Below are 230,686 nucleotides of genomic sequence, written 5' to 3'. Positions count from 1 at the left end.
CCCCAAGGGACTGGCTTTGTTGCCGGCGGTGCGGCCATCGCGCCCGCGCCACCTGCCAACATATGAAATCGTACGAATGACGCTACGTTGCTGCTGACGCGTAGTATGCCTGCTGAGTGTGTCGAAGTGTCAATTTGACGCAGGACGACCCTGGGCCTCGCAGGTGAGACGTGCGTGGGAAAGCGGTGCGGGGAACGTGTGACGCGGGCATCGGGCGCCGCTGCGATACGCGGCGCGCCGATGCCTGCGGCAGGTCAGAAGCCCAGGCTGGCGAGCAGGTCGTCCACCTGCCCCTGGTCCTGGACCACGTCGGTCTTGCCTTCCGGCGCGATCTGCGGGCCGTTCAGCAGCGACTCGGGGCTGCCGGTCGGGCTGACCTGCTCGGCCGCGAGCGCAGCCGCGGTGGCGGCGAACTGCTCGCGCCGCTCGGGCGCGATGTTCTCGACGAGCACCGTGAGGAGCTGCTGCTCGATCAGGTAGACCATGTCCATGATCTTCTTGATCACCTGCCCGGTCAGGTCCTGGAAATCCTGCGCGAGCATGATCTCGAGCAGTTGCGCGCGGGTGGCCGAAGCCGACTCGGGCAGCGTGCGCAGGAACGTGCGCGTATCGTCCATCAGCTCGCGCACTTCCGCGTGCTCGATCGGTGCCGCGTACCACTGCGCCCAGCGCGCGTCGAGCGCCTCGGCCTCGTTCTGGATGCGCTCCTGCATCGGCTTCGCGACCTCGATCGCGTTCAGCACGCGCACGGCGGCCTGTTCGGTCATCGTCGCGACGTAGCGCAGCCGGTCGCGCGCATCGGGCACGGCTTCCGCCGCCCGCTCGACATGCTTGTCGAGCCCGAGCTCGCGCATCGAATCGCGCAGCGCGCGCGTGACATGGCCGATGCGCGCGAGGATGCGGTCGCTCGCGAAATCGGCGCCTTCGGCCTGGCCGTCGGCGCTGAACCCGGCGCCGGTCAGCGCGGCATGGATCGGCTCGTTCACGTCAGCTCCCGGTCTTCGCCATCTTGTCGATGATCTTGTTCAGCTTCTCGTCGAGCGTCGCGGCCGTGAACGGCTTCACGACGTAGCCGCTCGCGCCGGCCTGCGCGGCCGCGATGATGTTCTCCTTCTTCGACTCGGCCGTGACCATCAGCACCGGCAGGTGCGTGAGCGTCGCGTCCGCGCGGATTTCCTTCAGCATCGCGAGGCCGTCGAGGTTCGGCATGTTCCAGTCGGAGATCACGAAGTCGAAACCGCCGCCGCGCAGCCGCGCGAGGCCGGCCGCGCCGTCCTCGGCCTCGTCGACGTTCGAATAGCCCAGTTCCTTGAGCAGGTTGCGGACGATCCGGCGCATCGTCGGGAAATCGTCCACCACCAGGATTTTCATGCTCTTGTCCATCGTCGTTCCTTTCCAGATTCGTTTCCGTCGGGACGCGTATCGTGGCACGCGCCCCGTGACATTCCATTCAAACGCGCTGCACGCGGTCGCCCATCGTCGCCAGGCGCGCCATCACGCGACGGCTCATCTCGGCGAGCGGCACGATCTCGTCCGCGCCGCCGAGCGCGATCGCCTCGCGCGGCATCCCGAACACGATGCAGCTTGCTTCATCCTGCGCGAACGTGTGAGCGCCCGCGCGTTTCATTTCCAGCAGGCCGGCCGCGCCGTCGCGGCCCATCCCGGTCAGGATCACCCCGATCGCGTTCTTGCCCGCGTGCGTCGCCGCCGAGCGGAACAGCACGTCGACCGACGGGCGGTGCCGGTTCACCGGCGGCTCGTCCGACAGTTGCGCAATATAGTTCGCCCCGCTTCTCGCAAGCAACAGGTGCGCGTGGCCCGGCGCAATATACGCGTGCCCCGGCAGCACGCGCTCGCCGTGCTCGGCTTCCTTCACCGCGATCCGGCACAGGCCGTTCAGCCGTTGCGCGAACGACTTCGTGAAACCCGGCGGCATGTGCTGCGCGATCAGCACGGCCGGCGCATCCGGCGGCAGCGGCGTCAGCACTTCGCGGATCGCCTCGGTGCCGCCCGTCGACGCGCCGATGATGATCAGCTTCTCGGTACTGACGAGCGGGTTGTTGATCATCGGCGCGGCCGGGTGGCTGTCCGTCGCGCGCGCGGCGGCCTGCGGCTGCGGCGCCTGGCGCACGCGCGCCCGCGACGCCGCGCGGATCTTGTCGGCGAGCTTTTCCGCGTAGTCGAGCATCCCGTCGCGAATCCCGACGCGCGGCTTCGTGACGAAATCGACCGCGCCGAGTTCGAGCGCACGCAGCGTGATTTCCGAGCCGCGCTCGGTCAGCGACGACACCATCACGACCGGCATCGGTCGCAGGCGCATCAGCTTCTCGAGGAAGTCGAGCCCGTCCATGCGCGGCATTTCGACGTCGAGCGTGAGCACGTCGGGGTTGTGCTGCTTGATGAGCTCGCGCGCGACGAGCGGATCGGGCGCGGTCGCGCACACCGTCATGTCGGGCTGGCTGTTGATGATCTCGGTCATCAGGCTGCGGATCAGCGCCGAATCGTCGACGCACAACACTTTGATCTTCTGCACTGCGGTCATGCCTCCTGCTTTCTTGATAGGTTCGCCGCCCGCACGCCGCCGGCCGGCGCCGCGCTGCGCGCGCCGAACAGCTCGATGCGCGGGCGCGCCGGCTGCGGCGGGGCCGGACGCTTCGCCGCGAACAGCTCGACCTGCGGACGCGGCCGTGCGGCGCGGGCGCGATCGGCCTCGCGGGCGAGTGCGGCTTCGCGCTCGGTGACGCCCGGCACCTGCAGCCGCAGCTTCTTCACCGCCGCGCGCCCCGTGGCCGCCATGAACGCGACCTTGCGCGGGTGCACGCCCTGCAGGTCTTCCGCCGTGATGCGGATGCGTTCGAGCGCGAGGTAGCGGCGCACGAAATCCGCGTTGCGGTCGCCGATGTTGATCGTCGTCATCCCTGCCAGCACGGCGGCGCCCCCGAACACTTTCGCCTCGAAGCGTTCGCGGCGCCCGCCGGCCTTGATCATCTCGTTGATCAGCACTTCCATCGCATACGCGCCGTAGCGCATCGATTCCGACGCGGCCGCGCCCGGATCGGCGCCGTCGTCGGGCAGCATGAAGTGGTTCATCCCGCCGATGCCCGCGTACGGATCGTGCAGGCACGCGGCGACGCACGAGCCGAGCACGGTCATCAGCACCATGTCCTCGGACGTCGTGTAGAACTCGTTCGGCAGCAGCTTCACGCCGGGACGGCCGAAGTGGTTGTCGAAGTAGCGATTGGTGGCGATCGGCAAGGCGCTCATCCGCGCTCTCCCAGAGCGGATGCGGCGCCCGCGGCATGCATGCGCGCGGGAGACGGCATCGCGGACGCCTGCGCGCCCCGCGGCCGCGCGCCCTGGGCGGCGTCGCGGGTCAGCTCGTACACCGTCTGCCCGCGCAGCCGGAACGCCTGCGTGACATACGTGAAGTTCTCCGAATGGCCGGCGAACAGCAGCCCGCCCGGCTTCACGAGCGGCTCGAAGCGCGACAGCACCTGCCCCTGCGTCGGCTTGTCGAAATAGATCATCACGTTGCGGCAGAAGATCGCGTCGAACGGCTTCGCGATCCCGTAATCCGCATCGGTCAGGTTCAGTTGCTCGAAGCGGATCATCGCGCGCAGCTCGGGGCGCACCTTCACGCGGCCGGCCTGCGCACCCGTGCCCTTCAGGAAGAAGCGCTTCAGCCGCTCCGGCGCCAGGTGCTTGACCTGGTCGTACGTATAGATGCCGGCCTCCGCCTTCGCGAGCACCTGCGTGTCGAGGTCGGTCGCGAGGATCGACGCGCCGCGCGCGGCCGATTCGCCGAGCGCCTCGATCAGCGTGATCGCGATCGAGTAAGGCTCTTCGCCGGTCGACGCCGCCGAGCACCAGACCGAGACCGGCGCCGGCCGCCCCTTCACGAAATCCGACAGGATCGGGAAATGGTGCGCCTCGCGGAAGAACGCGGTCAGGTTCGTCGTCAGCGCATTGGTGAACGCTTCCCACTCGAGCGGATCGTCTTCCTGCTCGAGCAGGTCAAGGTAGTCGCGGAACGTGTCGAGGCCGCGTGCCCGCAAGCGGCGCGCGAGACGGCTGTACGCCATGTCGCGCTTGTGCTCGGACAGCGAGATTCCCGCGCGTTGATGGATCAGCGCGCGAATGCGTGCGAAATCCGCGCTGGTGAACGCGAAGTCGCGCCCCGGCTCGCCCGCGCGAGGCGAGGCATCCGGTACATCGGGTCGAAACGGCGCGCGCGCGTGCGGCATGGTTTAGAAGGTCTCCCAATCGTCGTCGGACGTGCCGGCCGTGGCCGCCGCCGGCTTCTCGCCGTTCAGCGCCGGGCGCACGAGCGCGGGCTTCGCGGCCGGCTTGTCGGCCGGTGCGGCGGTTTTCGCGAGACGCGGCCCGTAGCCGCCCGCAGCCGTGCCGCGGGAAGCCGGTGCATCCTTGTGCGCGTGCGCGCCCGTTTCGGCCGCACGCTTCGTTTCATGGCCCGCACCCGATGCAGCCGCGGCGGCGGCACGCGGCGCCGGCGCGGCGCGCCGTGCCGGTTGTGCGGCAGCCTGCGGAGCCGGCAGCGCGGCGACCGGCGCCGCGTCGAAACGCGGCTCCGACGTCAGCGCCGGCGCGGGCTCGTGTGCGACCGGCCGCGCGACACCGCGCGACGGCGCGAGCACGATGCCGCCCGCCACGCGCCAGCCCGACACGATCGCCTTCATCTGGCGCGTCTGCTCCTCGAGCGACGCCGCCGCGGCGGCCGCCTGCTCGACGAGCGCGGCGTTCTGCTGCGTGACCGAATCCATCTGGCCGACCGCGCGGTTGACCTGCTCGATGCCGGTCGACTGCTCGTCCGACGCGGCGCTGATCTCGCCCATGATGTCGGTCACGCGGCGCACGGCCTGCACGATCTCGTCCATCGTCGAGCCCGCGCGCGACACGAGCGCCGACCCGCTTTCGACCTTCTCGGCCGAATCGCCGATCAGCTGCTTGATTTCCTTCGCCGCGCTCGCGCTGCGCTGCGCGAGCGAGCGCACCTCGCCCGCGACCACCGCGAAGCCGCGGCCCTGTTCGCCCGCACGCGCGGCTTCGACCGCCGCGTTCAGCGCGAGGATGTTGGTCTGGAACGCGATGCCTTCGATCGTGCCGATGATGTCTACGACCTTGCCCGAGCTTGCCGCGATGTCCTGCATCGTCGACACGACCTGGCCGACCACCTCGCCGCCCTGCGTCGCGATGTCCGATGCGTTCACCGCGAGCTGGCTGGCCTGCCGCGCGTTTTCCGCGTTCTGCCGCACGGTGCCCGTCAGCTGCTCCATGCTCGACGCGGTTTCCTGCAGCGATGCGGCCTGCTCCTCGGTACGCTGCGACAGGTCGGTGTTGCCGGTCGAGATCTCGCGCGCGCCGACGTCGATCGACTCGGTACCGCGATGCACGGCCTGCACCATCGTCGTGACGGCGTCCTGCATCCGCTTGATGCCGCCGAACAGGCGGCCGATCTCGTTGGTGCTGAACACGTTGACCGGCTGCGTGAGGTCGCCGCCGGCGATGCGCTCGAAGTGCGCGATCGCGTCCTCCAGCGGCTGCACGATCAGCCCGCGCAGCGCGAAGCGGATCGCGATCACGACGACGAACGCAATCGCGATGCCCGCCGCGATCAACCCGATCATCAGCGAGATCTGCGATTGCGTCGTAGCCTGGCGATCTTCCGCGCGCTTCTGCAGCGACGCGACCACGGCCGCCGCGGCCTGGTCGTACGCGACGAACATCGGGCTGATCTTGGTATCGGCGACCGCGTGGTACGCGGCCATGTCGCCCGCGCGCGCGGCCGCGAACTCGGGCTCGACGCCTTCCTTCACGATCGTTGCGTAGCGGGCGGCCAGGTCGTCGACGAGCGCCTGCTCGATACCGAGCTTCGGCGTCGCCTGGAACGCCTGCCAGTTCTGGTTCGACTTCGCGTACAGCTCCTGCGCGCGGTCGAGCACCTTGGCCGCTTCGGCCGTGTTGCCGGCTTCCGTCAACGAGCGGAAGCGGTCGAGCGACACGCGTGCGCGCAGCAGGTACGACGACGTATCGTCGAGCGAGTGGATCGCCGGCAGGTCGACGTGCGCGATCGCGTCGAGCGAGCGGCTTGCGTGATTCAGCGCGACCAGGCCGAGCCCGCCGACGGCTGCGGCCAGCGCCACGAGGATGAGTCCGACCGCCGTGAGCGTCGTGCGGATCGACCAGTTTTGCAACATTGCAGATTCTCCCGAAATTCCTGCGCGCGCGGCGCGCTTACCCGCCGAGCGTCTCGATCAGCGCCATTTCACGGCTCGACATCAGCTTCTCGATGTCCATCAGGATCAGCATGCGGCCGTCGACCGTGCCGAGGCCCGTCAGGTACTCGGTCGTCAGCGTCGCGCCGAATTCCGGCGCCGGCATGATCTGGTCGGTCTGCAGCGTCAGCACGTCCGACACGCCGTCGACCACCATCCCGACCACGCGATGCGCGACGTTCAGGATGATCACGACGGTCTGGTGGTCGTACTCGACGCGGCCGAGATGGAACTTGATCCGCATGTCGACGATCGGCACGATGATCCCGCGCAGGTTGATCACGCCCTTGATGAACTCCGGCGCGTTCGCGATGCGCGTGACGCTGTCGTAGCCGCGGATTTCCTGCACCTTCAGGATGTCGATCCCGTATTCCTCGTCGCCGAGCGTGAACACGAGGAATTCCTGGCCCGTCGCGTCGCCTTGTTCCGCGTCGCGGCGGCTCGTCGCCGCGTTCGCCGCGGCCGGATTGATCATTTGGACTTCAGCAGACACGTTTGCCCCCAATCGGTTGAATGGCGAGTGACATCAGAACATCGCGAGCTCGGCGCCGGCACGGGCGCCGTGCATCGCACGGGTTTCGCGGTTCAGCGCCGCGACGTCGACGATCAGCGCGACGCTGCCGTCGCCGAGGATGGTCGCCGCCGAGATGCCGTGCACCTTGCGGTAATTGGTTTCGAGGTTCTTCACGACCACCTGCTGCTGGCCGACCAGCTCGTCGATCAGCATCGCGAAGCGGCGCCCCTCGGTTTCCATGATCGTGACGATCCCTTGCGTCGGGTCGGTGCGCGCGTCGTCGACCGAGAACACCTCGTGCAGCGCGACCAGCGGCAGGTATTCGCCGCGCACGCGCACCACGCGCTCGCCGTTGCCGACCGTGTAGATGTCGTCGTTCGACGGCTGCAGCGACTCCATCACGAAGTTCAGCGGCAGGATGAAGATCTCGTTGCCGACCTTCACCGACATCCCGTCGAGGATCGCGAGCGTGAGCGGCAGCACGATCCGCGTGGTCGTGCCGCGGCCGGCCACCGACGTGATTTCCACGTGGCCGCCCATCGACTGGATGTTGCGCTTCACGACGTCCATCCCGACGCCGCGGCCCGACACGTCGGTCACCGTCTCGGCGGTCGAGAAGCCCGGCGCGAAGATCAGCTGCCAGACTTCGTCGTCACTGATGTTGTCGGACACCTGCATGCCCTGTTTCGCGGCCTTCGCGAGGATCCGCTCGCGGTTCAGGCCCGCGCCGTCGTCGCTCACCTCGATCACGATGTTGCCGCCGTGATGCGCGGCCGACAGCACCAGCTGGCCCACGGCGTCCTTGCCGGCGGCCACGCGCTTGTCGACCGTCTCGATCCCGTGGTCGAGGCTGTTGCGCACGAGGTGGGTCAGCGGATCGATGATCCGTTCGATCAGGCTCTTGTCGAGCTCGGTCGCCTGGCCGAACGTGACGAGCTCGACCTGCTTGCCGAGCTTGCCGGCAAGGTCGCGCACGAGACGCGGGAAGCGGCTGAACACGTAGTCCATCGGCATCATGCGGATCGACATCACCGCTTCCTGCAGGTCGCGCGCGTTGCGCTCGAGCTGCGCCATCCCGTTGAACAGGCGGTCGTGCAGCGCCGGATCGAACGCGCTCGCGGTTTCCGCGAGCATCGCCTGCGTGATCACGAGCTCGCCGACCAGGTTGATCAGCTGGTCGACCTTCTCGACACCGACGCGGATCGAGCTGCCTTCGGCGCCCGATGCCGCCGCGGCCGCCGGGCGGGCGCGCTTGTCGTCGTGATGCGCGGCGGGTTGCGGCGCGTGGTCGGCCTGCGCCGCCGGCTGAGCCGGCTGCGGCGCTTGCGCGGCGGCGGCGGCCGGCTCGGCGGGCGCGGGCGGCGGCGCCGATCTGGTGCGGCCGGTGCCGATGCCGCCGGTTGCGGTGCCGCGGCCTGCGGCGCGAATACCTCGGCGCGCGCCGGATGCGCGGCGGCGGCCGGCGCCGCGGCGTCCTGCGCGGCAGCCGGGGCGGCCGGTGCCGTGCCGTGCCCGACGCGGATCTGGCTTTCGTCGATCACGAAGCAGCACACGGCGACGATGTCGTCGGACGGCACGTCCGATTCGACCCACAGCGTCAGGTCCGCGCCCGCTTCCTCGCGGCCGACGATCCGGCCGAGGTTGCCGAGTTCTTCGGTGAGCAGTTCGCGATCCTTCGCGTCGACGCCCACGAGCGTGATCTTCAGGTGCGGGCCGCCTTCGCCTGCGTCGCCCGCAGGATGCGCGGCCGCGACGGCCTGCTCGATCACGTGGTCGGGCGCGCGATCGTCGCCGGCGGCCGGTTCCACGGCCGGCGCGGCCGGGGCGGCGACGGCCGCGACCGGCGCCACGGGCGCAGCGGCGGCGGCAGCCGGCGCGACCGCGCCGCTCTCGGCCTTCAGCCGTTCGAGCTTCGCGCAGATCGTCGCGGCGGCGGCCGCGTCCGGTTCGGCGCTCGCGCGGTAGTCGACGAGCTGGTCGGACAGCACGTCCTTGGTCTCCAGGAACGCGTCGACCATTTCCTTGGTCAGCGTCAGCTCATGGTTGCGCGCGCGGTCGAGCAGCGATTCGAGGATGTGCGTGGTGTCGGTCAGCGCGGAAAAGCCGAACGTCGCCGCGCCGCCCTTGATCGAATGCGCGGCGCGGAAGATCGCGGCCAGATCCTCGGGGTCGGGCGAGCCGACGTCGAGGTTCAGCAGCAGCTGCTCCATCTGCGCGAGCAGCTCGTCCGCTTCGTCGAAAAATGTCTGGTAGAACTGAGTGATGTCGAGAGTCATGCCCGGTCCCGGGTTGAATGCGTCGCGTGAATATCAGGAGGCGGCCGGCTCGGACAGCGTCGCGACCAGGTCGACCAGCACGGCGGGGTCGATCGGCTTCTCGATCCAGCCGGTCGCGCCCGCGTCGCGTGCGGCGTCCTTGAACGCGTCGCTGCCTTCGGTCGTCAGCACGAGGATCGGCGTTTCCGTATAGGCGGTCAGCTTGCGCAGCGCGGCGATCACTTCCAGCCCGCTCTTGCGCGGCATGTTCTGGTCGGTCAACACCAGGTCGTACGGCACGGTGGCCGCCAGGTCGAAGCCGGCCTCGCCGTCCGGCGCCACCGTCACGTCGTAGCCGGCCTGCATCAGCGTTGCCTGCAGCAGCGCACGCATGGTCGCGGAGTCGTCGATGGCGAGAATGGTTCGGATCATGTCTGTCTCGGAATCTCGTAAACGTCAGGGTTTCGGCACGGCGACGGCGGACGCCGCGAGCGCCGGGCGCACGGCCGGCGCCGGAGCCAGCTGCTGCGCGAGCTGCTGCGAGCCGGCCGCATCGGCCGACAGCGTCGTGGTCGTCGCATCGTCGCGCATCAGCGCCTCTTCGGATTTGCGGTTCAGCACGATCACGCTGATCCGGCGGTTTTCCGGATCGAGCGGATCGGCCTTGTTCAGGTTCTGGGTCGACGCGAGGCCGAGCACGCGCAGCACTTTCGCCTCGCCCATGCCGCCGGCGATCAGCTCGCGGCGCGACGCGTTCGCGCGGTCGGCCGACAGCTCCCAGTTGCTGTAGCCGCCCTCGCCGCCCGCGTACGGCACGGCGTCGGTGTGGCCCTGGACGATGATCCGGTTCGGCACGTCGTTCAGCGTCTTGCCGATCTCGCGCAGGATGTCGCGCATGTACGGCTCGACGTGGTCGCTCGACATCGCGAACATCGGCCGCTTCTGCGAATCGACGATCTCGATGCGCAGCCCCATCAGCGTGGAATCGATGCGGATCTGCTGCTTGAACTGGCGCAGCGTCGGGTTGGCCTCGATCGCGGCCATCAGCTTGATCTGCAGGTCGTGCAGGCGCGCCTGCTCGAGGCGGTCCTGCGCGGCCTGTGCGTTCTGCGCCTGCGAGCGGGAATGCTCGTCGCCCATCTTCGCGAGACGTTCGGCGAGCTGCGTGGTGCCGTCGGTGCGGCGCAGCGTGCCGGCGTCGACGCTCGACAGGTCGCGGCCGCCGCCGTTGATGATGCTGGAATCCTGCGAGCTGCGGTCGCCGCTGCCGAACAGCGCGGCCTTCAGCGGCGTGTTGAAGTATTCGGCGATCCCCTTCAGCTGCACCGGCGTGACCGAGCTCAGCAGCCACATCAGCAGGAAGAACGCCATCATCGCGGTCATGAAGTCCGCGTACGCGAGCTTCCAGGCGCCGCCGTGGTGGCCCTTCTTCGCCGGGGCCACCCGCTTGACGACGATTGCGCGATCCTTGCTCTTGCTCATTGGGCGCTCCGCGTCACTTTGCCTTCACGCGGCGCACATGTTCTTCGAGTTCGGAGAACGAAGGGCGCTCGGTCGAGAACAGCACCTTGCGGCCGAACTCGACCGCGATCGCCGGCGCATAGCCGTTCAGCGTCGCGAGGATCGTCACCTTGATGCACTGGAACATCTTGGTCGACTCGGCGACGCGCTGCTCCGCGAGGCTCGCGAGCGGCCCGATCAGCCCGTACGACAGCAGGATCCCGAGGAACGTGCCGACCAGCGCCTGCGCGATCATCGCGCCGAGCACCGCGGGCGGCTTGTCGGCCGACGCCATCGTGTGCACGACGCCCATCACGGCCGCGACGATACCGAATGCCGGCATCGCGTCGCCGACACGCATCAGCGCATGCGCGGGGCCTTCGCCTTCCGCGTGGTGCGTCTCGATCTCCTCGTCCATCAGGCTCTCGATCTCGAACGCGTTCATGTTGCCGCCCACCATCAGGCGCAGGTAGTCGGTCAGGAATTCGACGATGTGATGATCGGCGAGGATCTTCGGGTATTGCGTGAAGATCGGGCTCTTTTCCGGATCGTCGATGTCGGCCTCGAGCGTGAGCGTGCCTTCCTTGCGTGCCTTCGCGAGCAGCACGTAAAGAAGCGCCATCAGCTCCATGTAGACATCCTTCGTGTATTTCGAGCCCTTGAAGAGCGTCGGCAGCACGCGCAGCGTGGCCTTGATGGTCTTGCCGCCGTTGCCGAGGATGAACGCGCCGACACCGGCACCCACGATCATCAGGATCTCGACCGGCTGGATCAAGGCGCCCAGATGCCCGCCTGCCAGCGCATAACCGCCGAAGACGGACAACAGCGTCACGAGTGTTCCCACGATAATCAGCACTGCCTGTCCCTCACGAATGACCGGCGGGGAGACCGCCGTTAAACAGGTTTACGGCAGTCGGCAGGAAAACTTTCGCGGGCGGCCAGGCGGCGGCCCGACGGTGTTTACCAGCAATTCGCAGACGATTCGCGCCACCCGGCGCGGCCTGAACGCCCCGCCCGGCGCTGCTCAGGCCGCGGCAGCGGCCAGTTCGGCGCGCGCGGCGGCGGCCTTGCGGGTCTTGCCCGCGCGCGACGGCGGCTGGCAGAGGCCGCAGACGAAACCTTGATGCGGATCATGCGCATGCGCGACGAAGTGGCCGCCGCAGCGCGTGCACGGGGTCATCTGCAGCATCCCCGAATCGAAGAAGCGCACGAGCGTCCACGCGCGCGTGAGGCTCAGCGCGGCCTCGTCGCCGGACAGGTTCACGTGCTCCTGATAGAGCCGGTACGCCTTCACGATCGACTGGATCGGCTCGCAGCGGCCGTGATCCTGCATGAACCGGTAGATGTTGTAGAACAGCGACGAGTGGATGTTCGGCTGCCACGTCATGAACCAGTCGGTCGAGAACGGCAGCATCCCCTTCGGCGGCGACACGCCCTTCAGTTCCTTGTACAGCTTGATCAGACGGTCCCGCGACAGGCTCGTCTCCGCTTCCAGCAGCTGCAGCCGGGCGCCCAGTTCGATCAGTTCGATGGCGAGGGTGATTTCCTTCACCTCGATCACGACGCTTTTGCTTGCCATGGTGATAACCGTCCGCTTGACGTTATTCGGATGGATGGCCAATACGCTGCCCACCGGCGCGGCACGCCGGGACACACGCAAGGCGGGATGGATCAGCGGACGCCTTCGACCTGCTGCCCGGCCATCAGGATGGCCGAGTGGGCGTGCGCGACGACATCGCTGCGGCCCTTGTCGGCGAGCGACGACAGCAGCGCGTGATCATCGAAGCGGAAGCGGCACAGCATCTGGTTCGACGCGGCCAGCTTCACGGTCTGTGCGAGCGTGAGGTTGGCGAGCACGTCGGCGAGTTCCTGGGAAATGCCCATGCGGAACATGCCCATCGCTTTGTCTTCCCGCAGCAGGCGTTGCGCGAGGAGGAGGTACGACAGGTTGACCTCTTTGATCTCACTGAGCATTTCGCTGGTAGCGCTCATGATTCCCCCGTTAAAGAGCTTTGCTTTGGCCATTCGTGTTATGAAAACGTTTGCTCGATCAGGGCGCTCTTGGCGCTCAGTCGGCTCGTTTATAGTCTTACAGGGCGAATTTTGGCCAAACGGCATGTGCGCCGGTATCAGCGAAGTGGCGTATGCCGCGCAGGATTTGTCTGTAAACCGTGTAGGAATTTTTCCGACAAAGCGAATTGAAAGGCTCCATCGGGGAAACGGCTGGCAGCGCGAATTCGGCTGTGATGTGTCCGATGGCCTCCGTGCAGTCCTGGAAGGCTTGCCGGCAAGGCTGCCGGCAATCGGATCGGTAAAAATTATAGTGCTTTTTCACGAAGACGCAACAATAGTTGCGTCTATCTCCGTTTCTGTTTCCACACCCTTTTTATCGGGGTTTTCGCGTATTTCATCGTGTAACAAGCCTTAAGTGTTTGAAAAAACACTCGAACCCCTCAGGGCGATATCGATAATGGACTCCAATGGGCGGCGGCGCGAGCCGTGCCGGCCCGCCCCGCAGCTCGTCGTCCGGCGCCCCGCGCACCCCGCCCAGGGCACGGCCACGTACCGCCAACCGCGTACGCCGGCGAGTTCCGCAACCTTGCACGGGATCCGCATCGGCGCCCCGCGCCCCCGGGTCGAAACAGGAGAACCTCCATGCGAATTGCCCAGATCGCGCCGCTTTACGAAGCCGTTCCGCCGAAACTCTACGGCGGCACCGAGCGTGTCGTGTCCTACCTCACCGAGGCGCTCGTCGATCTCGGCCACGATGTGACCCTGTTCGCCAGCGGCGACTCCGTCACGTCGGCCCGACTCGAGGCGGCCTGGCCGCGCGCACTGCGGCTCGACCCGTCGATCCGCGATTCGATGGCGCCCCATATGCGGCTCCTCGAAAAGGTCGCCCGGGTCGCGCACGAATTCGACGTGCTGCACTTCCACCTCGACTACCTGCCGTTCCCGCTGATGTCGCGCCTCGACACGCCGTACGTGACGACGCTGCACGGCCGCCTCGACCTGCCGGAACTGCAGCCCGTGTTCGACGCGTTCCCGGACGCGCCGGTCGTGTCGATCTCGAACAACCAGCGCAAGCCGCTGCCGCAGGCCGCGTGGGCCGGCACCGTGTATCACGGGCTGCCCGACACGCTGCTCACGCCGCAGCCGGGCGTGAAGCCCGAATACCTCGCGTTCCTCGGCCGGATCTGCCCGGAAAAGCGCGTCGACACCGCGATCCGGATCGCCGCGCAAAGCGGGCTGCCGCTCAAGATCGCCGCGAAGGTCGACAAGGCCGACGCCGACTACTTCAAGGAAGTGATCGAGCCGCTGCTCGGCCAGGCGCACGTCGAATTCATCGGCGAGATCAACGAGGCGCAGAAGCCCGCGTTCCTGTCCGGCGCGAAGGCGCTGCTGTTCCCGATCGACTGGCCGGAGCCGTTCGGCCTGGTGATGATCGAGGCGATGGCCTGCGGCACGCCGGTCGTCGCGTTCAACCGCGGCTCGGTGCCCGAAGTGATCGAGGACGGCGTGACCGGCTTCATCGTCGAGGACGTGCAGGGCGCGGTCGGCGCGCTGCACCGGATCGACAGCCTGTCGCGCACCGCCATCCGCGAACGTTTCGATACGCGCTTCAGCTCGAAGGCCATGGCGCAGCGATATGTCGAAACTTACGAATCGCTTTGCACGGGAGCCCGACAACCGGCATTGCGCCGGGTCGCCGGCGCCTGACACTGAATGCCGCAAGGAAATATGCCGTAATCCAATCCGCGCCCAAATTGGCGCGGATAACAAAAGAGCCGCATCTCGATGCGGCTCTTTTGTTTGGGCTTTCGGTCATTCGATGAGGAAACGATCGCGGTTTTTACCGACGATCCAATTCGGCGGCTTGCCGCGCCCGCTCCAGGTCGCGCCCGACTTCGGATCGCGGTATTTCGGGGGCAGCGGCGCCTTCTTCGGCGGACGCCCGCGCTTCGCTCGCTCCGCGAAGCCCAGATCCTGGGCAGTCAGCCCATATTCGGCAATCTTTTGCTGGACTTCCGCAATCACCGCCGCCACTTCCTGGCGGCGCACATCGTCCGCCTGGGCCTGCAGATCGGCGATCTGCGCCTTGAGCTTCGCGTATTGAGACATTTTTTGACTCCCCTTTTCGATGATGCGGCCCCGGCGAATCCGGCCGGGACACCAACATCCGTTACGCCATCCGCACTGCCGCCCTGCCCTTCGAAATTAATGCTGCCATCTTTAACCGATTCGGCTATATCGAGAATGCGGACTTATTCTAATAAAAGGCATTCGTCAGCTATTCAAATTTAACAATCGTTGACCCTCCCCGACCCGATTCATTTCCTATAATCCAGACCAATTCCGGGTGACGGTTTAAATCCGTCGCGTCGTCCGGTTGTCTTCAATCCACTTGAACGAGGTCCTTACATGAATCTTTCTCAGCGTCTCGCTGCAGAGGTATTCGGCACGTTCTGGCTGGTGCTCGGCGGGTGCGGAAGCGCCGTGCTGGCCGCCGCCTTTCCGGGCCTCGGCATCGGCTTTGCCGGCGTCGCACTTGCCTTCGGCCTGACCGTGCTGACGATGGCATTCGCAATTGGCCACATTTCGGGCTGCCACCTGAATCCGGCGGTGAGCGTCGGCCTGACGGTCGCCGGCCGCTTCCCCGCACGGGATCTCGTGCCGTACATCGTCGCGCAGGTGGTCGGCGCGACGCTTGGTGCATTCGTGCTGTACCTGATCGCGACCGGCAAACCGGGCTTCGACGTCGTCGGCAGCGGCTTCGCGACGAACGGCTTCGGCGAGCGCTCGCCCGGCCACTACGCACTCAGTTCGGCGTTCATTTGCGAAGTCGTGATGACGGGCTTCTTCCTGTTCGTGATCCTGGGCGCCACCGACAAGCGCGGCGTGCCGGCCGGCTTTGCGCCGATCGCGATCGGCCTGTGCCTGACGCTGATCCACCTGATCTCGATTCCGGTCACCAACACGTCGGTGAACCCGGCCCGCTCGACCGGCCCCGCGCTGTTCGTGGGCGGCGATGCGATCGGTCAGCTCTGGCTGTTCTGGGTGGCACCGATCATCGGCGCGGTACTCGCCGGGATCATCTATCCGCTGGTCGCGGGGCGTGACGACGCCGTCGACCTGCTGCCGGCATCGGCTCGCACAAGCGAATAAAACACTACGGGGTCAAGCGAGCAGAGCAGCGAGCCTCACGCTGTCGAAGAAGATCGAGGCAAGTCATTTCGACGGGCGCCACTGGCGCCCGTTTTTCATTTCCGCCCCCGGCGGGACGCTCAGGAGGCGGCGACGTTGTCTTCGAGCGAGAACAGCGTGCGCAGGTGGCGGGCGACGCCCGCATCGAAGTTGTTGCCGATCCGCGGGATGTGCGGGAGCCGCGCGACCAGGTCGGGATTCGCGTTGTTCATCATGAACGCGTGGCCGGCGGTTTCGAGCAGGTCGATATCGTTCATGTTGTCGCCGAACGCGATGCAGTGGCCGGTGTCGACGCCGAGCCGTGCGAGCACCGAGCGCAACGCGCGGCCCTTCGACACGTTCGCGGTCATCACCTCGAGGCAGTCGGGCAGCGAGTACGTGACGTACAGCGCATCGCCGAAGCGCACGCGCATCTGCTCGGCGACGACCGCCAGATCGGCCGGATCGCCGATGTACAGCACCTTCGCGATATCCGCGCCGTCATGCGCGGGCATGTCGATCACGTCGTAGCGGAAGCCCGAATCCTGGTGGAATTCGAGCAGGTGCGGCGCATCGCGGTCGATCAGCCAGCCCTGGTCGGTGAACAGGTTGACGATCACGCGGCCGTGCGCGCCGACGACCTCGGGCTGCACGAGGCCGCGGACGATCGCCGGATCGATGTCCTGCGCGTGGATCGTCGTGTCGTCCGGCGCATGCACGCGCGCGCCGTTCGACGTGATCAGGTACGGCCGGATGCCGAGCACGTCGCGAATGCCGGCGACGTCCGCGTAATGGCGCCCGGTGGCGATCACGAACTGCAGGCCGTCGCGGTCGAGCCGGCGGACGGTGTCGATCGTGTATGGATCGAGCTGGTGGTCGCTGTTCAGCAGGGTACCGTCGAGATCGGTGGCGATGACTTTGTACATGGGACGGAAGAATGGCGCTCAGGGCTCTGCGGAACGGCCATTCTAACGTCGGGCCCGGTTGCCCGCCGGACGGTTCCCGGCCGATTGCCGCCCGCGGCGCGGTTGCGGTGCGCTTTCCTCCGGCTCGACACGCCGTCAGCGCCCTTCCGCCGCCCGCAGCGCCTGCAGCGCGAGCCGCAGCGCGCCGTGCGCGGAATCGTCGAGCGGCGCGCGCAGCCGCCCGGCGTGGCGCGCCGGCACGGCCGGTGCGAGGGCGTCCGCCAATCCGCCGCACAGCGCGACCGGCAGCGCCTGCTGCGGATCGAGCGCGTCGATCATCTTGCCGATCTCGTCGCCCGCCTGCGCGATCAGCGCGCCGGCGACCGGATGCGAACGGTGCGCGAACACGATCGGCGCAAGCCGCGCGTAAATCGTCTGGTTCGCATCGCACGACCACTGGACGAGCGCGTCGCGATCCTGCGCGCCCGTTTCCGCGAGCAGCGCGCTGGCGAACGCATCGCGCGGCACGCGGCCGTCGAGCGCCTGCTGCGCATAGGCGAGCGCGCGCACGCCGAGCCATGCGCCGCTCGCCTCGTCGCCGGACGGGAAGCCGAAGCCGCCGGCGATCCGGCACGCGCCGGCCGCATCGAGCGCGGCGGCGATGCTGCCGGTGCCGAGCGCGACGATCAGCCCCGGCGCGCCGCCGTGCGCGCCGACGACGGTCGTATACGCGTCGCTCTCGACCGCGAGCGCGCCGAGCGGCGCCTGCGCGCGGAACGCGGCCAGCCACGCCGCATTGTTGACGCCCGCGAGCCCGCAGCCGAGCGCGCACTGCGACCAGTCGAATGCATGACCGGCCTGGGTGAACGCATCCGCGCAGGCTGCGCCGATCGACGCCCACGCGCGCTCGATGCCGAGCCCGAGCCCCGACGGGCCGCCGCGCCCCTGCGCGAGCTCGCGCCCGTGCCGGTCGGCCAGCACCGCGCGCGTGCCCGTGCCGCCGCCGTCGATGCCGATCGCAAAAAGTAATGCCGCCATGCCTTCATCCCGCTGATTCGAACAGGCGCCAAGCTTAACCGGATCGGCGCCGCGCGCCCATCTGCCGTTCGGCCGGCTGTTCCGTGAAAAGGGCTTCCGCTATGCTGACGCGATCGAATCGATACGAAAAGCGAGGCAGACGATGTCGCAGCGGTGCAACTGGGTGAAGACGGAAGCGGATGCTCACTATCACGATACCGAGTGGGGCGTGCCGTCGCACGACGATCGCCACCTGTTCGAAATGCTGATCCTGGAAGGCGCGCAGGCCGGACTGTCGTGGTCGACGATCCTGAACAAGCGCGCGGGCTATCGCGAAGCCTTTGCGGATTTCGACGTCGATGCCGTCGCGCGCTTCACGCCGAAACGCATCGAGAAGCTGCTGGAGAATCCCGGCATCGTGCGCAACCGCGCGAAGGTCGAATCGGCGGTCACCAACGCGCGCGCCGTGCAGCGCATCCGCGAAGAGCACGGGTCGCTCGCCGCGTTCCTGTGGTCGTTCGTCGGCGATACGCCGGTCCAGAACGCGTGGCAGTCGTACCGCGACGCGCCCGCGTCGACCGAACAGTCCGACGCGCTCAGCAAGGCGCTGAAGGCGTATGGCTGCAAGTTCGTCGGCTCGACGATCTGCTATGCGCTGATGCAGGCCACCGGCATGGTCAACGATCACGAAGTTGGCTGCCCGTGCCACGCGCAATGCGCGGCGCTCGGCGGCAAATCGCCCGCACGCCGGCGCAAGGCGGGCTGACGGCACGAAGCGGGCCGACGGCGCGGGCAGCGGCCGGCCGCCCGCCGGCCCCCGCGGCCCAGCGCGGGTTACGCCGCCCGCTCACCGCTCACCGCTCACGAAGCGCGGCGCTGCGCGGCGCGCCACACCTCACCTTGCGGCGCGCGACGACGCCGGCGCAACCGCCCGCATGCTGCGCGCGGCCCGCACACGGGCGCTGCGCTTCTTCACCCAGATGCAGATGCCCGTCACGCTCAGCATCGCGATCACGATACCGAGCGCGCTCACCGCCGCACGCCCCGCGACGCCGGCGATCCGCCCCGAGTGCAGCGGAAACTGCGCCTGCATGAACAGGTCGCCGGCCGAACCGCGGCCCGGCACCTGGGCGGCGACGGGCCTGCCGGTCACCGCATCCCAATAGAGCCACGCATTGCCGAGCCCGACGTCGCCGTGATCGTTGCCGGGCGTGAAGAACCCGACCGCATAGGCATTCATCGCCGGCGCGAACAGCAGCGCGCCGGGCGGCGCGGCGAAACCCGCGTCGCGCCCGGCCGCGCGCGCGATCTCGACGATCCGCTCGCGCGGCAGGATCGTGCTGCCCGGCGCGGCGGGCGGGAAGTGTTCGGGATTCGTGTACGGCGTCTCGGCCAGCGGCGACACCAGCGATACCAGCGGCCGCACGACGGGCACGGCGAGATTCATCGAGATCGACGTGACCGCGACGACCAGCAGCAGCCCCCACACCCACACGCCGCCCGAGCGGTGCAAGTCGAACACCAGCGGATAGCCGCCGCGGCGCACGCGGAACGCAAACGACTTGCGCCAGCTCTTCGGGTTCGGAAACGCGAGCACGAGCGCGATCAGGCAGTCGATCGCCCACACGATGCCGACGACGCCCATCACCCAGAACCCGAAGTTGATCCCGCCGTACATGGGCAGGAACAGCGAATAGTGCAGCCGGTAGATGAACGGCATCAGGCCGAGCCGCGCAACCGACAGCGCGCCCCATTCGCGGCGGGCCTGCACCGCGCCCGTCGCGGGATCGACGGCGATCTGGCTGAAGCCGAGCGCGTACGGCTGGCCCGTTGCAGGGTCGGTGCGCGGCATCACGCCCGCCTGCAGCGTGTGGCCCGGCTCGATCGCGAGCGGCAGATAGGTCACCTGCACGCGCGGGTCGGCAGCCTCGATGCGCGTCGCGAGCGCGAGCGGATCAAGCGGCGCCGCATCGCTGCGGGCGGTGTAGAAGTCCGGGTTCAGTGCCGCGTCGAGTTCGTGATCCCACGCGATCAGCGCGCCGGTAAGGCCCGCGACGAACAGGAACAGCGCGATCGCGAGGCCGAACCAGCGATGCAGGCGGACGAGAAACGGCCGCAGAAACGCGTTCATCGCGCGCCCTGGGAAAGGAAAGCGGGCCGGCACGAGCGGCCCCGGTTCAACGGGATGCAGGTCATTTGCGGTCAGGCGCCGCGCACGAGCCGGCCGGCCGCCGCTGGCGAGGCCGGATGCCCTTGCACGCGGCATGGAATTGTTGCGCGTTCGACGGGTTTTGATACGATGCGCAACATTTTATCGCAATGCGAATGATTCTTACTTGCATTTTTACTTACCCGCCATGACCGTCAGCCTCGCCCGTCCTCCCGTCCGCCCACGTCGCGTGGCCGCCGCCCTTGCCTGCCTTGCCGCGTCGCTCGCGCACGCGGACGATTCGCCCGGCGGCGCCACGGCGTTGCCGGCCATCAACGTCACCGCTGCGCATGACTCGCCGCAGCACCTGACCGACACGCTCTCCACCGGTGCGCTCGGCACGCGCCGCCAGCTCGACACGCCGTTCTCGACGACGATCGTCACGTCGGAGGAGCTCGAGGCACGCCAGCCGTACAAGCTCGGCGACGTGTTCGCGAACGACGCCTCGGTGTCCGACAACAGCGGTGCGTACAGCGCATGGGCCAGCTACATGACCGTGCGCGGCATGCAGCTCGACTGGCAGAACGGCTACAAGATCGACGGGCTGCCGTTCGTCACGTACGGGATCACGATGCCGTACGAACAGCTCGACCGCGTCGAGCTGCTGAAAGGGCTCGGCGGGTTCCTGTACGGCTTCGTGACGCCCGGCGGTGTCGTCAACTACGTAACGAAGCAGCCTGGCGTCGAACCGGTACGCAGCGTCGACGTCGGCTACCGGAGCACCAACGTGTGGACCGAGCACGTCGATCTCGGCCAGCGCTTCGGGCCGAACGGCCTATTCGGCGCGCGGCTGAACGCGACGCACGAGGAAGGCAAGACGTACAACGACGGCAACATCCGCCGCGACAGCGTCTCGCTCGCGCTGCAGGCGAACCTGACGCGGGACCTGTCGGTGACCTTCGGCGCGCTGTACCAGGACCGCCGCACGACGGGCCAGACGCCGTCGATCTTCACCGGCAGCTACCCGGGCGGCGCGCTGCCCGCGACGATCAGCGGCGGCACGACGAACCTCGGCGGCAAGGACCAGTACCTGAACACGAACCTGCAGCTCTACACGGCCGGGCTGCAATACCAGCTCGCGCCCGACTGGCAGCTCGACGTCGCGTACAGCTACAGCAAGGCGACGCGCCGCCGCAACGAAAGCACGCTGTACCTGCAGGACGCGGCCGGCAACTACACCGACAGCCGCTACGTCGGGATGGAGGATCACCGCTTCAGCCAGTGGCGCGCGATGGTCGAGGGCAAGGTGCGCACGGGCCCGTTCAGCCACCAGATCGTGCTCGGCGCGTCGTGGCAGAAGCAGGCGAACGACTATTCGGCGAACAGCGTGTTCGTGCCGCTCGGCGCCGGCAACCTGTATGCGCCGAACCCATACCGCTACGACAGCCCGCACGGCTTCATCCAGTACCGCACGAGCGAGATCGTGCAGAAATCGCTGTTCGCGAGCGACACCGTGCAGCTCACCGAGCGGTGGTCGGTGCTCGCCGGCGTGCGCTACATGAATTACGAGCAGCGCTCGTTCCAGGCGAGCGGCGCCGAGGATCCCGGCTACCGCCAGAACGGCGTGGTCACGCCGACGTTCGCGGTGATGTTCAAGCTCGCGCCGACCACGACCGCTTACGCGAGCTACGCCGAATCGCTCGAGCCCGGCAGCCGCGTGAACGACGTCTACGCGAACGCCGGCCAGGTGCTCAAGCCGCTGCGCAGCAAGCAATACGAGCTGGGGATCAAGAGCGAGCACGCGCGCTGGAGCGCGACGGCCGCGCTGTTCCGCATCGAGCGCAGCGCCGAATATGCGAACGCCGCGAACGTCTACGTGCAGGACGGCGAATCGATCATCCAGGGGATCGAGTTCGGTGCGCGCGCGAAATTCGGCGCACGCTGGAACGCAGGCGTCGACGCGATGCTGCTCGACGCGTGGTATGCGAACGGAATCGGCAACAACGGCAACCGTGTCGCGGGCGCGCCACGTTTCGTGCTCGCCGGCGACCTCGGCTACGCGGTGCCGGGCGTGCCGGGGCTGACGCTCGGCGTCGACGCGAAATTCACCGGCGCGACGCCGCTGCGCGCGGCCGGCGGCCTCGACGCGCCGGGCTTTCTCGTCGTCAATGCGGGCGCGCGCTACCTGACGCGGGTAGGCCGCCACGACGTGACGCTGCGCGCGTCGATCGACAACGTGCTGAACCGCCGTTACTGGGAATACCAGTACGCGGACTACGTGAAGCCGGGCGACCCGCGCACGGTGAGCCTGAGCGCGAAGATCGACTTCTGAACGGCGGGCCGGCGGCCGCAAACCGCCGGCCGTCAGCCATTAGCCGGCACGGCCGCCGCGCCACGGCCTCGGGATTTTCCCGGCCCCCAAAAGCAAAACGGCGGAGCGGCTTCTTTCGAAGCACGCTCCGCCGTTTCGCGGCGAACCGTAAGACGCTCTTAGTGGAGCTTCTTCGGCAGCATCTGGCTGCGCAGGCGCTTGTGCAGGCGCTTGACGGCTGCTGCCTTCTTGCGCTTGCGGACTGCGGTCGGCTTTTCGTAGGACTGGCGTTCGCGCAGTTCAGCGATCAGGCCATTTTTTTCGATAGCACGGCGAAAGCGGCGAATCGCCACTTCGAACGGCTCGTTTTCTTTCAGAAGAATCGTCGTCATGTCGTTCCTAAATTGCTTAAACGGTCAAAAACGTAGCGGCCAAGCGCCACGCACCGGCCATCCGAGCGTCCCCACAAACAGGCGAAACGAGCGGAAATACGGCCTCGGAGGCCGGAAAAGAGAGGCGGAAAGCACCGCGAGTACGCTTCACAACCGCGTGCAGCGCCGCGTTTGACTGCCAGCAGACATGCCGAAAAACGGCAGAGGCTTGACAGAAATCTCAATTCAGCCCGCCATCATAGCAGAGAATCACAGACAAAACTACCCTTTTGCATCCCCCGGTTCGTCGCTCCGCGTGGCGCGGCCGCTCGCCCCGTCGAACGGGGCCGGGTGCCGCGCCTGCCGGCGGCCCGGCCGGCCAAGCCGGGCGGGCCTTTCGGCCGACAACCCTCCTTCCGTCCCGAATTTCCCCAAACATCCCTCTAAAGTTTTCGCCGGGTGCCGCCGTCAACCAGGAAAGGCGGGGCAGCGCCAGTCGCGATAAAGCGCAACGCCGAAATCAGAACCTGTCTGTATCCCAGCCATTTTCCAAAACGAGGAAGCAAATGCTGAACATCAACACCAACATCCTTTCGCTGACGACGCAGACGAATCTGTCGGGCTCGCAAAGCGCACTGTCGCAAGCAATCAACCGCCTGTCGTCGGGCAAGCGCATCAACACCGCTGCCGACGATGCAGCAGGCCTGGCGATCTCGACGTCGCAAACGGCGGCAATCAATGCGCTGACGCAAGGTGTTGCAAACGCGAACAACGGCATCTCGATGATCCAGACCGCCAACGGCGCGCTGCAATCGACGGTCGACAACCTGCAGCGTATCCGTACGCTGGCGCAACAAGCTGGCGACGGCTCGCTGGATTCGAGCGCTCGCGCGAACCTGCAAGCTGAAGTGACGACGCGTCTCGGCGAAATCGACCGTGTCGCATCGCAAACGACGTTCAACAGCCAGACCATCCTGGGCGGCACCGGCAGCGTCACGTTCCAGATCGGCGCAGCAGCGAACCAGGTCGTTACCGTCGACTTCGGCACGGCGAACTGGAACAGCACGGGCATGAGCGTGAACACCCTGAGCGTCGCCACGCAGTCGGGCGCGCAATCGGCGATCACGGCGATCGACGCGGCACTGAAGCAAGTCAACACGTTCCAGGCAACGCTGGGCGCAGCACAGAACACGTTCCAGGCTGCGATCTCGACGACGCAAACCCAGGCAACCAACATGACCGCCGCTCGCTCGCAGATCACCGACGCGGACTTCGCGACGGAAACGGCGAACCTGAGCAAGGCGCAAGTGCTGCAACAAGCTGGTATCTCGGTTCTGGCGCAAGCGAACTCGCTGCCGCAGCAAGTCCTGAAGCTCCTCGGCTAATCGAGCAGCACCCGCGGCGGGCCACGCGCCCGCCCGCCTCCGGGCCCGGCGGCGTCGCCATGCGATGCATCGCGACGCCGCCGACACCGCCCGGATCAGAATTTTCCAGGGAGGCACGCCTCCCTCTTTGCATTGAACCGCGGCGCCCCGCCGCATCGCGCACGTTGGTTGCGCGGACGACCGGAGCAACGGCATGGCCACCACGACCCCCGTCAGCAGCACGGACATCAGCAGCATCCTGGCGAATGCAGGTCAATCGATCATCAGCGGCGCGACCAATTCGTCGCTCGACGTCAATACGCTCGTCACGACGCTGGTGAACGCGAAGACGGCCGGGCAATTGCAGACCCTGCAGACCCGCCAGACGAACGACAATACGCAGCTGTCCGCGATCGGCCAGCTGAAGGGGGCGCTGTCCGCGCTGCAGACCGCGCTCACCGGCCTCTCGGACGGCACCGCGCTCGGCAGCCTGGCCGCGACGGCGAGCGGCACGGGCATCGCGACGACGATCAAGAGCGGCAGCGGCGCGGTGGCCGGTTCGTATTCAGTCAATGTCACGCAGCTCGCGACCGCCAACAAGCTGTCGTCGGCCGGCGTGACGTCGGCGGACACGATCTCGGCCGGCTCGCTGAGCATCACGTTCGGCAGCAACCCCGCGTTCAACGTCAACGTGGCGGCCGGCGCGTCGCTGTCCGACATCGCGTCGTCGATCAACTCCGCGTCCGGCAATGCCGGCGTCACCGCGTCGGTCATCACCGGTTCGGACGGCCAGCATCTCGTGATGCAGTCGAACGCCACCGGCGCGGCCAACACGATCTCGATCACGGGCACGGGCGTCAACTCGAAACTGACGTCGGGGTACACGACGGTCACGCCGGCCGCCGACGCGAAGCTGACGATCGACGGCACGCCGGTGTCGAGCGCGTCGAACAACGTGTCGGGCGCGCTGACGGGCGTCACGCTGGCGCTGTCGCAGGCCGCCGTCGGCACGACGCAAACCGTCACGCTGTCGCAGGACACCGCCGCGGCGACGACCGCGATCAACAATTTCGCGACCGCGTATACCAACTTCGTGAACACCGCGAAATCGCTGACGAGCTACGACTCGACGGCGAAGACCGCCGGCCCGCTGCTCGGCGACGCGATGATGAACACGATCAGGAACACGCTCGCGACGACGCTCAGCAGCGGCGTCACGACGGGCGGCACGACCTATGCGCTCGGCAGCATCGGCATCAACGTGGACTCGACCGGCGCGATGTCGGTCGACACCGCCGCACTGACCACCGCGCTCAAGTCGAACAGCTCCGCGGTGGCGGCGATCTTCAACCAGACGAACGGCATCGCCCAGGCGCTCAATGCGAACATCACCTCGTACACGCAGACGTCCGGCCTGATCGACCAGCGCACCACCGCGATCAATGCCGATCTGACGAGCGTGCAGAGTCAGGCCACGCAACTGCAGACCTACTCGAACCAGCTGACCACGCAATACACCGCGCAGTTCACCGCGCTGAACACGCTGATGGCGCAGATGGCGAACAACACCCGCTACCTGACCCAGCTGTTCGGCGGCCAGAACAGCTCCGGCGCGTTGGCCAACAACAAGTAAGCCTTGGCAGCCCCCCCCTTCGGAGCCGAACCATGACGAACGACACCCTGTCCCGCGCCTTGGACCTGACCCGTGCCATGCAGTCGGCGGCCGACGCACGCGACTGGGTGCGCGTCGCGGCCCTCGTCGACGAACGCTCGCCGCTGCTGATGAACCTGTCCGGCGAGCAGACCCCGGACGGGCTGGACCAGGTGCGGCAGATCATGGCGATCGACGCGTCGATCACCGAGCATGCGCAGACGGACCGTGACCGCCTGGCTGCGGAATTTGCGCAGTCCCAGGAGCGGATCAAGGCCGCGAGCCAGTACCAGATGGCCGGCTTGCTGTGACCGGCCGGGCGTCTCGCCCGCCGCGCAGGTCGAATTAAAAGACGCCGCCAGTCGAGCGGACCGTTGTCGCCGTACCATCGAGCCGCTTCACTGCGGCTTTTTTTTCGCCGGCGGGCGGGTGAGCGAGCCGGATCGCGCCGGCCATGCCCGCGTCGCCCGCTCGACGGCCGCGCCGATCATCTCGGGCGGCCGGCCCGACGGTGCGCGAGCGCGGCTTCCCGCCGAGGCGCGCCCCGCTCGTCATGCGTCCGGGGTCGCCGTCTCGCCGGACGCGTAGCAGGCCCACATGCCGTGCAGCGCGTCCTCCAGGTTGCGCGCGAAGCGCGACGCGTCGCACAGCGGCGACGCGAGCGCGCGCTCGCGCAGCGTCGCACGCAGCGTCGCCAGCCCGTCACGGTCGCGCGCGAACGCGACGGCCTTCGCGAGGTACGCCGCCTCGTCTTCCGCGATCCATTCGCCCATTCCCGCCGCGTGCAGCAGGCTCTCGCAAATGTGCGTGACGAACCGGCCGCCCTTCATCCCGAGCACCGGCACGCCCATCCACAGCGCTTCGGCCGTGGTCGTGCCGCCCGGGTACGGGAATGGGCTCAGCGCGATGTCGATGCGGTGATACGCGGCGAAGTACTCCGCACGCGGCGAACCGCCTTCGAGAATCAGCCGATCCGCGCCGATGCCGTGCCGCGCGAAGCGGTCGAGCGTCGCCTGGTTCACGTCGCCGGCGCCGAGCTCATGGGCCTTCAGCAGCAGGCGCGCGTCCGGCAGCGCGTGCAGGATGCGCGACCACAGCGCGACGACCTCGTCGCTGATCTTGACCAGCTTGCCGAAACAGCCGAACGTGACGCCGCCATGCGCCGCCATCGGCAGCGGGCCGACCGCGACATCGTACGGCGGCGGCGTGAAGCACAGGTAGCTGTCCGGCAGCCGCCACGGCCGCTCGGTGAAGTGCTGCGCCTCGTCGGCCGGAAGCGTATGCGCGTCGCCGATGAAATAGTCGATCGCGCGGCAACCGGTGGTCGCGAAGAAACCGAGCCAGCTCGCCTGCACCGGCGCGGGCTTGTGTCCGAAGATCGGCAGACCGCTCCAGTCGGTATGGCCTGCCATGTCGATCAGGATGTCGATGCCGTCGTCGCGAATCAGTTTCGCGGCCTCCTCGCGGCCCAGGCTGACCACCTTCTTCCAGCTCGCGAAGTTCGGCTTGAGCCGCGCGGTCACGTCGTCCTCGCCGATGAACGTCACATACGCATGTGGCTCGATGCGCGACCGGTCGATCCGCGCCAGCACGCTTTCCAGAAAAATGCCGACCGGGTGCTGGCGCAGGTCGCCCGACACGAAGCCGACGCGTAGCGGCCGCCCCTGTGCCTGCGCGACGCGCTGCGCGCGGTCGTGCTCGAACGGAAGCGCATCGCGCTCGAGATGTTCGCCGTAGCGGCGCGCTTCAGCGACCCACTCCTGCGGCTCGAACGCGGGCGAACTCGACATGTTGAACAGCATCCGCGAGTACGCGCGATGCAGGTCGAACCGGATTGCCGCGCGGAATGCGTCCAGCGCGCCAGCGAGATCGCCTTTCGCCCACAGGATGTCGCCGAGCGTCATCTGGAGCTTCAGCGGATCGATGCCGAGTTCCCGCGCGATCTCCGTATGCTTCATCGCCTCGTCGAGCTTCTCGAGCCGCAACAGCGCGGCGGCGAGGTTCTGATGGGCGTCGGCATCGTCGGGGTTCAGGTCGATCGCGTGCCGGTAGCTCAACTCCGCCGCAGCCAACCGGTTGAGGTTGTGATACGCGTAGCCGAGGAAATTGTATGCCTCGGCCAGTTCGGGATCGAGCTCGATCGCGTGCCGGCACGCCTGCACAGCCTGCCCGTATTCGCCCTGCTGGTTGCGCAGGTCGCCGAGCCAGGCCCACGCCCGCGCATGCGCGGGATCGATCGCGATCGCCCGCTCGAGCAGTTCGACCGCCTTGCCGAACTCGCTCATGCGCTGCAGCAGCCTGGCCAGTACGCAGTGCGCGTCCGCGTCGCCCGGATCGAGCCCCTCGCGCGCATGGTCGACCGCACCCCGCAGATCACCTGCCGCGCGCAGCGTCTCGCTCAGCCCCTGGTGCGCGACACGGAAGCCCGGTTGCAGCGCGATGGCGCGACGATAGGCCTCCGCGGCATCGTCGAATTTCTCCTGCGCCTTCAGCGCGTTGCCGAGATTGCAGTACGCATCCGCGTATTGCGGCTGGTGCGCGACCGCCTTGGCGTAGCTCGCCGCCGCCGCCTCGTGCTCGCCCAGATCCTGCAGCGCGTTGCCGAGGTTGTTGTACGCCTGCGCATAGCCGGGCCGCAGCTCGATTGCGCGCGCGCAGCTCTGCATCGCAGCCGCCGGCTCGCGCGCGTCGCGCAACGCGTTGCCGAGGTTGTTGTGCGCCTCCGGATAGTCCGGCCGCAGCCCCACCGCGCGACGGTAGTGCGCGATCGCGTCGTCGAGCCGGCCGCTTTCGCGCAGCATATTGCCCAGGTTGTTGAAGTACGACGCGTCCGGCCGCGCGACGAGCGATTGCTCCATCAACGCGATGCCCGCGTCGTACTGCTTCAGCTGGCACGCCAGCAGACCGAGAAAATGCAGCGCATCCGGCTGGCCCGGCTGCGCGGTGAGGATCGCGTCGTACAGCGTCTTCGCTTCGGCGAGACGCCCCGCCTGGTGATGCGCCAGCGCGGACTGCAGCGTGTCGTGAATATCGTTCATGCTTCGTGTTCCGAGTTCGTATAGCGTTGCCACATGCCGATGAACGCCGCTTCGAGATGCGCGGCGAACCGGCGCGCGTCGCACAGCGGCGACGCGAGCAGCTGCGCGCGCAGCCCCGCGCGCAGCGTCGCGAGCCGCTCGCGGTCGCGCACCGCCTCGATCGCCTTCGCGACGTAGGCAGCCTCGCCGTCAGCGACCCATTCGCCCATGCCCGCCGCGTGCAGCACGCTTTCGCAGATGTGCGTGACAAAGCGGCCGCCCTTCATGCCGAGCACCGGCACGCCCATCCACAGCGCTTCCGCGGTGGTCGTGCCGCCCGGGTACGGGAACGGGCTCAGCGCGACGTCGATGCGGTGATAAGCGCCGAAGTATTCCGCGCGCGGCGAACCGCCCTCGAGGATCAGCCGGCCCGCGCCGATGCCATGCCGTGCGAAGCGCGCGGCGGTCGCGTCGCGCACGCCCTCGCGGCCGAGTTCGTGCGCCTTGAGCAGCAGCCGCGCGTCCGGCAGCGTGTGCAGGATGCGCGACCATGCGCGCACGACGTCGTCGCCGATCTTCACGAGCTGGCCGAAGCAGCCGAACGTCGGATGGCCGCGCGCCGCCATCGGCAGCGGGCCGACCTCGACGTCGCAGGCCGGCGGCGTGAAGCACAGGAAGCTGTCCGGCAGCCGCCACGGCTGCTCGACGAAGTGATGCGCTTCGGCGTCCGGCAGCGTGTAGCGGTCGCCGATGAAGTAGTCGATCGCGTCGCAGCCGGTCGACGCGAAAAAGCCGAGCCAGCTCGCCTGTACCGGCGCGGGTTTCCAGCCGAACACGGCCAACCCGCTCGACTGCGTATGGCCCGCGAGGTCGACGAGGACGTCGATTTCGTCGTCGTGAATCATCCGCGCGGCCGCCTCCGGGCCCAGCGCGGCGATCGAGCGCCAGCTGCTCGCGTGCGGCTTCAGTTTCGCGGTGATCGCGTCCTCCTCGTCCGTGGTCACGTACACGCGCAGGTCGATGCGCGTGCGTCCGAGGTGCGCAAGCACGCTTTCCAGGAAGATGCCGACCGGATGCAGGCGCAGGTCGCCGGACACGAAGCCGACCCGCAGCGGCCGCCCCTGCGCGCGCGCGGCCCGCTCGCGCGGATCGTACGCATAACGCGTCGAACGCGCGGCCAGGTGCCGGCCGTAGCGCCGCGCGTCGGCCAGGTAGTCGGCGGGGTTCACGCAGGCGGACGCCGCCGCGCTGAACAGCAGCCGGTTCAGCACGGTCGCCGCGACGTCGTCGGCGTCGTCGCGCACCAGCGCAAGCGCGTCGCGATACGCGTGGACCGCGGCATCGACGTTGCCCTGCGCGCGCAGGATGTCGCCGAGATTGACGTGCATCAACACGGCCGGCGGGCCGGCCTGCAACGCCTGCCGGCAATAGATGAGCGCCTCGTCGAGCCGCTGCAGCTTCAGCAGCACGACGGACAGGTTGTGGCACGCGCCGGCGTCCGCCGGATTCAGCGTGACGGCCGTGCGATGGCTGGCCTGCGCCGCGTCGAGCCGGTCCAGTCCGTGATACGCGTTGCCCGCGTGGTTGTGCGCTTCGGCGAGGGTCGGCGCGAGCCGGATCGCGTCCTGCGCATGCGCGAGCGCTTCCGCGCAGCGCAGCTGCTTGTGACGCACGGCGCTCAGGTTCGCGTGGGCCATCGCCATCGACGGGTCCAGCTCGATCGCGCGGCCGTAATGCGTGGCGGCGCCGTCGAGGTCGCCCAGATCCTGCAGCGCGTTGCCGAGGTTGTTGTACGCCTGCGCGTAATCGGGCCGCAGCTCGATCGCGCGCGCGCAGCTCTGCATCGCAGCCGCCGGCTCGCGCGCGTCGCGCAATGCATTGCCGAGGTTGTTGTGCGCCTCGGGATAGTCCGGCCGCAGCGTCACCGCGCGCCGATAGTGCACGATCGCGTCGTCGAGCCGGCCGTTTTCGCGCAGCATGTTGCCGAGGTTGTTGAAGTACGACGCGTCCGGCCGCGCGACGAGCGATTGCTCCATCAGCGCGATGCCCGCGTCGTACTGCTTGAGCTGGCACGCCAGCAGACCGAGAAAATGCAGCGCGTCCGGCTGGCCCGGCTGCGCGGTGAGGATCGCGTCGTACAGCGTCTTCGCTTCGGCAAGACGCCCCGCCTCATGATGCGCGAGCGCCGCCTGCAATGCCTGTCCTGTTCCGTCCATCTCGTCTGCTCTGCTCAATAGGGATGAGGTTCACGTCCGAAGTCGATCAGCCGGCGGCCGTGCCCGATCGTCACGGCCGATGCCGCCATCCCATCGCGTGCCATCCCGACGACGGTGTCGCGCACGCGCCACCGGCCGGAATGACGATCACGTCGGCCGGCGCGGTGTTCTGCGCGTGGGGCGCCATGTTCCGCGTGCCGCCGGCGTGGAAATGCCCACGCCCGTCACGTCGCGAGCGGCCTCACGCGGACGCGCCCGGCGCGGCTTCGACGTGCTGCGCCCACATGCCGTGCAGTGCGTCCTCGAAGTGGCGCGCGAAGCGGGGCGCGTCGCACAGCGGCGACGCGAGCACCTGCGCGCGCAGCGTCGTGCGCAGCGCCGCCAGCTCGGCGGGCTGGCCGACCTGCGCGACGGCCTTCGCGACATAAGCGTCGTCGTCGTCCGCGATCCACTCGGGCAACCGCGCCGAATGCAGCAGGCTCTCGGCGATGTGCGACAGGAAGCGCTCGCCGCGCCGGCACAGTACGGGCACGCCCATCCACAGCGCTTCGGCGGTCGTCGTGCCGCCCGGATACGGGAACGGGCTCAGCATCAGGTCGACGCGCCGGTACGCGGCCAGGTATTCGGCGCGCGGCGAGCGGCCTTCGAGGATCAGACGCTGCGCGTCGATGCCGTGCGCCGCGAAGCGCGCGGCAAGCGCCTGCTGCTCGCGCGGATCGTCGAGATGCTCCGCCTTCACGAACAGCTTCGCGCCCGCGACCGATTGCAGCACGCGCGACCAGACCGCGACGACGCGATCGGTGATCTTCGCGAGCTTGCCGAAATAGCCGAAGGTCGGATGGCCGTTCGCAAGCATCGGCAGCGCGCCGACGTCGACAGGCTCGGCCGGCGGCGTGAAGCACAGATAGCTGTCCGGCAGATGCCACGGCCGCTCGGTGAAATGCGCGGCCTCGGCGGGCGGCAGCACGTGACGGTCGCCGATCACGTAGTCGATCGCGCGCACGCCGGTGCTCGCGAAATAACCGGGCCAGCTCGCCTGCAGCGGCGCCGGCTTCCACGCGAACAGCGGCAGGCGGTTGTAGACCGTGTGGCCCGCCGCGTCGAGCAGCACGTCGATGCGGTCCGCGCGGACACGCGCGGCCGCCGCTTCGTCGCTCAGGCCGGCAATGCAGGTCCACGTCGCGAAGGCCGGCTTGAGGCGGGCGGTCACGTCGTCCTCGACGTCGCGCGTCGGGTATGCATGCATCTCGATCCGGTTCGGGTCGAGATGCTTCAGCATGCTCTCGATGAAATAGCCGACCGGATGCGCCTTCAGGTCGCCCGAGACGATGCCGACCTTGAGCGGCCGCCCGGCGCGGGCGGTCAGGTCGACGAGCCAGTCCGTCCACGGCGTCGCGCCGCGCGTGACGACTTCGTCGTAGCGCGCGGCCTCGGCGAGATAGGCGTCCTGATCGAACGCTTCGCTGCAGTGGCTCGCGAACAGCAGGTTGCTGCGCGGCTCCGGCAGTTCGGGGCGCAGCGCGACCGCGTGCCGGTAAGCCTCGAGCGCGGCCGGAATCTCGTTCAGGTCGAACAGCGCATTTGCAAGGTTGTTGTAGGCCTGGCCGTTGTCCGGCTTCAGCGCGATGGCCTGGCAGAACGCATCGACGGCCGCGCGGGCGTCGCCGGCGAGCCGCAGCGCGTTGCCGAGGTTGTTGTACGCATCGACGTAGTCGGGTCGCAGCTCGATGGCGAGACGGAAGCACTCGGCGGCGGCGGCGTGACGGTTGTCCGCCTGCATCACGTTGCCGAGGTTGTAGTAGTACATCGCGTCCGGCCTGACCTCGATCGCCGCCATGATCAGGTCGGATGCCTCCCGATAGCGCCCGTACTGATGACCGATCAGGCCGAGGAGGTGAAGCGCGTCCGCGTGCCGGGGATCGGTGTCGAGGATCTGCCGGTACAGCGTCTCGGCCGCTTCCAGCCGGTCGGCCTGATGGTGCGCCAGCGCCTGTTCGATCGTGGCGGCGGCGGGGGAGGTGGGCATCATGATGCTTAAGTCGTCCTGGTAGCCAATACGGGATTCGAATCGCGGCCGGCACCCCTGCGCCGGCGCACGCCTGCGCCCGCGGACGCACGCACCGACGGTCTCCGACGTGTCCGAATTCTCCTCGCGCACGCCGCGTTCCAATTGGGCGAGCAGGTGCCGGAATTGGTCGTTATTCCCGCGACTGCAAGCCGCACCCGCGGGCGCCCTGAATGCGCGCCGGACACCCGCGCATCCATCGAAATGCGGGGTGAAACCACCCGCTAATCCGACATTCGATCCTGGCGCCGCTCGCTAGACTCGATTCCGAAAGATGACCGGATTGCACCGTGCGGACAGCCGCGACGCGTGCGGGCCCGGTTGCCGCACCGGATGCCGGCCGCGCACGCGACCCCGGTCCGCCACGGCACTTCGTTCGGTATCACTCATAGTCCCTGGAGCCTTTTGTATGCACGAGTCATCCATCATCACCAACTCGAACGACGACCAGCTCGCCGCGCGCCGCGAACTGTTCGACCTGCTGCACGCGTATCCCGCGACCCCCGAGGAACTGGAACGCTCGCTCGGCCTGTTCGTGCGCGGTTCGCTGCTCGCGCGGTTCCTGGCGACCTTCGAGGTGTATCAGAAGATCGTGCCGCTGCCGGGCTCGATCCTCGATCTCGGCACATGGCGCGGGCAGACCGCGGTGCTGTGCGAGAACTTCCGCGCGATCCTCGAGCCGCTGAACTTCCAGCGCCGCATTCACGCGTTCGATACGTTCACCGGCTACGCAGGCTTCTCCGAGGACGACTCGCGCGACCGCAAGCTGTTCTCCGACGGCACCTATTCGGTGGCGAGCGGCTACGCGGACCTGCTGCGCAAGCTGCTGTCGCTGCATGAGCGCAACAACGCGATGGGCCACGTGAACGGCAAGCACCGCGTGTGGGAAGGCGACTGCCGCGACACGCTGGCGGCGTTCGACGAAGCGCACCCGGGCGAGACGATCGCGCTGGCATGGTTCGACCTGAACGTGCCGGGCCCGACGGAGCAGGCGTTCGAAGCGGTGCTCCAGCGCCTGGTGCCGGGCGGCGTGGTCGCGGTGTGGCAGCTGATGCGCGGCCATCAGGCCCCCGCGGAAGGCATGCACTACCTGCACAAGGTGCTCGGCAAGTACCCCCACCAGATTCACCGGACGCAGGCGTATCCGTCGCTCTGCTACATGACGTTCCCCGAAGGCGGACAGGGGCGCTAATGAAGATCGCGATCCTCGGCAACGGCATTCTCGGGCTGATGACGGCCCGGGCATGGCAACGCGCGGACCCGACTGTCGAACTCGTGATCGTCGGCCCGGCACTGCGCCCGGGCTCGGCGACGCGCGCGGCGGCGGCGATGCTCAACTCATTCACCGAACTCGAAGGCGACTCGCTCGGCACGCCGCTCGACCGCTTCAAGTTCGAGCTGAGCCGCGCGGCGACCGCGGCCTGGCCGGGCGTATTTGCCGAGATCTGCACGCCGGCGCGCGAGGTCGCCCACGGGTTCGGCACGTACGTGCTCAACAACGCGGCGACCGACGCGCTCGACGACGAGAACTTCGCGGCCGTGAAGCGCTTCTGCCGCGAATTCGAGGAACCCTGCGAGGCGGTCGATCCGTCAAGCATCCCGAACTATCACCCCGACCCGCGCTATCGCGCGTTGAACGCGCTCTACCTGAAGCGTGAGGGCTGGGTCAATCCGAAGCAGTTTCTCGACGCGCTGACGGCATCCGTCGCGCAGACGGGCAACACGACGCTCGTCGACGCCCAGGTCGAGCGGCTCGATATCGCCGGCGGGCGCGTCGTCGCGGCGCGGCTCTCCGACGGCAGCACGCTCGACGCGGACCGCTTCGTCCTGTGCAACGGCGCGAACCTCGGCCAGCTGCTGCGCGCGAGCGCGCCCGAGCTGCCGGTACAGCGGCTGTTCTACGGCATCGGCATGTCAATCGAGCTGCAGAGCGCGGAAAACGTGCACACGCACTGCATCCGCACCACCAACCGCGGCCTCGCATGCGGCGTCTATTCGGCGCCGTACGGGCCGGACCGCACGCTGATCGGCGCCAGCAACTACATCAGCCCGGTGCCGATCGACCACGGCCACGTCGGCAGCGCGTACTCGCTGCTGAAAGCGGCAATGGACCAGATCAACAGCAAGTTCTACCGCGCGAACCTCGTCAACGTGAACGTCGGCTGGCGGCCCATGACGTCCGACCTGTATCCGCTGTTCGGCGAAACCAGCGTGCGGGACCTGTGGATCCTCGGCGGCACCAAGCGGGACGGCTTCCACCTGTCGCCGGTGCTGTGCCGCGACCTCGTCGCCGCGATGCGCGGCGAGCCGATCGACCCGCGTTACGCGGAGCTTGCGCCCGAGCGGCCGCTGATCCGCAACATGTCGCGCGAGGCCGCGATCGCGAAGACCGTGCGCCACCAGCTCAACGCGGCGTACCAGCACGACTTCGAGCCGGCGAGGAACCGCATGGTCGAGCAGTTGCAGCGCTCGATGCGCACGGACCTCGAAGCGCTGCACGACCGGATCGGCGCGACCGACTGGGGCATTCCGCCCGAGCTGGTCGACATGTACCGGTACGGCCACATCCCGGCATGAGCGGCACGCCCATGGAAGCGGTTGCGAAGCGGGTGGCGATCGTCCAGTCGAACTACATCCCGTGGAAGGGCTATTTCGACCTGATCGCCGCCAGCGACGAATTCATCCTGTACGACGACGCGCAGTACACCCGTCGCGACTGGCGCAACCGCAACCAGATCAAGACGCCGCAGGGCGTGCAATGGCTGAGCGTGCCGGTGAAGGTGAAAGGCAAGTATCTCCAGACGATTCGCGAAACCGAGATCGACGGCGACGACTGGGCGCCGCAGCACTGGAAGCGGCTGCAGCAGAACTACGCGCGCGCGCCGCACTTCGCGGGCTATGCGGACGCGCTCGAAGCGCTCTATCTCGGCCGCCGCTACGACACGCTCAGCGAGCTGAACCGCACGCTGCTGATGTGGATCAACCAGCAGCTGGGAATCGACACGCGCATCTCGTCGTCGTCGGACTACACGCTGAACGGCGACCGCACCGAGAAGCTGCTGAACCTGTGCATGCAGGCGGGCGCGACCGAGTACCTGTCGGGCCCGTCCGCCCGCTGCTACCTGGACGAGAACCTGTTCGCGGACGCGAACATTGCGGTGCGCTGGTTCGACTACCCGGCCTATCCCGAGTACCCGCAGCAGTGGGGCGACTTCGTGCATGGCGTCACCGTGCTCGACGTGCTGTTCAACTGCGGCCCCGACGCTCGCGAGTACGCGCTCTATCGGGGCGCGTGACATGTGCCGATGAACGCATCCCGTCACGCAAGCCTGCACGACGACGGCCCTGCGCGCTCGCGCGGCGCCGTCCGGCAGGACACCTGAACGGCGCCGCGCCCGCGCCGCCGATCGCCCGTCACTTTACGAGGAGCCTGACCATGTTCGGCCCACCCAACCTCGACTGCATTCCGTTCGGCCGCCCGTTCGTGGTCGGCAAGGAGCTCTACTACATCGCGAAGGCGGTCGAGCAGGGCGGCCTCGCCGGCGACCAGGCGTTCACGAAGCTCTGCCACCGCTGGCTGGAAGCGCGCATCGGCTGCCAGCGCGCGCTGCTCACGCACTCGTGCACGGCCGCGCTCGAGATGGCCGCGATCCTCGCCGACGTGCAGCCCGGCGACGAAGTGATCATGCCGTCCTACACGTTCGTGTCGACCGCCAACGCGTTCGTGCTGCGCGGCGCGACGCCGGTGTTCGTCGACATCCGCCGCGACACGCTGAATCTCGACGAGACGCAGATCGCCGCCGCGATCACCCGGCGCACGCGCGCGATCGTGCCGGTGCACTACGCGGGCGTCGCCTGCGACATGGACGTGATCGGGCAGCTCGCGGCGGACCACGACCTGTGGGTGATCGAGGACGCCGCCCAGGCGCTGCAGTCGACGTGGAACGGCAAGCAGCTCGGCAGCCTCGGCCACCTCGCGTGCCTCAGCTTCCACGAGACCAAGAACGTGATCTCGGGCGAAGGCGGCGCGCTGCTGGTCAACGACCCGCGCCTCGTCGAGCGCGCGGAGATCATCCGCGAGAAGGGCACCAACCGCAGTCAGTTCTTCCGCGGGCAGGTGGACAAGTACACCTGGGTCGACGTCGGCTCGTCGTTCCTGCCGGGCGAGCTGATCGCGGCGTTCCTGTACGCGCAGTTCGAGCACGCGGACGTGATCACCGCGCAGCGGCGCGCGACCGTGCAGCGCTACCAGGACGCGCTGCAGCCGCTGCACGCGGACGGGCTGATCGAGCTGCCCGCGATTTCGCTCGCCGAGCGCGGCAACGGCCACATGTTCTATTTCCTCGCACGCGACCTCGCCGAACGCACCGCGCTGCTGCAGCAGATCCGCGCGGTGGGCGTGAACGCGGTGTTCCACTACGTGCCGTTGCACAGTTCGCCGGCCGGCCAGCGCTACGGGCGCTGCGGGTCCGGCATGGCGGTGACGGACCTCGTCGCCGACCGGCTCGTCCGGCTGCCGCTGTACCACGACATGACCGAAGCCGAACAGGATCGCATCCTCGACGTGGTCTTCGATTTCTACCGCACCCGATAACGATGACGACTCCCACACCCGGCTTGGCGCACGGCGGTTCGCGCATCTTTACGCGACTCGACCACCCGTACTACATTCTCGCGCCGAATTTCCGGCAAACCTCCGGCGGGATCCGCGCGATGCACTACCTGTGCCACGCGCTGAACCTGCTCGGCCACGAAGCGTACGTCTGCACGGCGGTCGTGCATCCTGACCTGCGCACGCCGCCGCTGACCAACGACATCGCGCAGGCGCACGCCCGCGCGAACCGCAGCCCGATCGTCGTCTACCCGGACGTCGTCACCGGCAATCCGTTCAACGCGCGCTGCGTCGTGCGCTATCTGCTGGCCGAGCCCGGCCGCATCAACGGCGAACCGATCACCCTGCAGCCGGACGACCTCGTCTTCACGTTCGGGCCGTCGCTGGTGCCTGAGGAATGGAAGGCGGACCTGCTGCGCATGCCGCTGGTCGACACGCGCATCTTCAACAGCGACGGGGTCGACGACGCCCGCCGCAACGGCACGGCCGTCTTCATCAATCGCCACCTGCGGCGCGGCGGCACGCTGCATCCGGTCACCGCCGAGTCGATCGAAATCTCGACCCGCGTGCCGGAACGTTCGGCGCACGAACTCGCGGCGCTGTTCCGACAGGTCGAGTGCGTGTACATGTACGAATGGTCCACCGCCGTGTTCGAAGCGCTGCTGTGCGGTTGCCCGGTCGTGTGCATCATGAATGACGCGTCGCTGCCGGAGCCGTTCCGGTGGGTGATGGACGGCAAGGGCATCGCGTGGGGGCTCGACGAACACGCGATCGCCCACGCGAAGGCCACCGTTCACGAAGCGCGCAGCGTCTACCTGAAGGAAGAGGAGACGTTCTGGCAGCAGTTACGGAACTTCGTCGAGCGGACCCAGGCCCACGCGGACCAGCTGGATGCGCAGGCCGTCGCGACGGGCGCCGCCGCCCAGGGACAGTCCGCGCCGCGCTCTTGCATCGCGGTCGTCACCGCCGAACCCGCCGACCACGCGCGCACCAGCCTGCGCTTCGCGCAGCCGTTCGCGCGGCTGGACCGCGAATGGGCGCTGACGTTCCCTGTCACGCCAGCCGGCATCGATCCCGACGCGCTGCAGCGCGCGGACCTGATCGTGCTGCAGGGCGACACGCCGGGCCTGCTGTCCGCCGCCACGCTGGAACACCTGTTCTCGCTCGGCAAGCCGGTCGTCCTCGACATCGACGTGCCGCTCGACACGCTGCTCGCCGACGTCCCCGGCGCGGCCGACAACGCGCGCCGCAAGGCAGGCATCCGCAGCGCCGTGCAGCGCGCGCATGCGCTCGTCGTGCCGTCGGAAGCGCTGGTGCGGGAGTACCGTCATGTCAACGCCTCGGTCCACGCGCTGCCGACCGGCGTCGATCTCGAGCGTCTGCACCGGGCGGCGCCCGGCGTGCGCGACCACGTGAACCTCGCGGTTTCCGGCACCGGGCTCGACGGCGTGCGTCTCGAGCAGGTCCGCCACGCGCTGGCCGAGCTCCGCCGCCGGTTTCCGGGGAAGCTCCGGGTGTCGTTCGTCGGCGCGGCGCTGCCGGCCGGCTGGGACCGCGAACCGGACGTCACGCTGATCGCGGAGCCTGCCCCTTACGACCGCTACGCCGACGCGCTGAAGCGCGCGGACCTCGACATCGCGCTGGTCGCGGCGCCGGTCACGTTGCGCGACGATGCGCCGCCGCGCGCATGGCTCGAATGCTCGGCGGCCGGCGCGGCCACGGTGCTCGTCGCCACGCCGGCGCAAGGCGGCCCGGTTGTCCACGGCAGCACGGGCTGGCTCGTCGCCGACACCGCCGACGCGTGGGTCGACGCGATCGCGCACCTGATCGAGCATCCGCACACCCGCGCGCAGCTCGCCGCGGCCGCGCAGGATGCGATCCGCGCGCAGCACGACATCGGCCGCAACGCCGCCCGCCACGGTGCGCTGTACGCGCGGCTGCTGGCGGAGAACCGGACGCTGGCGCCCGTCGCCGCGACTGCGGACGCCGCACCGCACCGCAAGCGCCTGATCGTGTATTCGATCGATCCGGACGCATGCGCGTCGTCGCGCATTCGCCTCACGCTGCCGTTCGGTCTGCTGAACGATGAATGGGAACTCGTCCCGGGCTTCCGGGACGGCCAGATCGACAGCAGCGTGCTGGCCACGGCCGACGCCATCCTGCTGCACCGGCTGGCGCCCGGCACGCTGACGGGCAACGACCTGTACACGATCTTCAAGCATGAAAGGCCGGTGATCTACGAGACCGACGACCTGCTGACCGACCTGCCGTCCACGCATCCGCTCGCCGCTCAAGGCGGGGTGGCCCGCGCGGGGATCGAGCTCGTGCTGCGCAACGCGGACGCCGTGATCGTATCCACGCCATTCATCGCCAGCCGCTACCGGCTGTCACACCCGCGCGTTCACGTGCTGCCCGACAGCGTGGACTTCGACCGGTTCTACCGCCCCGTGACGGCGCGCGACGACGACTGCGTGACGATCGGCATCGCCGGCGCGTCGCTGCGCGCCGACAACTTCGCGCTCGTCGACGCGGCGCTGCAAGCGATCTGCGCGCGCCATCCCGGCAAGGTCAGGGTGAGTTTCGTCGGCGCGGACGTCCCGCCGGGCTGGGCCGGCCATCCGGCCGCCGGGTGCGAGCCCGAGCTTCACGACTACGACGCGCACGCACGACGCCTGCCGGAACGGCGCTGGGACATCGCGCTGCTGCCGCTCGCCGACCACGACTACAACGCCGGCACGAGCACGATCCAGTGGCAGGAATACGCGGCGGCCGGCATCGCCTCGATCGCCAGCGACCGGCCGGCCTATCGCTTCGCGCTGCACGACGGCTGCGACGGCCTGCTGGTCCCGGATGCGCCGCAGGCCTGGGTCGACGCGCTCGAGCGGCTGATCGCGCACCCGGCGCTGCGCCGCGGGCTCGCGCGCACGGCGCAGGCGAAGGTCCGCAAGCATCACGCGCTGCAGCAGGCGCTGCCGCGCTATCGCCGTGTGTATCAGCAGTGCATCGACAAAGGCGCGATCGGCAGCCCGCCCGGCTGCCCGGAAGCGCCGATCCCCGGCGCGCTGATCCTGGACGCCGAGGGCGACCTCGACCAGGTCCGACTGAGCCTGCAGGACATCGCGCGGCGGCCGGAGCACGATCTGCTGGCGGTCGTGGTGACCACGTCGCAGGCGCCGCTGCCCGAATGGACCGACAAGGTGCGCTACCTGCACGCGCCCGCGCACGAGTACACGGCCACCGTCGAGCAGCTCTGCGCACTGCCGGCGTTCGACTGGACGCTGATCGTCGAGGCGGGCGACGGGCGTGCCGCGCAGGCACGCACGCCCGCCGATGCCGCGATCGCGTAAGTCGGCGCGCGCCGTGCCGCCTGCCTGACGCTGGCGGCCCGGCGCGCTGTCCCGGCAGCGCGCGCTGTGCTCAGGTGCTCGAACAACCGCCGCAACTGCTCGAGCTGCATGAGCTCGACGAACTGCACGAACTGGAACTGCTGCTGTCTCCGGCGCCCGAGTCGAACGAACCGCTCGACCCGCCGGTTTGCACGGCAACGGGCGGCGGCGCCATCAGCACGTTCGAATGCGCGGCCCACACGGTGCCGGCGAGCGCGCCGGCGCCGAACAGCGCGGCCGTCCACAAGAGCCCGTCCGGCGTCGCGCGGTCGCCCCGGCGTTGCTCGCGGTGCGCGTCGAGCGCCGCCTCGCCGCCGCGGGTCATGCCGCCGCGCCCGACGCCGGGCAGGCGTTCGACCATGAAGTGGTACGCGACCATGAACGCCGCCATGACAATCATCAGCAGCAGCACGGGCCGGCCGCGGCTCAGGCCGACCGCGAGCTTCGCCGCGCCCGCGCCGAACACGAGCAGCAGGATCGCGCGCGCGGCCATCCGCGTCGCCCGCATCTCGCCCGGCGCCCAGAGCCAGCCTTTGCGCTGCAACGCGGCGGCGCAGTCGGCTTCGCGCCACGCGAGACGCTGACGAAACGCGTGGCAGCTCGTCTCGCCGCCGGGCTGCCGCCTCAGCCATTCCCAGTCGGCGCCATACGCGCCTGCGTGTCGCGGATCGTCGATCCGCACCCGCGCGTCGTGGCCCTTGCTCATCCGCAGCTCGATCGCCCCGGCATGCGCGAGCGACAGCATCGCGACCTGCGCCATCCGCGCACCGCCGCCCGCGAGATACGCCGCTTCCTCCGCGCTCAGGTCGGGCGACGATTCGGGGGCGCGCGTTCCCCACACCCGGTGGCGGTATTCGATCCACTGCAGGCCGGCGATCAGCAGCAGCGCGGCGACGCAGAGCGGCACGTAGAACAACCCGAGAAAGTCCGGCCCCGAGAAGTCCAGCACATTGAAATCGCTCGCGCTCGCGCAGGTCGCCGCGACGCTGATCGCCGCCGTCGGCCACGCGAACTTCGTGAAGCGCCGCCCGCGTCGCGGGCGCGCGGCGGGCTCGCTCGACGGGCCGTCGCGCGGGGCTGCGCGCTGCACCGGGGCGTCGGTGGGCACGTCCGGCTCGGTCACGGGGCGCGGCCAGATCGCTTCGGGCGGCTCGCAACCGAATAGCCTGCGGTAGCTGTCGAGCGTGTCGCGGTAGCGCTGCGCGTACGCGGCGGCTTCGTCCGGCGCGCCCGTACCAGGCATGTGATGCAGCCGCGCGCGCAGCACGCCGGCGCAGAAGACGTCCCAGTATTCGAGCGTGTACTGCAGGTGGAAATGCCACGCGGCGTCGACCGCGACCGACGGCGTGACCGGATGGCCGGCCGCCTGCGCGAGGAACGCGAAGCGCTTGTATTCGTCGATCACGGCCAGCGCATGCGCATGCGACCAGCCTTCGGCTTCGGCAAGGCGCCGGCTGTACGGCAGCGGCGCGGTCGGATCGTCGGGGGAATAGGCGTGCAGACGCGCGAGCAGTGCCTGCTGCGCATCGGTCAGCGCGCGGGCATCGACTGCGGTCGAGGTAGACAGGATGGCAGCCATCGGGAGTCGGCGCGATGCGCGGACGGCCGCCGCGATCGTCGCTTGGAGTGGTCGTTGCGGGCGATTCTCGCACAACGGCGAGGCAACCCGACATCGGCGCGCCGGCTGCGGCCGGCGCCCGTGGTGCGGCCGGTAACGGCTCCCGATCCGACCCGAAGATGGGATTCGTAAGATAATGTTGTGCTACTGAAAGGCGAGCCAGGGCCAGGCTCGGCGAATCCCAAAAAAGAACCGGAACATAAGTTTGAACAGGCGAAACTTTTTGATGGCGGCAGCGTTGGTGCCGCTTCTCGGGGCATGCAGTCGTGACAAGAAGTCCGTGACATTCGAGCCACGGAAAATCCTGACCGGCCCCACGCCGAAAAACGGCGGCAGCCACGTCCTGACGTTCGGCGACGACGGCATCACCTTCCTGCTCGACGGCGCGCCATTCCAGATTCGTAGCGGCGAGATGCATCCGGCACGCATCCCGCGCGAGTACTGGCGCCACCGAATCCAGATGGCAAAGGCAATGGGGATGAACACCATCGCCGTCTACGTCATGTGGAATTTCCACGAGACGGCCGCGGGCAAATTCGATTTCGAGTCGGACGAGCGCGACGTCGAGACATTCATGCAGCTTTGCCAGGACGAAGGCATGTGGGTGCTGCTACGGCCCGGCCCGTATATCTGCGGCGAGTGGGATCTCGGTGGCATCCCTTCGCGCCTGCTCGCACACGATGACATCCAGTTGCGTGTGGGCTCGCACCGTGACCCGCGCTTCATGGAAGCGGCGCGCCAGTACATTGCCGAGCTGGTGCCGCGAGTACGCCCGTTGATGTCGGCAAACGGCGGCCCGATCCTGCTGATCCAGATCGAAAACGAGTATGCGACCTACGGCGACGACGTCGCCTATCTGGAGGAAATACGGCGCGCATGGGTTGACGGCGGCATCACGGGGCCGTTCTTTACCGACGATGGTGTCAAGCAATTGCGGGAAAATCGAACTGCGCTTGACGGCTGCGCGATCGGCCTCAGTGGGCCAAAGGCGCACGACATCGATCGGATACGCGAAGAGTTCCCCGGTTCTACCGTCATGGGTGGCGAAGTCTATCCGGGCTTCTTTACCCATTGGGGCGACCAGAAATTTCAGGGAGACGATTCCGATATCTCGCGCGAGCTATCCGATTTCATGCGCTATGGCTTGTCGTTCAGCATTTACGTGATCCACGGCGGCACGAGCTTCGGCTTCACGGCCGGCGCGAACCGCGACCACAAGACAGGCGACTATCAACCCGACATCACGAGCTATGACTACTTCGCGCCAATCGACGAGCAGGGACGTGCAGCGGGCAGCTTCACGCGCTACCGCGACCTGATTCAGGCGCACCTGTCCGAACCGCTCCCGCCCGTCCCGGCTGCACCGCCTACGATCGAGCTCACTGGCGATCATTCTCTGCGGCCGTTTCTTTTCGCTTCGCTATGGGACAACCTGCCGGCACCGATCGCGACAAGCGACGCGCCGCGGCCGATGGAAATGCACGGCCAACAGGCCGGCTTCGTCCTATACCGCCACGCGGCCATCGGCGGAGCCGGTGGCCCGCTATCGGCGGGTGACGTTCACGACTATGCGACAGTGTTCGTCGACACCGAATATGCCGGCGGCATGACGCGCGCGAAAATGCCGCGATATCTAGCGGAAGGGCTGCGCGTCGTACCAAACAGCGAGCACGTCACACTTCCGACTGGTGGCAAGTTGCTCGATGTGCTCGTCGAAGGCATGGGCCGCGTCAACTACGGTGACGACCTGATTGATCGAAAGGGGATCAACGGGGACGTGACGGTCGGTGCGAAGCCGTTGCGTGAATGGACAACGTACGCGCTCCCGATGGACGCCGAGTACATCACGGGGTTGCGGCAACGCTGCACCGACCCGACCCGACCCGGCCTGTTCTTCAAGGCTGCTCTCATGCTTAACCAGGTAGGCGATACGTTCCTGGACATGCGTGATTGGATCAAAGGCATCGTATGGGTCAATGGGCGCAACCTCGGCCGCTACTGGAACGTCGGCCCTCAATATCGACTGTTCTGCCCCGCTCCGTGGCTGCGAACCGGGTACAACGAAGTGTTGATCTTCGACATGCATCAAATCACGCCGGCACCGATCGACCTTCGTTCAACGCTCACCGGCTGATCCGCCGCCGCGCCGCAGCAGCCTCGGCATTCCGCTCGACCGCCCCACCGGGAGCGGTCCGGTCGTAGAAGACAGCACCAGCAACCCAGTGCAGGCCCTGGCGTTCCACGACCAACTGAAGGTCGCGCTGTGAAACCAGGCGAGGCTCGCCCACACCCGCGCCACGCCCGGAACGCTGCGGTCATCCGCCATGTCGGCAATCGCGAGGCGTTGCCGGGCCTGGAAACGTCGAAAACGCACCTGCCCGTTGTGCAGGTGATCGGCGCCACCGGCAGCCGCGCCAGCAACAGCGTAAACACGGCCAACCTGCGCCGGCTAACCGCAATTTCATCGTAGTCAGGGGCAACGATGAAGTAACGAAACCGCCAAGAGCCTGACCCGGTTCGGCGCGCCCGGCTGGGATCGAACCAGCAACCCCTGCCTTCGGAGTTTTACCTACGCTCCCCCCGCCCTCGCCCGGCAAGGGCCCGCCACGCGTCGCACCGCGCAAAACCAAGGCTGCACAAGGTCAATCAAGGCCGCCCCGGCCCACGCCAGCTGCAATCCGGCTGCACGGCGCACGCCGCACCCGCCCGTGACGTGCCCATCAAGCGCCGATCGAGCACCCGCACGGAAAGCGTAAGGCCCGATGCCCGTCGCGACACGCGCCGCGCTGCGTCTCCGTACAGGCCACGCATGCGTGTCGTTGAACGCCGCCCGGCGAAGCTCGACCATGGGAACCCTCTCCACTGCGTCACCGCCCGGGACCTCGCCATGGCAAGCAGCACGACATCGACAAGCCTCCACCACGCGCCGGTCGGCGACTGCGTTGCGTTCCCGCATCGGGAGCGCCGGCCATGATCGTGCGCACCCTGCAGGGCGACACCGTCGACGCGCTGTGCTGGCGCCACTACGGCCGCACGGACGGCACCGTCGAAACCGTGCTCGAAGCCAACACCGGGCTCGCCAGGCTCGGCGTCGTGCTGCCGGCCGGCACGCCCGTCCATCTGCCGCCGCTCGACACCGCCACGCGCGCGCGGCCGTTGCTGCAACTGTTTGACTGACCCTGGAATCGCCTGCATGGCCGAACCGAACCTCACTACCGCCGCGATGCTGTCCGCCGCGATCGGCGTCGCCGGGCTCGCGCCCGGCATCGACGGCAACGCGCTGATCGGCGCGTTCACGGGCGCCGCGCTCGTGGTCGTCACGTCGAAGGAAATCGGCGTCGCACGGCGCGCCGCGTACCTGCTGATCTCGCTCGTGATGGGCTATCTCGCCGCGCCGGAAATCGTCGGCGCCACGCCGATCCACTCGACGGGCGTCGCCGCGTTCTTCGCGGCCGCGCTCGTCATCGCCGTCACGCTGCAACTCATCGAACGGGTCAAGACGCTGGACCTGCTCGCGCTGTTCCGCAAGGGGGGATGACATGCCGCTCCCGCTCGTGCTGATCGCGCTCTGCGCCCACGTCGCCGTGCTCGTGCGCGTGCTCACCTACCGGCGCAACGGCGCGCGGCACCGGCATCGCGCGTCCTGGTTCGCGTGGATCGTCGTGGCGGTCGCCGGCGGCGCATCGATCGAATTGCTGCTGCATGCCGGCTCCGTCGGCTTCTTCGAAGCGGCTACCGCCGTCCTGCTGGCGATGTCCGTCTGCGGCACGCGCGGCAACGTCGCCCGCCTGCTCAGGAGTGAATGAATCATGAAGACCCGCCGCCTCGGCGACCACGGCGACGACGTCGGCCTGCTGCAACGCCGGCTGATCCGCGCCGGCTATCCGGTGCAGGTCACGCACCTCTACGACGCGTCGACCGAAGCCGCCGTGATCGCACTGCAACGGAACACCGGCCTCGTCGACGACGGCATCGCCGGCCCGAAGACCTGCGCCGCGCTGGCCACCGGCCGGCGCGATCCGACCCACCTCGCGCTCGCCGATCTCGAATGCGCCGCACGCACGCTCGACGTGCCGCTCGCGTGCATTCGCGCGGTCAACGAAGTCGAGTCGCGCGGCGCCGGGTTCCTGCCCGACGGCCGGCCCGTGATCCTGTTCGAACGCCACGTGTTCTGGAAGCGGCTGCAGGCACGCGGCATCGATCCCGCACCGTTCGCGGCGCGCCAGCCGGACATCGTGTCGCGCACGCGCGGCGGCTATCGCGGCGGCGCTGCGGAATACGCGCGCCTCGCGACGGCCGAGTCGATCGATGCCGGCGCCGCGTGGGAATCCGCGAGCTGGGGCGCGTTCCAGGTGATGGGCTATCACTGGGCGCGCCTCGGCTATGCCGGCATCGACGAATTCGTCGCGTGCATGGAAAGCGGCGAAGCCCGGCATCTCGACGCCTTCGTCCGTTACATCGCGGCCGACGACGCACTGCGCCGCGCGCTCCGCGCCCGCCAGTGGGCCGCATTCGCACGCGCGTACAACGGCCCCGACTACGCGGCGAACCTCTACGACGTGAAGCTCGCGCGCGCCTATGACCGCTATGCGTCGCAACCGGCCGCGTCGACGCCGGGCGGATCCGCATCGGCCGGCACCCCGTCCGCCGCATGAACGGGCTCGCCGCGAAATTCGCCGCCTGCGTCGCCGCGCTTGCCGCGTGCGCCGCCGCGGCGCTGGGCGTGCATGCGCTGCGCGCCGACCTGGGCGCCGCACGGCAGCAACTCGTCGAGACACGACAGGCGCTCGCCGGGCGCGACGACGTCATCGCGCGCATGCGGCAGGACACCGCCGAGCGCGCCCGACAGCAGGCCCGGCTCGACCGTTCGCAGGCCGCGATCGCATCGAAGCTCGACGCCACCCGACTTGAAAACCGGAGATTGACCGATGAAAACGCCGCGCTTCGCGCCTGGGCTGGCACTCGTCTGCCTGACGACGTTGTCCGCCTGCAAGCCAATCCCGCTCTCACCGGCGCCGACGCTTACGTCGAATACGTGCCAGGCGGTGAGCCCCTGCACGCTGCCGATGCTCGCGCCCCGCACCAACGGTGAGCTCGATGCCGCGCTCACGCTCGCGAAGGCGGCCTGGGCGACCTGCGCGGCGCAAGTCGACATGATCGCGGCCTGCCAGGCCGGCACGCCCGCAACCCGCCACGGAGCCCATCCGCATGATTAAGCCAGACAGCCTGCGGCGGGCGCTCGTCGCCGCCATCCCGTCACTCGGAACCGAACCGGGCGCGCTGACCGTGCTCGTCGAGCAAGGATCGATTGCGACCACCGGCACGCTGACGCCGTCGTTCGAATACCGGTACACGGCCCACGTGCTCGCGACGAATTTCTCCGGCGACACGGATCCCGTGTTCGTCGCGGTCGTCGAATGGGTCCGCAAGAACCAGCCGGATCTCGTGACGAATCCCGCCGCGCGCACGAGCGGCATCACCTTCGAGCTCGGCGTTCGCGACCCGGCGGCAGTGGACCTGTCGATCCGGCTGGCGCTGACGGAAAGCGTCAACGTCGCAACCGGGCCGGACGGCCGGCACGTGATCACCCACGTCGACGACACGCGGGTCGATCCGGCCAATACGCTCACCTGGGTCGCGCTACCGCAGATCAGGTAAGCCCGGCGGCCGGCAGCTCGTCTTCCTGCACGCGGCATCGATGCCGCGTGCTATCGAACGAACACCGTGCACCGTGCGTGCGCAGTGTTCCGCCGCGTTCACCGCCGCAACGGCTGCGCGTCGCTACCGGACATCTCGTCTCGCCCTCTTCGTTTCGCGCGCCGTGGCGAACTCGCATGTCGCGATCGCAACGCCGATCGCCCGCTCGTGCATCGCCCTCGAATCGACCAGCATCGGCGACGCGCGCCGCGTCGACGTCATCGCCCGTGGCAACCCCTCCATGCGCGCCCCATCCTCGTGTCCCGCCGCACAACACCCCTCTGCATTTCGTCGCCACGCAACCCGTCGCACCTCCGCCGAGTCGCCACCGCGACGTCGCCCCGCTCACGCACTCCAGCCTCGCCACTCCATCGCCGGGGCGCACGACGCCATCCTCATTTCAACCGGTGATGCGATTCTCGACGCGCGCGTTCGTGCCGGCATCCGGTGCGGGCTGTCCTCGTCGCGACGACACAGGCCATCGCTCGCGCCGTGGCTGCCCGACCGTCACCATGGCTGCATGGACGCAAATGAAATTCAACGGCAGGCACGCAACGCGGTGCGCAAGGGAACGATCCTCGCGGTCGACCATGCGGCCGCGTTGTGCCGCGTCTCGGTCGGCGACGCCGACTCCGACGGCAGCGGCCTGCAGACCAACTGGATTCCGTGGGTCGCCGGCACCGCCGGCGGCACGCGCGACTGGCTGCCGCCGACACCGGGCGAACAGGTCGTGCTGCTCTGCCCGATGGGCGATCCGGCGCAGGGCGTCGCGCTGCGCGGCGTTTATTCGAACGCCGCGCCGGCCCCTGCCTCGAGCCCGGACACCCACGCACGCGTCTACCCCGATGGCGCGAGCATCACGTACGACCACGCCGCGCATGCGCTCACGGCCGAGCTGCCCGCCGGCGCGACCGTGCGCATCGTCGCGCCGGGCTCGGTCGTCGTGCAGACCCGCGACGCCACGGTGAAGGCCGAGCGCATCACGTTCGACGCGCCGCAGACGACCTGCACCGGCGCGCTGACGGTCAAGGGCCCGTTCGCATTCGAATCGGGCATGACCGGCACCGGCGGCGCCGGCGGCGGCGCCACGATGCAGATCGACGGCGCGGCCACCTTCACCCGCGAAGTGACATCCCAGGGCATCAGCCTCCCGCATCACACGCATCGCGAACAGGGCGATGGACAACTCGTGAGCGCACCGCAATGAAAGGCATGAACGCGAACACCGGCCGCTCGATCTCGGGCCTGGACCACTTCTACCAGTCGATCGGCAGGATCGTGACGACGCCGCTCGCGTCGTGCGTGAAACGCCGCACGTTCGGCTCCGAGCTGCCCGACCTGATCGACGCACCCGGCAACGGCACCGTGCGCACCCGGCTATACGCGGCCGTCGCGACGGCGCTCATGCGCTGGGAGCCGCGCCTGACGCTCACCCGCGTCGTGCTCGCCTCCGACGACGCGAATGCGGCCGCCGGGTCGGTCTATCTCGACATCGAAGGCTGGACCGGCGAGAACGGCACGGCCGTATCGACCCGCGTGCCGATGACGAACGGGAGCCCCGCATGAGCGTGACGCCGATCGACCTCTCGCAGCTGCCGTCACCCGACGTCGTCGAAACGATCGACTACGAAACCCTGCTTGCCGCGCGCAAGGCACGCTTCGTGTCGCTCTACCCGGCCGACGAGCAGGCCGAGATCGCCGCGACGCTCGCGCTCGAATCGGAGCCGGTCGTGAAGCTGCTGCAGGAGAACGCGTACCGCGAGATCGTGCTGCGGCAGCGCGTGAACGACGCCGCGCGCGCCGTGATGCTCGCCTACGCGGTCGGCACGGACCTCGATCATCTCGCCGCGCTGTTCGGCATCCGGCGCCTGACGATCACGCCCGCCAATCCGGAACACAACGTCGCGGCGGTCATGGAAAGCGATACCGACCTGCGCGCCCGCACGCAGCTCGCGCCGCAGAGCCTGTCCGTCGCCGGCCCCGAAGGCGCGTACGTTTCGCACGCACGCAACGCGGACGGCCGTGTGCTCGACGCGTCGGCCGTCAGCCCGGCGCCGTGCGAAGTCCTCGTCTCGGTGCTGGCGCGCGATGGCGACGGCACGGCGGACCCGGCGCTGATCGCCGCGGTGGCGGCCGCGCTGCAGGCCGACGACGTGCGGCCGCTGACCGACAAGGTCACGGTGCGCGGCGCGGAAATCCTGCGCTACCAGGTACGCGCGCGGCTCGTGTTCTTCGCCGGCCCGGATCGCGCGGTGGCGCTCGCGGAAGCCAACCGCGCGATGAAGAGATACACCGAATCCATGCACCGCCTCGGGATGGAGGTCACGCTCGACGGGATCTACGCGGCCGCCCGCGCGGCCGGCGTGCAGAAGGTGATCCTCGAAAGCCCGTCCACCGGCCTGCCGGCGACGAAGCAGCAGGCGCCGTATTGCACCGGAATCGAGCTGATCGACGGCGGGGTGTACAGCAATGAATGACGTCCTCCCGCCGAACGCGACGCGGCTCGAACGCCGGCTCGCCGCGACGAACGCACGCATCGACGACGTGCCGACGCCGCTCGCGACGCTGATGAATCCGGACGCGATCCGGTCCGACCTGCTGCCGTGGCTCGCGTGGCACCTCGGCGTCGATGCGTGGAAGGACTACTGGCCCGAGTACGTGAAGCGCGCCCGGGTCGGCCAGGCGATTCCGATCGCCCGCCGCAAGGGCACCGCCGCCGCAGTGCGCGAAGTCGTCGCGGCCTTCGGCGGAAACATCGTCCTGCGTGAATGGTTCGAGCAGCGCCCGCCGGGCCAACCCGGCACGTTCGACCTCGTGATGACGGTCAGCGGCCAGGAAGGCCAGCCGCCGACCGCCGAATACGTCGCCGACATCCTCGCGGAAATCGACCGGACCAAGCCGGTACGGGCGCACTACACGTTCACGCAGGGCTTCGAGATGCGGGGCCGACAACCGGTCGGCGCCGCCGCGCGCGTGGCGGCCTATCGCCGCCTGAACCTCACCGACTACTGATCGCACATGGCAACCCAGATCATCATCACCGACGCCGGCCGTGCCGCGCTCGTCGCCGCCGGCAACGGCGGCACGAACGCCCACCAGGTCGTGGAAATCGGCCTGGCGAACGCGCCGTTCGTCGCCGACAAGGGGCTCACGAAGCTGCCGAACGAGCTGAAGCGGATCAAGTCCTTCGGCGGCGCCAACGTCGCGCCGGACACGATTCATACGACGCTGAAGGACGACACCGCGGACCAGTACTCGCTGTACGGGTTCGGCCTCTATCTCGAGAACGGCGTGCTGCTGGCCAGCTATGGCCAGGCGACGCCGATCATGGAGAAGTCGCCGGCCGCGATACTGCTGCTGTCGTCCGACCTGCAGTTCGCGACGATCGACGCGACGAAACTCGTGTTCGGCGACGCGTCGTTCCTCAACCCGCCGGCGACCACGGAGCGGCAGGGCGTGGTCGAGCTGGCGACGCAGGCGGAAGTGAACGCGGGTGCGGACGATGCGCGCGCCGTGACGCCGAAAACCGCGGCGTCGCGATATGCGGCGTTGACCGGGGCGAAGTTCACCGGGCCGGTCGTGACTGAATTCGATGCGGGTCCGGATACGGCGCATGTCACGGTGCGTCCGCCGACCGGCAAGAACGGACGGGAAAGCCGCGTGCGTCTGCATGGCACGTTCAGCGGTACCAACACCGACACCGGATCACGCATTGTCGCAACGTTGCGTTCGGGTTTCGACAATGGCGCCTGGGGGCGCGAATACGTCGACCTCTGGCTCAACCGTGCGGTCAACGACAACGAAACCGACGCGAACCAGGCGCGCGCCCTGCGCATCGCCTACGGTGGCCGCGTGCTCGTCGGCGACGTCAGGAACGACGACGGGAACTCGCGACTGCGCGTCGGCGGTGATGCCGTTGCCGAAGGCACGAGCTATTCGAAGGCCGTATCGATCGATGGCGGGGCCGGCAATTTCTCGACGCTGTTCTTTACCGACGGCGGCAAGATCCGCTGGTCGCTGTTCAAGCGCGACGGCACGGCAACGGGGGGCAACGGCGGCAACAACTTCGGATTGAACGCGTTCGCGGACGACGGCGTTACGCAGTTCTCCGCGTTTCGTGTGGACCGCGGCACGCAGACGTTTTCGGTCGCGAAGCGCCTGACCGTCGGCGACATCGGCGACGACGGCCGTAACGCGATCCAGGTCGGCGGGAGCGCAACGTTCGCGGGTGGATTGACCGCGCGTGAAATGGACGCCACGGGTTCCCATTTCCGCGCGATCTCCAACGGCTACGGAGCTTTCCTGCGCAATGACGGCACGAACGTGTATCTGCTGTCGACGAACAAGGGCAATGCGGAAGGTCAGTGGAATGATTTCCGCCCGTTTGCCTGGTCGCTATCCGACGGGATCGTCCGCATCAGTGACAGCGGTGCCTTGACAAACATCGGCGGCGATCTCGCAATCGGAAGGAGTACGGATGAAGGACACATCCGGCTCGGTCCCGTCGATGGCCATTTCTACGCCAATGCTCATTCAGTCGGCTGGTGGGGTAAAGCCGACTCATTCCAGTACATCCTGGACGACCACACGTTCCGCATCAACGGCAACGTGGTGTGGCACACCGCGAACCTTACCCCGCTCGACCGTAGGACCGGCGGCACGATGTCGGGCGACATCTGGTTCGATCCGGGCAAGCGGATTTTCCTGGCGGAAGGCAGCGCGCAAGCACCGTCGCTCACGTTCGTCAACGACGGTGCGCCGGACACCGGCCTGTACCACATCAACGACGGCTCGTTCGGCGTGACGTGCAACTCGATCCCGCAGGTTGCGTTCACACCGGGCGGAACGACCTTCCAGACACCCGTGCAGGGCCCGACACCCGCCCCGGGCGATCGTTCGAAGGCGCTCGCCACGACTGAATGGGTGCTGGCCGCCCTCTCGACGGCGACGGTCGGCCAGATCGTATTCGAGCCGCGCACGCTGCCGCGCGCCGGGTTCCTGAAAGCGAACGGCGTGCTCGTCAATCGTGCCGACTACCCCGCTCTTTGGGCCTATGCGCAAGCCAGTGGCACGCTCGTCTCGGACGATGAATGGCACAACCAGCGATGGGGTTGTTTCTCGTTGGGCGACGGCTCGACGACGTTCCGCCTGCCTGAGCTGCGCGGTGAATTCATCCGGTGCTGGGACGACGCCCGCGGTGTCGACACCAACCGCATCCTCGGCTCGTGGCAGGACAGCGCGAACCGCTCGCACGGCCATGGCGCGAGCGCGGCCGCAGTCGGCGACCACGCGCACTCCGCGTGGACCGACTCACAGGGCTGGCACGGCCACCACGGCTGGACCGGCAGCGTAGGCGATCACCAGCACGTCGCACCCTACACGGAAGTGGGTGTCGCTCCGTTCGGTACGCATTCCGGCGCTCACCAGGGCTCGAACGGCGGCGTCGACAACGACAACCCGTGGGCATTCACGTCCGGCGCCGGCGGTCACAACCATGAATTCAACACCGAAGGCGCCGGCACGCACGGCCACAACGTCGGTATCGGTGCCGCAGGCAGTCACAGCCACGCCATCACCGTCAACCTCGACGGCGCCAACGAATCGCGTTCGCGCAACGTCGCGCTGCTCGCGTTGATCCGCGCTTATTAACCTGGACCCCGAAACATGCTGATCCACCACTACCACCAGTCGACCGGCGAATACCTGAGCAGCGGCCAGCCCGACGCCGATCCGCGCAACCCCGAACGCTGGCTCGTGCCGTCATGGGCGACGTTCGACGAGCCGCCGGCGCGCACGCCGACGACCTGGCCGTTCTATCGCGACAACGCGTGGACGCTGCTGCCGGACTTCCGCGGCCGCCTCTGCTATCGCACCGACACGGGCGAACCGGTCGAAATCGCGACTGCCGGCAAGACGCCCGACGAACTCGGCCTCACGACCGAACCGCAACCGTCGCCGCGCCATGCGTGGATCAACGGCGCGTGGGCGATCCCGGCTGCACTGCTCGAGCGCGAAAAACGCGACGCCGCGATGGCCGAGTTCGAGCGACGACTCGAAGCCGCACGCAAGGCGAACGCCGGCAAGGCCGACGCCTACGCCGCGGGCCTGCTCGACGACGAAGGCGTCTATTACTTCAAGGCCTGGTCGGCCTATCAGATGGCACTCGTTTCGGTCGTCCAGGCCGACACGTTCCCCGATGCGGTGACGTGGCCGACCACGCCGGCGCCGTACGTACCGCCGCCGCCTTCCAAGCCGGAGCCGGAGCCGGAACCTCAACCGGAACCGAAGCCCGAGCCGAAGCCCGACGAACCCAGCGCACCTGCAGCTCCGGTCGCGGACCCCGCGGCCTGATCCGCACGGGATTTCTCCCGTTCTCTTTCATCTGATCTGCACACACAGGAGCCACACACCATGCCGCAGGATTACCACCACGGCGTACGCGTCATCGAAATCAACGAGGGCTCGCGCCCGATCCGCACCGTGTCGACGGCCGTCGTCGGCATCGTCTGCACCGCGTCCGACGCCGATGCCACCGCCTTCCCGCTCGACACGCCCGTCCTGCTGACCAACGTCGTCGCCGCGCTCGGCAAGGCCGGCACCAAGGGCACGCTGCGCCGCACGCTCGACGCGATCGGCCGGCAGACCAAGCCCGTCACGATCGTCGTGCGCGTCGCGGAAGGCAAGGACGCCGCCGAGACGGCGACCAACGTGATCGGCACCGTCACCGCCGACGGCAAGTACACCGGCATGAAGGCGCTGCTCGGCGCGCAGGCGCGCTTCGGCGTGAAGCCGCGCATCCTCGCGACGCCGGGCCTCGACACGCAACCCGTCGCCGCGGCGCTCGCGTCGATCGCGCAGTCGCTGCGCGCGTTCGCGTACGTGTCGGCCAACGGCTGCAAGACGAAGGAAGAAGCCGTCGCCTATCGCAAGCAGTTCAGCCAGCGCGAACTGATGATCGTCTGGCCGGACTTCCTCGCGTGGGACGACACGACCAGCAAGACGGTCGTCGTGCCGGCCACCGCGTATGCGGCCGGCCTGCGCGCGAAGATCGACAACGACACGGGCTGGCACAAGACGCTGTCGAACGTCGGCGTGAACGGCGTCACCGGCATCAGCGCCGACGTGTCGTGGGACCTGCAGGATCCGGCGACGGACGCGGGCTTCCTCAACGAGCAGGACGTGACGACGCTCGTGAACCGCAACGGCTTCCGCTTCTGGGGTTCGCGCACGTGCTCGGACGATCCGCTGTTCGCGTTCGAGAACTACACGCGCACCGCGCAGGTCATCGCCGATTCGATCGCCGAAGCGCAGATGGCCATCATCGACGGCCCGCTCAACCCGTCGCTGCCGCGCGACATCATCGAAACGATCAACGCCAAGTTCCGCGAATGGATCTCGCAGGGCTACCTGATCGGCGGCTCGGCCTGGTACGACCCGGAGCCGAACACGACCGACGTGCTGAAGTCCGGCAAGGCGTATCTCGACTACGAATACACGCCGGTTCCGCCGCTCGAAAACCTGATGCTGCGCCAGCGCATCACCGACCGTTACCTCGCCGATTTCGCCGCGCGCGTCAGCGCGTAACGACCGGCCTCACCAGGAGTCAAACACGATGGGTATGCCTCGCAAACTCAAGGGATTCAACCTGTTCCAGAACGGCGAGAACTTCGTCGGCCAGGTTGTCGAAGTCACGCTGCCGAAGCTCACGCGCAAGATGGAGGACTACCAGGGCGGCGGCATGAGCGGCCCGATCAAGGTCGACTTCGGGCAGGAAGGGATCCAGCTCGAATGGACCTGCGGCGGCTTCATGCGCTCCGTGCTCGGCCAATACGCGATCACGAAGCACGACGGCGTGCTGCTGCGCTTCGCCGGCGGCTACCAGTCCGAGGATTCGACCAACGTCGACGCGATCGAGATCGTGATCCGCGGCCGCCACAGCGAAATCGACCCGGGCACCGCGAAGTCGAAGGAAGACACCGTGTTCAAGGTCACGACCGTCGCCAGCTACTACAAGCTGTCCGTGAACGGCCAGGACGTGATCGAGATCGACTTCGTCAACATGATCGAGAAGGTCAACGGCAACGACCTGTTCGCGGCGCTGCGCAACGCGATCGGCCTGTAATCCGCCGCCCGGCCGGTTACGCCGGCCGGGCCCTTCCTCGCCCTTCCCCCCGCTTGATCACCGACAGGACCACCATGAATCCGATGCAACCCGACCCGGCCGCGAACGACTCGCAGGCCGATGCGTCCGCCGTCACCGCCGTCGCCGCGCCCGACCAGGACGATCCGGCCACCCACACGCTCGACACGCCGCTCGTGCGCGGCAACCAGACGATCACGTCGATCACGCTGCGCAAGCCGAAATCGGGCGAACTGCGCGGCGTGTCGCTGTCCGACCTCGTCAGCCTCGACGTCGTCGCGCTGTCGAAAGTGCTGCCGCGCATCAGCTCGCCGATGCTGACCGAAGCCGACGTCGCCAACATCGACCCCGCCGACCTCGTGCAGCTGGGAGGCATCTTCGCCGGTTTTTTGATGCCGAAGGCCGTGAAATCCCGACTGGCCTCCCAGACCGCGTAGAAGACCCGATGGCGGACATCGCGACGGTGTTCGGCTGGACACCGCCCGTGATGGATGCCTTCAGCCTGGCCGAGCTGATGGACTGGCGCGAGCGCGCCCGAGTACGCGCCGGCGCCCAATGAGCGAAACGATCGACGATGGACAACACCACGAAACTGCGCGTCATGTTCGACATGGTCGACAACATGACGAAGCCCCTGCAAATGATGCTGACCGGCAACCGGGGGCTCGCCGCGGCGCTGAAGGACACGCGCCGCGAGCTGGATGACATGGCGAAGACGCAGAAGCGCATCGGCGAGTTTCGCGAGATGCGCAAGGGCCTCGCCACCACGGCATCGGAGCTCTCGGCGGCACGCGCACGCGTCGACACGCTCGCCCAGTCGCTGCGCGCGACCCGCTCGCCGTCGCAACAGATGATCAGCGACTTCAACAAGGCGCAACGCGCGGCCGAGAACCTGGCGTCCGCGCACCACTACCAGGCCGGTCGCGTACAAGCCATGCGTACCCAGCTCGCCGGCGCGGGCATCGACACGCGCAACCTGTCGCGGGACGAGCGCAACCTCCGCGCGACGATGGCGTCGCGTGCATCGATGATCGACGCGGGGGTGCGCGGGTACGACACCCGGCGCCAGCAGCAAGCCGACGCCCGGCGCGCCAGGATCGACGCGCTGCGCGGCGTCGGCGAGAAGTGGGCGAAGCGCGGCGAGACGGTCAAGGGCGTCGGCAAGAACATGCTCGGCATGCTGTCCGATCCGCTCGACGCCGCGAAGCAGGCCGAAAGCGAAACGCTGCGCATGCGCGCCGCGGGTGCGTCGGCCGACGCGGTGAAGTTCGCGCGCGCGCAGCGGGCGCCGGGGCTGTCGACCATCGACAACCTGGCGCTGATGCGCGAATCGCTGACCGAGTTAGGCGGCGACGAACAGCATGCGCGGGTCGCGCTGCCGTTGCTGTCCTCGATGAAATTCGCGAACGAGGCGCTGTACGGCAAGGAAGATGCGAAGAAGAACGTCGACCAGTTCATGAGCATGCTGAAGGTGATCGACCTGCGCGGCGGCACGAAGAGCGAAGCGGCGTTCGGCGCCGAAGCGAACCTCGTGCAGAAGATGCAGACGGCGACCGGCGGCAAGGTCAGCGGCGACGAGTGGAACAACTTCGCCGAATCGGGTGGCAACGCGGCCAAGAAATTGCGCACCGACGCGTTCTATTACCAGATGCAGCCGCTCATCGAGAAGCTGGGCGGCAAGTCGGCCGGCGCAGGCCTGGCCGCGCTGTCCGGCAGCGCGCTCGAGGGCAAGGCGTCCGCACTCGCCGCGCAACGGCTGGCGGCGCTCGGCCTCGTCGATCCGAAAGGGCTCACGCACCGGAAGAACGGTGCGATCGCCGGGCTCAAGCCGGGCGCACTGGCGGGCAGCGACATGCTGCAGGCGTCGCCGTTCGAATGGCTCGAAAAGGTGCTGCTGCCGAAGCTCGCCGCCAAGGGCATCACGAGCCCCGACAAGGTCAAGGCCGAACTGGCGAAACTGTTTCCCGACAAGGCCGCGGGGAACCTGCTCACCACGATGTACGACCAGCGCGAGCAGATCCACGACACCGAGCGGCAGAGTGCCGCCGCCGACGGCGTCACCGGCATGCGGGCGAAAGCCGCGGATTCGACCGCGGGCCGCGAGCTCGTCGTCCTCGCGCAGTTGCGCGACCTGAAGCTCGAGATCGGCGAGAAGATCACGCCGATGTACAACGCGGCGCTGGACGTCACGGCCACCGTGCTCGGGAAAATCGTGAAGTTCGTGCGCGAACACGGCACGGCCACCCGCATCCTCGCCACGACTTTCGCCGGGCTGGGTGGCGTACTCACGGTCGTGGGCACGCTGGCGAGCGTCTTCGGTAACGTGCTCGGGACGGTGAACGTGCTCCGCTTCGCGACGTCGATGGTCAGCGCCTTCAGGCTCGTCGGGCAGGCGTTCATGGTGCTCGGCCGGCTCGCGCTGGCGAATCCGGTGATCGCCGTGATCAGCCTGATTGCAGCGGCCGCCATCTACGTCTGGCAGAACTGGGACACGCTCGGCCCGAAGTTCATCGCGCTGTGGGAAACCATCAAGGGCGCGTTCGGCGCGGCCGGCGACTGGATCACCGCGAAATGGGACGCCACCGTCGAGTGGGTGAAGACCGCGATCGGCGGCATCGGCGACTGGTTCGGCGACATCGGCACGCGCTTCCAGGAAATCGGCGCCAGCCTGGTGTCGGGGCTCGTCGACGGCATCAAGAGCCGCTTCGTCGCGGTGAAGGAGACGGTCGGCGGCCTCGGCAGTTCGATGCGCGACTGGGCCAAGGAAAAACTCGGCATAAAGGCTTCGACCACGCCCGACGACGCCACGGCCGGCGCCCCGTCGCTCATGGCCCGCACCGCCGCCGCCCTCACGACCACCGCCGCGCTGGTCGGCCCGCCCGCGTTCGCCGCGAGCCCCGCGATCGCCGCCGCCGCCCCGCTCGAGCGCTACAACCTGTCGCTCGACTACCGCGCGCCGCTCACGGCGCCGGCCGTCGCTGCCGCCAGCGCCGCGCCCGCGAGCGGCCCCGTCACCATCAACATCGCACCGCCGCCCGGCGCCGACGCGGCCGAGATCGCCCGCATGGTGCGCGCCGAGCTCGAACGCGCCGAACGCGCGAAAGCGTCGCGCGCCGGCTCGCGCCTGTCCGATTGATCGTTCGTTGAAGGAAACCCGCCCATGATGATGTCGCTCGACCAGTTCGTTTTCAGCCTGGCGACCACGCCGTACCAGGAGCTCCAGCGCCAGCGCAACTGGAAGCACCGCACCAGCTCGCGCATCGGCGTGCGCGATGCGAGCCAGTTCACCGGCGCCGGCGACGACACGATCACCCTGTCCGGCATCGTCGCCCCCGACAACGGCATCGGCGAGATCGCGTCGATCGAGGCGCTCGCCCGGATGGGCGACGCCGGCGACGCCTACGTGCTCGTCGACGGGAACGGCAACGTGTACGGCGCGTACGTGATCGACAGCCTCAACGAGACGGCCACGTATCACACGAAGGAAGGCATCGCGCGCAAGATCGCGTTCACGCTGACGCTCAAGCGCGTGGACGACGGCGTGCTGGCCGAGCCGCAGCAGGACGACGAAAGCGGAGCGGACGAGCAATGAGCACGCTGGAACGCAAGCCGGGCGATGCGCAGGCCCGCGCGGGCCGCGTGCAGCCGCAGGCCGACTATCGGATCACGCTCGACGGCCGCGACCTGTCGCGCCTGATCGCGCCCAACCTCATCAGCCTGTCGCTGTCGGAATCGCGCGCGGACGAGGCCGACATGCTCGACCTGGTGCTCGACGACGCGCGCGGCACGTTCGCGATTCCGAAGCGCGGCGCGAGCATCAAGCTGTCGATCGGCTGGGTCGGCGAGCCGCTCGTCGACAAGGGCGCGTTCACGGTCGACGAAGTCGAGCACGGCGGCGCACCGGACGTCATCACGATCCGCGCGCGCTCGGCATCGATGACGAAGGGCATGCACGAGCGCCGCGAGAAAAGCTGGCACCGGCAGACGATCGGCGCGATCGTGCGCACCATCGCGACGCGCCACGGGCTCACGGCCGCCGTCGACGCCACGCTCGCCGCGACGCGGATCGACCATGTCGATCAGACGCAGGAATCCGACATGTCGTTCCTGACGCGCCTCGCCAGGCGCTACGACGCGGTGATGACCGTGAAGGACAAGCGCCTGCTGTTCATGCCGATCGGCAGCGGCAAGACCGTCAGCGGCCAGCCGCTCGACGTGCTGGCCATCACCCGCGCGAGCGGCGACCAGCATCGCTACCACATCGCGCAGCGCGACGATTACACGTCGGTGCGCGCGCACTATCACTCGAACGGCAGCGCGCGGCGGCTGTCGGTGGTCGTCGGCGACGCAAAAGGCAAGAACGTCAAGGTGCTGCCCGAGGATTACGCGACGGAAGCCGAGGCCCGGGCGGCCGCGCAAGCCGACTATGCGCGCACGCAGCGCGGCCAGTCGACGCTGAGCTACACGCTCGCACTGGGCCGGCCCGAACTGTTTCCCGAAATGCCCGTCACCGTGACGGGGTTCAAGCCGGAAATCGACGAGACGCCGTGGCTCGTGAAGAAGGCGACGCATACGATCGGCGACGGCGGGTTCACGACCGCGCTCGAGCTCGAGGTACGCGATGCGCCGAAGCAGTCGGGTCGAACCGGCAAGCGCTGACGGGTGAAGTAACGCCCAGGGCCGCAATGCCCGGCACGCGATCGCGTGCCGGCGATCGCGGTGGCGAACTCAGGATCTCGGTGGGCGGGGCGACGCAATGCGCGGGGTGCGCGGCTCGGATTCGATGCAGCGGCCGGAGCGAATGCCGGCCGGCGGGGAGGCGTGGCGGCGCTTCAGCTCGATTGCTGGCGCCCGCCGAGCGTGATGCGCGTGTCCCGCGCGTCGTCGCATTGCTGCAACGTGGCCCGCGCATCGCGCAGATTGGCCATCGCCTGCAGCGCGGCCTCGAGCACCTGCCCGACCGACAGCATCGCGCTGTCGATCTTTGCGTGCGCGTCGGCCCGTTCGTCGTCGGTCAGGTCCGGACGATATCGCGGCGGGCCCATCGTCGATCCGCGCGGGTCCGCGCGATGGTCGGCGCGCGCCGACGCGCCGATCGTCCCGATGTCGTGCTTCCTGTTGGTGTCCATTTTTCCGGTCTCCGCAAACTCAGTCATCCACCGGGGGCCGCCTGACACGACGGGTCGCCTCGGAACGCCCCGCCGCCAGCTCACCGGCTTTCAGAATGCTAAACCAATACTGTATGGATATACAGTGATTCGTCCGATTTTATCCGATGCGCTTGCGCGGCGCGCTCAGCGCACCGCCGTGGTATCGGGGAAAGGGAAAGGGGATGAGCCGCCCGCGCCGCCGCATGCGCCGTGGCGCGGATCGGGCAGCGTGTGGCCGCGTGTGGCCGTGCGCAGCGCGCTGCCGGCATACGCAGCAGCGCGTGCGCCGGGCCGCGCGGCCGCTTATTTCTTCGGTTGCTTCGCCGCGCGCTCGGACTTCAGCCGTTCGACCTCGGCCATCGCGCGCTCGACGTTTTCCGCCGTGCGCTGATCGAGTGCCGCCCGGCGATTCTCCGGCAGGCGCTTCGCGCGCCGCGCCGGCGCCGACTGCACCATCGCGCCCGTGCTGATGCAGCTGGCGAGAAACGCGTGCAGCGATGCCTTGCCGGCGTCGTTGAGCTGCCGGTACATCGCCAGCACGTCGGCTTCGTCCGCGTCGCGGCCGCCGGCCTCCGACGCCGGTTCGCCTGCGGCGGACCGTTCGCCGGTCAGCACGTAGCCGATATCGACACCGATCTCGCGAACGGCCAGCAGATAGGACGCGTCGGGAGAGCGCTCATCCGACTCGTACGCCGACTGCGAGCGCCTCGCGACACCGCCCACGGTCGCAAACTCATCCTGGCTGAGCCCGATGCGCAAGCGCTCGTCCCGCAAGCGACTCCCGATTTGTGTCATAAATTACCCATTAACAATTGACGCGCTGTTTTTTGCTCATTACACTGGCCTTACCGTAACGCAAGACTATCTCGACAAAGTATACCGACCATGACTACTCCCCAAGGCCCGCGCCGTTCGCCGCGCGGCACGATGTCGGACAAACCCGTCTACGTCGGGCTGACGCCGGTCGAGCGCGGCGAGCTCGAGCAGCTCGCCGCGCAGCGCAACCGCTCGATCTCCAGCATGGCGCGCGAACTGATCCGCATCGGCACGAGCCACCTGCGCGCGATCGCGGCGCCGCGCTCGCGCACCGCCGGCCGTTGAACCGGGCGCCCTCATGTTCCGCACCGTCGAACGCGCCCGACCGTCCGTGCCCGCAACGTCGATTGTGAACTGCGCGCGCGCCCGCAACCATCCGCCGATCGGCCAGCGATGCAGCCGGATCGCCCGCGCAGCCCGCTGCCCGTCCGGCCCTGCGCAGACTCTCGCCCGGAGCGCGACCCCATGCGAATCCTGAACCGTTGCCCGCACTGCCGCACCCGCGCCACTGCGCGCAGCAGCCGCGAAATGTCGCTGACGTTCCGCGAAATCACGTTCCAGTGCGCGAATCCGGAGTGCGGCCACACGTACGTCGTCAACATGGAATTCGCCCGCACGCTGTCGCCGTCCGCCGTCCCGAACCTCGCGTTGCAGCTGCCGCTTTCGCCGCACGTCCGCGAACGCCTGGCCGCGCAACTCGAGCTGCCGGTCTGACGCCCTAACCCCTTCGTTCCCGCGTTTCCCTCGCATCGTGCCTGAATGGCGCGAGGGATCGCCTTTGCCATTGAAAAGGACACCTCATGATCCCGATCCAAGCGGGCCGCGCCGTCCGATGCCCCGCCCGCCCGGCGGTCCGCCACCCCGCGCGATGCGTACGGGTCTATGACCAGGAGGCGCGCCCATGAACCGCTACGCCACCGAACCCGCGCCGCATGACGCCGCGCTGCGCGCCGCGATCGCGGCGGCCGCCGACACGCTGGGCTTCGACGCCCCGCCGGACAGCCCCGAGCGGCAACGCACGCTCGGCCGCTTCGTGTCGGCGCTCGCCGATCGCCTCGCGCTCGGCTTCCCGCAATCCGCCGCCGCGCTGCGCGCGCTCGCCCATTCACCGGCCACGACGGGCCATCCCGCGCCGCCCGCATCACCGCAACCCGAACGGCAGCAATGACGAAGATATGGCCTCGATCGACGAACTGAAACGACACATCGACCTGCATGACCTCGCCGGCCGCCTCGGCCTGAAACGCGGCCGCGGCGGCGACCGCGCGCTCTATCACTCGCCGCAGCACGCGGACCGGAGCCCGTCGCTGTCGATCTATGCGAATCACCCGAAGTACGGCACCGGCTGGCGCGATCACAGCGCCGACGCCGGCGGCTCGTGCATCGACCTCGTGATCCACGCGCGCGGCGGCACGGTGGCCGACGCCGTCCGCTATCTCCACGACGCGTATGGCCTCCCGTCCGAGCGCCCGGCCCCCGCCGAGCGCCGCGAGAAATCCACCGTCGAATACATCGCCGACCGCTGCACGGCCGAACGCGATCGCGTGCGCGACTATCTCGGCGGCCGCGGCATCTCCGCCGCGGCGCTCGACGCGGCATTCGCGGCACGCACGCTCGGCTTCAATACGTGGACGAGCCCGAAGATCGCCGCCGGCGACGTCGGCCACGGCGGCCCCGCCGCCGCGTTCGTGGTGCGCGCGCCGGGCGATGCGCGCGTCGTCGCGGTCGACATGCGCTACGTCGACCCCGCGCTCAACGGCGGCGTCAAGACGCAGACCCAGGGCGACAAGGCCGGCTACGGATGGACCGCCGATGCACGCCGGCTCGACCGCGCGAAACGCGTGGTCATCGTCGAGAGCGCGATCAACGCGCTGTCGATCGACACCTGCGCGCTGCCCGGCACGGCCGCGCTTGCGCTGCGCGGCCTCGCGAACGTCGAGCGTATCGACTTCGCGTTCCTGCGCGGCAAGCAGGTCACGATCTGCCTGGACAACGACGAGCCGTTCGCGGAAGGCCACCCGCGCGCCGGGCAGCGCCCCGGCCCCGAGGCCGCATGGGCGCTCCATGAACGGCTGACCGCGCTCGACATCAGCGCGGTGCTGGTCGACCAGTCGGACTGGCTGGCGGATCTGGCGGACGGCGACGCCAAGCGCACGCCGATCAACGACGTGAACGACTACCTGCAGCTGCGCGGCCCGGCCGACCTCGCACGCGCGCTCGACCAGCTCGAGCCGTGGCTCGTCGCCGGCCTGCCCGGCGACGCGTCGCGCCGCGGCCGGCCGCGCATCTTCCTGCCGGCGCACGATTTCGCGCAGTACTGGCGGTTTCGCGTGCGGCCCGACTTCACGAACTACATCACCAAGATGGATCGCAACGAGGAATCCGGCGTCGAGACGCCCGTGATGACCGACCTGTGCGGCTTCCGCATCGCCGGCATCAGCCGCGTGGCCGTCGCGAGCGCGACGTCGACGATGACGGGCGACGCCGACCAGGCGCCCACCGTCTACTTCGCCGTGTCGGTGCAGGCGCCGCGGCACGGTGCGCAGCTGATCCGCCGCGTGATGCTCGACGACCAGCTGCACAACGTCGATCAGTGGAGCAAGTTCGGCCCGATCTGGGCGCCGGCGCCGTTCAAGCGGATGGTGAACATCCTCGAGCGCGGCGCCGACCTCGGCGCGCGCCGGGCCGCGAACTTCGTCGGGCTCGCGTGGCGCGACGGGCGGCTGATCGTCAACGAAGGCCCCGACTGCTACTTCACCGAAGCGGACAAGCAGTGCCCGTATCACAACCTCACGTTCCCGGGCGGCCCGGTGAGCGACGCGCGCCGCGTGATCGCCGCCTACCAGACGACGTTCCGGCAGAACGCCGCGACGATCCCGCTCGTGTGGGCGCTCGGCGGCCACCTGAAGGCGCTGCTCGGCTTCTGGCCGCACCTGACGATCCAGGCGAACAAGGGCGCGGGCAAGTCGACGCTCATCAAGCGGCTCGAGCGCTCGCTCGCGTTCACGATGTTCTCGGGGCAATCGCTGCAGACCGAATTCCGCCTGCTGACCAGCATCAGTCACACGAGCCACCCGGTCGGCTGGGAAGAGCTGTCGGCGCGGCGGCAGGACGTGATCGACAAGGCGGTCGGGCTGCTGCAGGAGAACTACCAGTACACGGTGACGCGGCGCGGCACCGACATGACCGAATACCTGTTGTGCGCGCCCGTGATGCTGGCCGGCGAAGACGTGCCCGTGCGCAGCCTGCTCGGCAAGCTCGTGCGCACGACGCTGACCGGCAAGCGCGGGCCGCTGCTGCCCGACGACCTGCCGCGCTTCCCGGTCCGCCAATGGCTCGAGTTCCTGACCGGCCTCGACCGGCGCACCGCGCTCGACCAGTACGCGACGCTGCGCGACCAGGCGCTCGCCGGCTGCCGCGCGAGCGGCGAGGACGACGGCGCGCGGCGCATGGCCGGCAACTACGCGGCGATCGGGCTCGCGTGGCGCTACCTGTGCGAATTCGCGGGCATGGACCCGAGCGAAGGCGAGTTCCCGCGCGACCTGATCGCCGAGATGAACGGCCACGTCGCCGAAACCAGCGCCGACCGCGAGCCGTGGGTCTGGATCATGGAAACGGTGCTGTCGGAAATCGACGGCGGCAACTACAAGCATCCGTACACGTTCGACACCGTCGACGGCGAATTCTGCCTGCTGCTGCGCACCGGGCACGTGATGGATCACCTCGCGCACACGAGCGCGCTGCGCGACAAGTGGAACGGCCTGCCGGTGAAGTCCGACCGCGTGTTCAAGGCGCAGCTCAAGCACGCCGGCGTCGTGGTCGGCGAGAAGGAGGTCGAGCGCCGCATCTACATGCGCCGCGTGCCGTACCTGACGCCGGTGTCGCTCGAGCGCCTGGCCGCATTCGGCCTGCACGTGTCGGTGCGCGAGGATCTGGCGACCGACGCGCTGCAGGGAGGCCGCGCATGAGCCGCGCCCTGTCCAGCCAACCACCGCACGGCGGAACCCGCCGGGAGTGGGCAGGCAGCGCACGCGAGTCGTGGTTGTCGCGGGTGACGGCTCGCAAGTCCTTGATTCCTGAGGAAACTGCCGCCCTGCCTCACGTCGGGTTCGCCACGTGTCATGCCGCTTTTGCCATGAGTCCGGCTGGCGCGCCGGCGGCGGTTCCTTCTTCTTTCTCTCTCTTCAACTCATTGAAGAAAAAGAAGAAAGAGAACCGGGAAACCACGGCGACGAGCCGCCATCGCGCGCCACGAGTCGGCGCCGCATTGCCATCGGTCGCCGCCGAGGCAGCGAGTTCGCGCCATGGGTTCCACGCGCTCGCCACGCCTGAATGATGGCAACCGATGGCCAACAAAACGCTTGAACATCAACGTGTTATGCACCCTTCACACGCGAACCACCACTCCACGAGTTGCGCTGCGTGCCCGCCCGGCGCGCGGCCTGCCGACAGCCCGCATCCGGCCACCGTCGACCTGGCCGGCGCCGCGGCGCTGCTCGGCGCCCACCCCGAAACGGTGCGCCTGAAGGCCCGGGCCGGCGCGCTGCCCGGCCGCAAGGTCGGCAAGCGCTGGATCTTTTCCGTCGCCGCCCTGCAGCGCTACCTCGCCGGCGAATGGCTCCCGCCCGTCGCCCATCACGATCAGCAAGAGGAAACCCGCCCATGTCGCTCTACAAGCGCAAGACCAGCCCCAACTGGCAATACAAGCTGTACCCCCCTGGCGGCGGAACGCCGATACAGGGAAGCACTGGCACCCGCGACAAAGCGCAGGCCCAGGAATTCCACGACCGGCTGAAGGTCGACCTGTGGAATCAGGCGCGGCTCGGCACGAAGCCGCGCCATTCGTGGAACGACGCGGTCGTGCGCTACGTCGGCGAACGCGCGGGGCTCGCCAGCCTGGAAACGTCGAAGATTCATCTGCGCTGGCTCGACCGGCACCTGTCAGGCGTCGCGCTCGCCGATATCGACCGCAACCGCGTCGACGCGATCGCGCTCGCGAAGCGCCAGGAGCCGCGCACGGTGCGCACCCGGCACGGCATCGTCGAGACCGACCGCGCCGTCAGCGACGGCACCGTGCGTCGCGTGATCGGCGTGCTGAAGTCGGTGTTGAATGCGGCGGTCGAATGGGAATGGCTGGAGCGCGCGCCGGTCACGAAACGCGCGAAGATCGTCTCGAAGCGCATCCGCTGGCTGACCCCGGCCGAAGCGGAGCGGCTGCTCGCCGAACTGCCCGCGCATCTCGCCGACATGGCGCGCTTCAGTCTGGAGACCGGCCTGCGCCGCGCCAACGTGACGGGGCTGCGGTGGTCGCAAGTCGACCTCGCGCGGCGCGTCGCGTGGATCCACCCGGACCAGGCGAAGGCGCGCAAGGCCATCACGGTGCCGCTTTCGGAAACCGCGATCGCGGTACTGCGCCGCCAGCATGCGAACCCGCGGGCGCCGGAGTGCGCGGACAGCGTGTTCACCTATCGCGGCCGGCCGGTCTACCAGACGGCGACGGCCGCCTGGGCCAAGGCGCTGCAGCGTGCCGGCCTGAGCGATTTCCGCTGGCACGACCTGCGTCACACGTGGGCGAGCTGGCACGTGCAGCGCGGCACGCCGCTGCAGGTGCTCAAGGAGCTGGGCGGATGGGAGACGATGGAAATGGTGCAGCGGTACGCGCACCTGTCGGCCGACCACCTCGCGCAATGGGTCACGCCGCTGACGGCCGAGCGCGTGCCGGTGCCGGCTGCAATTCAGCTGCAACGAGACAATGCGACGAACGGAGAAAACCGCTGAGAGCCTGACTAGGCTTGGCGCGCCCGGCTGGGATCGAACCAGCAACCCCTGCCTTCGGAGGGCAGTACTCTATCCATTGAGCTACGGGCGCCTGTGACAGTGAAGCGACCCCAATATACAGGCCGCCCACGATTGGCAAGACGGCAAGGATACCCGGTTTCCCATGACGCGTCCACCTTGCCCGACGAATCCCCGCCGGGCCGCGCCGCGTGCGGGTAAACACGCGCCATCGCACCGCTCGCCGTGATGTAAACGTTCCGTCTATAATCGACCGGGCTTCATTGGACTGCCATTTGCCGTTGCACCGCGCTCACAATTCCTAATCACGGAGACGAGGCAAGCATGAGCGAAGCACCCCACGAATCTCCCGTCAAAACCCCCGGGCAGCTGATTGCCGTCATCATCGCGTCGTTCGCGATTCCGATCATCCTGATCGTCCTGTTCGCCAACTATGCGAACCATGCGTTCCGTGCCGGCGCCGGCACGGACGCGCTATCCGACGAGCAGGTCGCCGCACGTGTCGCCCCGCTCGCGAAGGTCGACGTGAAGGACGCCAACGCGCCCCGCACGTTCAAGACCGGCGAGGCAGTCTACAAGGCCGTCTGCGTGACCTGCCACGGCACGGGCGCCGCCGGCGCGCCGAAGTTCGGCAACAAGGACGACTGGGCGCCGCGCATCTCGCAAGGCTTCGACACGCTGCTGAAGACGGCGCTGGCCGGCAAGGGCGCGATGCCGCCGCGCGGCGGCACGAGCCCCGACGACGTCAGCGACTATGAAATCGCCCGTGCGATCGTCTACATGGCGAACAACGACGGCGCGAACTTCCCCGAACCGGCCGCGCCGGCCGCCAACGCGGCGCAACCGGCCAGCGGCACCGCAGCCGCATCGGGCACGGCGGACGCCGCCAGCGCGCAAATCGCCGCGGCCCAGGCTGCGATCGCCGCGATCCCGAAAGCCGGCGAAGCGCCTGCGGCGGCGGCCGCCCCGGCCGGCGCCGACGCCGGCAAGGCGCTGTACACGTCGACCTGCCAGGCCTGCCATGCGGCGGGCGTGCTCGGCGCGCCGAAGTTCGGCAGCAAGGAAGACTGGGCGCCGCGCCTGAAGGACTCGATGGATACGGTCTACAACTACGCGCTGCACGGCAAGGGCGCGATGCCGCCGAAGGGCGGGTCGAACGCGTCGGACGCCGACGTGAAGGCCGCGGTCGACTACATGGTCAACGCGTCGAAGTAACCCCACCCGGCCGTCAGTAAAAAACCCCCGCAATGCACACGCGTCGCGGGGGTTTTGTTTTGCGGGCGGACCTCTGGAGCGCCGTGCGCCCGGCGGCGGCGCCACCGCGTCACTTCTGCAGCAACGCCTTCAGGCTCGCGAGCCGGTCCTTCGGCGACATCGGCGCCTCTTCCGGCGTCGGCGGCGGCGCGTCGTCGAGCCCCATCTCCGGGATGAAGCGCGACGGTTCGCACACGACCGTCTCGCGCGCCCGCTTGCGCTTCTTGCACCAGTTCAGGTGCAGGCTGCGCTGCGCGCGCGTGATCGCGACGTACATCAGCCGGCGCTCCTCCTCGATCCGCTCGTTGTCGATCGGGCCGTCGTCCTCGGAGCCGCCGCGGTGCGGCATGATGCCTTCCTCGACGCCGACCAGGAACACGTGCGGATACTCGAGCCCCTTCGACGCGTGGACCGTCGACAACCGCACCGCATCCGGATCCTCGTCCTTGCCCTCGAGCATCGACATCAGCGCGACGGTCTGGATCAGGCCGAGCAGGTTCTTGCCGGTATCGGCGAGCCCGTCCGCGTTGTGGAAACCCTCCGCCTCGCCATCGACCGCTTCCGTCTCGGGCTTGGTGCCCTTGCGCTTCAGCCATTCGAGGAATTCGAGCACGTTCTGCCACTTCGACTGCGCCTGCCGTTCGTCGAACGCGTCGTACAGGTACGCCTCGTAGTGGATCGCCTCCATCATGTCGTCGAGCACGGCGGTGGCGGGATCCTTGTCCGCACGCTCGGTCAGGCGCTGGATGAAGTCGCAGAACATCCGCAGCGGCTCGACCTGGCGCGCGGACAGCCGCGCCTCGATCCCGCCCATGTACACGGCCTCGAACAGCGACACCTTCGCCTGGCCCGCGAACGAGCCGAGCGCTTCGAGCGTCGTGTTGCCGATCCCGCGGCGCGGCGTCGTGACCGCGCGGATGAACGCGGGATCGTCGTCGGCGTTCGCGATCAGCCGCAGGTACGCACACAGATCCTTGATCTCGGCCTTGTCGAAGAACGACTGGCCGCCCGACAGCACGTACGGAATCCGCTCGCGGCGCAGCACCTGCTCGAAGATCCGCGCCTGGAAGTTGCCGCGATACAGGATCGCGTAGTCGCGGAACTGCGCGCGCCGCTCGAACTTGTGCGCGGACAGCCGGAACACGACCGATTCGGCTTCATGCTCCTCGTCGTTGCACGGCGTGACGGTGATCGAATCGCCCATCCCATGCTCGGACCACAGCTTCTTCTCGAACAGTTTCGGGTTGTTCGCGATCACGTTGTTCGCGGCGGTGAGGATGCGCACCGTCGACCGGTAGTTCTGCTCGAGCTTGACCAGGTGCAGCTTCGGGAAATCCTTGCCGAGCTGCGCGAGGTTCTCGAGCGTCGCGCCGCGCCAGCCGTAGATCGCCTGGTCGTCGTCGCCCACTGCCGTGAACGCCGCGCGCGGGCCGGCGAGCAGCTTCAGCAGCTCGTACTGGCACGCGTTGGTGTCCTGGTACTCGTCGATCAGCAGGTAGCGCAGCTTGTTCTGCCAGCGGTCGCGCACCTGTTCGTTCTTCGCGAACAGTTCGGCGGGCAGGCGGATCAGGTCGTCGAAGTCGACCGCCTGGTACGCATGCAGCGTCGCGACGTAGTTGCGGTAGACCAGCGCGGCCTGGTGCTCGTCCTCGTTGGCCGCGATCGTCATCGCCTCCTCGGGCATGATCAGGCCGTTCTTCCACAGCGAGATGGTGCTCTGGATCTTGCGGATCAGGCCCTTGTCGGTCGTGCCGATCTGCTCCTGGATCATCCCGAAGCAGTCGTCCGAATCCATGATCGAGAACTGCGGCTTCAGGCCGACGTGCTCGGCCTCCTGGCGCAGGATCTGCACGCCCAGCGAGTGGAAGGTGCAGACGGTGAGCTGGTTGACGGGCACCTTGCGGCCTTCCTTGCCGGGCGTGGTGAGCGTCTTGCCCTCGAGCAGCTTCGACACGCGCTCGCGCATTTCGGCGGCCGCCTTGTTCGTGAACGTGACGGCGGCGATGTGGCGCGGCTCGAAGCCTTTCGCTTCGATCAGGTGCGCGATCTTCTGCGTGATCACGCGGGTCTTGCCGCTGCCCGCGCCGGCGAGCACGAGACAGGGACCGTCGAGGTAGCGCACCGCTTCGTTCTGGGCGGGATTCAGGCCTGCGGACATGATGACGGATGGTGTTGCGGTTGACGGCGGAACGCCGGGAGGATGCCGTGCGCGGCGGGCTGGCGAAGCAGGCGGACACGCGGGCAGGACGCGCATGTTAACACGTCGGCGGCGCGCTTTTCGGGAGCGCCGCCGGGCGGGGCTGCACGGGCCGACCGGCCGGGCACCCCCTGCCCGTTCGGCCAATCCGGCCCCGTTCGCGCACCGATCGGCCACAATATGGCCACTTCGGCGCCGCCCCCGCGCCGGCCCGTTTGCGTCACCTGTACCGCCACCGGATCGACATCATGGGATACCCGTTCGCCACCGCTGCCCTCGGCCCGCTGCTGTTCGCGCAGGGGCGCTACGTGCGCCGCGTCACGCCGCGGCTGCCCGAGGCCGCCGGCCCGCGCGACGGCGTGGCGGGCGACGGCCCGCCGATGCGCGTGCTGGTGGTCGGCGATTCGGCCGCGGCGGGCGTCGGCGTCGCGACGCAGCGCGACGCGCTGTCCGGGCAACTGGCGAGCGCGCTCGCGGCCACCCATCGCGTGAGCTGGAAGCTGCTCGCGCGCACCGGCCTGACCACGCGGGAGCTGGTCGACTGGCTCGCCGCCGAGCCGGCCGAGCCGTTCGACGTGGCCGTCACGTCGCTCGGCGTCAACGACGTGACGGGCGGCGTGCCGCCGGCCCGCTGGCAGGCGCAGCAGGCCGAGCTCGTCCGGCTGCTCGCCGCGCGCTTCCAGATCGGCCACGCGATCCTGTCGGCGGTGCCGCCGATGGAGCGCTTTCCGGCGCTGCCGCAGCCGCTCGCGTGGTATCTCGGGCTGCGCGCGAAGCGGCTCAACACAGCGCTCGCCGGGTGGGCCGCCACGCAGCCGCACTGCACGTTCCTGCGCGTCGAGCTGCCGCTCGAGCGCCACCTGATGGCCGCCGACGGCTTCCACCCCGGCGCAACGGCCTGCGCGGTGTGGGCGGCGCAGGTCGCCGCCGCCGTGCGGCAGCGGGCAACCGTATGACGCCGGGCGGCGCCCCCGCGGCAGCCGTTCATTGCACGGGTGTAGGCAGGCAAACCCCGCTCGCGCGGCCCCCGGCTTGCGCAAAATGCCGGATTTCCTTGCGCAAGCGCCGCATCGCATCGTGCATTTCGCCCGAACGCGCCGGTGCAAGCGGCGGCGCCATGCCAAAATAGCCGGTCGTCTTCGCGCCGTCCCGGCGCGCCATCCTTTAGTTTCCTTCGCAGCCAGGAATTGCCATGTCGTCATTGCTCAGGATTGGTTTGATGGGTTTCGGTTTCGCCGGCGCGACGTTCCACGCGCCCGTGATTGCCACGAGCGGCCGCACTGAAGTCGCCGCGATCGCGACGGGTCAGCCCGATCGCGCGCAGGCGGCGTATCCGGGCGCGCGCGTCGTCCCCGATCTCGACACGCTGCTCGGCCTCGACGACATCGAGTGCGTGGTGATCGCCACGCCGAACGACACGCACTTCGCGCTCGCGCGCCAGGTGCTCGAAGCGGGCCGCCACGTGGTCGTCGACAAGCCCGTGACGCTCACCGCGGACGAGGCGCTCGCGCTCGCGCGGCTCGCGAACGCGCGCAGCCGGCTGTTCGCGCCGTTCCACAACCGCCGCTGGGACGGCGATTTCCTCACCGTGCGCGACATCGTCAAATCGGGCGAGCTCGGCCGCATCACCTGTTTCGAGTCGCACTTCGACCGCTTCCGCCCGACCCCGCGCACGCGCTGGCGCGAGGAGCCGGCTCGCGGCGGCGGCCTGCTGCTCGACCTCGGCCCGCACCTGATCGACCAGGCGCTCGCGCTGTTCGGCCTGCCGGAAACGGTGAGCGCGACCGTCAAGACGCGCCGCGACAACGGCACGGCGCCCGATTTCGTGCACCTGCAGCTCGGCTATCCGGACAAGGACGTCGCGCTGCATGCGAGCGCGCTATCGGCGATCGAACCCGCGCGCTTCACGCTGCACGGCACGCGCGGCAGCTACCAGAAGTTCGGGCTCGACACGCAGGAAGACCAGCTCAAGGCCGGCCTCACCGCCGACGACGTCGAATTCGGCGGCGGCAACCCGCCCGGCCTGCTGCGCGTGCTCGACGGCGAAGTCGAGGTCGAGCGCCCGGTGCCGACGCTCGATGGCCAGTACGCGGAGTTCTACCGCGCGCTCGCCGCATCGATCCGCGACGGCGCGCCGTTCCCCGTCGCCGCGCAGGACGCCGTCGACGTGATGACGATCATCGAGCTCGCCGCGCAGAGCGAGCACGACGGCCGCCGGGTGCCGTTCGTGCGCCGCACGATCTGACACCGCGCGCCGGCCGGTGGCGGCCGGCCGGCGCCGGTGCATCCGGATCAGCCGGAACATTCGGTTACAAATGCCGGAGGAACGAAAGTCAGCGGCAAACTAGTCTGATGCGTTTCTCAAAAAAGTCGATCCGACACCAATCCGTCAGGAGAATGTTGATGCAACGGTTGATTCGCGCAGCTGCGTGCTGCGTCCTGGTTTCCTCGCTTGCGGCCTGTATCGTGCAGCCGCAGCAGCCGGTTCGCCCGGCGCCCCCGCCGCGGCCGAATCCGCAGGTCGTCGCGAACGAGCGGATGCAGCAGATCCAGGGCCGGATCGACAACCTGCACCGCCGCATCGATGCGCGCGTGAACGGCGGTTACTACCCGCCGCCGTACGGCGCGCAGCTTCATCATCGCCTCGACGTGATCCGCCAGGAATCGAACGACATGTCCGCGCAGCACAGCGGCGGCCTGTCCGGCGACGAGCAGCGCGTGCTGAACCAGGAACTCGACACGGCCGCACGCGCGATCGGCGAGTAACGCACCGGCGCCCGCCGGAGCGGAAAAAGCGGCGGCACCGGTTGCCGCCGCTTGTCGCGAAGCGACATTCTTTTGCTCAAATTGACAAGGCCCACCCGCTCGCGTACAGTCGCCCGCACGCGTCGGGAGAGCGTGTAACCGGGCTGTTTCAGCCGGTTGCGCCGCCGAAGGGGCACACCCGCAAACTCTCAGGCAAAAGGACCGACCGCGTCGGGGAATCCCGTCCGCGCATTGCGCGGGCCACACTCTCCCCGCACTCTGGAGAGCGGCAGTAGCCCGCAGCGCATCCGCTGCGCGGGCAAGCTGCCCACCGAAGGGGCGCGCGTTCGCCAGGCCTGGCCGGCAGCGCAATCTCTCAGGTATCGAGGACAGAGGGGCATGTACCGGATCGCTCGCAGGCCATCGGCCGCGGTGGTCGGCACATGGCCGTTCTGATCCGCGCGCAAGCGCCTTGCCTGAGGCCTCGATGACTGCACTGAATCACACCCCGCTCAACGCCGCGCACCGCGCGCTCAATGCCCGCATGGTCGATTTCGGCGGCTGGGACATGCCCGTCAACTACGGCTCGCAGATCGAAGAACATGAAGCCGTGCGCACCGACGCCGGCATGTTCGACGTGTCGCACATGTGCGTCGTCGATTTCACCGGCAGCCGCGTGCGCGCATTCTTCGAGCATGCGATCGCGAACAACGTCGGCAAGCTCAAGACGCCCGGCAAGGCCCTCTACTCGTGCCTGCTCAATCCGCAGGGCGGCGTCATCGACGACCTGATCGTCTACTACTTCACCGAAGAATTCTTCCGCGTCGTCGTCAACGCCGGCACGGCCGAGAAAGACATCGCGTGGTTCAACCAGTTGAACGAGCAAGGCGGCTTCGGCGTCACGATCGCGCCGCGCCGCGATTTCGCGATCATCGCCGTTCAGGGCCCGAACGCCCGCGAAAAGGCCTGGGCGACCGTGCCCGCCGCGCGTGCCGCCACCAGCGAACTGAAGCCGTTCAACGCCGCGCAGGTCGCCGGCACGCCGTTCGGCGATCTCACCGTCGCGCGCACCGGCTACACCGGTGAAGACGGTTTCGAAGTGATCGTCCCGGCCGCGCACGTCGAAGCGCTGTGGAACGCGCTGCAGCAAAACGGCGTGCGCCCGTGCGGGCTCGGCGCGCGCGACACGCTGCGCCTCGAGGCCGGCATGAACCTGTACGGCCAGGACATGGACGACACCGTGTCGCCGCTCGACGCGGGCCTTGCGTGGACGGTCGATCTCTCCACGCCGCGCGACTTCGTCGGCCGCGCCGCACTGGAAGCCAACGGCACCCGCGCCGCGTTCGTCGGCCTGATCCTGCAGAAGGAAAACGGCAAGGCAGGCGGCGTGCTGCGCGCGCACCAGAAAGTCGTCACGCCGCACGGCGAAGGCGAGATCACGAGCGGCACGTTCTCGCCGTCGATGCAGGAATCGATCGCGTTCGCGCGCGTGCCGGCGGCCGTCCAGATCGGCGACCTCGTCCAGGTGCAAATTCGAGACAAGAATCTTCCCGCGCGCGTGGTAAAACTGCCGTTCGTGCGCAACGGCAAGGTCCTCGCTGCGTAACGGCCGGGAGGCCCGCCTCCCGGGAAGCCGGGAGATGGCGCCCGGCGCAACACCACACCCGGCGCGCCCCGGCGGCGCGCCAGCAAAACGAACACACCCTTTTACCAGGAGCATCCGATGAGCAACGTCCCGGCCGAGCTGAAATACACCGACGAACACGAATGGATCCGCACCGAGGCGGACGGCACGCTGACGATCGGCATCACCGATCACGCGCAGAACACGCTTGGCGACATCGTGTTCCTCGAGCTGCCGAAAGTCGGCACGCAGGTGAAGGCAGGCGACGCGATCGGCGTCGTCGAGTCGGTGAAAGCCGCGTCCGACATCTATTCGCCCGTGACCGGCGAAGTGGTCGCGATCAACACCGACGTGGCCGACTCCCCGGAAGACGTGAACGGCGATGCGTATGACGCATGGCTGTTCAAGATCAAGCTGGCCGCCGGCGCATCGACCGACAGCCTGCTCGACGCTGCCGCCTACAGCAAGCTGATCGACTAACCCTCCCTGAATCGCGCGGAGCGGGTCAGCCGCCCTGCCCCGCGCGGAACCCGGGCCCGGCGTCAACGCGCCGCCCCGGGTCGACCGCAAAGCATGGGGCCCGAGTCGGCGCTGAAGCGCCAGCCTGGGCCGACCAAGGAACGCCATGAAGCTCGAACACCCGGACCGCCTGATGAACCGCACGCCCCTCTCGCTCGCCGCGCTCGAAACGCACGACGCGTTCGCCGAACGCCACATCGGCCCCGACGCCGCCAGCCAGCAGGCCATGCTCGACACGCTCGGCTTCCCGACGCGCGCCGCCCTGATCGACGCCGTGATCCCGGCCTCGATCCGCCGCGCCGAAACGCTGCCGCTCGGCCCGTTCGCGCAGCCGAAGAGCGAAGCCGAAGCCCTCGCCGCGCTGCGGGTTCTCGCGGACAAGAACCAGGTGTTCCGCTCGTATATCGGTCAGGGTTACCACGACACGCACACGCCGGCCGTGATCCTGCGCAACGTGCTCGAAAACCCGGCGTGGTACACGGCCTACACGCCGTACCAGCCCGAAATTTCCCAGGGTCGCCTCGAGGCGCTCCTGAACTTCCAGCAGATGGTCGCCGACCTCACCGGTCTCGCGATCTCGAACGCGTCGCTGCTCGACGAAGCCACCGCCGCCGCCGAAGCGATGACGCTGCTGCAGCGCACCGGCAAGCCGACGTCGAACGTGTTCTACGTCGCCGACGACGTGCTGCCGCAAACGCTCGAAGTGATCCGCACGCGCGCGCTGCCGGTCGGCATCGAGGTCAAGACCGGCCCGGCCGCCGACGCCGCGCAAGCGAATGCATTCGGCGTGCTGCTGCAGTACCCGGGCGTGAACGGCGACGTGCGCGACTACCGCGCGCTTACCGAAGCGATCCACGCGGCCGGCGGCCACGTGGTCGTCGCGGCCGACCTGCTCGCGCTGACCGTGCTCACGCCGCCGGGCGACTGGGGCGCGGACGTCGCGATCGGCAACACGCAGCGCTTCGGCGTGCCGATGGGCTTCGGCGGCCCGCACGCCGCGTATCTCGCGGTGCGTGACGAATTCAAGCGCCAGATGCCGGGCCGCCTCGTCGGCGTGACGGTCGACGCGCAGGGCAAGCCCGCGCTGCGCCTCGCGCTGCAGACGCGCGAACAGCACATCCGCCGCGAGAAGGCGACGTCGAACGTGTGTACCGCGCAGGCGCTGCTCGCGATCATGGCCAGCATGTACGCGGTCTACCACGGCCCGCACGGCCTGAAGACGATCGCGCTGCGCGTGAACCGCATCGCGGCGCTGCTCGCCGCCGGCGTGAAGCAGCTCGGCTTCGCGACCGTCAACGACACGTTCTTCGACACGCTGACGATCGACACCGGCGCGCGCACCGCGCAGGTTCACGAATTCGCGAAGGCGAAGCGCATCAACCTGCGCCGCGTGAGCGACACGCAAGTCGGCGTATCGGTCGACGAAACGACGACGCGCGACGACCTCGCCGATCTCCTCGCCGTGTTCGCGCAGGCCGCGGGCGGCACCGCGCCTGCCGTCGACGCGCTGGACGCGGGCCTCGCCGGCGTCCCGGCGCTGCCGGCCGGCCTCGAGCGCACGAGCGCGTACCTGACGCACCACGTGTTCAACCGCCACCATTCCGAAACCGAAATGCTGCGCTACCTGCGCAGCCTGTCGGACAAGGATCTCGCGCTCGACCGCTCGATGATCCCGCTCGGCTCGTGCACGATGAAGCTGAACGCGACGTCGGAAATGCTGCCCGTCACGTGGCCCGAATTCGGCGGCATCCACCCGTTCGCGCCGGCCGACCAGACCGTCGGCTACCGCGAGATGATCGACCAGCTCGAGCAGATGCTCGTCGCGGCCACCGGCTACGCGGCCGTGTCGCTGCAGCCGAACGCGGGCTCGCAGGGCGAGTACGCGGGCCTGCTGATCATCCACGCCTACCACGCATCGCGCGGCGAAGCCCATCGCGACGTGTGCCTGATCCCGGCGTCGGCTCACGGCACGAACCCGGCGTCCGCGCACATGGCCGGCATGAAGGTCGTGGTCGTTGCATGCGACGCGCAGGGCAACGTCGACATCGCCGACCTGAAGGCGAAGGCCGAGCAGCACGCGAAGGACCTCGCGGCAATCATGATCACGTATCCGTCGACGCACGGCGTGTTCGAGCAGAACGTCCGCGAGATCTGCGAGATCGTGCACGCGCACGGCGGCCAGGTGTACGTCGACGGCGCGAACATGAACGCGATGGTCGGCCTGACCGCGCCGGGCCAGTTCGGCGGCGACGTGTCGCACCTGAACCTGCACAAGACCTTCTGCATCCCGCACGGCGGCGGCGGCCCGGGCGTCGGTCCGGTCGCGGTCGGCGCGCACCTCGCGAAGTTCCTGCCGAACCAGCGTTCGACCGGCTACACGCGTGAGGAAGACGGCATCGGCGCGGTATCGGCCGCGCCGTACGGCTCGGCGTCGATCCTGCCGATCTCGTGGATGTACATCGCGATGATGGGCGCGAAGAACCTGACCGCCGCGACGGAAACCGCGATCCTCAACGCGAACTACATCGCGAAGCGCCTCGCGCCGCACTACCCGGTGCTGTATTCGGGCCCGGGCGGGCTGGTCGCGCACGAGTGCATTCTCGACCTGCGTCCGATCAAGGAATCGAGCGGCATCACCGTCGACGACGTCGCGAAGCGCCTGATGGACTACGGCTTCCACGCGCCGACGATGAGCTTCCCGGTGCCGGGCACACTGATGGTCGAGCCGACCGAATCGGAATCGCAGGAAGAACTCGACCGCTTCATCGCCGCGATGATCGCGATCCGCGACGAAATCCGTGCCGTCGAGGAAGGCCGCGCCGACCGCGAGGACAACCCGCTGCGTCACGCACCGCACACGGCGGCCGTCGTCACCGCGAACGAATGGCCGCACGCGTACTCGCGCGAGCAGGCTGCGTACCCGGTGGCGTCGCTGGGCACGAACAAGTACTGGCCGCCGGTCGGCCGCGCGGACAACGTCTACGGCGACCGCAACCTGTTCTGCTCGTGCGTGCCGATGTCGGAATACGCATAACGCGCGCCAGCCCAGGAGCCGCCCGATGGTGACCGCACCGCACGCAACCCGGAGTTGCGTGCGGTTTTTTGTTCGCCGCTCGAACCGGTTCACGTTCGTCCGCCAATCCGGCTAACATCACACGCGATCCAGCCAATGAAGGAGTTCCGCATGGTGCGTCCGATGTTTCCGGGCCATGGTGCAATGCAAGGGCGGCCGCGCGCGCGCCGCGTCGTGCCGATGCTCGTCGCGTCGCTGTCGTTTGCCGCCGCCGGTCTCGGCGCGTCCGGCAGCGCGCGCGCGGCGATGAATTTCTGCGCGGCGCCGGCACTGCAGGCGAGCGAGACGACACAGGCCGAGCCGGGCATTCAGGCGCTGATCCGCAGCGTCGACGCGCGCATCGGCGAGCAGCCGAAGGCGATGGCGCGCGTGCACACCGAGGGCACGCTGCCGCATGAAGGCATCTACGACCAGAGTGCCGCCGCGCTGAAGGATCTCGACCTGATGCGCGATGCCGCGCTCGCGTGGCGCGTGACGAACGCGCCGCGCTACCTGCAGCTCGTCGACCGCTTCCTGTCCGCGTGGGTCGCGACCTACCAGCCGAGCTTCAACCCGATCGACGAGACGCGCTTTGAAAGCCTGATCGTCGCGTACGACATGACCGCGAGCGCGCTGCCGGTGAAGACCCGCAACGCGACGGCCGCGTTCATCGCGAAGCTCGGCGCCGGCTACGTCGCGCAGATCGACGCGCAGAAGCGTCCGCTCACGGGCACCTGGCGCAACAACTGGCAGAGCCACCGGATCAAGCTGATCGCGCTGTCCGCGTTCACGCTCGGCGACCGCAAGATGATGAACGCCGCGCAGCGGCTGTTCGTCGAGCATCTCGCCGACAACATCGGCCCGGACGGCAAGACCTGGGACTTCGAGGAACGCGATGCGCTGCATTACGCGGTCTACGACCTGCAGCCGCTGGTGACGGCCGCGCTCGCCGCGCGCCGCTTCAACCGCAACTGGCTGCGCGAACGGGGCGCGAACGGCGCGACGCTCGCTGCCGCGCTCGACTGGCTCGTGCCGTACGCGCTCGGCGAAAAAACCCACGAGGAATTCGTGAATTCGCCGGTGCCGTTCGACGCGAAGCGCCGCGAGGCCGGCCTGCCGGGCTACACGGGGCAGTGGGACCCGAAAAACGCCACCGAACTCTTTCATCTGGCCGCGCGGCTCGACGGGCGCTACGCCCGCGTCGCGCAGCAGCTTTCCCCAACGCCGCCCGCATGGCTCGCCGCGTGCCTGCCATTGCAGGCGCGCTAGCATTATTCTTAAAGCAAGGCAGAAATCACTATGGCAGTCAGCGTCTTTGACCTTTTCAAGATCGGCATCGGCCCGTCCAGCTCGCATACGGTCGGGCCAATGCGCGCGGCGCTGATGTTCGTCCAGGGACTCGAGCGTGACGGGCAACTCGCGGCGACGGCCCACGTGAAGGTCGAGCTGTACGGCTCGCTCGGCGCGACCGGCAAGGGCCACGGCACCGATCGCGGCGTGATGCTCGGCCTGCTCGGCGACGCGCCCGACACCGTCGATCCCGACACGATCGACGCGCGGCTGGAAGACATCCGACAATCGAAGCAGCTCGCACTGCTCGGCACGCATCCGGTGCCGTTCGTGCTGAAGGAGAACATCGCGTTCTACCGTCAGGCGCTGCCCGAGCACCCGAACGGGATGAAACTGCGCGCGTCCGACGCGAGCGGCAACGTGCTGGTCGAGCGCACCTACCTGTCGGTCGGCGGCGGCTTCGTCGTGACGGCCGGCGCGCCCAACACGAAGGTGCTGAGCGCGGCCGAGCAGATGACCCACCCGTTCCGCACCGGCGCCGAGCTGCTCGCGCTGACCGAGTCGACCGGCAAGTCGATCGCGCAGCTGATGTGGGAAAACGAGCGCGCATGGCACACCGAGGAAGAGACGCGCGACGGCCTGCTGAAGATCTGGGCCGTGATGCAATCGTGCGTGTCGCGCGGCTGCGGGATCGGCAACCCGGAAGCCGACGGCAACCTGCCCGGCCCGTTCCAGGTCAAGCGCCGCGCACCGCAGCTGTACCGCACGCTGACGGGCAGCCCGGAGCGCGCGCTGCAGGATCCGCTGTCGATGATCGACTGGATCAACCTGTACGCGATCGCGGTCAACGAGGAAAACGCGGCCGGCGGCCGCGTCGTCACCGCGCCGACCAACGGCGCAGCCGGCATCATCCCGGCCGTGCTGCACTACTACACGCGCTTCACGCCCGGCGCGAACGAACAGGGCGTGATCGACTTCCTGCTGACGGCCGCCGCGATCGGCATTCTTTACAAGCTGAACGCGTCGATCTCCGGCGCGGAAGTCGGCTGCCAGGGTGAAGTGGGCGTCGCGTGCTCGATGGCGGCCGGCGCGCTCGCGGCCGTGCTCGGCGGCACGCCGCAGCAGGTCGAGAACGCGGCCGAGATCGGGATGGAACACAACCTCGGCCTCACCTGCGACCCGGTCGGCGGGATGGTGCAGATCCCGTGCATCGAGCGCAACGCGATGGCGTCGGTGAAGGCGGTCAACGCGGCGCGCATGGCGCTGCGCGGCGACGGCTCGCACTACGTGTCGCTCGACTCCGTGATCAAGACGATGCGCGAGACGGGCGCCGACATGAAGACGAAGTACAAGGAAACGTCGCGCGGCGGGCTGGCGGTGAATATCGTCGAGTGCTGATGCTGGATCCAAGGGTCATGCGGGACAATCCGACGTCTCGCATGACCCTCGGGCGCCCTGCGTGCCCTGATCAATCGTTCAGCCAGTTCTCCAGCCGCAATCCCGGATAGCTCACAAAATCCCGCTCGTTGTTGGTCACGAGTACGACATCGAGCGACACCGCATGCGCGGCGATCAGCTTGTCGAGGTGATCCTCCTTCCGCTCCCGGGTCGCCTCGCGGACCGGACCATACGCTTGCGCGGCCGCGACGTCGAACGGCGCGACCGGAATATCGTCGATCAGCGCGGCAAGATTGCCGCGCTCCCGCGCCGGGCTCGCGCACGCCGTGACGCCGTACTCGAGCTCGGCGTACGTGATCGCCGACATCACGACGTCCCCCGTGTAGCACTGCGCAAACCGCCTCGCAACCTGCTCCGGCTGATTCTTCATCAGGTAGATGCACATGTTGGTGTCGAGCATGTAGCGCGGCATCACCAACCCTCGCGTTCGGCCTGCTCGTGGTCGCCACGCCCTTCGGCCATGAAATCCGGCCCGAATTTCGCGAATTTCTCGAGGACGCGGGTCAACGGCCGCCGCACCGGCCGAATGCGGATTTCGTCACCGATGCGCTCGATTTCCAGTTCGATATCGCTGCGTTCATAGGCAAGGTCGGCTGGAATTCGCACGGCCTGCGAATTGCCGTTCCGAAATACCCTCGTCGTATGCATGTCGCCCCCAACATCCGGATGTACTGTGGATGTACAGTATATCCGCTTGGCCGACGATGTAAATCCATGTGTGTACATCAGCGCTTACCTCGGTATCGATTCGGACGCGAACGCCGGCACGCCGCTCTTTTCTTCGCGGACGCGGCCCCTTCCGTAACGCCCACGACGAGCGGACCGGCTCGACATTCATAGCGCTCGATTCTTCCGCGTTGGGGATGCACGCACAAGCTGGCCGTTCGGCCGAAACCGCATTGCATGCCCCGAATCCCTACGTGTTCCGACACTATTCAGGGGCCCACCAACGGGCGTAAGCTGTACGTCCCGCTACCCAGGGAGACGGCAGCCCATGTCGCATTCCAAGGATCTCGAGCAGCCCGCCACCACCGGCGCGCGACTGCTCGTCGATGCGTTGCTCGCCAATCACGTCGAACGCGTGTTCTGCGTGCCGGGCGAGAGTTTCCTCGCCGTACTCGATGCGCTGGCGGACGACACCGCGCGCATCCAGACGGTCGTCTGCCGCCACGAGGCGGCCGCCGCGAACATGGCCGAGGCCGTCGGCAAGCTCACCGGCCGCCCCGGCATCGCGTTCGTCACACGCGGCCCCGGCGCGACCCACGCGTCGATCGGCGTGCACACCGCGTTCCAGGATTCGACGCCGATGATCCTGTTCGTCGGCCAGTGCGCACGCGAGCACCTCGACCGCGAAGCCTTCCAGGAAATCGACTACCGGCGGATGTTCGGCCAGATGGCGAAATGGGTCGCGCAGATCGACGACCCGCGCCGCATCCCCGAATACCTGAGCCATGCGTTCCACGTCGCGACGTCGGGCCGCCCCGGCCCGGTCGTGCTCGCGCTGCCGGAAGACGTGCTGTCCGAAGCATGCGCGCCGCAGCCGGTCGTGCCGGCCGCGAAACGCGTCGCGGCCGCGCCGTCGGCCGCGCAGCTCGACGAACTGCGCGAGCGGCTCGCGCGCGCCGAGCGGCCGTTCGCGGTCGTCGGCGGCAGCGGCTGGACACCCGACGCGTGCGCGAACCTGCGCACCTTCGTCGAGCGCTGGCAGCTGCCGGTGGCCTGTGCGTTCCGCTACCAGGACACGATCGACAACGCGCACCCGAACTACGCGGGCGACGTCGGGCTCGGGATCAACCCCGCGCTCGCGAAGCGCATCCGCGACGCCGACCTGCTGCTCGTGATCGGCCCGCGCCTCGGCGAAGCGACGACCGGCGGCTACACGCTGCTCGACATCCCGAAGACGCGCCAGACGCTGATCCACGTGCACCAGGGTGCGGACGAGCTTGGCCGCGTGTATGCGGCCGACCTGCCGATCGTGTCGGGCATGCCCGAAATCGCCGCGCCGCTCGCCGCACTCGAGCCGCCCGAGCGCCCGACCTGGGCCGGCACGGCCACCGACGCGCATCGCGCGTATCGCGAATGGCATGCGCCGTTGCCGATGCCCGGCGACGTCCAGCTCGGCGACGTGATGGTGCAGCTGCGCGAGCGCCTGCCGCATGACGCGATCCTCACCAACGGCGCCGGCAACTATGCGATCTGGCTGCATCGCCACTTCGCGTACCGGCACTTCCGCTCGCAGCTCGCGCCGACCAGCGGCGCGATGGGCTACGGCGTGCCGGCCGCGCTGGCCGCGAAGTCGCTGTACCCGTCGCGCGCCGTCGTCGCGCTCGCGGGCGACGGCTGCTTCATGATGGCCGGCAACGAGCTCGCGACCGCGATGCAGTACGGGCTGAACATCGTCGTGATCGTCGTCAACAACGGGCATTTCGGCACGATCCGCATGCATCAGGAGCGCAACTACCCGGGGCGCGTGCATGGCACGGGGCTCACGAATCCCGATTTCGCCGCGTATGCACGTGCGTTCGGCGCGCATGGCGAGACCGTCGAGCGCACCGCCGATTTCGCGCCCGCGCTCGAGCGCGCGCTGACTTGCGGGCTGCCCGCGCTGATCGAGATCCGCATCCCGCAGGACGCCAGCACGCCGGCCGCGACACTCGAACAGATCCGCGAACAGGGCCGCCGCGCACGCGGTGGGTGACGGTGGGCACGCACGCCGCGCCGCCCGACGTCGCGCTGTCGCACGACGACGCGCTCACGCTCCCCGGCACGCTGCTCGCGCCGGACGGCACGCTCGTCGCGCCATACGACCTCGAGCAAGGCGGCGCGCGCGCCGTGGGCCACGTGCCGGCCGCGTCCGCGCGAGGCCTGCTGCACGCCGCGCACCGGCCGTTCCGGCTCGACTACGACCGCGCACGGCACGTGCACGTGATCAACGGGATGGGCGTCACGCTCGGCGATTCGGTGATCGGGCTCACCGCCCTCGCCGCGCTGCGTGCGGCGCACCCGGGCCTGCACTTCACGCTGTACCGGCCGGCCCGCGCGCCGCGCTACGTCGAGGCGCTGTATGCGCTCGCGGCCGACCTCGTCGCGCCGTCGCGCGCACTGCCGAACTCCGCCGACACGCTGCCGGCGGATGCACCGTGCATCGACGTCGGCAATCACCTGTACTGGCCCGCGTTCGCGCGGCTGCCGATGATCGATTTCTTCCTCGACGCGCTCGGCGCGGAGCCCGCGTCGGTGCCGGCGTCGGCCAAGCGCAACCGCTGGCTCGCGCGGCTGCCGCTGCCTGCGCTGCCTGAGGAATGGCGGCGCCGGTACGCGCTGTTCTGCCCGACCGCGAGCACTGCATTGCGCAGCGTGCCGCCCGCGCTGCGGGCAACGTTCGTCGAGCAGCTCGCGCAGCGCTACGGATTGCCGGTGGCCGGGTTCGGGCCCGTCGCCCATCCCGCCTATGTCGACGTGAGCGCCGATGCGGCCGACGATACGGCCCGGTTCATGGCATGGGTCAAGGGTGCCAGCCTGCTGTTCGCGCCCGACACCGCCGCGCTGCATCTCGCCGACGGTTTCGACGTGCCGACGCTCGCGTGCTTCACGACGATCGGGCCGGCGCTGCGCGTGCGCGACTACCCGCATTGCGTGCCGGTCGCGCTCGACGTGCCCGCCGAATTGCACGGGATGCATCGCAGCGAGCGGCCGGCCGATCTCGCGGCGGTCGAGGCCGCTTACCGGGCGATCGACTGGGATGCGTTGGCGTGGCCCGCGCTACGCGAAACGACCGCTACGGCCGAATAGGGAGACAGGATGCGGCGGCCGGTTGCGAGGCCGAAAGCGTCGCCGCCTGAGCCTGAGCCTGAGCCTGAGCCTGAGCCTGAGCCTGAGCCTGAGCCTGAGCCTGAGCCTGAGCCTGAGCCTGAGCCTGAGCCGGTGTCGAAGGCGGCGTCTAAACCAGAACCGCTTCGCCTACCGCCCCGCGCTCACCCCACCGCCACCATCACCGCGCGCTCGCGCAGCGTCTCCGACGGCCGCTTGCCGAACAGCCGCCGGTAATCCGTCGCGAACTGGCTGAGGTGCCAGAAGCCCCACGCCTCCGCCACGTCCTGCACCGAGCCAGCCGCGCGGCCGCACAAGTCACGCCGCGCGCCGTTCAGCCGCAGCGTGCGCAGGTAAGTGGCGGGCGCCATGCCGAGCACGTCCTGGAAGCAGTACTGCAGCGTGCGCCGGCTCACGTGCAACTGCTCGCACAGCTCGGGCACGCCGACCGGGCGCGTGCGGTGCGCGAGTACGTAGTCGCGCGCCTGTTCGACGATCCAGCGGCGCATCGACGGCGCACGGCCTGAATCGTCGTCGGCCGGCTGCGCGCACGCGTCGAACAGCGCGGCCAGCACCTCGCCCTGCAGGTCGTCGCGCTGCGCATCGGCCAGCGGGCCGGCCATCGCCATCGCGCCGTCGAGCCGGCGGCCGAGCAGCGCGCACAGGCGCGCGAGCCGCGCATCGCCAACCTGCATCACGCGCTGCGTGAACAGCCGCTCGTCGAGCGCACAGTGCTCGACCTCTTCCGCATAGCGGCGCAGCACGTCGCCGCGCACGACGACACCGTAGATCGAGAACTGCGCGGGCGTCACCAGTTCGAATTCGACGTTGCCGGGCCGGAACGCGAGCGCACCCGGCCCGATGCGGCACGCATCGACGCGCGCGGTGCCGTCGCTCACGAGCGGAATGCCGAACCAGTACGCATCGCCGCGCACCTCACACGCCTGGCGCAGCAGGTGGCTCGTCGATTCGCGAAACAGCTTCATCGTGTCGAGCGGCAGCTCGGTCAATGTGCCGACGAATCGGCCGGCCGCGAGCTGGTCGTAGGTCTGCCGCCAGCCGATCAGGTTGCGCGCCTGCTCGTCGGCATCATGCGCGACGCTGACGACCGCCTGCCCGGCCAGCGCGTCGTCGCCCTGCGCGTTGCGCCGCGTGTCTTCGGCCGTCGGTTCTTCGCTGCACGCCACGTATTGGTCCATCGTGTCCTCCCTCACCTGCCCGGAACCGCACCTGCCACGCAAGTCCCGTGCCGAACAGCGCGCGCCCCGCGCAAAGTCCGTCATTCGACGCTGCGCGGCACGGACGCGCCATGCGGGCATGCCCGAACGCCTTGTCGCACGCACCCCGTCGGTGCGGCACGCGCCGCGCCGGCGCATCCGGTACGCGCCGCGCGCCCGGCAATGCGCGACGGCCGGCTAGCCACCGTTCGCGGGCCGCAACCGCACGACCCGCGTGCCGCAATTGCCGTACGCCTGCGCGACCGCCAACTCGACGATCGCGCTGCCGGCCGGCCACGGCGCCGCGTCCGCCTCGGACAGATCCGTCCGCAGCGTCGCGCGCCCGTTGATCCGGTAACGGATACCGCGCACGAAGTCGACGAACAGCAACCCGACGCCGCTGCCGTTACACCGCGCCGCGTCAATCCGGCCACCGTCGCTCTCGCCGTACACCGGCAACACGAAGCGCAGCGTCTTCGTATCGATCACGCGCACGACCGGCAGCAGGTCGCCGTTCGCGTCGCGCCGGCTCTGCACGATGTCGCAGCTCACGCCCGCCTGCCCGCCGCACGCCGTGCCGACGAACAGGAATGGCTGCGTCTCGATGAACTGACGCACGCCCATGCTCAGCCGCGTCGTCACGACGTCGCTCATCCGCTCGGCCTCGTCGGCGACGCCGAAGCGGTGATGCGCGTCGAGTTCACCTGCGTGGAACACGGGATGGCGTGGATAGGATCGGGGCGGTTCTGACATGGGGTTTTACGTCCGGCGCGCCGGCTCGACTTGCCGCCGCGAGCAAACGACTATCGGTATCGTTTCCGGCGAAGACCGCGACAATCCGCGGCCGGAACCAGATTGCAAATGCGAATGAGCGAAAACGGTCAATCTCCGGATCGCCGGTCGGTCGCGCGGCACGCATCCGCGCACCGGTCGTCGGCCAGGCGGCCACCCTCGCCCGGCGCGACATGCGTTCGACGACCCTCCAGTATCCAAAGCTTCGCCGCTCGAGACGGCGCCCCGACCGGCCGACGCATACCGCGCCGCCGGCCGGCCAGGACGCCCGCACACGGATCAGAAGAACCCGAGCGCCTCGGCCTGGTAGCTCACCAGCAGGCACTTCGTCTGCTGGTAGTTCGACAGCGCCATCTTGTGCGTCTCGCGGCCGATCCCCGACTGCTTGTAGCCACCGAACGCCGCATGCGCGGGATACAGGTGGTAGCAGTTGGTCCACACGCGGCCGGCTTCGACCTCGCGGCCCATCCGGTACGCGCGCGTGCCGTTGCGCGTCCACACGCCCGCGCCGAGCCCGTAGAACGTGTCGTTCGCGAGTTCGATCGCGTCCTGCTCGTCCTTGAACGTCATCACCGACGCGACCGGCCCGAAGATCTCTTCCTGGAACACGCGCATCTTGTTGTTGCCGAGCAGCATCGTCGGCTTCACGTAATAGCCCGTGCCGAGTTCCGCCGCCGGTGCCGTGCGCTCGCCGCCGGTCAGGCATTGCGCGCCTTCGCCGCGACCGATGTCGATGTACGACAGGATCTTGTCGAGCTGCTGCTGCGACGCCTGCGCGCCGATCATCGTCTGCAGGTCGAGCGGGTGGCCGGCCTTGATGCGCTCGACCCGCGCGACCGCCTTCTCGATGAACTTCTCGTAGATCGATTCCTGGATCAGGATCCGCGACGGGCACGTGCACACTTCGCCCTGGTTCAGCGCGAACATCGCGAGCCCTTCGAGCGCCTTGTCGAGGAACGCGTCGTCCTGGTCGAGCACGTCGGCGAAGAAGATGTTCGGGCTCTTGCCGCCCAGTTCGACCGTCGACGGGATCAGGCTGTCGGCCGCCGCGCGCAGGATGTGCTTGCCGACCGGCGTCGAGCCGGTGAACGCGATCTTCGCGATGCGCTTGCTGGTCGCGAGCGCTTCGCCCGCTTCCTTGCCGAAGCCGTTCACGATGTTGATGGTGCCGGCCGGGAACAGGTCGCCGATCAGCTCCATCAGCACCAGCACCGACGCGGGCGTCTGCTCGGCCGGCTTCATCACCACGCAGCAGCCGGCCGCGAGCGCCGGCGCGAGCTTCCACGCGGCCATCAGCAGCGGGAAGTTCCACGGGATGATCTGGCCGACGACGCCGAGCGGCTCGTGGAAGTGGTACGCGACGGTGTTGTCGTCGATTTCGGAGATGCCGCCTTCCTGCGCGCGGATGCAGCCCGCGAAATAGCGGAAGTGGTCGATCGCGAGCGGCAGGTCGGCCGCCATCGTCTCGCGCAGCGGCTTGCCGTTGTCGATCGTCTCGGCCACGGCCAGCAGCTTCAGGTTCTTTTCCATCCGGTCGGCGGCGGCGAGCAGCAGGTTCGCGCGCTCGGCGACCGACGTCTTGCCCCACTTGCGGCGTGCGGCGTGCGCGGCATCGAGCGCGAGCTCGATGTCGTCGGCGCCCGAGCGCGGGATGCGACAGAACGGCTGGCCGTTGATCGGCGACACGTTCTCGAAGTACTCACCTTTCACCGGCGGAACCCACTTGCCGCCGATGTAGTTGTCGTATTGCTGACGGTACGGGTATTCGACGTCGAGGCCCAGTTGCTTCAGGTCAAACGGGTTCATACATGTCTCCTGTTCATCGTGCTTGTGTGAGTACAGCGCCGGTTGGAATTGCGCTGCCCTCGTTTACGCAACATGCGTGCCAAACAGGACGGAAGCATGGCAACCACGGCCGGCCCGCGTACGCACCGTGCCGTGTTCACCGACGCAGCATGGCGGGTGTGCCGATTCTGAACAGCCTGGTTGCGCAGCGCGCCGGAGCGGTGTTCGAAATCTCCACAGTGCGCGGGCGCATCTGCGCGCGGAAGCAGGCCGTGCCGCGTGGCATGTCGCTTGCGTGCGCCCTTCGCTTTCCCATGAAGCGGCGTGTGCGCCGACAGACACCATGAACGACCGCGGCCCCCTGACCGACGACGCCATCGCGTTCATTCGCGAACAGGCGTTCCTGATCGTCGCAACCGCCGACGCGGCCGGCAACAGCGACTGCTCGTACCGCGGCCGCCAGCCACGCGCGGACGGCTCGTTCGAGCCGCTCGTCGACCTGCCCGACCGCCGCACGCTCGTGCTGCCCGACTTCGCGGGCAACAACCTGTTCAACACGATCGGCAACCTGCTGGTGAATCCGGCCATCGCGCTGCTGTTCGTCGACTTCGTGCGGCAGACGACCTGGCTCGTGCAGGGCCGCGCGACGATCGACGAGGAGGCGGGCAGCCGTGCGCATCTGTGGCCCGATGCGCGGCGCTATGTCGTGGTTGAAGTGGCGCATGCGCAGGCACGGGCGGATGCGACGCTGCCGCCGCTGGTGCTGGCTTGAGGGGCAAGGCGGATCGTCAGCGTGCGAATGCGGCGATGATGAAACAGGACGACGATCCGGCCGCCGTGGCCGGAGCGTCCGTGCGCGACGACGCGAGGCTCAACGCGCGCGCGTCTCCGCACAAGCCGGTTCGATCCGGCTGCGCGCCGGCACGTCGGCATGCGCGTGCTCGTCGGTGTCGTCATCCGTTTCAGCCGTTGCCGGTCGCCCACCCAGAAACGCAAACACCACCCCCGCACACAGCACCGTCACGACCGCCAGCCCGATCAACAACCGATCGAACGCATGCGTGTAACTCGCGAGCAGCGCTGCGTGCCCGACACCCGGCAGCGCAGCCGCCGCACCCGCGAGATCACCGGTCGCGAGCCGCGCGGCCGCACGCAGCGTTTCGTCGGGTGTGCCGGCGGCACCCGCCGCCTGCGTCAGCCCCGTCCGCGCCAGCCCAGCCAGCACCGCACCCACGATCGCGAGCGCGATTCCCTCGCCGGCCACGCGCGTCGTGCTGAAGATTCCCGTCGCCATCCCCGCGCGCTCCTTCGGCACGACGCTCACCGACAGCCCGTCCATCAGCCCCCACGGCATCCCGGCGCCGACGCCGATCGTCACCATCGGCGCGATCGCCGCGGCCCCCGCGCCGCCGCGCAGCGCAATGCCCAGCCACACGAGCCCGGCTGCCGCGATCAGGAGCCCGAACCCCGAGATCACGCCGGCCGACAGCCAGCGCGTGAGCGTCGCCGCGATGAACGGCACGACCAGCATTGGCGCGGAAATCGCGAGCATCAGCCAGCCGGCGTCGATCTCGCTGAAGCCGTCGATGCCGATGAAGCGCAGCGGCAGCACGACGAGCAGCACGATGTAGCAGCAGCAGGTCGACACCGGCAGCACCTGCACGCCGACGAAGCGCGCGATCCGGAACAGCGACAGGTCGAGCATCGGCCGCGCCACGCGCGTCTCGATCGCGACGAACGCCCACGCGCCAAGCGCCGCGCCTGCCAGCAGCGCGATCACCAGCGGGCTCGACCAGCCGCGCGCGGGCGCCTCGATCACGCCGAACGTGAACAGCGTCAGCGCGGTGGTGAACGCGGCCGTGCCGGGCCAGTCGAGCCCCGTCGCGTGCGGGTCGCGCGACTCGTGCATGCGCGGCAGCCCGACTACGAGCGACAGCCCGCCGGCCACCGCGCTCGTCACGAAGATCGCGCGCCAGCCGTGATGCCCGATCAGCGCGCCGGCCAGCACCGGCCCGAACGCGAGCCCGACGCCGAAGGTCGTGCCGAGCAGGCTGAATGCGCGCGTGCGCGCCGCACCGTCGAACTCCTGCGCGAGCGCGGCCGTGCCGCCCGCGAGCGCCGCGGCCGCCGCGAGCCCTTGCGCGGCGCGCAGCAGGTCGACCGCGAGCATCGACGGCGCGAACGCGAGCGCGACCGACATCAGCGTGAAGCCGCCGACGCCGATCGCGAACAGGCGCTTGCGGCCGAACTGGTCGGCCAGCGCGCCGGCCGCCATCAGGAAGCTGCCGAACGCGAGCATGAACGCGTTGGTGATCCAGTTCATCGCGACCGTGCCGCCGTGCAGGTCGCGGCCGATCGCGGGCGTCGCGACGGCGCCGCCCGAAAACGACAGCGGCAGCGCGACGGCGGCCAGGCAGACGGCGGCCAGCACCCATGCGCGCCGGCGCGCCGACGGGTCCGAAGCGGCTGAAAAAGGGTGATCCATCATCGCTCCTCGAAAAGCCGGCGCGGATGCGCCGTCAGAGCGACAGAAGATAAATCCGATTCAATCCACGAAAAACCACGCAAAGCTCCGCATATAACGGACTAAAATTCCGCAATTCACTCGGCCGCGTGCGTCGACGCACATCTTCGACTCGATGGACAACCTGACCGGCATCGTCGCCTTCGTCCGCACCGCGGAAGCATTGAGCTTCGTCGCGGCCGGCCGCGCGCTCGGCATCTCGGCGTCAGCGGTCGGCAAGACGATCGCGAAACTCGAGCAGTCGCTCGGCGTGCGCCTGTTCAACCGCACCACGCGGCGCGTCACGCTCACCGAAGAGGGGCGGCACTTCTACGAACGCTGCCAGCGGATCCTCGAGGATTTTCGCGACGCGGAAGCGACCGTGACGGCCTCCGCACAGCGCCCGCGCGGCAAGCTGCGCGTGAGTCTGCCGGTGATCGGCTACCGGTTCCTGCTGCCGGTGCTGCCCGAATTCCGGCAGCGCTACCCGGACGTCGAACTCGATCTCGATTTCAACGACCGGATGGTGGATGTCGTCGAAGGCGGCTTCGACGCGGTGATCCGCAGCGGCCCGCTGTCGGATTCGAGCCTGATGTCACGGCGGCTCGGCCCGTTCGCGTTCGTGCTGTGCGCGACGCCCGCGTATCTCGCGCAGGCCGGCACGCCGCGCACGCCGCGCGATCTCGAAGCGCACGAGTGCGTGCGCTACTGCTTCCCGACCACCGGCAAGCTGCAGGACTGGGCGCTCGCGGCCGACGACGGCACGCCGCTGAAGCTGCGCACCGCGCTGACCTGCAACAACATGGAGGCGCTGCGCGGCACCGTGCTCGCGGGGCTCGGCATCGGCTACATGCCCGACTTCCTCGCGCGCGACGCGCTGGAGCAGGGCACGCTCGTCACCGTGCTCGACGACTACCGGATCGCGCCGGGGCAATTCTCGATCGTGTGGCCGTCGAGCCGGCAGCTGTCGCCGAAGCTGCGCGTGTTCGTCGATTTTCTGTGCGAGCGGTTGTTCAGGTAGCGCTCAGTCCGGCGCCAGTGAATCAGGAACGCCGATGCGACGTCATACCTCGTCGTTTCGGGCCGCGCGTATCTGCCGCTTCATCGCACGGTCATACGCGTCAAAACGCTGCCACGCATCCGCTGTGCGCACATGGGGCCGTTCCCGATGTGAACTGATCCACCACGGCTTGCCTCGATGCTCATACCAGCGCCACACCGCCGCCTGCGCAATCTCGTGTTCCCGGTCAGGACATACGCCGTCGACGACATCCTCTATATGAAGGATGCATGCGAGATGCCATCGCCATCGAACGCACAGTTCGTCTGCGATCAGCCCCACCGTAAAGCCCAGAAAGATCAACGCGTATTGCAAAGGGGTGGCCGTACCCAGTACTTCCGACGCATACCAGTAACTCACAGTCATCCAGACGGCACACGCCAGCAGCGAAAGCCACCACAACGCCACGAACCGGGGAATGCTGAATTGCCGAAATGCCTTCATCACTGCTTACCCGTATTGGCGCCACACGTCGTCGGCATAGACCCGCTGTGCGAGGATGCGCCAGACACCGCACAAGATCACGACGACAACCATGACACTGGTGAACACCGTTTCGAACGTGCCCCACGCATTGTCGGGGGACAGCAGCATCCCGAATACCCACATCGCCACACACCCGACGAGTTCGACGGCTGGGAACAGGTTGTACTCGTAGTCTGTCTTCCACGGCGCGTCCACGCTCGGCAGCTCCTTGACGACTAGATTGAGCGCGACGCCCTCCTCGTGAGGCAGTGCGACAAGCTGCGCCCCCTGACCATATAACGCCATCTTGCCGGCCAGCGCCTGAAGGACCCAGCGCGCGACCGGAGCCTGCGGACCAATCGCCGGATCAAGCGCATGCGCTTCAATCTTCAGATCGGCATCCCTGACCGCGCCCAGCGTCGCATGTTGCGCGAGTCCCTTGAGCCGGCTATGCCAGAAGTGACGGATACGCTCGCGTGGCGCCTGCGCCGCGTTGAGCAGCAACGCCAGCGACCTGTCGACCTGATCGGCTTCCCCGACGACCTGACGAAGTAGCCAAGCCTGCCGCTTTAGCTCAGGCTTTTCCTGTACGAGCGCGCGCGATCCGAGCAGAAGCGCAACCGCGGCTTCCGATGTCGCCGGCGCAATGCCGGGGGCGTCATCATTCAAATGCCATGCGACAACGAGGCGATACTTCGGAGTTCCGTCCACTGCATAGTGGCTAGAGGCAAACGGCGAGTCGCTTTTGCCCGTGAACCAGTTCTCCGCAAAGTTCACGTTGCGGTCGTTGTCGATCCATCGAACACGGGGCCGCCCCGGCAACTTCAGGCGCTCCCACACAGCCTTGACGTCCGTCGACCATTCCTGCCGGTCGCACTGCATCACGATTTCGAATGAGTTGCTGCGCGACGCTTCAGCCAGCCGCGCCGCTAGTGGCGTCAGAAGGGTTTCCAGCAGGCTGCTGACGCGTGACGCGACGTGGGTTGCGTCGAGACCGCCGAGGAACATGACCTTCCCCGGATTCTCCGGTGGACTGCCTTCCAGTTTCAGCATGCGTTCGGCCAGGTCGGCTTCGGGCGTGAGAATGACACTGTCGAGCACGGCCATGCCTGCACGGCTGAGTCGCTGCCATCGGACCAGCAAATGCCAGCGCGCCGCATTCCTGACCGCTGCCTCAAACGCCAAGCCGTCGTAAAACGACGAATAAAGCGCGGCACAGATCGTGAGCCAAAAAGTAAACGGGACCGCCAGCGCGGAGCGCGTGAATTCCGGCGAGCCAACCGGTTTGCCCGCCGGCCACGTGATCACCGTATAGGCCAGGCACACGCCCGCGATCACGAGGAACAAGACGAGGTAGACCCATACGGGCGGCGGTTTGGGGTGCTGCCACTCGGGCGGCACGCGTTGATCCCAGCGAAATTTCATCGCGTCTCCGAGAATATCGCGTCACGCTTCGATCAGCGAGTGGCGCTGCGATGCAATCAGCCGCGGCGACGGATGACACGCGCACCGGCAAAGGTCGTCTTCGAGCGCGGGCTGTTTGTCGCTCAGTTCATGGTCCGAGCGCTCACCGACCGGCTCGATCCGGCCAATGGTGTTGCACGCAGGACATTGGACCCTCGCGCCCACGTGGCTCAACTTGCGATCGTCGAGTTCAACGTCATCGAGGCCGTCAAGCACGACGCCGTCCGCCGTCGTCCGGTCATGCTGATAGATCAGCGCACGTTCTCGCATTTCAGACACCCACCCATTCCCATTGAGCGTTGCCGACATCGTTCGAAATCGACGGCATCGGCTGGCCACGCCGCATCGTCACGATGCGGGACAGGTCATAGCGATATTCCGGCGTCGAGTAGTCCGCATTCGCGCGCACGCGCGCCACCCATCGGCCGCCACGCGGACACGCCGCGCCGGGCAAGCTGAACTGCTCCGTGCCCTCGACGTAGGCGGACGAGAATGGCTTCGTGGGGGTCGGGGCGCTGCCTTCCCATACCCATTGCACCGGCCCATCGAGATGGACGCCGTCTCCGGACTCCATCGGCATCTTCACGCTGTCGGTCGTAGCGATGTCGCCGGCCTTGAATGGCATCACCTGCAAGCTGCGGTAACTGCCACCGGCATTCAGACGTACTGCTCGATACAGACCATCTTCAACAAATGTTTCACCCGGCTTCACCGGCTTGTACGACATGCTGACGCGATGCGTGGATTCCCACTGCTCGCGCTCCAGAGGCGTCGATGGATAGTCACGGTCAAAGGTGACCCGGGCCGGATTTTTGTAGTCCGAATGAAAATCGACGTAATTCAAATTGTTTTTAATTCCATCGACTTTTATATTTGCGTGAACAACAGCATTAACTTCATAGACGCCCACAGGGAACTTATCATCGCTATCGCCCTTCACCGTCAAATCAACCGAATTAAACGGAGCAATTGCAACCCTTTCATTCGGGAAATTTTCCTTATTCAACAATGAGCGTCCCGCAAGCGCAAATCCAATAGTGACATCATCAGATGTTACAAGCGAACCATTTACCCCAAGAATTTCTCGATTACGTCCACTCCCCCACTTCTCCGGAATTTCAAAGGAAATTGGATACTGCCCATTATTTGAAAATCTAACGGTGACCAATATCCCTTTTTCATTACGAACAATTGATTGAACTGATGCATCAAGCTTTACGATTGCCCGCCCATTATCGAGGCCAAATTTTTTTAATTTCTCAAAACCTTGCATCACCTTTTTTGCGCGATCTCTGCCAAGACCTCCAAGATTTGAGCTTCGCTCAACGATTTTCCCATCGATTTCACATTTCGCATTAAATAGCTCATTATATCTCTCATCCGGCGTCGACGCATCACTCGCACATAAAAGATGCTTTATTTCAGCAACCACACTAGAACTCTCCTTATCAAGTCTGGTCTCATACAAACCAATGCCAGAAATTTTCTCGTTTGACACTGTATCGCCTACCGCGACACGCAGCCACCCATCTTCCGAAACAGAGATTTCATTGTTGCCGTAATCACCACCTCCATTTGTAGTAATTCCAAAACTCATCACACTCACCTCCAATTCATTAGCAGCAACTTTCCCCACATAAACACCGAGCATTACCGAAAGCAGAGCCATCCATATACCAATACTCATAGATTTACACCGCATAGCCGATTCTCCATACCTTACCTGTCACATCAGAAAAATGACGCCTTGCATATTCGAGATAATATGGTTCACTGAATGCAGTAATCGAATTGGACTGATGCGCCTGCACAGCACCGAAACCCATAAGGTTCTTCTTTGAATCTCCCTGCCAAACCATCTTTCCGATCATTGCATCCAATTTTCCAAAGTCTATCTCCCTATCCTTGATGTACGAGATATGAACGAAACCACCCTGATCGTAATACTCGTCAGGAAAGTTAAAGTAATGACCATGTTCATGAGCCTCATAGTTGTTTTCCGGGACATCTACCATTTTCCCGCTCTCGGTCGTGTACCTCAAATGCTCCCCCCAAGCCGACGTGTCTGCACGACTGACGTACGGGAATAAATGAAGCAGAACATGCTCATTAAAATCGACAATAGGCTTGTTTTTTATTGAAATCCGAATATCAGTCTTGAATATCACTTTAACGCGACATCCACACGCCCCGCCTTTCGCGCATCCATCCAGTATCAACTTATGATCACCTCGATTGAATACTGCTTCTATTTTCCGCATAACGTGCTCGAGGCTATATCCTTCCCCCACTCTTTCTCGGTAGTCCATCTTTTGACCGTTCAGAACGTCGCCAATCTCCATTGAGCGATGAAGATCGTAGCTGTAGGGGATTGACTTTACTTTGGCAGCTTTATCGAAATTCCCGGACGAATCGACGGGATATATGTCTACCGGGACCAATCTCACGCGAACTGTACATACAAGTGTCTTTTCGCTCTCTATGTACTTCAATTCGAATTTTGAAGATCGCACCCCGCCAGCCGTATATTGCTTACCACTCGCGTCCGTCCATGGTGCGCGATTTTGCAATACCCCTAAATATTGACCAGTTTCTGTTTGATCTGAGCGCTCGCTTAACAGACTTGCTAGTTTCCAGTCACATGGAGCTGGGCTTTCAAGCTTGATCAACTCAGGAGTTTGATTTGTCTGGTTTTTGGGTGCGTTATCCGGGTCATTTACATGCAAGGGACCACGATCAAACATCCTAGACAGAAAATCACTAAACGGTGAAGGAGCGACATTTCCCGCACTGTCTGGCGAAGATGCCTGCGCTACGGCGCCTGTGTTACCCAACGATTCCCACTGAGCCGGATCTGGCTCAGCGGCCAAGGCCGGCGCTTGTACAAAATTCGGGTTGGTACGCCAGACCTCACACTCCGTCTTGAACGGCACGAAAGCCGGCGCGAACGCCGCGCCGCTCAGGTCCAGTTGAGCCGGCCCGGTCTTCTTCAAGCCACTTGTCCTGAAATGCACACGGCCGCGCGAGCCCATCTCGATCCCTTCCGGATTCACGCGGATATACGAGCCGCCGACGCTGAGCAGGATTTCCTTCGGCGACTTCACGTGCAAAACGCCATTGACCGTTTCGACCGTCATGTCTTCCTGCGCCGCAAGCTGCATGCGGCCTCGCTGGGCCTGCACAATGACCTCGCCGGCCGACGCGACCAGGCTCATGCCCTTCCGCGCGAACAGTGACAACAGACCGCCCGCTGAGGCGGTGATCCTCTTGAGCGCGCTGAAGTGGACTCCTTTCTTCGCGGTCCCGATGATCGAACCAGCGGCGGCAAGTTGCACGCCGTCGCCCGAGACCACGCCAACCGGTCCCGGTGCAGTCACGACCGCACCCGGCCTTTTCAATTCGTTCAGCCCGTCGCTGATCGCCTGTTGCGCCTGGGTATCCGCAGGCGATGCCTTCGACGCCTCGGCCGACTTCGCCAGCGATTCGGCTAGCGCCAACATTTCCTTGAGTTGCGCGATCGTCTCGGCCATATCAAGCTGCTTGCCCGCGCCGCCCGGCCGGTCGTAGGCCGTCACCATCACACCTGCGCCGCCTCGCGCAACCGCATGCCCTGAAGTCCGCAGTTCGGCACCCGCGCCTCGCTGGTTCAGTGCGCGGTCCACCATATGGCCGAGATGGAGTTGCGAGCGGCCGGAGTGCTCCGTACCGAGTTCGATGCCTTCCTGATTGTCCCAATCGTCCATCCAGAACGTGTTGCCGGATTGCGTTCGGATCTCGTTACGCGACATGCGCCGTCGTGACGAATTAATCAGGTCGGGGCGCTCGCTATTGTGGATAAAAGCCGCAATAAAGGGCTTGTTCGGATTGCCTTCGCGAAAGCCGATCAGTGCTTCGTCGCCGTCCAACGCGGGCATGTGCATGCCCGTATGGTTCCTGCCGGCGAACGGCTTGGCGAGCCGTAACGGAACGCTTTCCCCGCCCTTGGGCCAGTTGCCGAAGTCGCAGTGAAACCGCGCAACGTACTCGCCTTTGTCGGTCAGGTAGGCGAATCTGTACTTGTCAGGCGACGTAATGGTCGCGCCTAGCGTGCCGGGAATTTTCGGCCACCGACGCTCGTCAATTTCCCGCCGGTACGGGCGATCGGCCGGAATCGCCGTGAAGCTGTTCACGTAGCTCGCGTTCCGCGCGCCGCGATGCACGACCGCTGTCACGAGCATTGCCGCGCCGGCATCCTCGAGCGCCCGGTCAGACTGCACGATGCTGCCAGGCCGGATCGCCAGCACGGTCGACTCCACCGAGTAACGAATCTGGCTGGCGCGTGCCGCTTCATGCCGCAACTGCGCCTCGCGTTTGGCCCCTTTGGCGTCCTCGTGATGCGTGCCCCAGACGTACGGCTTGCCGACCATGGTTTCGTCGTCCGATACGGCGCGGTCCTCGGCACGGAAGCGCTCCCACGCGTGCTCAGGGTTGTAGTCGGCGACCACATAGGATTCCGGCACGACGCGCGAGCGGACCTTGAAGGAAAAAATCGATTCCTCGAAGGTCGCCAGCCCGGCAGTAGGACGATCCAGTACAGGTATTGCGGGGCGCATATAGCCGTCAACGTCGTCCGCGATCACCAGCACGTCGCCGTGCTCGCCGGTCCTTGTGTAGCAATACAGGCCCGCTTGCTCCATCTCGAGCTTGATGTAGTCCCAGTCGCCCATGTTGTACTGGAAGCGGAATGGGTGCCTGGGATGCTCGCGGCGCAGATTGAATTCGACCTGTATCCAGAAGCGGAGGTCGTAACGCGCCAAAATCTCCTTGATGATTTCCCACGAGGCCATTCCCTGGTACGTGGCGCAATTGCTCGGGCCATCCATGACGGCCAGATGCTGGCGCATCACAATACGGTAGGTGTAACCATCACGAGATTCCGATACGGAGTCGAACTGCGTCACGAAGCCGGCAAATTCGCGCTTGGCGCGTCCGTCCTCGGGTCGAACCGAGAATTTCGCGAGTTGCCCGAGCACCGTCTTTCTCGAAATCGCAATCGGTGCGGCAACTACCGCCTTGACGCTGTACGGCTCGCAGATCGCCTCGCGCACGACCCACGATACGACCGACACCGTGGGCATGGGAGGCAGCTCGCCCGTCTCCGGATCGCGCTTCGACTTGCGCCGCATCAGCGTCAGATGCGCGGATTGCCGCCCCGTCAAATAATTTGTCACGCGATCGAATTCCGCCATTCTTATCCTCGTTATATCGGGCGCCAGCCATATCACATCGAAACGCGGCCGCTATCCATGGACAAACCATTGCGGAAAATCCGCAACAAATGAAATGAGGCCAACCGAATCAACCCATCCGATTGAATCGTGCGTCAATCCAACAGTCGCTTTCGCCTTGGCATCAACCGGATGGTGCTGCTGGCCTTGGTCACGCGTGCAGCAAGTGAGCTGCTGGTGAAGGAAAGATGGGGCGGTACGTTCGACTGGTCACTCATCGGGTCTCCTTCTCGCCAAATCGGTGATGGTCGCGCCACACGAAATTTGCGCGAATGAGAAAGATGAATCAATCAGACGAATTCGAAATTCGCAATGCGAATTTTCAAGCGCGCCGACCGGCGACAAATGCGCCAGTAATCGCGCGCTTTCAGGGCCGAGGAGCCCGGAAGCCGTACCAACGATCGAGGTGGTGGTTTGCCAGGCGTGCAAAACCTGTTCGATGGACTGACCGAGACGGAGCGCAGCAATGAAGATGCGCGGCACGTGCATCGCTCCCCCCGTCCCGCGTGCGGCAAGCAATCGACGTGTTGCGCCGAGCAGGTAGTTGTCGCAGAAGCTGCGGGTGTTTATGGACTTTCGATGCGAGTGGCTATTCAAGCGGCCCCGATCCGCTCGGCATCAGCCTGCGGCAGCAACGCATCACTGTCGTCCTTCAGCCCGACGCCCGTCAGCCCGAGCCGGCGCGCGTGCGTCATCAGGTAATGCAGCTTGTGCGCGGCCCCCGCGTACGGCAGCCCTTCGGGCCGCACGTTCGAGATGCAGTTGCGCAATGCATCGTGGCAGCCGACCTTCGGCGCCCACGTCAGGTACACGCCTAGGCTATCCGGCGAGCTGAGCCCCGGCCGTTCGCCGATCAGCATCGCGACGACCTTCGCGCGCAGCAATTCGCCGATCTCGTCGCCGAGCGCGACGCGCGCCTGCGTCGCGACCACCACCGGGCCGATCCGCCAGCCATCCGCATCGAGCCGCGGCCGCACCGCCTGCAGCAACGGCAGCGCCTGCTTCGCGGCGGCGAACGCCGACAGCCCGTCGCCGACCACGAACACGACGTCGGGCCCGTCGCCGCTCACCGCGTCGCCGTGCGCCGCCAGCAGCGCGCGCCCTTCATCCGACAGCTTGCGGCCGAGGTCGGGCCGGCGCAGGTAATGCTGGCGATCGGGCGCGGCACTCTGCACGCCGAGCGTCGCGAAGCCGGCCGCGTCGAGCTCGCGCCGCAGCGCGTCGACGTCGAGCGGCTGGTGCACCGCGTCGCGCGCCTGCGCATGCGACAGGTTGAACGCGAGCAGCGGCGCGGTCGGCAGGCTGTTGCCCGCGCGGCCGAGCGCGATCCGCGCGTTGGTGAACGACTTCAGCTGCGCCCACGGGTTCTTTTCGACGGCGTCGCTCATGCCGAAATCCCCATCCAGTCGTTCGCGCCCGCGAGCAGCGGCACGCGCGACGTCGCCGCGCGCAACGCGCCGTGCGCGTCGGCGATCTCCATCGTCTCCAGCCACTCCTCGAATTCCGGTGCGCGGCGCAGGCCCAGCACCTCGCGCACGTACAGCTGGTCGTGGAACGACGTGCTCTGGTAGTTCAGCATCACGTCGTCCGCGCCCGGAATTCCCATGATGAAGTTGATGCCGGCCGCACCGAGCAGCGTCAGCAGCGTATCCATGTCGTCCGAGTCGGCTTCCGCGTGGTTCGTGTAGCAGATGTCGCAGCCCATCGGCACGCCGAGCAGCTTCCCGCAGAAGTGATCCTCGAGCCCCGCACGGATGATCTGCTTGCCGTCGTACAGGTATTCCGGCCCGATGAAGCCGACCACCGTGTTCACGAGGAACGGGTCGAACTTGCGCGCCACCGCATACGCGCGCACTTCGCAGGTCTGCTGGTCGACGCCGAAATGCGCGTTCGCCGACAGCGCACTGCCTTGCCCCGTCTCGAAGTACATCAGGTTGTTGCCGACGGTGCCGCGCTTGAGCGACAACGCGGCCTCGCGCGCCTCGCCGAGCAGCGCGAGCGAGATGCCGAAGCTCGCGTTCGCCTTCTCGGTGCCCGCGATCGACTGGAACACGAGGTCGACCGGCGCGCCCTTCTCGACCGCCGCGATCGTGTTGGTCACGTGGGTGAGCACGCACGACTGAGTCGGCACGCCGTAGCGTTCGCGGAAGCCGTCGATCATCGCGAGCAGCTTCACGATCGCCGCGAGGCTGTCGGTGGCCGGGTTGATGCCGATCATCGCGTCGCCGCAGCCGTACATCAGCCCGTCGAGCATCGACGCGGCGATGCCCTTCACGTCGTCGGTCGGGTGGTTCGGCTGCAGCCGCACCGACATCCGGCCCGGCAGCCCGACCGTGTTGCGAAAGCGCGTGACGACGCGGCGCTTCCGCGCCGCCGCGATCAGGTCCTGGTTGCGCATCAGCTTCGACACGGCCGCGACCATCTCGGGCGTGAGCCCCGGCGCGATCCGTTCGAGCGCCGCGCCGTCGGCCGCCGGCGACAGCAGCCAGTTGCGGAACTCGCCGACGGTGAGGTGCGAGATTTCCGCGAAGGCCGCCGCATCGTGATCGTCGACGATGAGGCGCGTGACCTCGTCGTCTTCATACGGGATCACCGCTTCGTTCAGGAACGCCTTCAGCGGCACGCCCGCGAGCGCGATCTTCGCGGCGACGCGCTCCTCCTCGCTCGCCGCCGCGACACCGGCGAGCTGGTCGCCGGAACGCAGCGGGCTCGCCTTCGCGAGCAGCGTCTTCAGGTCCGCGAAACGGTACGTGCGCGAACCGATCGTCTCCGTATAGGACATCTGCGAATCTCCTTGCCAAAAGCCGACGGCGCGCCCGTTCGACGGGGCGCGCCGGATGCCGTCAGGAACGGCCTTTCACGTTCACCCTGCTCACTCCTCCAGCAGCACGTCGCCCGGCGCACTCGCACGCTGCGAACGCGTCGCGAGGAAGTACGCGTAGCCGAACGCGAGGAAGCCGAGGAACACCAGCGCGACCAGCCCGTTGAAGTAAATCATCGTGCCGAGACAGACGAGCGCGGCCAGGATCGCGAACGCCGGGAAGATCGGGTACAGCGGCGCGCGGAACGGCCGCGCCATGTTCGGCTGCGAGCGGCGCAGCTTGAACAGCGACGCCATGCTCACGATATACATCACGATCGCACCGAATACCGACATCGTCACGATATTCGCGGTCAGCGTCTGCCCGCCGAACTGGATCAGCTCGTCGCTGTAGATCGCCGCGATGCCCACCACGCCGCCCGCGAGAATCGCGCGATGGGGCGTCTTGAAGCGCGGATGCACCTTCCCGAGCCATTCGGGCAGGTAGCCTTCGCGGGCCAGCGCGAAGATCTGCCGCGAATAGCCGAGGATGATCCCGTGGAACGACGCGACCAGCCCGAACAGCCCGAGCCACACGAGCATGTGCATCCAGCCGCTGTTCGCGCCGACGATGTACTTCATGGCCTGCGGCAGCGGATCGTTGATGTTCGCGAGCTTGGTCCAGTCGCCTGCGCCGCCGGCGAACACCATCACGCCGATCGCGAGTGCAACGAGGGTCAGGATCCCGGCCACGTACGCGATCGGGATCGAGCGCTTCGGGTTCTTCGCTTCCTCGGCGGCCATCGCGACGCCCTCGATCGCGAGGAAGAACCAGATCGCGAACGGGATCGCGGCGAACATCCCGTGGAACGCGCCCACGCTGAAATGATCGGCGCCCGACCAGCCGCCCTTCATGAAGTTGCTCCACGCGAAGCCCGGCGACACGACGCCCATGAACACCAGCAGCTCGAAGATCGCGAGCAGCGTGACGACCAGCTCGAAGGTCGCCGCGATCTGCACGCCGACGATGTTCAGCGCCATGAACACGAGATACGCGCCCATTGCCGCATGCTTGGGCTCGAGGCCGGGGAACTGCACGTGCAGGTACGCGCCGATCGCGAGTGCGATCGCGGGCGGTGCAAACACGAACTCGACGAGTGTCGCCGCACCGGCGAGATAGCCGCCGGTCGGGCCGAACGCCCGGCGCGCATACGCGAACGGGCCGCCCGCATGCGGGATCGACGTCGTCAGCTCGGTGAAACTGAAAATGAAGGTGGTGTACATCGCCGCGACGAACAACGCGGTGACGACGAAGCCCAGCGTGCCGGCGCTCGCCCAGCCGTAGCTCCAGCCGAAGTACTCGCCGGAAATCACGAGGCCGACCGCGATGCCCCACAGTTGCCAGGTCCCGAGCGTCTGCTGCAGCGCGGGCTGGCCGGACGACTTGGCGCCGGCGGCGGGCCGGCCATTCGACTCTGCTTTCATCGGACTCTCTCCTCAAAGGCGCCGTGCCTGCCGGCCTGCGCGACTGAGAAACGATGCTAGAGAGTCATTAAACGACGTGTTATCGAAATTCGGCAAAGATCGCGGCTGACATTTCGCTTGCGGAAATGCCGACACGGAACGCGTGACGAAGCCGACACGCCGCAGACGGCACAGCGGCAGCCTTCGCCGAACGCCGACAGCCGGGCGCTGGCGGCGCCGCCCGAGCGGACGCTGTCGCGTGGCGTTCCCGCCCGACCGGATACATACGCGGCCGCAACGCCGTCCGGCCATGCAGCGCGGCCGGACGGAGGCGCGACGGTGGCGTTACTGGCCGCCGCCGCGCTGGTTGAACCAGCGGTCGAGCAGCTTGCCGGCCGCTTCGCGGCCGCCGAGGCCGAACGACAGCGCCACCGCCACCGCGATCGCGCCGAGCACGAGGCCAAAGGCAAGCTGGACGATCTCGTTCGCGATGCCCATCGCACGCAGCCCCATCGCGAACACGAGGCCCAGGATCGCGAATTGCGCGATGCGCGCGAACAGCACGCTGTGCTCGCGGTCGGCCTGCTCGATCACGCGGCGTGCGAGGCCCGCGAGCCACACGCCGATCACGAGGATCACGCCGCCCATCAGCACGTGGCCGCCGAATTCGATGAACAGCGTGACGACGTCGCGCACCTGCGAGAAGCCGAGCCGGTTCGCGGCTTCGACCGACGCGAACAGCATCGCGAAGAACACGATCAGCCGCGCGACCAGCACCGACGGCTGCAGGATCCCCGAAAACACGCGCTCGACGCCGAGCACGGCCGGCAGCCCGTCGGCGCCCGCGGCTTCCAGCAGCTTCTGCGCGAGCGACGCGACGAAGCGCGCGAAGTAGAACGTCACGAGCACGATCACGATCGCCGCGACGATGTCCGGCACCGCGCCGAGGAACTGGTTCAGCATGTTGGTGGCCGGCACCGAGATCGCGTCGATCTTCAGCGCGTCGAGCGCGGAGATCAGCGTCGGCACGAACACGAACACATAGACGATCGTGCCGACCAGGCTCGACACGCGCACCGGCGTCGGGCTGTCGAGACGCTGCGTGAGGCGGTCGGCGCCGGCGGCGACGAGCAGGTTCGTCACGAGGCCGCGCAGCACGCGCGCGACGATCCAGCCGACGATGCCGATCACCGCGGCCGCGAAAATGTTCGGCACGATCGCGAGCAGCTTGTCGACCATCCCCTGCACCGGCGACAGCAGCCCCGACAGCGCGAACGACGCGAGGATCGCCGGCAGGAACATCAGGATCACGAGCCAGAACAGCACGTCGCCGAGATAGCCGGTCATCGGCTGCATGCCGGCGCCTTCGGACAGCTTGTCGTCGATCTTGCTCGCCTTCAGCGCGCGGTTCGCGAGGCTGCGCAGCAGCGACGCGATGAGCCACGCGATCAGCGTCAGCGCCGCGCCGCCGATCAGGTTCGGCAGGTAGTTGACGATATGCGTGACGAGCAGCGAGAACGGGTTGGAGACCGCGTACAGGTTGAGCACGTTGAAGATGCCCACCGCGGTGACGAGCAGCACGAGCCAGAACAGGCCGCCCGCGATGATGCGCTCGACGCAGGCGCCCTGGCCGGTGCTTTCGTTGATCCGCTGATCGACCTTCAGCGCGCTCAGCAGGCGCATCGCGCCGGCCCGCACCACGACGGCGATCAGCCAGCCGATCACCAGGATGCCGATCGCGCCGGCGATCTTTGGCAGATACCCCCCTAGCGTGGTCTGCAGCGACGTGATGAAGCTGGAAGCATCCATTTCTTCTTCTCCCGAAAACGTGGTGTTGCGATTGAACATCGACGAACTACCTGCGTACTTCGAAAAACGTGCTGCCCCGACAGAGCAACTTACCCGAGAAAAATGACGCGATCACCCGATTTCACCGTCTTTAACTTTAGTCATAGATCTGGGAGGGGCAAGACCCCATTTCGTCCAAATAAAAAGGGCGCGACTCGTCGGCTTCCTACGCATTTCCGCAAGATTTATCAAATCCGGCCGTGCTACCGTGACGTCGGTTCCTGCCCGGACACGCCGATGACCATCGAAACGCGCCCCGACCCGCCCGCCTGGCTTCGCTACGCAGCGAGCGTGGCGCGCGTGCACGAGTACATCCGCGCACACCTCGACGGCCCGCTCGACCTGAACCGGCTCGCCGAAGTCGCGTGCCTGTCGCCGTATCACTGGCAGCGTGTCTATCGCGCGCTGTATGGCGAGTCGATCGTGCTGACGGTGCGGCGGATGCGGATCGTGCGCGCATCCGAGGATCTCGTGTGCACGGCGCGGCCGATCGACGAAATCGCGCGGCGCGCGGGCTACGGTTCGACGCACGCGTTCGCGCGGGCGTTTCGCGACGCATACGGCGTGCCGCCCGTGCTGCACCGTCGCACGGGCAGCCACCGGCCCATCTATCCGTTACAGCGTGGAGAGGAAGACATGTTCAAGCATGAAGTCGAGATCCGGCGGCTGCCGGAATTACACGGCTATGCCGTGGCGCACACCGGGTCGTACTTGAAGGTCGGCGACGCGTTCGCCCGGATCGGTGCGTGGGCCGGTCCGCGCGGGCTGATCGGCCCGGGCGCGAAGATGATCGGGATTTTTTACGACGATCCGGACACGACGCCCGAAGCGCAGTTGCGCGCGAAAGCGTGCTTCATGCCGGCCGACGGCGCGCCTGACATCGAACCCGCGCCGCCGGTGGAGCGTGCGACGGTCGCAGGCGGCGAATATGCGGTGCTGCTGCATACGGGGCCGTATGCAGACCTGAAGACGGCCTACCAGTGGCTCTACGGCGACTGGCTGCGCCACTCGGGCCGTGAAGCCGCCGACGCGCCGCCGTTCGAGCTGTACCTCAATACGCCGATGGATGCCGCGCCGGCCGACCTGCGCACCGAGATCTACCTGCCGCTGCGCTGATCGGAAGGCGTGCGCGGCGGCCCTGAAACGAAGCGCGCCGGCTGGCGTTCACACGCCGCCGGCGCGAATGCGCGGATCAACCGGCTTACGCAGCCTGCGTCCCGCACCCGGGGCAGAACCGCGCGTCGTCCGCCAGCGCCGAGTGGCACCGGCTGCAGGACTTGCCGCGTTGCGCGGCACCACACTGCGCGCAGAAGCGCGCATCCGCCGCGTTGAGTGCGCCGCAGCCCGCACAGGCAAGCTGGCTCAGCGGCACGTTGCCGCCGGCCTGCCCGCTTCGACTGTCGGCCGGCGCCTGCCAGCCCCAGCCGTGGCGATCGCGGCCGCGCGCATCGTGGCCGTCGTGCCCGTCCCGGCGCTGCCCGCCGTGATGCCCGCTACCGTAACCGCTGTTGTTGCCGTGCCCGCCGCCATGGCCACCGCCGTGGCCGCCCAGGATTCGTTTCAGAAAGCTCATCGCCCGCTCCTCAACGCTTGGCCTGCGCACCGCCGAACGCCCCCGAGGACGACAGCAGCCGCAAACCGTTGGCCACGACGATCAGGCTGGCGCCCGCGTCGGCGAAGACCGCCATCCACATCGTGCCGAGCCCCGCGACCGTGAGGCCGAGGAACACGATCTTCACGCCGAGCGCGAAGCCGATGTTCTGCACCAGGACGCGATGCGTCGCACGCGACAGCCGCACGAACGCGGGAATCTTGCGCAGGTCGTCGTCCATCAGCGCGACGTCGGCCGTCTCGATCGCCGTGTCGGTGCCCATCGCGCCCATCGCGAAGCCGATGTCGGCGCGCGCGAGCGCCGGTGCGTCGTTGATCCCGTCGCCGACCATCCCGACCGCGCCCGCGCCGCCGGCCGACAGCTCCTCGACCGCCGCGAGCTTGTCTTCCGGCAACTGGTTGCCGCGTGCGTCGTCGATGCCGGCCTGCTGCGCGATCGCCTGCGCGGTATGCGGGTTGTCGCCGGTCAGCATCGCGGTGCGGATGCCGAGCGCATGCAGATCCGCGATCGCTTCACGGCTCGTGTCCTTGATCGTGTCGGCCACCGCGAAGATGCCGAGCACGCGCGCTTCGTCGACCAGCACCACGACGCTCTTGCCCTGCCGCTCGAGCGCATCGAGCTTCGCTTCGAGGGCCGTCGAGCAGCGCTCGAGTTCCTCGACGAGCCGGTGGTTGCCGAGCCAGTAGCGCGTGCCGTCGATCGTGCCGCGCACGCCGCGCCCGACGATCGCTTCGAAGTCCTGCACATCGGCGAATACCGTCGTGCCCGCGTCGCGCGCTGCGGCTGCGATCGCCTGCGACACCGGGTGATCGGAGCGCGCCGCGAGGCTCGCGCCGAGGTGCCGCACACGTGCGTCATCGGCGTCGGTCGCGTGCAGGTCGAAGTCGGTCTGCACCGGCTTGCCGTGCGTGATCGTGCCGGTCTTGTCGAGCGCGAGCCACGCGAGCTTGCGCCCTTCTTCCAGGTACACGCCGCCCTTCACGAGAATCCCGCGTCGTGCGGCTGCCGCGAGCCCCGACACGATCGTCACCGGCGTCGAGATCACCAGCGCGCACGGGCACGCGATCACGAGCAGCACCAGCGCGCGGTAGATCCAGTCGTGCCACGCCCCGCCCATCACGAGCGGCGGCGCCACCGCGACCAGCAGCGCGACCGCGAACACGATCGGCGTGTAGACACGTGCGAACTGGTCGACGAAGCGTTGCGTCGGCGCCTTCGCGCCCTGGGCTTCTTCAACCGCGTGGATGATCCGCGCGAGCGTCGAGTTGGCCGCGACGGCCGTCACGCGATAGTCGAACGAACCCGATTCGTTGATCGTGCCCGCGTACACGGCGTCGCCGGTCGTCTTTTCGACGGGCAGGCTCTCGCCGGTGATCGGCGCTTGGTTCACCGTCGAGCGGCCCGCGACGACTTCGCCGTCCAGCCCGATCCGCTCGCCCGGCTTCACGCGCACGACTGCACCGAGCGCCACCTGCGCGGCCTCGATCGTGCGCCACGACCCGTCGTGGTCCTGCACGGTCGCGGTGTCCGGCGCGAGCTGCATCAGGCCCTGGATCGCATTGCGTGCCCGGTCGAGCGACTTCGCTTCGATCAGCTCGGCGATCGTGAACAGCACCATCACCATCGCGGCTTCCGGCCACTGGCCGATCGCCATCGCGCCCGTCACCGCGATGCTCATCAGCGCGTTGATGTTCAGGTTGCCGTTGCGGATCGCGATCCAGCCCTTCTTGTACGTGGTGAGCCCGCATGCGAGCACCGCCGCGAGCGCAAGCGCCGCCGCGAGCCACACGGGCAGGCCGGCCCAGGTCGCGCCTTCGGACGCGATCGCGGCGACACCGGCGAGCGCCAGCGGCCACCACGGCTTCGGGGGCGCGTCGGCGACGCGCGCGGCCGGTGCGCCGGGCGCTGCCGCCTCGGGCGTCATCCCGAGCGAGCGGATCGCGCTTTCGATCGCCGGCTGGGCGTCCGGCACGTGCTCGACCGTCAGCATCCGCTGCATCAGGTTGAATTCGAGCGCCGACACTTCGCTCATCCCGCCGAGCTTCTTGCGGATCAGCGTTTCCTCGGTCGGGCAGTCCATCTGCATGATCCGGAATGCGGAGCGCACGTGACCCGACGCGGTCGCCTGCGCAACCGGCAGCGGCGCGAGCGTCAGCGCGGCAGGCGCGCAGCAATCGCCGGCCGCGTGGTCGTGGTCGTGGTCGTGGTCGTGGTCGTGGTCGTGGTCGTGGTCGTGGTCGGCATGGTCGTGTGCGGCGCTGCCGTGTGCACAGGCGGCGCCATGGACATGGCCGTCGCCATGCTCGTGCGCATGGTCATGACCATGATCGTGGTCGTGTTCCTTGCCGCTGCCGTGGCTGCAACCGGCGCCGTGGGCGTGCCCCTCTTCGCGACCGGCATGCGCGTGATCATGTTGATGATCGTGGTCGTGGCTGTGGGCCCGCGACTGCGCGCCGCGCGCTGCGGCGACCTCGCCGTGCGCGTGCTCGCCGGCCACCGGCGCCGCGTCGGCGACGGTGGCCGTATCCGTATCGTGCGCGTCGGCGCAGCACGGAGCGGCGCCGCCGGCATGACGGTGTCGTGGGTCGTGGGTACGCTGGGCGTCGGTCATGACAACCTCCTCAATGGCAACGGTGTAGAGTTAACACCCTGAAGCCACTACAAGGTCAACCCTTACACGGGAGAAAGGTCATGAAGATCGGCGAACTGGCCAAAGCGGCCCGCTGCACACCCGAGACGATCCGTTTCTACGAGAAAGAGGGTCTGATGCCGGATGCGGAGCGCACTGACTCGAACTACCGCAACTACACCGACGTGCACGTCGAGCGGCTGCGCTTCATCCGCAATTGCCGCGCACTCGACATGGCGCACGACGAAATCCGTGCGCTGCTGCAACTCACCGACACGCCGGCCGACCCCTGCGACTCGATCAATTCGCTGCTCGACGAGCACATCGGACACGTCGATGCGCGCCTCGCGGAACTCACGCACCTGCGCGACCAGCTCACCGAATTGCGCCGCCAGTGCGTCGGCGAGCATTCGGTCGAAGATTGCGGCATCGTGCACGGTCTCGCGACGATGGAAACCGTCGCCCCGGCCGCGAAGCGCTCGCACCTCGGCTGAAACCCTTGTGAAATATGATAGTCTAGTTAAGAATAGTTATATTCTTACTAGATATTGAATCACTATTCATGTCCACCAGTCGCCCGTCCCCGCTCGCGCTGGCCGTCCTCGCGACGCTCACCGAAACACCGATGCATCCCTACGGGATGCTGCAGCAACTGAAGGCGCGCGGGTATGACGAAGTCGTCAACGTGCGCCAGCGCACCAGCCTCTACCAGACGATCGACCGGCTGCTGCGCGAGGGGCTGATCGCCGTGCACGACACCGAGCGCGACGGCGCGTTTCCGGAGCGCACGCTGTATGCGCTGACCGAGGCCGGCCACACGGCCGGGCAGGCGTGGCTGCATGCGCTGCTCGCGGAACCCGCGCGTGAATTTCCGGCATTCGGCGCCGGCCTGGCATTCCTGCCGCTGCTCGACGCCGAAGATGCCCGCCACCAGCTCGAGCTTCGAATCACGCGGCTCGACGCGGAGCGCGAACGCCTCGAAACGCTGCGCGCCACCGCGCAGGCCGACCAGGTGCCGCGCCTGTTCCTGCTGCAGAACGAGCATGCGCTCGTCCTGCTCAATGCCGAACTCGACTGGGCGCGCAGCGTCGTCGAGCACCTGAAGATCGGTGCGCTGCGCTGGGTGGACGGCTGACGCGTCACGCACGCCGGCTCCCGCCGGCAACGTGCGTCACCCCGATCAAAGCACCTTGCCGGGGTTCAGGATGCCGAGCGGATCCAGCGCGGCCTTCAGGCGTCGCATCAATCCGATTTCCGCATCGCTGCGCGTATGCGCGAGATAGGGGCGCTTGAGCACGCCGATCCCGTGCTCGGCCGACACCGAGCCGCCCATGTCGCGCACCACCGCGTACACGCAGTGATCGAGCGCATCGAGATCCGTGTCGGTCATCCCGGCCAGCGACACGCCGATATGCACGTTGCCGTCGCCGACATGGCCGAAGAACAGGCACGTGACGTCCGGCCAGCGCGCCCGCAATGCCGCGTCGCAGCGCTCGGCGAATGCGCCGAGTTCGCCCGTCGGCAGGCTCACGTCGAAGTTGACGAGCTGCGGCAGCGCGTCGATCGCGAGGCCTTCGCGCAGCGTCCACAAGTCGCGCGCCTGCCGCTCCGACGTCGCGAGCACCGCATCCTCCACGAGCCCTGCGTCGAACCCCGCCGCGAGACCGGTTTCCAGCGCCTGGTGCGCATCGCCGCCCGGCGCACTCGTCGCGCATTCGATCAGGATCGCGAAGCCATCGTCGCCGACGAACGGCGCCGAAACACCCGGCGTATGACGCGCGACGTAGTCGTAGAACGCCGGCCACATCGCCTCGAAACTGACGACCTCCGGCAACATGCGCACGCGGTTCCACAGCGCGACCACCGCGTCGTAGTCGCGCACGCGGCAGAGCGCCGTGGCCGGCGCGGCCAGCAGCGGATGCAGCCGCAGCACCGCACGCGTGACGACGCCGAGCGTCCCTTCGCTGCCGATGAACAGCTGCTTGAGGTCGTAGCCCGCATTGTTCTTCAGCATCCGGTTCATCGACGACACGACCGTGCCGTCCGCGAGCACCGCCTCGAGCCCGAGCACCTGCTCGCGCATCATCCCGTAGCGGATCGCGCGCGTGCCGCCCGCATTGGTCGCGAGCATGCCGCCGATCTGGCATGAGCCGCGTGCGCCGAGATCGACGCCGAACGTGAAACCCGCCGCTTCCGCGGCTTCCTGCACCGTCTGCAGCGGCGTTCCGGCGCGTACCGTCATCGTGCCGGCCGCCGCGTCGAGCGCCTCGATGCCCGCGAAGCGCTCCATTGACAGCACCACCTCGCCGCCGAGCGCGACCGCACCGCGCGCAAGTCCCGTCAAACCGCCCTGCGGCACGACCGGCTGGCCGAGCCGCGCACACAGCGCGAGCGTGCGCGACACGTCGTCGACACTGCGCGGTCGCACCAGCGCGCGGGGCCGCACGCCGGCCGGCTCGTTGTACGCGGTGAAGTAACGCGGATCGATGTCCGCCGAGCGCGTCACGAGCGCATCGCCCAGTTCGGCGACGAGCACGGCTTCGACCGCATCACCCGACAGCGATCCGCCGCCCTGTTCGCCACCCGCGGCGGCCGTGTTCCGGTTCTGCATCGCGCGCGGCTCCGCTTACTTCGCCGAGATGTCGATATCGCCGAAATACTTCAGGCCGAGCGACTTCACCGTGCCGTCCGCCTTCAGCTTGTCGATCGCCGCGTCGAGCTTCGCCTTCAGCGCGCTGTCGCCTTTACGCAGCCCGAATGCGATGCCATTGCCGAGGATCTTGTCGTCGCGCACGGGCTGGCCGACGAACGAGAAGCCCTTGCCGTCCGGACGCGACAGGAAGCCGCGCTGGCCGGACGGTGCGAGCACGAGCGTCGCGTCGAGACGGCCGGCCACGAGGTCCGCGTATGCCTGGTTCTGGTCCTGGTACGCGACGACCGCGACGCCCGCCGGCTCCCAGTGCGCCTTCGCGAAGGTTTCCTGGATCGACGCCTGCAGCACGCCGACGCGCTTGCCCTTCAGCGATTCCGGCGTCGGCAGCAGGCCGCTGCCGGTGCGTGCGATCAGTTGGGTCGGCACGCGATAGATGATCGTCGTGAAGTCGATCGCCTGGCGCCGCTGCTCGGTCGCGTTCATCGCCGAGTTGATCGCGTCGAACTTGCGGCCCTGCAGCGCGGGAATCAGGCCGTCGAACGACGTCTCGACCCATTTGCACGACAGCTTCGCCGTCTGGCAGACGGCATTGCCGACGTCGATGTCGAAGCCCTGCAGGTCGCCGTTCGGCGCTTTCGATTCGAACGGCGGGTATTGCGCTTCGAGGCCGAAGCGCAGCGTCTGCGCATCCGCGAGCGCCGCGCCCGAGCCGATGGCGCACGCGAGTGCGAACGCGAGTTTCAGGGTGGTCGTGTGCTTCATCGTGATCTCCTGTGTCTGGTCGGTGCGACGCTCCCGTCGCCGGTTGACGTACGGGCTTTACAGCGAACGCAGCCGCCGCGCGCCTTCGACCAGCGTCGCGTCGTCCTTCGAAAAACTGAGCCGGATCACGCCGGCGTCGGTGCCGTCGGTATAGAACGCCGACAGCGGAATCGTCGCGACGCGCGCATCGCGGATCAGGCGCAGCACGAAATCGCTGTCGCTTTCGTCCGAGAACTGCCGGAAGCGCGCGAGCATGAAGAACGAGCCTTCGCTCGGCAGCAGCTCGAAACGCGAATCGGCCAGCTCGCGCGCGAGCAGGTCGCGCTTGGCCTGGTAGAACGCCGACAGGCCGAGATAGCTGTCCGGCCGCGCGAGGATTTCCGCGAACGCGACCTGCATCGGCGTGTCGGCCGCGAACACCATGAACTGGTGCACCTTGCGGATCTCGTCCATCAGCTCGGCCGGCGCGAGGCAATAGCCGACCCGCCAGCCCGTCACGTGGAACGACTTGCCGAACGACGACACGATCACACTGCGCTCGGCCAGCTCGCGATGGCGCGCCATGCTCTGGTGCTGCGCGCCGTCGAACACGACGTGCTCGTAGACCTCGTCGGACAGGATCACGATGCCGGTATCGCGCGTGAGCTGCGCGAGCCGTTCGAGATCGTCGGCCGAAAACACCGTCGCGGTCGGGTTGTGCGGCGTGTTGACGATGATCATCCGCGTGCGCGGGTTGATCGCCGCGGCGACTTCGTCCCAGTTCACGCGGAAATGCTCGGGCGACAGCTTGATCGCCACCGGCGTCGCGCCCTGCAGCCGCACGATCGGCGCATAGCTGTCGAACGACGGCTCGAAGTAGATCACCTCGTCGCCCCGATGCACGAGCGCGCTGATCGCCGCGTAGAGCCCTTCGCTCGCGCTCGCGATCACCGTGATCTCGGTAGCCGGATCGTAGTGTGGGCCGTACAGCGCCTCGGTCTTTTCGGCGAGCCGCTCGCGCAGCGCCATGACGCCGGCCATCGGCGCGTACTGGTTGTGCCCGTCGCGCATCGCGCGCGCGACGCCTTCGACGAGCGCCGGATCGGGCGCGAAATTCGGCGCCCCCTGCGACAGGTTCAACGCATCGTGACGGGCAGCCAGTTGGCCGATCACCGTGAAGATCGTCGTCCCGACGTCGGGTAGTTTCGAACGGGGCGCGGTCGCGCTTCGCATGACTCCTCCTTCTGATGTCCTTCGGGCGGCCGCGCGCGACACGCACGGCCTGCATCTGTCGCACGATTTAGCCCGAGCCAATATCGGTGGACAATCGAAAGTTCGTCATGGCGGCCATGCATTTTTCTCATGGCTCGTGGGGAGGGGTACGCAGCGGCAAGGCTAGCCTGTCGGGGCGACATGCGAATCAGGCATTTCCCCTAGGCTGTTATCAGTGTGAGCAGGCCCCAGGGATGCTACCGGCCGGCCGCCGCCAGGTAGGCGAGCAGCACGGCCCGCAGTTCGTCGCGCAGCGCGGCGATGTCGAACGCGGGCCCGAGCGTCAGCAACGCCTGCGAAAGCCCGCCGTAGCAGATCGTGTGCGCCATCCGCGCGAGCCCGTCGAGCCGCGCGGCCGGCGGCGGATCGGCCGCATGCGCGAGCGCGTCACGCCACAGCGCGACGTACGCGTCGTAATGCCGACGGTAGGCGGTGAGCGGCGACACCTGCCGTTCCAGCGCGAAGAGCGCGCCCCACAGCGCCGCGTCGGCGCCGATCGCGTCGACCTGCAGGTCGACGAGCGCGGCGGCCAGTTCGGCCCGCGGCGCGCCATGCAGTCGCGCAATGGCGTCGCGCAGCCGGTCGGCCATCGCCTGTACGTGCCGGTGGATACAGAGCGCCGCGAGGCTCTGCTTGTCGCCGAAGTATTCGTAGAAGGTGCCGATGCTCACGCCCGCGACCGCCGCGATCTCGCGGATCGTCGCCTTCGCGTAGCCGCGTTCGAGCAAAAGCTGAACGAACGCCTGCTGCAGCGCGTCGGAACTCGCCTGCGCGCGCGACTGGCGCGGCCGGCGGCGCAAGGCGGGCGCGGGTTGCGCCGCCGGCTGGCCGGGCGGCGCCGGAACCTGAACATGTCGCGGCGGCATATTTGCTACTCTGGAAATCAGCAGGGCATGCGTTTTACCGGGGGCCGGAGCCGGCGCCGAAGCGTCATCCGTGCGGCATGACGCCGGCCGCCCGCGCAGCATGAGACCGGAGACACCTCGATGACCGAATCGACTCACGCCGTCACGAACCAGTTCGACGAACTGGTCGACTATAACCTCTTCGCGACGGACATCGCGCTGCGCGATGCGCTCACCCGCGCGGGCGCCGACTGGGCCGTGCCGCAGCTCGACGCCTACGGCGCGCGGCTCGGCAGCGCCGACACCGCACGGCTCGCCGACGAAGCGAACCGCCACACGCCGGAACTGCACACCTTCGACCGGCGCGGCCGGCGCATCGACCGCGTCGACTTCCACCCGGCCTGGCACACGCTGCTCGGCCAGTACCGCCACGAAGGCTTCGTGTCGCTCGCGTTCCGCGACACGCGCCGCGGCCGCTGGGCCGCGACCGCGGCCGGCTTCTACCTGCATGGCCAGATCGAGGCCGGCACGCTGTGCCCGGCGACGATGACGCAGGCCGCGATTCCCGTGCTGCAGAAGGAGCCCGTGCTGTGGGACCTGCTGCGCGACAAGCTCTACAGCAACGACTACGATCCGCGCGACGTGCCGGTCGCCGACAAGCGCTCGATCTGGTTCGGCATGGGCATGACCGAGAAACAGGGCGGCTCCGACGTGCGCGCGAACACGACGCTCGCGACCGCCGTCGGCGCGGGCGGCCGCGGCGGCGAATACCGGCTGCGCGGCCACAAGTGGTTTTTCTCGGCGCCGATGTGCGACGCGCACCTCGTCGTCGCGCGCACCGAAGCCGGCAGCCCGTCGTGCTTCTACGTGCCGCGCTGGCGGCCGGACGGCACGAAGAACGCGATCGAGATCCAGCGGCTGAAGGACAAGGTCGGCAACCGCAGCAACTCGAGCAGCGAGATCGAGCTGAACGACGCGTGGGGCATCATGCTCGGCGACGAAGGCCGCGGCATCCCGACCATCATCGAGATGGCCACCACCACGCGGCTGAACTGCGTGCTCGGCAGCGCGGCGATGCTGCGCCAGGGCGTCGTGCAGGCGATCGCGTACACGCGCCGGCGCCATGCGTTCGGCCGCGCGCTCGCCGAGCAGCCGCTGATGCGCACCGTGCTCGCCGATCTCGCGCTCGAGAGCGAAGCCGCGCTGTCGTTGTCGATGCGTCTCGCCGACGCGTTCGAGCGCGACGACTCGCCGCGCGAACGCGCATGGAAGCGCATCGTCACGCCCGCCGCGAAATTCTGGGTGTGCAAGCGCGCGGTCGAGCTGACCGGCGAGGTGATGGAAGTGTTCGGCGGCAACGGCTACGTCGACGACGGCCCGATCGCGCGGCTGTTCCGCGAGGCGCCCGTCAACTCGATCTGGGAAGGCTCGGGCAACGTGATGTGCCTCGACGTGCTGCGCGCGATATCGCGCGAGCCCGACGCGGCCGCTGCGCTGTTCGACGAACTCGCCGATCTCGGCGCGGGCGAACCGCGCATCCGCATGGCGCTCGATGCGCTGCGCGCGATGCTCGCGGCGCCGGCCGACGCGCTCGAGGCGTCGGGCCGCGTGTTCGCGCAGCGGCTCGCGGTGCTCGCGCAGGCGTGCCTGCTGCGCCGCGATGCGCCGGCGGCCGTTGCCGACGCATTCGTCGCGACGCGGCTCGCCGCGCCCGACTGGGGCCGCATCGCAGGCGGCTTCGATCCGCACGCGATCGACGTCGCCGCGCTGCTGCAGCGCGCGTACCCGGCCTGATGCCCTTTGGATAGCTCGGTAAGGCCCAGTTCGCCTTCGTTCGCCCGCCCGGAGTCCCGATGAACCTCGTCGCCGCCCTCGACCGCGCCGCCCGTGCGACGCCCGACCAGCCGTTCCTCGTCAGCGAATCCGCGACGATCACCTATGCCGCCGCGCGCGAGCGCTCGCACCGCGCGGCAGCCGTGCTGAGCGCGCTCGGCGTCGCGGCCGGCGACCGTGTCGCCGCGATGTGCTTCAACACGCCGGCCTTCGTCGACCTGATGTTCGGCGCGTGGCGGCTCGGTGCGACGTTCGTGCCGGTCAACCACAAGCTGCAGGCGCCGGAAGTCGACTACGTGCTCGAACACAGCCGCAGCAAGGCGCTGCTGTTCGACGTGGCGCTCGCGCCGGTGGTCGAACGCCTCGTGCATCCCGCGCGGCGGCTCGTGACCGAAGGCGAACTCGACGGCGTGCCGTGCTTCGACACGCTGTGCGCGACGATGGACGGCCTCGCGGGCATCGAGCCGGCCGAGGGCGACATCGCGCAGATCCTCTATACGTCCGGCACGACCGGCCACCCGAAAGGCTGCGTGCACAGCCACCGCACCGTGACGCTCGCGGCGATGCAGGCGGCGCTCGCGACCGGCATCGGCCGCCACGAGCGCACGCTGATGGCGATGCCGATCTGGCATTCGTCGCCGCTCAACAACTGGTTCGGCGGCACGCTGTACGCGGGCGGCACCGTCGTGCTGCTGCGCGAATACCATCCGCTGCGCTTCCTGCAGGCCATCGAGCGCGAGCGCGTGACGCTGTATTTCGGCGCGCCGGTGTCGTACCTGCTGCCGCTCGACACGATCGACGGGTTCGCGGCGTTCGACCTGTCGAGCGTGCGCGCGTGGCTGTACGGCGGCGGCCCGATCGGCCCCGCGCAGGCCGAACGTCTCACGCGTGCGTATCGCAGCAACGCGTTCTTCCAGGTGTACGGCATGACCGAAGCAGGGCCGGCCGGCACGACGCTGTATCCGGACGAGCAGATCGCGAAGGCCGGGTCGATCGGCCGCACCGGCGGCCCGGGCGTCGACCTGCGCGTCATGCGGACGGACGGCCTCGACGCGCAGCCGGGCGAGACCGGCGAGATCTGGCTGAAGACCGACAGCATGATGCTCGGCTATCTCGACGATGCGGCCGCGACGCGCGCCGCGTTCGCGCCGGACGGCTGGTATCGCACCGGCGACATCGCACGGATCGATCAGGATGGCTACCTGTTCATCGTCGACCGGCTGAAAGACATGATCGTGACGGGCGGCGAGAACGTCTATTCGAAGGAAGTGGAGGACGTGCTCGGCGCGCACCCGGACATCGCCGAGGCGGCCGTCGTCGGCGTCCCGCATCCCGACTGGGGCGAGACGGTCGTCGCGCACGTGGTGCTGCGCGCGGGCAGCGTGCCCGACGCGGATGCACTGCGCGCGTTCTGCGGCGAGCGGCTGGCCGCTTACAAGGTCCCGCGCGAATTCACGTTCGCGCAGGCGCTGCCGCGCACGCCGACGGGCAAGCTGCAGAAGTTCCTGCTGCGGGTGCGCAGGGACTGAGTATCCGCGATTGAGCTAGCGCATTCGCGCACGCGCGGTCAATGCAACAGGCAGAACGGAACAAGTAATAGAAGTTACCAGCTCTGAATCATATTCGTCCGATTGATCGACGTTTCTTATCTGGAATAGCGTCTCTAGGCAGCCATTCCATTTACTGAGACAGGGAAGCCGGATGAAAAACGAACTCAAAGCACCGACCCATCTTTTCGCCACCGTTGGCGCGCTCACGGAACGCGGTGGACGTGTCACCACCGCAACCGGCGGCCTGACATTGGCCGGATTGGAAGTCGCCTGCGTCGGCGATGTAGTGACCTACGACGACGGTAGCGAGGCCGCGATTATCGACGGCGCGGGAGACAACCATAGCGGAGGCAAGCCGTTCGCGCTGGTCGGCAGCCGGTTGAGCAACGGTGACCGAATTACCGAAACGCTGCGCACTTCGTGGGGCATTCACGTGCGGGAGGGGCAAAGCGTTGCGGGCCTGTTCGATCCCACCTATGTGCCGCCACCCGCACCGCCTGCCTATAGATTGGCGGTACGTGGCGCGACAACAGCGCGCGGCGGTGCATTACGCGAGCCGTCCGGCACATGGGAAGTAGCGCCGCACTTGGGCAAAGCTGCCACGGTGGGCGACCTGATCCGCTATCCCGACGGCTCAACCGCGCGCGTGACGACCGGTCTGGTTTTGGCCGACCGGGCCGACTTCGCGCCGCTCGCCTTCGTTGGCAGCGAACTCGATAACGGCGACACGATCACCGATAGTCCCGAGCGACAAGGCTTGGCGTCGTCCGTTGTATTTAGCGTCGTCACCCGCTCGTCCATGCCCCGCTGAGGTAGCGCTCATGATCCGCTACTTTCTTGCCAAAGGCGACCGCGCCGGGGAAGCGGTGATTGTCGAGGGCCTCGACACCGTGACCTATTCCAATCCGCCGCCGACGGTTCATATCGCCACGCTCGACATGAAGACCTACTGCTCGGCCTGCAAGCGCGAAGGATACATCGCACCGCAAGGGCCGCGCTGGCCCGGTACCGGCCCGAACGGCAAACAGTGGGCATTGAGCGGGGATATCAATGTCTGCGGATGCAACCCACCGCCGATCTTCTACGCTGAGCGCGGCATGCGGATGACTTTTACTGCAGGAGAGACTGCGACGCTGACTGGGCACCAACCTGATGCAGCTAAGCGGTCATTTGCTCGATCGAATGCCGTACACGACGAGCAATTCACGTTGCTGGATGGCTCCCACCGTCCGCTCGTGAGCATCCGCTACCGAATCGTTACCGACACCGGGCAGATTTTTACCGGCACTACGGATACGGCCGGGCAAACACATCGGATCGCCACCCGCGGCTCGGCAACGCTGAAAATCTATACGATGGAACATTGAAGCAATGAAAAATTTTGATGTGAACGACGGCGGAGAATGGTTCCTCGTACATTCAGGCGCAGTCACTAATACCAATCCTGGGTCGATGGTGGAGGTAACAATCAATATCGAAAGAATATGTCACAACATGACAAACAAGGAATTCCGGGAAATGGTATTGAGTAAACGCGATCGAGCCGTTTCTCTTGTCGGTAAAAGAATCGAGGATTTGCAGCGCTGGTCCCACGCTGATAAGGCACGTGTATTACAGTGGTTCGGTAGAACCGATGAGAGCACCCGCATAGCCCTATTAGCAGGTCTAGCGGCAATCGCTCGCGTACTAAAGTCACTCACAGGCTACAATTTCACGCGATGGGATAGCGAGCGATTCAAACACATTGGATGCGTTCCGAATCCGAACAAATCGGGAGTTGCAGCATCAGTGTGCTCACCAGATACTGCAACTCATACGATTTCAATACATCCCGACTTTTGCACAATGCGAGATTTTTCATGGGAAAAGGATTCCGTAGTTTCCACGCTGATTCATGAGGTGAGTCATTTCGACGATACAATGGCAACCAAGGATCACAGATATTTCATGGAGGAATGCTTGACATTTGGAGCCGAAAATCCGAATCAAGCAATCAACAATGCCGACAGTATTGCAGGATATGTCATTTACAATGCTTAAGTTTATTCTTGGCATAAGCCTTCTCATCTCCAATCCGGTATTCGCATGCATCGCCAGCGAGAATTTCGACATCTACTTTTCGAGAGATAGCTCACACATATCGAATTCCGAGATCGTCCGCATCGCAAAATGGGTAGCCGACCAAAAAATCAATTATGCAAATCACCTAACCAAAGAAACGACGCTGATCAGCGGCCATGCCGAGGAAAGTGAACCGGAAGCACCGGCCCTTGCGCAATCGAGATTGCAAACCGCGTATGCGCTGTTGGAGGAATTAGGTTTTTTGCGCGGAACCATCCAGAAGAGCGCCCGCGTTTATTCGCATGGCGACGTGGACAATGGACGGCGTGTGGAAATTTCGTTCCTGCCCGACTGCCCTAACAAGTGCTGCGACGGCAAGTAACGTCATACTGCCGCCGGCCGCGGCGATGCGGTATCGACGTACGCATGCGGCGCCCCCTCTGCACCACCGTGGCCTGCAAGATCCCTATGCCCTACCAGCCGTAGCTCGCCAAAGAAAAAGCCACCAGACCCAACGGGCCCAGTGGCTCTTTCGCATGACGCGCGGGACGACGCATTGCGCCGCCGCCCCGCGCGTCAGAACATCAAGACCGGCTGCTTACTTCCCGCCGATGCTCTTCAGCGGCTTCCACTCGCCCTTCTCGACCTTGTACATCGTGATGCCGCCGTTCTTCAGGTCGCCCTTCGCGTCATACGCGACGTGCGTCGACGTCACGCCGGCCATGTCGGTCTTCGCGAGCACCGGCAGGTACTTCGCCGGATCGGTCGAATCGGCCTTCTTCATCGCGTTGAACAGCGCCATCGCGCCGTCGTACGCGTACGGCGAGTACGTCTGCACGTCTTCGCCGAAGCGCTTCTTGTACTTGTCGGCGTACGTCTTGCCGCCCGGCATTTCTTCCAGCGGGAGGCCTGCCAGCGAAGCGATCGTGCCGTCGGCCGCGTTGCCCGCGATCTTCAGGAACGTCGGCGTCTTCACCATTTCGCCGCTCATCAGCGGGGCGGTGATGCCGAGCGCCTTCATCTGCTTGACCATCGGTGCCGCCTGCGAATCCGCGCCGCCGTAGTAGACGAGATCCGGCTTCGCCGCCTTCAGCTTGGTCAGGATCGCCTTGAAGTCGACCGCCTTGTCGTTCGTGAATTCACGGTCGACGATCGATGCGCCGCCGGCCTTCGCGGCCTTCTCGAACTGGTCGGCGAGACCCTGGCCGTAGGCCGTGCGGTCGTCGACGATCGCGATCTTCTTCATGCCGAGATCCTTCGACGCGAACGTGCCGGCCACCGAGCCCTGCTGCGTGTCGGACGTCATCATGCGGAAGGTCGTCTTGTAGCCCTGCTGCGTGTATTCCGGTGCGGTCGCCATCGCGATCTGCGGAATGCCCGCGTTCGCGTAGATGCGCGAAGCCGGAATCGTCGTGCCCGAGTTGAAGTGGCCGAGCATGCCCTTGATGCCGTCGTCGACGAGCTTCTGCGCGACCGTCGTGCCGGTGCGCGGGTCAGCCTGGTCGTCCTGCGTGTCGAGCACGAACTTCACCGGCTTGCCGCCGATCTTCGGGCTCGTCGCGTTGAAATCCTCGATCGCGAGCGCGATCCCGTTCTGCATATCCTTGCCGTAGTGCGCCTGCGCGCCCGTCATCGGCCCTGCGTAACCGATCTTCACGTCATCCGCATGGGCCGTCCCCGCCAGCGACATGACCGCGACGAACGTCGCGCCTGCCAGCTTTTTCATCGTGTGTTGCATAGCATCTCCTTGGTACCAGGGTAAATGGAGCGGCTTCGGGATCGCCTTGCCGCTTCCTATGTTTGATCCGAACGGCAAGGATGGTCAGCCGATCGTCATCAAATTCGCATTGCCACCCGCCGCGGCCGTGTTCACGCTCACCGAGCGCTCCGTCAGCAGCCGTTCCAGCGCGTAATCTTCCGCATCGCCGTTCTCGAACGCGCCCACCGACACGCCCTGCACCGACACGATCGGGCCCGGCCGCTGCGCGACGTCCTTCACGAGCGTCTGCAGTTCGTCGCTGTCGCCTTCGAACAGCACAGCGTCGAACGGCGCGTCGGCCTGCTTGCGCACGCTCGCATGCGCCTTCAGCGATGCCGGCAGCGCGGCCACCAGCGCCTCGCCGGCCGCACCCGCGAACAGCGCGCGGTTACCGGTCGCCAGCACCGCCGCGAACTGCGCGCGCGCACCGCCCGGCGTCGCCGCGACACACAACACCGTGCCGCGCGGGCCGAGTGTATACGTGTTTCGCTCGCCCGTCGGACCGGTCAGCACCGCGGTCGCACCGGCCGGCACCTGAGCCAGATAGCCGTCGCAACGCGCGGCCAGCGCCGGCTCGCGCTGCTCGATCAGCCAGTCGCGCAGCGTCGTGAGCGCCGCCGCCGGGTTGCCGCGTGCGTCGCCTTCCACCGCGCCGTCCGCGATCAGCGACTGCGCGAGCGAACGCGGCAGGCCCGACGGACGCGTCGCGAGCAGGCGCTGCAGGTACAGCGCGCCGCCGGCCTTCGGGCCCGTGCCCGACAGCCCTTCGCCGCCGAACGGCTGCACGCCGACCACCGCGCCGATCACGTTGCGGTTCACGTAGATGTTGCCGACGTGCGCGTTCGAGATCACGTGCGCGATCGTCTCGTCGATGCGCGTGTGGATGCCGAGCGTCAGCCCGTAGCCGGTCGCGCGGATCTGCTCCAGCAGCTTGTCGAGCTGGCTGCGGCGGTAACGCACCACGTGCAGCACCGGGCCGAACACCTCGCGCTTCAGCTCGTCGATGCTGCCGATCTCGATCAGCGTCGGCGGCACGAACGTGCCGTGCGCGCATGCGTCGGGCATCGGCAGTTGCGTGACCGCGTGGCCCTTGTCCCTCATCGCCGCGACGTGCGCGTCGATCGTCTGCTTCGCTTCGCCGTCGATCACCGGGCCGACGTCCGTCGACAACCGGTCGGGATTGCCGAGCGCCAGCTCGTGCATCGCGCCCTTGAGCATCGTCAGCGTGCGGTCCGCAACGTCGTCCTGCAGACACAGAACGCGCAGCGCCGAACACCGTTGACCGGCCGAGTCGAACGACGACTGCATCACGTCCGCGACGACCTGCTCCGCGAGCGCCGACGAGTCGACGATCATCGCGTTCTGGCCGCCCGTTTCGGCGATCAGCGGAATCGGCTTGCCGTCCGGGTCGAGGCGCGCGGACAGCGTCTTGTTGATCAGGCGCGCGACTTCGGTCGAGCCGGTGAACATCACCGCACGCGTACGCGCGTCGGCCACCAGTGCCGCGCCGACGGTCTCGCCCGTGCCCGGCAGCAGTTGCACCGCACCGGCCGGCACGCCGGCCTCGCGCAGCAGGCGCACGGCCTGCGCGGCGATCAGCGGCGTCTGTTCGGCCGGCTTCGCGAGCACCGTGTTGCCGGCGGCGAGTGCCGCGGCGACCTGGCCCATGAAGATCGCGAGCGGGAAGTTCCACGGGCTGATACAGACCACGGGGCCCAGCGGGCGGTGCGTGTCGTTCGAGAATTCGTCGCGGATCTGCGCGGCGTAGTAGCGCAGGAAGTCGACCGCCTCACGAATCTCGGCGATCGCGTTCGGCAGCGATTTGCCGGCTTCGCGCACGATCAGGCCCATCAGCGTGTGCATCTGCGCCTCGAGCAGGTCGGCCGCGCGCACCAGGCAGTCGGCACGCGCATCGACCGGCGTCGCCTGCCAGATCGGCGCGGCGGCCACCGCGTGCGCGAGCGCCGCGCTCACGTGTTCGGCCGTCGCTTCGCTGACCGTGCCGACCAGGTCGCGCTGGTCGGCCGGGTTACGCACGTCGCGGGCCGGCGCGTCGGCGAGCGTGTCGTCGGCGAGCATCGGCGCGGCGCGCCACGGGAAATGCGCACTCGCGAGCAGCGCGGACGACAGCGACGCGAGGCGGTGCTCGTTCGACAGGTCGAGGCCCATCGAGTTGGGACGCTCGTCGCCGTACAGGTTGCGCGGCAGCGGGATCTTCGTGTGCGGCGCGCCGAGCGGCACGACCTTCGATGCCTCGTCGACCGGATCGGCGACCAGCTCCTTCACCGACACGGTCTTATCCGCGATGCGGTTCACGAACGACGTGTTCGCGCCGTTCTCGAGCAGGCGGCGCACCAGGTACGCGAGCAGCGTCTCGTGCGTGCCGACCGGCGCATACACGCGGCACGGGCGGTTCAGCTTGTCGCGGCCGGTGACTTCCTCGTACAGCGGCTCGCCCATCCCGTGCAGGCACTGGAATTCGTACTGGCCCGGGTAGTAGTTCTGGCCCGCGAGCTGGTAGATCGCGGCCAGCGTGTACGCGTTGTGCGTCGCGAACTGCGGGTACACGGCGTCCGGCGCCGCGAGCAGCTTCTTCGCGCATGCGAGGTACGACACGTCCGTGTAGATCTTGCGCGTATAGACCGGATAGCCTTCGAGGCCGTCGACCTGCGCACGCTTGATCTCGGTATCCCAGTACGCGCCCTTCACGAGGCGAATCATCAGGCGGTGGCGGCTGCGGCGCGCGAGATCGATCAGGTAGTCGATCACGAACGGGCAGCGCTTCTGGTAGCCCTGCACGACGAAGCCGATGCCGTTCCAGCCCGCGAGGTCCGGATCGAAGCACAGCGCCTCGAGCAGGTCGAGCGACAGTTCGAGGCGGTCGGCCTCTTCGGCGTCGATGTTCAGGCCGATGTCGTAACGGCGGGCGAGCAGCGCGAGCGCGCGCACGCGCGGCAGCAGCTCGCTCATCGTGCGGTCCTGCTGCGAGCGCGAGTAGCGTGCGTGCAGCGCGGACAGCTTGATCGAGATGCCCGGGCCTTCGTAGATGCCGCGGCCGCCGGCCGCCTTGCCGATCGCATGGATCGCCTGCTCGTACGATGCGTAGTAGCGCTGCGCGTCCTCTTCGGTCGTCGCCGCTTCGCCGAGCATGTCGTACGAGTAACGGAAGCCGCGCGCTTCGTACTTGCGGCTGTTCGCCAGTGCTTCGGAAATCGTCTCGCCGGTGACGAACTGCTCGCCCATCAGGCGCATCGCCATGTCGACGCCCTTGCGGATCAGCGGCTCGCCGCCGCGGCCGATCAGGCGCGTCAGCGCCGACGACAGCCCGGCTTCGCTGTTGGTCGTCACGAGCTTGCCGGTGATCATCAGCCCCCACGTGGCCGCGTTCACGAACAGCGACGGCGCGTGGCCGACGTGCGAGCGCCAGTCGCCCTTGCTGATCTTGTCGCGGATCAGCGCATCGCGGGTTGCGCGATCGGGAATGCGCAGCAGCGCTTCGGCGAGGCACATCAGCGCGACGCCTTCCTGGCTCGACAGCGAGAATTCGTGGATCAGCCCTTCGACGCCGCCGCCCGAGCTCTTCTCGCGCAGCGCCTCGACGAGCTTCGTCGCGAGCGCCTGCACGTCCGCCTGCAGGTTCGCGGGCAGGCGCGCCTGGCCGAGCAGGAACGGCACGCATTCCGGCTCGGGGCGGCGGTACGCCGCCGTGATCGCCGCGCGCAGCACCGATTGCGGTTGCACGTTCTGCGCGAACTCGAGGAACGGATGCGGCGAGTTGTCGTCGTCGCCGTCCGCGGACTGACCGTCGGCGAGCTCCGTCACGCCGCTGTGGCCCGATAGCTCGGGCGGCAACTGGCCGTGCTCGATCCGCTCGAGATACGCGAAGATCGCCTGCTTGATCAGCCAGTGGGGAGTGCGCTCGAGACGCGCGGCGGCGTCCTTGAGGCGCGAGCGAAGAAGGTCGTCGACTTTGACGCCGAGAGTCGTGCTTGCCATGGTGGGTTCGTGCGCCGGTGCGAGCCCGGCAATGTGGTGTGAGAGGATGCGCGAAATCCTACGGCACGCAACAAAAAGGTGCAACCAAATTACGAGACAGGTTGCACCCATAGGTTACTCAATATAATCAGCCACTTATGCGGTTGCAACCTAGGAGTTGCCCGTGGTCGGAGGATCGGTGTTTTCCCTGAGCGGGCCGGTTTGACAGGCGTGCGCAACCGTCCGCACGCGTCGCGGCGGACGAAAACGGGTTGCACTGGGTGCGACGGAAGGTGTGAGACGCCAGGGCGCGGCCGGGCGGCAAGTGACGATTCAGGGGCACCCGGCCCGGTGGCCGGGGGTGCAACGCAGCGGCACGCAGCACGACGGCCGCATGCCGCGCCGCCGCTCAGCTCAGATATCCAGCGGATCGACCTCGACGCTCCACCGCAGCACGCCTTTCAACGCGCGCAGCTCCGGCTGCCATGCACGCAGCGCATGCTGCAGCGCCGCCCGCGATGCGCTTTCGAGCAGCAACTGCGCGCGATGCACGTTCGCGACCTTGACGATCGTCATCGGCACCGCGTCGTAGACGGTCACGCGATCGGCGCCCGGCAGCCCCGGCAACGCGGCCGCCGCTTGCAGCAGGAACGCGAGCGCGGCGTCCAGCGTGCGCCCTTCGGCGCGCAACAACGCCTGGTAGACGAACGGCGGCAGGTGCGCGTCGCGGCGCTCGCCGAGCGTCGAATTCGCGAAGCCGACGTAGTCTTGCCGCCCGAGCGCGTGGTACAGCGCGTGACGCGGGTAACGCGTCTGCACGAGCACTTCACCCGGCAGCCCGGCGCGCCCCGCACGGCCGCTCACCTGCATCAGCTGCGCGAACAGTCGTTCGCTCGCGCGGAAGTCATGCGAGAACAGCGCGGTGTCGGCATTGAGCACGCCGACGAGCGACACGCGCTGAAAGTCGTGCCCCTTCGCGATCATCTGCGTGCCGACGAGGATATCGACCTCACCCGCATGCACATCGGAAAAGAGCGCCTGCGCGCTGCCCTTGCGGCGCGTGCTGTCCGCGTCGATCCGCAGCACGCGCGCGCCGGGCACGGCCTCGGCGAGCGCCTCCTCGATGCGTTGCGTGCCGCGCCCGAGCGGCGCGATGTCGACGTTCCCGCACTCGGGGCACGACCGCGGAATCCGCGCTTCCCAGCCGCAGTGATGGCAGCGCAACGCGTGCTCGGGCTTGTGCAGCACGACGTACGCGCTGCAGCGCGGGCAGCCGGCGACCCAGCCGCAGGCATCGCACGCGAGCTGCGGCGCATAACCGCGCCGGTTCAGGAACACCAGGCTCTGTTCGCCGCGCTCGAGCCGCGCCTTCAGCGCCGCGACGAGCGGCCCCGACAGCCCGCCCATCGACGCGCGCCCGCGCCGCCGCTCCTCTTCGAGATCGATCAGCCGCACGGTCGGCAGCGTCGCGTCGGCCACCGCGCGGCGCGACAGCGTGAGCCGCGTGTAGCGGCCCTGCTCGGCCTGCCACCAGCTTTCGAGCGACGGCGTCGCCGAGCCGAGCACGACCGTGATGGCGAGCTGCTTCGCGCGCCACACGGCGAGATCGCGCGCCGAATAGCGCAACCCTTCCTGCTGCTTGTACGCGGGCTCGTGCTCCTCGTCGACGACGATCAGCGCGAGCGTCGGCATCGACGCGAGCACCGCGAGGCGCGTGCCGAGCACGATCCGCGCGCGGCCCGTATGCGCGGCGAGCCAGTTGCGCGCACGCTCGCCCTCCGCGAGCCCGCTGTGCAGCGTGACGATTGCGTCGTCGGCGAGCGCCCCCGCGAAGCGCGCGCGAAACGCGGCCTCGAACTGCGGCGTCAGGTTGATTTCGGGAACGAGCACGAGCGCCTGCGCATCCGGCCGCGCGTCGAGCAGCGACGCGAGCGCATGCAGATAGACCTCGGTCTTGCCGCTGCCCGTCACGCCGTGCAGCAGGAACGGCGCGAAGCCCTGCGCGGCGCGGATCGCGTCGAGCGCCTCGGCCTGCTGGTCCGTGAGCGCCGGCGGCACAGTTCTTCCACCGGCTGCCAACAGGTTATCCACAGCTTTGGGCACAGGCGCATCGGCCCAGCCGATCTCCTCGACGTCGACCCAGCCGCGCGCCGCCCAGTCGTCGAGCGTGGCCGCGGCCTTCGGGTGCAGCGCGCGCGCGTCGGGCAGCGCCAGCGAGCCGCTGTCGACCAGCGCCTGCGCGAGCCGACGCAGCGCGGCGCCGCGCGCGGGCAATGTATCGGGCAGCGCCGCGCGGCCCGCTTCCGTCGGCCGGTAACGCACCTCGGGCGCGAGCAGCCGCCCCCAGCGCCCGGCATCGCGCAGCGCCTGCGGCAGCGCCGGCAGCGCGACCTCGCCACGTCCGCGCTGGTAGTAATCCGCGGCGAACGACACGAGCGCGAGCCAGTCCGGCGACAACGGCGGCAGGTCGGTGCAGATCGCGTCGATCGCGCGCAGCCGCGACGGCGGCACGTCGGTGTGAGTCGTCACTTCGCAGACGAGCCCGACGGCCTGCCGCTTGCCGAACGGCACCTGGACGAGCGTGCCGGGCCCGGGCGCCGGTTGCGCGTCGCAGCGGTAATCGAACAGGGTCGCGAGCGGATGGTCGAGCGCGACGCGCAGATAGGTGCCGCTCATCCCGGCGCTCCGGCGGCCGGATGCGCCGCATGGGCATGGACGGCCGACATCCGCGCCCGCATCGGGGCAGCGAACTTAAAGTAAAACTTCAGATTCGGCGCTAAGTTTTGGATTCGCATTAGGAATCGCCGTATACCCTGCCCAGCCTGTGGATAACTTTGTTGAGAACTCGCCGCTCGATGGCCGCAACGCGCGCGGGGCCGCGCTTTGCGCTGATTTTCGCCGCGTGTTGCGGTGCCCCGCGGAGCCTTATGCCATAAGGCTGCTATTCAAATTACCGAACCATAGCGAGACAAATTGACCGATACAGGGCTCTACCGCGCTGCAACGTGGAAAATGTGTATAAGTCAAGTCTTGACAAGCACTGAATCGGCAACCGGTGGGGGGTTGCGCCCTGTTTAGTGACAATAGCGAAACGCTGTCGCGCCGCAATGCAGCATGACAGCGCTTGCGTTCAGCCGGCGGCTCCGCTACGGATCGCGCGGCTGTGGCGATGCACTTCGTCGACGAGTTCGGCGACGTGATCGGGCGACGTGAATTGCGAAATGCCGTGCCCGAGGTTGAATACGTGGCCCGGATGGTTGCCATAGCTGTCGAGCACTGCGCGCGCCTGCTCGCGCACTGCGGCCGGCGGCGCAAACAGGATCGTCGGATCGAGGTTGCCCTGCAGCGCGACCTTGCCCGCGACGCGCTCGCGCGCCTGGCCGAGATTGACCGTCCAGTCGAGCCCCACCGCGTCGACGCCGGTCGCCGCGATCTCCTCGAGCCACAGCCCGCCGCCCTTCGTGAACGTGATCACCGGCACGCGTTCGCCGTCGTGCTCGCGCTTGAGCTGCGAGACCACGCGGCGGATGTAGTCCAGCGAGAAGCGCTGGTACGCGCCGTCCGCCAGCGCGCCGCCCCACGTATCGAAGATCATCACGGCCTGCGCGCCGGCTTCGATCTGCGCGTTCAGGTACGCGGCCACCGCCTGCGCGTTCACGTCGAGGATCCGGTGCATCAGGTCGGGGCGCGAATACGCCATCGACTTCACCGTGCGGAAATCGTCCGACCCGCCGCCTTCGACCATGTAGCACGCGAGCGTCCACGGGCTGCCCGAAAAACCGATCAGCGGCACGCGCTGGCGGCCCTGGCCGTCGGTGAGCGCGCGACGGATTTCGCGCACGGCGCCCGTCACGTAGCCGAGCGTTTCCTCGATGTCCGGCACCGCGAGCTTCGCGACGTCGGCCTCGGTACGCACCGGATGCGCGAACTTCGGCCCTTCGCCGACCTGGAAGTCGAGGCCGAGCCCCATCGCGTCCGGAATCGTCAGGATGTCCGAGAACAGGATCGCGGCGTCGAGCGGAAAGCGCTCGAGCGGCTGCAGCGTCACTTCGGTCGCGTAGTCGGGATGCTTCGCGAGACCGAGGAAGCTGCCGGCGCGGGCGCGCGTCGCGTTGTATTCGGGCAGGTAGCGGCCGGCCTGGCGCATCAGCCAGATCGGCGTGTAGTCGGTCGGCTCGCGCAGAAGCGCACGCAGGAAGGTGTCGTTGAGCAGGGTATGGGCCACGGTAGGAGCGACGATGCGAGGGCAAACCGGCATTTTACCGGACAGCCGCCCTCAGGCTGCGCATGCCGACGCGATGGCGGCCATATGACGCGCGCGATGGCTCCGTTATGATCGGACGCTCATATCGAACGAAACGAAGGAGGAGACCGATGAAGACATTCGCCACGCTCGCCTCGGCCGCGCTGCTTTGCTGCTCCGCCGCGCACGCGCAGACCGGCGCGCTCGCCGCTGCCGCCGCACCGGGCACCGGCTCGCGGCTCGACGACGTGCTCGCGCGCGGCACGCTGCGCGTGTGCACGACGGGCGACTACAAGCCGTATTCGTACTACCGCGCGGACGGCCGCTTCGAGGGCATCGACATCGACATGGCCGAATCGCTCGCGAAGTCGCTCGGCGTGAAGACCGATTACGTGAAGACGAGCTGGCCGAACCTGACCGGCGACTTCGTCGCGAAATGCGACATCGCGGTGGGGGGCGTGTCGACGACGCTCGAGCGCCAGAAGCGCGTGTTCTTCACGCAGCCGTACGTGGTCGACGGCAAGACGCCGATCGTGCGCTGCGCGGACGCCGACAAATACCAGACCGTCGCGCAGATCGACCGGCCGGAAACGCGCGTGATCGTGAACCCGGGCGGCACCAACGAGCGTTTCGCGAAGCAGTATTTCACGCACGCGAACCTCACCGTCTATCCGGACAACGTAACGATCTTCAAGCAGATCCTCGCCGGCAAGGCGGACGTGATGGTGACGGATGCATCCGAGACGCTGCTGCAGCAAAAGCTGAATCCGGGCCTGTGCTCGGTGCATCCGGACAAGCCGTTCCAGTTCGGCGAGAAGGCGTACATGGTGCCGCGCGGCGACGTCGCGTTCCAGCAGTACGTCGACCAGTGGCTGCATCTCGCGCTGTCGACCGGCGAATATCAGGCGATTTCGGACAAATGGCTGAAGTAAGCAGGCTCGTGCATGGCGGCAGCTAGCGGGCACCGACCCGCCTCCGACGCCCGCAAAAGTCGCTGCGCGGCGGTGGCCCCATCCCCGCCGTTACACTTCGCTGCGGTGTGCCGACGCCCTGAAAATCGGCCCGCAGCCATCGAATTGGCCGAACGGCCGACTTCCGCGCCTGCCGATCACGTTTCAAAATCTTTCTGACGAATGAATCGTCATGCGCGGTATCGGCCGCACGGCGCATTTTCTCGCGTGCAAATCGGCAATTCGTCGAGCCTGATACGCGTGAAAAACGCATCGTGCGCATGTGCTGAAAACGCTGCGGAAAATATGGGTAAAAATGACCTTTTTCAGGCCCTCAAAAACAGCAAAAAATCCCGGAAAGCCTTATCCGGCGGGCGTTACAACCTGAAACACTTTGTTACCGCGACGGGTCATTAATTCGCCCACAATGGCCTCAACGGTTTCAACACGGATGCGGTCTCGTGTGCCAAGTGTGAGCGGACGCGAAGCGCTGCGAGCCAGTCGGTCACGTACCGAAGCCCTTCCGAGGGGCATCCCTGTTGGAGTCGTTTCCGGCCCCCCGCCGGACTCGGTTTCATCTTTGGTCTCCTCGCGCTAACCCCGTAGCGTGTGGTTTTTAGCGGGCTAATAAGCCCGCTTTTTTTCGTCCATCGAAAACGCAACGGCCCGCAGGCCGCCGCGTTTTTCCCGCCTTCATGCCGCGCTACGCGGTCTTCTGCACGTCGAGCTTCAGTTCCTCGATCATCCGGTCGCGCATCACGAACTTCTGCACCTTGCCCGTCACCGTCATCGGCAGCTCGTCGACGAAGCGAATGTAGCGCGGGATCTTGTAGTGCGCGATCTGCCCGTTGCAGAACGCACGCACGTCGTCCTCCGTCATCTGCTCGTCCGCGCGCAGCACGATCCACGCGCACAGCTCCTCACCGTACTTCGCATCGGGCACGCCGAATACCTGCGCGCTCTGAATCTTCGGATGCCGAAACAGGAATTCCTCGATCTCGCGCGGATACACGTTCTCGCCGCCGCGAATCACCATGTCCTTCAGCCGGCCGACGATGTTGCAGTAGCCATCCGCATCGAGCGTCGCGAGGTCGCCCGTATGCATCCAGCCGTCCACCAGCACCTCGCGCGTCTTCGCGTCGTCGTCCCAGTAGCCGAGCATCACCGAATAGCCCTTCGTGCACAGCTCGCCCGTCGTGCCGACCGGCACGATGGCGCCGCTCGGATCGACGATCTTCACTTCCAGGTGCGGCTGGATGCGTCCGACCGTCGTCGTGCGCTTCTCGAGCGGATCGTCGGTCGAGCTCTGGAACGACACGGGGCTCGTTTCCGTCATTCCGTACGCGATCGTGATCTCCGACAGGTGCATCTGCGACACGACGCGCTTCATCGTCTCGATCGGGCACGGCGAGCCGGCCATGATCCCGGTGCGCAGCGTCGACAGGTCGAATTTCGCGAACTCGGGGTGATCGAGCTCGGCGATGAACATCGTCGGCACGCCGTGCAGCGCGGTGCAACGTTCGTCGGCCACCGCCGCGAGCGTCGCGACCGGGTCGAACGCTTCACCGGGGAACACCATCGCCGCGCCCTTCGACACGCACGCGAGCACCGCGAGCACCATCCCGAAGCAGTGATACAGCGGCACCGGGATGCACAGCGTGTCCTGCTCGGTGAAACGCATCGCCGTCGCGATCGAGCGCCCGTTGTTGACGACGTTGCGGTGCGTGAGCGTCGCGCCCTTCGGGCTGCCGGTCGTGCCGCTGGTGAACTGGATGTTGATCGGCTCGCCGGCCGAGAGCGTCGCGCCGATCGCATCGAGCAATGCGGGATCGACGGCCTGGCGGCCGCGCGCCATCAGGTCCGCGAAGCGGAACATGCCGGCCGGCGCGACGTCGCCCATCGACACGACCGTGCGCAGGCTCGGCACCCGCGCCGCATGCAGGTCACCCGGCGTCGCGGTCGCGAGCTCCGGCGCGATGGTCTGCAGCATCTCGACGTACGCGGACGTCTTGAAGCGCTCGGCGGCGATCACGGCCTTGCAGCCGACCTTGTTGAGCGCGTATTCGAGCTCCGACAGCCGGTAGGCCGGATTGATGTTGACGAGTACCGCGCCAATCCGCGCGGTGGCGAACTGCGTAAGCAGCCATTCGCTGCGGTTCGGCGACCAGATGCCGACGCGATCGCCCTTCACGATCCCGAGCGCGGCCAGGCCCGCGGCCAGCACGTCGACCTCGTTCGCGAACTCGCGCCAGGTCCAGCGCACCTGCTGCTCGCGGAACACGACGGCCGGACGATCGGGAAAGCGCCCGGCCGTATCGAGCAGGAACCGTCCGATCGTCGCTTCGGAGAGCGGCACATCGGTCGTGCCACGCACATACGACAAGCCGTTTTCGGGCGCGATCAGCGCGCCCACGCCAAGGTCTGCTGCCATGAATGTCTCCGTCCTTTTTGTCTGATCGGCCTGCGCGCGCCTTCCGCGCCCGCCTCCGCCGCGCACTCGCGACGAACGGCCTCCACGCGGATGATGACGCGCGTGGCTGACGATACTCTGACATCAAATCACGGCGGACGGATGAAATAGCACGACCGGACGGAATGATCCGGCCCGCAAAAATCAGACGAACATGACGGACGAAAAAAAAGCAGCCCGAAGGCTGCTTTTCTTTCGCGGGATACGCGGCGCGGCTCAGTGCCGGCTGCGAATCTTCGCCAGACGCTGGATCGCCTCGAGCTGCGCCATCGCGGTCGCGAGCTCGGATTGCGCCTTCGCGAGGTCGAGATCCGACTTCGCGTTCTGCAGCGTTTCCTCGGCACGCTTGCGTGCTTCCTCGGCTTTCGCCGCGTCGAGGTCCTTGCCGCGGATCGCGGTATCGGCGAGCACCGTCACGGCGCCCGGCTGCACTTCGAGAATGCCGCCCGCGACGAACACGAATTCGTCGTTGCCGCCCTCGACTTCGATGCGCACCGCACCCGGACGAATCCGCGTGATCAGCGGCGTGTGGCCCGGCAGAATGCCCAGCTCACCCGTTTCGCCCGGCAGCGCGACGAATTTCGCCTCGCCCGAGAAGATCTGCTCTTCTGCGCTGACGACGTCTACTTTGATGGTTGCCATATCGACTCCTGTCGATCGGAGCGGGCGCTAAAACGCCCACTTCGATCCCATGCACGGCGGATTGAGCATAGTGCGTGGGTGCCGTGTCCCCTATCGCCAGTGCTATAGGAGAATCAACGGCCAACGGCACCCGCTGCGTTACACCCGACCCTTACGAGATCTTCTTGGCCTTTTCGAAGGCTTCGTCGATCGTGCCGACCATGTAGAACGCCTGTTCCGGCAGGTGGTCGCACTCGCCGTCGACGATCATCTTGAAGCCGCGGATCGTTTCCTTCAGCGGCACGTACTTGCCCGGCGAGCCCGTGAACACTTCAGCAACGTGGAACGGCTGCGACAGGAAACGCTGGATCTTACGCGCGCGCGCGACCGACAGCTTGTCTTCCGGCGACAGTTCGTCCATGCCCAGAATCGCGATGATGTCGCGCAGTTCCTTGTAGCGCTGCAGCGTCTGCTGAACGCGACGGGTGATCGAGTAGTGCTCTTCACCGATCACGTTCGGGTCGATCTGGCGCGACGTCGAGTCGAGCGGGTCGACCGCCGGGTAGATACCCAGCGAAGCGATGTCACGCGACAGAACGACGGTTGCGTCCAGGTGGCCGAAGGTCGTAGCCGGCGACGGGTCGGTCAAGTCATCCGCAGGGACGTACACGGCCTGGACCGACGTAATCGAGCCCTTCTTGGTCGACGTGATGCGCTCTTGCAGCTTGCCCATTTCTTCAGCCAGCGTCGGCTGATAGCCCACTGCCGACGGCATACGGCCGAGCAGTGCCGACACTTCGGTACCGGCCAGCGTGAAACGGTAGATGTTGTCGACGAAGAACAGCACGTCGAGGCCTTCGTCACGGAAGTGCTCGGCCATCGTCAGGCCGGTCAGCGCGACGCGCAGACGGTTGCCCGGCGGCTCGTTCATCTGGCCGTACACCAGAGCGACCTTGTCGAGAACGTTCGAGTCCTTCATTTCGTGGTAGAAGTCGTTCCCTTCACGGGTACGCTCGCCCACGCCCGCGAACACGGAGTAACCGCCGTGTTCCTTCGCGATGTTGTTGATGAGCTCCATCATGTTGACGGTCTTGCCCACGCCAGCACCGCCGAACAGGCCAACCTTGCCGCCCTTTGCGAACGGGCAGATCAGGTCGATGACCTTGATACCCGTTTCGAGCAGTTCGGTCGACGGCGACAGTTCGTCGAACGCCGGCGCCTTCTGGTGGATCGAACGCGTCGTTTCGCTTTCGATCGGGCCAGCTTCGTCGATCGGACGGCCAAGCACGTCCATGATTCGGCCGAGGGTCGGCTTGCCGACCGGCACCGAGATCGGCTTTGCCGTGTTCTTCACGGTCAGGCCGCGGCGCAGGCCGTCGGATGCACCCAGACAGATGGTACGGACAACGCCGTCGCCCAGCTGCTGCTGGACTTCGAGCGTCAGTTCCGAGCCATCGAGAATGAGCGCGTCGTAGATCTTCGGCATGCTGTCGCGCGGGAATTCCACGTCGATAACGGCGCCGATGCACTGTACGATCTTGCCTTCTACCAAAGCAGCAGTACTCATCGCTTTTCCTTTAAATACCTGATTCTTTACTCGCGCAAAGGCGCAGTTGTCGTCCCGGGCGCGCGCTTAAACAGCGGCTGCGCCGCCGACGATCTCCGACAGTTCTTTCGTGATCGCGGCCTGACGGCTCTTGTTGTATACGAGCTGCAGTTCGCTGATCACCGTCTTCGCGTTGTCGGACGCGGCCTTCATCGCGACCATGCGCGCCGATTGCTCGGACGCCATGTTTTCCGCGACGGCCTGGTACACCAGCGCCTCGACGTAACGCACGAGCAGTTCGTCGACGACTGCCTGCGCGTCCGGCTCGTAGATGTAGTCCCACGACGTGGCCGGCGTACCATCATCGGCTTCGAAGTGTTCCGACGACAGCGGCAGCAGCTGCTCGATCACGGCTTCCTGCTTCATCGTGTTGACGAAGCGCGTGTAAGCGATATAAACCGCCGACAGCTTGCCTTCCGAGTACAGGTCGAGCTGCGTCTTCACGGCGCCGATCAGCTTGTCCAGATGCGGGGTGTCGCCGAGGTGCACGACCTGCGACATCACCTTCGCGCCGAAGCGGTTCAGGAACCCGAGGCCCTTGCTACCGATCGCGGTGGCTTCGACCTTCTGGCCCTTCTCTTCCAGCTCCTTGAACTTCTGCACCGTCGCACGCAGCACGTTGGTGTTCAGACCACCGCACAGCCCCTTGTCCGTCGTGACGAGGATGATGCCGGCCGTCGTCGCGCCTTCGTTCGCCACCATGAACGGGTGGCGGTACTCCGGGTTCGCGCGGCTCATGTGCGCGGCGATGGCACGGACCTTGTCCGCATACGGACGAGCGGCGCGCATGCGTTCCTGCGCGCGGCGCATCTTCGATGCGGCCACCATTTCCATCGCCTTCGTGATCTTGCGCGTGTTCTGCACGCTCTTGATCTTGCCGCGAATTTCCTTCATTCCAGCCATAGCTTGCTCCTTGACCGAAGCGGCGCGGGCGCATCAGCACCCGCGCGGCCTCAGTGTGTCACTCGCGGATCAATAGGCACCGGACTTCTTGAAGGATTCGATCGCCGAGCGCAGTGCGCCTTCGTCGTCCTTCGAGAGATCCTTGGTGTCTTCGATGCGCTTGATGAGGTCAGCGTGGCTGGTCTTCAGGTTTTCGCGCAGGCCCTTCTCGAACGACAGCACTTGCTTGACGTCGAGGTCGTCGAGGTAGCCGTTGTTTGCGGCGTACAGCGACACGGCCAGTTCCCACACCTGCAGCGGCTGGTACTGCGGCTGCTTCAGCAGTTCCGTCACGCGGCGGCCGCGCTCGAGCTGCTTGCGGGTCGCTTCGTCGAGGTCCGATGCGAACTGGGCGAATGCCGCCAGTTCACGATACTGCGCGAGGTCGGTACGGATACCGCCCGACAGCTTCTTCACGACCTTCGTCTGAGCGGCGCCACCGACTCGCGACACCGACACGCCGGCGTTGATTGCCGGGCGGATGCCTGCGTTGAACAGGTCGGTTTCCAGGAAGATCTGGCCGTCGGTAATCGAGATCACGTTCGTCGGAACGAACGCGGTCACGTCGCCAGCCTGCGTTTCGATGACCGGCAGTGCCGTCAGCGAGCCGCTCTTGCCCTTCACTTCGCCGTTCGTGAACTTCTCGACGTACTCTTCCGACACGCGAGCAGCACGCTCGAGCAGACGCGAGTGGAGATAGAACACATCGCCCGGGTACGCTTCACGGCCCGGCGGGCGGCGCAGCAGCAGCGAGATCTGACGGTATGCCCAGGCTTGCTTGGTCAAGTCGTCATAGATGATCAGCGCGTCTTGGCCACGATCGCGGAAGTATTCGCCCATCGTGCAGCCGGCGTACGGTGCGAGGTACTGCATCGCTGCCGAATCCGAAGCCGAAGCGGCGACGACGATCGTGTATTCCATCGCGCCCGTTTCTTCGAGCTTGCGAACCACGTTCATGATCGACGAAGCCTTCTGGCCGATCGCGACGTAGATACAGATCAGGTCCTTGCCCTTCTGGTTGATGATCGCGTCGAGCGCCACCGCGGTCTTGCCGCACTGACGGTCGCCGATGATCAGCTCACGCTGGCCACGGCCGATCGGCACCATTGCGTCGATCGACTTGATGCCCGTCTGCACCGGCTGCGACACCGACTTACGCCAGATCACGCCCGGGGCGATCTTTTCGATCGCGTCGGTCAGCTTGGCGTTGACCGGGCCCTTGCCGTCGATCGGGTTGCCGAGCGCATCGACCACGCGGCCGACGAGTTCCGGACCAACCGGGACTTCGAGAATGCGGCCCGTCGTCTTGACGATGTCGCCTTCCGAGATGTGTTCGTATTCGCCGAGAATCACCGCGCCGACCGAGTCGCGCTCGAGGTTCAGCGCGAGGCCGAACGTGTTGCCCGGAAACTCGAGCATTTCGCCCTGCATCACGTCCGACAGGCCGTGGATACGCACGATACCGTCGGTCACGGAGATCACGGTGCCCTGGTTGCGAACGTCTGCGCTCGCTTCAAGGCCCTGGATCCGGCTCTTGATCAGCTCGCTGATCTCAGAGGGATTGAGTTGCATTATTCGCTCCTGATAGTCAATTCTGTTGCGTGCCGGCGTGGCGCTCAGGCGGTCAACGCAGCCTGCATCGATGCGAGGCGCGCGCGAACCGAGGTGTCGAGCACTTCGTCGCCGACCGTCACGCGCACGCCGCCAATCAGCGACGAATCGACTGCGACCGTCGGTTTCAGCTTGCGCTTGAACTTGCGTTCGAGGCCCGAGACGAGACTCTCGAGATCCGCGCCGTTCAGCGGGAACGCGCTCACGATCTCGGCGTCGGCTGCACCTTCACGTTCGTTCTTGAGCGCCTCGAACTGCTCGGCGATTTCCGGCAGCAGCGCGATGCGATGATTGTCGACCAGCATCTGCACGAAGTTCTTCGCTTCGGCGCCAGCTCCGAGCGGCGACTTCACCGCAGCAAGCAGCAACTCGGCTACTTGCGTGCGCGTCACCTTCGGGCTCGACGCGACCGACAGGACTTCCGGCAGACGCGCAACCTGGGCCAGCTCTTGCACGAGCGTGGACCAGGCGGCGATGTCACCGCCCTCGGCCACGCGGAACAGCGCTTCTGCGTAAGGGCGGGCGATGGTTGCAAGTTCGGCCATGATCAGAGCTCGGCTTTCAGTTGATTCAGCAGTTGGGCGTGGGCCGTTTGATCGACTTCGCGCTTCAGGATCTGCTCGGCGCCCTTCACGGCCAGCGTAGCGACTTCACCACGCAGCGCTTCGCGCGCCTTCACGATTTGCTGTTCTGCTTCCGCCTTCGCCTGGGCGATGATGCGGGCGGCTTCAGCCTGGGCGTTGGCCTTGATTTCCTCGGCGACCGCCTGGGCACGCTTTTCAGCGTCGGCGATGCGCTGCTGGCCGTCATTGCGGGCCTGCGCGAGTTCCTGGTCCACGCGCTTGTGCGCTGCGTCGAGTTCTGCCTTGCCCTTCTCGGCGGCGGCGAGGCCGTCGGCGATCTTCTTCGAACGTTCGTCGAGGGCGTTGATCAACGGCGGCCACACGAATTTCATCGTGAACCACGCGAGGACCAGGAACACGACCATTTGCGCAAACAGAGTTGCGTTGAGATTCACGGTGTTTCCTTATCTGCTATTCCGGAAAAATGAAACGGTAAGGCGCTCATCGAGTTGCATTCGATCAGCGCCCCAAGTCTCCGTTCCGCCCTGCGCCGGCTTGCGCCGGACGCATATTTCCGAGGAACCTTAGCCTGCGAGCTTCGACAGGAGCGGGTTCGCGAACGCGAACAGCATTGCAACACCCACGCCGATCAGGAATGCCGCGTCGATCAGACCAGCCAGCAGGAACATCTTCGTTTGCAGCGGGTTGATGAGTTCCGGCTGACGTGCGCAGGCTTCGATGTACTTACCACCCATCAGCGCGATACCGATACAGGCGCCGATTGCACCCAGGCCGATGATGATGCCGATACCGATGGCGGTCAGACCCTGGATGTTGGCGATGTAAGCTTGCATGATCACTCCTTTGTGAAAAGACTTGGAACTGAGATTTAAAAAACTAAAACGGAAACTCTTTGTTGCACGCCGCGCTTAGTGCTTGTCGTGCGCCTGGCCGAGATACACCAGCGTCAGCATCATGAAAATGAATGCCTGCAACAGAACAATCAGGATGTGGAAGATTGCCCAGACGCTACCCGCGATCACATGACCAACGAAGCCGAGGAACGTTGCGTCGCCACCAAAGCTCCACATGCTGCCGAGCAGGGCGATCAACAGGAACAACAGCTCACCCGCGTACATGTTGCCGAACAGCCGCATACCGAGGGAGACGGTCTTCGCGAGATATTCGACGATGTTGAGCGCGAGGTTCGGGATCCACAGCAGCGGGTGGGCGCCAAACGGTGCCGACAGCAGCTCATGCACAAAGCCGCCCGCGCCCTTGATCTTGATGCTGTAGTAGATCATCAGGACGAACACGCCGAGCGCGATGCCGAGCGTGCCGTTCAGGTCGGCCGTCGGGACGATGCGATGGTGGGAAATCACGTCCGACAGACCGAGCAGGCCGATCACGCGGCCCGGCAGGTCGACCGGGAGGAAGTCGAGGGAGTTCATCAGCGCGACCCACACGAACACCGTGAGCGCGAGCGGAGCGATGAAGGTACGATTGCCGTGAACGATGGCCTTCGATTGGTCTTCGACCATCTCGACGAGCATCTCGATCGCGCACTGGAAACGGCCCGGCACGCCCGACGTCGCCTTGCGGGCGGCCAGACGCAGCACGAGGATCGTCACGATGCCGCAAACGATCGACCAGAACAGCGTGTCGAGATTCCAGACGTGGATGTCGAAAATCGACGTCTGATGCGAGGTGGAGAAATTCTGCAAGTGGTGCGCAATGTACTCGGACGGATCCGGACCGCGCGTGCCTTCGCTAGCTGCCATATCGTTAATGCCACCCAAATTGTCGAAAATCGTTTTGCCCGTTCCGCAACACGCTATTGCGGGAACGGGCTGGTGCGGTTCGTTGTCGAAACCGCACGCTGCTTGTTCCTTACCGCCAGGCCAGCGCGATCCAGTACGTCTTCAGCACGACGAGGTACGTGACGAGGAACGGCACCCAGTGCACGCCGGACCAGCCGAACGCCACTGCAGTGAACATCCCGATCGTCAGAGCGAGCTTCAGGGCTTCGCCCATCACCCAGCTCATCACGGTGGCCGAGCCACCTGCCTTCAGTCGTGCCACGAATACCGCACTGGGCACCCAGCCAATCGCTCCGCCCAGAAACGCGGATTGCGCAGCGGCGCCCGGCGACTTTGAAAACAGCCACCACGCCAGCGTTGCAACCAGGGACAGAACCACTTGCGCGAATACCACCTTATAGGGGGTCACGCGCGAGGGCTTGCTCACGTTCGGGCCGAACAGCTTTTCGGCGTCTGCCCGCGTGAGCGGAACGATGTTGTTATCTTGCTGCTCGGCATCCCAGTCATCGTCGAATTCGCGCCGCTCGCCGGCCGCTGAAGCGGTGCGTTGCGTGCGCTGATCATCGTGCCTGTCGTCCGGCGCCTGACCCGCCATCGCAATCTTCCGCAAAATCCTTGAACCCGGCCCCAAGCTTTCTGAAAGCTTTCAGGGGTGCCTAGCTAACAAATCCGGGCGATTGTAAGCGATAGTTGCAAGTGATTCAAGGCTTTAGACGCGACAAAAACCTGCGTAAAACGACGCCTCATCATGTGAAAAAACGGGCGATTCGACGACGTACGATGACAGTTGTAAGGTCGCCTTTTTGCACCGGTATTTCTTGCTCGAAAAAATTCCGGTGACGAGGGAATAGCGAGGAAACGATGCCCGGCGCGGGCGCCGTCGGGGCGGCACGATCACCACCCAGCGCCCACGCTGTGACGCGGTTCCGGGCTCGAGTTCAGCACGAAGCCCCGAACAGACGAAACACTGTGGTCACCCGGCCGCGCCGGATACGCGAAATCCGGACTGATGCTGACGCAACGAATTATCCAATCAGTTGTCATGCCACCACAGTCGATCGACTGTGGATTGCGGCACTTATCAACAGCCCGCACCAGCGCGAATGCTGTGCGCCCCCCCACCACCCAAATGGCACGCCTGTGCCACACGCATCACGTCGTTCAACCGTGAACGAGCAGCCACGCGCCGAGTGCCGCGCTCACGAGCGCGAACGGAATCGAGACCAGGTGGAACGGCAACCACATGCGCGGCTCCTTCGCGAGACGCACCGCGATCAGGTTCGCCAGCGAGCCGATCGCGAAACCAAAGCCGCCGACCGATACGCCGAACGCGAGCGCGCGCCAGTCATGCGTGAACTCCGACAGCAGGATCGCGGCCGGCACGTTGCTGATGCCCTGCGACAGCACGGCACCGGCCGCAAAGATGCGCAGCGGTGAATCGAGATTCGCATGCGCAATCGCGTCATGAATGACGGGCAGCGCAGCCGCGCTGCGCAGCACGACGAACATCAGTACGAAGATCAGCATCAGCAGCCAGTCGATCTTCAGGACTGCGTCACGTTTGACGACGAGCAGCACGATCGCGACGGCAAGCAGGCCCGGCAGCGGATGGTGTGCATCGGCGAGCAGCACGAAGGCCGCGAACAGCCCCGCCGCGATCAGCGCGTGCAGGCGTTGTACGGGAATGGTGGCGACGTCGCCGGACAGATCGAGCGGTTTCGCGCGAAACGCGCACGCGGTCAGCACGAGCAGCAGCGCCATCAGCGCGATCGCGAGCGGCCCGAGCGTGACCACGAAGCGGCCGAACGACACGCCGCTCAACTGCCACAGGAAAAGATTCTGGGGATTGCCGAGCGGCGTCGCGACGGACCCCGCGTTGACGGCCAGCGCGACGACGATCACGAGCCGCCGGAACGGCAGCGGCGTCAGCGCACGCAGCGACACCATCAGCGGCACGACGACGAACAGCGCGACGTCGTTGGTGAGCCACATCGACAGCAACGCGGCGAACCCGACGAGCAGCATCGCGAGCCCGCGTTCGGAATGCACGTGATGCACGATGCGGTGTGCGAGCCACATCAGGCAGCCGGACAACTCGAGCGCCTTGGTCAACATCAGCAGGCCCGCGAGCGTCGCGACCGTCTGCCAGTCGACGCGATCGGCCAATACGGAAAATGGTTGCGGACGCACCCATTGCAGCACAATCAGGCCAAGCACAAGCACCGATAGCACGGGCTCCTGCGCAAGCCACCCCAACCACCGGCGCGGCGCCGGTGCGTCCGTCTCCGCCATGCGTCGCCCTTTACTCTTCGGTTGCGACGTTGCCGCGCAGTCGCACGAGAATGCCTTCGAGTGCGTCGAGGTTGCCGAAGTCGATCGTCACCTGCCCTCGCCCGCGGCGGCCAAGCTTGATCTTCACCGTCGACGCGAGCAGGTCGGACAACTCCTCCTCGAGTCGGCGCGTATCGCGACCGCCATCGTCCTTCGCGCGCGCCTTCACGGCCGGCACTTCCTTCGTCGTGTGCGTGACGAGCTTCTCGGTCTCACGCACCGACATGCGCTTGTTGACGACCTGATGGGCAAGCGTGATCTGCGTGGCCGCATCGACGGCGAGCAGCGCGCGCGCATGCCCCATGTCGAGATCACCGGCCAGCAGCATCGTCTGCACCGGCGAAGCCAGGTTCAGCAGGCGCAGCAGGTTCGATACCGCGCTGCGCGAACGGCCGACCGATTCGGCCGCCTGTTCGTGCGTGAAACCGAACTCGTCGAGCAGGCGCTGGATGCCGTGCGCTTCTTCAAGCGGGTTCAGGTCCTCGCGCTGGATGTTCTCGATCAGCGCCATCGCCGCGGCGGCCTGATCCGAGACGTCCTTCACGAGCACCGGCACTTCATCGAGACCCGCCAGGCGCGCCGCCCGGAAACGGCGCTCACCCGCGATGATCTCGTATTTGTCTGATGAAATAGGCCGTACCAGGATCGGCTGCATTACGCCCTGCGCGCGAATGCTTGCCGCGAGCTCCTGCAGGCTGCCTTCGTCCATCCGCGTACGCGGCTGGTACTTGCCGGCCTGCAGCTTGCCGAGCGCGAGCGTGTTCGGTGCCCCTTCGATCTTCACCGCTTCGGTGATATCGGCACTGCCGCCGAGCAGCGCTTCGAGGCCACGTCCCAAGCCCTTCTTCTTTGGTACCGCGTTCATGTCTTTCTTCCTCGCTTCGCTCATGTCCGGATCACGACACCTCGAACGCGCGAACGCGGTCGATCATCTCGGCTCCGAACTGGAGATACGCTTGCGCACCGCGCGAGCTGCGGTCGAACACGACGCCCGGCAGCCCGTAACTCGGCGCTTCCGCCAGGCGCACGTTACGCGGAATCACCGCGTCGAACACCTTGTCGCCGAAGTGCGCTTTCAGTTGATCGGAAACTTGCTGCTGCAGCGTGATGCGCGGATCGAACATCACGCGCAGCAAGCCGATGATCTTCAGGTCGCGGTTCATGTTCGCGTGAACCTGCTTGATCGTGTTGACGAGGTCCGACAACCCTTCCAGTGCGAAGTACTCGCACTGCATCGGAATCACGACGCCGTGCGCCGCGCACAGCCCGTTCAGCGTCAGCAGCGACAGCGTCGGCGGACAATCGATCAGCACGAAGTCGTAGTCGTCGGACACGCGCTCGAGCGCAGCCTTCAGCCGGCGCTCGCGGTTGTCGATGCTGATCAGTTCGATCTCGGCGCCGGACAGCTCGCGATTCGCGGGCAGCACGTCGTAGGTGACGCCGTCCGGACGGATGCGCGCGTCGGTCACCGACACGCCGTCGACCAGCACCTCGTACACGGTCGCTTCGCAAGCAGCCTTGTCGATCCCGCTGCCCATCGTCGCATTACCCTGCGGGTCGAGATCGATCAGCAGGACTCGTTGCTCCTGCGCTGCAAGGCTTGCGGCGAGATTGACCGATGTCGTCGTCTTGCCGACGCCCCCCTTCTGGTTCGCAACGCAGAAGATCTTTGCCATCGTTGGTGTGTTCCCTTTACCTTCAAACAAACGGCGCGCTACTGCGCGCCTGCCCTTCAATCCGCTTCGTCGACGGCCACTTCGATCAGATGCCGTTCGGCATCGAGCATCGGCACCGCCAGCCGTATCGTCTGCTTCACACGGCTGCCTTCCGGCAATCGCGCAATCTCGTCGTCCGGATGGACGCCCTTCATCGCCCAGATCGATCCGCCCGGCGCGACCAGATGTCGAGCAAGTTTAACGAAGTCGGATAGATCCGCGAAAGCGCGAGATACGATCATGTCGAATTTTTCCGGTACTTCGACACCCGGCTGCAGCGATTCGACCCGACCGGTAACCACCGACAGGTTCGCGAGCTTCAGCTCCGCACGCATCTGAGTCTGGAAGGCAGACTTCTTCTGCACGATATCGTTCAGCGTGACCTGCCAATCCGGCTCGACGATCGCCAGCACGATACCGGGCAACCCGCCGCCCGAACCGACGTCGAGCACGCGGGCCGATGCACGGCCGCGCAGATGCGGGACGATGGAAAGCGAATCGAGGATGTGCTGGATCAGCATCTGCTTCGGGTCGCGGATCGCGGTCAGGTTGTAGACCGCGTTCCACTTGCCGAGCAGCGCGACGTAGTCGAGCAGCTGGTTGAGTTGTGCATCCGTCAGGGTGAGGTCGAGCGCCGTCGTGCCTTCGACGAGCATCTGCTCCAGTACGTCCCGATTAACCGCCGGCGCGCGACGCGCCGTCATTGTTGCGTCGGGACGGCGCCGTCCCCCTGCTCCGTTGCCTCTGCGGCAGTGCCATTACGGCGCCCGAGGCCGCGGCGCTTCAGGTGCACCATCAGCAGCGAGATCGCTGCCGGCGTGACACCCGAGATGCGCGATGCCTGCCCGATCGTCTCCGGCCGGAACTCGTTGAGCTTCTGGCTCACCTCGAACGACAGGCCGCGGACTTCGCGGTAATCGATACCGTCCGGCAGGCGCGTATTCTCGTTCGCGTCGTTGCGTTCGATCTCCGAGGCCTGGCGCTCGATATAGCCCTGATACTTGATGCCGATCTCGACCTGCTCCTTGATCTGCTCGAGCATCACCGGATCGTCGGCCAGCGGCTCTGCGGGGCCGCATTCGCCGCCCTTCAGCCCACACACGCCGTCGTAGCTGATACCCGGGCGGCGCAGCAGCTCGGCGAGGCTGTATTCGTGGTCGATCGCCTTGCCGAGGAGCGCGGTCGCCTCTTCCGCCGGCAACGTCTTCGGCGTGACCCACGTCGACTTCAGGCGTTCGGTTTCACGTGAAACAGCGTCGCGCTTCCGGCTGAATGCGTCCCAGCGCGCATCGTCGACGAGCCCAAGTTCGCGGCCGATCTCGGTCAGGCGCATGTCGGCATTGTCTTCACGCAGGCTGAGGCGATACTCGGCGCGGCTCGTGAACATCCGGTACGGCTCGGCCACGCCACGCGTCACGAGATCGTCGACCAGCACGCCAAGGTAGGCCTGGTCACGGCGCGGGCACCAGGCGTCCTTCTCCTGCACGTAGCGGCCCGCATTGAGGCCGGCCAACAGACCCTGCGCGGCCGCTTCTTCATAGCCGGTCGTCCCGTTGATCTGACCCGCAAAGAACAGCCCGTTGATCGCCTTCGTCTCGAGCGACGCTTTCAACGCACGCGGGTCGAAGTAGTCGTACTCGATCGCGTAGCCGGGACGCAGGATATGGGCGTTCTCGAGGCCGCGCATCGAATGCACGAGCTCGAGCTGGACATCGAACGGCAGGCTCGTCGAGATCCCGTTCGGGTAGAACTCGTTGGTCGTCAGCCCTTCTGGCTCCAGGAAGATCTGGTGCGATTCCTTCGACGCGAACCGGTGAATCTTGTCCTCGATCGACGGGCAATAGCGCGGCCCGACGCCTTCGATCACGCCTGTATACATAGGCGAACGGTCGAGACCGCCACGAATGATGTCGTGCGTGCGCTCGTTCGTGTGCGTCACCCAGCACGGCAGCTGCTGCGGATGCTGCTCCGCTCGGCCGAGGAACGAGAAGACCGGGATCGGATCGAGATCGCCCGGTTGTTCGGTCAGCTGCGAGAAATCGATCGAGCGGCCATCGATACGCGGCGGCGTACCGGTCTTCAGGCGGCCCTGCGGCAGCTTCAGCTCCTTCAGGCGCGACGACAGCGACACGGCCGCCGGATCGCCCGCGCGGCCGCCCGTGTAGTTGTTCAGGCCGACGTGGATCTTGCCGTCAAGGAACGTGCCGGCGGTCAGCACGACCGCGCGGGCGCGGAAGCGAATGCCGATCTGCGTGACGGCGCCCACCACACGGTCGCCTTCGACCATCAGGTCGTCGACGGCCTGCTGGAACAGCCAGAGGTTCGGCTGGTTCTCGAGCCGGTGGCGGATCGCGGCCTTGTACAGGATACGGTCGGCCTGCGCACGCGTCGCGCGCACAGCCGGACCCTTCGACGAATTGAGGATCCGGAACTGGATACCGCTCTCGTCCGTCGCGGCTGCCATTGCGCCGCCCAGCGCATCGACTTCCTTGACCAGATGGCCCTTGCCAATGCCGCCGATCGACGGATTGCAGCTCATCTGCCCAAGCGTTTCGATGTTGTGGGTCAGCAGCAGTGTCTTTGCGCCCATGCGGGCGGACGCCAGCGCGGCTTCGGTGCCGGCATGACCGCCACCGACGACGATGACGTCAAATTCTGTGGGAAAAAGCATGGTGGATTTCGCACGCAGGGCTGCGCACGAACCTATCAGAGAAATGTATGGGGCGAATTATAGCGGGTTCGCTTTTCACCCGAATGCCGTCCGAATGGTAGGGTCTGTGCATTTCGGCGATTTTTCGGCGTTGGGCCGATGAATCTGTGGTTCCGCGCCCATGCCTGCGAATAATCCGGCCCGCCCGGCACACATCGTTACGCCTGTGCAGGGATCCATGTGTCGAGAAATTTCACGTGGAACATATAACCCGTTCGAGGCCTGTGTCCCGCCCAACACCCAGGCGAAACATCCTGTGCCCCTTCCTCACAGAATTTCCGTCGGAACGCTCGACACTTATCCCCTGTGACCCGGCACATCATCATTCCGTGGAACGAGTGGCACCCAACTCCGATCGACAAACCGGATCGCCATCTGCGCTGGAGATACTCCCCGCCGCCACTGCACAGAGCTTTTGATTGTTCCTCCGATACTTATCCCCTGGTTGTTAACCGCGGATGCATGGGAGTCAGACCTTCACCCAAAAACAAAAGCGGCGTGTTTCACGTGAAACACGCCGTCCGTTTTCCACCCACCGCGCCTCCGATCAAGCCGTTTTCTTCGCCAACCCGAGGTAGGTTTCGATCACACGTGGATTCTGCGCGAGTTCCGCCGCCGGCCCTTCCAGCGCAAACTCGCCCGTCTCCAGCACGTAGCCGTAGTCGGAGATCTGCAGCGCCGCCCGCGCGTTCTGTTCGATCAGCAGCGTCGCCACGCCCGTCCCGCGCAACGCGCTGATGATATGAAAGATCTCCTTCACGATCAGCGGCGCCAGCCCAAGGCTCGGCTCGTCAAGCATCAGCAGGTCGGGCTTGCCCATCAGCGCGCGGCCAACCGCGAGCATCTGCCGCTCGCCGCCGGACAGCGTGCCGGCCGCCTGCTTGCGCCGCTCCTTCAGCCGCGGAAACAGCGCGAACACATGATCGAGCTGGTCGAGGAAGTTCGCTTCACCTGCCAGCTTGCGTCGATACGCGCCCAGCACGAGGTTGTCTTCGACCGTCATCGTGCTGAACAGCTCACGCTTTTCCGGCACGAGACACATCCCGCGTGCGACGCGCTGCTCGACCGGCAATGCCCCCACATCGTGACCGCGATACACGACCGCGCCCGACGCATGTCCGGTCACCGGCAGCGCGCCCATGATCGCGTTCAGCAGCGTCGATTTGCCGGCCCCGTTCGGCCCGATCACGCTGACGATCTGTCCCGCACCAACCTTGATCGCCGCGCCGTGCAGCGCTTCCACCTTCCCGTACCGGACCGCCAGCCCGCGCACGTCGAGAATCGGCATCGTCGTGTCCGTCATCACTCCACCCCGCCCAGATACGCTTCGAGCACCGCCGGATCCTGCTGCACGTCCTGCGGCAGCCCTTCCGCGATCCGCGTGCCGAATTCCATCACCACCAGCCGGTCGGTAAGATTCATCACGAAATCCATGTCGTGTTCCACAAGCAACACGCTCATGCCTTCCGCCTTCAGCCGCCGCAGCAGGTCGGCGAGTTGCTGCTTCTCCTGGTAACGCAGCCCGGCGGCCGGCTCGTCGAGCAGCAGCAGTGTCGGGTCGCAGCACAGCGCTCGTGCGATTTCGAGAATCCGCTGCTGGCCCAGCGCGAGGCTGCCCGCTTCGTCGTACATGTGCTTTTCGAGCCCGACGCGGCGGATCTGCTGGGCTGCCTCGGCCAGCAACTGCGCTTCCTCGTGGGCATTGAGCCGCGCGACGCTGCGCCACACGCCCGTATGGCCGCGCAGGTGCGCGCCGATCGCGACGTTCTCGAGCACCGTCATCGCCGGCAACAGCTTCACGTGCTGGAACGTCCGGCCGATGCCGCGGCGGACGATCTGGCGCGATGTGAGCCCGTCGATGCGCTCGCCACGGAACGTGATCGTGCCGCCCGTCGGCTTCAGCACGCCCGTCACAAGGTTGAACGTGGTCGACTTGCCGGCGCCGTTCGGGCCGATCAGCCCGATGATCTGCCCCGCTTTCACGTCGAAGCTGACGTCGTTGACGGCCACGAGGCCGCCGAACTGCTTGCGCGCGTTGTCGACGACGAGCAGCGGCTCGCCGGCCGCGGGCTTCGCGCGTTGCGGCAACGGGTCGGCGTGCTCGGGTACATGCGCACGCGGCCCGCGCGGGAACAGCCTGGCGACGAACGGCCACACGCCCTGGCGGGCGTACTGTAGCAGCAGCACCATCAGCACGCCGAACACGATGATCTCGAAGTTGCCTTCAGAGCCGAGCAGCTTCGGCAGCAGCGTCTGCAGGTAGTCCTGCAGCACGGTCAGGATCGCCGCGCCGAGCACGGCGCCCCACACGTGCGACACGCCGCCGACCACGGCCATGAACAGGAACTCGATCCCGTGGTTCAGCCCGAACGGCGTCGGGTTCACCGCACGCTGCAGGTGGGCGTACAGGAAGCCCGAGATGGCCGCGAGCACGGCCGCATAGACGAAGATCACGACGCGCATCCACGCGGTGTTCACGCCCATCGCCTCGGCCATCACGCCGCCGCCGCGCAGCGCACGGATCGCCCGGCCCGGGCGGCTGTTCAGCAGGTTCTGCACCGACACGATCGCGGCCAGCACGACGGCCCAGATCAGGAAATACAGGCTGCGGCCGCTGTCGAGTGTGATGCCGAACAGGTTCAGCGCCGGAATCCCGTTGATCCCGTCGTACTTGCCGAGCAGTTCGAGGTTGCCGAACAGGTAGAACAGCGCGAGGCCCCACGCGATCGTGCCGAGCGGCAGGAAGTGGCCGGACAGCCGCATCGTGACCGCGCCGAGCACGAGCGCGACGAGCGCCGTCAGCACGACACCGACGATCAGCGCGAGCCACGGTGACACGCCGTAGCGCGTCGTCAGGAGCGCGGTCGCATAAGCGCCGATACCGACGAACGCGGCCTGCCCGAAGCTCGTCATCCCGCCGACGCCCGTGAGCAGCACGAGCCCGATCGCGACGATCGCGTAGAGGCCGATGTAGTTCAGCAGCGTGATCCAGTATTCGGGTACCTGCAGCGCGCCGGGCAGCACCGGCAGCGCGAACAGCACCACGAGAAACACCCAGAAGGTCTTGTTGCGTACCATCGTCTTCATCGTGTCACTCCTCTTCCTCTTCCGCGTGCGGCGTGGCGAAGCTCCGCCACAGCAGCACCGGAATGATCAGCGTGAACACGATCACCTCCTTGTACGCACTCGCCCAGAACGACGAATACGATTCGAGCACGCCGACGAGCAGCGAGCCGGCGGCCGCGAGCGGATAGCTGACGAGCCCGCCGATGATCGCGCCGACGAAACCCTTCAGGCCGATCAGGAAGCCCGAGTCGTAGTAGATCGTCGTCAGCGGGCCGACGAGGATCCCGGACAGCACGCCGAGCCCCGCCGCGAACGTGAACGCGAGCCGCCCTGCCTCGGTCGTGCCGATGCCGACGAGCCGCGCGCCGAGCCGGTTCACCGACGTCGCGCGCAGCGCCTTGCCGGCGATCGTGCGGCCGAAGTACACGTAGAGCGCGCCGATCAGCACGAGCGCCGTCACGACGACCAGGATGCTCTGCACGGATACCGTCATGCTGCCGATCGACAGCGACGCATCCGAGAAGCCGTTGGTACGCGAGCCTTCCGCGCCGAACATCACGAGCCCGAGACCGACCATCGCGAAGTGGACGGCGACCGATACGATCAGCAGCAGCAGCGTCGTGCCTTCCGCGATCGGCTGGTACACGAGCCGGTAGACGAACGGCCCCATCGGCACGACGATCGCGAGCGTCAGTGCGATCTGCGCGAGCATCGGCAGCGGCTGCACGGCGAAGCTGCGCGTGATCGCGAACACCGCGAGCGGCAGCAGGATGTAGCGGCTGCCGAGTGTCGCGAGCGTGCGGCCGAGCTGATGGCGCCGTTCGCGATGCCGGATCAAGCCGCCGACTTCGAGCAGGAAGCACGCGATGCCCATCACGAACAGCAGCCAGCAGGTGGCGGGAAATTTCTGCGCCTGCAACGCGGCAAGCGTCAGCGCACCGTAGGCGACGAATTCGCCCTGGGGAATGAAGATCACCCGCGTGACGGAAAACACCAGCACGAGCGCCAGCGACAGCAATGCATATATGGCGCCGGTCGTGATGCCGTCTTGCGCGAGGATCGCTGCAATCGAGAGATCCATACGTTTCGTGTATCGAGAATGCTGCGGAGAAACGAAAGACAGGAACGGCCGGGGCGCACGGGCCGCAAGATCGGCGCGTCGGGCGCCACGCAGCGAGCCCCTGCGGTTCCACACGACATGGGCATGGTCGCGGCCCGTCGGGCCCGGCGCCCTGCCGACGGCATGCACGGCGCCAGTCGCGCCGCGCACGCCGGTTTCACGTGATGCTTACTCGGCCTGCAGCTTCCACTTGCCGTCGACGATCTGCACCATCACGCGCGCACGCGTGTCGAAGCCGTTGTGGTCGGTCGGCGTCATGTTGATCACGCCGTGCGACACGGGCAGGTCCTTCACGTTCTCGATCGACGCGCGCAGCGCCTCGCGGAACGCCTCGGTGCCCGGCTGGCCCTTCTTGAGTGCTTCCGGAATCGCACGCTGCAGCAGCAGACCCGCATCCCACGCATGGCCGCCGAACGTCGCCAGCGAGCCCGCGCCGTACGCCTTCTCGTACGCGGCCTTGTAGCCGAGCGCCGGCTTCTTCACCGGGTTCGAATCGGGCAACTGGTCGGTCACGAGCACCGGGCCGGCGGGCAGGATCTCGCCTTCGCAATCCTTGCCGCACACGCGCAGGAAGTCGTTGTTCGCGACGCCGTGCGTCTGGTACACCTTGCCCTTGTAGCCACGCTCCTTCAGCGTCTTCGCCGGCAGCGCCGCCGGCGTGCCCGAGCCGGCGATCAGCACCGCATCGGGATTCGAGCCCATCAGCTTCAGCACCTGCCCCATCACCGACGCGTCGGTGCGGTTGTAGCGCTCGTTCGACACCAGCTTCAGCCCGTTCTTCGCGGCCGCCGCATCGAACGTCTTGTACCAGCTGTCGCCGTACGCGTCCGCAAAACCGATGAAGCCGACCGTCTTCACGCCGTGCTTCGCCATGTAGCCGGCGATCGCGTCGGCCATCAGCTGGTCGTTCTGCGGCACCTTGAACATCCATGCGCGTTTGGCGTCCATCGGCGAGATGATCTGGGCACTCGCCGCGAGCGAGATCGTCGGCGTCTTGCCCTGCGACACGGGGTCGAGCATTGCCAGCGAGTTCGGCGTGACGGATGAGCCGATGATCGCGTCGACGTGATCTTCATCGATCAGCTTGCGCACGTTCTGCACCGCGCGGCTCGTGTCGGAGGCGTCATCGAGCACGATGTACTGCACGCTCTTGCCGGCGATTTCCTTCGGCAGCAGCGCGATCGTGTTCTTTTCCGGGATCCCGAGCGACGCGGCCGGCCCGGTGGCCGACAGCGTCACGCCGATCTTCACCTGCGCCGACGCCGTTGCCGCCGCGCACACGAGGCCCGCGGCGAGCACGGCCTCCATCCATCGATTCATCTTCATTTACGTTGTCTCCAAACGCTGCTCGAAAAAGCCTCGGGTCGCTCGGGCGGCTCCCGGTCCCCAAACAAGTTAATAAATTAACTATCTCGCCATACCGCGTCTACGCTCGTTTTCCCGTGAAACACCTCATCTTCAACGGCACCCGGACGGAACCACGCACGGACGCACCGGCCGGCGGTCGAAACGGTCGTTCGACCGTCACGATGCGCAGCGGCGGTGTCGTCTGGATGAAGAAAGCGGAGAAAGGCATAACCGTGTGCGCAATCGATGCATGCACAACGATCAAGGAAAGGCACGTCGATTCGGCCAGATGCGGCCAAGTCCGCGCGCGGCGCATGATCGGGAAACCGGCTGCTCATGCGAATACGGATGCGAATATCGACACGGATGCGCACGCAACGACCGGCAATGACGCCGGAACGCGCCTACAGGCCGCAGAACGGCTCGGGAAGGCCGCGGCGACAGCAGCCCAACCCCACGACGAACGAACGGCACCCGCCGCCCTTCCTGCCCCGATCCATCGTCCTGCGCTGCTCATCCAACCGTACTCCCTCTTCTGCATTCTGCTTGTAGGAGAACTGCCGACCTATTTTCCCGACCGCGCGGTCGGCGAAAGCTGAGTGTAACGGACGCGTTTTGCGCACGCCAACCGGGTTAGCCCGAACGGCCGGCGCACGGCTGAGCATCGTCTGCGAACGACTCGAGGGAAAACGGAAACGGGAAAACGGAGGACGCGCGAAGCGCGGAAGAAGCGCGGTGCGAACGCAAGCGCGGAATACGGCCGCCGCGCAGGCCGATGCACCAACAGCGGAAATCCGTGCACGCAAATGAAAAAGCGCTGTTGGATTCCGTCCAACAGCGCTTTGGGGTCCGGGCACTTTGTGCCTCGATTGTCTCCTCGTTCTCCACCTGCAAATTCGTTTCGCGGTGCATCAGAACTAAAGTGAATCTTAAAGAGGCTTAAGCACCACGGCAACTTAGCATTTACCCCTATGGTGCATCGCCGCACGAAAATGGGGCACCAGCTTGCCGCGCGGCGCCGGCCCGAGCCCGTTGCGACGCCCTTCCGGAGCATGCCGGATGGTGCTTCGCATCAACGCCCGGTAACGCACGCCGCCCGCATTCAGGACGCCCTGAGCGGCTTGATCCGCGCGACCATTTCACCGACGATGCCGCGCCGGAATGCGAGCACGCATGCGATGAAGATCAGCCCAGTGACGATCGTCGCCGATTCGCCGAGCGAATGGAACCACGCGACGCCCGTCGTCGACGCGAGCCATTCGCCGATGTCGCCGAGCCGGTCTTCCAGCGCGACGATCAGCGCCGCGCCCAGCAGCGGCCCGAACAACGTGCCCATCCCGCCGACGAGCGTCATCAGCACGACGAGGCCCGACATCGTCCAGTAAGCGTCCGACAGCGTCTCGAAGCCGAGCACGAGCACCTTCAGCGAGCCGGCCAGCCCCGCGATGCCCGCCGACAGGATGAACGCGAGCAGCTTGAAGCGGTCGGTGTCGTAACCGAGCGAGACCGCGCGCGCTTCGTTCTCCTTGATCGCGACGAGCACCTGGCCGAACGGCGAATGCACGACCCGCACGATGAACGCGCACGCGGCGACCACCACGGCCAGCACGACGTAGTACAGCGCGACATCGTTCGACAGGTCGAGCAGCCCGAACAGATGGCCACGCGGCACGCCCTGCAGCCCGTCCTCGCCGTGCGTGAACGGCGCCTGCAGGTAGATGAAGTAGACCATCTGCGCGAACGCGAGCGTGATCATCGCGAAGTAGATGCCCTGCCGCCGGATCGCGAACAGCCCGACGACGAGCCCGAGCAGCGTCGCGGCAACGGTGCCGACCAGCACGCCGAGCTCCGGCGTGAAACCGAGCGTCTGCATCGAATAACCGGTCGCATAGCCGGCGGTCGCGAGGAACATCGCATGGCCGAAGGACAGCAGCCCGGTATAGCCGATCAGCAGGTTGAACGCGGCCGCGAACAGCGCGAACGTGAGCACCTTCATCACGAACACCGGATACGCGCCGATGAACGGCGCGGCGAGCAGTGCGGCGAGCAGCACGCCGTAGAGCACTTTTCTCTGCATCATTTTTCCTTGCCGAAGAGGCCCGCCGGGCGGAACAGCAGCACGATCGCCATGATCACGAACACGACCGTGGCCGACGCTTCGGGGTAGAACACGCGCGTGAAACCCTCGATCACACCGAGCAGCAGGCCCGTGACGATCGAGCCGAGGATCGAGCCCATCCCGCCGATCACGACCACCGCGAACACGGTGATGATCATCGGCTGACCCATCAGCGGCGACACCTGGATCACCGGCGCGGCCAGCACGCCCGCGAACGCGGCGAGCGCGACGCCGAAGCCGTAGGTGAGCGTGATCATCATCGGCACGTTGACGCCGAACGCCTCGACGAGCTTCGGGTTCTCGGTGCCCGCCCGCAGGTACGCGCCCAAGCGCGTCTTCTCGATCACGAACCACGTCGCGAGACACACCGCGAGCGACGCGACCACCACCCACGCGCGGTAGTTCGGCAGGAACATGAAGCCGACGTTGGTGGCGCCGGACAGCTGCGACGGCACGTCGTACGGCTGGCCGGACGAGCCGTAGATCGACCGGAACACGCCTTCGACGACCAGCGTGAGCCCGAACGTGAGCAACAGCCCGTACAGGTGATCGAGCTTGTACAGCCAGCGCAGCATCGAGCGTTCGATCAGGATTCCGAACGCGCCGACGACGAGGGGCGCGATCACGAGCATCGCCCAGTACGGCAGCCCGAAATACGACAGGCCCATCCACGCGAGCATCGCGCCCAGCATGAACAGCGCGCCGTGCGCGAAGTTGATCACGTTGAGCAGCCCGAAGATCACCGCGAGCCCAAGGCTCAGGATCGCGTAGAACGAGCCGTTGACGAGCCCGAGCAGCAACTGGCTCAGCATCGCCGGCAACGGAATGCCAAAGATTTCCATCGACTTAGCCGTCAGAATGAGTTTCGTTGCGCGCGCAACCTTCATGCAGCGCGTGCGCGGGCGGCGCAGCGGGCACATCGCCGCGGCCGCCACCGAGCGGCGCGCCCGCGCGCGCCGCTACGCCCTGCCTACTTCCACAACGCGCAGCGCGTTTCCTGCTTGGTCCCGAACGCCTGCTCGCCCGGAATCGTCGCGAGCACCTTGTAGTAATCCCACGGCTCCTTCGATTCCGCCGGCTTCTTCACTTCCATCAGGTACATGTCGTGGATCATGCTGCCGTCCGTGCGGATATAGCCCTTTGCATAGAAGTCGTTGATCTTGATCTTCTTCAGCTCGGCCATCACCTTGTCGGAATCGGTCGTGCCGGCGGCCTGGACCGCCTTCAGGTAGGTCGTCACCGACGAGTAGTCGGCCGCCTGCAGGCTCGACGGCATCTTCTTCATCTTGCCGAAGTAGCGCTGCGCCCACTGGCGCGACGCCGCATCGCGGTTCCAGTACCAGCTGTCGGTCAGCACCAGGCCCTGCGTCGTCTCGAGGCCGAGGCTGTGCACGTCGTCGATGAACATCAGCAGCGCGGCGAGCTTCATCGTCTTCGTGATGCCGAATTCCTTCGCGGCCTTGATCGAGTTGATCGTGTCGCCGCCCGCGTTCGCGAGGCCGAGGATTTGCGCCTTCGACGCTTGCGCCTGCAGCAGGAACGACGAGAAATCCGATGCCGACAGCGGGTGGCGCACCGCGCCGAGCACCTGGCCGCCGTTCGCCTTCACGACATCCGACGTGTTCTTCTCGAGCGCCTTGCCGAACGCATAGTCGGCCGTCAGGAAGAACCACGACTTGCCGCCCTGCTTCACCACCGCCGAACCGGTGCCCTTCGCGAGCGCCATCGTGTCGTACGCGTAGTGGACCGTGTACGGCGTGCACTGCTCGTTGGTCAGCGTGTCGGCGCCCGCGCCGATGTTGATGTAGACCTTCTTCTTCTCGGCCGCGACCTGGTTCATCGACAGCGCGGTGGCGGAGTTCGTGCCGCCGACCAGCAGGTCGAGCCCGCCGCGGTCCATCCATTCGCGCGCCTTCGACGCGGCGATGTCGGCCTTGTTCTGGTGATCGGCATAGACGACCTCGATCGGCTTGCCGAGCACCTTGCCGCCGAAGTCGGCCACTGCCATGCGGATCGCCTCGAGGCCGCCCTGCCCGTCGATATCCGCGTAAAGCCCCGACATGTCGGTGATGAAGCCGATCTTCACGGTATCCGCCGCGTGTGCGGCGCCGGCGGTGAACGCGGCAGTCGCGAGCGCGAGACACGCCTGTGCGAGGGTCTTCATTTTCATTGACGTCTCCTGTTGTTCTGATGCGTTGTGGTTGTTCGAGGGCCGCCACGGCTAGCGGCAAGGGAAACGGGGCGGCGTCACACCCCCAGCAGGTCGTGCAGGGTCGGCATCTTGCTTTCCAGTTCGGCCGCCTGGAAATGCTCGACGATGCTGCCGTGCTCCATCACGTAGAACCGGTCGGCGAGCGGCGCGGCGAAGCGGAAATTCTGTTCGACCATCACGATCGTGTAGCCGCGCGCCTTCAGCGCGACGATCATCCGCGCGAGCGCCTGCACGATCACCGGTGCCAGGCCTTCGGAGATCTCGTCGAGCAGCAGCAGGTTCGCGCCGGTGCGCAGGATCCGCGCGACCGCGAGCATCTGCTGCTCGCCGCCCGACAGCCGCGTGCCCTGGCTCTGCCGGCGCGACGCGAGATTCGGGAACATCGCGTAGATCTCGTCGATCGGCATCGCGTGCTCGCGCGGCCCGATCAGCGGCGGCAGCATCAGGTTCTCCTCGCACGACAGGCTCGAGAAGATCCCGCGCTCCTCCGGGCAGTAGCCGATGCCGTAATGCGCGATGCGGTGCGTCGGGAGGCCGATCGTCTCGTTGCCCGCGACCTTGATCGACCCGCTGCGGCGGCCCGTCAGGCCCATGATCGCGCGCAGCGTCGTCGTGCGGCCCGCGCCGTTGCGGCCGAGCAGCGTGACGACTTCACCGCGGTGCACCGTCAGGTCGACACCGTGCAATATGTGGGATTCCCCGTACCAGGCCTCCAGGCCCGTGATCTCCAGCGCGGGCGTACCGCTTTCGACGCCGCTCAATTCGCGTTCCTCCCGTTCGCTGTGCTTCATGCGTGCGCCCCCGCGAGCGCCGCGTCGGCACTGCCCATGTAGGCCTCGATGACGAGCGGATTCTTCGACACTTCCGCATACGAGCCTTCGGCCAGCACCTCGCCGCGTTGCAGGACGGTGATCGTGTCGGAGATGCCCGCGATCACGTTCATGTTGTGCTCGACCATCAGGATCGTGCGGCCGCTCGCGACCTTCTTGATCAGCGCGGTCACGCGATCGACGTCCTCGTGGCCCATCCCCTGCGTGGGCTCGTCGAGCAGCATCAGTTCGGGCTCCATCGCGAGCGTGGTCGCGATCTCCAGCGCGCGCTTGCGGCCGTACGCGAGCTCGACGGTCGGCACCTGCGCGAAATCGGTGAGGCCGACCTGCGTGAGCAGGTCCATCGCGCGATCGTCGAGCCGCTTCAGCGTGCGTTCGCTGCGCCAGAAATGGAATTCGGTGCCGAGCGCGCGCTGCAGGCCAATGCGCACGTTCTGCAGCGCGGTCAGGTGCGGGAACACCGCCGAGATCTGGAACGAGCGGATGATGCCGCGCCGCGCGACCTGCGCAGGCCGCTCGTCGGTGATGTCGATGCCATTGAAGACGATCTGGCCGGCCGTCGGCGTCAGGAATTTGGTGAGGAGGTTGAAGCAGGTGGTCTTGCCCGCGCCGTTCGGTCCGATCAGCGCATGGATCGCACCGCGACGCACACGCAGGTTCACGCCGTTGACGGCCGTGAAACCCCTGAATTCCTTGGTCAGTCCGCGTGTTTCCAGAATCGTGTCGCCGAGAATCATGTTCCCTTCCGTACGAAGTCAGGCGAAGCACCGGGAAGATTCGCGAGAAGCGTCCGCGAAACAGGTCAGCGGATGAGCGGGCTGCCCCGGGCGCCGTGTTACGCCTCGAGGGTGGTCTCCCGCGCCGACGCGTATGCACACTGCGCCACATTGTCTCGCCGTTGGTGCAGTGCAATCATCGGGATTTGCACTTATAGGGCTGACGCCCTGTCGCACGCGGCTGTGCACGGTTTTGCACGCCGTTTTTTTGACACGTGCATCATCGACCGTTGCCCTCCTCCCGGCCCCGGCAGGCACGCAACAAAAAGGCCGTGCGACGGCACGGCTTGCATGGATCTTGCCGGATGAACCGGCGTGATTCGCTGCTATCGCCACCATCGGCACCGCTGCTGCAACAGCAGCTTGTTTCGCAGATCGAATCAGCGGGCGTCATCATGACGGCCCGCTGTCGTGCGTGTCAGCGTTCCGTCACGCGGCTGTCACCGCCTGCTCCGTGTGCACCGGTGTCGCTTCGCGCGCCGCACGGCGATCGGCACGAATCATGTCGCTCGCACGCTCGGCGATCATCAGTGTCGGCGAATTGGTGTTGCCCGATGTAATGAACGGCATCACCGATGCATCGACGATTCGCAGCCCGGCGATGCCGCGTACGCGCAGCCGGCTATCGACCACCGCGCGCTCATCGTCGGCACGCCCCATCCGGCAGGTGCCGACCGGATGGAAGATCGTCGTGCCGACGGCGCCGGCCGCCTCGATCAGCTCGGCTTCGCTTCGATACTGCAGGCCCGGCAGGATTTCCTCGGGCCGATAGCGCGCGAGCGCCGGCGCGGACGCGATCCGGCGCGTGAGCCGCAGCGCGTTCGCGGCGACGTGGCGATCGTGATCGGTCGACAGATAGTTCGGTGCGATCGCGGGCGCCGCGCCCGGATCGGCGCTCGCGATATGCACGCTGCCGCGCGACGTCGGCCGCAGATGGCACACGGACGCCGTGAACGCGTTGAAGCTGTGCAGCGGCTCGCCGAAGCGCTCGAGCGACAACGGCTGCACGTGGTATTCGAGATCGGGGCGCGTGAGCGCGGGATCGTCGGGATCGGATTTTGCGAACGCGCCGAGCTGCGACGGCGCCATCGACATCGGCCCGCGCTGCAGCAACGCATATTCCGCGCCGATCATCAGCTTGCCCCACCAGTGCGCGGACAGCGTGTTGAGCGTGCGCACGCCTTCGACGCGAAACGCCATCCGCAATTGCAGGTGATCCTGCAGGTTTTCGCCGACGCCCGGCAGATCGTGCACGACGTCGATGCCGAGCGCCTGCAGCCGCCGGCCATCGCCGACACCCGACAGTTCGAGCAACTGCGGCGAATTCACCGCGCCGGACGTCAGCAGCACCTCCGAACGCGCCCGCGCGACGTAATCGGTGCCGCCGCCGTGGTATTCGACGCCGGCCGCGCGCCGACCGTCGAAGATCACGCGCTGCGCCTGCGCGCCGGTGATCACGGTCAGGTTCGGGCGCGCCATCGCGGGCCGCAGGAACGCCTTCGACGTATTCCAGCGCACGCCGCGCTTCTGGTTCACCTCGAAACAGCCGACCCCGGAATTGTCGCCGCGGTTGAAATCGTCGGTTGCCGGGATGCCTGTCTGCTGCGCGGCCTGCGCGAACGATTCGAGGATCTCCCAGCGCAGCCGCTGCTTCTCGACACGCCAGTAGCCGCCCGCGCCGTGCGCGTCGCTCGCGCCCGCATGGTGATCCTCGCTGCGCTTGAAGATCGGCAGCACGCTGTCCCACGACCAGCCGGCGTCGCCGGTTTCCTGCGCCCAGCTGTCGTAATCCTCGCGCTGGCCGCGCATGTAGATCATCCCGTTGATCGACGAGCAGCCGCCGAGCACCCGGCCGCGCGGGTATGACAGCGCCCGCCCGTTGAGCGCGGCTTCGGGTTGCGTCTTGTACAGCCAGTCGGTGCGCGGGTTGCCGATGCAATACAGATAGCCGACCGGGATGTGGATCCAGTGATAGTCGTCCTTGCCGCCCGCTTCGAGCAGCAGCACGTGGATATCGGGATCCTCGGTCAGGCGGTTCGCGAGCACGCAGCCCGCGGTGCCCGCGCCGACGATCACGTAATCGAATTCGCCTTCTAGCGTGCGTTGGGTAGTCACGGTTTGTCTCCTGTCACGCGGGGCAACGCCGCGCGTCGTTTTCAGCATAGTGCGTCGCGAACCGCGCTTGCGGCCCCGCGCCACGACCGATGAAGCGTACTCCGGCCGCCGGCCGCCGATCCAATGAGTTATGCTGAACTGCGTTATAAGCCGCGCTCATATCACGACGATGGATCTCACCCTGCTGCGCGCGTTCGCGACGGTCGCGCGCGAAGGCAACCTGACGCGCGCCGCCGCGCAGCTGCACCTGACGCAGCCGGCGGTCAGCCTGCAGATCAAGCATCTGCAGGAAACGCTCGGCGTCACGTTGTTCACGCGCACGTCGCGCGGCCTCGCGCTCACGCGCGACGGCCAGACGCTGCTGCCGCATGCGGAACGCGCGCTCGCCGCGGCCGCCGACGTGCAGCGCGCCGCTGCTGCGCTGCGGCACGAGGTACGCGGCCGGCTGCGGATCGGCACGATCCTCGACCCGGGCTTCCTGCGGCTCGGCGGCTTCCTGCGCGCGCTCGTCGAAACGCATCCGCAGATCGAGACGGCGCTGCGGCACGGGATGTCGGGCTGGGTAATCGAACAGGTGCGCACGCAGGCGCTCGACGTCGGCTACTACATCGGCCGGCCGGGCGAGGACGATCCGCTCGACGGCGCACTGTTCCACACCGTCACGCTCACGCATTTCCAGTACCGCGTGCTTGCGCCGGCCGGCTGGAAGGAGCGCGTGCAGCGCGCACACGACTGGCGCGCGCTTGCCACGCTGCCGTGGATCTGGACGCCACCGGCGTCCGCGCACCACCGGCTGCTGTCGCGGCGCTTCGCGGAGGCCGGCGCGCAGCCGCTCAAGGTGGCCGAGGTCGACCAGGAGCAGTCGATGCTCGACCTCGTCAAATCGGGGATCGGATTGACGCTCGCGCGCGACTCGACCGCGCTGGCCGAAGCGCACGCGCATGCGCTGACGATCGTCGAGCCCGTGACGGTGCCGACCGAACTGACGTTCGTGACGCTCGCCGAGCGGCGCGACGAACCGGCGATCGCGGCCGCGCTGCGGCTGATCGAAGCGCAGTGGGCGATATGAGTGCCGCTGATAGCGCTGGGGCTGACCGCGCACCGGGCGTCAACGCCTGACACGTCGTCGGTCGGCGACCGTGCGGGCCCTCACGCGCGCGGGAATGGGGAAATCACGGGAGCCGAACCTCCCGGCCGCGGCGTGTCGCCGCGTCCCGCCGGTCGTCACGCCACCTTCGCGGGCTTTTTGCTAGATTGTGCGTTCGCACACCGCGAGACCCCGATTGAAGGAGACCCGCATGGCCCGCAACATCGAGATCAAAGCCCGCGCCCGCGAATTCGACCAGCTGCGCGAACAGGCGGCCAGGCTCGCGACCGAAGCGCCGCTGTTCTATCGCCAGCAGGATTTCTTCTATGACGTGCCGCGCGGCCGGCTCAAGCTGCGCCGCTTCGAGGATGGCACGCCGGCCGAACTGATCTTCTACCAGCGCGACGACCGCGACGGCCCGAAGGCGTCGTACTACACGCGCAGCCCGGTGACGAACCCCGACGCGATGCACGCGCTGCTCGCCACCGCGCTGACCACGCGCGGCATCGTGACGAAGGAGCGGCACGTGTACCTCGCGGGCCGCACGCGCATCCACCTCGACCGCGTCGACGGCCTCGGCGATTTCATCGAACTGGAAGTCGTGCTCGGCCCCGATGACGACGAAGCCGGCGGCGAAGCCGAAGCACACGACGTGTTCGCGAAGCTCGGCGTGTCGCAGGATGACCTCGTCGCCGTCGCGTATGTCGACCTGCTGAACGCCGACACGCCGCACGAAGCGGCCTGATCCGGCCCTGCCCCGAGGCGACGCAACCCGCGCCGCCTTCACCCTTGCCGCCGCGCGGTGGCCGCGTCAGGCGGCGCCGGGCGCCAGGTGCGCGAGCGGCAGCGCGCCGTTGCGCTTGAAGGTCGTCAGCACGATGTTCGAGCGCACGCTGTCGACACCCGGCACGCGCATCAGCTTCTTCATCACGAACTGCGACAGCGCGTTCAGGTCGGGCGCGACGATCCGCAGCAGATAGTCGGCATCGCCCACCACCGCATGGCATTCGAGTACCTCGGGCAGCACGTCGATCTGCTGCTGGAACTGCTCGATGATCGAGTCGCCGTGGTGCTTGAGCTTGAGGCTCGTGAACGCGGTGACGCCGAGCCCGAGCTTTTCCGGGCGCAACATCACGCGGTAGCCTTCGATCACGCCGGCCGCCTCGAGCCGCTGCAGCCGCCGGCCGATCTGCGACGGCGACAGCGGCACCTCCTCGCCGAGCTGCTGATGCGTCGCGCGGCCGAAGCGCTGCAGCACGTCCAGCAGCGCGAGATCGAAGTGATCGAGTTCCAGCATGAGCATTCTCCGCATTGATTCGTGATTCGATGCGCGATTATCGCATCATCGAGCAAATGAACGCCAACTATGCGCCCATTCCGCGCGCAGCCCGCTCTACACTTGCATGGTTCCCAACCGCCACGTGCAGAGCCAGATCATGTCCACCGTCGTCACCGCGAAACTGCAAGAGCAGTTCGATGCGGGCCTCGAAACCCGCGCCGATTTCACCATCGACCAGCCGCTCGCGCGTTACGGCCAGGTCGACCACGCGGTGTGGAAGCAGCTCTATGCACGCCAGTCGGCGCTGCTGCGCGGGCGCGCCTGCGACGCGTTCGTCGCGGGGCTCGGGAAGATCGACCTGCCGGCCGATCGCGTGCCGTCGTTCGCCGACGTGAACCGCCAGTTGAAGCCGGCAACGGGCTGGCAGATCGTCGCGGTGCCGGGCCTCGTGCCCGACCGCGTGTTCTTCGAGCATCTCGCGAACCGGCGCTTCCCCGTCACCTGGTGGATGCGCCGTCCCGACCAGCTCGACTACCTGCAGGAACCCGACTGCTTCCACGACCTGTTCGGCCACGTGCCGCTGCTGATCGATCCGGTGTTCGCCGACTACATGCAGGCGTACGGCCGCACCGCGCTCGCGGTCGCCGACGATGAAGCGGCGCTGGCGCGCCTCGCGCGGCTCTACTGGTATACGGTGGAATTCGGGCTGATCCGCGATGCGCGCGGCACGAACGGGCTGTCGATCTATGGCGCCGGGATCGTGTCGAGCAAGGGCGAAAGCCTGTACAGCCTCGAAAGCGTGGCGCCGAACCGGCTCGGCTTCGACCTCGAGCGCGTGATGCGCACGAAGTACCGGATCGACACGTTCCAGAAGACCTACTTCGTGATCGACGATTTCGAGCAGCTGTTCACGCTCGCCGACGTCGACGGCCGTGCGCTGGCCGACCGGCTGGCGGCGCTGCCGGAGTTCGCGGCCGGCGCGGTGCTCGCGACCGATCGCGTGCTGCATCGCGGCACGGGCGACGGCTGGCCCGACGACGCGGACGCGTGACGCTCGAGGGGGCCGGGACGCACCGCTGGCGGTCTCCCGATGGCCGTCCCCGGATGGCCGTCCCCGGATGCCCGTCGCCGGATGGCCGTCCCACAACTATGAAACAATGACCGATGCCGGCTGCGCCGCGCGGCGCAGCCGCGCGCGGGCGCCGTTACCGACCGAGAGGTGCAAGATGATCCACAAGCTCACATCAGAAGAACGCAAGACCCGGCTCGAAGGCCTGCCGCTCTGGACGGCCGTCCCGGGCCGCGATGCGATCCAGCGCAGCCTGCGCTTCGCCGATTTCAACGAAGCGTTCGGCTTCATGACGCGCGTCGCGATCAAGGCGCAGGAAATGAACCACCATCCGGAATGGTTCAACGTGTACAACCGCGTCGACATCACGCTGTCGACCCACGATGCCGACGGCCTGACCGAACGCGACATCGAACTGGCGCTGTTCATCGACCGTGCCGGCGCGCACGCGCAACCGGCCGCCTGAGGCCTTCCTCTACCGCCGCGCGTCTTTCGATGCGCGGCGCGTCAACTTTTCATTTCGATGAACGTTTTCTAGGATGTAGTCAGCGAAAGCCTTCAGCTTTCCAAGCCATCCTTAAGGCGCACGTAAGTCTCGTACGCATTCCGTGCCTTGGGGTCCAATCCTTCCAGTTGTAGCGCGCTTTGGCGCTGTACAATCAGCAGCGCATACGGCTTGGAAAGCGCGCTGGCCTCTTCGCAGAGTTTGAGTTCGTCGCCGCTCGACGGCGAGCGGGCGCGCCAGAAATTGATCGCGGCTTCTAGGTCGTTGATCGAAATATCGGACATGTTTGGATTTAAACGTTCGCTGGCCGCCATGCTTGATGTCAGGTGTTGCGGCGCCCCTGTGGAAACGGCGTCGTGCTGTCCGCGTGCCTGAACCGCCAACCCATTGTACTTGAGCGAACTTCATGCGACTCCTTCTGATCGAAGACGACCGCCCCATCGCACGCGGTATCCAGAGCAGCCTCGAGCAGGCTGGCTTCACCGTCGACATGGTGCATGACGGCATCTTTGCCGAACAGGCGCTGGCACAGAACCGCCACGAACTCGTGATCCTCGACCTCGGCCTGCCGGGCATCGACGGGATGACGCTGCTCACGCGCTTTCGCCAGACCAACCGCCACACGCCCGTCATCGTGCTGACCGCACGCGACGAGCTGAACGACCGGATCCAGGGCCTGAACTCCGGCGCCGACGACTACATGCTCAAGCCGTTCGAACCGGCCGAGCTCGAAGCGCGCATCCGTGCGGTGATGCGCCGCAGCGGCCCGCACAGCGACATGCCGCGTCCGGAAGTGTCGCTCGGTGGCGTCCGCCTGTCGGGTGTCGACCGTCGCATCTTCAACGACGACAAGCCGCTCGAACTGTCGCCGCGTGAATTCGCGGTGCTCGAGATGCTGCTGCTGCGTCACGGCCGCGTGGTCAGCAAGGCGCAGCTGCAGGATCACCTCACGCACTTCGGCGGCGATCTCGGCGACACCGCGATCGAAGTCTACGTCCACCGCGTGCGCAAGAAACTCGAGCAGTGCCGTGTCGAAATCGTCACGGTGCGCGGCTTCGGCTACCTGCTGCAGGAAATCCGCCAGACGGCGAGCGTCTGAGCGGCACCGCACGCCGGGCGGCCGCGTGCCGCCCGCGTGTGCGCGCTGCTCCGCGTCGCCGCCCGGCGCACGACCGCGCCGCTCCTAGTGAGCGGCGCTTATCCATTTGCCCGTCGAAATGTCTCCTGATCCGGCTGTGACCACCAGCCTGCGCCGCTCGCTGCTACGGCGCCTCGCCGCCCCGCTGTCGATGCTCGCGCTGATGAGCGGCCTGATCGCCTACTGGCTCGCGTGGCAATACACGCAGCACGTGATCGACCGCTCGCTCGCCGATCTCGCGACCGCCATCTCCAAACAGATCCAGATCGCCGGCCCCGACGCGCCATTCACGGTGCCGCCGCTCGCGCAGGCGATGTTCTCCGATCCCGCCGAAGCGCTGATCTACCGGATCAGCGACGGCGAACAGGAACTCGCCGGCGATCCCAAGCTGCCGCTGCAGGGGATCAACGTGCGTCGCATGCACCACGCGTACGTGTTCGAGGCCGAATACGACAACCGCGCGGTGCGGGTGGCGCAGGTGCGCGTCGACGACGTCGAAGGCGGCAAGCCGATGGTCGTCGAGGTCGCGCAGCCGGTGCGGCACCGCTACCGGATCGCGGCCGAATTCCTCGTCGCGATCATGATGCCGCTGCTGCTGCTGCTGCTCGCGGGCTGGGGCATCGTATGGCGCGTCGTCAACCAGCAGCTCGGCCCGCTCACGCACCTGGCCGATTCGCTGAACCGGCAGACCCACACGTCGCTGGAACCGGTCGACGAAACCGAGGTGCCGCTGGAAATCCGGCCGCTGACGAGCGCGATGAACGCGCTGCTCGGCCGCCTGAAGACCGCGCTCGACGCGCAGCGCAAGTTCATCGCCGATGCCGCGCACCAGTTGCGCACGCCGCTCACCGCCGTGAAGCTGCACGCGGAGCAGGCAGCCGTCGCGCGCGACCCGCACCAGACCTTCGCCGCGGTGCGCGAACTGCGCGCCGCCGCCGACCGCGCGGTGCGGCTGTCCAACCAGTTGCTGTCGCTCGCCCGTGCGGAGCCAGGCGAACAGGCCGCACGATTCGTCGACGTCGACCTCGCGGCGATGGCGTTCGAGACGGGTGCCGAGTGGGTGCCGCGCGCGCTTGCGTCGCATGTCGACCTCGGCTTCCAGCGCACCGACGATCCGGGTGACGACGAGAAGCTGGTCGTGCGCGGCAACCCGGTGCTGTTGCGCGAGGTGATCGCGAACCTGCTCGACAATGCGCTGAAGTACGTGCCGCTCGCGCGGCCGGACGGCGCACGGATCACGGTGAACGTCGCGCGTGGCGCACTCGAGGACGGTCAGCCGGCCGCCGAGATCGTCGTCGAGGACAACGGCCCCGGCGTGCCCGCCAACCAGCAGGCCGACCTGTTCAAGCGCTTCTTCCGCGGCGACGCGCAAAGCGGCAACGGTGTCGAGACGGGCGCCGGGCTCGGCCTCGCGATCGTGCACGACATCATCGCGATGCACGGCGGCACCGTCTCATACGAGGATGCATCGGAAGGCGGCTCGCGCTTCGTAGTGAGGGTGCCGCTGGTTGCGCACACCGAGAAGCCGGCCAGCGAAACACCGGCCGCCGCGTCGACGCACTGAGGAACTGAGGAACTGAGAGACTCGCGGCGGGCGGCCGCTGATTGGGCCGCGCGCCGGATGAGGAAGGCGGAAAGCACGGCTGCACGATGCGGCAGCCGTTTGCTGCAACGGCAACGGCAGCGGCAGCGGCAGCGGCAGCGCACGATGCGCCGCCGCCAGCATCACTTCTTGCTTTTCTTGTCCTTCGACCGGGACTCGGACTTGCCGTCCTTCTTGTCCTTCTTCTTTTTCTTCTTGCCGCCCTCGTCGGACGTCGCGAGCAGCGTGCCGCGGCACGACGCCGCGCCGCAATGGCACGCGTACTCGCGCTTGAGCGTCTTCGTCAGCTTCGCGTCGATCACGAGGCCGTAGTCGTAGAACAATTCCTCTTCCGGCCCGATGTCGCGCAGCGCGTGGATGTACACGCGGCCTTTGACTTCCTCGGCTTCGCAGTTCGGCGCGCACGAGTGGTTGATCCAGCGCGCGCTGTTGCCGTCGATCTTGCCGTCGATCACCCCGCCCTCGTCCAGTGCGAAGTAAAACGTATGGTTCGGTTCGCTCGGGTCGTGCGGGTGGCGGCGCAGCGCTTCCTTCCACGAAATTCGCTCGCCCTTGTATTCCACTACGCGCTCGCCGGCCTTGATCGGCGCCACGGCGAACACGCCCTTGCCGTGTACTCCCGAGCGGCGCACCGCGATCCTGCGTGAACTCATCGAACGAATCCTTGTGAAGACGACTTGAATGGAAGACGGCCGTGGTCACGGCCTGGCGTCGCGCAAAACGAAAACGCGGCACCGGTGGGTGCCGCGTCGGGGCATGCGGCGAATCACCCGCATCCTACACGTTCACGATTGCTTCGTTCAACATCACACGCAATATTGCGCGCGCGGCGCTCAACGCTGGCCGAATGCGATGTCGCCGAACAACGCCTTGTGCTCGCGCGGCTGCGAGCGCCAGTATTGCGGCGGCGCCGTCACCTGCGCGCCGAGCTCGGCCGCCGCATGCCACGGCCAGCGCGGGTCGTACAGCATCGCACGCGCCATCGCGACGAAATCGGCATCGCCGGCCTCGATGAGCCGGTTCGCATGCGCGGGCTCGTTGATCAGGCCGACGGCGATCGTCGGCATGCCGACCGCGCGCTTCACCGCCTGTGCGAACGGCACCTGGTAGCCGGGCGACAGCGGAATCTTCTGCAGCGGCGACACGCCGCCGGACGACACGTCGATCCAGTCGCAGCCGCGGCGCTTCAGTTCGTGCGCGAACGCGATCGTATCGTCGAGCTCCCAGCCGCCTTCGACCCAGTCGGTCGCGGACACGCGCACACCGACCGGCCGGTCTTCCGGAAACGCCGCGCGCACGATCTCGAAGATCTCGAGCGGAAAGCGCATGCGGTTTTCGAGCGAGCCGCCGTATTCGTCGGTGCGCTGGTTCGCGAGCGGCGACAGGAACTGGTGCAGCAGGTAGCCGTGGGCCGCGTGCACCTCGATCGCGTCGATGCCGAGCCGTGCGGCCCGCTTCGCCGACGCCGCGAACGCTTCGCGGATCCGGTTCAGGCCCGCGGCATCGAGTGCGAGCGGCGGCGTCTCGCCATCCTTGTGCGGCACGGCAGACGGCGCATGCGGCAACCAGCCGCCGTCGGCGACGGACACGAGCTGACCGCCCTGCCACGGCACGTTGCTCGACGCCTTGCGCCCCGCATGCGACAACTGCATCGCGATACGGACCGGCGAATGCTTGCGGATCGCGGCCAGCACGGGCTTCAACGCGGCTTCGGTCGCGTCGTCCCAGAGGCCGAGGTCGCCATGCGTGATGCGCCCGTCGGGTTCCACCGCGGTCGCCTCGATGCAGAGCAGCCCCGCGCCCGACAGCGCGAGATGGCCGAGGTGAATCATGTGCCAGTCGGTCGCTTCACCGCGTTCGGCCGAATACTGGCACATCGGGGAGATCACGATCCGGTTCGGAAGGGTCACGCCGCGCAGCGTGAACGGGGAAAACAGCGCAGTCATGGAAGCCGCTCGCCAGGAAGGGAAAGAGCGAACGAGCGTAGCACGCAGGCGACAAGCGTGCAGATGGCGCGTTCGGAAGTAAGCGGATGGTCAGGTACGGCGCGCGGCAGGTTGCCGGCAATGGAGAAAAGGCGGCGCATACGGCGACCCGCCGGCCTGCAACACATGCGGGCCGGGCATCCTCTTCGCGGCAAGCGGCGGCGCCGCTGGCGGCGTCATAGTCCGACGCTGTCGAGCCACTCCGCGAACATGCGTCGCGCGGCCGCCTCGAGCGCGGGGCCGTGTTGAGCGGTATCGGCGCGCAACTGGCGCGCGTCGATACCGGGCGTCGCCGCGATTTCGCCGGCGTTCGCGATCAGCCACGGTTCGAAACGGTCGGCGCGGATTTCCGGATGGCATTGCAGCGCCAGCACGTGCCGGCCCCATGCGAATGCCTGGTGACGGCAGGCCGGGGTCGAGGCAAGATGAATCGCCCCGCCCGGCAAGTCGAACGTGTCGCCATGCCAGTGCAGCATCGACGTCGCCGCACCATCGAGATGACGCAGCGGCGATGCGCGACCGGCATCGGTGAGCGTCAGCGGCGTCCAGCCGAGTTCGTGCTGGGCAGCCGGATAGACGCGCGCCCCGAGCGCACGGGCGATGAACTGCGAACCGAGACAGATCCCGAGGATCGGCAACCCGGCGTCGATGCGCTTGCGCACGAGCGCCGCGAGCGGCGCGATCGTCGGATACTGCGCATCGTCGTACACGCTGAGCGGCCCGCCGAGCACGACGAGGAGCGACGGCTCGAGCACGTCGAGCACTTCGACCCGCGACGACCCGACGTCGACGTAGCGCACCCGCCGGCCCCGTTCGCCGAGCACCTGCTCGAAGCTACCGAGATCCTCGAAATGCACGTGGCGGATCGCCACGACTTCAGCGTTCATCATCGGCCTCCCGGTCGATCGACGGACGTCAGCCGGCGAAAATCTTCCAGGTCTTCTTCTGCGTCGCCGCGTCGGCCTCTTCCTGCACCGAGCAGTCGAGACGCAGATCGCTGTCGGACATCGAGATGTCGAGCGCCGCGCAGTGATGCACGGTCTTCTTCGACAGCTTGCCCGGCTGGAAGTGAGCGCACGTCAGGCACATGCGCTGCGGCGGCGTCGCACCGGCCACCTGCAGTTCGCGCAGCGTCTTCAGCAGCGCGCGATACAGTGCGCCCTGCTCGTCCGCGCCGAGCTTGCCGACCGCTTTCGTCAGGAATTCAGGCCATTGCAGCGCCTTCTTCGCGGCCGTCCGGCCACGGGCCGACAGGCGCACGGCCAGTGCGCGGCCGTCGTCCAGCGCACGGCGCTTCTCGACGAGACCCTTCGTTTCGAGCGTGCTCACCGCATCGCTCGTGGTCGCCGCGGTCAGCTGCGTCTCGCGCGCGATCTCGCCGAGCCGCATCGGGCCCTTGCGCTGCAGCAGCAGCACGAGAATCTCGCCCTGCGTCGGCGTGAGGCCTGCGCCTTCCGCCCAATCCCATGCCTGGCTTCGCATGGCCGTACTCAACCGCAGCAGGCTGTGGGTCACACGTCCCGAAGCCTGATTCCCGTAAACGCCTTCGCTCATAGTCTTTTCGCTTTGCCGCCGCCCGGTTTGCCGAGCGGCCGTGGTGTGGAGATCGAATGTCTATCTCAAAACAGACATGCTCTTGCGAGTATGTCAGCACGGCCGTCGCGAGGGCACACGCGGCGGTCGCGTTCGCGGCGACCGGTAAGACACTCGACGTTCCGGTGTCCGCAAAGCCGACATTCTAAGCGAGAGCGGAAAATCGCACAGCTAAGTTATCCCCTTCATTCTGTGGAAAATCACTGGATAACCAAGATTTTTCGTTGTGCCAGCAATGTCGAACGACCGCCAAGCGGTGCGCCGGGGCATTTTCCTGTTCGGATCGGCCATCGGGTCAACCGCAATGATCCACCGGGTTATCCCGTGCACAGATCGTTGACTTTGCAGCGGAATATCAGGTTATCCACAGATTTTCAGGACAACCGGCAACGATTTCGGCGGCAATCGGGGCCGCCGGCCGTTCAGTGAATCGCGACTCGGTCGACCCCGTAATCTGCAAAACATTTTTTCACTCGCGCCAACGTAAGCACTGCTGGCGGACCGTCTCATTGAGCGATTTTTCCTGTTTGAAAACGGTTCTCAACCACGATGCGTCGTTCACGCGCGCCTTCGCGAGCGCGCCGATCTCGTCGAGCGCCGCGCGCGAACCGAGCGCGGCCGCATGCGGCGCGATCCGGTCGAGCGTGTCGAGGATGTCTTCGGCGATCGTGCGGCGCTCACCCGTCTGAGGATTCACGCAGGTGCCCTCGAGCCCGAAGCGGCACGCCTCGAAACGGTTGAACGTGTACACGAGGTAGTCGTCCTCGGACAGCTTCAGCGGCCGGTCGGTCAGCAGGTAGCGCGCGAGCGTCTGGATGTAGCAGGCGATCGCCGCCGCGCGGTCGACCGACAGCGGCGTGTCCATCACGCGCACCTCGATCGTCCCGTAGCCGGGCTTCGGCCGGATGTCCCAGTAGAAGTCCTTCATCGAGTTGACGACGCCGGTGTTCACCATCTTCGTGAAGTACTCCTCGAAGCTGTCCCAGGTCAGCACGAACGGCGCGCGGCCCGACAGCGGGAACGCGAACACCGAATTCAGGCGTGCCGAATGGAAGCCGGTGTCGACGTTCTGCACGAACGGCGACGACGCGGACAGCGCGATGAAGTGCGGAATGAAGCGCGACATCGAGTGCAGCAGGAACAGCGCGCTGTCCGGATCGGGGCAGCCGATGTGCACGTGCTGGCCGAACACGGTGAACTGCTTGGCGAGATAGCCGTACAGCTCGGAGATGTACTGGAAGCGCGGCGCATCGTAGATCTGCCGGTCGCTCCATTGCTGGAACGCATGCGTGCCGCCGCCGGCCAGCCCGACGTTGAGCTGGTCGGCCGCCTTCACGAGCACGTCGCGGATCGCATGCAGCTCGCTCACCGCCTGCTCGTGCGAATGGCAGATGCCGGTCGACAGCTCGATCATGCTCTCGGTGATTTCCGGCGTGATGTTGCCCGGGAAGGTCTCGCCCTGGATCAGGCGCATCAGGTCGGAGGCCGCTTTGGTCAGGTCGTAGTTGTGCGTGTTGACGACCTGGATCTCCAGTTCGACGCCGAACGTAAACGGCTCGGAATTGACGAAGGTTTCGAGTGCCATGGCAGGTTCCGGAATCAGTTGCCGTCGCTGCGTTCACCGACCGCCGACAGGCAGCGGTACACGATGAACGGGCTGACGAGCTGCAGGATCACGATCGTGCACATCACGATCGCGCGCAGGTGCGGGTCGAAATTCGGATAGAGCTGGTACGTGTCGTCGACGAGCAGGTACGACAGCGCGGACATCGGCGTGAGCGCGATGCCGAGCGCGACGCCCTGCTTCATGCCGATGCCGCTCGGCTTCGCGAACGCGACGACGCCGGCCAGCTTCGCAACGAGCCGCGTGACGATCAGCACGATCGCGAGCAGCCCGCCGAGCGCGATGTCGCCCCACGTGAACGACGTGAGCGTGAGCACGAACAGCGTCACCGTCAGCAGCCAGCCGGCCGTGCCGAAGTGCTCGGGCCACAGTTGCGGGCGCGCCTCGAGGTTCTTCACGATGATGCCCGCGAGCAGCAGCGTGAGCAGTGTCGACAGCTTCAGCGCCTGGGCGACGGCGATCGCGAGCATCACGAGCCCGAACAGCGCGACGAACGAATGCTCGTCGCGCATCGTCGCGGTCATGTGGCGGAACAGGTAGTTGCACGAACGCGCGACGACATACGCGACGATGAACGACCCCGCGAGCAGGTAGAGCGGCTGCAGGATCGTCGCGAAAACGTTGCCGTACGCTTCCTGGTGGAGCCAGCTCGTCACGAGCTTGGTCAGCACGATCGCATAGACGCTGTTGAGCGCGGTGAGCGTGATGAGGCGTTGCGACACCTGCCCTTCCGCGCGCAGTTCGGTCTTCAGCTGGATCACCATCGATGGCGACGTCGCGATCGCGATCGCCGACAGCACCAACGCGACCATCCCCGACACCCCGAGCGCGAGCATCACGAACAGCACCAGCACGAACGTCAGCGTGGCTTCGGCGAGGCTCGACGCGACGAGCCACGGATTGCGCCGGATCCAGCGCAGGTCGAGACGGCTGCCGAGCTCGAACAGCAAGAGGCCGAGCGCGACGTCGATCAGCAACCGCGAGGTTTCGTCGGTGCTTGCATCGATCACGCCGAAGCCGAACGACCCGGCGATGAGACCGATTACCGCATAGCCGGTGATGCGGGGCAGACGCCATGCGCGATAGCAAAGCTCGCCACACAGGCCGGCCGCGAACAACGCGAGCCCGGCCCAGAACACGGCATCCGGCGTGAGCGGCCAGTTGGGCAGGAATGAGAACGCCGACTTCATCGTGGTGACTTCTCCTTTGGAAGCGACCGCCAGCGACGCGGGGTCAAGCGTCAGAAATGGATGCGCGCCGGCTGGGTATCGCCCCGAATGTGATTGTTGTGTCGACGACGGCGGGACATGGGATCCGCCTTTTCCACCACAGGGCGGAAAGTCGTTCAGGTTGCCGATCTGGATTGTCGGCCTGGTGTGTGAACGGACTGCGCAGTCTCGAAGATTCAGATTCGAAATCGTGCCGACCGTTCCATTGAAGCATGTCCGGCGCCTGGCCGGATGAACGCGAAGGAAACCGATTGTGCCACAGCTTTTTCGGTCTGGAACCCATTGAATCGACTCGCGGCGCTGTGCGGCACCACAGGTCTTTGGTTTCAAAGGTTTACTTGTATATATACGTAGTAGAAGTTAACAAAGGGCGCGCAGTTCTGTGGATAACTTCGATTTACGTCGATAGATCAAGGTGTTGCAGAGCCCATAACCCGTTGCACAGGCTGTTCGTGCACAGAGGTTTGAGTTGAGCAACTTTTGGGCCGCCTCACAGCTGTGCCGAGTTGCCCAGTTTACGTCCACTGTGATTGCACACGAAGTGCGCGCGGATTTCGCGCGGTTATCCACAGCGTCGAGTGGATAACCTTGCGCGAAAAAATCGGGAAGCTGTGAGCGGCTCGGCTGAGCGGTCAGCCGGCCTGGCCGACGCGGCGCGCGCGCAATGCGCGGATCAGGAAGCGTGCGGGGTCGACGGCATCGGCAAGTTCGCGTTCGAGCGGCCAAGGCTCGCCTTCGAGTTGCGAGGCGATCAGTTCCGCGCCGAGCGCCGCCCATACGAGGCCGCGCGAGCCGAAGCCGAATGCGCCGTAGAGTCCGGGCATGCGCGGCAGGTCGCGCGCCTGCGCACCGCTCAGCGCGCGGGCATTGGCGATGGCGCCTGCTTCGTCCGCGAGCGGGCCGAGCAGCGGCAGGCGGTCGCCGACGACCCAGCGGAACGCAACGCGGCCGCGCAGTGTGTCGGGATCCGGCAGGTCGCCGATCAGGCCCGGTAGCAGATGCCGTACGCGCTCGATGTTTTCGAGGTGGCCGGCCGCGCGCATCGCGGGATCGACGTCGTCGGGTTCGAACGTGGCGCCGATCAGCAGCGTGCCGTCGTCGAGCGGCACCGCGTAACCGTCGCCGATCGTCGGGCACGGCAGCGGTGCCGTGCTGCCCGCCGGCAGCAACGTGAGCTGGCCGCGCACCGGCTGCAGCGCGACATGCTGCAGCCCGGCGAGACGCGCGGCATCGCCGGCATTCGCGAGCACGACGACGGGCGCTTCTGCCAGCGTGTTGCCCGCATCGTCGAGTGCATGCCATGCGTCGCCCCGCCGTTCGAGCTTGGCAACGCGGGTGGACGCGAGCAAGCGCACGCGCTCGCCGGCCGCCGCATATTGGGCCGCGCACAGGCCGGCCGGCCAGACGGCGCCGCCGTGCGGGAACAGCAGGCCGCCCTGCGCGACCGGCAGCTTCAGATGCGCGCGCGCGGCCTCGACGTCGAGCAGCGAGACATAGTCGGACGGCGCACTGAACGCATCGAATGCCTCGCGCATCCGTTCGAAGTCGCCGGCCGATTCGGCGAGATGGATCATCCCGTGCGTGCTGCGCGCGAATGCATGGCCTGCGCGTTCGAGTGCCTGCCAGCGTGCGATCGCGTGCAGGAAGCCGCCGCGCGTGAGCCGGCTCGCGACGTTGTCGTCACGTGTCATCAGCGGATGGAATACACCGGCCGGATTGCCCGACGCGTCGCTCGCGATCCGGTCATGTCGCTCGATCAGCGTGACTTCCCAGCCGCGCGCGGCCAGGCGTTCGACGACCGCGCAGCCCGCCAGCCCCGCGCCGATCACGATCGCGTGGCGCGTCGCTACGGGCAGTGCGAGCGGCGGCTCGTGCCGGCGCGCGCGCCAGCGCGGCGCATATTCGCCGACGAGCAGATCGTCGACTTCGCGATACGTGAAACCCGATTTGTCGAGCGCGTGTTTCAACGCGTCCGAACGCGCATGCGCTGCAAAGGTGGCGTGTTCGCCGGCGATTTTCGAGAGCGCGCGAACCACGTCGGCCGATGGGAGATCCGCGTCGTTCGATGATGCGAAGCGGTCGAGACAGAACGCGTCGGCGCGCGCGACGATCTTCCCCAACATGTCGATCGCATCGCCGAATGCCAGCGTGAGCACCACGCGCCCTTCGTCGAATTCGAGCCGATGAAGGCCCGGCACGCGCATCGGCCACGCGTCGGCAAGGGCATCGACATCCGCCGATATGGTTGTGTCCGCAACGATATGCGAAGCGGCGCGGCGCAGGTCGTCGCGCGAGAACGGATGCGGTTCGACTGCGACGAAATGCAGCCGCTCGCAGCGCGCGGGATCGTCGCGCCAGGCGGCCCAGGCCGCGAGAAAGCTGCCGCCCGCGCCGAATCCGGTCGCCACGATCGTGAACGTGCGGCGGCCCTGCCAGCGCGCCGGCAGCCCGTTGCCCGCGACGAACACGCGATGCGCGAGCGCGCCGGACGCGCCGCGATGGAGCTCGCCGAACTCGGGCGAGACGAGCGTGCCGTCGTCGCGGCGCGCGAGCGTGGCGGGAACAAGTCGGTCGGTCATGCGAAACAAAAAACGTGGCAGCCAAGCCTGGCAAGGGATTGCGCGGGGCCGTCCGACCGGTCGTTGGAAAAAGCCAACGGCGCGGCGCACGGGCGGACCGCGCTGCGTATCCTGTCCGGTTGGCGCTGGTCAAAAAACGGGCAGTCGATGATTCATTCGGCGAAATACCGATGAAAATCTTTGAAACCCTTGTCGTTATTGGGTTTGCGCTGCGCTATCATAGCAACGCCGTACCGCGGGGTGGCCACCGGCTCACCGGAGGGCGCGTCGCGCGGGCCAGGATTCGGCGCTGTGTCGTCGGAGTCTGACTCTCGACGGCACGGTTCGCGCACGTATAATCGGCGCGTTCGCGCTGTTCGTGTCAACCTAACCTGATAAAGGAACCTTAATGAACAAACAGGAACTGATCGACGCCGTCGCCGCCCAAACGGGCGCCAGCAAGGCTCAAACCGGCGAAACGCTGGACACGCTGCTCGAAGTCATCAAGAAGGCCGTGTCGAAGGGTGATGCGGTTCAGCTGATCGGCTTCGGCAGCTTCGGTTCGGGCAAGCGCGCAGCACGTACGGGCCGCAACCCGAAGACCGGCGAAACCATCAAGATCCCGGCAGCCAAGACGGTCAAGTTCACGGCTGGCAAGGCGTTCAAGGACGCCGTCAACAAGCGTTAAACCAGCGCCTGTTCCAAGAAAAACCCGCCTTTCGGCGGGTTTTTTGTTGGGCGCGCGCGGCATTTTCGCCACAGTCCGCGCCCCTCTTGCAAGATTTAACGGTTGTTTTTACAACGCGTTACGCGTGCACGATCTGCGTGTCGCCGTGATCGTCGTCGTCGTGCGAATCGACATCCCACGCCGGGAACGGATCGTCGAACGCGTGCCATCCGGCAGCGCCGAGCGCGAATTCCGCATCGGTCAGCAGGCACGCATCGAGCTTCGCGCGCCAGGCATCCGCGTCGAGCGCGATGCCGATCAGCACGAGTTCCTGCCGGCGATCGCCCACCGCGCGATCGTCGATGTCGCCGTGCCATTCGGCGCGGATTTCACCGAGCAGCTCGTCGTCGTCCGGCCATTCCGCGCGATCCTGCGCCGCCCACCAAAGCCCCGCCGGGCCATGCCGGCATACGCCGCCCGCCTGCGACAGCGAACCCGCGATGTCGTTGCGCGTCGCGAGCCAGAAGAAGCCCTTGCTGCGCAGCACGCCCGGCCACTCCTGATGCAGCAGCGCCCAGAGTCGCGCCGGATGAAACGGCCGGCGCGCGCGGTAGACAAAATTGCCGATCCCGAATTCGTCGGCTTCGCCGTGCACGTGCGCATGATGTTCGTCATGGCAGTCGGGGTCGTCGCAATGCGTGTGATCGTGATCGAGCGACGCGAGCCAGCCCGGTGCGTTCGCGGCCTCGTCGAAATCGAAGCGGCCCGTGTTCAGCACTTCGTCGAGCGGCACGTTGCCGAACGTCGACACGACCTGGTGCGCGCGCGGGTTGAGTCGCGCGAGGATGTGCTGCAGGCGGGCAAGGTCGTCCGCGGCGACGAGGTCGGCCTTGTTGATCACCAGCACGTCGCAGAATTCGATCTGCTCGATCAGCAGCTCGACGAGCGTGCGGTCGTCCTCTTCCGATGCGGCGATGCCGCGCGTCGCGAGCGCATCGTCCGAGCCGTAGTCGCGCAGGAAGTTGTACGCGTCGACCACGGTGACGAGCGTGTCGAGCCGCGCGATGGTCGACAGCGACGTGCCGTCATCGTCGACGAACGTGAAGGTTTCGGCGATCGGCATCGGCTCCGCGATGCCGGTCGATTCGATCATGATCGCGTCGAAGCGCCCTTCGGACGCAAGCGTGCGGATCTCGACGAGCAGGTCGTCGCGCAGCGTGCAGCAGATGCACCCGTTCGACATCTCGACGAGGCGTTCCTCGACGTGCGACAGCGCCTGCGCGTCGCGCACGAGCGACGCATCGATGTTGACCGCCGCGAGATCGTTGACGATCACGGCGACTTTCAGGCCCGCGCGATTCGCGAGGATGTGATTGAGCAGCGTGGTCTTGCCGGCGCCGAGGAAGCCGGACAGCACGGTGACGGGCAACGGCTGGTTCATTGCCGGATTCATAGCGATATGCACCAACGGAAAAATTGAAAAAGCGGCCGCGACGCCCTTCCGGGGCGCGATCGGCCCGCGGACGGGCGAAATTGCGGCGTGAGATCCGCATTGTGCATCAAACGCGCGCCCGCCGGCCGGTACGGCGTCAGGCCGCGCTGCGGCGCGGCGTCACTGCACGGGCGGCAGCAGCTTCCACTGCGTCAGGATGCCCGCGATCTGCCGTGCATACTTGTCGCGCAGCGACGGGGTTTCCGAATGATAGGCGCCGACCGCCTGCCACGTGTTGCCGTAACGGTTCATCTTCTGCTTGAGATGCCACGCGGCAATGTAGACGTTCTTGCACGGCTCCATCAGTGTGTCGCGGCCGATTCCATAGCGCGACAGCGTCGGCAGGTGGATCGAATTGATCTGCATCAGGCCGTAGTCGACCGAGCCGTTCGTGTTCTTGTTCAGCGCGCCGGGCCGGTTGCGCGACTCCTGCCACGCGATCGCACGCAGGATCAGCGGATTGACCTGCTGATATTTAGCGGCCTCGTCGAAACAGTCCGCGCGAGCGTTCGCGCTGGCGAAACATCCGCCGGCGGCGATCAACACGATCGAAACGAACCGTCTGTTCATGGTGCGAAATCGACAAGAAAATGCGTGAAGGTCGGGAAAACCCGTGCCTGTTATTCGTGCGACGAGAATCGTGCCGCCCGTATCATACCGACAGTCCGTCAGCTTGCGACAGTCAGGAATACGGCCGCCCGGTTATACCGCATTTCCGTGTCGGTTCATCGTGAAACGGAAGCGATGGCCGCATGCCGAGAATAATGCCGAATCTTACAGATTGCATACGGTTCGCCGGACACATGTCGTATGTGAGACAGTCCTCGGATCAATGTGATATTTCGGACATGAAAAACTGCTAATGTCGCCTCTTTCGGACTTGGATCCCAGCACTACCGCCGGAAGTGGCCTGAGCCGGCATCGACCCATTCATCCATGACAAGAAATCGCTTCGTTATGCGGCGTGTCGCCACGACTCTGCTCGTCGCCGGCATCATCGTCTCCCAGGCCGCCTACGCTCAGGTCACGCTCAATTTCGTGAATGCGGATATCGACCAGGTCGCCAAGGCGATCGGCGCCGCAACCGGCAAGACCATCATCGTCGACCCTCGTGTGAAGGGGCAGCTCAACCTCGTGGCCGAACGGCCGGTGCCGGAAGACCAGGCGCTGAAGACGCTGCAGTCGGCGCTGCGCATGCAGGGCTTCGCACTCGTGCAGGATCACGGCGTGCTGAAGGTCGTGCCCGAGGCCGACGCGAAACTGCAGGGCGTGCCGACCTACGTCGGCAATGCGCCGCAGGCGCGCGGCGACCAGGTGATCACGCAGGTGTTCGAGCTGCACAACGAATCGGCGAACAACCTGCTGCCCGTGCTGCGGCCGCTGATCTCGCCGAACAACACGGTCACCGCCTACCCGGCGAACAACACGATCGTCGTGACCGACTACGCGGACAACGTGCGGCGCATCGCGCAGATCATCGCCGGCGTGGACAGCGCCGCGGGCGCGCAGGTGCAGGTCGTTGCGCTGCGCAACGCGAACGCGATCGACCTCGCCCAGCAGTTGCAGAAAATGCTCGACCCCGGCGCGATCGGCAACAGCGACGCGACGCTGAAGGTGTCGGTCACGGCCGACCCGCGCACCAACTCGCTGCTGCTGCGCGCGTCGAGCGCGTCGCGCCTCGCGGCCGCGAAGCGGCTCGTGCAGCAGCTCGATGCGCCGAGCGCGGTGCCCGGCAACATGCACGTCGTGCCGCTGCGCAACGCCGATGCGGTGAAGCTCGCGAAGACGCTGCGCGGGATGCTCGGCAAGGGCAGCGGCAGCGACAGCGGCTCGTCGGCGTCGTCCAACGATGCGAACAGCTTCAACCAGAACGGCGGCTCGTCATCGAGCGGCAACTTCTCGACCGGTACCTCCGGCACCCCGCCGCTGCCGTCGGGCGGCCTCGGCGGCTCGTCTTCGTCGTCATCGTACGGCGGCACGTCCAGCAGCGGCGGGCTCGGCAGTGGCGGCCTGCTCGGCGGCGACAAGGACAAGGGCGACGACAACCAGCCCGGCGGGATGATCCAGGCCGATGCGGCAACCAACTCGCTGATCATCACCGCGTCGGATCCGGTTTACCGGAACCTGCGCTCGGTGATCGACCAGCTCGACGCGCGGCGCGCGCAGGTCTATATCGAGGCGCTGATCGTCGAGCTGAACTCGACGACGCAGGGCAACCTCGGCATCCAGTGGCAGGTGGCGAGCGGCCAGTTTCTCGGCGGCACGAACCTGAACCCCGGGCTGGGCCTGGGCAACAGCATCATCAACCTGACGGCGGGCGGCGTGACCAACGCCGCCGGCGGCATCACCGGTGGCGGGCTGGCCAACAATCTCGGGGCGCTGAGCCAGGGGCTCAACATCGGCTGGCTGCACAACATGTTCGGCGTGCAGGGGCTCGGTGCACTGCTGCAGTATTTCGCGGGCGTAAGCGACGCGAACGTGCTGTCGACACCGAACCTGATCACGCTCGACAACGAGGAAGCGAAGATCGTCGTCGGCCAGAACGTGCCGATCGCGACCGGTTCGTATTCGAACCTGACGAGCGGCAATACGAACAACGCGTTCAATACCTACGATCGCCGCGACGTCGGCCTGACGCTGCACGTGAAGCCGCAGATCACCGACGGCGGGATCCTCAAGCTGCAGCTCTACACCGAGGATTCGGCGGTCGTCGCGGGGACCACGAGCGCGCAGACCGGCCCGACCTTCACGAAGCGCTCGATCCAGTCGACGATCCTGGCGGACAACGGCGAGATCATCGTGCTCGGCGGCCTGATGCAGGACAACTACCAGGTGTCGAACAGCAAGGTGCCGCTGCTCGGCGACATCCCGTGGATCGGCCAGCTGTTCCGTTCCGAATCGAAGGTGCGCGCGAAAACCAACCTGATGGTGTTCCTGCGCCCGGTGATCATCTCCGATCGCAGTACCGCGCAGGAAGTCACGTCCAACCGCTACGACTACATCCAGGGCGTGACGGGGGCGTACAAGTCGGACAACAACGTGATCCGCGACAAGGACGATCCGGTCGTCCCGCCGATGCCGATCGGCCCGAGCCAGGGCGGCACGGCCGCGGGCAACCTGTTCGATCTCGACAAGATGCGTCGCCAGCAGCTGCAGCGCCAGGTGGCGCCGGTGCCGGCCCAGCCGTTGCCGGAAGCGACGCCCGCGCAGCCGCAGAGCGTGCCGCAGCAAGCCGTGCCGCAACAGCCGTTGACGGCCACGCCGGGAGCGTCGCAGTGAGCGACGTGCACGCCTCTTCCACCCACGACGGCGCGCCGGGCGAACGGCAGCCGCCGTCGCCGCTCGCCGCGCGACTGTTGCCGTACGGCTTCGCGAAGAGCGGCCAGGTGCTGATCGCGCATCAGCTCGACGACACGCTCGAGGTGTGGATCAGCGAACGTACGAGTGACGCCGCGCTCGCGGAAATCGCGCGCAACTTCGGCTCGATCGCCGTGCATCGCGTGCCGGCCGACGAGCTCGCGCAGGCGATCAACCATGCGTACGCACGCCAGGACGGCAGCGCCGCGCAGGTGGTCGGCGAAGTCGAGGGCGAAGTCGACCTGTCGCGGCTGATGCAGGACATCCCCGAAGTCGAGGATCTGCTCGAATCGGAAGACGACGCGCCGATCATCCGGATGATCAACGCGCTGCTCACGCAAGCGGCACGCGAACAGGCGTCGGACATCCACATCGAGCCGTTCGAGAACGCGTCGGTCGTGCGCTTTCGCGTCGACGGCACGCTGCGCGACGTCGTGCGGCCGAAGAAGGCGCTGCACGGCGCGCTGATCTCGCGGATCAAGATCATGGCGCAGCTCGATATCGCCGAGAAGCGCCTGCCGCAGGACGGCCGCATCACGCTGCGCGTCGGCGGGCGGCCGGTCGACGTGCGGGTATCGACGCTGCCGACCGGGCACGGCGAGCGCGCGGTGCTGCGTCTGCTGGAAAAGGATGCGCAGCGGCTGAACCTCGAGGCGCTCGGGATGGGCCGCGACACGCTCGTGCAGTTCGACAAGCTGATCGCGCGCCCGCACGGCATCGTGCTCGTCACGGGCCCGACGGGTTCGGGCAAGACGACCACGCTGTATGCGTCGATGTCGCGGCTCGAAACCGCGACGACGAACATCATGACCGTCGAGGACCCGATCGAATACGACCTCGGCGGCATCGGCCAGACGCAGGTGAACGAGCGGATCGGGATGACCTTTGCCCGTGCGCTGCGCTCGATCCTGCGCCAGGATCCGGACGTGATCATGATCGGCGAAATCCGCGACCTCGAAACCGCGCAGATCGCGGTGCAGGCGTCGCTGACGGGCCACCTCGTGCTCGCGACGCTGCACACGAACGATGCGGCCTCGGCCGTCACGCGCCTGACCGACATGGGCGTCGAGCCCTACCTGCTCGCGTCGTCGCTGCTCGGTGTGCTCGCGCAGCGGCTGGTGCGGCAGCTCTGCCCCGTCTGCAAGGAAGAGCGCCAGGAAGAAGGCCGCACCGTGTGGCATCCGGTCGGCTGCGACAAGTGCGGGCATTCGGGGTATTCGGGCCGGCGCGGGGTATACGAACTGCTGCTGGTCGACGAGTCGATCCGCTCGCTGATCCACCGCAACGCGGCCGATGCAGAGATCCTCGCCGCGGGCCGGGCGGAAGGGATGCGCACGCTGCGCGACGACGCCGAGCGCTGGCTCGCGTCGGGCGCGACGTCGCTCGAGGAAGTGCTGCGCGTGACGGGAGGCGCATAGCGCGATGCCGGCATTCCGTTTCGAAGCAATCGATTCGGCGGGACGCGCGCAGAAAGGCGTCATCGATGCCGACAGCGCACGCGCCGCGCGCGGGCAGCTGCGTACGCAGGGGCTCACGCCGCTCGTCGTCGAGCCGGCCGCCAGCGCGACGCGCGGGGCGCGGTCGCAGCGGCTCGCGTTCGGCCGCAAGCTGTCGCAGCGCGAACAGGCGATCCTCACGCGCCAGCTCGCGAGCCTGCTGATCGCCGGGCTGCCGCTCGACGAGGCGCTCGGCGTGCTGACCGAGCAGGCCGAGCGCGACTACATCCGCGAACTGATGGCCGCGATCCGCGCCGAAGTGCTCGGCGGCCATTCGCTCGCGAATGCGCTGGGCCAGCATCCGCGCGACTTTCCGGAAATCTATCGTGCGCTCGTCGCCGCGGGCGAGCACACCGGCAAGCTCGGCATCGTGCTGTCGCGCCTGGCCGACTACATCGAGCAGAGCAACGCGCTGAAGCAGAAGATCCTGCTGGCGTTCACGTATCCGGGGATCGTCACGCTGATCGCATTCGGCATCGTCACGTTCCTGCTGAGCTACGTCGTGCCGCAGGTCGTCAACGTGTTCGCGAGCACGAAGCAGCAGCTGCCCGTGCTGACGATCGTGATGATGGCACTGTCGGATTTCGTGCGGCACTGGTGGTGGGCGATCCTGATCGCGGTCGTGCTGATCGTGTGGTTCGTGAAGTCGACACTGTCGCGCGACGGGCCGCGCCTCGCGTTCGACCGCTGGGTGCTCACCGCACCGCTCGCGGGCAAGCTCGTGCGCGGCTACAACACGGTGCGCTTCGCGAGCACGCTCGGCATTCTCACCGCGGCGGGCGTGCCGATCCTGCGCGCGTTGCAGGCGGCCGGCGAGACGCTGTCGAACCGCGCGATGCGCGCGAACATCGACGACGCGATCGTGCGCGTGCGCGAAGGCTCCGCGCTGTCGCGCGCGCTGAACAACGTGAAGACGTTTCCGCCAGTGCTCGTGCACCTGATCCGTTCCGGTGAAGCGACGGGTGACGTGACGACGATGCTGGATCGCGCGGCCGAAGGCGAAGCGCGCGAGCTCGAGCGTCGCACGATGTTCCTGACGAGCCTGCTCGAGCCGCTGTTGATCCTGGCGATGGGGGGCATCGTGCTCGTGATCGTGCTGGCCGTGATGCTGCCGATCATCGAACTGAACAACATGGTGCAATGACGGCCTGACCGCGGGTCGGGCCGTCGCCTTCGGCTTCAGCGCACGTAGATCGCCGGAGACGGCGTGTTGGCGGGCAGCTGGACTTCGGTGCGGGCGCCGTTGCGCTCGACGATGATCGAGCGGGGGCGGACTTCGGCGAGCTTCGCGCCCGACGTGACGTCCGCGCCGAGCGACACGGCACGCGGCGGTTCGCCACCGACACCGATGATCGCGGCACCGCCGTGGTCGAGCGCGAGGATGCCGAACAGGTGGATGTCCTGCACGGCATTCTTGTCGAGCTGACCGCCGAAGAGCGCCGCGGCGTCCTCGGTGCGGATCGGCAGCCGCGCGGCGGCGGCGGGCAGCGGCGCTTCGCGGGCGGACAGCGTGACGACCCAGTAGGTGGCCGTCGCGCACAAACCCGCGAAGAGGGCTAGAGAGAGGATCCGGATCGAGAGCGCGTTCATGCGCGCTATTGTACGGATGTATATGAAATTTGCGTTGGGTGAAAGCCCTCGGCAATGCGCGCCTTACAATGCGTGCTCCGCGCCCGCGGGTTCGGAAGGTTGCCGTCAGGCAATCGTCCGGTGCGCGGGTGCGTCACCCGACCAACGACATTTTTTGGAAAGAGGTAGTCAGTCATGCAAACGTGGATCACTCGCCGCAACGCGGCCGTGCGTCGCCAGCGCGGTTTCACGCTGATCGAGATCATGGTGGTGGTCGCGATCCTCGGGATCCTGGCGGCGCTCATCGTGCCGAAGATCATGAGCCGCCCGGACGAGGCACGCCGCATCGCCGCGAAGCAGGACATCGGCACGATCATGCAGGCGCTCAAGCTGTACCGTCTCGACAACGGCCGCTACCCGACCCAGGATCAGGGCCTGAACGCGCTGATCCAGAAGCCGTCCACCGATCCGATCCCGAACAACTGGAAGGACGGCGGCTATCTCGAGCGCCTGCCGAACGATCCGTGGGGTAACGGCTACAAGTACCTGAACCCGGGCGTGCACGGCGAGATCGACGTGTTCAGCTACGGCGCCGACGGCAAGGAAGGCGGCGAAGGCAACGACACCGACATCGGTTCGTGGCAATAAGCGCTCACTGACCGGCCCGACGCTTCGTTCCCGTCTTCATGCTCGCCACTCGCACGACCTTCCGCTGCGGCCGCGATTGCCGTGTGCGTCGCGGCGCGGCTTCGTCCGCGCCGGTGCGTGCCGACGGCGGGCAAGCGAAGCACGGCGCGCGGCGTCATCGCGCGCGCGGCTTCACGCTGCTCGAAATGCTGGTCGTGCTCGTGATCGCGGGGCTGCTCGTGTCGCTCGCGTCGCTGTCGCTCACGCGCAATCCGCGCACCGACCTGCGCGAGGAAGCGCAGCGCATCGCGCTGCTGTTCGAGACGGCCGGCGACGAAGCGCAGGTGCGTGCCCGGCCGATCGCATGGCAGCCGACCGCACACGGCTTCCGTTTCGACGTGAGCTCGCCCGACGGCTGGCGCACGCTGCGCGACGACCTGCTGCGCCCACGCGACTGGGACGGTGGCGTCACGGGCGCCGACATCGACTATCCGGGGTCCGACACGCATGCGAATCGCGTCGTGTTCGGCACCGAGAGCATCGACACGCCCGTGCGCGTGACGCTGCATTCGGCCGCCGGCAGCGCGACGATCGTCGGCACCGGCAACGGCCGCTACGAGGTGCAATGACGATGCGTCGTCGCCTGCCCTCTTCCGTTTCTTCATCGCGCGGTTTCACGATGATCGAGGTGCTGGTCGCACTCGCGATCATCGCGGTCGCACTCGCCGCGTCGATCCGCGCGGTCGGCACGATGGCGAACAATGCCTCCGACCTTCATCGCCGCCTGCTCGCCGGCTGGAGCGCCGACAACGCGCTCGCGCAGATGCGGCTCACGCACGCGTGGCCGGAGATCGGCGAACAGAGTTTCGACTGCTCGCAAGGCAACGTGCAGCTCGTCTGCACGCAGCGCGTGAGCACCACGCCCAACCCGGTGTTCCGGCGCGTGCGGATTTCGGTGAGCATGCCCGGGCACACCGGCGTGCTCGCGCAAATGGTGACGGTGGTCGCAAATGAAACCAGCCGTCCGCTCTGACGCGCCGATGCGACGCCCGCTCGCCCGCCCCGCCCGCGGCTTCACGCTGATCGAGCTGATGATCGCGATCGCGATCCTCGCGGTGGTCGCGATCCTCGCATGGCGCGGGCTCGACCAGATCATGCGCGGTCGCGACAAGGTCGCGGCCGCGATGGAAGACGAGCGCGTGTTCGCGCAGATGTTCGACCAGATGCGCATCGACGCGCGGCTCGCCGCGACCGACGACGAAGCCGGCCAGCCGGCGATCGGCGTGGCCGGCAATACGCTGCAGATCGTCCGCGAACTCGAGGTGCCGGGCGTCGCGCCGCGGCTGCAGGTGGTGCGCTACCGGATCGCCGGCGGGCGCGTCGTGCGCTATGCATCGCCGCCGATCGACGACGCGAACCGGCTGCGCAACATGCTGAAGGACAGCAGCGTCGAAGGCTGGAGCTGGGTCGCGCTGATGGGCGGCGTCGGCGCGATCGACGCGAAGCTGTACGTGCCGCGCGTGGGCTGGACCACCAACCTGCAGACGGCCAACGACGCGCTCGCGCAGAACAACGATGCGCTCAAGGTGCCGCAGATCGGCAACGCGCCGCCTGCGCGCGCGGTGACGGGGCTGCAGGTCAGCATCGGCGCGACGTCGCTGCGCGTGCCGGTCACGCGCATCTTCCTCGTCGGGGAATGACGATGCGCGCGCGCGCTCCCCGCTCATTGCTTGCCACCCGTGCTGCCGGTCATGCACGGGCACGGACACGCGGCCGCCAGCGCGGCGCGGCGATCATCACCGCGCTGCTGGTCGTCGCGCTGTCGGCGATCCTCGTCTCGGGGATGCTGTGGCGCCAGCAGGTGCAGATCCGCCGGATCGAGAACCAGCGCGTGATCGCGCAGGCGCAGTGGGTCGCGCGCGGCGCGCTCGACTGGACGCGGATGATCCTGCGTTCCGAAGGCGACACGGCGCCCGGCATCACGTATCTCGGCGGCATCTGGGGCGTGCCGATCGCGAAGACGAAACTGTCGGACTTCCTCGGCCGGATCGGTGCGCCCAACGACACCGGCGGCGAAGACACCTATCTCTCCGGCTCGATCGAGGACGCGCAGGCGAAGTTCAACCTGCGCAACCTCGTGGCATCGCCGGCGCCCGGCGTGCTGCAGTTGAACGTGACGCAGGTCCAGGCGTTCCAGCGCCTGCTGACGACGCTCGGCTACGACGGCGCGTTCGCGAAGCGCATCGCGCTGCAGGTGCGCGCGAGCCTGCTGAATTCGGCGACGCGTTTCCAGATGCCGACGCTGCCGGGCGGCGGCACGGCGCCGCCGGTCACCGCGCCGGTGACGACCGATCAGCAAGGCGGCGGCGGCTTCACCGACGATCCCGGCATGACGGGCGGCGATCGCGGGCCCGCTCCGCTGATGATGACGGGCGTCGACAGCCTGCTCGACGTCGACGGCGTGACGCCCGAGATGGTCGCGCGGTTGCGCCCGTTCGTCACCGTGCTGCCGACCACGACGCCCGTGAACATGAACACGGCGCCGGCCGAGGTGATCGCGGCGCTGATGCCGGGGATGAGCGTGTCGTCCGCGCAGGCGCTCGTGTCGCGCCGCGAGACCGTGTTTTTCCGCAACGTCGGCGACGTGCAGCTCGCGCTGCGCGGCGCCGGTGCGCCGCCGAACGTGACGCCCGACTCGAGCGTCATCGACGTCAATTCGAGCTATTTCATCGTGCATGGCCGGATCCAGCATGACCGGGCGGAGGTTGATCGCACCTCGCTCGTGTATCGTGATCCGACCACGCACTCGACACGGGTCGTGCGCATCCGCGACCAGCTATAACGACGCCAATCGGGAGAGGAGCTCTTGTGAGCACGTTGATTGTTTCTTTGCCGCCGCGCGAGCCTGCCGTGCCGTTGCAGGAATGGCAGTGGCCCGAGCTGCCGTTCACGCTCGTCGACAAGGCCGGCCACGTGCAGCGCGCCGGCCGCGCCGCGCTTGCGTTGCTGCCGCGCGCGAATGCGACCGTGCTGATCGTCGCCGCGCGCGACGTGCTGCTGCTGGCCGCGACCGTGCCGCCGCTGAAGGGACCGAAGCTGCGCCAGGCGCTGCCCAACATCGTCGAGGATCAGCTGATCCAGGATCCGCTCGGCTGCCATATCGCGCTCGATCCGGACGCGCTGCCCGATGGGCGCCGCGTGCTGGCCGTCGTCGATCGCGCGTGGTTCCGCACGATCTGCGACGCGTTCACGGCGGCCGGCCATCGACACCTGAGCGCGGTGCCCGCGACCCGCTGCCTGCCGGCGCCGCACGTCACCGCCGCGCCGGCCGACAGCGAAGTCGATGCCGCCGCGGTTGCCGCAGACGCCGTCGAGGCGCCGCCCGCTCGTCCGGCGACGGTGGCCGCGGTGCTCGGCCTCGCGGCATCGGTCGAACCGGTACTCGTCGAAGCCGGCGCGCTGCCGGCTGCAGCCGGTGCGCCGCGCCTCGAACTCGCGGTCGCGCGCGGTGCGCTCGGCGAAGGCTTCGCGGCGCCCGCGTCGCGTGCGGCCGGCACGCTGGCCGCGCTTGCGGGCGGCGGCGACGTCGAACTGTACGAACTCGGCGAACCGGGCGCGGAGCCGCGGCTCGCATCGGTCGGCCGCACCGACGGCGGCACGCTGCTGCCGGGCGCCGCGCCGCTGTCGTTCGACGCGTTCGCGCGGCGCGCGCTCACCGAGAAGTTCGACCTGTGCCAGTTCGAATTCGAATCGCAGCCGTGGCGCTTCGACCGCGCGACGGTGAAGCGCCTGCGCGTGCCGCTCGCGCTCGTCGCGGCGACGCTCGGCGTGGCGGTGATCGGGATGAACCTGCACTGGTGGAAGCTGTCGCGCGAGCGCGATGCGCTGTCCGCGCAGATCACCGAGACGCTGCTGTCCGCCTTCCCGAAGACGACGACGGTGCTCGATCCGCCCGCGCAGATGCAGCGCCAGCTCGACCAGTTGCGTCTTGCGGCCGGCGAGCTGTCGCCGAACGATTTCCTCGCGCTGGCGAGCGGGCTGTCGCGTTCGATGGGCGCGCTGCCGCTGAACGGCATCGCGTCGCTCGACTATCACGACCGGAAGCTCGACGTCGGCTTCAAGCCCGAGGTCAAGGTCGATCCCGATTTCACGCAGCGCCTCGCGCGTAACGGACTGTCCGGCGAAGTCGACAGCAACACGGGCAAATGGACGATCCGGAGCCGCTCATGAAGACGGAACAACTGAACCAGACGCTGGCCCAGTTCTGGGGCGAGCGCTCACAACGCGAAAAGATGCTGCTCGGCTGGGGCGGCGCCGTGCTGGCGGTCGCGATCGCGTATTCGGTGCTGTGGTCGCCCGCGCAGGAAGGCCGCGCGCGGATCCAGCGCGAGCTGCCGACGATGCGCCGCGAGCTGGCGCAGATGACCGCGAAGGCGAACGAGGCGAAGTCGCTGACGGCCGCCGCACAGGGCGTGGCACCGACCGGCCTCGCGCTGAAGGACGCGCTGACCGCGTCGCTGTCCGATCACGGGCTGCAGGGCGCGCAGGTGCAGATCGTCGGCAACGGCGTGCAGATCCAGATGAAGAACGTGTCGTTCCCGGCGTGGACGCAGTGGCTCGACGACGCGCGCCGGCAGTTCAAGGTGCAGGTCGGCGAGGCGCATGCCACCGCGCTGAAAGACGATGGTCAGGTCGACCTGACGGCCGTGATGCAACCGTCTACGCAGAAATGACGCAGTTGGACGACGCAAGTGGCGGTCGGCCGATGAGGCCGGGGATCAAGCGGCTCGCCACCGTATTGCCGTGGGTACTGGCGGGCGGCCTGGCGACGGCGTTGACGCTCGTCGCACTCGCGCCGGCCGCATGGATCGCGCCGCAGTTCGCGCGCGCGACCGGCGGGCACGTGAATCTCGTCGATCCCGACGGGTCGCTGTGGCACGGTTCGGGCACGCTGATGCTCGCGCCGGGGGCCGACCAGAGCGCGGCGACGCTGCTGCCCGGCCGGGTCGAATGGACCACGCGCTTCTGGCCGCTGCTGACCGGGCGCGTGCAGATGCGCATGCGGCAGACCGAGGCGATGCCCGACGCGGTCACGCTCGATGCGACGTGGCGCGGCGCGGTGCTGTCGGCGGGTACGATGGCCGTGCCCGCGTCGCTGCTCGCGGGGCTCGGCACGCCGTTCAACACGCTCGACCTGCAGGGCGACGTGCGGCTCGGCTGGAGCGACTGGCGCCTGATCGGCAACAACGCGTTCGGCCAGCTGACGGTGACGATCGACTCGATGAGTTCGCGCGTCTCGCGCGTGAAGCCGCTCGGTTCGTACCGTGCGGTGCTGCAGGCGAAGGGGGCCGGCGCCGATCTCGACCTGTCGACGACGCAGGGCCCGCTGTTCCTCGACGGCCACGGCACCTTTGGCCCGGGCCAGGGCTCGTTCCGCGGCACCGCGCACTCGGCGCCCGAGCAGCAGGCGAACCTCGCGGGGCTGCTGAACCTGCTCGGCCACCCGATCGGCAACAACGAGGTGTCGCTGATCTTCGGCGACGCGCAGCGCTGACGCGCGCGTCGCCCTTTCCTTCCTACTTCTGCGCGAGCGGCGCGGCGACCGCCGGTGCGGTGGCCGCGGGCGCGGCCGCACCGGACGCCGGCAAAGGTGCAGGCGCCGCCACGTCGCCGTTCTCGCGGGCCATCTCCGCGACGTTCCAGCCGCCGCCGAGCGCCTTCACGAGCCCGACCGACGACGTCATCCGCTGCCCGGCGATCGTCGCGAGCTTCTGCTGCGCGGTGAACGCGGTGGTCTGCGCGGTCAGCACGTTCAGGTAGGCGACCGTGCCGGCCTTGTACTGGTTCGTGACGATCGCGAGCGAATGCTCGGCGCTGTCGACCGCCTGCCGCTGCACGTCGATTTCCTGCGCGAGGATGCGCTGCGACGCGAGGTTGTCCTCGACGTCCTGGAACGCGGTGAGCACCGCGAGGCGGTACGCGGCGACGTCCTGGTCGTAGGTCGCGCGCGCGGCGTCGGTCTGCGCGGCGCGCAGCCCGGCGTCGAACAGCGTGGCCGCGAGCTGCGGGCCGACCGTCCAGAAGCGCGCCGGCAGCGTGAACAGCTGCGACCACACCGAACTCTGGAAGCCGCCGGTGGCCGACAGCGTGAGCGTCGGGAAGAACGCGGCGATCGCGACGCCGATCTGTTCGTTCGCCGCCGCCGCACGGCGCTCGGCCGCGGCGATGTCGGGCCGGCGCTCGAGGATCGCGGACGGCACGTCGACCGGCGTGATCGGCGGCTCGGCCGTGAGCGGATTCGGCGGCAGCGAGAAAGTCGACGCCGGTTCGCCGATCAGCGTCGCGATCGCATGCTCGTACTGCGCACGGGCCACGCCGTTGTCGATCGATGCGGCCTGCGCGCTCTGCAGCTGCGTTTGCGCCTGGATCACGTCCGCACGTGCGGCAACGCCCTGCGCGTACTGGTTCTGCGTGAGCTTCAACGACTGTTCGTACGACTTCACGGTGTCGTCGAGCAGCTTCTGCAGCGCATCGGACGTGCGCAGCTGGAAATAGGTTTGCGCGAGCAGTGCCTGCTGCGACAGCCGCGCGTTCGCGAGATCGGCCGCGGCGGCCGCTTCGCCGGCGCGCTGCGCGCTGACGGTGCGACTCACCTTGCCCCACAGGTCCGGTTCCCAGCTCGCGTCGAGGCCGACGCTGTAGCTGTTGTTGATCGAGCCGGACGAACCGCTGCCGAAGCTCGACGACGAACCCGACGACACCGACGTGCGCGGCGTGCGGGCGCGCGAGCCCGACGCGGTCAGCCCGACGGTCGGGAAATACGCGGCACGCGCCTCGGTGACGAGCGCGCGCGCCTGCCGGTACGCGGCCGCCGATTGCGCGATGGTCTGGTTCGACGCGTTGAGCCTGCCGATCAGCGCATCGAGCTGCGGATCGTTGTAGACCGTCCACCACGCGCCGCGGTCGGTGCGGTCGGCGGGCTGCGCGACCTTCCATCCGGCCGGCGCTTCCTTGTAGGCGGCGGGGATCGACGTGTCGGGCCGGTGATAGTCGGGCCCGACGGCGCAGCCGGCGAGCAGCACGGCCGTCGCGACGGCGACGGCGGCGCTCAGCGGGCGAGGGGCGCGCGGGAGGGAGGCGTACGGCATGGTGGTTTTCCTGTCTGGGCGCGATGGCCGGCGAGCGGCGTCGCGCGATGCGGTCGTCGTGCCGCTGGCGGACAAATGGTAACTGACGGCGGGAAAGCTGCGCAGCCCCAAGGGTACGGTGCGCGGGGACAGGAATGTGTTACCGGCGCGAGCGGCCGGTTTACCGGCCATTACGGCCAGCTGACGGGAAGACGGGGCGACGCCGGCCGTGCGGGGCGCGGCCGGCGTTCAGCCGGAGCAGCCAGGAAGGCGGGAGACGCGCGCGGTCAGCGGTCAGTGGCAGCGCGCGGTCAGCGGTCAGTGGCAGCGCGCGGGCAGCGGGAGCGGTTCGGCGGCGGACCGCCATGTCGACGGCTCCGTCGCGGCCGGCTGGCCCGCGCGGCGAGCGCCGTCTTTCACGTTGCGCTGCCGGCGATGATCGAACCATGCGAACCCGAGCGCCGCGAGCGAGCCGCCCGGGACCACCAGCATCGTCACGTACAGCGCGATCTTCCAGCCGCGGTGCGGCCCGGAAAACGCATGATGAGCGGTATCGGTCAGGTTGCGGCGCAGCGCGCCGGCGGCATTTTTCAGGAACAGCATCGCGAACATCCTCGGGGTGCCCGCAGCGCGGGCGCGTCGGTCAGAACATAGTCTCCGGCAGTGCAACATGCACGTCGTAACTGATTGCCTCAAATAATATTGACTATGCAATCAATTTTCAAGATACTGGGCGCGTTTAAATCCGAAACGCACTATTGCTGCGTGCGCAATCGCATGACCGGCGGCCTCTACGATCCCGAGAACATCGCGCTGGAAACGAGCCTCGGCTATTACCTGTCGAAGGCGAAGCAGGCGCTCGTCGAGCGGATGGACCGTGCGCTCGAGCCGCTCGACCTCACCGCGCAGCAGATCGGCGTGATCCTGCTGCTGTCGCGCGGCTATGCGCGCACGCCGTTCGAGCTGTCCCGCAAGATGTCGTACGACAGCGGGTCGATGACGCGGATGCTCGACCGCCTCGAACGCAAGGGGCTGGTCGCCCGCTCGCGCAGCGAGCAGGATCGCCGGATGATCGAGCTGACGTTGACCGAACGCGGCGCCGACGCCGCGCGTGCGCTGCCGTCGCTGATCGCGAACGCGCTGAACGCGCAACTCGACGGTTTCTCGGCCGACGAGCTCGTGACGCTCACCGGCCTGTTGCAGCGCTTCATCGCCAACGGGCCCGGTTCGACCGGTTGCCCGAACCCCGACGAAGAAGCGGACGGCTGAGGCGCGCGGAGGTCCCATGTCTAGGTTAAGCACTCGCTTATTTCTCTGTCTGGGCAGAAGATGACAAGGCACGCGCTCCCCTTTTCCCTTTATCCGTTCCACCCGGCCGGGTTGCGCTGCGGCGCACACCCGTGCGTTGCGCCGGCGCGTCGCGCGCGCCGCGTCTAGGAGATTCCGATGTCCGCCACCACGGCATCCGCCGCCCCCGCCGCCGAACCCGCGCCGTTGTCCGGCGGTGCGCTCGCGCTGCTCACCGTCGGGCTCGCGCTCGGCACCTTCATGGAAGTGCTCGACACGTCGATCGCGAACGTCGCGGTGCCGACCATTTCCGGCAGCCTCGGCGTCGCGACGAGCGAAGGCACCTGGGTGATCTCGTCGTACTCGGTGGCGTCCGCGATCGCGGTGCCGCTCACCGGCTGGCTCGCGCGGCGGGTCGGCGAGGTGCGGCTGTTCACGCTGTCGGTGCTCGCGTTCACCGTCGCATCGGCGCTGTGCGGCCTCGCGACCAACTTCGAGACGCTGATCGCGTTCCGGCTGCTGCAGGGCCTCGTGTCGGGGCCGATGGTGCCGCTGTCGCAGACGATCCTGATGCGCAGCTACCCGCCCGCGAAGCGCGGGCTCGCGCTCGGGCTATGGGCGATGACGGTGATCGTCGCACCGATCTTCGGCCCGTTGCTGGGCGGCTGGATCAGCGACAACTACACATGGCCGTGGATCTTCTACATCAACCTGCCGATCGGCATCTTCTCGGCGACCTGCGCGTATTTCCTGCTGCGCGGGCGCGAGACGAAGACGTCGAAGCAGCGGATCGACGCGATCGGCCTTGCACTGCTCGTGATCGGCGTGTCGTGCCTGCAGATGATGCTCGACCTCGGCAAGGACCGCGACTGGTTCAACTCGACGTTCATCGTCGCGCTGGCGCTGATCGCGGTCGTGTCGCTCGCGTTCATGCTCGTGTGGGAGGCGACCGAGAAGGAGCCGGTGGTCGACCTGTCGCTCTTCAAGGACCGCAACTTCGCGCTCGGCGCGATGATCATCTCGTTCGGCTTCATGGCGTTCTTCGGCTCGGTCGTGATCTTCCCGCTGTGGCTGCAGACGGTGATGGGCTACACGGCCGGCAAGGCCGGCCTCGCGACCGCGCCGGTCGGGCTGCTCGCGCTCGTGCTGTCGCCGCTGATCGGCCGCAACATGCACCGGCTCGACCTGCGGATGGTCGCGAGCTTCGCGTTCATCGTGTTCGCCGGCGTGTCGATCTGGAACTCGACGTTTACGCTAGACGTGCCGTTCAACCACGTGATCCTGCCGCGGCTCGTGCAGGGGATCGGCGTCGCGTGCTTCTTCGTGCCGATGACGACGATCACGCTGTCGAGCATCTCCGACGACCGGCTCGCGAGCGCGTCGGGGCTGTCGAACTTCCTGCGCACGCTGTCCGGCGCGATCGGCACCGCGGCGAGCTCGACGTTCTGGGAAAACGACGCGATCTACCACCACGCGCGGCTGTCGGAATCGGTGAGCGTGTATGCGCAGAACACGACCGACTACCAGGGCGCGCTGTCGCAGCTCGGCATCGTCGGCCAGACGGCCAATGCGCAGCTCAACCAGCTCGTCACGCAGCAGGGCTTCATGATGGCGACCAACGACTTCTTCCTGCTGTCGGCGTTCATGTTCGGCGCGCTCGCGGCGCTCGTGTGGGTCACGAAGCCGAGGAAGGGCGCGGGGCCGGCGATGGGGCATTGACCGCGCGGCGGGCGGCTGTTGCGCCCGCCTCGTTCGCTTGACCACCCGCTTCGGCGGGCCTCACTCCCTCGCCCGCAACCCACCAAACGCCAGATCGTCACCCGGCGCGATCGGCAGCGTCGCCCGCGCCACGTCGAGCCACGCGCGCGCCGCGTGCGACAGATACCCCTTCTTCAGCCAGCCGAGCGCGATCGCCCACGTGATCTCCGGCTCGACGATCGGCCGGCACGTGAACTGGCCCGCGTCGAGCCGCCGGCAATACGGCTCGGGCAGCAGCGCAATGCCGACCCCCGCATGCACGAGCGCGGCCATGAAATCCCAGTGGCCGCTGCGGCTCACGATCGACGGCGTGAAGCCGGCCTGCCGGCACGCATCCAGCACCGCGTCGTGCAGCGCGAGACTTTCCGCGTAGAACACGAACGACTCGCGCGCGAGATCCGCGAGCGGCACGGCCGCGTGATCCTCCCAGCGCGATTCGCGCGGCGCGACGAGCCACAGCGGCGCGCGCACCATCGGCAGCCGCTCGAAGGTGCCGGGATCGACCGGCTCCAGCAGCCCGCCGAGTTCCAGCTCACCCGACGTCAGCGCGGCCTCGATCATCCGCGCGCCCTGCTCGAACAGCTTCAGCTCGATGTTCGGATAGCGCTGCTTGTAGGCAGCGATGATCGGCGTGAACAGCGAGCCGCCGAGCGGCGGGATGCCGATCGTCAGCTCGCCGCGCCCGAGCGTGCCGAGATCGTTCAGCTCCGACTGCAGCTGCGCCTGCGCGGCGAGCACGTCCTGGCCGCGCTGGAACACGATCCGCCCCGCGTCGGTCAGCACCATCTGCCGACCGTCGCGCAGCAGCAGCGGCGAGCCGATCTCGTCCTCGAGCGCCTTCACCATCTTGCTGATGGTCGGCTGGGTCACGAACAGCTTGTCGGCGGCCGCCGTGAAACTCTGCTGGCGAACCACCTCGACGAAGTACCGCAACGCGCGCAATTCCATCGATGACTCCCCAAAGTGGTGCGGCGATCAGAAAACGAATTCCGAATTGGAATGACAAGGATAGAGACAAGTCATTTTATTTATGGTTAGGGGAAACCCTATACTCCCACCATCAACGGAATATCTGTAGGGAGCCCGCCATGACCAAGCCGACCGCCGCACTCGCCGCCCGCCCCGCCGCTTCGGGCAGCCTGGCCCGCACGGGCCGGATCGCGCTGCAGGCCGCCGCGCTCGGCGTGCTGTGGATGGCGGTCGACTGGGCCGTGCGCAAGATCGGGCTGCCGATTCCGTCGGGCGTGATCGGCCTTGCGGTGCTCCTCGTGCTGCTGTTCTCGGGCCGCGTCGCGCCCGCCTGGGTGAAGGACGGCGCGAACTGGCTCCTGTCCGACATGCTGCTGTTCTTCGTGCCGGCCGCCGTCGCGGCCGTGCAGTACGGCGGGCTGTTCCGCGAGGACGGCTGGCGCATCGCGCTGGTGATGCTCGCCGGCACCGCATTCGTGATGGTCGCGGTGGCCGTCGCGGTCGACCTCGCCGCAAAGCTCGAGCGCCGGCTCGCCGTGCAGCGCGTGTTCGCCGAACGCCGCCGCACGCGCCTCACCGCCGCGTCCGCCCACTGAGCCGGAGCCTGCCATGCTTGCCGCATTGTCGAACCTGTCCGCCGACCAGGCGAACACCGCGATCTCGTTCGGCTGCTTCGTGCTGACGGTCGTGCTGTATTTCGCGTCGAAGCGGCTCTACGCGTACAAGAAGACGCTGCTGTTCTCGCCGCTCGTGTTCGTGCCGGGCGTGCTGGTGCTGCTCGTCCTGCTGACCGGCATCCCCTATTCGGTCTACTTCCACGACACGCGCTGGCTGATGTGGCTGCTCGGCCCGGCGACGATCGCGTTCGCGGTGCCGATCTACGACTATCGCGACCTGATCCGCCGCCACTGGCTGTCGCTGTCGGTCGGCGTCGCGGTCGGGATCTGTGCAGGCGTGTGCGGGTCGCTGCTGCTCGCGAAGCTGCTGCACCTGTCGCCCGAGCTGCAGCGCTCGCTGATGACGCGCTCGGTGTCGACGCCGTTCGCGCTCGCCGTATCGGACAAGATCCACGCGCCGAAGGATCTCACCGCGCTGTTCGTGATCGCGACCGGCATCTGCGGGATGCTGCTCGGCGAGCTGGTGCTCGCGCTGGTGCCGATGCGCACGCGGCTCGCGCGCGGCGCGCTGTTCGGCGCGGCCGCCCACGGCGTGGGCACCGCGAAGGCGCGCGAGATCGGCAGCGAGGAAGGCGTCGTGTCGAGCCTGACGATGATGATCGCGGGCGTCGCGATGGTGCTGATCGCGCCGCTCCTGACGCTGCTGCCGATCTGACCGGGCGGCGGACGCCCGCCAGGCGCCGGCCCGGCCTGGCGCAATCGTCCCTGCCGCCAGCGGCGCGGGAGTTCCGCGCGGCGGGTACGGCGCTCACGCCTCACCCCACCCGCTTCAGCCGCCCGCCCCGGCGGCCCTTTCCGCCCCCGCTTACCCTGCATCCGGCCGACAATCGGCTGAGATAGCCGCAAATCCCCCCTCTTTTCCGCCCATCGGGCTCGGCCCGGATGCCGAACAATGCATGCTACGAGACATCACGCACGCATTCACATGGCCTCCACGACCGCAAACCCGACCGCCGACAAGCCGGCTTCCTCCGGCAAGTTCAAGCGCATCGCGCTGATCGCCGTCATCGCGCTGGGCGCGGCAGCCGCCGCAGCCGGCGGCATGTACGTGTTCCTGAGCAAGGAAGGCGTCGGCCATGCGAGCAAGCCCGCCGAGCCGGCGCCGCTGGCCGCGCCGGTGTTCTTCCCGCTCGACCCGCTGACCGTGAACCTGCAGTCCGACGACGGCGCGCAGCACTACCTGCGCGTCGGCCTGTCGCTGAAGCTCACCGACTCGAAGGCGCAGGAGCAACTGACCGCGCGGATGCCGGAGATCCGCAGCCGGATCCTGCTCGCGCTGTCGAACAAGCATCCCGAGGAACTCGCGACGCCGGACGGCAAACGTTCGCTCGCGAAGGAACTGCGGGAGCTGATCGAGCAGCCGACGCAGCCGGGCAACCAGCGCGCGAAGGTCGACGACGTGCTGTTCACCGAGTTCGTCGTCCAGTAACGCGGCCGAGAAAGGAGCGCGTATGGGTCACCAGGAGTTCATGTCCCAGGAGGAGGTCGATGCCCTCCTCAAGGGCGTCACGGGCGAAGCCGATTCAGTCGACGAACAGCGCGACACGTCGGGCGTCCGCCCCTACAACATTGCGACGCAGGAGCGGATCGTCCGCGGCCGGATGCCCGGCCTCGAGATCATCAACGACCGCTTCGCGCGCCTGCTGCGGATCGGCATCTTCAACTTCATGCGGCGCACGGCGGAAATCTCCGTCAGCCAGGTGAAGGTGCAGAAGTACAGCGAGTTCACCCGCAACCTGCCGATTCCGACGAACCTGAACCTGGTGCACGTGAAGCCGCTGCGCGGCACGTCGCTGTTCGTGTTCGACCCGAACCTCGTGTTCTTCGTCGTCGACAACCTGTTCGGCGGCGACGGGCGCTTTCACACGCGCGTCGAGGGCCGCGACTTCACGGCCACCGAGCAGCGGATCATCGGCAAGCTGCTGAACCTCGTGTTCGAGCACTACACGACCGCGTGGAAGAGCGTGCGGCCGCTGCAGTTCGAATTCGTGCGCTCGGAAATGCACACGCAGTTCGCGAACGTCGCGACGCCGAACGAGATCGTCATCGTCACGCAGTTCTCGATCGAGTTCGGGCCGACGGGCGGCACGCTGCACATCTGCATGCCGTACTCGATGGTCGAGCCGATCCGCGACGTGCTCGCGTCGCCGATCCAGGGCGAGGCGCTCGAAGTCGACCGCCGCTGGGTGCGCGTGCTGTCGCAGCAGGTGCAGTCCGCCGAGGTCGAGCTGACCGCGAACCTCGCCGAGATCTCGTCGAACTTCGAGAAGATCCTGAACCTGCGCGCGGGCGACGTGCTGCCGCTGGAAATCGAGGACACGATCACCGCGAAGGTCGACGGCGTGCCGGTGATGGAATGCGGCTACGGAATTTTCAATGGTCAATATGCGTTGCGCGTGCAGAAGATGATCAGCGCGGGCGATTCGATGAAGGAAGGTGGATATGAGTGAGCTGAACCAGACGCCCGAGGACGACGCACAAGCGATGGCCGACGCGGCCCTCGCGGCATCGGCCGCCGCCGCGCAGGCGGCACCGGCCGCGGCGGAAGAAGATCCGGGCATGGACGACTGGGCGGCCGCGCTGGCCGAGCAAAACGAGCAGCCGGTGCCGGCCGGTGCGACGGGCGCCGGCGTGTTCCAGCCGCTGTCGAAGGCCGCGGCAAACACGACGCACAACGACATCGAGATGATCCTCGACATCCCGGTCAAGATGACCGTGGAGCTCGGCCGCACGAAGATCGCGATCCGCAACCTGCTGCAGCTCGCGCAGGGTTCGGTCGTCGAGCTGGACGGCATGGCCGGCGAGCCGATGGACGTGCTCGTGAACGGCTGCCTGATCGCGCAGGGCGAGGTCGTGGTGGTCAACGACAAGTTCGGCATCCGCCTGACCGACATCATCACGCCGGCCGAACGCATCCGGAAGCTGAACCGGTGAACGTAGTGATGCCCGGCCGCCGCGCGCGCAGCGTGATCGCGACGGCGGCTGCCGCGGCCATTGCGGCGTCGCTCGCCACCGCGCCGGCAAGCGCCGCCGACATGAACGCGGTGAACCACCCCGGGTCGATCGCATCGAGCGTGATGGTCGGCTCGGCCGCACCGTCGCTCGGCTTCGGCGCGGTGCTGCAGACGCTGGTCGGGCTCGCGGTCGTGATCGGTCTCGTGTTCGCGTGTGCCTGGCTCGCGCGCCGCTTCGGCTTCCAGCATGCACGCCGCGGCGGCCCGCTGAAGGTCGTGTCGAGCGTCGCGGTCGGCGCGAAGGAAAGCGCGACGATCGTCGAGATCGGCGATACCTGGCTCGTGCTCGGCGTCGCGCCGGGCAACGTGCGATTGCTGCACACGCTGCCGGCCGGCTCGGCGGCGGCCCCGGTTTCCGCTGACGCGCCTGCCGGCGCCGCCCCGTCCGACGGCGGCCTGCCCGGCACGTTCGGCTCGCGGTTTCGCGACGCGCTCGCGGGCGAAGCCGCGAAGCGCCTCGGTCGCGGCACGGACCGCTGACATGGCAACGCGCCCTCTTTCCGACCCCGCATTCCGATGAAACACGCCTTCCTGCATCGCGCGGCGCGCCTCGCGCCCGTGCTGATCCTCTGCCTCGCCCCCGCGCTCGCGTATGCGCAGGCGAACGGCCTGCCCGCGTTCAACGCGAGCCCGGGCCCGCATGGCGGCACCACGTATTCGCTGAGCGTGCAGACGATGCTGCTGCTCACGATGCTGTCGTTCCTGCCGGCGATGCTGCTGATGATGACGAGCTTCACGCGCATCATCATCGTGCTGTCGCTGCTGCGCCAGGCGCTCGGCACCGCGACGACGCCGCCGAACCAGGTGCTCGTCGGCCTCGCGATGTTCCTCACCTTCTTCGTGATGTCGCCGGTGCTCGACCGGGCGTACAACGACGGCTACAAGCCGTTCTCCGACGGCTCGATGCCGATGGAGCAGGCCGTGCAGCGCGGCGTCGCGCCGTTCAAGACCTTCATGCTGAAGCAGACCCGCGAGACCGATCTCGCGCTGTTCGCGAAGATCTCGAAGGCCGCGCCGATGCAGGGGCCCGAGGACGTGCCGCTGTCGCTGCTGGTGCCGGCGTTCGTCACGAGCGAGCTGAAGACCGGCTTCCAGATCGGCTTCACGGTGTTCATCCCGTTCCTGATCATCGACATGGTCGTCGCGAGCGTGCTGATGTCGATGGGGATGATGATGGTGTCGCCGTCCACCGTGTCGCTGCCGTTCAAGCTGATGCTGTTCGTGCTGGTCGACGGCTGGCAGCTGCTGATCGGCTCGCTCGCGCAGAGCTTTACGTAAGCCGCGGAGGAACACGCACGATGACGCCCGAACAAGTGATGACGCTCGCGCACCACGCGATGATGGTCGGCCTGCTGCTGGCCGCCCCGCTGCTGCTGGTCGCGCTCGCGGTTGGCCTGGTCGTGAGCCTGTTCCAGGCCGCGACGCAGATCAACGAGGCGACGCTGTCGTTCATCCCGAAGCTGCTCGCGGTCGCCGCGACGCTCGTGATCGCCGGCCCGTGGATGATGACGACGATGCTCGACTACCTGCGGCAGACGCTGCTGCACGTCGCGACCCTCGGCGTCGGCTGAGCCGCGCGCACCACCCGGCGGCGATGTTCTCGGTTACCTACGCGCAGCTCAACGGCTGGCTCACGGCGTTCCTGTGGCCGTTCGTGCGGATGCTCGCGCTCGTCGCGACCGCGCCCGTCGTCGGCCATGCGGCAGTGCCCATCCGCGTGAAGATCGGCCTCGCCGCGTTCATGGCGCTGGTCGTCGCCCCCACGCTCGGCGCGATGCCGGACGTCACCGTGTTCTCCGCGCAGGGCATCTGGATCGTCGTCATGCAGTTCCTGATCGGCGTCGCGATGGGCTTCACGATGCAGATCGTGTTCGCGGCCGTCGGGGCGGCCGGCGATTTCATCGGGCTGTCGATGGGGCTCGGCTTCGCCACCTTCTTCGATCCGCACACGAGCGGCGCGACACCCGCGATGGGCCGCTTCCTGAACGCGATCGCGATGCTCGCGTTCCTCGCGGTGGACGGCCACCTGCAGGTGTTCGCCGCGCTCACCGCGTCGTTCCAGTCGCTGCCGGTGTCGGCCGACCTGCTGCACGCGCCCGGCTGGCGCACGCTCGCGGGGTTCGGCACGACGGTGTTCGAGATGGGGCTGCTGCTCGCGCTGCCGGTGGTCGCGGCGCTGCTGATCGCGAACCTCGCGCTCGGCATCCTGAACCGCGCGGCGCCGCAGATCGGCGTGTTCCAGGTCGGCTTTCCCGTCACGATGCTCGTCGGGCTGTTGCTCGTGCAACTGATGATCCCGAACCTCGTGCCGTTCGTGGCGCACCTGTTCGACATGGGGCTCGACGCGATGGGGCGCGTGCTGACCGGCTGGCGCTGAGCGCCTGCCGCCCCGTTTCCCGCCTGTTCCGGCCCTCCGTTGCTGGAAAACCCCTAAAGGAACCGCCAACCCGCGAAAGGTTGCAGAAGGTTTCGCCTCCCTATACTCGTCGTGACGATGCAGCAAGCATCGCGCCATACGAATACAACGAAGGAGACGATCCCGATGCGACCCATCCTGCGCACCCTCGCCGTTGCAGCCAGCCTCAGCTGCGCGCTCGCCGCTCACCCCGCTTTCGCCGACGACGGCGGCAAGATCACGATCATGGTCGGCGGGATCGCGAAGCTCATCTACCTGCCCGCACGGCTCACGCAGGAGCTCGGCAACTTCAAGGCCGAAGGGCTCGACGTCGAGCTGCTGTCGCAGCCGGCCGGCGTCGACGCCGAGAACGAACTGCTGGCAGGCGCCGTGCAGGGCGTCGTCGGCTTCTACGACCACACGGTCGACCTGCAGAGCAAGGGCAAGGACGTGAAGGCGATCGCCGTGCTCTGCCAGGTGCCGGGCGAAGTCGAGATGGTGTCGACCAAGGCCGCGCCGACCTTCAAGTCGATGGCCGACTCGAAGGGCAAGACGCTCGGCGTGACGGGCCTCGGCTCGTCGACGAGCTTCCTCACCCAATACCTTGCGCTCCAGCACGGCGTGCAGTCGACCCAGTACACGATGCTGCCGGTCGGCGCCGACGCGAGCTTCATCGCCGCGATCAAGCAGGGCCGTATCGACGCCGGCATGACGACCGAGCCGACGGTGTCCGCGCTCGAGAAGATGGGCGACGCGAAGGTGCTGGTCGACCTGCGCACGCTGGAAGGCACGCGCGCCGCGCTCGGCGGTACCTATCCGGCCGCGAGCCTGTACGTGCAGTCGGCCTGGGCCGATTCGCACAAGGATCAGGCGACCAAGCTCGCGCACGCGTTCGCGAAGACGATGCAGTTCATCCACACGCACAGCGCCGATGAAATCGCCGCGAAGATGCCGGCCGACTACCAGAAGGACAAGGCGCTGTACGTGAGCGCGCTGAAGGCGTCGCTGCCGATGTACACGGCCGACGGCAAGATGCCGGCCGACGGCCCGGCCACCGTGCTGAAGGTGCTGTCGGCGTTCAACCCGTCGGTGAAGGGCAAGCACATCGACCTGGCGCGCACCTTCACGAACGATTTCGTGAACGCGAAGTAATCGAACTCGGCAGTCGCGCCGGCGGCGGCGATCCCGCCGCCGTGCGCTCCCCGTTCCGGCCCGGTTGACCGGCCCGGCGCCGCCACGCTGCGACGCTCTCCTCACCCGCAGGATCAATGCGATGAATCAGGCAGTTTCCCCGAGCACACCGGCGATCGAGTTTCGCAATGTGTCGTGCCGCTTCATTTCGCCGGAAGGCAAGGCTACCGTCGCGCTGCGCGACTTCAGCATGAGCGTCGCGCGCGGCGAGTTCATCGCGATCGTCGGGCCGACCGGCTGCGGCAAGTCGACGACGCTGAACCTGATCACCGGGCTGCTCAAGCCCGCAACGGGCGAAGTGCGCGTGATGGGCCGGCCGGTCGACGGGATCGACCCGCGCATCGGCTTCGTGTTCCAGGCCGACGCCGTATTTCCGTGGCGCAACGTGATCGACAACGTCGCAGCGGGCCCGCTGTTTCGCGGCCGCTCGAAGGACGTCGCGTACGCGCAGGCCGAGGAATGGATCCGCAAGGTCGGCCTCGACAAGTTCACGAAGCACTACCCGCACCAGCTCTCCGGCGGGATGAGAAAGCGCGTCGCGCTCGCGCAGACCTTCATCAACCAGCCGGAAATCCTGCTGATGGACGAGCCGTTCTCCGCGCTCGACATGCAGACGCGCACGCTGATGCAGGACGAGCTGCTGCAGCTCTGGTCCGCGAACAAGGGATCGGTCGTGTTCGTCACGCACGATCTCGAGGAGGCGATCGCGCTGGCCGACCGCGTGTTCGTGCTGACCGCGCGGCCGGCCACGCTCAAGCGCGTGGTCGAGATCGACCTGCCGCGCCCGCGCGTCACGTCGGAGATCCGCTACGACACGCGCTTCATCGAAATTTCCAAGGACATCTGGCACGACCTGCGCGAAGAAGTGCAGATCGGCTGACGCATACGCTCAAGGCAAGGACCGCAAGGACAGGAGCATGACCGACATGACGCTTCCCCCCACCGCCATTCCGGCAACGTCGCTCGAGGACGAGTCGCGCGCCGCTCAAACCCGCCTGCGCCGCCGGCGGCAACTGATCATCGGCCTGCGGATCGCCGTACTCGTGATCGTGCTGGGCGGGTGGGAACTCGCCGCACGGCTGAAGTGGATCGATCCGTTCTTCTTCTCGCAACCGACGCTGATCTTCGCGCAGATCCAGGACTGGTTCGTGAACGGCACGTCGCAGGGCCCGCTGCTCACGCAGGTGTGGGTCACGCTCGAGGAAACCGGCATCGGCTTCGTGATCGGCTCGGTGGCCGGCGTGATCTGCGGGATCGTGCTCGGCCGCAACAAGCTGATGGCCGACGTGTTCGGCCTGTACATCCAGATCGCGAACTCGATCCCGCGCGTCGTGCTCGGCTCGATCTTCGTGATCGCGCTGGGCCTCGGGATGGCGTCGAAGATCGCGCTGGCCGTCGTGATGGTGTTCTTCGTCGTGTTCGGCAACGCGTTCCAGGGCGTGCGCGAAGCCGACCGCTACCTGATCGCGAACGCGCAGATCCTCGGCGCGTCGCGCCGGCAGATCACCACGTCGGTCGTGATCCCGTCCGCGCTGAGCTGGATTCTCGCCAGCCTGCACGTGAGCTTCGGCTTCGCGCTGGTCGGCGCGGTGGTCGGCGAATTCCTGGGTTCCAAGCAGGGCATCGGCCTGCTAATCTCCACCGCCCAGGGCGCGTTCAACGCGAGCGGCGTGTTCGCGGCGATGATCGTGCTGGCGGTGGTTGCGCTGGCCGCCGACTACCTGCTGACGTGGCTCGAGAAGCGGCTGCTGAAGTGGCGCCCCGCGGCGTTCTGAACGCCGCAGACGGACGCCTGACATGACACACCCGACCGCGCCGGCGCTCCCGGCGCGGTTCGGCATTTCGGAGAAGGAGCGCAACGGGATGGCGCACAGCCTGCGCGGACGGCTGCTGTGGTGGCTGCTGCTGCCGCTCGCGGTGTTCGTGCTGATCGCCGGCGCGATGTCATACGACACCGCGCGGACCACGGCCGCGCTCGTGCAGGACAGCGCGCTCGTCGCGTCGGCGCGCACGATCGGCGAGGACATCGAATGGCGCGACGGGCGGCCGGCGGCCGACGTGCCGCCCGCCGCGCTGGAGATCTTCGAATCGCCGTCGCGCGACTCGGTGTTCTACAAGGTGATCGACGGCCACGACGGCCTGCTCGCCGGCAATCCTGCGCTCGACCTGCCGGCACGGCACGGCGTCGAGCCGACGCTGTACGACACGTCGCTCGACGGCGTGCCGCTGCGCGCGGTGGCCTATGACCGTCAGCTGTACGACGAGGGGCAGATCGAGACGGTGACGGTGGTCGTCGCGAAGACGACGCGTTCTTACGGCGCGATGGTCGCGACGATCTGGCGGCCGCAGCTCGTGCGTCTGTCGCTGATGCTGGTGCTCGCGGTGGTGCTCGTCTATCTCGGCCTCACGCTCGAGCTGCGCCCGCTGATGAAGCTGAAGGACGACGTGGCCGACCGCGGCCCGATGGAGCTGGAGCCGATCCGCCCCGAGCGGCTGCAGCACGAGTTGCGGCCGATCGTCGACGCGATCAACCAGTGCATCGCGCGGCTCAACACGCACACGGCCACGCAGCGCCGCTTCATCGCGGATGCCGCGCATCAGCTGCGCACGCCGATCGCGGTGCTCGATACGCAGATCCAGTACGCGCAGCAGCGCGGCAACGACGATCGTGAACTCGCATCGGTGCTCGACAGCATGCAGCGCAGCAGCCGCAAGATGGCCGACGTGACCGACAAGCTGCTGCTGCTCGCGCATGCGGAAGCGACGCCGTCGACGCTGCTGACCCATCGCGTCGATCTCGCGGCCGTGGTGTCGAGCGTGCTGGAGGAAACGATCGTGCTCGCGCAGCAGCGCAATATCGATCTCGGCGCCGATCTCGGCGAACGGCTCGACGTCTCCGGCAGCGACAGCCTGCTGACCGCGCTGGTGATGAACCTCGTCGACAACGCGGTGCGCTATACGCAGCCCGGCGGCTGCGTGACGGTCTGCGGCCGCCGCGACGGCGACGCGATCGTGCTCGACGTCGTCGACAACGGCCCCGGCATCCCGGCCGAAGCGCGGCCGCACGTGTTCAAGCGGTTCTACCGCGTGTCGGCCGACACCGAAGGCTCGGGCCTCGGGCTCGCGATCGTCCGCGAGATCGCGCAGGCGCACGGCGGGAGCGTGTCGCTCGCGCCGGGGGCCGGCAATCGCGGTATCGTCGTGACTGTATGGCTGCCCGCCTACGATTGAAGAGAACGCCGTCATGAAACTCCTGCTGGTCGAAGACAACGCCGAACTCGCGCACTGGATCGTGAACCTGCTGCGCGGCGAGGATTTCGCGGTCGATTCCGTCGGCGACGGCGAGCGCGCCGACACGGTGCTGAAGACCGAACGCTACGACGCGGTGCTGCTCGACATGCGCCTGCCCGGCATCAGCGGCAAGGAGGTGCTCGCGCGGTTGCGGCGCCGCAACGACAACGTGCCGGTGCTGATGCTGACCGCGCACGGTTCGGTCGACGACAAGGTCGACTGCTTCGGCGCGGGCGCCGACGACTACGTCGTGAAGCCGTTCGAATCGCGCGAGCTGGTTGCGCGGATTCGCGCGCTGATCCGCCGGCAGGCCGGCGTCGGCACGACGCAGCTCGTGTGCGGCGATCTCGTCTACGCATTCGGCACGCGCGAATTCCGCTGCGGCGAAACGGTGCTCGCGCTGCGCCGCCGCGAGCACGCGATCCTCGAAACGCTGATGCTGCAGCAGAACAAGACGGTGTCGAAGGCCCGCCTGATGGACAGCGTGTTCGCGCTCGACGACGAGCCGAGCGCCGACGCGATCGACATCTACATCCACCGGCTGCGCAAGCATCTCGCGGGCAGCACGGCCGAGATCATCACGCTGCGCGGGCTCGGTTACATCCTGCGCATGAAGAGCACGCAGGACTGACGGGCCGCTTCGCGCGCCCTGAATACCGATTCGTAGCACGAAACGTCATCGATGCATGCCGGCGCCCCCGGCTTGCCTGCTTCCGTCCGCCTGCCCGATCCGCGATGGTTGCGCGTTCGGTGTTTTCACCGATCCGATTCTTGCGGCCGGGAAAGCGTCGTGAAGGATTGCACCCTCTACGATGCTACGCGTCGGCCCTCTCGCTGTGGCCGGCAAGAGTCGGCATACATTGCGTACTGCCAACGACCAGATTCCAATGCGGCAGCTCGGAGGAGACGATCTTGAAACGAAAAACCCTTGCCCTTTCCATCGCGGCGGCTGGCCTGTGCGCCGGCACCCAGGCGCATGCGCAGTCGAGCGTGCAGCTCTACGGCCTGATGGACCTGAGCTTTCCGACCTACCGGACCCACGCCGACGCGAACGGCAATCACGTGATCGGGATGGGCAACGCAGGCGAGCCGTGGTTCAGCGGCAGCCGCTGGGGCCTGAAGGGCGCTGAAGACATCGGCGGCGGCACGAAGATCATCTTCCGCCTCGAAAGCGAATTCGTGGTCGCGAACGGCCAGATGGAAGACGAAGGCCAGATCTTCGACCGCGACGCGTGGGTGGGCGTCGAGGACGAGCGCTTCGGCAAGCTGACGGCCGGCTTCCAGAACACGATCGCCCGCGATGCGTCCACGATCTACGGCGATGCGTACGGTTCCTCGAAGCTGTCGACCGAGGAAGGCGGCTGGACCAACTCGAATAACTTCAAGCAGATGATCTTCTACGCGGCCGGCCCGACCGGCACGCGCTACAACAACGGCATCGCGTGGAAGAAGCTGTTCAGCAACGGCATTTTCGCGAGCGCCGGCTACCAGTTCAGTAACTCGACCGCGTTCGCGACCGGCTCCGCGTACCAGGTCGCGCTCGGCTACAACGGCGGGCCGTTCAACGTGTCGGGCTTCTACAACCACGTGAACCACGACGGCTACCGGAACCAGACGTTCTCGGTCGGCGGCAACTACACGTTCGACATCGTGCGCCTGAACGCCGGCTACTTCCGCTACAACGGCGACCAGGGCTCGCTCGGCCAGCGTCACGACGATTCGTGGACGGTGTCGATGAAGATCGCGCCGAAGGGCGCGCTCGACTACGAGCTCGGCTACCAGCAGATGCGCATCAAGAACGCCGCGAACAACGCGGACGGCTTCACGCCGAACGCCAACCTCGGCGCGTTCAGCCTGACCAACGGCGTCGCCAACGGCTTCAAGGAGACGATCTACGGGTCGGTGTTCTACCACCTGAGCAAGCGCACCGAGGTGTACCTGGCCGGCGACTACATGAAGCTGCACGGCGGCTACACGGTGTCGTCGACGTTCGGCGCGAAGAACCAGCTCGAACTGACGTCGGGCATCCGCACGCGCTTCTGACCTGAAACGGGGCCAGACGGGCCCCGCCGCACCTCCGTCCGGGATTCTCCATGCGGGCACGCCGGCGCTTGGCGCCGACCGTGCCCTTTTTTTCGTCCTTTCCGGTGCGCTCCGGCGACGCCCACCAGGCACCTGCCGGCCGGCCACGCGACAACCGGCCCGAAGCCGCTGGCGGCCCGTCCGGCGGGCAATCGCGGCCGATGCCCGCACGATCGCCCCACATCGGCGCTTGACCTCGGCCGGGTGACTCGATAGCGTTTCGGGTTTGCCCGGGCGGCCGTTGCCGCCGGTGCCGTGAGCACGCCCGACGTCCTGGCGCGCGCGGCCGGGCTCCGATGGAAAAGACGATGCAGAAACTCGATGCGGCCAGCCCGCAGGCGATGTCGACGGATTTCACCGCCGACAACGTCGCGCGCCTGAAGGCGCTGTTCCCCGAACTCGTGACCGAGGGCCCCGACGGCGCGTCGGTCGACGTCGACGTGCTGAAGGCGCTGGTCGGCGACCGCACGGTCGGCGACGCCGACGAGCGCTACGGCTTCCACTGGCACGGCAAGCGCAGCGCGCGCCAGGCCGCGCTCACGCCGTCGACGGGCACGCTGCGACCCTGCCCCGACGACAGCGTCGCGTGGGACGACACGCGCCATCTCGTGATCGAGGGTGACAACCTCGACGTGATGAAGCTGCTGCACAAGAGCTACGCGGGCAAGGTGAAGCTCGTCTACATCGACCCGCCGTACAACACCGGCAGCGATTTCGTCTATCCGGACGACTTCAGCGACAGCATCCGCCACTACCTGGCGATGACCGGACAGACCCAGGGCGGCGTGAAGCGCAGCACCAACACCGAGGCGAACGGCCGGTTCCACACCGACTGGCTGAACATGATGTATCCGCGCCTGAAGCTCGCGCACGCGCTGCTGTCCGACGAAGGGCTGATCGCCGTGCACATCGACGAGCATGAAGTGCATGCGCTGGTGCTGATGCTGCGCGAGATCTTCGGCGAGGAGAACGAGCTCGGCGTGGCCGTGTGGGACAAGCGCAACCCGAAGGGCGACGCGCGCGGCGTCGCGTACCAGCACGAATCGCTGGTGCTGTTCGCGCGCAACGCCGAGACACTGCTCGAACAGGCGCCGCTCAAGCGTCCGAAGCGCAATGCGCAGCGCATGCTCGACGCCGCGCACGACGCCGTGTACCGCAGCGGCAACGCGAAGGACGCGCAGAAGGCGTACCGCGCATGGATGAAGGCGCAGACCAACCTGTCCGGCGGCGAGGTGATGTACGACCGTCTGTCGCCGGAAGGCCGCGTGTACCGCCTCGTGTCGATGGCCTGGCCGAACAAGAAGAAGGCGCCGGACGAGTATTTCACGCCGCTGATCCACCCGGTCACCGGCAAGCCGTGCGCGATGCCGGCGCGCGGCTGGCGCAACCCGCCCGCGACGATGCAGGCGCTGATCGAGCGCGGCCAGATCGAATTCGGCGCGGATGAAACCACGCAGCCGCAGCGGATCTACTACCTCGACGAGAACATGTACGAGAACGTGCCGTCGGTGCTGCCGTTCGCGGGCTCCGACGACGCGCTGCTGAAGACGCTCGGCATCCCGTTCGACCTGCCGAAGCCGGTCGATTTCGCCGCGGCCGTGATCGGCTGGTGCACGCGCGGCGACGACATCGTGCTCGACTGCTTCGCCGGCTCCGGCTCGACCGGCCACGCGGTGATGCAGGTGAACGCGACCGACGGCGGCGCGCGCCGCTACATCCTCGTGCAGCTGCCCGAGGCGCTCGACCGCCGCGACAAGACGCAGACGGCAGCCGCCGACTTCTGCGCGAAGCTGAAGAAGCCGCTGACGCTCGCCGAAATCACGAAGGAGCGCCTGCGCCGCGCCGCGCAACAGGTCGCGCGCGACTATCCGGAAAGCTATGGCGACCTCGGCTTTCGCGTGTACCGGCTCGACACGACCAACGTGATCGAGTGGGACCCGCGCCGCGACGACTTCGACCACGCGCTCTTCGCGTCCGTCGAGCACGTGAAGACCGGCCGCACCGAGGACGACCTGCTCGCCGAGCTGACGCTGAAGCTCGGCCTCGACCTGTGCACGCCGGTCGAGCATCACCCGGTGGCGGGCAAGACCGTGCACCTCATCGGGCGCTCGATCGTCGCGTGCTTCGATGCACGCATTTCGCGCGACGACGCGGGGCCGCTGGCCGACGGCATCGTCGACCTGCTCGATGCGACCGGCACGACGCACGACGTCACGTGCCTGTTCCGCGACAGCGGCTTCGTCGACGACGTCGCGAAGCTCAATCTCGCCGCGCTGCTCGAACAGCACGGCGTGAAGCGCGTGCGGAGCCTGTGATGCGGCTGCATTTCGAAGCGGATCTCGACTACCAGCGCGAGGCGATCGACGCCGTCTGCGACCTGTTTCGTGGCCAGGAATCGTATCGCGGCGACTTCAGCGTGCTCGCGAACGCCGCGCCCGGCACGACGGCCGCCGCGCAAGGCTCGCTCGGCTTCGCGGTGTCGGAACAGGGCGTCGGCAACCGGCTGTCGCTGACCGACGACGCGCTCGCGCGCAATCTCGCCGACGTGCAGCTGCGCGGCGGGCTGCCGCCGTCCGGCCTGCCCGGCTCGCGCGACTTCACCGTCGAGATGGAAACCGGCACCGGCAAGACCTACGTGTACCTGCGCACGATCTTCGAGCTGAACCGCCGCTACGGCTTCACGAAGTTCGTGATCGTCGTGCCGTCGATCGCGATCAAGGAAGGCGTGCACAAGACGCTCGCGATCACCGAGGATCACTTCCGCGCGCTGTACGCCGGCGTGCCTTACGACTACTTCCTGTACGACTCCGCGAAGCTCGGCCAGGTGCGCCACTTCGCGGCGAGCGCGGCGATCCAGATCATGGTGATGACGGTCGCGGCGATCAACAAGAAGGAAATCAACAACCTCTACAAGGACAGCGAGAAGACCGGCGGCGAGAAGCCGATCGACCTGATCCGCGCGACGCGGCCGATCGTGATCGTCGACGAGCCGCAAAGCGTCGACGGCGGGCTCGAAGGCCGCGGCCGCGAAGCGCTCGCCGCGATGGCGCCGCTCTGCACGCTGCGCTATTCGGCCACGCACGTCGACCGTCATCACATGGTGTACCGGCTCGACGCGGTCGACGCGTACGAGCGCAAGCTGGTCAAGCAGATCGAGATCGCGTCGGCGATCGTCGAGGATGCGCACAACAAGCCGTATGTGCGGCTCGTCGGGGTGTCGAACCGGCGCGGCGCGATCAGCGCGCGCATCGAGCTCGACGTCGCGACGACGGCCGGCGTGAAGCGCCAGATCGTGTCGGCCACCGACGGCGACGATCTCGAACGCCTGACCAAGCGCGCGCTGTACGCGGGGCTGCGGATCGGCGAAGTCCATGCGGTGAAGGGCGCCGAATACGTCGAGCTGCGCCATCCGGAAGGCGAGGCGTTCCTGTCGCTCGGCGAGGCGTTCGGCGACATCGACACGCTCGCCGTGCAGCGCGAGATGATCCGCCGCACGATTCGCGAGCATCTCGACAAGGAGCTGCGCCTGGCCGAACGCGGCGTGAAGGTGCTGTCGCTGTTCTTCGTCGATTCGGTCGAGCGCTATCGCCGCTACGACGAAAACGGCATGCCCGCGAAGGGCGACTACGCGCTGATCTTCGAAGAGGAATATGCGCGTGCGGCGCGCGTGCCGGCTTATCACGCACTGTTCGACGGCGTCGACGTGGCGCTCGAAGTCGGCCGCGCGCACAACGGCTACTTCTCGATCGACCGCAAGGGCGGCTGGACCGACACGAGCGAAAGCAGCGCCGCGGCGCGCGAGAACGCGGAGCGTGCGTACGGCCTGATCATGCGCGAGAAGGAAGCGCTGCTGTCGTTCGACACGCCGCTGAAGTTCATCTTCTCGCACTCGGCGCTGAAGGAAGGCTGGGACAACCCGAACGTGTTCCAGATCTGCACGTTGCGCGACATCCAGACCGAACGCGAGCGCCGCCAGACGCTCGGCCGCGGGCTGCGCCTCGCCGTCGACCAGGACGGCGAACGCGTGCGCGATCCGGGCGTGAACACGCTCACCGTGATCGCGACCGAGCGCTACGAGTCGTTCGCGGAGAACCTGCAGAAGGAAATCGAGGCCGATACGGGCATCCGGTTCGGGATCGTCGAGGAACACCAGTTCGCGGCGCTGCCCGTGCAGGAAGGCGACGGGCCCGCGCATGCGCTCGGCGTCGAGCTGTCGCGCGTGCTGTGGAACCACCTGCACGAGCAAGGCTACGTCGACGCGCAGGGCAAGGTGCTCGACCGGCTGAAGGATGCGCTGCGCCAGAGCGCGCTGGTGCTGCCGGAGGCGTTCGAGATGCTGCGCGCGCCGATCGTCGCGACGCTGCGCAAGCTGTCGGGCCGCTTTGCGGTGCGCAACGCGGACGAGCGCCGTGCGATCGCGCTGCGGCGCGATGCGTCGGGCAAGGCCGTCGTGTTCGGCGAGGATTTCCGCGCGTTGTGGGACCGCATCCGCCATCGCACCGTGTACCGCGTCGAGTTCGACAACGCGAAGCTCGTGCGCGACTGCGCGGCCGCGCTGCACGACGCGCCGGACATCGCGCGCGCCCGGCTGCAGTGGCGAAAGGCCGAGATCGACATCGGCAAGGCCGGCATCGAGGCGATCGAGGTGGCCGGCGCCGGCACGGTGCTGCTCGACGAAGGCGAGCTGCCGCTGCCCGACCTGCTCACCGAACTGCAGGACCGCACGCAGCTCACGCGCCGTTCGCTCGCGACGATCCTGGCCGACAGCGGCCGGCTCGAGGATTTCCGCGTGAATCCGCAGCAGTTCATCGCGGTCGCGGCCGATGCGATCAACCGCTGCAAGCGGCTCGCGCTCGTCGCGGGCATCGCGTACCACAAGCTCGGCGAGCGTCATGTGCATGCGCTCGAATCGTTCGAGAGCGAGGCGCTGACCGGCTACCTGCGCAACTTGCGGCCCGATGCGCAGAAGTCGATCCACGAGGCGGTCGTGTGCGAGACGGATGCGGAGCGTGCGTTCGCCGATGCGCTCGAGGCGCACGACGGCGTGAAGCTGTACGCGAAGCTGCCTGCGTGGTTCCGCGTGCAGACGCCGCTCGGCAGCTATCACCCGGACTGGGCGGTGCTCGCGGAACAGGACGGCGGCGAACGGCTGTACTTCGTCGTCGATACGCCGAATGCGGACGGCCACGTGCCGAGCGAGCACGAGCGGGCGAAGCTCGCGTGCGGTGAAGCGCATTTCCGGGCGCTGGTGGACGGTGACGGCGCGGCGCGCTTCGTGCGCGTCAGGCAGGCGGACGCGTTGTTTGAACCTGCAGTGCCCCTGGCGAGCGCCGGGCGCTGAAACGAAGGGCGGCGATGAGCCGCCCTTTTTTATCGGCTTTCTCGACGCGGCCTGGCGCGCTCGTCATGCGCGCGCCTTGCGCCGATTTCCGGTCTGTTACACGCGTGTAAGCGATCCGTATTCGCGCCCGTTCGCGGCGCGGTTACCGCTGGTTGCAAATCGGGTCGGCACGATGTTTTCGCGCGACAGCCGCGTTGCATTCCCGCCATGAAAAAAGGGCGCCGAAGCGCCCTTCCGTCACGATTGCGCGCCGCGCTTAAAGCGTGCGGCCCAATGCGTGGCGATGCGAATGATGCGTGGACGTCGACACGTGCGTCGTGTGGCCATGCGCATGGGCGTGCGTGTGACCGCGGCCCGGCTGCGCGCCGGCGCGATCGGCGATCGTGTCGGAGCGGTCGGCCGCGCGCGACAGGCCCTTGTCGCGGTCGCCCGCGTGCATGCCGTTCGAGTTGCTCAGCGCCTGGCCGCTCATGTGGCCAGCGGACATGCCGCCTGCATTCCCGCCCAGGCCACCTGCACCATGACCGCCACCACCACCGTTTCCACCGCCATTGCCGCCGGCTGCGGCATACGCGGACACCGTGCCGAGCGCGAGCAGCGCGGCCGTCAGTACGGACAGATATCGTTGCTGTTTCATCTTGTGCTCCCTGGAGCGCGTTCGTGTGACTGCATTCTATGAACGCGCCGGATTCGCGCCACACGACGTTGTAAATGATCGTAACGAGGCGCGCGACGCGCATTCGTCAGATCAATCCGGATCGTGCTTGAGCGGGGAACGAGGCAGGTGGGCGCGGCGCCGCAGCGCCGCCCCGGTGACGATGATGCTTACTGCGCCGGCTGCATGCCCTGCGCGGCGGCCCTGTGTTGCGCGGCCTGCTCCTGCGCCTGCTTCTTCGCCATGTGGTGGCCGACGATACAACCGCCCACCGCGCCGACGACCGCATGGTGCCCCGCATAGTGGCCGGCCACACCGCCGACCACCGCGCCCTTCATGCAGCCCGCCGCGTGCGCGCTGCCGATGGTGGCCAGCGCAACGACGGCCGCGGTGGCATACAGCCTGATGTGTCGAATGGGCATCATGTTTTCATTCTCCTCATGTGGCGATCAAGTCGAGCCGCTTCGCTCAATCCCAGCGGCCGCCACGCCAGCCGCCGCGATCGCGCCACTCGTGCTCGCGCCATTCACGGCGGCGCCACTCGTGTTCGCGCCATTCGCGCTGACGCCAGCCGTCGCCACGCCAACCGTCGTCGCGATAGCCGACCGGCGCGTACATGACGGGCGGAGGCGGCGCCACGTAGACGGGCGCCGGCGCCACATAGGTGGGTACACCGATGCCGACCGACAGGTCGACGTGGGCCGAGGCGACACCCGAAGCTGCCAGCGCCGCTACACCGAGAACTGCACCGAGAATGAGTTTCTTGTTCATCTCGCAACTCCCTGCACGTGTCGTGCGTCATGTGAATACGGTTCGGAGTCTAGGCACCGGACACAGACACAGGTGAAACGGGTATGCGAGACAGGTAACGGACGTTTACAGGCGCCCGCCAAGCCTTGCGGGACAAGGAAGAGGCGGCATTCCAAACACCGTTGCAGCGATGCATCGGGCCGGTAAAAAAGGGGGGGTCGGCACGAAACCGGGTGATCGGCACGCGCAGGCGTGAACTGGAAAGAGCCGAAAGCGAACCGCCCGCACCATCCGCGAGCGGTTCGCAAGCACGTGCATCACGCGCGAATATCGTCGACGCTGCGCAGCCAGTGCACGCTGAACAGGTTGTCCGCGTCGGTCCACACGGTATCGGGCACGAATCCGGCGCGGCGTGCGATCGCATGGAAGCCGTCGATCGTGAACTTGTGCGAATTCTCCGTGTGGATGCGCTCGCCGGCGTCGAAGCGGAATGCGTGACCACGCACGTGCACCGTCTGCGCGACGTCGCTGACGAGATGCATCTCGATGCGCTGTCGCACGGGGTCGTAGAACGCGCAATGCAAGAACGCGTCGACGTTGAAATCCGCACCAAGCTCGGTATTCGCGCGCACCAGCAGGTTCAGGTTGAACTGCGCGGTCACGCCCTGCGCATCGTTGTACGCGTCGTGCAGCGTGCGCTCGTCCTTCACGAGATCCGCGCCGACCAGCAAGCCGCCGCCACGCAGCAGCCGCGCGGCATCGCGCAGGAACGCATCGGCTTCTTCCGGCGCGAAGTTGCCGATCGTCGAACCGGGAAAGAAGCCGATGCGCCGCGCCGGTGTCGCGGTCAGCTCGGCCAGTTGCTCGGCCTTCGTGTAGTCGGCCGCGATCGGTGCAACGTCGAGCCACGGATACGCGGCACGCAGCCGCGCGGCGGCGCCGTGCAGGTAGTCGGCCGAGATGTCGACCGGCACGTAGCGCGCCGGCGCGTTCGCATAATTGCCCGCGAACGCGTCAAGCAGCACACGGATCTTCTCGAGCGAGCCCGCGCCGAATTCGACGAGTTCCGCATGCGGGCCGACCCGCCGCACGATCTCGGCCGCGCGATCGCGCAGGATGCCGAGTTCGGTGCGGGTCGGGTAATACTCGGGCAGCTCGCAGATGCGATCGAACAACGTGGAGCCGGCCGCATCGTAGAAGTATTTCGGCGGAATGCTGCGCGGCGTACGCGACAGCCCGTCGATCAGGTCGCGCTCGAACGCGCTCGGCCGCGAATCGCGGGCGGGTTGCTGGCCACCGCTCGTGGCCGTCTGGTCAGACGTCTCGCGCAAGTCGCACCCCCGTGAATTGCCAGCGCGCGGCCGGCGGAAAGAAATTGCGGTACGTCGGCCGTTCATGCCCGGGCGGCGTCGCGATGCTGCTGCCGCGCAGGACTTGCTGGCCGACCATGAACTTGCCGTTGTATTCGGCAGCGACCCCGACGAGCGGCCGAAAGCCCGGGTACGGCTCGTAGGACGAGCGCGTCCATTGCCACACGTGCCCGAGCATCTGCCGGATGCCTTCGGCGGGGAACGCGGCTTCCCATTCGAATTCGGTCGGCAGGCGCGCGCCGGCCCATTCCGCGTACGCGGCCGCTTCGTAGAAGCTCACGTGGCACACCGGTGCGTCGGGTGCGAGCGCCTCGACGCCGTGCAGGCCGAACGTGCGCCGCACGCGCGTGGCGGCCGCATCGTCGTCGTCGGGCATCCAGTACGCGGGCCCTTGCCACCCTTCCCGCTGCACCGTCGCCCAGCCGTCCGACAGCCAGAACTCGGGGCGCGTATAGCCGCCGTCCGCGACGAACGCCGCGAATTCCGCATTCGTCACCAGGCGGTTCGCGATCTCGTATGGCCGCACGAGCGCGGTATGACGCGGCCGTTCGTTGTCGAACGAGAACGCCTCGCCGTCGTGACCGATCTCGACGAGCCCGCCCGGCTGATGCAGCCAGCGCTGCGCGCCGGCGTCGCCCGCGGCCATCGCGCCAGCGTCCGTCCCGTTGCGCGGCCGGAACGCCGGCTTCAGCGGGTTGCACGAGAACGCATGCAGCATGTCGGTGACGATCAGCTCCTGATGCTGCTGCTCGTGATGCAGGCCAAGCACGACCTCGGGCGCGATCGTCTCGAGCAACGCCGCGTCGGCGCCGGCCAGCGCGCGCAGCATCGCGTCGTCGACGTATTGCCGGTACGCATGCACCTCGTCGAGCGACGGGCGCGAGAGCAGCCCGCGTTGCGGCCGCGGATGGCGCGGGCCGAGCGCTTCGTAATAGGAATTGAAGAGGAACTGGAATGCCGCGTCGAACGGCGCGTAGCCGGGCACGCGGCGCATCAGCACGACGGTTTCGAAGAACCAGGTCGTATGCGCGAGGTGCCATTTCGTCGGACTGGCGTCGGGCATCGACTGCACGGCCTGGTCCTCGGCGGACAACGTCGCGGTCAACGCGACGCTATGGGCGCGCACGTCCTGGTAACGGCGCTGAAGCTGTGAGGCAAGGAGGCTCATCGGTTTACCGTCCACGTCGCGGTTCGCTGCGTTGCGTGTTGCCGGAAAAAGGAAAGCCTTGCGCGTGATGCGCGCGGCTGACGTGCGACCTGCTGCTGCGTCGTCGGGCAGCCGGCGCGCGCGCCGGGCCGCGGATGCGGCGTCACTTCATCTGCCCGTGCAGAACAGTATGGGCCAGAAATGTGAATGTTGCTGACCGAGATGCGGATGAAACAGCAGATAAATGTAAATGAAAGCAACCGATCACCTGCCAATTGCTGACATCCGCGCGTATCGAGGAGCATGCGGAGGAGCATGCGTCGGCCGTTGTGATCGACGCACGCCGCGGACGTTCGCGCGGCCGTGATCGTTTCCCTGATGTAAATGCGAAATCGTCTGACCAGCGTGGGCGCGCGAAGCATGCTCGCCGCGTTTGCGTTCGACGAGCACCCTGCCCGCCCTTCCCCCGCGGCCTTCCACGCCGACCTGCTCACCGGCTTCAAAAAAAATTTTGCGTCGATGTCACACACGCGGGGGGCTCGCTCGTCATATCACCGGAACCCACACCAAAGGAGAAGGACCATGACTGCGAAACTCAACCCGTTTGCCGCCGCACCCGCGCTGATGAAGCACTGGATGACCGTCTCGGTCGCCGCCGCGCAGAGCCTCGAGCCGACGCTGGTCGAGCTGGTCAAGATCCGCGCATCGCAGATCAACGCATGCGCGAACTGCATTAACATGCACGCGGCCGAAGCCCGCGAGCAAGGCGAGACCGAGCAGCGCATCTACCTGCTGTCCGCGTGGCGCGAAGCGCCCTGCTACACCGACCGCGAACGCGCGGCGCTCGGCTGGACCGACGCGCTCACGCGGCTGTCGGAGAGCCACGCGGCGCACGAAGCGGCCTACGCGGCGCTGAACGACCACTTCAGCCAGGAGGAACAGGTGAAACTCACGCTGATGATCAACGTGATCAACGGCTGGAACCGGCTCGCGGTCGGCTTCGGGCTGTGGATCGAACCGGCCGAAGCAAAGGCCGCCGCCGCGAAGATGGTGGCCTGATGCCGAACCTCGACCCGGCCAACGGCAGCGTCGATGCACGGGCCGATGCGGCGGCGAGCTTCGACCCGCTGCGCCGCACGCTGATCCGCGTCGCATACCGGATGCTCGGTTCCGTCGCGGATGCCGAGGACATGGTGCAGGAGGCGTTCATCCGCTGGATGGACGTCGACCGCACCGAGGTGCGCGTGCCTGAAGCGTTCCTGCGCCGCATGGTGATGCGCATGTGCCTCGACCAGCTGAAGTCCGCGCGGCACCAGCGCGAGACCTATGTCGGCCCGTGGCTGCCCGAGCCGGTCGTCGAGGAAGACGAACAGGAAGACGTCACGCTGTCGCTGCTGCTCGCGCTCGAACGGCTCTCCCCGCTCGAACGCGCGGCGTTCCTGCTGCACGACGTGTTCGGCCTCGAGTTCGACGAAGTGGCCACGACGATCCAGCGCGACCCGGCCGCGTGCCGCCAGCTCGCTGCGCGGGCCCGCACGCATGTGCGCGAGGCGCGGCCGCGCTTCCATGTCGAGAAGCAACGCGGAATCGAATTGGCGGAAGCGTTTTTTGCGGCGTCACGCAGCGGCGACATGCGCGCGCTCGGCGCGATGCTCGCCGAGGACGTGAGCCTGCACGCGGATGGCGGCGGCAAACGCCCGGCCGCGGGCATCCCGGTGCTCGGCTTCGAGCGTGTGATGAAGGTGCACGAGTACCTGGCCAGGCTGTTCGCCACGCATGCGTCGAAGCTCGTGCGTGCGGGGTTCATCAACGGGCTGCCGGGTTTCGTGACGCAGGAAGCGGACGGCGAGCTGCAGACCACGGCGCTCGAGATCGAGGACGGGAAAATCGTCGCGATCTATGTCGTGCGGAATCCTGACAAGTTGAAGCACCTGCATTGAGGGTGGCGGGATCACGCGGCGGGTGCCGTGCGCATGCGCGGCCGCGATGCGCCCTTTTCTTCGTCCTGCCGCCCTGCCTTACCGGCCGCCGGCTCCTGCGCTCAATACGTTCCGGCCACGAGGTAGATCAAGACGCCGAGCAACGGCGTCGCGATCGCGAAACCGGCTGCCGAGAGCCAGTTCGTGCCGCCCTGCGCTTCCAGCAACGCGAGCAACGATTCGCGGGACGTCGCGCTCGGGCGCAATTTTTCGATCTGGCGTACGACGTGCGTCCTGTAGAGGCTGTTCCCGCACCAGCCGAGCGTGACCGCGATCCCGATGGTGACCGGGTCGAACGTGGTCGATTCGAAGTAACGCGGGAAGAACAGCAGCTCGACCAGCGTGATCGCGAGCGTCGCGCCAAGGACGGCCGCCGCCTGCCAGTACATGCAGCGATACGCCATCCACACCGGGCCGAGGAAACAGGCTGCCCAGTTCCACGACTGCCGGTTCTTTCGCGATGCGGCGATCTCCCACTTCCTTTCGAACCAGGCGGCTTTCTTGCCGACGAAAGCGGCGATTTCGTCGTTGCTCGCGGATGACGTGGCGGTCGTGACGTCGGACATGGTCGTGTGCTCTCAGTCGCGCGGATCGCGCGTCGTTGTTTTGATGTGTGGGAGATCGGGCGACGGTCGGAACAGCCGCTTCGATGCGCACACGATTCTACGCGCGGCGCAGTGGCCGTTGTATGGCGAATCGAGGTGTCGGTGAGGAACGATGTGATGCCGCGGATCGCGCCACGCATCGGGGCGACATGCGTTGTTTCGGCCGGAAAAAGAAAAACGCCACGCGATGTTGCCGCGTGGCGTTTGTATGTTGGCGAGCCGCATTGCCTGTAGGCAAGTTGTGCTGCCAGACCCCTTCATTTGTTCGTTGGTAGGCTCGATTGGATTCGAACCAACGACCCCCACCATGTCAAGGTGGTGCTCTAACCAACTGAGCTACGAGCCTAAGAAGCCGCGAATTATAGAGAGGGTTTTTGAGGAGCACAAGCCCCTTCATGAAAATTTTTTGAATCGGCGTGCGTGAGGGCCGACGATCGATGTTGCGTGGCGATGCCGCGAACGCTGCCTTCACCTGTTCGCATCACAGCAAAACGCGTCGATGCGCTGTGGTGTTATCCACATTGCCCTCTGGATAACCATCCGGCAAGCCTCTGGATTCACAGTGGAACGATTGAGGATATGTCGCCGCGGCTGTGAATCGACGAAAAGTTGTTCTGTGCTGCCGGGAGCTGTTCACGTCGCGCACCCAGGGTTATGCATTCCGCTTCCCGTCGAGAATTCATGGGGTTAGGGACGTTATCCACTGTGAGGCACAGGGTTTGTTAACTATCACTACGTATGTATACGAACTCTGTTAACACCTTTGGATAAGCACAGTCCGTCGACTGTGATCCATGCAGGATATGCACTGCGTGCGGTGATCGGATGAACGAAGTCGCAAGCTGTGAGACGCATCGGACGATGCGCGAGCCGCTGTATCTGTAGAATCGCCGGCATTCAGGATGCGAAGGCCTGGCGCACAGGCTCGCGACAGATGAGCGATTCCTCGTCGACCCGGCTCGACGCACTCGATATCGATGCCGACGTATGCCGGTTGCAGCAACACCCGAGCGACATCGTGCTCGAGCAACGCGTGTCGATGCCGGAGGCCGATGTCCTGTGTTGCCGCTACCAAGGCGAGCGATTCAACGTGAAGTTCGATCTCGACTATCGGGTGTTCGTCGATCGTGTCGGGAAGCTGTCCGGCGAGGACGCCGCAAAGATCGTCGGAGGGCTTGCAAAGGAAGCAGGGCGATCACCGTATATTTCTCGTCGCGACATGCGACGGTCGAGTTCGAACCCTGAGCCATCGAAGATGACGACCGACACGATGAAACCGAAGCAAGACTTGGGCAACGCGAGCGCTGCCCGCAACCGGAGCGGGTAATGGGCCCCATTCACTGCGGTCGGCACGGACACGACAACGGCATCACGACATCGAAGGGCATTGCCGCGCGCATCCGGCAGCGCGGGCAGTTCATGTCCGGCGAGCTCGTGAAGGTTTCGCTCGACCGACGGAAATACAGCCTGGAAAGGTGGATGCTGCGTGCTGAACTTGCCGAGCACGAGGTCGATGCGACCTTTATCGACAACGTTGCGCACGTGACGGCGTTTCCGAAGATCGCGGCGCTGGAGCGCTTGCGGGAGCGTCTGTGTTCGGCATGCCTGGACGAGCTGCTCGTGCGTTCCGGCGAGGTGCCCTATAAACCGACGACGAAAGAGCAAGCGTTCGACACGTCGGTCGTCGCGGCGAATGCGAAGTGGTCGCGCGGCGACGCGCGCTGCGAGTTGCACGGCTTGATCCGGCCGACACGGACCTCACCGGATATCGAGGACGCTATCTTGTCGATCGACGTGATCCGCGATTGTCACGTCGTGCGGGTGACCGATGCCAGCGTGGAGCATGGCGTCACGCATTGGTTTGACGAAGCGTTTTTGCGCAAGGTGCTCGGGCCGGACATCGACATCGTTGAATCGACGTTTCGCATCGATGATCGGGCCACGTTCGTGCAGATGTGGGACGCCGGTGAGCTCGTGTGTCCGGTGTGCCTGCGAGAGGTGCTGGAACGTAGCGGTCTGCGCAAGGACGACACGCGGACGTGAACGCAACGGAGCAATCGTGATGGGCATGATCGCGCAGTACGACATCGGTCCTAACCAGTAATATCCGGAGAACACCATGAGCAAGCTGAATTTCGGCAGGATCGATCGTTGTTCCGTCTGGCTCAATACCGCGACGTTGCTCGGCCTGAAGTCCGCCTATGAGGAATTTGCGAAGACCGGGCAAGACCTGCGCAACTTCGAGATCTGCATCGAGGATGCAAGTGCCGCCAAGGTCGATCCGAAGCCCGAGGACGCCGTCATCCGCGTGACGTTCTCGGCGAAGATGCCGCCGGGCATGCGCGGGCTCGGTAACGCGAGTCCGCTCGGGACGTCGATCCAGTACGTCGTTTCTCCGGAAACTGGCGAGATTCTCAGGGTTTATCTGACCAAGTGACTTCGGAGGGGGTGAAGGTCGTCAGCCTTCACGTGTGGACAACTGCGGCACAAAACGATGCGAAACGCTGTGCTGACACAAGGTGAGCGTTTGCCCGGATCACAAGCTGGGTGCGGATCTCGGCGAATGTTGACCTCGACAAGCCGATCAGAATGTTCGAGCACGCAACTGGACGGAGAGAAGCAAGCCCCGAGAACGGGGTCCATGCGGAACGTGCAACGTGTTTGTGCGCTTGTCCACAGCGCGTATGTGGACAACTCACACACCCAACCAGTCGAATCGCTGTGCGTCGGACAGGTGAGCACCCTATATTCGACCATGCGAATCAGCCCGAACGCCTTGTCTGACAGGGATTTTCCGGAATAGCGCAGGCGATGTGGAGCCTGCTCGCGCGATCCGTCGTGATGGAATGCCTTGTGGATATCGAGCCGCCAACGCACTCGAAATCCTGTGCATTCAACGGGTGAGGGAGGGTACGCGAATTCGGCGAGAATGTTCGCGTTACCTGACGGGGCGTGGATATCGCGCTTTCATACAACTCGACTCCACGATTCCTTGTGCGCTTCAGATACCAACTCGGCTAGCGTCGCGAGAGAAGGCGGCATATGCCAGGACAAAGTCGCACAGCAAGGATGATCGTTCGCTATGCTGCCCGTGACAACGCACCGATTCCATCCGAGACACATGAGCGCAACTGCACGGACCATTCTCAAAGCCATTCTGAGCATCCCCATTGCCTTTGGTCTCGCCTATCCCGTTGTCCATCCCTCCGAAGACGGAGGCGTTCTCGGCGAAATAGCGGTGCTTGGAACAATCGGAAGCATCGTCGTCGTCGCGGTTTTCCTGGCGCTGGTCTATGCCTACGCGAGCGACCTCCGGACGACCCTGAAATCGGTCAACCGAGGATCGCGTGCGGCCGAACCCAACAGCGTCTGGCTGATGTTCCTCTTGCCCTACAACTTCATCGAGGACTTCTTCATTATTTCCAACGTGGCGAAGTCCCTGGAAGCGGAGTCTCGTATCAATCCGGCTCTGTCGGGATTGCGCTCGTTCGGCCGGACCAGCGGCATCGGGTGGTGTCTCGCCCAGGTTCTTTCGTTGATACCCAATGCCATTGGCTCTATCGCGGGCGGTGTCGCGGTTTTCCTCTGGGTTTGGCACTGGGTGTTCGTGCGCCGGACGAACAAGATGCTTGCCGGCAGCCAGGTCTCGGTGACGACTCTACCTGGACGGACAGGATCGTAGCCCGCCTTGGAAGCCAGATCGCTTACCCGTGATCGATGTGGATATCCCGTTCCACGGCGACTCGAAACCCTGTGATTCCAAAGGTGAGGGCGCTGGCGCGGCGCGATGTGCATAACAGCCGGGGAAAGTCAGTCGAAACGCTGTGCGGGCGAATGGTGAGCGGGCGCCCGTTCAAGCCCGCCGGGCTGGCCCGCCAAAGGCGCTGGCGGCCACCACCAACCGCCAGCCGGGCGCGCATCCTGCCACTTCAAGTCTGCTGGTCGAGCGCCTGCACGACTGCCTTATCGCCAAGACTCCCCGTCGGCCCGACCACCGCATAGTTGAGCCCGTTCACCGATCCATACCGCGCGAGCAGCGCACCGTCCACGCGTTGCCCGGCCGGGAGCAGCCGATGTTTCGATTCCGCCGGCCGGAGATAGAAGCTCAGCGTCCGTCCGGCCTCGTCCTCATAGAGCACCATCGCGGCAGTCGCCCCGCTGTCCGTCGTGAACAACCGCCCGCCGACCGGCCTGAACCCCGCCGCGCTCAAATCCGGCAGCTTCGCCGATGCGCCCACGCCTTTGGTGAGCCATCCCTGCAAATCGCCCGCACCGGTCGGCCGGTAATCGACCTTGGCCGTCCGATCGACCACCATCATCTGGTAAGCCTTGACTGCATCGCTCATCGGCGCGATGGGCGGCGGCGCGTTCCACCCGCGCGCCTGCCATCCGCCGAACGTCCCGAGCCCGACGCAGAACACGAGCGAAGCCGCCATCGCGAACCGCATCCGCGAGCGCTCCATGCGCCGTCCGCGAATCGCCGCCGGATCCAGCGCGGGATTGTCCGCCGGCATCCGCACGCTCTCGAGCGCGGCCCGCAACCGCTGCGCGTCCTGCTGCCAGTGCTTCACCTGTTCCGCGCGCGCCGGATGCAGCGCGAGATAGCGCTCGACCGCGGCACGCGCATCGTCGTCGAGCTGGCCGTCGACGTAGGCCTGGAGGTCGTGTTCGTTCGGAGGCGTGTTCATTTCTTCATCAACCGGAGAGAAGGAGCGGGAAGTTCGCCGTCGCTGAGCTGACGCAGCGCCTGGCGCGCGCGGGAGAGCCGCGACATCACGGTGCCGATCGGAATGTCGAGCAGGTCGGCGACTTCCTGATAGGTGAAGCCCTCGACCGCGACGAGCAGCAGCAGGCTGCGCTGCTCGTCGGAGAGCCGGCCGAATGCTTCGAGCGTCGCGCGCGCCGCGAATTCGCGTTCGGCGGACGGCCAGTGCGCTTCATCGTCGTCGCGAATGCGCCCAAGCAGCCACGCATAGCGCTTCGCGCTGCGTTTGCCGTCGAGAAACTGCCGGTACAGGATCGTGAAGAGCCAGCTGCGCAGCGACGCGTCGTCGCGGCGGCTCGTCCAGCGCGACAGCGCGCGCTCGAGCGTCGACTGGACGAGATCGTCGGCCGCATGGACGTCGCGGGCCAGCCAGAGTGCGAAGCGTCGCAGCCTGGGGAGGAGTTCGCGTAGTGCTTCGTCGTCGAGGGCGGTGGAGGGCATGGCCGGGCCGGTTGCCGAATGGGTCGAGATGCCACGTAGGACGCCGGTTGGCGCCGCTTATTCCACCAGCATACGAAAAAACTTTTCGTGGAATAAAGCGGCGTGGGCGGCGTCCTACGCGGGTTCGACAATGACCTGATGGTCGGGAGTCTATATATGGAGCGATCTTCTTCCTCTTCTTCGCCGCGGCGCGAGCCCGGGCGCGGGTGGTGGCGCTGGGCCGCGATCGGCGGCGCGGTGGCCGGCGTGGCTGTGGCGTTCGGGTATGTCGGCGGCTGGCTCGCGCCGGCGCGTCTGACCCCGCACCGGATCGTCGACGCGTTGCAGACGGCCGGCGGCGGCATTCACCCGGGCTTCCGGCGCAATCACGCGAAGGGCGTGTGCGTGACCGGTTACTTCGAAGGCAACGGTGCGGCGAGCGCGTATTCGGTCGCGCCGTTCTTCCAGGCGGTGCGCACGCCGGTGGTCGGGCGGTTCGCGTTGCCGGGCGGGAATCCGTATGCACCCGACAGCAGCGTGCCGATCCGCAGCCTCGCGCTGAGGCTCACCGCGCCGGACGGCGAGCAGTGGCGCACCGGGATGAACGCGATGCCCGTGTTTCCGGTCGCGACGCCGCAGGCGTTCTACGCGCAATTGATGGCGACCCGGCCGGATCCGAAGACGGGCAAGCCCGACCCGGCGAAGGTGAAGGCGTTTTTCGGCGCGCACCCGGAGACGGCCGCGTTCCTGCAGTGGATCAAAGGTGCGAAGCCGAGCGCGAGTTACGTCACCGAGAGCTATTACGGGTTGAACGCGTTCTACTTCATCGACGCGGCGGGCAAGCGTCAGGCGGTGCGGTGGCGCGTCGTGCCGGAGCAGACGGCCGGCGCCGGCGACGTCGCGACGGCGGCGGACCCGAACGTGTTGCAGCAGGACGTGACACAGCGCATCGCGGCCGGTCCGCAGAAGTGGAAGCTGCTGGTCACGCTGGCGGAGCCCGGCGACCCGGTGGACGACGCGACGAAGGTCTGGCCCGCGCAGCGCACGACGATCGATGCGGGCACGCTCGTGCTCGACCGTGTGGAGGCGCAGGACAGTGGGCCGTGCCGCGACGTGAATTACGACCCGACGGTGCTGCCGCAGGGGATTCAGGTATCGGGGGATCCGTTGCTGCCGGCGCGGTCGGCGGCTTACGCGGATTCGTATCTGCGCAGGACGAGTGAAGAGGCCGGGGTAGCGGGCGTGGCGCGATTGAGTGGGGAGGGACGGTGATGAAGGCTTCGACGACGTTTAGCGTGCCGGCGCGGGTGCTGCACTGGGTGATGGCCGCGATGATCATCGCGATGCTGTTCATCGGGGTGGGGATGGTGGCGTCTGTCTCTGAGCGGCACGCGATTCTGGTGGCGATCCACAAGCCGCTGGGTATTGCCGTGCTGGTGCTCGTGTGCGTGCGGATCGTGGTGCGGGTTCTGTCGAAGCCGCCGGCATTGCCCGAGGATCTGCCGTGGTGGCAGAAGGTTGCCGCGCACGGGTCGCATCTCGTGCTGTATGCGCTGATGCTCGCGATGCCCCTGATCGGCTGGGCGATGCTGTCGGCCGGCGGCTACCCGGTGACGTTGGGCGGTGGTGTGCAGCTGCCGGCGCTGGTGTCGGCCGATCCGGTGACGTTTGCATGGCTCCGGGTCGCGCACAGGGTGCTGGCGTATCTGTTCTTCGCGACGTTCCTCGTGCACTTTGCCGCGGCGCTGTATCACGGGCTGATTCGACGGGACGGCGTAGTGAGGGCGATGGTGGGGCGGTGAGCGGCGGAGGATTGCGCTCGATGCGGCGGGGCGGTTCACGGGCGACCGCGGCTGTTCCCGCCGTGTCGCATATATATGACCGGAGAACAGGTTCAGAGCCCCCCGCTACCACATGTCAAAATAATTTCACAAAAGGGGTTGCGGAGACTGAAGCAGGTGCTTAGAATCACGCCTCTTTCGCGCTAACGGAAACGCAGCGCGGGGGAAAGAAGGGAAGCGGTGCTGTTGATGTCGGTTTTAACGACTCCAGCGCAAATGGAATAAAACCGCAGTCGTCGCAACGAAGTAGTTAAAAAAGTTGTTGACGGATTTAAAAAAACGGTTCATAATCTCGCTTCTCTGCTGCTGAAAACGCAGCGCTGCTGAGAAACACGAAGTTCCTCGCAGAATGCTCTTTAAAAATTAACAGCCGATAAGTGTGGGCGCTTGATGAAAGCGAGCTGAT

General features: G+C 67.1%; 208 protein-coding genes, 2 tRNA genes, 1 pseudogene and 2 riboswitches. Of the genes and pseudogenes, 109 read left to right on the top strand and 102 right to left on the bottom strand.

All coding sequences use genetic code 11. The features are described 5' to 3' along the window. Positions 1–254: 254 nt before the first annotated feature. From cheZ to flhD, 13 genes and pseudogenes are all read right to left on the bottom strand, one after another. Positions 255–986: a protein phosphatase CheZ gene (gene cheZ / locus CFB43_RS01080; protein WP_089493894.1), complete on the bottom strand. Its 732-nt coding sequence runs from the start codon at positions 984–986 to the stop codon at positions 255–257. Between the two features lies 1 nt (position 987). Next, positions 988–1,383: a chemotaxis response regulator CheY gene (gene cheY / locus CFB43_RS01075; RefSeq protein WP_039346818.1), complete on the bottom strand. Its 396-nt coding sequence runs from the start codon at positions 1,381–1,383 to the stop codon at positions 988–990. A 67-nt stretch (positions 1,384–1,450) separates the two neighbouring features. Then, positions 1,451–2,542: a protein-glutamate methylesterase/protein-glutamine glutaminase gene (locus CFB43_RS01070; RefSeq protein WP_089493893.1), complete on the bottom strand. Its 1,092-nt coding sequence runs from the start codon at positions 2,540–2,542 to the stop codon at positions 1,451–1,453. Next, complete coding sequence (cheD, locus tag CFB43_RS01065; RefSeq protein WP_089424236.1) at positions 2,539–3,264, bottom strand: chemoreceptor glutamine deamidase CheD; 726 nt, start codon at positions 3,262–3,264, stop codon at positions 2,539–2,541. The genes CFB43_RS01070 and cheD overlap by 4 nt, the downstream gene beginning before the upstream one ends. Continuing rightward, complete coding sequence (locus tag CFB43_RS01060; RefSeq protein ID WP_089493892.1) at positions 3,261–4,244, bottom strand: CheR family methyltransferase; 984 nt, start codon at positions 4,242–4,244, stop codon at positions 3,261–3,263. Before CFB43_RS01060 ends, cheD begins: the two co-directional genes overlap by 4 nt. A 3-nt stretch (positions 4,245–4,247) precedes the next feature. Further along, entirely contained in the window at positions 4,248–6,215 is a 1,968-nt protein-coding gene (locus CFB43_RS01055; RefSeq protein ID WP_089493891.1) for a methyl-accepting chemotaxis protein, read from the bottom strand. Positions 6,216–6,252: 37 nt separating this feature from the next. Continuing rightward, a complete protein-coding gene (gene cheW, locus CFB43_RS01050) occupies positions 6,253–6,768 on the bottom strand; it encodes a chemotaxis protein CheW (protein WP_043185043.1) in 516 nt (171 codons plus the stop codon). Between the two features lie 51 nt (positions 6,769–6,819). Further along, positions 6,820–9,083: pseudogene (gene cheA / locus CFB43_RS01045) on the bottom strand (chemotaxis protein CheA). A gap of 33 nt (positions 9,084–9,116) precedes the next feature. Next, positions 9,117–9,494, bottom strand: coding sequence for a response regulator (locus CFB43_RS01040; protein WP_011350594.1), 378 nt, complete (start codon positions 9,492–9,494; stop codon positions 9,117–9,119). Positions 9,495–9,518: 24 nt separating this feature from the next. Continuing rightward, the gene (gene motB / locus CFB43_RS01035) at positions 9,519–10,544 is read right to left on the bottom strand and encodes a flagellar motor protein MotB (RefSeq protein WP_039346832.1); all 1,026 of its coding nucleotides are present in this window, start codon (positions 10,542–10,544) and stop codon (positions 9,519–9,521) included. A 13-nt stretch (positions 10,545–10,557) separates the two neighbouring features. Continuing rightward, positions 10,558–11,418 (bottom strand): flagellar motor stator protein MotA, encoded by an 861-nt coding sequence (gene motA, locus CFB43_RS01030; RefSeq protein WP_011350592.1) that lies wholly within the window; start codon positions 11,416–11,418, stop codon positions 10,558–10,560. A 168-nt stretch (positions 11,419–11,586) separates the two neighbouring features. Continuing rightward, positions 11,587–12,141 (bottom strand): flagellar transcriptional regulator FlhC, encoded by a 555-nt coding sequence (flhC, locus tag CFB43_RS01025; protein WP_011350591.1) that lies wholly within the window; start codon positions 12,139–12,141, stop codon positions 11,587–11,589. Positions 12,142–12,233: 92 nt separating this feature from the next. Continuing rightward, positions 12,234–12,554 (bottom strand): flagellar transcriptional regulator FlhD, encoded by a 321-nt coding sequence (gene flhD, locus CFB43_RS38740; protein WP_011350590.1) that lies wholly within the window; start codon positions 12,552–12,554, stop codon positions 12,234–12,236. A 663-nt stretch (positions 12,555–13,217) separates the two neighbouring features. Between flhD and CFB43_RS01010 the strand changes: the two genes are divergently transcribed. After that, positions 13,218–14,282, top strand: a complete 1,065-nt coding sequence (locus CFB43_RS01010) for a glycosyltransferase family 4 protein (protein ID WP_089483245.1) — start codon at positions 13,218–13,220, stop codon at positions 14,280–14,282. A 105-nt stretch (positions 14,283–14,387) separates the two neighbouring features. On the opposite strand, the gene CFB43_RS01005 is transcribed toward CFB43_RS01010, so the two are convergent. Continuing rightward, positions 14,388–14,684, bottom strand: coding sequence for an H-NS histone family protein (locus CFB43_RS01005; RefSeq protein WP_021162849.1), 297 nt, complete (start codon positions 14,682–14,684; stop codon positions 14,388–14,390). Between the two features lie 300 nt (positions 14,685–14,984). On the opposite strand from CFB43_RS01005, the gene aqpZ reads away from it, so the two are divergent. Further along, the gene (aqpZ, locus tag CFB43_RS01000) at positions 14,985–15,728 is read left to right on the top strand and encodes an aquaporin Z (protein ID WP_089424232.1); all 744 of its coding nucleotides are present in this window, start codon (positions 14,985–14,987) and stop codon (positions 15,726–15,728) included. Positions 15,729–15,847: 119 nt separating this feature from the next. Here aqpZ and CFB43_RS00995 read toward each other — a convergent pair whose 3' ends face one another. Both CFB43_RS00995 and CFB43_RS00990 read right to left on the bottom strand, forming a co-directional pair. Next, on the bottom strand, positions 15,848–16,672 hold the full coding sequence (locus CFB43_RS00995; RefSeq protein WP_089493889.1) for a Cof-type HAD-IIB family hydrolase: 825 nt from the start codon (positions 16,670–16,672) through the stop codon (positions 15,848–15,850). Between the two features lie 135 nt (positions 16,673–16,807). Next, a complete protein-coding gene (locus CFB43_RS00990) occupies positions 16,808–17,689 on the bottom strand; it encodes a BadF/BadG/BcrA/BcrD ATPase family protein (protein ID WP_089493888.1) in 882 nt (293 codons plus the stop codon). A gap of 142 nt (positions 17,690–17,831) precedes the next feature. On the opposite strand from CFB43_RS00990, the gene CFB43_RS00985 reads away from it, so the two are divergent. After that, positions 17,832–18,434, top strand: a complete 603-nt coding sequence (locus tag CFB43_RS00985; RefSeq protein WP_089493887.1) for a DNA-3-methyladenine glycosylase I — start codon at positions 17,832–17,834, stop codon at positions 18,432–18,434. A 129-nt stretch (positions 18,435–18,563) separates the two neighbouring features. On the opposite strand, the gene CFB43_RS00980 is transcribed toward CFB43_RS00985, so the two are convergent. After that, complete coding sequence (locus CFB43_RS00980; protein WP_089493886.1) at positions 18,564–19,799, bottom strand: PepSY-associated TM helix domain-containing protein; 1,236 nt, start codon at positions 19,797–19,799, stop codon at positions 18,564–18,566. A gap of 226 nt (positions 19,800–20,025) precedes the next feature. Here CFB43_RS00980 and CFB43_RS00970 point away from each other — a divergent pair, with 226 nt between their 5' ends. Continuing rightward, a complete protein-coding gene (locus CFB43_RS00970; RefSeq protein WP_089493885.1) occupies positions 20,026–22,149 on the top strand; it encodes a TonB-dependent siderophore receptor in 2,124 nt (707 codons plus the stop codon). Between the two features lie 158 nt (positions 22,150–22,307). Here CFB43_RS00970 and rpsU read toward each other — a convergent pair whose 3' ends face one another. Continuing rightward, positions 22,308–22,520 carry a 30S ribosomal protein S21 gene (gene rpsU / locus CFB43_RS00965; protein ID WP_006401410.1) on the bottom strand — a complete coding sequence of 71 codons (213 nt, stop codon included), beginning with the start codon at positions 22,518–22,520 and terminating at the stop codon, positions 22,308–22,310. Between the two features lie 545 nt (positions 22,521–23,065). Here rpsU and CFB43_RS00960 point away from each other — a divergent pair. The 3 genes from CFB43_RS00960 (at position 23,066) to CFB43_RS00950 (ending at position 25,825) form a co-directional block, all read left to right on the top strand. Then, complete coding sequence (locus tag CFB43_RS00960; protein WP_011350581.1) at positions 23,066–23,884, top strand: flagellin domain-containing protein; 819 nt, start codon at positions 23,066–23,068, stop codon at positions 23,882–23,884. Between the two features lie 193 nt (positions 23,885–24,077). Continuing rightward, positions 24,078–25,496 carry a flagellar filament capping protein FliD gene (gene fliD, locus CFB43_RS00955; RefSeq protein WP_089493884.1) on the top strand — a complete coding sequence of 473 codons (1,419 nt, stop codon included), beginning with the start codon at positions 24,078–24,080 and terminating at the stop codon, positions 25,494–25,496. Between the two features lie 32 nt (positions 25,497–25,528). After that, on the top strand, positions 25,529–25,825 hold the full coding sequence (locus CFB43_RS00950; protein WP_089493883.1) for a flagellar protein FliT: 297 nt from the start codon (positions 25,529–25,531) through the stop codon (positions 25,823–25,825). A 240-nt stretch (positions 25,826–26,065) separates the two neighbouring features. Here CFB43_RS00950 and CFB43_RS00945 read toward each other — a convergent pair whose 3' ends face one another. The 3 genes from CFB43_RS00945 to CFB43_RS00935 all read right to left on the bottom strand — a co-directional run bounded on the left by CFB43_RS00945 (position 26,066) and on the right by CFB43_RS00935 (position 32,776). Further along, complete coding sequence (locus tag CFB43_RS00945) at positions 26,066–28,552, bottom strand: tetratricopeptide repeat protein (protein ID WP_089493882.1); 2,487 nt, start codon at positions 28,550–28,552, stop codon at positions 26,066–26,068. Continuing rightward, entirely contained in the window at positions 28,549–30,747 is a 2,199-nt protein-coding gene (locus CFB43_RS00940; protein ID WP_089493881.1) for a tetratricopeptide repeat protein, read from the bottom strand. Before CFB43_RS00940 ends, CFB43_RS00945 begins: the two co-directional genes overlap by 4 nt. A gap of 241 nt (positions 30,748–30,988) precedes the next feature. Then, the gene (locus CFB43_RS00935; protein WP_089493941.1) at positions 30,989–32,776 is read right to left on the bottom strand and encodes an O-linked N-acetylglucosamine transferase, SPINDLY family protein; all 1,788 of its coding nucleotides are present in this window, start codon (positions 32,774–32,776) and stop codon (positions 30,989–30,991) included. Positions 32,777–33,221: 445 nt separating this feature from the next. Between CFB43_RS00935 and CFB43_RS00930 the strand changes: the two genes are divergently transcribed. The 5 genes from CFB43_RS00930 (at position 33,222) to CFB43_RS00910 (ending at position 40,771) form a co-directional block, all read left to right on the top strand. Continuing rightward, positions 33,222–34,004, top strand: coding sequence for a class I SAM-dependent methyltransferase (locus tag CFB43_RS00930; RefSeq protein WP_089493880.1), 783 nt, complete (start codon positions 33,222–33,224; stop codon positions 34,002–34,004). Continuing rightward, positions 34,004–35,389, top strand: a complete 1,386-nt coding sequence (locus CFB43_RS00925; protein WP_089493879.1) for an NAD(P)/FAD-dependent oxidoreductase — start codon at positions 34,004–34,006, stop codon at positions 35,387–35,389. Before CFB43_RS00930 ends, CFB43_RS00925 begins: the two co-directional genes overlap by 1 nt. Continuing rightward, entirely contained in the window at positions 35,386–36,108 is a 723-nt protein-coding gene (locus CFB43_RS00920; protein ID WP_226207555.1) for a WbqC family protein, read from the top strand. Before CFB43_RS00925 ends, CFB43_RS00920 begins: the two co-directional genes overlap by 4 nt. Positions 36,109–36,248: 140 nt before the next feature. Further along, the gene (gene rffA / locus CFB43_RS00915) at positions 36,249–37,406 is read left to right on the top strand and encodes a dTDP-4-amino-4,6-dideoxygalactose transaminase (RefSeq protein WP_089493877.1); all 1,158 of its coding nucleotides are present in this window, start codon (positions 36,249–36,251) and stop codon (positions 37,404–37,406) included. Positions 37,407–37,408: 2 nt separating this feature from the next. After that, on the top strand, positions 37,409–40,771 hold the full coding sequence (locus CFB43_RS00910) for a glycosyltransferase family protein (RefSeq protein WP_089493876.1): 3,363 nt from the start codon (positions 37,409–37,411) through the stop codon (positions 40,769–40,771). Between the two features lie 70 nt (positions 40,772–40,841). Here the strand turns inward: CFB43_RS00910 and CFB43_RS00905 are convergent, their stop codons facing one another. Further along, positions 40,842–42,389 (bottom strand): TIGR04222 domain-containing membrane protein, encoded by a 1,548-nt coding sequence (locus tag CFB43_RS00905; RefSeq protein ID WP_089493875.1) that lies wholly within the window; start codon positions 42,387–42,389, stop codon positions 40,842–40,844. A 319-nt stretch (positions 42,390–42,708) separates the two neighbouring features. On the opposite strand from CFB43_RS00905, the gene CFB43_RS00900 reads away from it, so the two are divergent. From CFB43_RS00900 to CFB43_RS00795, 21 genes are all read left to right on the top strand, one after another. Then, complete coding sequence (locus CFB43_RS00900; protein ID WP_256989894.1) at positions 42,709–44,562, top strand: beta-galactosidase; 1,854 nt, start codon at positions 42,709–42,711, stop codon at positions 44,560–44,562. Between the two features lie 836 nt (positions 44,563–45,398). Continuing rightward, positions 45,399–45,605: a tail protein X gene (locus CFB43_RS00890; RefSeq protein WP_089493873.1), complete on the top strand. Its 207-nt coding sequence runs from the start codon at positions 45,399–45,401 to the stop codon at positions 45,603–45,605. A 16-nt stretch (positions 45,606–45,621) separates the two neighbouring features. Further along, entirely contained in the window at positions 45,622–45,966 is a 345-nt protein-coding gene (locus tag CFB43_RS00885) for a putative holin (protein WP_069246837.1), read from the top strand. Between the two features lies 1 nt (position 45,967). Beyond that, on the top strand, positions 45,968–46,234 hold the full coding sequence (locus CFB43_RS00880; protein ID WP_089424212.1) for a phage holin family protein: 267 nt from the start codon (positions 45,968–45,970) through the stop codon (positions 46,232–46,234). Positions 46,235–46,237: 3 nt separating this feature from the next. Continuing rightward, positions 46,238–47,083 carry an N-acetylmuramidase domain-containing protein gene (locus CFB43_RS00875; RefSeq protein ID WP_089493872.1) on the top strand — a complete coding sequence of 282 codons (846 nt, stop codon included), beginning with the start codon at positions 46,238–46,240 and terminating at the stop codon, positions 47,081–47,083. Continuing rightward, complete coding sequence (gene lysB / locus CFB43_RS38735; protein ID WP_089493871.1) at positions 47,080–47,520, top strand: Rz-like lysis system protein LysB; 441 nt, start codon at positions 47,080–47,082, stop codon at positions 47,518–47,520. The genes CFB43_RS00875 and lysB overlap by 4 nt, the downstream gene beginning before the upstream one ends. Then, positions 47,408–47,644 (top strand): Rz1-like lysis system protein LysC, encoded by a 237-nt coding sequence (gene lysC / locus CFB43_RS38695; RefSeq protein ID WP_226207559.1) that lies wholly within the window; start codon positions 47,408–47,410, stop codon positions 47,642–47,644. The genes lysB and lysC overlap by 113 nt, the downstream gene beginning before the upstream one ends. Next, a complete protein-coding gene (locus CFB43_RS00860) occupies positions 47,637–48,086 on the top strand; it encodes a phage tail protein (RefSeq protein ID WP_089493870.1) in 450 nt (149 codons plus the stop codon). Before lysC ends, CFB43_RS00860 begins: the two co-directional genes overlap by 8 nt. A gap of 559 nt (positions 48,087–48,645) precedes the next feature. Beyond that, on the top strand, positions 48,646–49,332 hold the full coding sequence (locus tag CFB43_RS00855; protein ID WP_089493869.1) for a phage baseplate assembly protein V: 687 nt from the start codon (positions 48,646–48,648) through the stop codon (positions 49,330–49,332). After that, on the top strand, positions 49,329–49,691 hold the full coding sequence (locus CFB43_RS00850; RefSeq protein ID WP_089493868.1) for a GPW/gp25 family protein: 363 nt from the start codon (positions 49,329–49,331) through the stop codon (positions 49,689–49,691). Before CFB43_RS00855 ends, CFB43_RS00850 begins: the two co-directional genes overlap by 4 nt. Beyond that, the gene (locus CFB43_RS00845; RefSeq protein ID WP_089493867.1) at positions 49,688–50,602 is read left to right on the top strand and encodes a baseplate J/gp47 family protein; all 915 of its coding nucleotides are present in this window, start codon (positions 49,688–49,690) and stop codon (positions 50,600–50,602) included. Before CFB43_RS00850 ends, CFB43_RS00845 begins: the two co-directional genes overlap by 4 nt. After that, a complete protein-coding gene (locus tag CFB43_RS00840; protein WP_089424205.1) occupies positions 50,595–51,137 on the top strand; it encodes a phage tail protein I in 543 nt (180 codons plus the stop codon). Before CFB43_RS00845 ends, CFB43_RS00840 begins: the two co-directional genes overlap by 8 nt. Positions 51,138–51,143: 6 nt before the next feature. Beyond that, entirely contained in the window at positions 51,144–53,774 is a 2,631-nt protein-coding gene (locus CFB43_RS00835; RefSeq protein ID WP_089493866.1) for a phage tail protein, read from the top strand. A 15-nt stretch (positions 53,775–53,789) separates the two neighbouring features. Beyond that, the gene (locus CFB43_RS00830) at positions 53,790–54,476 is read left to right on the top strand and encodes a tail fiber assembly protein (protein WP_089493865.1); all 687 of its coding nucleotides are present in this window, start codon (positions 53,790–53,792) and stop codon (positions 54,474–54,476) included. A 60-nt stretch (positions 54,477–54,536) separates the two neighbouring features. Continuing rightward, positions 54,537–55,709, top strand: coding sequence for a phage tail sheath protein (locus CFB43_RS00825; RefSeq protein WP_089493864.1), 1,173 nt, complete (start codon positions 54,537–54,539; stop codon positions 55,707–55,709). A 28-nt stretch (positions 55,710–55,737) separates the two neighbouring features. Continuing rightward, positions 55,738–56,247 (top strand): phage major tail tube protein, encoded by a 510-nt coding sequence (locus CFB43_RS00820; protein WP_179254780.1) that lies wholly within the window; start codon positions 55,738–55,740, stop codon positions 56,245–56,247. 74 nt (positions 56,248–56,321) lie between these two features. Next, positions 56,322–56,702: a phage tail assembly protein gene (locus CFB43_RS00815; protein WP_089493863.1), complete on the top strand. Its 381-nt coding sequence runs from the start codon at positions 56,322–56,324 to the stop codon at positions 56,700–56,702. A gap of 8 nt (positions 56,703–56,710) precedes the next feature. Beyond that, positions 56,711–56,824, top strand: coding sequence for a GpE family phage tail protein (locus CFB43_RS00810; RefSeq protein WP_006484104.1), 114 nt, complete (start codon positions 56,711–56,713; stop codon positions 56,822–56,824). A 15-nt stretch (positions 56,825–56,839) separates the two neighbouring features. Further along, a complete protein-coding gene (locus CFB43_RS00805) occupies positions 56,840–59,401 on the top strand; it encodes a phage tail tape measure protein (protein ID WP_089493862.1) in 2,562 nt (853 codons plus the stop codon). Between the two features lie 24 nt (positions 59,402–59,425). After that, a complete protein-coding gene (locus tag CFB43_RS00800) occupies positions 59,426–59,857 on the top strand; it encodes a phage tail protein (protein WP_069246823.1) in 432 nt (143 codons plus the stop codon). Beyond that, a complete protein-coding gene (locus CFB43_RS00795) occupies positions 59,854–60,924 on the top strand; it encodes a phage late control D family protein (protein WP_089493861.1) in 1,071 nt (356 codons plus the stop codon). The genes CFB43_RS00800 and CFB43_RS00795 overlap by 4 nt, the downstream gene beginning before the upstream one ends. 173 nt (positions 60,925–61,097) lie before the next feature. On the opposite strand, the gene CFB43_RS00790 is transcribed toward CFB43_RS00795, so the two are convergent. Then, the gene (locus CFB43_RS00790) at positions 61,098–61,394 is read right to left on the bottom strand and encodes a hypothetical protein (protein ID WP_089493860.1); all 297 of its coding nucleotides are present in this window, start codon (positions 61,392–61,394) and stop codon (positions 61,098–61,100) included. A 324-nt stretch (positions 61,395–61,718) separates the two neighbouring features. Then, positions 61,719–62,138, bottom strand: coding sequence for a transcriptional regulator (locus CFB43_RS00785; protein WP_089493939.1), 420 nt, complete (start codon positions 62,136–62,138; stop codon positions 61,719–61,721). A 162-nt stretch (positions 62,139–62,300) separates the two neighbouring features. On the opposite strand from CFB43_RS00785, the gene CFB43_RS00780 reads away from it, so the two are divergent. The 7 genes from CFB43_RS00780 (at position 62,301) to CFB43_RS00750 (ending at position 68,009) form a co-directional block, all read left to right on the top strand. Then, on the top strand, positions 62,301–62,516 hold the full coding sequence (locus CFB43_RS00780) for a hypothetical protein (RefSeq protein WP_089460274.1): 216 nt from the start codon (positions 62,301–62,303) through the stop codon (positions 62,514–62,516). Between the two features lie 180 nt (positions 62,517–62,696). Beyond that, positions 62,697–62,945 (top strand): ogr/Delta-like zinc finger family protein, encoded by a 249-nt coding sequence (locus tag CFB43_RS00775; RefSeq protein ID WP_048251455.1) that lies wholly within the window; start codon positions 62,697–62,699, stop codon positions 62,943–62,945. Positions 62,946–63,132: 187 nt separating this feature from the next. Continuing rightward, the gene (locus CFB43_RS00770) at positions 63,133–63,399 is read left to right on the top strand and encodes a hypothetical protein (RefSeq protein WP_089493859.1); all 267 of its coding nucleotides are present in this window, start codon (positions 63,133–63,135) and stop codon (positions 63,397–63,399) included. Between the two features lie 7 nt (positions 63,400–63,406). Beyond that, on the top strand, positions 63,407–66,199 hold the full coding sequence (locus CFB43_RS00765) for a toprim domain-containing protein (RefSeq protein WP_089493858.1): 2,793 nt from the start codon (positions 63,407–63,409) through the stop codon (positions 66,197–66,199). Continuing rightward, the gene (locus CFB43_RS00760) at positions 66,196–66,567 is read left to right on the top strand and encodes a hypothetical protein (protein WP_089493857.1); all 372 of its coding nucleotides are present in this window, start codon (positions 66,196–66,198) and stop codon (positions 66,565–66,567) included. The genes CFB43_RS00765 and CFB43_RS00760 overlap by 4 nt, the downstream gene beginning before the upstream one ends. A 186-nt stretch (positions 66,568–66,753) precedes the next feature. Next, positions 66,754–67,026, top strand: coding sequence for a DNA-binding protein (locus CFB43_RS38730; RefSeq protein ID WP_226207632.1), 273 nt, complete (start codon positions 66,754–66,756; stop codon positions 67,024–67,026). Further along, entirely contained in the window at positions 66,939–68,009 is a 1,071-nt protein-coding gene (locus CFB43_RS00750; RefSeq protein ID WP_226275725.1) for a tyrosine-type recombinase/integrase, read from the top strand. The genes CFB43_RS38730 and CFB43_RS00750 overlap by 88 nt, the downstream gene beginning before the upstream one ends. A gap of 15 nt (positions 68,010–68,024) precedes the next feature. On the opposite strand, the gene CFB43_RS00745 is transcribed toward CFB43_RS00750, so the two are convergent. Then, a tRNA-Arg gene (locus tag CFB43_RS00745) sits at positions 68,025–68,100 on the bottom strand. 251 nt (positions 68,101–68,351) lie between these two features. On the opposite strand from CFB43_RS00745, the gene CFB43_RS00740 reads away from it, so the two are divergent. After that, positions 68,352–69,242, top strand: coding sequence for a c-type cytochrome (locus tag CFB43_RS00740; protein ID WP_089493854.1), 891 nt, complete (start codon positions 68,352–68,354; stop codon positions 69,240–69,242). A 109-nt stretch (positions 69,243–69,351) separates the two neighbouring features. Here CFB43_RS00740 and CFB43_RS00735 read toward each other — a convergent pair whose 3' ends face one another. Next, positions 69,352–71,439, bottom strand: a complete 2,088-nt coding sequence (locus CFB43_RS00735) for a UvrD-helicase domain-containing protein (RefSeq protein ID WP_046547468.1) — start codon at positions 71,437–71,439, stop codon at positions 69,352–69,354. Positions 71,440–71,726: 287 nt separating this feature from the next. On the opposite strand from CFB43_RS00735, the gene CFB43_RS00730 reads away from it, so the two are divergent. Continuing rightward, complete coding sequence (locus CFB43_RS00730) at positions 71,727–72,434, top strand: SGNH/GDSL hydrolase family protein (protein ID WP_089493853.1); 708 nt, start codon at positions 71,727–71,729, stop codon at positions 72,432–72,434. A 28-nt stretch (positions 72,435–72,462) separates the two neighbouring features. On the opposite strand, the gene CFB43_RS38285 is transcribed toward CFB43_RS00730, so the two are convergent. After that, the gene (locus CFB43_RS38285) at positions 72,463–72,639 is read right to left on the bottom strand and encodes a hypothetical protein (RefSeq protein WP_179254779.1); all 177 of its coding nucleotides are present in this window, start codon (positions 72,637–72,639) and stop codon (positions 72,463–72,465) included. Between the two features lie 31 nt (positions 72,640–72,670). Here CFB43_RS38285 and CFB43_RS00725 point away from each other — a divergent pair, with 31 nt between their 5' ends. The 7 genes from CFB43_RS00725 to CFB43_RS00695 all read left to right on the top strand — a co-directional run bounded on the left by CFB43_RS00725 (position 72,671) and on the right by CFB43_RS00695 (position 82,106). Beyond that, positions 72,671–73,723, top strand: coding sequence for an oxidoreductase (locus CFB43_RS00725; protein ID WP_089493852.1), 1,053 nt, complete (start codon positions 72,671–72,673; stop codon positions 73,721–73,723). Between the two features lie 158 nt (positions 73,724–73,881). After that, complete coding sequence (locus CFB43_RS00720; RefSeq protein ID WP_011350564.1) at positions 73,882–74,244, top strand: hypothetical protein; 363 nt, start codon at positions 73,882–73,884, stop codon at positions 74,242–74,244. A 113-nt stretch (positions 74,245–74,357) separates the two neighbouring features. Then, positions 74,358–74,458, top strand: a riboswitch (glycine riboswitch). A gap of 34 nt (positions 74,459–74,492) precedes the next feature. Continuing rightward, a riboswitch (glycine riboswitch) is annotated at positions 74,493–74,626 on the top strand. An 84-nt stretch (positions 74,627–74,710) separates the two neighbouring features. Then, positions 74,711–75,829, top strand: coding sequence for a glycine cleavage system aminomethyltransferase GcvT (gene gcvT, locus CFB43_RS00715; RefSeq protein ID WP_089493851.1), 1,119 nt, complete (start codon positions 74,711–74,713; stop codon positions 75,827–75,829). A gap of 117 nt (positions 75,830–75,946) precedes the next feature. Beyond that, positions 75,947–76,327, top strand: a complete 381-nt coding sequence (gene gcvH, locus CFB43_RS00710; RefSeq protein WP_089493850.1) for a glycine cleavage system protein GcvH — start codon at positions 75,947–75,949, stop codon at positions 76,325–76,327. Positions 76,328–76,472: 145 nt separating this feature from the next. Then, positions 76,473–79,400, top strand: a complete 2,928-nt coding sequence (gene gcvP, locus CFB43_RS00705) for an aminomethyl-transferring glycine dehydrogenase (RefSeq protein ID WP_089493849.1) — start codon at positions 76,473–76,475, stop codon at positions 79,398–79,400. A 150-nt stretch (positions 79,401–79,550) separates the two neighbouring features. After that, positions 79,551–80,687 carry an alginate lyase family protein gene (locus tag CFB43_RS00700; protein WP_071335544.1) on the top strand — a complete coding sequence of 379 codons (1,137 nt, stop codon included), beginning with the start codon at positions 79,551–79,553 and terminating at the stop codon, positions 80,685–80,687. A 30-nt stretch (positions 80,688–80,717) separates the two neighbouring features. Next, entirely contained in the window at positions 80,718–82,106 is a 1,389-nt protein-coding gene (locus CFB43_RS00695) for an L-serine ammonia-lyase (protein ID WP_089424185.1), read from the top strand. 70 nt (positions 82,107–82,176) lie between these two features. Here CFB43_RS00695 and CFB43_RS00690 read toward each other — a convergent pair whose 3' ends face one another. Further along, on the bottom strand, positions 82,177–82,578 hold the full coding sequence (locus CFB43_RS00690) for a type II toxin-antitoxin system VapC family toxin (protein WP_089493848.1): 402 nt from the start codon (positions 82,576–82,578) through the stop codon (positions 82,177–82,179). Beyond that, entirely contained in the window at positions 82,578–82,814 is a 237-nt protein-coding gene (gene vapB / locus CFB43_RS00685; RefSeq protein WP_089493847.1) for a type II toxin-antitoxin system VapB family antitoxin, read from the bottom strand. Before vapB ends, CFB43_RS00690 begins: the two co-directional genes overlap by 1 nt. Positions 82,815–83,160: 346 nt before the next feature. Between vapB and CFB43_RS00680 the strand changes: the two genes are divergently transcribed. Both CFB43_RS00680 and CFB43_RS00675 read left to right on the top strand, forming a co-directional pair. Next, a complete protein-coding gene (locus tag CFB43_RS00680; protein WP_089493846.1) occupies positions 83,161–84,864 on the top strand; it encodes a thiamine pyrophosphate-binding protein in 1,704 nt (567 codons plus the stop codon). Further along, entirely contained in the window at positions 84,861–85,958 is a 1,098-nt protein-coding gene (locus tag CFB43_RS00675) for an ADP-heptose--LPS heptosyltransferase (protein WP_089493845.1), read from the top strand. Before CFB43_RS00680 ends, CFB43_RS00675 begins: the two co-directional genes overlap by 4 nt. Positions 85,959–86,140: 182 nt before the next feature. Here CFB43_RS00675 and CFB43_RS00670 read toward each other — a convergent pair whose 3' ends face one another. The 3 genes from CFB43_RS00670 to exaC form a co-directional block, all read right to left on the bottom strand. Further along, positions 86,141–87,175, bottom strand: coding sequence for a helix-turn-helix domain-containing protein (locus CFB43_RS00670; protein WP_089430422.1), 1,035 nt, complete (start codon positions 87,173–87,175; stop codon positions 86,141–86,143). 216 nt (positions 87,176–87,391) lie between these two features. Continuing rightward, a complete protein-coding gene (locus CFB43_RS00665; RefSeq protein WP_089424180.1) occupies positions 87,392–87,946 on the bottom strand; it encodes a hypothetical protein in 555 nt (184 codons plus the stop codon). 318 nt (positions 87,947–88,264) lie between these two features. Further along, the gene (gene exaC, locus CFB43_RS00660; RefSeq protein WP_089424179.1) at positions 88,265–89,791 is read right to left on the bottom strand and encodes an acetaldehyde dehydrogenase ExaC; all 1,527 of its coding nucleotides are present in this window, start codon (positions 89,789–89,791) and stop codon (positions 88,265–88,267) included. A 322-nt stretch (positions 89,792–90,113) separates the two neighbouring features. On the opposite strand from exaC, the gene CFB43_RS00655 reads away from it, so the two are divergent. Beyond that, the gene (locus CFB43_RS00655; protein ID WP_089493844.1) at positions 90,114–90,542 is read left to right on the top strand and encodes a pyridoxamine 5'-phosphate oxidase family protein; all 429 of its coding nucleotides are present in this window, start codon (positions 90,114–90,116) and stop codon (positions 90,540–90,542) included. A 99-nt stretch (positions 90,543–90,641) separates the two neighbouring features. On the opposite strand, the gene CFB43_RS00650 is transcribed toward CFB43_RS00655, so the two are convergent. Beyond that, on the bottom strand, positions 90,642–92,255 hold the full coding sequence (locus CFB43_RS00650) for an MFS transporter (protein WP_089493843.1): 1,614 nt from the start codon (positions 92,253–92,255) through the stop codon (positions 90,642–90,644). Between the two features lie 154 nt (positions 92,256–92,409). On the opposite strand from CFB43_RS00650, the gene CFB43_RS00645 reads away from it, so the two are divergent. Continuing rightward, positions 92,410–93,294 (top strand): LysR family transcriptional regulator, encoded by an 885-nt coding sequence (locus CFB43_RS00645; protein ID WP_089493842.1) that lies wholly within the window; start codon positions 92,410–92,412, stop codon positions 93,292–93,294. 42 nt (positions 93,295–93,336) lie between these two features. On the opposite strand, the gene CFB43_RS00640 is transcribed toward CFB43_RS00645, so the two are convergent. From CFB43_RS00640 to CFB43_RS00600, 10 genes are all read right to left on the bottom strand, one after another. Further along, the gene (locus tag CFB43_RS00640) at positions 93,337–93,780 is read right to left on the bottom strand and encodes a hypothetical protein (RefSeq protein ID WP_179254778.1); all 444 of its coding nucleotides are present in this window, start codon (positions 93,778–93,780) and stop codon (positions 93,337–93,339) included. Between the two features lie 3 nt (positions 93,781–93,783). Further along, positions 93,784–95,223, bottom strand: coding sequence for a hypothetical protein (locus CFB43_RS00635; protein WP_089493840.1), 1,440 nt, complete (start codon positions 95,221–95,223; stop codon positions 93,784–93,786). Between the two features lie 21 nt (positions 95,224–95,244). Then, positions 95,245–95,571 (bottom strand): PAAR domain-containing protein, encoded by a 327-nt coding sequence (locus tag CFB43_RS00630; protein ID WP_256989892.1) that lies wholly within the window; start codon positions 95,569–95,571, stop codon positions 95,245–95,247. After that, the gene (locus CFB43_RS37495) at positions 95,534–96,931 is read right to left on the bottom strand and encodes a hypothetical protein (RefSeq protein ID WP_144023027.1); all 1,398 of its coding nucleotides are present in this window, start codon (positions 96,929–96,931) and stop codon (positions 95,534–95,536) included. The genes CFB43_RS00630 and CFB43_RS37495 overlap by 38 nt, the downstream gene beginning before the upstream one ends. Before the next feature lie 22 nt (positions 96,932–96,953). Further along, a complete protein-coding gene (locus tag CFB43_RS00620; RefSeq protein ID WP_089493838.1) occupies positions 96,954–100,490 on the bottom strand; it encodes a type VI secretion system Vgr family protein in 3,537 nt (1,178 codons plus the stop codon). A gap of 249 nt (positions 100,491–100,739) precedes the next feature. Beyond that, on the bottom strand, positions 100,740–101,126 hold the full coding sequence (locus tag CFB43_RS37490; RefSeq protein ID WP_144023026.1) for a hypothetical protein: 387 nt from the start codon (positions 101,124–101,126) through the stop codon (positions 100,740–100,742). After that, positions 101,123–101,917: an ethanolamine ammonia-lyase subunit EutC gene (eutC, locus tag CFB43_RS00615; RefSeq protein ID WP_089493837.1), complete on the bottom strand. Its 795-nt coding sequence runs from the start codon at positions 101,915–101,917 to the stop codon at positions 101,123–101,125. The genes CFB43_RS37490 and eutC overlap by 4 nt, the downstream gene beginning before the upstream one ends. Beyond that, complete coding sequence (locus CFB43_RS00610) at positions 101,914–103,311, bottom strand: ethanolamine ammonia-lyase subunit EutB (protein WP_089493836.1); 1,398 nt, start codon at positions 103,309–103,311, stop codon at positions 101,914–101,916. Before CFB43_RS00610 ends, eutC begins: the two co-directional genes overlap by 4 nt. A gap of 90 nt (positions 103,312–103,401) precedes the next feature. Continuing rightward, positions 103,402–104,814 (bottom strand): ethanolamine permease, encoded by a 1,413-nt coding sequence (gene eat, locus CFB43_RS00605; RefSeq protein WP_039351387.1) that lies wholly within the window; start codon positions 104,812–104,814, stop codon positions 103,402–103,404. Between the two features lie 324 nt (positions 104,815–105,138). Beyond that, complete coding sequence (locus CFB43_RS00600) at positions 105,139–106,602, bottom strand: mechanosensitive ion channel (RefSeq protein WP_089471893.1); 1,464 nt, start codon at positions 106,600–106,602, stop codon at positions 105,139–105,141. 276 nt (positions 106,603–106,878) lie between these two features. On the opposite strand from CFB43_RS00600, the gene CFB43_RS00595 reads away from it, so the two are divergent. Then, positions 106,879–107,757, top strand: a complete 879-nt coding sequence (locus tag CFB43_RS00595) for an AraC family transcriptional regulator (RefSeq protein WP_089493835.1) — start codon at positions 106,879–106,881, stop codon at positions 107,755–107,757. An 85-nt stretch (positions 107,758–107,842) separates the two neighbouring features. Here the strand turns inward: CFB43_RS00595 and CFB43_RS00590 are convergent, their stop codons facing one another. Both CFB43_RS00590 and CFB43_RS00585 read right to left on the bottom strand, forming a co-directional pair. Further along, the gene (locus CFB43_RS00590; RefSeq protein ID WP_089493834.1) at positions 107,843–108,214 is read right to left on the bottom strand and encodes a zinc ribbon domain-containing protein; all 372 of its coding nucleotides are present in this window, start codon (positions 108,212–108,214) and stop codon (positions 107,843–107,845) included. A gap of 10 nt (positions 108,215–108,224) precedes the next feature. Next, the gene (locus tag CFB43_RS00585; protein WP_089493833.1) at positions 108,225–110,864 is read right to left on the bottom strand and encodes a heavy metal translocating P-type ATPase; all 2,640 of its coding nucleotides are present in this window, start codon (positions 110,862–110,864) and stop codon (positions 108,225–108,227) included. Positions 110,865–110,944: 80 nt separating this feature from the next. Here CFB43_RS00585 and cadR point away from each other — a divergent pair, with 80 nt between their 5' ends. Both cadR and CFB43_RS00575 read left to right on the top strand, forming a co-directional pair. Further along, positions 110,945–111,376: a Cd(II)/Pb(II)-responsive transcriptional regulator gene (cadR, locus tag CFB43_RS00580; RefSeq protein WP_011350541.1), complete on the top strand. Its 432-nt coding sequence runs from the start codon at positions 110,945–110,947 to the stop codon at positions 111,374–111,376. A 68-nt stretch (positions 111,377–111,444) separates the two neighbouring features. Further along, positions 111,445–112,017, top strand: a complete 573-nt coding sequence (locus CFB43_RS00575) for a PadR family transcriptional regulator (RefSeq protein WP_089493832.1) — start codon at positions 111,445–111,447, stop codon at positions 112,015–112,017. A gap of 45 nt (positions 112,018–112,062) precedes the next feature. Here the strand turns inward: CFB43_RS00575 and CFB43_RS00570 are convergent, their stop codons facing one another. The 4 genes from CFB43_RS00570 to CFB43_RS00555 all read right to left on the bottom strand — a co-directional run bounded on the left by CFB43_RS00570 (position 112,063) and on the right by CFB43_RS00555 (position 116,414). Next, positions 112,063–113,493 carry an FAD-binding oxidoreductase gene (locus CFB43_RS00570; RefSeq protein WP_089493831.1) on the bottom strand — a complete coding sequence of 477 codons (1,431 nt, stop codon included), beginning with the start codon at positions 113,491–113,493 and terminating at the stop codon, positions 112,063–112,065. Positions 113,494–113,508: 15 nt separating this feature from the next. After that, positions 113,509–114,297, bottom strand: coding sequence for an ABC transporter substrate-binding protein (locus CFB43_RS00565; protein WP_089493830.1), 789 nt, complete (start codon positions 114,295–114,297; stop codon positions 113,509–113,511). 57 nt (positions 114,298–114,354) lie between these two features. After that, positions 114,355–115,509 (bottom strand): pyridoxal phosphate-dependent aminotransferase, encoded by a 1,155-nt coding sequence (locus tag CFB43_RS00560; RefSeq protein ID WP_089493829.1) that lies wholly within the window; start codon positions 115,507–115,509, stop codon positions 114,355–114,357. Positions 115,510–115,745: 236 nt separating this feature from the next. Continuing rightward, complete coding sequence (locus tag CFB43_RS00555) at positions 115,746–116,414, bottom strand: TetR/AcrR family transcriptional regulator (protein ID WP_089493828.1); 669 nt, start codon at positions 116,412–116,414, stop codon at positions 115,746–115,748. 120 nt (positions 116,415–116,534) lie between these two features. On the opposite strand from CFB43_RS00555, the gene CFB43_RS00550 reads away from it, so the two are divergent. The 6 genes from CFB43_RS00550 to CFB43_RS00525 all read left to right on the top strand — a co-directional run bounded on the left by CFB43_RS00550 (position 116,535) and on the right by CFB43_RS00525 (position 122,219). Beyond that, positions 116,535–118,187, top strand: a complete 1,653-nt coding sequence (locus CFB43_RS00550) for an acyl-CoA dehydrogenase family protein (RefSeq protein ID WP_089493827.1) — start codon at positions 116,535–116,537, stop codon at positions 118,185–118,187. Between the two features lie 59 nt (positions 118,188–118,246). Then, positions 118,247–119,755: a class I adenylate-forming enzyme family protein gene (locus CFB43_RS00545; protein ID WP_089493826.1), complete on the top strand. Its 1,509-nt coding sequence runs from the start codon at positions 118,247–118,249 to the stop codon at positions 119,753–119,755. A gap of 172 nt (positions 119,756–119,927) precedes the next feature. Continuing rightward, positions 119,928–120,587 (top strand): PAAR domain-containing protein, encoded by a 660-nt coding sequence (locus tag CFB43_RS00540; RefSeq protein WP_089493825.1) that lies wholly within the window; start codon positions 119,928–119,930, stop codon positions 120,585–120,587. A 10-nt stretch (positions 120,588–120,597) separates the two neighbouring features. Further along, positions 120,598–121,143 (top strand): PAAR domain-containing protein, encoded by a 546-nt coding sequence (locus CFB43_RS00535; protein ID WP_089493824.1) that lies wholly within the window; start codon positions 120,598–120,600, stop codon positions 121,141–121,143. Positions 121,144–121,147: 4 nt separating this feature from the next. Continuing rightward, positions 121,148–121,816, top strand: a complete 669-nt coding sequence (locus CFB43_RS00530) for a M35 family metallo-endopeptidase (protein ID WP_089493823.1) — start codon at positions 121,148–121,150, stop codon at positions 121,814–121,816. Next, on the top strand, positions 121,809–122,219 hold the full coding sequence (locus CFB43_RS00525) for a hypothetical protein (protein WP_089493822.1): 411 nt from the start codon (positions 121,809–121,811) through the stop codon (positions 122,217–122,219). Before CFB43_RS00530 ends, CFB43_RS00525 begins: the two co-directional genes overlap by 8 nt. Positions 122,220–122,435: 216 nt before the next feature. Here the strand turns inward: CFB43_RS00525 and CFB43_RS00520 are convergent, their stop codons facing one another. The 4 genes from CFB43_RS00520 to hemE form a co-directional block, all read right to left on the bottom strand. Next, positions 122,436–123,575: a branched-chain amino acid ABC transporter substrate-binding protein gene (locus CFB43_RS00520; RefSeq protein WP_089493821.1), complete on the bottom strand. Its 1,140-nt coding sequence runs from the start codon at positions 123,573–123,575 to the stop codon at positions 122,436–122,438. An 84-nt stretch (positions 123,576–123,659) separates the two neighbouring features. Continuing rightward, positions 123,660–127,592 (bottom strand): trifunctional transcriptional regulator/proline dehydrogenase/L-glutamate gamma-semialdehyde dehydrogenase, encoded by a 3,933-nt coding sequence (gene putA, locus CFB43_RS00515; protein ID WP_089493820.1) that lies wholly within the window; start codon positions 127,590–127,592, stop codon positions 123,660–123,662. A gap of 393 nt (positions 127,593–127,985) precedes the next feature. Next, positions 127,986–130,247: a primosomal protein N' gene (locus tag CFB43_RS00510; RefSeq protein WP_089493819.1), complete on the bottom strand. Its 2,262-nt coding sequence runs from the start codon at positions 130,245–130,247 to the stop codon at positions 127,986–127,988. A gap of 454 nt (positions 130,248–130,701) precedes the next feature. Continuing rightward, positions 130,702–131,796 (bottom strand): uroporphyrinogen decarboxylase, encoded by a 1,095-nt coding sequence (gene hemE / locus CFB43_RS00505; protein WP_278190121.1) that lies wholly within the window; start codon positions 131,794–131,796, stop codon positions 130,702–130,704. A gap of 149 nt (positions 131,797–131,945) precedes the next feature. Between hemE and CFB43_RS00500 the strand changes: the two genes are divergently transcribed. Beyond that, the gene (locus CFB43_RS00500) at positions 131,946–132,746 is read left to right on the top strand and encodes a transporter substrate-binding domain-containing protein (RefSeq protein WP_089493817.1); all 801 of its coding nucleotides are present in this window, start codon (positions 131,946–131,948) and stop codon (positions 132,744–132,746) included. Positions 132,747–133,467: 721 nt separating this feature from the next. Here the strand turns inward: CFB43_RS00500 and CFB43_RS00485 are convergent. The 19 genes from CFB43_RS00485 to CFB43_RS00390 form a co-directional block, all read right to left on the bottom strand. Next, positions 133,468–135,195 carry an AMP-binding protein gene (locus tag CFB43_RS00485; RefSeq protein WP_089493815.1) on the bottom strand — a complete coding sequence of 576 codons (1,728 nt, stop codon included), beginning with the start codon at positions 135,193–135,195 and terminating at the stop codon, positions 133,468–133,470. A gap of 255 nt (positions 135,196–135,450) precedes the next feature. Then, on the bottom strand, positions 135,451–135,876 hold the full coding sequence (locus CFB43_RS00480) for a F0F1 ATP synthase subunit epsilon (protein WP_006477288.1): 426 nt from the start codon (positions 135,874–135,876) through the stop codon (positions 135,451–135,453). Between the two features lie 151 nt (positions 135,877–136,027). Continuing rightward, positions 136,028–137,422 carry a F0F1 ATP synthase subunit beta gene (atpD, locus tag CFB43_RS00475; protein ID WP_011350527.1) on the bottom strand — a complete coding sequence of 465 codons (1,395 nt, stop codon included), beginning with the start codon at positions 137,420–137,422 and terminating at the stop codon, positions 136,028–136,030. A 66-nt stretch (positions 137,423–137,488) separates the two neighbouring features. After that, complete coding sequence (gene atpG / locus CFB43_RS00470; protein WP_069246774.1) at positions 137,489–138,364, bottom strand: F0F1 ATP synthase subunit gamma; 876 nt, start codon at positions 138,362–138,364, stop codon at positions 137,489–137,491. Positions 138,365–138,433: 69 nt separating this feature from the next. Then, positions 138,434–139,975: a F0F1 ATP synthase subunit alpha gene (atpA, locus tag CFB43_RS00465; RefSeq protein WP_021160444.1), complete on the bottom strand. Its 1,542-nt coding sequence runs from the start codon at positions 139,973–139,975 to the stop codon at positions 138,434–138,436. Between the two features lie 44 nt (positions 139,976–140,019). After that, the gene (locus CFB43_RS00460) at positions 140,020–140,559 is read right to left on the bottom strand and encodes a F0F1 ATP synthase subunit delta (protein WP_011350524.1); all 540 of its coding nucleotides are present in this window, start codon (positions 140,557–140,559) and stop codon (positions 140,020–140,022) included. A gap of 2 nt (positions 140,560–140,561) precedes the next feature. Continuing rightward, the gene (locus tag CFB43_RS00455; protein ID WP_039351436.1) at positions 140,562–141,032 is read right to left on the bottom strand and encodes a F0F1 ATP synthase subunit B; all 471 of its coding nucleotides are present in this window, start codon (positions 141,030–141,032) and stop codon (positions 140,562–140,564) included. Between the two features lie 129 nt (positions 141,033–141,161). Continuing rightward, on the bottom strand, positions 141,162–141,431 hold the full coding sequence (gene atpE / locus CFB43_RS00450; protein ID WP_006482730.1) for a F0F1 ATP synthase subunit C: 270 nt from the start codon (positions 141,429–141,431) through the stop codon (positions 141,162–141,164). Between the two features lie 75 nt (positions 141,432–141,506). After that, entirely contained in the window at positions 141,507–142,358 is an 852-nt protein-coding gene (gene atpB / locus CFB43_RS00445) for a F0F1 ATP synthase subunit A (protein ID WP_011350522.1), read from the bottom strand. Positions 142,359–142,467: 109 nt separating this feature from the next. Further along, positions 142,468–142,992 carry an ATP synthase subunit I gene (locus CFB43_RS00440; RefSeq protein WP_089424151.1) on the bottom strand — a complete coding sequence of 175 codons (525 nt, stop codon included), beginning with the start codon at positions 142,990–142,992 and terminating at the stop codon, positions 142,468–142,470. Between the two features lie 566 nt (positions 142,993–143,558). Continuing rightward, positions 143,559–144,689 (bottom strand): SLC13 family permease, encoded by a 1,131-nt coding sequence (locus tag CFB43_RS00430; protein ID WP_089493813.1) that lies wholly within the window; start codon positions 144,687–144,689, stop codon positions 143,559–143,561. 10 nt (positions 144,690–144,699) lie between these two features. After that, positions 144,700–145,593: a ParB/RepB/Spo0J family partition protein gene (locus CFB43_RS00425; protein WP_041492996.1), complete on the bottom strand. Its 894-nt coding sequence runs from the start codon at positions 145,591–145,593 to the stop codon at positions 144,700–144,702. A 31-nt stretch (positions 145,594–145,624) separates the two neighbouring features. Further along, entirely contained in the window at positions 145,625–146,404 is a 780-nt protein-coding gene (locus CFB43_RS00420) for a ParA family protein (RefSeq protein ID WP_089424149.1), read from the bottom strand. Between the two features lie 56 nt (positions 146,405–146,460). Next, positions 146,461–147,147 (bottom strand): 16S rRNA (guanine(527)-N(7))-methyltransferase RsmG, encoded by a 687-nt coding sequence (rsmG, locus tag CFB43_RS00415; protein ID WP_089493812.1) that lies wholly within the window; start codon positions 147,145–147,147, stop codon positions 146,461–146,463. Beyond that, complete coding sequence (gene mnmG, locus CFB43_RS00410; RefSeq protein WP_089483179.1) at positions 147,144–149,114, bottom strand: tRNA uridine-5-carboxymethylaminomethyl(34) synthesis enzyme MnmG; 1,971 nt, start codon at positions 149,112–149,114, stop codon at positions 147,144–147,146. Before mnmG ends, rsmG begins: the two co-directional genes overlap by 4 nt. Positions 149,115–149,700: 586 nt before the next feature. Further along, entirely contained in the window at positions 149,701–150,456 is a 756-nt protein-coding gene (locus CFB43_RS00405; protein WP_089430402.1) for an ABC transporter ATP-binding protein, read from the bottom strand. Then, positions 150,456–152,240, bottom strand: coding sequence for a branched-chain amino acid ABC transporter ATP-binding protein/permease (locus tag CFB43_RS00400; protein ID WP_089493811.1), 1,785 nt, complete (start codon positions 152,238–152,240; stop codon positions 150,456–150,458). Before CFB43_RS00400 ends, CFB43_RS00405 begins: the two co-directional genes overlap by 1 nt. A 4-nt stretch (positions 152,241–152,244) precedes the next feature. Next, positions 152,245–153,300: a branched-chain amino acid ABC transporter permease gene (locus CFB43_RS00395; RefSeq protein WP_089424144.1), complete on the bottom strand. Its 1,056-nt coding sequence runs from the start codon at positions 153,298–153,300 to the stop codon at positions 152,245–152,247. A 207-nt stretch (positions 153,301–153,507) separates the two neighbouring features. Beyond that, positions 153,508–154,665 (bottom strand): ABC transporter substrate-binding protein, encoded by a 1,158-nt coding sequence (locus tag CFB43_RS00390; RefSeq protein WP_089493810.1) that lies wholly within the window; start codon positions 154,663–154,665, stop codon positions 153,508–153,510. A gap of 116 nt (positions 154,666–154,781) precedes the next feature. On the opposite strand from CFB43_RS00390, the gene CFB43_RS00385 reads away from it, so the two are divergent. Continuing rightward, positions 154,782–155,285: a hypothetical protein gene (locus CFB43_RS00385; RefSeq protein ID WP_144023025.1), complete on the top strand. Its 504-nt coding sequence runs from the start codon at positions 154,782–154,784 to the stop codon at positions 155,283–155,285. 503 nt (positions 155,286–155,788) lie between these two features. Here CFB43_RS00385 and CFB43_RS00380 read toward each other — a convergent pair. The 6 genes from CFB43_RS00380 to CFB43_RS00355 all read right to left on the bottom strand — a co-directional run bounded on the left by CFB43_RS00380 (position 155,789) and on the right by CFB43_RS00355 (position 162,738). Then, on the bottom strand, positions 155,789–156,763 hold the full coding sequence (locus CFB43_RS00380) for a branched-chain amino acid ABC transporter permease (protein WP_179254777.1): 975 nt from the start codon (positions 156,761–156,763) through the stop codon (positions 155,789–155,791). Then, a complete protein-coding gene (locus CFB43_RS00375) occupies positions 156,763–157,647 on the bottom strand; it encodes a branched-chain amino acid ABC transporter permease (protein WP_089493807.1) in 885 nt (294 codons plus the stop codon). Before CFB43_RS00375 ends, CFB43_RS00380 begins: the two co-directional genes overlap by 1 nt. Positions 157,648–157,775: 128 nt before the next feature. After that, complete coding sequence (locus CFB43_RS00370) at positions 157,776–158,975, bottom strand: ABC transporter substrate-binding protein (RefSeq protein ID WP_089493806.1); 1,200 nt, start codon at positions 158,973–158,975, stop codon at positions 157,776–157,778. A gap of 77 nt (positions 158,976–159,052) precedes the next feature. Continuing rightward, a complete protein-coding gene (locus CFB43_RS00365) occupies positions 159,053–159,808 on the bottom strand; it encodes an ABC transporter ATP-binding protein (protein ID WP_089493805.1) in 756 nt (251 codons plus the stop codon). Then, complete coding sequence (locus tag CFB43_RS00360) at positions 159,805–160,584, bottom strand: ABC transporter ATP-binding protein (RefSeq protein ID WP_021160426.1); 780 nt, start codon at positions 160,582–160,584, stop codon at positions 159,805–159,807. Before CFB43_RS00360 ends, CFB43_RS00365 begins: the two co-directional genes overlap by 4 nt. 468 nt (positions 160,585–161,052) lie before the next feature. Next, entirely contained in the window at positions 161,053–162,738 is a 1,686-nt protein-coding gene (locus CFB43_RS00355; protein ID WP_089493804.1) for a GMC family oxidoreductase, read from the bottom strand. Positions 162,739–162,907: 169 nt separating this feature from the next. Between CFB43_RS00355 and CFB43_RS00350 the strand changes: the two genes are divergently transcribed. Both CFB43_RS00350 and CFB43_RS00345 read left to right on the top strand, forming a co-directional pair. Then, positions 162,908–163,807, top strand: a complete 900-nt coding sequence (locus CFB43_RS00350) for a LysR family transcriptional regulator (protein ID WP_089424136.1) — start codon at positions 162,908–162,910, stop codon at positions 163,805–163,807. A gap of 229 nt (positions 163,808–164,036) precedes the next feature. Further along, positions 164,037–164,570, top strand: a complete 534-nt coding sequence (locus tag CFB43_RS00345) for a class IV adenylate cyclase (RefSeq protein WP_069246759.1) — start codon at positions 164,037–164,039, stop codon at positions 164,568–164,570. A 66-nt stretch (positions 164,571–164,636) separates the two neighbouring features. Here the strand turns inward: CFB43_RS00345 and CFB43_RS00340 are convergent, their stop codons facing one another. Then, entirely contained in the window at positions 164,637–165,122 is a 486-nt protein-coding gene (locus CFB43_RS00340) for an Lrp/AsnC family transcriptional regulator (protein WP_006408082.1), read from the bottom strand. Positions 165,123–165,261: 139 nt separating this feature from the next. On the opposite strand from CFB43_RS00340, the gene phhA reads away from it, so the two are divergent. After that, positions 165,262–166,155 (top strand): phenylalanine 4-monooxygenase, encoded by an 894-nt coding sequence (gene phhA, locus CFB43_RS00335; protein ID WP_089493938.1) that lies wholly within the window; start codon positions 165,262–165,264, stop codon positions 166,153–166,155. 175 nt (positions 166,156–166,330) lie between these two features. Then, entirely contained in the window at positions 166,331–166,639 is a 309-nt protein-coding gene (locus tag CFB43_RS00330) for a 4a-hydroxytetrahydrobiopterin dehydratase (RefSeq protein WP_011350499.1), read from the top strand. 92 nt (positions 166,640–166,731) lie between these two features. On the opposite strand, the gene CFB43_RS00325 is transcribed toward CFB43_RS00330, so the two are convergent. Then, entirely contained in the window at positions 166,732–166,962 is a 231-nt protein-coding gene (locus tag CFB43_RS00325) for a DUF3717 domain-containing protein (RefSeq protein WP_089438903.1), read from the bottom strand. 122 nt (positions 166,963–167,084) lie between these two features. On the opposite strand from CFB43_RS00325, the gene CFB43_RS00320 reads away from it, so the two are divergent. Together CFB43_RS00320 and CFB43_RS00315 are read left to right on the top strand one after the other, a co-directional pair. Then, a complete protein-coding gene (locus tag CFB43_RS00320; protein WP_006401494.1) occupies positions 167,085–167,777 on the top strand; it encodes a response regulator in 693 nt (230 codons plus the stop codon). A 118-nt stretch (positions 167,778–167,895) separates the two neighbouring features. Next, positions 167,896–169,380 (top strand): sensor histidine kinase, encoded by a 1,485-nt coding sequence (locus CFB43_RS00315; RefSeq protein WP_089424135.1) that lies wholly within the window; start codon positions 167,896–167,898, stop codon positions 169,378–169,380. A gap of 161 nt (positions 169,381–169,541) precedes the next feature. Here the strand turns inward: CFB43_RS00315 and CFB43_RS00310 are convergent, their stop codons facing one another. The 7 genes from CFB43_RS00310 to mnmC form a co-directional block, all read right to left on the bottom strand. Beyond that, a complete protein-coding gene (locus CFB43_RS00310; protein ID WP_089424134.1) occupies positions 169,542–170,072 on the bottom strand; it encodes an SET domain-containing protein in 531 nt (176 codons plus the stop codon). Positions 170,073–170,252: 180 nt separating this feature from the next. After that, a complete protein-coding gene (locus CFB43_RS00305) occupies positions 170,253–171,365 on the bottom strand; it encodes an NADH:flavin oxidoreductase/NADH oxidase (RefSeq protein WP_089493803.1) in 1,113 nt (370 codons plus the stop codon). A gap of 215 nt (positions 171,366–171,580) precedes the next feature. Continuing rightward, positions 171,581–172,291 carry a glutamine amidotransferase gene (locus tag CFB43_RS00300; RefSeq protein ID WP_089493937.1) on the bottom strand — a complete coding sequence of 237 codons (711 nt, stop codon included), beginning with the start codon at positions 172,289–172,291 and terminating at the stop codon, positions 171,581–171,583. 28 nt (positions 172,292–172,319) lie between these two features. Beyond that, entirely contained in the window at positions 172,320–172,958 is a 639-nt protein-coding gene (locus tag CFB43_RS00295) for a MarR family winged helix-turn-helix transcriptional regulator (protein ID WP_027788730.1), read from the bottom strand. Positions 172,959–173,466: 508 nt separating this feature from the next. Continuing rightward, the gene (locus tag CFB43_RS00290) at positions 173,467–174,582 is read right to left on the bottom strand and encodes a YbdK family carboxylate-amine ligase (RefSeq protein ID WP_006490006.1); all 1,116 of its coding nucleotides are present in this window, start codon (positions 174,580–174,582) and stop codon (positions 173,467–173,469) included. Positions 174,583–174,596: 14 nt separating this feature from the next. Beyond that, positions 174,597–175,811, bottom strand: coding sequence for a cation:proton antiporter (locus tag CFB43_RS00285; protein WP_089424132.1), 1,215 nt, complete (start codon positions 175,809–175,811; stop codon positions 174,597–174,599). Positions 175,812–176,482: 671 nt separating this feature from the next. Further along, the gene (gene mnmC / locus CFB43_RS00275; RefSeq protein WP_089493801.1) at positions 176,483–178,429 is read right to left on the bottom strand and encodes a bifunctional tRNA (5-methylaminomethyl-2-thiouridine)(34)-methyltransferase MnmD/FAD-dependent 5-carboxymethylaminomethyl-2-thiouridine(34) oxidoreductase MnmC; all 1,947 of its coding nucleotides are present in this window, start codon (positions 178,427–178,429) and stop codon (positions 176,483–176,485) included. A 388-nt stretch (positions 178,430–178,817) separates the two neighbouring features. Here mnmC and CFB43_RS00270 point away from each other — a divergent pair, with 388 nt between their 5' ends. Next, entirely contained in the window at positions 178,818–179,096 is a 279-nt protein-coding gene (locus CFB43_RS00270) for an HU family DNA-binding protein (protein ID WP_006401505.1), read from the top strand. 118 nt (positions 179,097–179,214) lie between these two features. Here the strand turns inward: CFB43_RS00270 and CFB43_RS00265 are convergent, their stop codons facing one another. Together CFB43_RS00265 and CFB43_RS00260 are read right to left on the bottom strand one after the other, a co-directional pair. After that, on the bottom strand, positions 179,215–180,528 hold the full coding sequence (locus CFB43_RS00265; RefSeq protein ID WP_089493800.1) for a GTP-binding protein: 1,314 nt from the start codon (positions 180,526–180,528) through the stop codon (positions 179,215–179,217). 159 nt (positions 180,529–180,687) lie between these two features. After that, entirely contained in the window at positions 180,688–181,137 is a 450-nt protein-coding gene (locus CFB43_RS00260; RefSeq protein WP_089483164.1) for a lytic transglycosylase domain-containing protein, read from the bottom strand. Positions 181,138–181,503: 366 nt separating this feature from the next. Between CFB43_RS00260 and gspD the strand changes: the two genes are divergently transcribed. From gspD to gspF, 3 genes are read left to right on the top strand one after another with little or no spacing between them, the layout of a single operon-like run. Beyond that, entirely contained in the window at positions 181,504–183,846 is a 2,343-nt protein-coding gene (gene gspD / locus CFB43_RS00255) for a type II secretion system secretin GspD (protein WP_089493799.1), read from the top strand. Continuing rightward, on the top strand, positions 183,843–185,342 hold the full coding sequence (gene gspE, locus CFB43_RS00250) for a type II secretion system ATPase GspE (protein ID WP_089438895.1): 1,500 nt from the start codon (positions 183,843–183,845) through the stop codon (positions 185,340–185,342). Before gspD ends, gspE begins: the two co-directional genes overlap by 4 nt. 4 nt (positions 185,343–185,346) lie before the next feature. After that, positions 185,347–186,564: a type II secretion system inner membrane protein GspF gene (gene gspF / locus CFB43_RS00245; protein ID WP_039351519.1), complete on the top strand. Its 1,218-nt coding sequence runs from the start codon at positions 185,347–185,349 to the stop codon at positions 186,562–186,564. Between the two features lie 35 nt (positions 186,565–186,599). Here the strand turns inward: gspF and CFB43_RS00240 are convergent, their stop codons facing one another. After that, entirely contained in the window at positions 186,600–187,010 is a 411-nt protein-coding gene (locus tag CFB43_RS00240; RefSeq protein ID WP_039351532.1) for a type II secretion system protein N, read from the bottom strand. Between the two features lie 174 nt (positions 187,011–187,184). Here CFB43_RS00240 and gspG point away from each other — a divergent pair, with 174 nt between their 5' ends. From gspG to CFB43_RS00200, 8 genes are read left to right on the top strand one after another with little or no spacing between them, the layout of a single operon-like run. Then, complete coding sequence (gene gspG, locus CFB43_RS00235) at positions 187,185–187,637, top strand: type II secretion system major pseudopilin GspG (RefSeq protein WP_011350483.1); 453 nt, start codon at positions 187,185–187,187, stop codon at positions 187,635–187,637. A gap of 38 nt (positions 187,638–187,675) precedes the next feature. Further along, positions 187,676–188,245, top strand: coding sequence for a GspH/FimT family pseudopilin (locus tag CFB43_RS00230; RefSeq protein ID WP_089493798.1), 570 nt, complete (start codon positions 187,676–187,678; stop codon positions 188,243–188,245). Then, the gene (gene gspI, locus CFB43_RS00225; protein WP_081436557.1) at positions 188,242–188,649 is read left to right on the top strand and encodes a type II secretion system minor pseudopilin GspI; all 408 of its coding nucleotides are present in this window, start codon (positions 188,242–188,244) and stop codon (positions 188,647–188,649) included. The genes CFB43_RS00230 and gspI overlap by 4 nt, the downstream gene beginning before the upstream one ends. A gap of 7 nt (positions 188,650–188,656) precedes the next feature. Next, positions 188,657–189,316: a PulJ/GspJ family protein gene (locus tag CFB43_RS00220; RefSeq protein WP_039351910.1), complete on the top strand. Its 660-nt coding sequence runs from the start codon at positions 188,657–188,659 to the stop codon at positions 189,314–189,316. Between the two features lie 2 nt (positions 189,317–189,318). Then, positions 189,319–190,458: a type II secretion system minor pseudopilin GspK gene (gene gspK / locus CFB43_RS00215; RefSeq protein ID WP_256989887.1), complete on the top strand. Its 1,140-nt coding sequence runs from the start codon at positions 189,319–189,321 to the stop codon at positions 190,456–190,458. A 26-nt stretch (positions 190,459–190,484) separates the two neighbouring features. Next, positions 190,485–191,846, top strand: coding sequence for a type II secretion system protein GspL (gene gspL / locus CFB43_RS00210; protein WP_089493796.1), 1,362 nt, complete (start codon positions 190,485–190,487; stop codon positions 191,844–191,846). Beyond that, positions 191,843–192,349: a type II secretion system protein GspM gene (gene gspM / locus CFB43_RS00205; protein WP_089493936.1), complete on the top strand. Its 507-nt coding sequence runs from the start codon at positions 191,843–191,845 to the stop codon at positions 192,347–192,349. The genes gspL and gspM overlap by 4 nt, the downstream gene beginning before the upstream one ends. Positions 192,350–192,381: 32 nt before the next feature. Continuing rightward, positions 192,382–193,170 (top strand): type II secretion system protein N, encoded by a 789-nt coding sequence (locus CFB43_RS00200; RefSeq protein WP_089493795.1) that lies wholly within the window; start codon positions 192,382–192,384, stop codon positions 193,168–193,170. Positions 193,171–193,192: 22 nt separating this feature from the next. Here the strand turns inward: CFB43_RS00200 and CFB43_RS00195 are convergent, their stop codons facing one another. Then, positions 193,193–194,764, bottom strand: a complete 1,572-nt coding sequence (locus tag CFB43_RS00195; protein WP_089493794.1) for an efflux transporter outer membrane subunit — start codon at positions 194,762–194,764, stop codon at positions 193,193–193,195. A 297-nt stretch (positions 194,765–195,061) separates the two neighbouring features. Beyond that, entirely contained in the window at positions 195,062–195,346 is a 285-nt protein-coding gene (locus CFB43_RS00190; protein ID WP_089493935.1) for a multidrug ABC transporter ATPase, read from the bottom strand. 174 nt (positions 195,347–195,520) lie between these two features. On the opposite strand from CFB43_RS00190, the gene CFB43_RS00185 reads away from it, so the two are divergent. Together CFB43_RS00185 and CFB43_RS00180 are read left to right on the top strand one after the other, a co-directional pair. Continuing rightward, positions 195,521–196,012, top strand: a complete 492-nt coding sequence (locus CFB43_RS00185) for a MarR family winged helix-turn-helix transcriptional regulator (RefSeq protein WP_089493793.1) — start codon at positions 195,521–195,523, stop codon at positions 196,010–196,012. Between the two features lie 177 nt (positions 196,013–196,189). Continuing rightward, on the top strand, positions 196,190–197,749 hold the full coding sequence (locus tag CFB43_RS00180) for a DHA2 family efflux MFS transporter permease subunit (RefSeq protein ID WP_089471857.1): 1,560 nt from the start codon (positions 196,190–196,192) through the stop codon (positions 197,747–197,749). A gap of 60 nt (positions 197,750–197,809) precedes the next feature. Here the strand turns inward: CFB43_RS00180 and CFB43_RS00175 are convergent, their stop codons facing one another. Continuing rightward, complete coding sequence (locus tag CFB43_RS00175) at positions 197,810–198,736, bottom strand: LysR family transcriptional regulator (RefSeq protein ID WP_085041246.1); 927 nt, start codon at positions 198,734–198,736, stop codon at positions 197,810–197,812. A gap of 140 nt (positions 198,737–198,876) precedes the next feature. Between CFB43_RS00175 and CFB43_RS00170 the strand changes: the two genes are divergently transcribed. The 17 genes from CFB43_RS00170 to CFB43_RS00090 all read left to right on the top strand — a co-directional run bounded on the left by CFB43_RS00170 (position 198,877) and on the right by CFB43_RS00090 (position 216,748). Continuing rightward, on the top strand, positions 198,877–199,353 hold the full coding sequence (locus CFB43_RS00170; RefSeq protein WP_089493792.1) for a CidA/LrgA family protein: 477 nt from the start codon (positions 198,877–198,879) through the stop codon (positions 199,351–199,353). Between the two features lie 13 nt (positions 199,354–199,366). Beyond that, entirely contained in the window at positions 199,367–200,089 is a 723-nt protein-coding gene (locus tag CFB43_RS00165) for an LrgB family protein (protein WP_039351943.1), read from the top strand. A 237-nt stretch (positions 200,090–200,326) separates the two neighbouring features. After that, positions 200,327–200,863 carry a flagellar basal body-associated protein FliL gene (gene fliL, locus CFB43_RS00160; protein WP_089424119.1) on the top strand — a complete coding sequence of 179 codons (537 nt, stop codon included), beginning with the start codon at positions 200,327–200,329 and terminating at the stop codon, positions 200,861–200,863. A 22-nt stretch (positions 200,864–200,885) separates the two neighbouring features. Next, on the top strand, positions 200,886–201,884 hold the full coding sequence (fliM, locus tag CFB43_RS00155; protein ID WP_069246733.1) for a flagellar motor switch protein FliM: 999 nt from the start codon (positions 200,886–200,888) through the stop codon (positions 201,882–201,884). Next, the gene (gene fliN, locus CFB43_RS00150) at positions 201,877–202,368 is read left to right on the top strand and encodes a flagellar motor switch protein FliN (RefSeq protein WP_069246732.1); all 492 of its coding nucleotides are present in this window, start codon (positions 201,877–201,879) and stop codon (positions 202,366–202,368) included. Before fliM ends, fliN begins: the two co-directional genes overlap by 8 nt. Next, a complete protein-coding gene (gene fliO, locus CFB43_RS00145; RefSeq protein WP_089493791.1) occupies positions 202,365–202,928 on the top strand; it encodes a flagellar biosynthetic protein FliO in 564 nt (187 codons plus the stop codon). Before fliN ends, fliO begins: the two co-directional genes overlap by 4 nt. Before the next feature lie 36 nt (positions 202,929–202,964). Then, on the top strand, positions 202,965–203,726 hold the full coding sequence (gene fliP, locus CFB43_RS00140; protein WP_089455315.1) for a flagellar type III secretion system pore protein FliP: 762 nt from the start codon (positions 202,965–202,967) through the stop codon (positions 203,724–203,726). 20 nt (positions 203,727–203,746) lie between these two features. Further along, positions 203,747–204,019 (top strand): flagellar biosynthesis protein FliQ, encoded by a 273-nt coding sequence (gene fliQ / locus CFB43_RS00135; protein ID WP_039351961.1) that lies wholly within the window; start codon positions 203,747–203,749, stop codon positions 204,017–204,019. 23 nt (positions 204,020–204,042) lie between these two features. Beyond that, positions 204,043–204,825, top strand: a complete 783-nt coding sequence (fliR, locus tag CFB43_RS00130; RefSeq protein ID WP_089493790.1) for a flagellar biosynthetic protein FliR — start codon at positions 204,043–204,045, stop codon at positions 204,823–204,825. A gap of 165 nt (positions 204,826–204,990) precedes the next feature. Then, positions 204,991–205,995: an ABC transporter substrate-binding protein gene (locus CFB43_RS00125; protein WP_089493789.1), complete on the top strand. Its 1,005-nt coding sequence runs from the start codon at positions 204,991–204,993 to the stop codon at positions 205,993–205,995. A 121-nt stretch (positions 205,996–206,116) separates the two neighbouring features. Further along, the gene (locus CFB43_RS00120; RefSeq protein ID WP_089493788.1) at positions 206,117–206,914 is read left to right on the top strand and encodes an ABC transporter ATP-binding protein; all 798 of its coding nucleotides are present in this window, start codon (positions 206,117–206,119) and stop codon (positions 206,912–206,914) included. Between the two features lie 37 nt (positions 206,915–206,951). After that, positions 206,952–207,809: an ABC transporter permease gene (locus CFB43_RS00115; RefSeq protein WP_089438879.1), complete on the top strand. Its 858-nt coding sequence runs from the start codon at positions 206,952–206,954 to the stop codon at positions 207,807–207,809. Between the two features lie 88 nt (positions 207,810–207,897). Next, a complete protein-coding gene (locus CFB43_RS00110; RefSeq protein ID WP_089493934.1) occupies positions 207,898–209,265 on the top strand; it encodes a sensor histidine kinase in 1,368 nt (455 codons plus the stop codon). A gap of 13 nt (positions 209,266–209,278) precedes the next feature. Beyond that, a complete protein-coding gene (locus CFB43_RS00105; RefSeq protein ID WP_041492705.1) occupies positions 209,279–209,956 on the top strand; it encodes a response regulator in 678 nt (225 codons plus the stop codon). A gap of 281 nt (positions 209,957–210,237) precedes the next feature. Next, positions 210,238–211,368 carry a porin gene (locus CFB43_RS00100; RefSeq protein WP_089493787.1) on the top strand — a complete coding sequence of 377 codons (1,131 nt, stop codon included), beginning with the start codon at positions 210,238–210,240 and terminating at the stop codon, positions 211,366–211,368. Positions 211,369–211,703: 335 nt separating this feature from the next. Next, entirely contained in the window at positions 211,704–213,722 is a 2,019-nt protein-coding gene (locus CFB43_RS00095) for a site-specific DNA-methyltransferase (protein ID WP_089493786.1), read from the top strand. Beyond that, the gene (locus tag CFB43_RS00090; protein WP_089493785.1) at positions 213,722–216,748 is read left to right on the top strand and encodes a type III restriction-modification system endonuclease; all 3,027 of its coding nucleotides are present in this window, start codon (positions 213,722–213,724) and stop codon (positions 216,746–216,748) included. The genes CFB43_RS00095 and CFB43_RS00090 overlap by 1 nt, the downstream gene beginning before the upstream one ends. 256 nt (positions 216,749–217,004) lie before the next feature. On the opposite strand, the gene CFB43_RS00085 is transcribed toward CFB43_RS00090, so the two are convergent. The 5 genes from CFB43_RS00085 to egtB form a co-directional block, all read right to left on the bottom strand. Next, positions 217,005–217,385, bottom strand: a complete 381-nt coding sequence (locus CFB43_RS00085; protein WP_089493784.1) for a hypothetical protein — start codon at positions 217,383–217,385, stop codon at positions 217,005–217,007. Positions 217,386–217,573: 188 nt separating this feature from the next. After that, complete coding sequence (locus CFB43_RS00080) at positions 217,574–217,828, bottom strand: hypothetical protein (RefSeq protein ID WP_089493783.1); 255 nt, start codon at positions 217,826–217,828, stop codon at positions 217,574–217,576. Between the two features lie 43 nt (positions 217,829–217,871). Continuing rightward, positions 217,872–218,174, bottom strand: a complete 303-nt coding sequence (locus CFB43_RS00075; RefSeq protein ID WP_089471846.1) for a hypothetical protein — start codon at positions 218,172–218,174, stop codon at positions 217,872–217,874. Between the two features lie 296 nt (positions 218,175–218,470). Further along, positions 218,471–219,484 (bottom strand): L-histidine N(alpha)-methyltransferase, encoded by a 1,014-nt coding sequence (egtD, locus tag CFB43_RS00070; protein WP_089493782.1) that lies wholly within the window; start codon positions 219,482–219,484, stop codon positions 218,471–218,473. Beyond that, positions 219,468–220,691, bottom strand: a complete 1,224-nt coding sequence (gene egtB, locus CFB43_RS00065; RefSeq protein ID WP_089493781.1) for an ergothioneine biosynthesis protein EgtB — start codon at positions 220,689–220,691, stop codon at positions 219,468–219,470. Before egtB ends, egtD begins: the two co-directional genes overlap by 17 nt. Before the next feature lie 561 nt (positions 220,692–221,252). Here egtB and CFB43_RS00060 point away from each other — a divergent pair. Together CFB43_RS00060 and CFB43_RS00055 are read left to right on the top strand one after the other, a co-directional pair. Continuing rightward, positions 221,253–221,729 (top strand): carboxymuconolactone decarboxylase family protein, encoded by a 477-nt coding sequence (locus CFB43_RS00060; RefSeq protein WP_089493780.1) that lies wholly within the window; start codon positions 221,253–221,255, stop codon positions 221,727–221,729. After that, positions 221,729–222,610: a sigma-70 family RNA polymerase sigma factor gene (locus CFB43_RS00055; protein WP_089493779.1), complete on the top strand. Its 882-nt coding sequence runs from the start codon at positions 221,729–221,731 to the stop codon at positions 222,608–222,610. The genes CFB43_RS00060 and CFB43_RS00055 overlap by 1 nt, the downstream gene beginning before the upstream one ends. Before the next feature lie 101 nt (positions 222,611–222,711). Here the strand turns inward: CFB43_RS00055 and CFB43_RS00050 are convergent, their stop codons facing one another. Together CFB43_RS00050 and CFB43_RS00045 are read right to left on the bottom strand one after the other, a co-directional pair. Further along, positions 222,712–223,215, bottom strand: coding sequence for a DUF2628 domain-containing protein (locus CFB43_RS00050; RefSeq protein ID WP_089493778.1), 504 nt, complete (start codon positions 223,213–223,215; stop codon positions 222,712–222,714). Positions 223,216–223,523: 308 nt separating this feature from the next. After that, positions 223,524–223,600 (bottom strand) — tRNA-Val (locus CFB43_RS00045). A 498-nt stretch (positions 223,601–224,098) separates the two neighbouring features. On the opposite strand from CFB43_RS00045, the gene CFB43_RS38720 reads away from it, so the two are divergent. The 4 genes from CFB43_RS38720 (at position 224,099) to CFB43_RS00025 (ending at position 226,936) form a co-directional block, all read left to right on the top strand. Next, entirely contained in the window at positions 224,099–224,581 is a 483-nt protein-coding gene (locus CFB43_RS38720; RefSeq protein WP_256989885.1) for a hypothetical protein, read from the top strand. Further along, a complete protein-coding gene (locus tag CFB43_RS00035; protein WP_089493777.1) occupies positions 224,581–225,297 on the top strand; it encodes a hypothetical protein in 717 nt (238 codons plus the stop codon). The genes CFB43_RS38720 and CFB43_RS00035 overlap by 1 nt, the downstream gene beginning before the upstream one ends. Positions 225,298–225,373: 76 nt before the next feature. Then, a complete protein-coding gene (locus CFB43_RS00030; RefSeq protein WP_089493776.1) occupies positions 225,374–225,691 on the top strand; it encodes a hypothetical protein in 318 nt (105 codons plus the stop codon). A 684-nt stretch (positions 225,692–226,375) separates the two neighbouring features. Further along, complete coding sequence (locus CFB43_RS00025) at positions 226,376–226,936, top strand: hypothetical protein (protein ID WP_256989883.1); 561 nt, start codon at positions 226,376–226,378, stop codon at positions 226,934–226,936. A 247-nt stretch (positions 226,937–227,183) separates the two neighbouring features. On the opposite strand, the gene CFB43_RS00020 is transcribed toward CFB43_RS00025, so the two are convergent. After that, complete coding sequence (locus CFB43_RS00020) at positions 227,184–227,942, bottom strand: anti-sigma factor family protein (RefSeq protein WP_089493774.1); 759 nt, start codon at positions 227,940–227,942, stop codon at positions 227,184–227,186. After that, entirely contained in the window at positions 227,939–228,460 is a 522-nt protein-coding gene (locus tag CFB43_RS00015) for a sigma-70 family RNA polymerase sigma factor (RefSeq protein ID WP_089493773.1), read from the bottom strand. Before CFB43_RS00015 ends, CFB43_RS00020 begins: the two co-directional genes overlap by 4 nt. A gap of 156 nt (positions 228,461–228,616) precedes the next feature. Between CFB43_RS00015 and CFB43_RS00010 the strand changes: the two genes are divergently transcribed. Further along, entirely contained in the window at positions 228,617–229,711 is a 1,095-nt protein-coding gene (locus tag CFB43_RS00010; protein ID WP_089493772.1) for a catalase family peroxidase, read from the top strand. Next, the gene (locus CFB43_RS00005) at positions 229,711–230,241 is read left to right on the top strand and encodes a cytochrome b (RefSeq protein ID WP_179254776.1); all 531 of its coding nucleotides are present in this window, start codon (positions 229,711–229,713) and stop codon (positions 230,239–230,241) included. Before CFB43_RS00010 ends, CFB43_RS00005 begins: the two co-directional genes overlap by 1 nt. The last annotated feature ends 445 nt before the right edge of the window (positions 230,242–230,686 follow it).

This window comes from Burkholderia sp. AU15512 (assembly GCF_002223325.1).
GTDB lineage: Bacteria > Pseudomonadota > Gammaproteobacteria > Burkholderiales > Burkholderiaceae > Burkholderia.
Note: the sequence above shows the minus strand (reverse complement) of the source record. Positions and strands in the feature narration are given on the sequence as shown.

Coding starts and splice junctions, on each gene's coding strand:
- CFB43_RS00380 (WP_179254777.1), bottom strand. CDS start 156,763: ATGCAGAGAAAAGTGCTCTACGGCGTGCTGCTCGCCGCACTGCTCGCC.
- CFB43_RS00440 (WP_089424151.1), bottom strand. CDS start 142,992: ATGGCGGGTCAGGCGCCGGACGACAGGCACGATGATCAGCGCACGCAA.
- CFB43_RS00080 (WP_089493783.1), bottom strand. CDS start 217,828: ATGATGCCCATTCGACACATCAGGCTGTATGCCACCGCGGCCGTCGTT.
- atpB (WP_011350522.1), bottom strand. CDS start 142,358: ATGGCAGCTAGCGAAGGCACGCGCGGTCCGGATCCGTCCGAGTACATT.
- phhA (WP_089493938.1), top strand. CDS start 165,262: ATGTCCACCGTCGTCACCGCGAAACTGCAAGAGCAGTTCGATGCGGGC.
- CFB43_RS00880 (WP_089424212.1), top strand. CDS start 45,968: ATGCCGCTCCCGCTCGTGCTGATCGCGCTCTGCGCCCACGTCGCCGTG.
- CFB43_RS00420 (WP_089424149.1), bottom strand. CDS start 146,404: ATGGCAAAGATCTTCTGCGTTGCGAACCAGAAGGGGGGCGTCGGCAAG.
- CFB43_RS00885 (WP_069246837.1), top strand. CDS start 45,622: ATGGCCGAACCGAACCTCACTACCGCCGCGATGCTGTCCGCCGCGATC.
- gcvH (WP_089493850.1), top strand. CDS start 75,947: ATGAGCAACGTCCCGGCCGAGCTGAAATACACCGACGAACACGAATGG.
- CFB43_RS00175 (WP_085041246.1), bottom strand. CDS start 198,736: ATGGAATTGCGCGCGTTGCGGTACTTCGTCGAGGTGGTTCGCCAGCAG.
- CFB43_RS00190 (WP_089493935.1), bottom strand. CDS start 195,346: ATGCTGTTCCTGAAAAATGCCGCCGGCGCGCTGCGCCGCAACCTGACC.
- CFB43_RS00295 (WP_027788730.1), bottom strand. CDS start 172,958: ATGAGCGAAGGCGTTTACGGGAATCAGGCTTCGGGACGTGTGACCCAC.
- CFB43_RS00430 (WP_089493813.1), bottom strand. CDS start 144,689: ATGGCGGAGACGGACGCACCGGCGCCGCGCCGGTGGTTGGGGTGGCTT.
- CFB43_RS00035 (WP_089493777.1), top strand. CDS start 224,581: ATGGGCCCCATTCACTGCGGTCGGCACGGACACGACAACGGCATCACG.
- egtB (WP_089493781.1), bottom strand. CDS start 220,691: ATGAGCCTCCTTGCCTCACAGCTTCAGCGCCGTTACCAGGACGTGCGC.
- CFB43_RS00550 (WP_089493827.1), top strand. CDS start 116,535: ATGACCGAATCGACTCACGCCGTCACGAACCAGTTCGACGAACTGGTC.
- CFB43_RS00650 (WP_089493843.1), bottom strand. CDS start 92,255: ATGGATCACCCTTTTTCAGCCGCTTCGGACCCGTCGGCGCGCCGGCGC.
- CFB43_RS00935 (WP_089493941.1), bottom strand. CDS start 32,776: ATGATGCCCACCTCCCCCGCCGCCGCCACGATCGAACAGGCGCTGGCG.
- CFB43_RS00600 (WP_089471893.1), bottom strand. CDS start 106,602: ATGGATGCTTCCAGCTTCATCACGTCGCTGCAGACCACGCTAGGGGGG.
- CFB43_RS00970 (WP_089493885.1), top strand. CDS start 20,026: ATGACCGTCAGCCTCGCCCGTCCTCCCGTCCGCCCACGTCGCGTGGCC.
- CFB43_RS00890 (WP_089493873.1), top strand. CDS start 45,399: ATGATCGTGCGCACCCTGCAGGGCGACACCGTCGACGCGCTGTGCTGG.
- CFB43_RS00350 (WP_089424136.1), top strand. CDS start 162,908: ATGGATCTCACCCTGCTGCGCGCGTTCGCGACGGTCGCGCGCGAAGGC.
- CFB43_RS00940 (WP_089493881.1), bottom strand. CDS start 30,747: ATGGACGGAACAGGACAGGCATTGCAGGCGGCGCTCGCGCATCATGAG.
- CFB43_RS00840 (WP_089424205.1), top strand. CDS start 50,595: ATGAATGACGTCCTCCCGCCGAACGCGACGCGGCTCGAACGCCGGCTC.
- gspG (WP_011350483.1), top strand. CDS start 187,185: ATGCAAACGTGGATCACTCGCCGCAACGCGGCCGTGCGTCGCCAGCGC.
- CFB43_RS00185 (WP_089493793.1), top strand. CDS start 195,521: ATGACCGGCGGCCTCTACGATCCCGAGAACATCGCGCTGGAAACGAGC.
- CFB43_RS00310 (WP_089424134.1), bottom strand. CDS start 170,072: ATGAGTTCACGCAGGATCGCGGTGCGCCGCTCGGGAGTACACGGCAAG.
- CFB43_RS00290 (WP_006490006.1), bottom strand. CDS start 174,582: ATGGCACTCGAAACCTTCGTCAATTCCGAGCCGTTTACGTTCGGCGTC.
- CFB43_RS00875 (WP_089493872.1), top strand. CDS start 46,238: ATGAAGACCCGCCGCCTCGGCGACCACGGCGACGACGTCGGCCTGCTG.
- fliP (WP_089455315.1), top strand. CDS start 202,965: ATGAAACACGCCTTCCTGCATCGCGCGGCGCGCCTCGCGCCCGTGCTG.
- CFB43_RS00555 (WP_089493828.1), bottom strand. CDS start 116,414: ATGCCGCCGCGACATGTTCAGGTTCCGGCGCCGCCCGGCCAGCCGGCG.
- CFB43_RS37495 (WP_144023027.1), bottom strand. CDS start 96,931: ATGGCTCTGCTTTCGGTAATGCTCGGTGTTTATGTGGGGAAAGTTGCT.
- CFB43_RS00180 (WP_089471857.1), top strand. CDS start 196,190: ATGTCCGCCACCACGGCATCCGCCGCCCCCGCCGCCGAACCCGCGCCG.
- CFB43_RS00780 (WP_089460274.1), top strand. CDS start 62,301: ATGACTACTCCCCAAGGCCCGCGCCGTTCGCCGCGCGGCACGATGTCG.
- fliL (WP_089424119.1), top strand. CDS start 200,327: ATGCATGCTACGAGACATCACGCACGCATTCACATGGCCTCCACGACC.
- CFB43_RS00815 (WP_089493863.1), top strand. CDS start 56,322: ATGAATCCGATGCAACCCGACCCGGCCGCGAACGACTCGCAGGCCGAT.
- CFB43_RS00115 (WP_089438879.1), top strand. CDS start 206,952: ATGACCGACATGACGCTTCCCCCCACCGCCATTCCGGCAACGTCGCTC.
- CFB43_RS00365 (WP_089493805.1), bottom strand. CDS start 159,808: ATGAAGCACAGCGAACGGGAGGAACGCGAATTGAGCGGCGTCGAAAGC.
- CFB43_RS00340 (WP_006408082.1), bottom strand. CDS start 165,122: ATGCTGGAACTCGATCACTTCGATCTCGCGCTGCTGGACGTGCTGCAG.
- CFB43_RS00690 (WP_089493848.1), bottom strand. CDS start 82,578: ATGCCGCGCTACATGCTCGACACCAACATGTGCATCTACCTGATGAAG.
- CFB43_RS00790 (WP_089493860.1), bottom strand. CDS start 61,394: ATGGACACCAACAGGAAGCACGACATCGGGACGATCGGCGCGTCGGCG.
- CFB43_RS00055 (WP_089493779.1), top strand. CDS start 221,729: ATGCCGAACCTCGACCCGGCCAACGGCAGCGTCGATGCACGGGCCGAT.
- cheW (WP_043185043.1), bottom strand. CDS start 6,768: ATGATCAATCCGGCCGCGGCGAACGCGGCGACGAGCCGCCGCGACGCG.
- CFB43_RS00075 (WP_089471846.1), bottom strand. CDS start 218,174: ATGAACAAGAAACTCATTCTCGGTGCAGTTCTCGGTGTAGCGGCGCTG.
- CFB43_RS01010 (WP_089483245.1), top strand. CDS start 13,218: ATGCGAATTGCCCAGATCGCGCCGCTTTACGAAGCCGTTCCGCCGAAA.
- CFB43_RS00810 (WP_006484104.1), top strand. CDS start 56,711: ATGGCGGACATCGCGACGGTGTTCGGCTGGACACCGCCCGTGATGGAT.
- CFB43_RS00695 (WP_089424185.1), top strand. CDS start 80,718: ATGGCAGTCAGCGTCTTTGACCTTTTCAAGATCGGCATCGGCCCGTCC.
- CFB43_RS00095 (WP_089493786.1), top strand. CDS start 211,704: ATGGAAAAGACGATGCAGAAACTCGATGCGGCCAGCCCGCAGGCGATG.
- CFB43_RS00525 (WP_089493822.1), top strand. CDS start 121,809: ATGCTTAAGTTTATTCTTGGCATAAGCCTTCTCATCTCCAATCCGGTA.
- CFB43_RS00995 (WP_089493889.1), bottom strand. CDS start 16,672: ATGTACAAAGTCATCGCCACCGATCTCGACGGTACCCTGCTGAACAGC.
- CFB43_RS00725 (WP_089493852.1), top strand. CDS start 72,671: ATGTCGTCATTGCTCAGGATTGGTTTGATGGGTTTCGGTTTCGCCGGC.
- CFB43_RS00460 (WP_011350524.1), bottom strand. CDS start 140,559: ATGGCCGAACTTGCAACCATCGCCCGCCCTTACGCAGAAGCGCTGTTC.
- CFB43_RS01060 (WP_089493892.1), bottom strand. CDS start 4,244: ATGCCGCACGCGCGCGCGCCGTTTCGACCCGATGTACCGGATGCCTCG.
- gspD (WP_089493799.1), top strand. CDS start 181,504: ATGACAAGAAATCGCTTCGTTATGCGGCGTGTCGCCACGACTCTGCTC.
- CFB43_RS00585 (WP_089493833.1), bottom strand. CDS start 110,864: ATGACCGACGCCCAGCGTACCCACGACCCACGACACCGTCATGCCGGC.
- exaC (WP_089424179.1), bottom strand. CDS start 89,791: ATGAACCCGTTTGACCTGAAGCAACTGGGCCTCGACGTCGAATACCCG.
- CFB43_RS00960 (WP_011350581.1), top strand. CDS start 23,066: ATGCTGAACATCAACACCAACATCCTTTCGCTGACGACGCAGACGAAT.
- CFB43_RS00735 (WP_046547468.1), bottom strand. CDS start 71,439: ATGTCCGCAGGCCTGAATCCCGCCCAGAACGAAGCGGTGCGCTACCTC.
- CFB43_RS00855 (WP_089493869.1), top strand. CDS start 48,646: ATGGACGCAAATGAAATTCAACGGCAGGCACGCAACGCGGTGCGCAAG.
- CFB43_RS00775 (WP_048251455.1), top strand. CDS start 62,697: ATGCGAATCCTGAACCGTTGCCCGCACTGCCGCACCCGCGCCACTGCG.
- CFB43_RS00700 (WP_071335544.1), top strand. CDS start 79,551: ATGGTGCGTCCGATGTTTCCGGGCCATGGTGCAATGCAAGGGCGGCCG.
- CFB43_RS00990 (WP_089493888.1), bottom strand. CDS start 17,689: ATGGCGGCATTACTTTTTGCGATCGGCATCGACGGCGGCGGCACGGGC.
- CFB43_RS00315 (WP_089424135.1), top strand. CDS start 167,896: ATGTCTCCTGATCCGGCTGTGACCACCAGCCTGCGCCGCTCGCTGCTA.
- CFB43_RS01070 (WP_089493893.1), bottom strand. CDS start 2,542: ATGACCGCAGTGCAGAAGATCAAAGTGTTGTGCGTCGACGATTCGGCG.
- CFB43_RS00740 (WP_089493854.1), top strand. CDS start 68,352: ATGAGCGAAGCACCCCACGAATCTCCCGTCAAAACCCCCGGGCAGCTG.
- CFB43_RS00795 (WP_089493861.1), top strand. CDS start 59,854: ATGAGCACGCTGGAACGCAAGCCGGGCGATGCGCAGGCCCGCGCGGGC.
- CFB43_RS00760 (WP_089493857.1), top strand. CDS start 66,196: ATGAGCCGCGCCCTGTCCAGCCAACCACCGCACGGCGGAACCCGCCGG.
- CFB43_RS00020 (WP_089493774.1), bottom strand. CDS start 227,942: ATGAACACGCCTCCGAACGAACACGACCTCCAGGCCTACGTCGACGGC.
- CFB43_RS00655 (WP_089493844.1), top strand. CDS start 90,114: ATGAACGACCGCGGCCCCCTGACCGACGACGCCATCGCGTTCATTCGC.
- CFB43_RS00390 (WP_089493810.1), bottom strand. CDS start 154,665: ATGAAGATGAATCGATGGATGGAGGCCGTGCTCGCCGCGGGCCTCGTG.
- CFB43_RS00395 (WP_089424144.1), bottom strand. CDS start 153,300: ATGGATCTCTCGATTGCAGCGATCCTCGCGCAAGACGGCATCACGACC.
- CFB43_RS00945 (WP_089493882.1), bottom strand. CDS start 28,552: ATGAACGATATTCACGACACGCTGCAGTCCGCGCTGGCGCATCACCAG.
- cheY (WP_039346818.1), bottom strand. CDS start 1,383: ATGGACAAGAGCATGAAAATCCTGGTGGTGGACGATTTCCCGACGATG.
- CFB43_RS00030 (WP_089493776.1), top strand. CDS start 225,374: ATGAGCAAGCTGAATTTCGGCAGGATCGATCGTTGTTCCGTCTGGCTC.
- CFB43_RS00925 (WP_089493879.1), top strand. CDS start 34,004: ATGAAGATCGCGATCCTCGGCAACGGCATTCTCGGGCTGATGACGGCC.
- atpD (WP_011350527.1), bottom strand. CDS start 137,422: ATGAGTACTGCTGCTTTGGTAGAAGGCAAGATCGTACAGTGCATCGGC.
- CFB43_RS00635 (WP_089493840.1), bottom strand. CDS start 95,223: ATGAAATTTCGCTGGGATCAACGCGTGCCGCCCGAGTGGCAGCACCCC.
- CFB43_RS00320 (WP_006401494.1), top strand. CDS start 167,085: ATGCGACTCCTTCTGATCGAAGACGACCGCCCCATCGCACGCGGTATC.
- CFB43_RS00535 (WP_089493824.1), top strand. CDS start 120,598: ATGATCCGCTACTTTCTTGCCAAAGGCGACCGCGCCGGGGAAGCGGTG.
- gspK (WP_256989887.1), top strand. CDS start 189,319: ATGCGCGCGCGCGCTCCCCGCTCATTGCTTGCCACCCGTGCTGCCGGT.
- CFB43_RS00920 (WP_226207555.1), top strand. CDS start 35,386: ATGAGCGGCACGCCCATGGAAGCGGTTGCGAAGCGGGTGGCGATCGTC.
- CFB43_RS00345 (WP_069246759.1), top strand. CDS start 164,037: ATGGCCCGCAACATCGAGATCAAAGCCCGCGCCCGCGAATTCGACCAG.
- CFB43_RS00285 (WP_089424132.1), bottom strand. CDS start 175,811: ATGAAGTCGGCGTTCTCATTCCTGCCCAACTGGCCGCTCACGCCGGAT.
- putA (WP_089493820.1), bottom strand. CDS start 127,592: ATGGCAAGCACGACTCTCGGCGTCAAAGTCGACGACCTTCTTCGCTCG.
- atpE (WP_006482730.1), bottom strand. CDS start 141,431: ATGCAAGCTTACATCGCCAACATCCAGGGTCTGACCGCCATCGGTATC.
- CFB43_RS00770 (WP_089493859.1), top strand. CDS start 63,133: ATGAACCGCTACGCCACCGAACCCGCGCCGCATGACGCCGCGCTGCGC.
- CFB43_RS00560 (WP_089493829.1), bottom strand. CDS start 115,509: ATGCGAAGCGCGACCGCGCCCCGTTCGAAACTACCCGACGTCGGGACG.
- rsmG (WP_089493812.1), bottom strand. CDS start 147,147: ATGACGGCGCGTCGCGCGCCGGCGGTTAATCGGGACGTACTGGAGCAG.
- CFB43_RS00330 (WP_011350499.1), top strand. CDS start 166,331: ATGATCCACAAGCTCACATCAGAAGAACGCAAGACCCGGCTCGAAGGC.
- CFB43_RS00730 (WP_089493853.1), top strand. CDS start 71,727: ATGGGATACCCGTTCGCCACCGCTGCCCTCGGCCCGCTGCTGTTCGCG.
- CFB43_RS00830 (WP_089493865.1), top strand. CDS start 53,790: ATGCTGATCCACCACTACCACCAGTCGACCGGCGAATACCTGAGCAGC.
- CFB43_RS00085 (WP_089493784.1), bottom strand. CDS start 217,385: ATGAAACAGCAACGATATCTGTCCGTACTGACGGCCGCGCTGCTCGCG.
- CFB43_RS00510 (WP_089493819.1), bottom strand. CDS start 130,247: ATGAGCGGCACCTATCTGCGCGTCGCGCTCGACCATCCGCTCGCGACC.
- CFB43_RS00540 (WP_089493825.1), top strand. CDS start 119,928: ATGAAAAACGAACTCAAAGCACCGACCCATCTTTTCGCCACCGTTGGC.
- CFB43_RS00905 (WP_089493875.1), bottom strand. CDS start 42,389: ATGGCTGCCATCCTGTCTACCTCGACCGCAGTCGATGCCCGCGCGCTG.
- CFB43_RS00325 (WP_089438903.1), bottom strand. CDS start 166,962: ATGTCCGATATTTCGATCAACGACCTAGAAGCCGCGATCAATTTCTGG.
- CFB43_RS00120 (WP_089493788.1), top strand. CDS start 206,117: ATGAATCAGGCAGTTTCCCCGAGCACACCGGCGATCGAGTTTCGCAAT.
- CFB43_RS38285 (WP_179254779.1), bottom strand. CDS start 72,639: ATGGCGCGCCGGGACGGCGCGAAGACGACCGGCTATTTTGGCATGGCG.
- CFB43_RS00980 (WP_089493886.1), bottom strand. CDS start 19,799: ATGAACGCGTTTCTGCGGCCGTTTCTCGTCCGCCTGCATCGCTGGTTC.
- CFB43_RS00170 (WP_089493792.1), top strand. CDS start 198,877: ATGACCAAGCCGACCGCCGCACTCGCCGCCCGCCCCGCCGCTTCGGGC.
- cadR (WP_011350541.1), top strand. CDS start 110,945: ATGAAGATCGGCGAACTGGCCAAAGCGGCCCGCTGCACACCCGAGACG.
- CFB43_RS00825 (WP_089493864.1), top strand. CDS start 54,537: ATGCCGCAGGATTACCACCACGGCGTACGCGTCATCGAAATCAACGAG.
- CFB43_RS00860 (WP_089493870.1), top strand. CDS start 47,637: ATGATTAAGCCAGACAGCCTGCGGCGGGCGCTCGTCGCCGCCATCCCG.
- aqpZ (WP_089424232.1), top strand. CDS start 14,985: ATGAATCTTTCTCAGCGTCTCGCTGCAGAGGTATTCGGCACGTTCTGG.
- fliN (WP_069246732.1), top strand. CDS start 201,877: ATGAGTGAGCTGAACCAGACGCCCGAGGACGACGCACAAGCGATGGCC.
- gcvP (WP_089493849.1), top strand. CDS start 76,473: ATGAAGCTCGAACACCCGGACCGCCTGATGAACCGCACGCCCCTCTCG.
- CFB43_RS00835 (WP_089493866.1), top strand. CDS start 51,144: ATGGCAACCCAGATCATCATCACCGACGCCGGCCGTGCCGCGCTCGTC.
- CFB43_RS00240 (WP_039351532.1), bottom strand. CDS start 187,010: ATGAACGCGCTCTCGATCCGGATCCTCTCTCTAGCCCTCTTCGCGGGT.
- CFB43_RS00060 (WP_089493780.1), top strand. CDS start 221,253: ATGACTGCGAAACTCAACCCGTTTGCCGCCGCACCCGCGCTGATGAAG.
- atpA (WP_021160444.1), bottom strand. CDS start 139,975: ATGCAACTCAATCCCTCTGAGATCAGCGAGCTGATCAAGAGCCGGATC.
- CFB43_RS00520 (WP_089493821.1), bottom strand. CDS start 123,575: ATGCAACACACGATGAAAAAGCTGGCAGGCGCGACGTTCGTCGCGGTC.
- CFB43_RS00630 (WP_256989892.1), bottom strand. CDS start 95,571: ATGTCGGCAACGCTCAATGGGAATGGGTGGGTGTCTGAAATGCGAGAA.
- CFB43_RS00930 (WP_089493880.1), top strand. CDS start 33,222: ATGCACGAGTCATCCATCATCACCAACTCGAACGACGACCAGCTCGCC.
- CFB43_RS00005 (WP_179254776.1), top strand. CDS start 229,711: ATGAAGGCTTCGACGACGTTTAGCGTGCCGGCGCGGGTGCTGCACTGG.
- CFB43_RS00670 (WP_089430422.1), bottom strand. CDS start 87,175: ATGGACCAATACGTGGCGTGCAGCGAAGAACCGACGGCCGAAGACACG.
- CFB43_RS00300 (WP_089493937.1), bottom strand. CDS start 172,291: ATGAACGCTGAAGTCGTGGCGATCCGCCACGTGCATTTCGAGGATCTC.
- gspI (WP_081436557.1), top strand. CDS start 188,242: ATGACGATGCGTCGTCGCCTGCCCTCTTCCGTTTCTTCATCGCGCGGT.
- CFB43_RS00405 (WP_089430402.1), bottom strand. CDS start 150,456: ATGACGGACACGACGATGCCGATTCTCGACGTGCGCGGGCTGGCGGTC.
- CFB43_RS00015 (WP_089493773.1), bottom strand. CDS start 228,460: ATGCCCTCCACCGCCCTCGACGACGAAGCACTACGCGAACTCCTCCCC.
- CFB43_RS00850 (WP_089493868.1), top strand. CDS start 49,329: ATGAAAGGCATGAACGCGAACACCGGCCGCTCGATCTCGGGCCTGGAC.
- CFB43_RS00110 (WP_089493934.1), top strand. CDS start 207,898: ATGGCGCACAGCCTGCGCGGACGGCTGCTGTGGTGGCTGCTGCTGCCG.
- CFB43_RS00645 (WP_089493842.1), top strand. CDS start 92,410: ATGGACAACCTGACCGGCATCGTCGCCTTCGTCCGCACCGCGGAAGCA.
- CFB43_RS00845 (WP_089493867.1), top strand. CDS start 49,688: ATGAGCGTGACGCCGATCGACCTCTCGCAGCTGCCGTCACCCGACGTC.
- CFB43_RS00485 (WP_089493815.1), bottom strand. CDS start 135,195: ATGGCAGCAGACCTTGGCGTGGGCGCGCTGATCGCGCCCGAAAACGGC.
- motB (WP_039346832.1), bottom strand. CDS start 10,544: ATGAGCAAGAGCAAGGATCGCGCAATCGTCGTCAAGCGGGTGGCCCCG.
- CFB43_RS00665 (WP_089424180.1), bottom strand. CDS start 87,946: ATGTCAGAACCGCCCCGATCCTATCCACGCCATCCCGTGTTCCACGCA.
- CFB43_RS00765 (WP_089493858.1), top strand. CDS start 63,407: ATGGCCTCGATCGACGAACTGAAACGACACATCGACCTGCATGACCTC.
- CFB43_RS00105 (WP_041492705.1), top strand. CDS start 209,279: ATGAAACTCCTGCTGGTCGAAGACAACGCCGAACTCGCGCACTGGATC.
- fliD (WP_089493884.1), top strand. CDS start 24,078: ATGGCCACCACGACCCCCGTCAGCAGCACGGACATCAGCAGCATCCTG.
- CFB43_RS00305 (WP_089493803.1), bottom strand. CDS start 171,365: ATGACTGCGCTGTTTTCCCCGTTCACGCTGCGCGGCGTGACCCTTCCG.
- CFB43_RS00265 (WP_089493800.1), bottom strand. CDS start 180,528: ATGAATCCGGCAATGAACCAGCCGTTGCCCGTCACCGTGCTGTCCGGC.
- CFB43_RS00950 (WP_089493883.1), top strand. CDS start 25,529: ATGACGAACGACACCCTGTCCCGCGCCTTGGACCTGACCCGTGCCATG.
- CFB43_RS01055 (WP_089493891.1), bottom strand. CDS start 6,215: ATGTTGCAAAACTGGTCGATCCGCACGACGCTCACGGCGGTCGGACTC.
- CFB43_RS00195 (WP_089493794.1), bottom strand. CDS start 194,764: ATGCCGTACGCCTCCCTCCCGCGCGCCCCTCGCCCGCTGAGCGCCGCC.
- CFB43_RS00375 (WP_089493807.1), bottom strand. CDS start 157,647: ATGGAAATCTTTGGCATTCCGTTGCCGGCGATGCTGAGCCAGTTGCTG.
- gspF (WP_039351519.1), top strand. CDS start 185,347: ATGCCGGCATTCCGTTTCGAAGCAATCGATTCGGCGGGACGCGCGCAG.
- CFB43_RS00805 (WP_089493862.1), top strand. CDS start 56,840: ATGGACAACACCACGAAACTGCGCGTCATGTTCGACATGGTCGACAAC.
- rpsU (WP_006401410.1), bottom strand. CDS start 22,520: ATGACGACGATTCTTCTGAAAGAAAACGAGCCGTTCGAAGTGGCGATT.
- eat (WP_039351387.1), bottom strand. CDS start 104,814: ATGAAAGCAGAGTCGAATGGCCGGCCCGCCGCCGGCGCCAAGTCGTCC.
- CFB43_RS00125 (WP_089493789.1), top strand. CDS start 204,991: ATGCGACCCATCCTGCGCACCCTCGCCGTTGCAGCCAGCCTCAGCTGC.
- CFB43_RS00260 (WP_089483164.1), bottom strand. CDS start 181,137: ATGAACAGACGGTTCGTTTCGATCGTGTTGATCGCCGCCGGCGGATGT.
- gcvT (WP_089493851.1), top strand. CDS start 74,711: ATGACTGCACTGAATCACACCCCGCTCAACGCCGCGCACCGCGCGCTC.
- CFB43_RS00800 (WP_069246823.1), top strand. CDS start 59,426: ATGATGATGTCGCTCGACCAGTTCGTTTTCAGCCTGGCGACCACGCCG.
- CFB43_RS00720 (WP_011350564.1), top strand. CDS start 73,882: ATGCAACGGTTGATTCGCGCAGCTGCGTGCTGCGTCCTGGTTTCCTCG.
- fliQ (WP_039351961.1), top strand. CDS start 203,747: ATGACGCCCGAACAAGTGATGACGCTCGCGCACCACGCGATGATGGTC.
- CFB43_RS00610 (WP_089493836.1), bottom strand. CDS start 103,311: ATGTCCTATACGGAGACGATCGGTTCGCGCACGTACCGTTTCGCGGAC.
- atpG (WP_069246774.1), bottom strand. CDS start 138,364: ATGGCTGGAATGAAGGAAATTCGCGGCAAGATCAAGAGCGTGCAGAAC.
- flhD (WP_011350590.1), bottom strand. CDS start 12,554: ATGAGCGCTACCAGCGAAATGCTCAGTGAGATCAAAGAGGTCAACCTG.
- CFB43_RS00270 (WP_006401505.1), top strand. CDS start 178,818: ATGAACAAACAGGAACTGATCGACGCCGTCGCCGCCCAAACGGGCGCC.
- eutC (WP_089493837.1), bottom strand. CDS start 101,917: ATGAGCGACGCCGTCGAAAAGAACCCGTGGGCGCAGCTGAAGTCGTTC.
- CFB43_RS00985 (WP_089493887.1), top strand. CDS start 17,832: ATGTCGCAGCGGTGCAACTGGGTGAAGACGGAAGCGGATGCTCACTAT.
- CFB43_RS00025 (WP_256989883.1), top strand. CDS start 226,376: ATGAGCGCAACTGCACGGACCATTCTCAAAGCCATTCTGAGCATCCCC.
- CFB43_RS00360 (WP_021160426.1), bottom strand. CDS start 160,584: ATGATTCTCGGCGACACGATTCTGGAAACACGCGGACTGACCAAGGAA.
- CFB43_RS00680 (WP_089493846.1), top strand. CDS start 83,161: ATGTCGCATTCCAAGGATCTCGAGCAGCCCGCCACCACCGGCGCGCGA.
- CFB43_RS00590 (WP_089493834.1), bottom strand. CDS start 108,214: ATGAGCTTTCTGAAACGAATCCTGGGCGGCCACGGCGGTGGCCATGGC.
- CFB43_RS00480 (WP_006477288.1), bottom strand. CDS start 135,876: ATGGCAACCATCAAAGTAGACGTCGTCAGCGCAGAAGAGCAGATCTTC.
- CFB43_RS00595 (WP_089493835.1), top strand. CDS start 106,879: ATGACCATCGAAACGCGCCCCGACCCGCCCGCCTGGCTTCGCTACGCA.
- CFB43_RS00545 (WP_089493826.1), top strand. CDS start 118,247: ATGAACCTCGTCGCCGCCCTCGACCGCGCCGCCCGTGCGACGCCCGAC.
- CFB43_RS00620 (WP_089493838.1), bottom strand. CDS start 100,490: ATGGCGGAATTCGATCGCGTGACAAATTATTTGACGGGGCGGCAATCC.
- lysB (WP_089493871.1), top strand. CDS start 47,080: ATGAACGGGCTCGCCGCGAAATTCGCCGCCTGCGTCGCCGCGCTTGCC.
- CFB43_RS00230 (WP_089493798.1), top strand. CDS start 187,676: ATGCTCGCCACTCGCACGACCTTCCGCTGCGGCCGCGATTGCCGTGTG.
- CFB43_RS00820 (WP_179254780.1), top strand. CDS start 55,738: ATGGGTATGCCTCGCAAACTCAAGGGATTCAACCTGTTCCAGAACGGC.
- CFB43_RS00220 (WP_039351910.1), top strand. CDS start 188,657: ATGCGACGCCCGCTCGCCCGCCCCGCCCGCGGCTTCACGCTGATCGAG.
- CFB43_RS00530 (WP_089493823.1), top strand. CDS start 121,148: ATGAAAAATTTTGATGTGAACGACGGCGGAGAATGGTTCCTCGTACAT.
- CFB43_RS00400 (WP_089493811.1), bottom strand. CDS start 152,240: ATGAAGACGATGGTACGCAACAAGACCTTCTGGGTGTTTCTCGTGGTG.
- vapB (WP_089493847.1), bottom strand. CDS start 82,814: ATGCATACGACGAGGGTATTTCGGAACGGCAATTCGCAGGCCGTGCGA.
- fliR (WP_089493790.1), top strand. CDS start 204,043: ATGTTCTCGGTTACCTACGCGCAGCTCAACGGCTGGCTCACGGCGTTC.
- rffA (WP_089493877.1), top strand. CDS start 36,249: ATGTTCGGCCCACCCAACCTCGACTGCATTCCGTTCGGCCGCCCGTTC.
- CFB43_RS00570 (WP_089493831.1), bottom strand. CDS start 113,493: ATGCAGAACCGGAACACGGCCGCCGCGGGTGGCGAACAGGGCGGCGGA.
- CFB43_RS00910 (WP_089493876.1), top strand. CDS start 37,409: ATGACGACTCCCACACCCGGCTTGGCGCACGGCGGTTCGCGCATCTTT.
- cheD (WP_089424236.1), bottom strand. CDS start 3,264: ATGAGCGCCTTGCCGATCGCCACCAATCGCTACTTCGACAACCACTTC.
- CFB43_RS01040 (WP_011350594.1), bottom strand. CDS start 9,494: ATGATCCGAACCATTCTCGCCATCGACGACTCCGCGACCATGCGTGCG.
- CFB43_RS00425 (WP_041492996.1), bottom strand. CDS start 145,593: ATGAACGCGGTACCAAAGAAGAAGGGCTTGGGACGTGGCCTCGAAGCG.
- CFB43_RS00165 (WP_039351943.1), top strand. CDS start 199,367: ATGCTTGCCGCATTGTCGAACCTGTCCGCCGACCAGGCGAACACCGCG.
- gspM (WP_089493936.1), top strand. CDS start 191,843: ATGAAGACGGAACAACTGAACCAGACGCTGGCCCAGTTCTGGGGCGAG.
- CFB43_RS00050 (WP_089493778.1), bottom strand. CDS start 223,215: ATGTCCGACGTCACGACCGCCACGTCATCCGCGAGCAACGACGAAATC.
- mnmC (WP_089493801.1), bottom strand. CDS start 178,429: ATGACCGACCGACTTGTTCCCGCCACGCTCGCGCGCCGCGACGACGGC.
- CFB43_RS00200 (WP_089493795.1), top strand. CDS start 192,382: ATGAGGCCGGGGATCAAGCGGCTCGCCACCGTATTGCCGTGGGTACTG.
- CFB43_RS00370 (WP_089493806.1), bottom strand. CDS start 158,975: ATGAAAATGAAGACCCTCGCACAGGCGTGTCTCGCGCTCGCGACTGCC.
- CFB43_RS00090 (WP_089493785.1), top strand. CDS start 213,722: ATGCGGCTGCATTTCGAAGCGGATCTCGACTACCAGCGCGAGGCGATC.
- CFB43_RS00575 (WP_089493832.1), top strand. CDS start 111,445: ATGTCCACCAGTCGCCCGTCCCCGCTCGCGCTGGCCGTCCTCGCGACG.
- fliM (WP_069246733.1), top strand. CDS start 200,886: ATGGGTCACCAGGAGTTCATGTCCCAGGAGGAGGTCGATGCCCTCCTC.
- CFB43_RS01005 (WP_021162849.1), bottom strand. CDS start 14,684: ATGTCTCAATACGCGAAGCTCAAGGCGCAGATCGCCGATCTGCAGGCC.
- CFB43_RS00565 (WP_089493830.1), bottom strand. CDS start 114,297: ATGAAGCACACGACCACCCTGAAACTCGCGTTCGCACTCGCGTGCGCC.
- CFB43_RS00010 (WP_089493772.1), top strand. CDS start 228,617: ATGGAGCGATCTTCTTCCTCTTCTTCGCCGCGGCGCGAGCCCGGGCGC.
- flhC (WP_011350591.1), bottom strand. CDS start 12,141: ATGGCAAGCAAAAGCGTCGTGATCGAGGTGAAGGAAATCACCCTCGCC.
- CFB43_RS00500 (WP_089493817.1), top strand. CDS start 131,946: ATGAAGACATTCGCCACGCTCGCCTCGGCCGCGCTGCTTTGCTGCTCC.
- mnmG (WP_089483179.1), bottom strand. CDS start 149,114: ATGCTTTTTCCCACAGAATTTGACGTCATCGTCGTCGGTGGCGGTCAT.